We start from the raw sequence: 230,686 nt of genomic DNA on the forward strand, positions 1-230,686 counted from the left end.
TCATTAGTCAAACCGCCAACAGAACCAGTTGCGCGAATTCAAGAAGGTTACAACATGCAAGGATTTGAAATAGAACGTAATCCCAAGATGCTAATCAATCGGATTTATCCATTAGGTTCAGGCGAAGGTGTTAACAAAGTCAATATTCGCTCGGTCAATCAAGGGGTTCCGTATTTAGAGAACAAGGCCGCAATTGACCGCTATGGTTTATTAGAGTCAATTTGGGTGGAACAGCGTTTTTCTGATCCAAAGGCATTAAAGGAAAATGCTTTGCGAATGTTAGAAGAATGGACCAAACCACAAGTTTCTTGGGTAGTGACTGCAGCTGATTTAATTAAATTAACAGATCAACCTTTGGCAATCGATCGTTTGCGGTTGGGTACGGTTATCATGATTAATACGAATGAGTTTGGGAGTGTCAACCTTCGTATCAAAAAAGAAAGTAAAAAAGATGTCTTTGGTGCCCCCCAAGACATTCAGCTAGAGTTGGGAAATCTGCAAGAAACAATTCATAGTACCATGACAGCTTTCAGTCGGAAACAAGAGATTAGCGAAACTTACGCACAAGGGGCGACGACACTTTTAAATCGTTCAATACAAAGAGAACTTAGCAAGACACAGCCAGTGGAGCTGAATTTATACTTTGACGAGGACATTCTTTATGTAAACACCGCAGAATTAACGTTCAAGGCAACTGCTAAAGGACCTTCGCATTCTGTAACGAACATTGATTTGGTAGTGGATGGCAAAAAATTACCCCAACTATCATTGCAACAACAACGGCTAAACATTTTGAGTTATTTACGAAAAACAACAGATGGAAAAATCGAACGCGGCAATCACACGCTTCAATTTTTCTCTCATCAGCCACTATGGTTGGATGCTTCGGTCATCTGTCGTGTGTATATTCAATCCCAATTGGGTGGCCAATTTTAATAAAATAATGAAAACTAGAGGAGTGTGACGAAATGTCAGTAGAACATATTGAAGAATTAGATACCCTGAATCAAGGTCGCCTTAAAATCAATGCAATCTTGGATCAGTCGAATGCATCAGCTGAGAAAGTAGATGCTTACCAAGTCCAGTTAACGAATGGAATTTCTGAAGCGAAAAACATCGCAGATGAAGCTGGCAAAGAAGCCGTACAAATTGCCACTGATGCAGGCAATCAAGCAAATGAAACAGCCAACCAAGCGATGAACAATGCCAAAACAGCCATCACGATTGCAGGAAATGCAGTTTCAACGGCAAATAATAATAAACAAGAATTTGATACTTTACGAAATGATTTTGATCAATTAGTAGCAGAAGCGGGTGATAGTAATCCAGAAATTGTCCAAGCACGCACAGATACACAAGGCATCAAACAAGCTACCTTAGCGAATCGTCTTCAAATTGATTTGAATGACCGTATGACAAAAGCAGACGGTATTTCTTTATTGGCTAAGCCAACCACTGTCAAATTGAAGTTAGACTTTAACGGTAAAACGGCCGGCAATACAGCCACCAATGCAAACAGTTATTCCACTGATTTTACGGCTAAAATTCTTAAGAAGCCAACAGACGTTTGGGAGGAAGTTTCCCAAGCGGACTACAATAAAATGGCCAGCCGTGATGATGAGGGCGTGAAAACAGGTTCCACCCAAAGCGGTGTGATTCCTCAACAATTAGCGGCCTTCAATCTCGTTGAAGCCGCTAAAAAATTAATTCCACAAATGTTTGAAACAGTCACAACTGACGAGGCGGTGGCATTTATTCGCCAGAACGTTCAATTTTTTACGATTAATCAACGTGTGAAAGCCGCTGCGCCCAATAATCAAACGATTAAAATCGCTACGTATTTACCAACTACGGATAATTGGGTAACTCAAATCCAAGAATCAGCAAAAGAGTTTGGCGATTTTTCAATTCAAATCAATGATCAGAATTTTATCACAGATGAAGGTTTCATTTATTTAATGAGCTATACAGATTCATCGAATGGGGTAACGCCAGCTAGCTTAGAAGTTGATTACGTGGGGCTTCATATTGGTCTGTCTGTTGATGCCCAAGCGGTTTTAGCGAAGAGTGGTTTTGTTCAAGCAGAGCAACTCAATACCCATATGGAAAATCAAGATAACCCGCACCAAGTAACCGCTGAACAAGTGGGGCTAGGCAATGTAGAAAATTATGGCTTCGCATCAGACAGCGAAGCAGTCGCGGGAACTTTAACGAGTAAATATATGCACCCGAAAAACGTTGCGGAAGCGATTAAAGGTCAAGCTGTGACACAAACAGGTGATCAAGAGATTGCTGGGGTGAAGAATTTTGTAACTATGCCAACCGTCAATGGTTTGCCTTTGGAATCCTCTAGAATGGCCATTTATGAAGCTAGTGGAGTCGGTGAAGTCGAGGCAAAATATCAGGCGGCCTTTAATAAGGATAATATGAAATTTGTATTAATTAGGGTAGGAAATCGTGTCGATGCATTTGTAAGATGTAATTTGAGTGATCCAACGAAATTGAATAATAATTTGGTTAAAGTGTTTACTGTTCCAACAGGATATACATTATCGACGAAGATTACAAAGGGAATATGGAATTTGGCGTTAACTGCTATGCAATATACATTCCCTCAACCGAATTGTGCTGGTTTATATGAGATGGGAAATCAAGGAATTCTTTTTGGTGCTAACCGTGCTGGAAATATTTACCTACAAGGAAGTTGGTACACGGACGATCCGTTTCCGACAAAATAACAAGCTAGTTTAGGAGACTTTTTATGGAACGTTATCTCAACACAATAACAATGCTTTTAAGCATTTTCGGTGGGATTGTCGTACGTTTATTAGGTGGATTAGACCAATTGTTGGATGTCTTCCTCTTTTTAATTATTGTCGATTTCATCACAGGTTGGATTAAGGCAATCGCCACAAAAGAATTGTCCAGTCGGATTGGTATGCTCGGAATTGCGAAAAAAGTGACGATGTTATTTGTGGTTGCCGTAGCGGTTCGTGTTGAAAAAGTTGTGGGGAACAATTTGCCAATTCGAGAAATGGTTCTGATTTTTTACATTGCGAACGAAGGACTTTCTTTTTTTGAAAACATTGCGACCTTTATTCCTATGCCGAAAAAGTTAAAAGAGTTATTTATTCAGTTAAAAAATAAAGATGATTAAGTAGAAGTGGTCGGGACAAACGTAGAACTTTCGGCTGATTGCCGAAGAAATTACTTCTGTCCCGCCATTTATCTGCAGGTTTAAGCCATGAAAGGGAAGTTATTTTGACTTTCCTTTCATGGCTTTTTTTAGAAAGGAGTATGCTATGTTTAAAAAATTAATGATTCAACTTGCTTTAGTGATTGGCTTAAGTTTAACGATTCCGATGACGGCTTGCGCTTACACCATCGAAGCGGATCCAATCAACTTTACTTATTTTCCTGGCTCTGCAAGCAATGAATTAATTGTTTTACATGAATCAGGAAACGAGCGGAACCTAGGACCACACAGTTTAGACAATGAAGTGGCCTATATGAAACGAAATTGGTCAAATGCTTATGTCTCATATTTTGTCGGATCTGGTGGACGAGTGAAACAATTAGCTCCTGCTGGCCAAATTCAATATGGCGCAGGTTCTTTAGCTAATCAAAAAGCCTATGCACAAATCGAATTGGCTCGAACGAATAATGCGGCGACATTTAAAAAAGATTATGCTGCCTATGTTAATTTGGCCCGTGATTTGGCTCAGAACATTGGTGCTGATTTTTCGCTGGACGATGGAACAGGTTATGGCATAGTCACTCATGATTGGATTACAAAAAATTGGTGGGGAGATCATACAGATCCTTATGGTTATTTAGCGCGTTGGGGGATTAGTAAAGCGCAGTTGGCACAAGATTTACAAACGGGCGTTTCTGAAACAGGTGAGACTGTCATTGTTCAGCCGGGTAAACCTAATGCACCAAAATATCAAGTAGGACAAGCAATTCGTTTCACTTCAATCTATCCAACACCAGATGCTTTAATCAATGAACATCTATCAGCAGAGGCACTTTGGACACAGGTAGGAACAATTACAGCGAAATTACCCGGCCGACAAAACCTTTACCGTATTGAAAATAGCGGACATTTGTTAGGTTATGTGAACGACGGAGACATTGCTGAACTTTGGCGCCCGCAAAAGAAGAAATCATTTCTAATTGGTGTGGACGAAGGCATTGTTTTAAGAGCAGGACAACCTAGCCTGTCAGCCCCAATTTATGGTATTTGGCCTAAAAATACTCGCTTTTATTACGATACGTTTTATATTGCAGATGGGTATGTTTTTATTGGTGGAACAGATACGACAGGCGCGAGAATTTATTTGCCAATCGGACCAAACGATGGCAACGCACAGAATACATGGGGATCATTTACTAGCTAAAAAAAGCCACAAACTCTGATAAAAGCAGAGTTTGTGGCTTTTTTTGCATTTAACAGAGATTTTGCCAAAGGGAATAAGCAACGGAGACTGTGAAGCTAGGTACTTTTATGCTATAATGACAAAGTTAGTATTATCGGAACTGGAGGAACTATAATGGACGGCATTTTACCGTTATGGAAGGAACGTGGCATGACAAGTCATGACTGCGTATTTAAATTGAGAAAAATTTTACATACCAAAAAAATTGGTCATGGTGGTACGCTAGATCCAGATGTCGAAGGGGTCTTACCCATCTGCGTTGGCAAAGGAACGAAAGTGATTGAATACATGGTAGATTCTGGCAAAACCTATGAAGGTGAAATTACACTTGGATTTGCTACGACAACCGAAGATGTTAGTGGCGAAATTGTTGAAAAAAAACCAGTTACAACACCTCTGTCAACTGAACAAATTGATCAAGCAATGGCCGAAATGACAGGTGAAATCACACAAATCCCACCGATGTTTTCTGCGGTGAAAGTCAATGGTAAACGTTTATATGAATATGCGCGGAATGGGGAAGAAGTTGAACGGCCCCAACGAAAAGCTACGATTTATTCATTTGAACGCACTAGTGAACCAATTTTTAATGAATCCGCTCAAACACAAAGTTGGCGGTTTAAAGTGGTCTGTGGCAAAGGAACCTATGTGCGGACACTATCCGTGGATACTGGCAAAAAATTAGGCTATCCTGCCCATATGTCGGATTTAACGAGAACGGCAAGTGGCGGTTTGCAAGCTGCGCAATGCTTAACGTTAGAAGAAGTAGCCAAACAAATGGCTGCTGAAACAATCGATCAATGCCTGTTGCCCATTGAGACAGCAGTAGAACAATTCCCACGAATTGATTTATCAGATGAATTGTATCAAAAAGTAAAAAATGGCATGCGTTTGCACAAAAAAGAATTAGGAATAAAGGCAATGCCAGAATCCTTAGTTGCCTTATTTTACCAAAATCAAGTGGTTAGTTTATACATGCCACACCCAACGCATGATAAATTATTGAAACCAAGTAAAGTTCTACGGAACAATTAAATAAAAAAGAAGGAAGTTTTTGCACATGCAAGTTATTCAACTACATCATCCCTATGAACCCAATCAAATTCCTAATGAAGAAGTCGTGATGGTCCTAGGCTTTTTTGACGGTGTTCACAAAGGCCACCAAAAAGTAATTGAAACAGGCAAAAAGATTGCGGAGGAAAAAGGCTTGAAGTTAGCTGTGATGACCTTCAACCAACACCCATCAATCGTTTTTCAAAAAGTTTTACCAGAAAATATGAAATATTTAACTAGCTTGGAACAAAAAGAACGCCTAATGGCCAACTTGGGCGTTGATATTTTATATATTGTCGAATTTACTTCAGCGTTTGCTCAATTAAAACCGCAAGATTTTGTCGATCAGTATATCGTTAATTTAAATAGTGCAGTGGCAGTCTCTGGGTTTGATTATACGTATGGTCCTAAAGAAATCGCTGGAGTCAAACAGTTACCAACTTATGCGCAAGGCCGTTTTGAAGTGGTGACAGTACCAAAAGAAGAAATGACTGGTGCCAAAATTAGCTCAACAAGAATTCGCGAAAAAATGGAAGCTGGCGAAATGGAGGAGGTCACGGAGTTGTTAGGATATATTTATGAAACAGAAGGAACAGTTGTCCATGGCGATGCTCGTGGCCGTTTATTGGGTTTCCCGACCGCTAATGTCAAAGTGAAAAGCACCGTGCGTTTACCAAGAATTGGCGTCTATGCTGTGCAAATCGAAGTTGGTGGCAAATGGTATGTCGGCATGGGCTCAATTGGTCATAATGACACCTTTGGAGAAGGACGCGATTTAACCGTGGAAGTCTATATTTTGGACTTCCATCAAGACATCTATGGTGAGCAAGTGGTGATTCGTTGGAATCATTATTTACGTGACCAAGTGAAATTCAATGGGGCTGAAGCCTTAATCGACCAATTAAAACAAGATGAACGAGATACGGCTGACTATTTCCAACAATCTGAGGACAAATAATGAAGATTCGTCAAGAAAAACCTGCAGAGTATCAAGCTGTAGAGCGTTTAACGTATCAAGCGTTCAAGGAATTAAACTTGACCGAAAACTGGCGTCCCACAGAGCATTTTATCGTGCATTTATTAAGAGAAAGTGCCGACTTTATTCCGGAGTTGTCCTTAGTCTCAGAAACTGATCAAGGAAAATTAACGGGTCATATTATGTCTTCAAAAGCCAAATTACGATTACCTGATCATACAGAAAAGGCTGTTTTGACCGTTGGGCCGCTAAGTGTCCATCCAGAAGCACAGAACACGGGCGTAGGCTCAGCGTTAATTAAGCATTCTGTTCAGAAGGCCAAAGAATTAGGCATCGGCGGATTGATTATCCTGGGCCATCCAACTTACTATACGAAGTTCGGTTTTGTTCCAGCGACTACTTTTCAGATTACGTTACCGGAAAAAGAAACATCAGAAGCATTATTGGCTTTGGAATTACTGCCAGGTTATTTTGGCACAAGTGGTGGGGAGTGGCATTTTTCAACATGCTTTGCTTATCCAGAAACACACCTTGCAGAATTAGAAGCCTTTGAGGCAGACCTCGGAATAAATGAATAAAGAATAATAAGGCACGCCAACCACTAGTTAAGTACTGGTGGTTGTCGTGTCTTTACTACTTTTTATTACAAAGTAGTTGACAGAACCGGTACTCAGTATTATTATGTAGTGGTACATAGTAATAAAGAGTAGTTCAGGGAGGAAAAGCAGTGAAGCAGACAGAGTTGCTAAAAGGGATTTTAGAAGGTTTAGTTTTAGCCATCATCCAAAGGAAAGAAACATATGGTTATGAAATTACAAAAATTTTAAATGACCAAGGGTTTACTGAAATTGTTGAAGGAACCGTTTATACGATTTTACTGCGTTTAGAAAAAAATCAATGGGTTATAGCTGAAAAAAAGCCTTCAGAAAAAGGACCAATGCGGAAGTTCTATCGCTTAACCTCATCAGGAGAAGCAGAACTCGCTGATTTTTGGCAGCGGTGGACGTTGCTTTCAAAACAAGTAAACAAGATGAAAAAAATGGAGGGATAGAGCATGTCAAATTTTAAAGCGTTGATCAAAAAAGTTGTTGGGGATAAAAAAGAGTACAAAGAATATAAACGACGGATTGCAGCATTACCAGCAGAGTATCGACAAGTATTTCAAGAAATTGAAAAATATGCATGGCATTTTTCAGATCATAGCGGAGCCAATATGTTCAATGCGTTGACTGATTTACTTGATCTGTTTGAAGAAGGAGCTGCTAACGGAACACCTATCAAAAATATTACGGGAGAAAAAGTAGGTGATTTTGCTGAAACAATTGTCAATGAAGTCGCTGGCAAATGGACTGATAAACAGAAAGAAAAACTGAATCATCAATTTTCTAAACAATAGTCAAAACAAAAAAAGGAGAATAAACATGGTTGAAAATTTTTTTAAAGAAGGAAAGTTGCTGGTTATTCCCAAGAAAAATGCGAAAAAAGTCCAAGTGTTTCAACGTGTGGCCAACCAATTTGAATTTGGGAAAGAATATACGGAAAAAGAAGTCAATCAGCGACTTAGAGAAATCTATGAAGATTATGCACTTTTGAGACGGTATTTAGTAGATTATCAGTATTTAGAAAGAGATAAGTTTGGAAAAATTTATCAGAAATGTGAGCAACACACAAAAATTATATAAATGGCTTTTTTTAAAAGTAGCGAAACTAGGTGAAATGAACCAAGTCTAGCTACTTTTTGTTATGTAAGCTTAGTAATAGTTCTATAAAAAACTCTCTATTTGTTTTCTAACTCAGACTGGTAAGATTGATTTAATTAGAAAAAGATAGAGGTGAGAGAATGAATCTACGTACTTTAGGTCTAACAAAAATTCTTTTGACCTTTATTATATTAAGTATTATTGGCGCGTTAATGATTTATAGCGCCAGTAGCTATGACTTGCTGATGCAAGGTGTGAAGCCCACTGCTGTGTTTATTAAACAAGGCATTATTATGTGTCTCAGCTGGGTGCTAATGTTCGTGATCTACAAAGTTCGATTAGAAGTGTTATTTAATAAAAAAATTGCGATTGGACTGCTTTTAGTTTCGGTACTATTACTGTTAATGGTTCGACTACCTTTTTTTGGTGTAGCAGCGAATGGCGCACAACGTTGGATTTCTCTCTTTGGAATCCAATTTCAGCCATCAGAGCTTTGTAATTTTGCGATTATTTATTACTTGAGCTGTTATTTAGGTGAAAAAGAAAATGGCTTGACAACGAAGCAGTTAAGGAAACAATGGCTGTTTGTTTTGGTCGTTGCATTTTTAGTTTTGATTCAACCCAAAGTTGGCGGGGCTATTCTTATTTTAGTTATTGGCAGTGTCTTGATTTTCTCAGCAAGTATTCATGCAAAATTTAGTGTAATTGCTGCGGGGATTGTCGTTGCTAGCGCGGCGCTTCTTTCTAAAATAATTATTTTTCTAGGCGATCACCGCTACTTACCACATTTTTTTGCGCATGTGTATGACCGCTTAGTTGTTTTGAAAAATCCGTTTTTATCCTTTCATGATCGCGGATTTCAGCCTTCAATGGCCTATTTAGCAATGTATAACGGTGGGTTTTGGGGCACTGGATTAGCCAATGGTATGGTAAAAAAAGGTGGCTTGCCAGAAGGTCAAACCGATTTTATTTTTGCGGTGATTGTGGAAGAACTTGGTTTGATTGGCGGCTTACTATTACTATTTCTTTTGTTATTTTTAGCTGCCTCGATTTTGCGGAGTAGTTGTGTAATAAAGAATCATTGTTACGGCTTGTTTTTGTTAGGGGTCGGGACCTTGATTTTAGCTCAAACGGCGATTAACATTGGTGGCGTTTTGGGTTTGATTCCAATGACGGGAATTCCTTTACCGTTTGTTAGTTACGGTGGGACAAGTTATTTAATCTTTTCAGTGGCATTAGGAATCGTCATTAAAATTATTGCAAACGAAAGGCGGCAGTTAAATGGTCAATACAAAAAAATTCAACTTACATCTTAATTATGATTTATTATTGCCCATTTTTTTACTCACACTTTTATCTTCTGGTGTGCAATATTGGATTGCCGTTAATGAAGGAAAAGACGGAACTGTGCCAGCATTAAAACAACTCTTCTTTATTTTTGTTGGCTATGCAGGCATGTTTTTAGCTAGTCGGCTGTCACAGAAGTTTATTTGGAAAGTAGCTCCTTTTTTCTATGGGTTTTCATTAATCTTAATGAGTGCTTTGTATTTTTCCTATGACAAAGGAATGTATTTATTGACGGGCACAAAGCGCTGGTTAGATTTAGGGTTTATTAAATTTCAGCCATCAGAAATTGCGAAAATTGCGTTTATTTTAATGTTGGCAAAAATTATTGTCCAACATGAGCAACAAGACTGGTCCGATAAATGGCGTTCAGACAAGCAACTTCTAAAAAAAATCGTTGCGGTTAGTGTCCCTGTTTTTTTCTTGATGGCGGTACAAAAAGATTTTGGGACATCCCTTGTTTTCGTAACGATTATTCTATCCCTTTTAGTTATTTCAGGAATTGATCGCAAAATTTTAATCATTATTTTCAGTGCTTTAGCAACGTTAGGCGTGGTCTTGATTCTGTTAGTCTTTACAGAGTGGGGGCACAAAGTACTCTTCTTTTTACATTTTAAACAATATCAATTGGATCGAATTTTAGCATGGATTCATCCCTATGATTATGTCGATAAAATCTCCTATCAACAAGTACAAGGCTTATTGGCAATCGGTTCGGGTGGTTTATTTGGCAAAGGTGTGCATGGGATTGAGGTGTATGTTCCTGTTCGTGAGTCTGATATGGTTTTTACTTTTATCGGGGAAGCCTGGGGCTTTGTGGGCAGTGCCACCGTTGTTTTTCTCTATTTTTACTTGTTTTATCAAGTTTTAGTAGCTGGCTTGCGGAGCAATTCGCGTTTTTGTATGTACATCTGTGTCGCCCTCATTTTTTCGCTGGTTTTTCAAACGGTGGAGAATATCGGTGCGGTGATTGGACTGTTGCCGTTAAAAGGTATTCCGCTTCCGTTTTTAAGTCAAGGAGGCACTTCGTTAGTGATGGCTATCACTTCTTTAGGATTTGTTAAAGGAAGAGAAGCCGCTACCTGAAAACACAAATAAAAACCAAGACTGGAACTCGCTTGCCGACAAGCTCTAGTCTTGGTTTTTACTATTGAAATTGTTTTTGGCATTCAGCCAAAAGTTGTTGAAGTTGTCGACTCATGTAACGTTCTTTTAAATAATAAACTGCCATGTTTCGTTTAGGTAGTTCTTGGTAAGTTAGTGTATGGATCGAATTGTCTAAAAGTTGAATATTTGTGTATTCGGGGACAATAGCGAAACTATCGGAATGAGACACCAAGTGAGTAATAAGTGAAAGAGTATCCACTTGAATGACTTTCTCTGGAGAAAAATTAGAAAACGTAGTATCTAGCCAATTGGTTAATTTGTTTTGCTCGGAAAATTCGGTATTTAAACGGACGAAGGGGTACATTGTTAGTTCTTTTAAAATTTCTTCCGTCGTAGCTTTTGCCAAAGCTGGATGATCGTTTCTTAAAATGAATTGATAATTTGCTGTAAATAAATCAATTTTACCAATATGTTCAGGTAATGGTAAGTCAGCAAAGGAAATACCAAAATCTGCATCCATTGTTTCCAAGGATTGAAGAATATTTTCTGTAATAATGGTGTGGACTTGTAAGTTGGATGAACGATCCGTTAATGTTGTCATTAGTAAGTCATTCAATTTATATTCTAAATCACAGAGATAAGTGGCTACATAAATATGGTTGGAAGAATGATTAATTTCTTTTAGCTCTTCTTCAATTGAGACCAACTCATTGGTGATGCGCCAACAATATTTTTCTAAAATTAATCCAGCTGGTGTTAAGGTGGTAGTTTGGCCTTGGCGATTAAAAAGTTCAGCGCCTAACGTTGCTTCAAGAATTTTTATTTGCTTACTTAGTGCAGCTTGAGAAATTGCTAAATTTTCGGCTGCTTTAGTAAATTGTTTCACTTTGCATAACTCTAAAAAATAATGTAAACGAAATAGTTCCATGGGAATTCCTCCTTTTTCTATTCCTAGAATAAATAACGTAATTGTTCGAATAAATAACGGTGTGCTTCACAATGTCCGTGATGATTATTCTGAACTAAATAGATGGCTCGTTCTGGACTATCTTCCAGAGGAATACCAACTAAGTTACGTCTGTTTAGTTCATCAGTGAGTGAATAGGGAAGGATGCTACAGGCTTTTTCTCGTTGGACCATGTCTAAGACTAAATGAAGAGAAGGAAGTTCGATGACGATTTGCCGATTTTCCCAATTGATTTTACGTTCCCAACGTTTAAACACTTTTTTTTCATATACTTGATCGGAATATGCAGCAAAAGGTAAAGAACGAATTTCGTCAATCGTTACGCTATCGGCATGGGCTAAAGGATGATTTTTATTGACACAAAGGAGATAGCTTTCTGTATAAATTAATTCTTTCTCTAATGGAATCGAGGTATCCAAAAATATCCCAATCCCAATGTCAATTAAATCTGTTTCCAAGGCTGTTTCAAGATCGTAATAATACTTAAAATCAATACTTACATACGGATAGGATTGATTAAATAACAACAATACTTCTCCAAATGCTTTATCTATATCAATTAAGTTTGTTCCAATCCGAATGGTCGTTGTCGATCCTTGGGTCACTAATTCATTAATCTCTTCTTGCGCTTCCTTAATGAGTGCAAAAATCATTTCTGTTCGCTTGGCGACGACTTCGCCTGCTGGAGAAAGCCGACAATGTTTCTTGTCTCTTAAAATTAATGAAGCACCTAATTCACGTTCCAACTCCTTGAGCTGGGTACTTAAATAAGGTTGACTCGTATGGAGCTTTTGAGAAGCTAAAGTAAAACTCGCATACTTTGAAACTGCCATAAAATATTCTAGTTGTTGTAATTTCATTTTCCTCACCGCCGTTTCTTTAACTATACAAAAAATAGCAGAAGAAAAGCTTCTCGACAAGGCTATCTGACGGTCTTTAGATTAATTTAACCAGTTATGATTCTATGAATAAATACGAATCATACCAGAAAACCATAGTAAATAAGCGGATTATTTTTCTTTTTGTTACTGAATGGACAAAAAGTTATCTGCTAAAAACTTTTTCTATATCGTTATTTTTTCAAGGAAGAATTATACTTGCTGTTGTAATTAAATAAGATTTGTTAGGTGAGGCTCCTATACAAACATAGGCTACTGCCCAAAAATGTCGAGAGACGCCAATGGGTAGAACAGGAACTGTCGAATGAAGGCTTTTCTTAAGGTAGCTAAAAGCAATCGCTTTTTACGTTGTATAGTGCTAAAGCTCAACGATAAGAACGATTATTCTTTGACACGTTGAGTTTTCAGCGTGTCTTTTTTTGTGGAAAGGGTGAGGGAAATGGAAGATGAACCGATCGTCAATTCAAGTCAACAACAGATAAATGAGGTGAAAGAAAATGGAAAAGAAAATGCGTCACATGGGCCATGACTATAGTTACAAAAAGTTTGCCCATTCAGAAGTAGAAAAAGTTTTACAACGTTTTGGCTCAACTTGGGATGGCATTAAACACCAAGATATTGAAGAATTACAAGAACGTTATGGCCGCAACAAAATTATGAATGAAAAAAAAGCTTCACGGCTGCGACTTTTTATAAAATCGTATATCACGCCGTTTACTTTGGTGTTATTAGCACTAGCCACGATTTCATTTTTTACAGAATATGTCTATGCTGCGCCAGAGGAAAAAGATGTTACTGGCGTGTTAATTATGTTAGCGATGGTCATCTTAAGCGGCACGATGAGTTTTGTACAATCAGTCAAATCAAGCAATGCAGTTGAAAAATTACAAAATATGATTAAAGTTACCGCGACAGTCATTCGCGACAAGAAGCAAATGGAAATTCCTATTGAGGAAGTTGTGTGTGGCGACTTAGTCCAACTATCCGCTGGCGATATGATTCCAGCCGATTTACGTTTAATCCAATCTAAGGACTTATTTGTTTCCCAATCATCCCTGACTGGAGAGAGTTTTCCCATTGAAAAACACGCGACTCATCAAAAAGATAGTGATCAAATTGATACAGAATACGACAATCTTTTATTTTTAGGAACAAATGTCATTAGTGGCACTGGTTTAGGCATTGTCATTAAAGTTGGTAATCAAACTTTATTCGGACGGATGGCTTCTGATAACGGAGAAGAGCAGCAGCAGACGAGTTTTGAAACAGGAATTAATAAAACAACGTGGGTGCTGATTCGCTTTATGTTGGTCATTACGCCGACTGTTTTTCTAATTAATGGGTTAACAAAAGGCGATTGGGTGGAAGCATTAATGTTCGCGATTGCCACAGCTGTTGGCTTGACACCAGAAATGTTACCCATGATTGTAACAACCAATTTAGTCAAAGGTTCTCGAGAAATGGCTAAAGAAGGCACGATTATGAAAAATGTCAATGCCATTCAAAATTTTGGCGGGATGGATGTACTTTGTACGGATAAAACAGGTACCTTAACACAAGATAAAGTAATTTTAGAATACCACTATAATATTGGGTGCCAAGAAGATCAAAAAGTCTTGGATTTAGCATTTCTAAACAGTTATTTTCAAACGGGCTTGCGTAATTTAATGGATAACGCCGTTATTCAAGCGGCGACGCAAGAAAGTGATATACAATCAGATGATTTTTATAAAGTAGATGAAATTCCTTTCGATTTCAATCGACGTCGAATGAGTGTGATTATCAAAGAGTTTAAAATGCGAGAAACACGCTTAATTACCAAAGGTGCGGTTGAAGAAATGCTCTTGGTCTGCACACAGGTACTTTTAGATGGCGAAATTGTGCCCTTAACAGAGACGCTGCGTCAAAAAATTACCAAAGACGTTGAAGCTTTAAATCGAGATGGTTTGCGCGTTCTAGCAATTGCCGATAAAAAAGTCGAAGCGGCTGAATGGGAGTATACAACTAAAGATGAATCAGAGTTGATTTTACAAGGCTATCTTGCTTTCTTGGATCCGCCAAAAGAAACAGCGGCGGCAGCTATTCACGCCTTGCATCAACATAATGTAGCTGTGAAAGTATTAACGGGGGACAATCAGTATGTGACGCATTCTGTTTGTAAAGAAGTTGGTCTGGCTGGCGAAAAAATTATTACAGGAAATGAACTTCAACAATTAAACCAAGAAGAATTAAGAAAAACCGTTCAAGCGTATAATATTTTCGCCAAAATTACGCCTGACCAAAAAGTTCGTATTGTAAATGCGTTAACTGAAAATGGTCAAACTGTTGGCTTTTTAGGTGATGGAATAAATGATGCTGGAGCAATGCGTGCTGCTGATGTGGGAATCTCTGTTGATACAGCTGTCGATGTGGCGAAAGAATCGGCGGATGTAATTTTATTGAGAAAAGATTTAATGGTTTTGGAAAAAGGAATTTTATCTGGACGGCGTGTATTTACGAACACGATGAAGTACGTCAAATTAACAGCAAGTTCTAATTTTGGCAATGTTTTTTCCGTGATCCCAGCAAGTATCTTTTTACCATTTTTACCGATTGCTCCGATTCAATCGCTATTATTAAATCTAATTTACGATACTTCGTGTATGTCAGTTCCTTGGGACAAAGTAGATGAAGAATACGTAGAAAAACCAAAAAAATGGGAACCAAAATCAATTGGTAATTTTATGCGTTGGTTTGGTCCAACGAGTTCTATTTTTGATATTGTTACCTATTTATTTATGTATTTCATTGTGTGTCCGGCTATCCTAGGTGGCTCATTCTTTGAATTAAATGGAGCAGATCAATTGCTCTTTATCGGTATTTTCCATGCAGGATGGTTCATTGAGTCCTTATGGTCCCAAATGCTCGTCTTGCATTTCCTACGAACAGAAAAAATGCCTTTCCTTCAAAGTAGTGCTTCTGGAATTATGACGTTAGTCACTACAGCAGGGATTGTTCTCGGAACTGTTTTACCCTTTACCGCTTTCGGTGCAGAACTAGGGTTTGTCGGTTTATCACCAAGCTATTTCTTGTATTTAATCCCGACAATTGTTGCTTATTTAGCACTGGTTGCGTTCATTAAAGTTTTATACGTCAAACGTTACGGTCAATTACTGTAACTGATTTGTACTATTATAATAGAAAAATTTTTTTACTTTTCTTTCAAGGTTGAGGAGGTGTCGGTTTTTATGACAGCTCCTCGTTGTTGTTTTAAGTGGCTGCGCGAATTTTTTTATGGATTTATTTGTCATTTACAGTTAGTATGGCTAGTAGAGACTTTCCAAAAAGAACGAGCTTTTTGGTAATAAGGAGATAAAACGAGCTAATGACCAAAACAAACCAACTTTCAACTTCAACGCCGATGTTCGATCGGTCGGCCTATATTCATATTCCATTTTGTGAGCATATTTGTTATTATTGCGATTTTAACAAGGTCTTTTTAGAAGGACAACCAGTTGATGAATATATTCAGAGTTTATTAAAAGAAATTCAACTTACGCAAGCATTGTATCCAGAACAAGAAATGAAAACCATCTATATTGGCGGAGGCACGCCAACTTCATTATCAGCGAAACAGTTAGATGTGCTACTAAAAGGGGTTCGCGAACAGCTAACGTTTGATGACCGAAATGAATTTACGGTGGAAGCAAACCCTGGTGATTTAACCCAAGAAAAATTACAAGTCATGAAAAACTATGGCGTCAATCGTCTTTCGATGGGCGTTCAGACATTTGATGATCGCTTGCTCAAAAAAATCGGTCGCAAGCACACCGCCGCAGATGTTTATGAAACAATGAAATTTTTAGAAAAAGAAAATTTTACCAATGTCAGTATCGACTTAATCTATGCTTTACCTGGACAAACATTGGAAAGTTTTCGCGATACTTTGACAAGAGCCTTAGCATTGGACTTGCCGCACTATTCGCTTTATTCATTAATTCTTGAAAATAAAACAATGTTCATGAACTGGGTTCGTCAAGGACGGTTACAGCTGCCTGAAGAAGAAATCGAAGCACAGATGTTTGACGAAACGATTGAAGCAATGGAGAAAAAAGGACGTCACCAATATGAAGTCAGTAATTTTGCTTTAACAGGAAAAGAAAGCCAGCATAATCTGGCTTATTGGAATAATGACCACTACTATGGATTTGGCGCAGGTGCCAGCGGCTATCTTGGGCAAACTCGTTACAAAAATCATGGCCCAATCCAACATTATTTGAAACCCTTGCGAGAAAATCACTTGCCAATTGTGGAGACTGAAGAATTAACTCGTCTAAATCAAATAGAAGAGGAGTTATTTTTAGGCTTACGTAAAAAAGTAGGCATTTCTAAACAAAAATTCCAACAAAAATTTCAGGAACCAATTGAAGCGATTTATGGAGAGGCCATTCAACGCTTAATCAAAGAAGAATTATTAATTGAAGAAGCAGATATCTTACGTTTAACGAAAAAAGGACTATTTGTGGGGAATAATGTTTTTGAAGCATTTTTGTTAAGTGAAAAAGAGTAAAAAAATAAAAAAATCATCGAAGTGTGACAAAGCATTTCGATGATTTTTTTATTACAAAAGTTGGTATTGATGGTTTTTGAAGGTGGTTTGCAGCGATTAGCACTCTTGCGTTAAGAGTGCTAAAAAGTTGCGTATTTCCCTTGACAAAAAGGTAAGGACTTGTTATATTAGTATATGTAGTTAGCACTTAGATGTTAAGAGTGCTAATGAAGGGTGGTAATAACGATGATTACAGAAAGACAACAAAATATCTTGAGACTTATCATCCAAAATTACACGAACACGGGCTTACCTGTCGGTTCTAAGAAATTGATGGAGGATGGCATTGCCTCTAGTTCTGCCACAATTCGTAATGATATGAAAGCATTAGAAGAATACGGCTTATTAGCTAAGACCCATTCTTCTTCAGGGCGAATTCCCTCAATGGCTGGTTATCGTTACTACGTGGATCATCTTTTACAACCAACACAAGTAGAAGAGAACGAACTTAGAAGGATCCGTCAATCTTTTGGAAAAGAATTTCATGAGATTAATGATATTATTCGACAATCAGCTGAAATTCTATCAGAATTGACAAGTTATACTGCTTTTTCATTAGGACCTGAAGTGAAAGAACGGAAATTAACCGGCTTTCGAATGGTTCCTTTGAATGATCGGCAAGTCCTTGCTATTATAGTGACAGATAAAGGCAATGTTGAAAACCAAGTATTTGCCATTCCTGCCGCTGTTTCTAGCCAAGATCTTGAAAAAATGACACAAATCATCAATGATAAGTTGGTTGGACAACCTTTGTTGACCGTTTATCATCGTTTACGGACGGAGATTCCGATGATTTTACATCGCTATTTCCAAACGCCAGAAGGAATGATGAACTTATTCGATGAGATGTTAGGACATGCCTTTGAAGAAAAAGTCTTTGTCGGTGGTCGCATGAATTTGTTAGATTTTGGCATCAAACAAGATATTGAACAATTGAAATCTGTCTATTCCTTTATGCAAAATTCTGATGAGCTGACGCATTTATTAAATGGTTCTGCAACAACAGAAAATCCAATTGTTTTTCGTATCGGCTCAGAAATTGGCAACAATCTCTTAGAAGATATGAGCATGATTACTGCTACGTATGAAGTATCAGGACATGGCAAAGGAACAATTGCCCTGCTAGGACCAACCAGTATGCCGTATTCAAAAATTTTCGGTTTGGTAGACACGTTTCGACATGAGCTAGCTTCACAACTAGGTGACTATTACCGTTTTTTAGGTAATTAAGCAAACCTTGTTAGGATAAGAAGTAGATGCATAAAGAGAAAGGAAGTTGCTGAAGTGAGTAAAAAAGAAGAGAAGCAAGAAGAATTACAAGAAGAAATGGAAGCTGTTGATGCTGCTGGCGTTTCTGAAGTAGAAGTTGAAGCAACAGAGATTGAAAATCTTAAAGCAGAGCTTTCCGAAATGGAAGACAAGTTCTTGCGGGCAAGAGCCGAAATTGCTAATATGAGCAATCGAAATAAAAACGAACGAGAATTATTAGTTCGTTACCGCTCACAAGATTTAGGTAAAAAGATTTTACCATCCATTGATAATTTAGAACGAGCAATGGCCATTGAAGTATCAGATGAACAAGGCGAAAGCTTGAAAAAAGGTATTTCGATGGTGCTAGAAAGTATTACTGTGGCTTTAAAAGAAGAAGGAATAGAAGAAATCCCAGCAATGGGTGAAACCTTTGATCCAAATTTACATCAAGCCGTTCAAACAGTCCCTGCTTCTGAAGAAACCCCAGCAGATACCATTGTTGAAGTTCTACAAAAAGGGTACAAATTACAAGATCGTGTGTTACGACCATCCATGGTCATTGTTGCACAATAACAAACGTTAATTAAAAATATATTATTATAGAAAACTAATACAGATTGGAGATATTCACTATGAGTAAAATTATTGGTATTGACTTAGGAACAACAAACTCAGCTGTCGCAGTGCTAGAAGGCGGCGAAGCGAAAATTATTGCAAACCCAGAAGGTAACCGCACAACTCCTTCGGTCGTTTCATTCAAAAACGGTGAAATTCAAGTGGGCGAAGTAGCAAAACGTCAAGCTGTTACAAATCCTAACACGATTTCATCTATTAAACGTCACATGGGTGAAGCTGGCTACAAAGTTGATGTTGAAGGAAAATCATATACACCACAAGAAGTTTCTGCAATGATCTTACAATATTTAAAAGGTTTTGCTGAAGACTATTTAGGTGAAAAAGTTGAAAAAGCAGTTATTACAGTTCCTGCATATTTCAACGATGCGCAACGTCAAGCAACAAAAGATGCTGGTAAAATTGCTGGTTTAGAAGTAGAACGGATCGTTAACGAACCAACAGCAGCAGCTTTAGCTTATGGCTTAGATAAAACAGACAAAGATGAAAAAATTCTTGTCTTTGACCTTGGTGGTGGTACATTCGACGTGTCAATCCTTGAATTAGGCGATGGCGTTTTCGATGTATTATCAACAGCCGGTGATAACAACCTAGGTGGGGATGACTTTGATAATAAAATCATTGACTACATGGTTGCAGAATTTAAAAAAGAAAATGGCATTGACTTAGCTAACGATAAAATGGCATTACAACGTTTGAAAGATGCTGCTGAAAAAGCGAAAAAAGACTTATCAGGTGTAACAAGCACACAAATCAGCTTGCCATTTATTACTGCTGGCGAAGCAGGACCATTGCACTTAGAAATGAACTTAACTCGTGCAAAATTTGATGAATTAACAAGTGATTTAGTTGAACGTACAAAAGTACCAGTACGTCAAGCTTTGAAAGATGCTGGATTAAATCCTTCTGAAATCGACGAAGTTATTCTAGTTGGTGGTTCAACACGTATTCCAGCTGTAGTTGAAGCTGTTCGCAAAGAAACAAACAAAGAACCAAACAAATCAGTTAACCCTGACGAAGTAGTAGCAATGGGTGCTGCAATCCAAGGTGGCGTAATCACTGGTGATGTTAAAGACGTTGTCTTATTAGACGTAACACCGTTGTCATTAGGGATTGAAACAATGGGTGGCGTATTTACAAAATTAATTGATCGTAACACTACGATTCCAACAAGTAAATCACAAGTCTTCTCAACTGCTGCTGACAATCAACCAGCTGTTGATATTCACGTTTTACAAGGTGAACGTCCAATGGCCGCTGATAATAAAACATTAGGTCGTTTCCAATTAACAGATATTCCTGCGGCTCCTCGTGGTGTGCCACAAATTGAAGTAAGCTTTGACATTGATAAAAACGGGATTGTAAATGTTCGTGCGAAAGACTTAGGCACTCAAAAAGAACAAACAATCACGATTAAATCTTCTTCAGGTTTATCTGATGATGAAATCGAACGTATGGTGAAAGATGCTGAAGCAAACGCTGAAGCAGATAAACAACGTAAAGAAGAAGTTGACTTACGTAACGATGCAGATGCTTTATTATTCACTGTTGATAAAACATTGAAAGAATTAGAAGGCAAAGTAGACGCTGAAGAAGTGAAAAAAGCAGAAGATGCGCGTGATGAATTAAAAGCAGCCATCGAAGCAAACGATATCGAACAAATGAAAGCAAAACGTGATTCATTGAATGAAATCGTCCAAAACTTAACAGTAAAACTTTACGAACAAGCTGCGCAACAACAAGCACAAGAAAATCCTGAAGCTGCCCAAGGTGGCGCTGATGATGTTGTTGATGCTGATTTTGAAGAAGTAAATGGTGATGACAAATAATCAATAACAATTGATTTTAGGGACTGGATCATTAGTACAATGACTAATGTCCCAGTCCCTTGTCTTTTGTGAGAAAATCAACCACAATCAAGTTTGCAAGAAACTATTTAGGTTTTGAAAGAACTGTGGTATGATTACAACGATGTTAAACAAGCTGAAAATACCTATTCACAGCTAGTAACACTGATTCAAGGTGTGACAGATAATCCAACCAGAGAGACCGAAAGCAATCGATGAATTTGGCTGGTTCTAAACACATTGTAAAGTTTGAAGAAAGTTGGAGGGAAGTCAATGGCGACGAAACGAGATTATTATGAAGTGCTAGGATTAGAAAAAGGTGCTTCAGATGATGAAATTAAAAAAGCATACCGCAAACTTTCCAAAAAGTACCATCCAGATATTAACAAAGAAGCCGATGCGGAAGAAAAATTTAAAGAAGTTTCTGAAGCGTATGAAGTATTAAGTGATCCACAGAAAAAAGCGGCCTATGACCAATATGGCCATGCAGGAACTGATCCTAATTACGGTGGCAGCGCTGGTGGCTTTGGCGGTTTCGGTGGCGGCGGATTTAGCAGTAGTGGTTTTGGTGGATTCGAAGATATTTTCGATTCATTCTTTGGCGGCGGTGGCCGTTCTGTTGATCCAAATGCACCAAGACAAGGCGCCGATTTACAATATACAATTCAATTGAAATTTGAAGAAGCTATTTTCGGTGTCGAAAAAGAGATTAAGTACAATCGAGAAGATACTTGTGCAACCTGTGGCGGTAATGGCGCCAAACCAGGCACACACCCAGAAACTTGTCATAAATGTCATGGCTCTGGAACAATCAATGTTGAACGTCAAACGCCATTAGGTCGTATGATGAGTCGTCAAACTTGTGATGTGTGTCATGGCACAGGGAAAGAAATTAAAGAACCATGTCCAACTTGTCATGGCACAGGTCATGAGAAAAAAGCACATACTGTCAAAGTAAATGTGCCTGCTGGAGTAGAAGACGGTCAACAAATGCGCTTAGCTAACCAAGGAGAAGCGGGTACCAATGGTGGACCATATGGTGATTTATATGTAGTCTTTCGTGTTGAAGATAGTGATATTTTTGATCGAGATGGCGCAGAAATCTACTATGATTTACCAGTAAGTTTTGTCCAAGCGGCTCTAGGGGACGAAGTAACTGTACCAACTGTTCATGGTGACGTGAAATTAAAAATTCCGGCTGGAACACAAACTGGCACAAACTTCCGCTTAAGAGGCAAAGGTGCGCCACGTTTACGTGGTGGGGGCAATGGTGATCAACACGTGAAAGTGAAATTAATAACACCAAAAAATCTTAATGAAGAACAAAAGGATGCCCTACGAGCTTTTGCAAAAGCTGGCGGACAAAATGTAACTGAACAACAAGAAGAAGGCTTCTTTGATAAAATGAAAGATGCGTTTGGCGGTAAGAAGAAAAAATAAAACAAACGAGTCAGAGACAAAAGCAGTTAGCTCCAAGTGTTCATCACTCTCGAAGGCTAAATTGCAACGAGTAATTGCAGGTGCTGCTTTTGTTCAACTGATTATTTTAAGATTTAGAGAGTGGGACATAAGTCGTTTTGACTTATGTCCTATTTTCGTTTTTTATTTCCAAACATTTTACGAGAATATTTTAAAATTTAGCGTATACTTAATATAAGCAAGTTAGGAGGGCTTATTTATGAAACCATATGTTTATGTAATCAGTGATATTCATGGACAAGCAGATTTGTTTGATGCCTTACTCACAGACTATGACCCAGTCGAGCATCAGCTAGTTTTAATTGGTGATTTAAACGACCGTGGTCCACATTCTAAAGCCTGTTTTCTCAAAGGAAAAGAACTTGTCGAGCAACACGGCGCTGTTTATTTACGAGGCAATCATGAAGAATATTTTTTGCAGTTTCTTCAAAATCCAGAGGACTGGTTTGCAGGATATGTTCGCAATGGTGGCAAGGAAACAATTGAAAGTCTCTTGCATCCAGGAGCTACTGCAGAATACTCACCAACAGAAATGGCCTTAATGATCCGTAGTCGCTATCCAGAGTTAATTGTTTTTTTAACAAAACGACCACTTTATTTTGAATGGGAGCATTACTTATTTGTGCATGCTGGGGTTGATTTAACGATGGAAGATTGGCGGCAAACAGCACCTAAGGATTTTTTGTGGATTCGCGAACCCTTTCATCAAGGGAAAAATAATACAGGCAAGACCATTGTTTTTGGTCATACCATTACTCCGATGTTACATGGTGATATGCAGACCACGGACCTTTGGCAAAGTGATGGAAAAATTGGGATAGATGGTGGTGCTATTTTTGGCGGCTCTGTACATGGCGTAATTTTTAATGAAACAGGCATTGTCCAAGATATCGAATATCAAAAACGCACCCCTGCGTGGCAACCAGAATTTTGATTCCTTAATCGCATGAATCAGTTACCTCACTTCTATATTTAGAAGCAAAAATATGCTAAAATAGATAAGTATGCATAAGAAAAGAGGTATCTAGTTAATGGCAGAAGCTTATAACGAAGAAGTAGTAGCGCTACTTCAAAAAGAATTGACAACGTATCGTTCAAAACAAATAACAACGGTTTTAACTTTATTAAATGAAGGAAATACAGTTCCTTTTATTGCCCGTTACCGGAAAGAAATGACTGGAAGTTTAGATGAAGTCCAAATCCGTGAAATAGAAGAACGTTATCATTATTTACAAAACTTGAAAAAGCGGAAAGAAGAAGTTCTCCGTTTAATTGAAGAGCAAGGAAAACTAACAAAAGAACTCAAAACAGATATTCAAAAAGCAGTAAAAATGCAACAAGTGGAAGATTTATATCGACCATATAAACAAAAACGTCGGACTAAAGCGACTATCGCGAAAGAAAAAGGGTTGGGACCATTAGCAGATTGGTTGCTCTCTTTACCTGAAAACGCGGATATCTTAGCTAAAGCGGCTACTTTTATTAATGAAGAAAAAGAAGTTGCAACCGCCGAGATAGCCTTGCAAGGTGCTCATGAAATTTTAGCAGAACGTATTAGCGATGAACCAAAATACCGAACATGGTTACGTGATTATATGGTTAAACATGCGCAATACGTTAGCGTAGTTAAGGACGAAGAAAAAGACGAAAAGCGGACCTATGAAATGTATTACGATTTTGCAGAACCAGTTAGCAAAATGGTGCCGCACCGTGTCTTAGCAACGAATCGTGGTGAAAAAGAAGACATTTTAAAGGTTTCCCTTGTCGCTGATGAAACAAAAATTAATGATTATTTCCAACGTCAACTAATCGGCAAACAAGCAACAAGTTTTGCTGCTCCATACATTGAGGCTGCTTATTTAGATAGCTATAAACGATTTATTGGACCAGCGATTGAACGGGAGATCCGCAATGAATTAACAGAAAAAGCTGATGAACAAGCGATTGCAATTTTCGGTGAAAATTTACGTAATTTATTATTACAGTCACCACTTAAAGGAAAAGTTGTTCTAGGATTTGACCCGGCTTATCGGACAGGTTGTAAATTAGCAGTTGTCGATGAAACGGGTAAAGTTTTAGCAATTCAAGTGATTTATCCACATAAACCAGCGACTGCTGCGAAACGTGAAGCCGCTGGTCCAGCCTTTAAAAAGATCATTGAAGACTATCAAGTGGACATGGTAGCTATTGGAAACGGAACGGCAAGTCGTGAATCTGAATTGTTTGTGGCAGAGCAATTAAAAGCGGTGAAGCGGGACGTCTTTTACGTGATTGTTAATGAAGCAGGGGCTTCCGTTTACTCTGCGAGTGAAGTGGCTCGTAAAGAGTTTCCTGATTTACAAGTCGAAGAACGAAGTGCGGTCAGCATTGCACGTCGTTTACAAGATCCGTTGGCAGAATTAGTAAAAATTGATCCCAAAGCAGTCGGGGTCGGTCAATATCAGCATGACGTATCACAAAAACGTCTTGCCGAGCAATTGGATTTTGTTGTAGAAACTGCGGTAAACCAAGTTGGTGTTGATGTGAATACAGCGAGTGCTCAACTTTTACAACATATTTCTGGCTTAAATAAAACAACGGCGCAAAACTTAGTCACTTATCGTGATGAAAATGGTGTCTTTACAGCACGAAATCAAGTCAAAAAAGTACCTCGTTTAGGACCAAAAGCATTTGAACAAGCAATTGGCTTTTTACGAATTCCTAATGGCAAAAATGTGTTAGATAACACTGGCATTCACCCAGAAAGTTATCCAGTAGCACAAGCAATTTTAGAAAAAGCAGAGATTGCTTCTAAAGAATTAGGGACAGCAGAAGCTATCGAAAAATTGAAACAGTTACCAGTGAATCAATTAGCTACTGAGTTAGAAGTAGGTTCAGAAACACTCACAGATATTATTGCTAGTTTAATCCAACCAGGTCGTGATATGCGCGATGAGATGTCAGCGCCACTTTTACGTAAAGACGTGTTGACGATGGAAGATTTGAAACCAGGAATGGAAATGCAAGGGACTGTTCGAAATGTAATTGACTTTGGTGCGTTTGTCGATATTGGTGTGAAGCAAGATGGCTTAGTTCACATTTCTAAGTTAAGTACTAAATTTGTTAAGCACCCAACGGATGTTGTTGCGGTGGGGGATGTAGTCACAGTTTGGGTAGAAGATGTTGACTTGAAAAAGGGGCGTATTAGTTTAACCATGTTGCCTCGGGCTGATAGAAAAGAGTAACAATGAAAGAGTCTCAACCAGTCTTGATGACAGATCAAGCGCTTCAAACGCTAGTGGAAAAAATTTCAATCGTATTTTTTCAGAAACCTTTTCTGCATCAAGCTACATTTAATCGGCGGTTAAAAACTACGGGCGGTCGCTATCATTTAGCTTCGCATCACCTGGATTTTAATCCAACTGTCTTTTTAAAGTATGGACAAGAGGAACTGGAAAAAGTCATTAAGCATGAGTTATGTCACTATCATTTACATTTAGCTGGCAAAGGCTATCAGCATAAAGATAAGGACTTTAAAGAGTTATTGGCTAAGACTGGCGGTGCCCGTTATGCACCGCCTCTAGTAGAACGGAAAAAAGCAGTTTTCCATCAGTACCAATGTCAGTCTTGTGGAGAAGTCATCCTCAGAAAACGACGAATTGATACGACACGATATGTCTGCGGAAAATGTCATGGGCGTTTGTCCTGGCAAGCGAAAAAAGAACAAATCTAACAATTCTGGTCTTTGTTATCTTGACAAAGACCAGTAATTATTTTAGGATAAATAAGTGCTCTTAAAATGCAGATGTGTTGGAATTGGCAGACAAGCATGATTGAGGGTCATGTGGACAGATGTCCGTGTGGGTTCGAGTCCCATCATCTGCATCAACTAGTATAACAAGAGGTCGGGACAGAAGTGTTTAACTCCGAGAAATAAGAAGGAATTTCCGAAAATTGTTCTTTAATTTTTGGAGAATTTCGGCTTATTTCCGAAGAAGTTGCTTCTGTTCCCACCGTTTATCAGTTTTTGAGCGTGGAGCAAAAATCCAAAGTGATTTTTGTCCCACGCTCTTGTTTATTACGGAAAAACCATCAATTTTTTATTAAATTCTGATATTTATTATTGCTTTTTCATTATAGTTGGCGTAACTTTAGAGTATAAATTTGTGAAGCGAGGGAGTCCGTGTGAGAGATTTTAAAAAATCCGATAAATTAAATAACGTAAGTTACGATGTCCGTGGTCCTGTTTTAGAAGAAGCAGAACGCATGCAAGAAGAGGGCATACGTATTTTGAAATTAAATACAGGGAATCCAGCGCCATTTGGTTTTGATGCCCCAAATGAAATTGTGCGCGACATGATTGTAAATGTTCGCGATTCAGAAGGTTATTCCGATTCAAAAGGTATTTTTTCTGCAAGAAAAGCGATTGAACAATATTGCCAATTAAAAAAATTTCCTAATGTAACGATTAATGATATTTACACTGGTAATGGCGTGAGTGAATTAATTACCATGTGTATGCAAGGCTTGTTAAATAACGGCGATGAAGTACTTGTGCCAATGCCAGACTATCCTCTATGGACTGCGTCTGTTTCTTTGGCAGGCGGTACGCCCGTTCATTATATTTGTGATGAGCAAGCAGAATGGTATCCAGACATTGATGATATAAAATCAAAAATAACTTCGAATACAAAAGCAATCGTTATTATAAATCCAAATAATCCGACTGGTGCTTTATATCCGAAAGAGTTATTACTAGAAATTGTCGAAGTGGCACGTCAAAATGATTTAATTATTTACTCCGATGAAATTTATGATCGTTTGGTCATGGACGGTTTGGTTCATGTACCAATTGCTACATTAGCACCTGATTTATTTGTCGTAACATTGAATGGTTTGTCAAAATCACATCGAGTGGCAGGCTTCCGATGCGGTTGGATGGTGTTAAGTGGAGATAAATCACGAGTAAAAGGGTATATCGAAGGGCTAAATATGCTTGCTTCCATGCGGTTATGCTCGAATGTGTTGTCACAACAAATCATTCAAACCGCATTAGGCGGCTATCAAAGTGTCGATGATTTACTTTTACCAGGTGGCAGAATTTACGAACAACGAGAATTTATTTACAATGCGATAAATGATATTCCTGGTTTATCAGCCGTGAAGCCTAAAGCAGCTTTCTATATTTTCCCGAAAATTGATACGGCCAAATTTGACATTTATGATGATGAAAAATTTGTTTTAGATTTCTTACACAAACATCATATTTTATTAGTCCATGGTGGTGGGTTCAACTGGCAACAACCAGATCACTTCCGTATTGTTTATTTACCGAAGATGGAAGACTTAAAAACTACAGCAGATAAAATGCGTGAATTTTTAAGTACCTACAAACAAAAATAAAAGAACTACCAAAAAATAGCCTCTAACGAAGCTATTTTTTGGTAGTTCTTGTTTTATCAACAATACTATTCTGCGGTTTCACATGCTTTTTTACTAATAATCATTCGGTTGGTATATTTTTCTTCCATATCAGGACTAGGATTTGCTACTACGATGAGATAAGAATTTTCATACTCCTTCTCCACAAAGCCTGAATAATTTGTTTTTTCCCAAATGAAGTGAACCTTTTTCTCTTCGGCCATACAATAACACTCCTTTTTAATAAAAATGAACCTATTTATTTTCTAAGAAAACCTTAGATAATGTTCTTGCAGTATATTATGCAATAAAGTACAATAAAAGCATAATGCGAATTCGCATATTTTGACAAAATCCCCATTTTGCAAGGAAAATGGCCGATATAAATAGGAGCTATTGTGATGAATTCTTTAGGTGCAGTTATTAAAGAAATTAGAAAAAATAGAAAATTGACACAGAAAATGTTATCAGAAGACATCTGTTCGCAAAGTGTTTTAAGTCGCATTGAAAACAATGAAGAGTTGCCAAACGTTCTCGTAATGCAACAACTTTGTGATCGTTTAGGTGTGACGGTTGACCAGATTATGCGTTATAAATCTGGTGATGTGCACGTTGTTACGTATTCATTTGAAAAAATGGCTGAATATTTTCGCCATAAAAAATATCAATTATTATTAAATTATTTAAAGGAAAATCGTATTGAAGAACAATTGTATTTAGATACGGACTGGCAAAAATATTATTATTATTTAGGTAGTTGTGAATTGTTTGTTCTAAATGATTACGAAAAAGCTATTGCTAGTTTGCGTAAAGGATTATCTTTCACCTATAAAGCCGATAAGTTAAATGTTTCTGATTTAGAGATTCAATTAATTAGTTGTCTAGGTGCCACTTATGGTTACATGGGCAATCGAGTAGAAGCAGAACGATTTTTAAGTTTGAGTATTCATTATTTTAATCAATTGCCAAATGAACGCAGTAATGCAGAGTTAACGAAAATATTTTTTAATTATGCTGATTTCTTATTTAAAAATTATACAGAAAAAGATGCCGAAATTTATGTGGATCAAGGAATTACTTGGGCCCGCAAAAAAAATAGTTATTATTATTTAAGTGAATTATTAAATCTAAAATATTTAGTTTTAATGAGAAAGAATAAACATGAAGAAGCAGAACGTTATCTGAACTTAGCACAACAAATGAAAAATGTGGAAAGTGGCAATCTTTAAAAAATCCTCAGAATTGCTTAAAAGGTCTACACCATTTCTTGACTTTTGTACTGATTAAGAGTACTTTTGAAGTAAGTAAAATAAAGAAAGAAGGATGAAGATGAAAACATTTATCTTTGCAGACAAGTTCTTTTTAAAAAGCGATGTTAAAGGACCTGGTTATTTAGAAATCACGGATGGTATCTTTGGTAATTATACAAAAGATGAACCGCAAGGGGACGTAAAAATTATTCGTGAGGAAGGCAAATGGATTGCCCCAGGTTTAGTCGATACTCATATTCATGGTTACATGAATCATGACGTAATGGATAACGATGCAGAAGGCATTAAAGTGATGTCTGAAGGCTTATTATCTTGTGGTGTAACTTCATTTTTACCAACAACGTTAACGTCAAGTAAAGAACGTTTAACAGACGTTGCACGTACGATTGGTCAAGTCTACCAAGAAGTACCTGGTGCAAAAATTCAAGGGATTTACTTTGAAGGACCTTTCTTTACTGAAGAACATAAAGGCGCACAAAATCCAAGTTATTTTGGAGATCCAGACCTTGATACATTCCACGAATGGCAAGAAGCTTCAGGCGGAATTATTAAGAAAATTGCGTTGGCACCAGAACGTAATGGGGTGAAAGAATTTGTTGAAACCGTTACAGATGAAGGTGTCGTTGTTGCTTTAGGCCATAGTAATGCGACCTTAGAAGAAGCTGATGTGGCAGTTGAAGCAGGCGCTAGCGTTTTTGTTCATGCATATAATGGGATGCGTGGCTTAAATCACCGTGAACCAGGGATGGTTGGTGCATTGTTAACGTTACAACACGTTTTCTCTGAATTAATTTGTGATGGACACCATGTACATCCGCAAGCGGCTGAAGTATTGATGGAAAAAGCGGGCCATGATCACGTTGCGTTAATTACAGACTGCATGATGGCTGGCGGTATGCCAGATGGCAACTACAATTTAGGTGAATTTCCTGTTGTGGTAGCAGAAGGAACGGCTCGTTTGGATACTGGGAACTTAGCAGGTAGTATTTTAAAACTAAAAGAAGCAATTAAAAATGTAGTTGATTGGGGTATTGCAACACCTGCACAAGCAATTATGATGGCTTCATTAGTTCCTGCGATCAGCTGTAAAATTGATGATCAATGTGGCATGATTGCAAATGGTCGAGATGCTGACTTTATCGTATTAGAACCAACCATGGAATTAGCAGCCACTTATTTAGATGGCGTAGAACGTTATCGAGCATAAGACACAAGAAAAAGCTTGCGGAAATTTATCCGCAAGCTTTTTTTATAATTCTTTTGGTAAAATCGCAGAAGTGATTTCTTTGTTCTCGTAGGCAATAAAAAAATCGATTAATTGCTTGTCAAATTGCTCAATATCCTCTTTGTAAAGGGAGCTGGGAATCACAAAGGTTTGCTCTAGAGTACCTGCTAGATAATCGCCATCTAAACTTTGGGCGACAACTAAAAATTCTTGTTTGCGCCAATGTTCCACATCTGTTTTAGAAATGGTTTCTGGAGAGGCTAAAAATTTACAATTTTCGACAAACTGTTCATCAATTTCTTCACTGAAAGTTAATTCAGCATCCTCTTCTTGAGGTTGAGAGAGGATTGCTTGCAAAAATGTTTGTGGTTTTGCATCGGGTAATGTTTCTTTTAGCTGTTCAAAATCCAATGAAAGTTCCTCCTTATTGTTTGTTTAAAATAGTTACTGAAAAATCAATGGGTGAATTTGTTTTAAGGCTTTTGGCTTCTAAGATGATTTTTTCAGCCAACAAATCGTTTCCGTTATATACAGGTGTCACGCGATAACGAACGGTTTCGCCGCGATCAAGAGCTGCCCGAATCTGATTTTCATATTTCGTCATATAAGGAGTGTTGACAGGATTCTGATACAAGGTGGTTAAGTTACGTGGATCATCACCACTGCCTCCCATTTGACGGCCGATTAGGTGGCCACGCGAATGATTAGCTTTTCCTGAAATGAAACCAGCTGGTCGAATATCTTTATTAGCGGAAGTTCCTGTATTGACCATTGCGGGTTTTAATAGCGCATCAGCGCCTGTCGCTCGTTTTAGACGATCTAGAGAATGATAAGTAATCCAGCCGTTTGAGTTATCCTTTAATTCCTCTGCTGAAAATGTGGCTTTACCATTTTCAATGGGTCCGGGATTATCTCCTTTAGGTGCTGGTGTGCTTGAAGGGGTGGTTGTTTGTGGTTGAACATTAAATAAATCTTGTAAAGCATCAGGAACTTTAACGCCAACCGCGCCTAAAATTAAAATGATTAATGCGCTAATTAGCATGATGGTTGAATTAAATGGTGGTTTCTTCTTTCTGTTTGCCATAACGTGCTCCTCTAATTTTATACTTGCAATAGTCCAAATTTAAGTGGACCATCTTTTCTATTATACGTAAATTTGCTAAAAAATCAAAAAAGGCTTTTCTTTGAAAGACTTGTTTTCTCAGATATGTTACTATTTTAATGTAGAAGGGAAGGGATAGTGGATGGCCTATATTGAAGTCAAAAATGAATACAAGCGTTACCAAATGGGAGAGACAACTATTACTGCGAATGATGGCATTTCTTTTGAAGTGGAAAAAGGAGAAGTAGCGGTTATTTTAGGCCCCAGCGGTGCTGGAAAATCAACTGTTTTAAATATTCTTGGTGGAATGGACAGCTGTGATGAAGGGGAAATTATTATTGATGGCACAGATATCGCTCAGTTTTCAGAGAAACAATTAACCACTTATCGACGAAATGATGTCGGGTTTGTTTTCCAATTTTACAATTTAGTCCCAAATTTAACGGCAAAAGAAAATGTTGAATTGGCTTCGCAAATCGTTGCGGATGCGTTGGATTCGACCACTGTTTTACAATCGGTGGGTTTAGGGGAACGTTTAGATAATTTTCCAGCGCAACTTTCTGGTGGTGAACAACAACGAGTAACCATCGCCCGTGCGATTGCTAAAAAGCCCAAGTTACTTTTATGTGATGAACCGACAGGAGCACTGGATTATGAAACAGGGAAACAAATTTTAACCATTTTGCAAAACACTGCTCGTGAAACAAGAACGACCGTCTTAATTATTACCCACAATTCAGCCATTGCAGAAATGGCCGATCGGGTAATTCGAATTAATGATGCGAAAGTTCGTGAAATGACTGTGAATGATCAGCCTAAATTGGTTGCTGAAATTGAATGGTAGGTGCCTAAAATGAAGAAAACAGCGCTAATTAAAACAAGCTTACGTGAAATTAGACAATCTACTACACGGTTTTTATCGATTATGGGGATTATTTTCCTTGGTGTAATGGTCTTTGTTGGTTTGAAAGCTACTGGACCAGATATGATTAAAACCGCGAATAATTATTACCAGAAAGAGCAGCTTCCAGATGCGCGAATAATTTCTACAATGGGACTGGAAAAGAAAGATTTAACAACACTACAGTCTTTAAAAGATGTCGAAACAGTTGTGCCGCGGTATACAATAGATGCCACGATTGGGCCGCAAAATAATGCAGTAAAATTGTTTGGCTATCGAAAAAAACAAGCAGGATCGGTTAACTATCAAGTAGTTGACGGTCGGTTACCTAAACAAACAAATGAAATTGCATTAGATACATTAGCGAAAACTAGATATGACTATAAAATGGGTGATAAAATCACTTTAAACGATGCAGCGATTAAAGAAAAAGGGCTGACACAAACTCATTTTACTGTTGTTGGATTTATCAATTCACCAGAATATATTGATAATACATCCAGGGGAACCACAACGGTCGGTTCTGGAACGTTAAACTTTTTTGGCGTGGTTTCGGAAAAAGCCTTTGACAGTCAACGGTATCCAGAATTGCTAATCTCATTTCGTTCATTAAAACATCAAAATACGTATTCCTCTGATTATGAAAAGAAAAGAGAGCAGGCCTTAAATCAAGTAAAAGAGGCACTGAAAAATCGGCCAGAAGAACAGGTTGCGGCTCTGCGTGATTCGGCTCAGCCGGACATTAACCAAGGTCGGCAAGCGCTGGAAACGGGAAAACAAGCACTTGCGCAGTTGGAGCAACAACCAGGAATTCCAGCTGAGATGCTTGAAAAGCAAAAAGACGAATTGGCTAAACAGGAACAACTGTTGGCTGAAAAAGAAACAGAGCTAGCCAATTTGAAAGCCCCAACGTATTATTATTTTACCAGGGAAGACAATCCAGGATTTTCTGAATATCAAGATAACGCTGATCGGATTTCTTCTTTAGCCACGCTGTTCCCGTTGTTCTTTTTCCTAATTGCGGCATTAGTCAGCTTAACTACCATGACACGTATGGTGGAAGAAAAAAGAATGGAAATTGGTAGTTTGAAAGCTTTAGGTTATCGTAATCGTGAAATTGCTTCGATTTTTATTACCTATGCAACGGTTGCTAGCCTAACAGGTGCATTATTAGGATTGGCAGTTGGCTATTATCTATTCCCTAAAATAATTTTTGATGCCTACGGTCAAATGTACAATATTCCTGATTTAGTTACACCGTGGTACTTAAATTACAGTTTATGGGGCATCATTGTAGCCTTAGCTTGTACTGTGGGAGCGGCCTTAGTGACATTAAGAATCGATTTATTAAGTACACCAGCTACCTTGCTAAGACCCAAAGCGCCGAAAGCAGGACAACGGATTTTACTAGAACGAATCCGCCCTTTATGGCAACGCATGAGCTTTATTCAAAAAGTGACCGCTAGAAATCTGTTCCGCTATAAACGACGGATGCTGATGACCGTTATCGGAATAGCTGGTTGTATGGGGCTGTTAATTGTTGGTTTTGGTTTACGCGATTCAATTGTGGATGTCGCTACAATTCAGTTTAATAAAATCTGGCATTACCAAGCAGTCGTGACTTTTAAAGAGCAAACGACACCTGAAGAGACAAAAGAGTATCAAGAAACGTTGCGCAAACTGGATGGTTTGAATAAAACAATTCCGTTATATTCAGAAATCTTTAAAACGAAGGGCAAAGGCGCACCAACTCAAAATATTACTCTTTATGTGCCACAAGATCCTTCGAAAATGGCTGAGTTTCAATTATTTAATGATCGAGTCACTGGAGAAAAATATTCCCTCAACGATGACGGTGTAATCATTAATGAAAAATTAGCTAAATTATTCGGCTATAAAGTCGGAGATCACTTAAATTTAGAAAATAGTGATAATCAAACCTATCACGTGAAAATTGCCGCGATTGCAGAAAACTACACGGGTCATTTTGTCTATATGACGCCGAAACTCTACCAGACGATGATGAAACAGAAGCCGGAGTATAATACAGAATTCCTACTTTTTGACAAAAAGTTATCCTCAAAACAAGAAACCTCAATCGGAGAGGCGTTGACAAAACAGCCGAAAGTGTTGAACATTACGTTTTTAACTGCGATGAAAGGTTCGTTTGATGATATGCTGAAAAGCCTTGATATTGTCATTTGGGTACTAATTGCTGTTTCTGGTTCTTTAGCGTTAATTGTGTTATATAATTTAACCAACATTAATGTTTCTGAACGGATTCGAGAACTTTCCACGATTAAGGTTTTAGGGTTTTACGATCGTGAAGTCACCACCTATGTTTACCGTGAAAACATTATTTTAACGTTCATTGGTATTATTGTTGGCTGCTTCTTTGGGAAAATTTTGCATCAATATATTTTAGCAACCGTTGAAGTTGATTTAATTATGTTTTCGCCAATTATTCATTGGCCAAGTTATCTGTATTCCGCAGTCATCACCATGTGTTTCACGTTGTTTGTGATGGTCATTATGCATCGGAAATTGAAGAAAATCAATATGATTGAAGCGTTAAAATCAAATGAATAGCACATTTTAAAAACGAGCAGTCCGTAGAAGTTCGATAATTCTAGGACTGCTCGTTTATTGCTGCTTCTTTTATTAAGAAAAAATAGGTCTTAAGATGTATCTTTTGAGATTTATTTGGAAATTACTACTCTTTTTATTTAAAAATTGGTACACTATTACTAGGTTATAGCACAGAAAGGAGTGTGGGAAAAGTGTTAGAAGGTCTACCATTGGAAACGGTTTATTTTTATGCATTAGTGGGGAGCGCGGTCCTCGCTTTTTTACTAATTATTTTTGGGGATGTTTTTAATTTTGATGGACCGGTGGACCCAATGCTGATTATTCCATGGATTGCTTTTACCTCGCTGTTTGGGTACCTTGGGGAAGAATTAACAGCGGTGAATAGTTGGCTTATTTTAATTGTCAGTGGTATTCTTTCAACCATTATTGTTTTCTTCCTAAATTTTTATGTGTTGGTCCCTTTGAAAAATTCGGAGGCCACAATTTCTATTTCGGAAAAAGACATGGAGGGTCGTGTTGCTACTGTGATTACCCCAATTCCTGTCCGGGGAATGGGCGAGATTCAATTGAAGAGTGTCACAGGTTCGTTAAGTCGACCAGCAGCATTTTATGTGCCACAAGAAGTGGCTGCGCCAAGAGGTAGTGAGGTATTGATTATTGAATTGAAAGAACGGGTTTGTTATGTCATTCCTTACGAAGGCAGTCTAAAAATATAGAGTAGGAGAGAAGAAAATGGGGATTTTGTTACCGATTATTATTGCAGTTTTAGTATTATTAATGTTATTAATTGTGTTTGTTTCTAAATATCAGACAGCCAAACCTGATGAAGCGTTAATTATCAGCGGGAGCTATCTAGGCTCTAAAAATGTTCATGTAGACGAAGGTGGCAACAAAATTAAAATCGTTCGTGGCGGTGGTGCGTTTGTCTTACCAGTGTTCCAACGTTCAAATCGAATTAGTTTGCTTTCAAGCAAATTAGATGTTTCTACACCAGAAGTGTACACAGAACAAGGGGTTCCTGTGATGTGTGATGGGACATCAATCATTAAAATTGGTTCGTCAGTTGAAGAAATTGCGACAGCAGCGGAACAATTTTTAGGAAAAACAACGGAAGAATTAGAAAATGAAGCACGTGAAGTATTAGAAGGACATTTACGTTCGATTTTAGGTTCAATGACAGTGGAAGAAATTTACCAAAATCGTGATAAATTTAGCCAAAGTGTACAAGAAGTTGCCAGTGTTGACTTAGCTAAAATGGGCTTAGTTATTGTGTCGTTCACAATTAAAGAAGTTCGTGATAAAAATGGATACTTGGATTCATTAGGGAAACCAAGAATCGCTCAAGTTAAACGTGATGCAGATATTGCTGAAGCAGAAGCCTTGAAAGAAACTCGCATCAAAAAAGCGGAAGCTGAAAAAGAATCACAACAAGCGGAATTGCAACGTCAAACAGAAATTGCAGAAGCTTCAAAAGAAAAAGAATTGAAATTAGCGTTATACAAACAAGAACAAGACATTGCCAAAGCCAAAGCAGACCAAGCCTATAACTTGGAAAGCGCCCGTGCCCAACAACACGTGGTGGAACAAGAAATGGAAGTCAAAGTCGTTGAACGTCAAAAACAAATTGAGTTAGAAGAAAAAGAAATTACGCGTCGTGAAAAACAATACGACTCAGAAGTGAAGAAAAAAGCAGATGCAGATCGTTATGCACGCGAACAAGAAGCTCTTGCTCAAAAAGCACGCGAAGTAGCAGAAGCCGAAGCAGAACGCTTCAAAGTTGAAGCATTAGCCGAAGCGGAAGCCAATAAAACGCGTTTAACAGGTCAAGCGCAAGCCGAAGCTATTTTAGCTCGTGGTGCAGCGGAAGCCGAAGCCAAACAAAAGATTGCTGATGCCTTCAAAGAATATGGTGAAGCAGCTGTGTTAAGTATGGTGATGGAAATGTTGCCACAATTAATGAAAGAAGCAGCACAACCATTGGGCAACATCGACAAGATTTCAGTGGTAGATACAGGCGCAGGTGGCGAAAATTCTGGCGCCAACCGTATTACCAATTATGCAACAAACTTGTTGGCTGGTACACAAGAAACACTAAAAGAAACAACGGGCCTCGACGTGAAAGAGCTAATTGAAAACTTTTCTAAAAAAGGTACCTCAAATAGCGTGAACTATCATGCAACAGAAGGTTCAGAAAAAGAATAGAAATCAGCCTTTAAGGAGTAGCGAATCGCATTTCGTTACTCCTTAATGCTGTATTGAAACGATAAACGAACAATCTGACAGAGAAATAGCAAGTGCTTGTTTTGTTTCAAAGATTCTGATAACATAGAGTTCTTGGAGGGATAGAGATGTCAAAAAAGAATAAAGATATTGAAGTACGTGTTGAAGAAGAAAAAGCCCAATACAATGGAGCGAACGTTTTAATGAACAAATTATTTATTGGTAAAAAAGAAATCGGTCGTGTCATTCCGCAAAATGATAAAAAATTCATCATTGAAATTGATGGTAAGCAAGAAGGTACAGCAAAAAATCTGGACGAAGCCTTTGAAACAATTATTCGTCAATGGAATTTAAGTGAATAAAAAATAAATAACAATTTTTTTAAAAAAAGGGTTGCTTTTTTCTGGAAAAGATTGTATTATAACTAAGTCAGGTCGTTACAGCGACAATGACTTTTTGGAGGAATAGCGAAGTGGCTAAACGCGACGGACTGTAAATCCGTTCCTTAGGGTTCAGTGGTTCGAATCCACTTTCCTCCATTTTCTTTTTGGGGTATAGCCAAGCGGTAAGGCAACGGACTTTGACTCCGTCATGCGTTGGTTCGAATCCAGCTACCCCAGTTTTCAGAACATTTCTGGTAGAGAGATGTTCTTTTTTTGTATAATTATATAACAAAAATGAGGTAAGATTTTCCTCATGTACAGGCTAGAAAAGTTTTCATTTATATAAGAATATGCTAAAGTATTAAGAAAGAATAGTCTGGAGTTGATAAGAATGAACTTTAAAGAAAAAATTACAGAAATGGTTGAAAATGTTTACGATTTAGCACGCGATGGTAAGTATGATGTCAAAGTTGACTTAATTCCTCGTAAAAAAGGCAACATCAAAAGTGGTGTTAAAGTCACTTCTTCAAGAAATACAGCCCACAATATCAAATGGCGTTCAAAAAACTAATTCGTCTTTAACAGAAACACCGGAGCAGACAAAATTATTGTCTACTCCGGTGTTTTTATTTTTCTAATTCGATGCCTAAGACAGTTAAATGCCCATTACCAACTAATTTGATAACTAATTGGGCTAAGTGGTTGGGTGTCATATCCGTCTCGCTAGTAATCCACCAATGAAGGGTACCGATGAAGATAGAGGTCATGTATTCAATAACAAAATCTATCGGTACATCAATATCATTTTCGGTAATACGCAACTGCGAAAAAATCGTCGCATATTTTTCTTCGATAATTTCAGCTAAGCGTTTTCGAAAGTGTTCGTTGAAATTATTGTCCATGATAGTTAAGAAGAAAGATTTGTTCTCTTGAATGTTGATGTAGAGTTGCGTCAGAAGTTCTTCAATGTGCTTCACGCGGACACGGTTGCCATTAACCAGTTGTTGCGAATCAAGAATAGCGGTAAAAGCACTAAGCGTAAAGGTGAAGATTGCATCATATAAATGCTGTTTGTCTTTAAAATGAGCATAAAAAGTCGCACGATTAATCATAGCTTCATCAGCAATATCCTGAATCGTCACCGCTTCGTAGCCTTTCGTTTCTACAAGTTTAAAAAAAGCTTCAATAATCATTTTTCTGGTTCGTTGTACTCTAAGGTCTGTTTTCTTTGCCATCATAAATTCCTTTCGAGATAGTCAACATTCGCGGAAACTTTGTTGTTTATCTCACAAAATAGGGTAAATTGCTTGTTGCAAATCATTTAGAACCTTTCTAAAATAGGTATATCTATTATAACAAACAGTTTGTATAATAATCAACAAACTGTTGGGAAATGAAGGGGTATTTTAATTGATGGTTATGAGAGCAGGGATTGATGTTGGGTCAACGACAGTAAAATTAGTATTTTTAAATAAACAAAATCAGCCTATTTTTACAAAATATGAACGCCATTTTTCAGATGTCAAAGCAGCAACGGAACGCATTTTAAAAGAAGGGCTAGCAAGGATCGGTGCAGACCAACCTGTGACAATGAGCATAACTGGCTCTGGTGGTATGGGGCTGGCTGAGGTATTAGGGATTCCCTTTGTTCAAGAGGTTATCGCGTGTACACGAACTGTTGAAACAATAATACCAGAAACGGATGTTGCTATTGAACTTGGCGGAGAAGATGCAAAAATCACTTTTTTTGATGGTGCTTTAGAGCAACGAATGAATGGTAGTTGTGCAGGTGGGACAGGCGCCTTCATCGATCAAATGGCTGTTTTACTTAAAACGGATGCCAATGGAGTGAATGAATTGGCGAAGAATTATCAAACTATTTATCCGATTGCTTCCCGCTGTGGGGTTTTTGCCAAAACGGATGTTCAACCTTTAATCAATGAAGGAGCAGCGAAAGAAGATATCGCGGCGAGTATTTTTCAAGCGGTAGTTAATCAAACAATCGCCGGGTTAGCTGCTGGTCGCAAAATTAAAGGTAAAGTAGCGTTTTTAGGGGGACCTTTATTTTTCATGTCAGAATTGAGAAAACGGTTTGTTGAAACCTTAGCAATTCAGCCAGAAGATGTTATTTTTCCAGAACAACCGCAACTGTTTGTAGCAATGGGTGCAGCACTTTATTCAGAAGATGCAGCCGAATGTACATTGGAAGAATTAATTCAGCGCTTAGTGAACAGCCAGGCTACTGATTTACAGCCGAGCGACACGTTACCACCGTTATTTAACAGCGCAGAAGATTTGGCAGATTTTCGAGAAAGACACGCGCAAGCTCAAGCAAAGGAGAAACCTTTATCTCAACATACTGGCGTGACCTTTTTAGGGATTGATGCAGGCTCCACAACGACAAAAGTCACATTGATTGATGAAGATGGTCATTTGTTGTTTTCTTTTTATGGTAATAACCAAGGGCAACCTTTAGAAACCACCATGACAGTACTGAAATCACTTTATCAACAACTGCCTGAAGAAGTTTTTATCGGAAAAGCGGCTGTTACAGGATATGGAGAACAGCTAATAAAAAATGCGTTAAAAGTCGATATTGGTGAAGTTGAAACGATGGCCCATTACAAAGCAGCCAACCATTTTCAGCCAGGTGTGGATTTTATTTTGGATATCGGAGGACAAGATATGAAAGCGATGACCATTAAAAATGGCGTGCTTTCCTCGATACAATTAAATGAAGCTTGTTCTTCTGGGTGCGGTTCTTTTATCGAAACCTTTGCGCAATCTTTAAAATATAATGTGAAGGATTTTGCTTTGGCGGCTTTAGAATCGCAAGCGCCTGTTGATTTAGGTTCTCGGTGTACTGTTTTTATGAACTCAAAAGTGAAACAAGTTCAAAAAGAAGGGGCCTCTGTCGGCGATATTTCTGCTGGACTATCTTATTCAGTCATCAAAAATGCCATTTATAAAGTCATTAAGGTTCGCCGACCTGAAGAGTTGGGAGAAAAGATTGTCTGCCAGGGAGGAACATTTTACAATGAAGCGGTCTTGAGAGCTTTTGAAAAAATTAGCGGTCGTGAAGTGGTTCGTCCTTCTATTGCTGGTTTGATGGGGGCCTATGGGGCAGCGCTGATTGCTTTGGACGCTTATGAAATTGGGGAAGAAACCACGCTTCTTTCTTTAGAAGAGTTAGCGGCATTTACCTCTGAAAAGGAATTTACTCATTGCGGCTTGTGTGAAAACAATTGTCAATTAACGGTCACAGTGTTTTCAGATGGGCGCCAATTTATTACGGGAAATCGCTGTGAACGTGGTGCGCGAATTAAAATTAAACGAGAAGAACGCAAAGTGAATTTGGTTGATTATAAGTACCGCAAGTTATTTAAGTACCGACCTTTGCGGGAAAATAAAGCGTTTCGTGGGCGCTTGGGTATCCCTAGAGTCCTAAACATGTATGAAAATTATCCTTTGTGGCATACATTTTTTACTGACTTAGGCTTTCGGGTCGAATTATCGCCACGTTCTAATAAGCAAATCTATGAACAAGGCCTTGAAACGATTCCCAGTGATACGGTTTGTTACCCAGCGAAAATGGCGCATGGACATATTCAAGCATTAATTGATGCGCAAGTGCCAATCATCTTTTATCCTGGTGTCGTTTTTGAACAGCAAGAAACATTGGAAGCTGATAATCATTTTAATTGTCCAATTGTGCAAAGCTACCCAGATGTCATTCGAAATAATGTGGATGCCATCAGAGAGGGCCAAGTGGATTATCGAAATCCCTATCTTAATCTAGCGAATGAAGCTGCAGTTGCCAAAGTTTTAGCTGAAAATTTTGCTGATTTAGGGATTTCCTTAGAAGAAATTCAAACAGCGCTGCATCATGGTTATCAAGAATTAGCAGCCTTTAAAAAAGAAATTCAAGAAAAAGGCGAAGAAACGTTAGCCATGTTAACTGAAAAAGGCGAGAGAGGAATTGTCTTATCGGGACGACCGTATCACTTGGATCCAGAAATTAATCACGGCATTGCCGAAGTCATTACACAGGAAGGATTCCATGTCTTGACAGAAGACAGTATCTCGCATCTTGGAGACGTGCAGAATTTACGTGTGGTGAATCAATGGGTCTATCATTCTCGCTTATATGCGGCGGCTAAAGTAGTGGCTAAGACGAAAAATTTAGAACTTGTCCAACTGAATTCCTTTGGTTGCGGCTTAGATGCTGTGACAACCGATCAAGTAGAAGAAATCATGGATCGGTCTGGCAAAATTTATACAGTCCTCAAAATCGACGAAGGCGCGAATTTGGGCGCAATTCGTATTCGATTGCGCTCCTTGAAGGCGGCTGTCAATGAGCGGGAGAAGCAACAGTTTGTTCCGCATATGCAAATGGAAGAGCCAGAGAAAATTGTGTTTACAAAACAAATGAAAAAAACACATACCTTACTGTTACCAATGCTTAGCCCGATTCATCAATCTGGATTAGTCGATGTAGCATTACAAGCTTCTGGCTATCATGTCGTCTGTTTGCCTGCGCAAGACAAAGAAGCTGTGAATGTCGGGTTAAAATATGTCAATAATGATGCGTGTTACCCAGCAATTATTTCCATCGGACAACTAGTTGAAGCTTTGGAAAGTGGTCAATATGATTTGGATAATGTCAGTGTCTTAATGACGCAAACAGGGGGCGGTTGTCGCGCAACGAATTACATTCCATTATTACGAAAAGCCTTAAATGATGCTGGTTTTTCTCAAGTTCCTGTAGTTTCAGTTTCGATGGGCAATAAAGGAGTCGAATCCAATCCAGGATTTAAATTTACGTTGCCAATGGTCAAACGCTTAGTAGTTGCCTTTTTATATGGTGACTTATTCGAACGAGTAGTTTATCGAACAAGACCTTATGAAACAGAAAAAGGAATGGTAGATCAACTTCACCAAGATTGGCTAAAAAGAGTGGAAGCCAATGTCCGGAATGGTTCGCTGACACAATTTAATCACTTCATGAAAAAAATTATTCGGACGTTTGATGAAATTCCTTTACAAGAGATAAAAAAACCAAAAGTCGGTGTGGTCGGGGAAATTTTAGTGAAATATTCGCCGACAGCGAATAATGATATTGTGCGTTTGCTAGAAGAAGAAGGTGCTGAAGCAGTTGTGCCAGATATTGTTGGCTTTATGAACTATTCTTTGTACAATCAAATTTGGAAATACGAAAATATGGGCATGTCAAAACAAAGCAAACGTTTAGCAGAATTTGCGATAAAAATCATTGAATTGGTAGAAAAACCAATGGATAAGGCATTGAGAAAATCGGTTCGTTTTGATGGTATTCATTCCATTTATGATATGGCAGCAGACGCAAGTAAAATTTTATCAATTGGTAATCATACGGGTGAAGGTTGGTTTTTAACAGCTGAAATGATTGAGCTCTTAAAACACGAGGTGAATAACATCGTTTGTATGCAGCCGTTTGGGTGTTTACCAAACCATATTGTTGGAAAAGGGGTCGTGAAAGAGCTGCGACGTCAATATCCGCAAGCAAACATTGCGGCGGTGGATTATGATCCAGGGGTATCTTTGGTTAATCAGTTGAACCGAATCCGTTTGATGATGGCCACAGCGAACAAGTTGTTGAAAGAAGAAAATGTAAAAAGATAATAACTAATAGCAATTCGTTTAAAAACATTTGACTTGGTCACTTTTTACTGACTAAGCCAAATGTTTTTGTTATAAAAAGAAAGCATGCAACTAGACCAACTTTGATAAAAATTCCAATTCCTCTTTTATTTATCATTTTTTGGTTGTTTATACGGTCTATACCAGTTATAATAGAAGAGGAGATGAACGAAGAGGAGGAAGCGTAAATGGTTCAAAATATACCAATTTATATTCAAATTCACGATAAAATCAAAGAAGATATTGAAAAAGGTGTCTGGAGTATCGGGGATCGTTTGCCCTCTGAGCGAGAATTAGCCTTGAAATTTGATGTTAGTCGAATGACCTTACGCCAAGCCATTCAGACTTTAGCAGACGAAGGGATTTTAGAACGAAAAATTGGTTCAGGAACATATGTAGCACGTAAGAAAGTTCAAGAAACAATGACAGGTACCACTAGTTTTACAGAAATTACCTTGTCTCAAAATCGCGTTCCTTCTAGTCGGACGGTGTCTTATTTTGTAGCGAAACCTAGTTCTAGTGAGATGGAAAAATTACAACTAGGTCCAGAAGATTCAATTTTACGAATGGAAAGAATTCGTTTTGCGGATGACATTCCGATTTGTTTTGAGGTGGCGAGCATTCCTTATTCATTGGTCTCGCAATATGGCAAATCTGAAATCACGAACTCTTTTTATAAAACACTTGAAGCCAAATCTGGCCACAAAATTGGCCACTCTAACCAAACAATCTCTGCTGTTCAAGCATCGGAGCAGATCGCAGAATATTTAGAGATTAAACGAGGCGATGCAATTCTGCGTGTGCGCCAAGTATCCTATTTTGAAAACGGACTACCTTTTGAATATGTTCGTACGCAGTATGCAGGAAGTCGATTTGAGTTTTATTTAGAGAAGTAGAGAAAAAGAATGAATAAAAGATAGGAAAACTTATCAATGTGATAAGTTTTCCTATCTTTTAATTTTTTTTTTGCTAAAGAAATAAATTGTTTTTTTAATAAAATGCATATTTACTTATTAATTTATCTGACGTTAAAAAATAACGATTTAATGGAATTTGTTTATTTTTCAAAATTTTATTTAAATATTTTTTAAATAATTTTTATTTATCAGTTATTTTTGTTTTTATTTTGATAAATATTGATTTGGATGGATTTGTAATGTTGTTTTTAAGAGTTTTTATTTGTTTATTTTATTGTTATAATTATTTTTATGCGAATACGTATATTTTTAAATAGTTATTGACTATATTTTTTATATATAGTTATAATATTTGTAACAGGTAATAAAACTATAAAAAATGTGGAGGGATTACTTATGGCAGGATCAATTGCTGTAACACCAGAACAACTGAAATCACAAGCGAAAGTATATTCGCAAGCATCGTCTCAAATTCAAGATGCAATTCGTAAAGTGAATTCAATGAACCAACAAATTTCACAACAATGGAAAGGGCAAGCATTTCAAGCGTATCTGGAACAGTACAATCAATTGGAAGATAATGTCAAACAGATGGAAGAATTATTGATTAGTATTAATCAACAATTAAACAAATATGCAGACACTGTCGCAGAACGTGACCGTCAAGATGCAGGATCATTTGGCTTTTAATTGATCAAAGATTGAAGCGCTAGCGCAATGAATTGCACTAGCGATTTTTCTAAAGGAGAGAAGATAATGGAAGGGAAAATAAAAAAAGGTATCCCTTTTGCCTTAGCAATTGGAGCAACTTTCTTGTTATTACTTTTTTTCATTCATTTAGGGTTTAAAGATGAGAACGTGACTCGAAGTAGCAAAGATCAGACAACAAAGATGCAGTACGCATTAGTTAATGAAGATAAAGGCGCAAGTTTTGAAGGAAAACGTTATGCATTAGGTTCTGATTTTGTCACATTAATTAACAAAGATACAGCTAATCGATGGGAAACAACGACTCGGAATATCGCAACATCTGGGGTTGAAAATGGACAATTCGATGCCCAAATTATTATTCCGCAAGATTTTTCGGAGAAATTATTGTCACTACAAGCTGTTAGTCCAGAGCAGGCTTCTGTTGAATACCAAGTGCGAGACGGACAAAATGAATTGACCAATCAAGCAATTCAAGACAAAGTAAATACTATTTTGAAAGATTTTAACCAACGCGTAATTCAGATGTATTTTTCCAGTATTGTTGGAAATTTAGTTATCGCACAACAAAACGTTAACCAAATCACTGATACGCAGTTGCTGTATCAAAATCAATTAGAAGAAACAATTCAGCAACCATTTAAAGAAATTCCCATGAATTATACGACAGTATTAAGTACGGCTAGTATTTTAGATGAGGACAATAAATTATTTACAAACGAGCAAGAAGCGTTTGTAAAATCAGTACAAACCTTATTAGAAAGCAACAATCGGAGCTTAGAATCAACTAGTAAGACAACGGAAGATACGAAAAAATCAGTGGGCGAGTATTCGAAAGAAGCAAATGAAAAAATAAAAAAATCAATTGCACAATTTAATGAACAGTTTGAGAGACAAAAACAAGAATTGACTAATCAATGGGAAAGTGACACGACAGTATACAAACAACAATTCGATCAACTAAATGGAATGGTAATCAATCAGTTTAGCTCCTTCTACACACCAAGTGAACAAGGAAGCTCAGGGATTTATGCTGACTTTTTATCAGAATCTAAATTATTTCAAGAAACACAAAGCAATCGCATTGGCGAACTACAAAAAGAAATCGCAGAACTACATATGCAAGTAGAACAATTAACTGCGTTAAAAAAGCAAATTGCGGCTACATATTATAATGATCTTGAAGCAACACCTGAGATAGCAACAGACACTCAAATTAAGCAAGCGATTATTCAGTTAATTACGAACGAAAAAGAAAATATACCTAACTTAGATAAAAATTATCAGGAAAGATTGGAAGAATCACTAAGTGAAATTTCTTTTGTAAGTTTAGAAAGACTCGTTAGTGAATTAGAAATGAATAATAGGATTTCAGTTGAACAAGGCAATCTTTTCCGTGATGAGTTACAAATTATTCAGCGATATGCAGAACAACATGAACTTGATTTCACCAATTCAAGCCGCTTTATGTATTTGGAACCTAAACAACTTCATGAAGATACTATAGCGATTCCACAAGAAAAAGTAACTTTTTCACTAGCGACAAATCAAGAGTCGGTTATTTCATTACGACAAACCAATACACAAAATGGCGAATTGTCACTTCTTTTAGATGATTCAAAAGTTCAAACAATTAAAACATCTTTGAATCAGCAGTTAGCAGGTACAGGTTACAGCATTGATATTTCAGCAATTACCCCAACACAGCTAACAATTACCAAACCAGTCAAAATACAAGCTGAGATTCCTGAGAATGATGAAGTGGACGAAGAAAATACGCAAGAAGAGTTGGCAGAAGAATCCGAAGATGAATCTGAAAAAGTAACTGAGCCAGTAAATGATTTGCTCTCACTTCCAGAAAAACTTTCCTTAACGATTGACTTACCAATGTCTTGGCAACTGACACCAGAACAACAAAAAACAGCATTTAATCAGATTGATTATTCTTGGTGGGTAAATAATGAGCTTCAAAATGCACGTTCGTTCGCTGTGTATATTGCAATGGACCAACCATTAGTAACCGATATTCCTGAAATCATGAAGCAATTTCAACTTTTAGATACTGTATCACAACAAATTGTGACTTTATATGGTACGCCTAATCAAAGTCTATCTATTCAAGAGTATGCAGCAATGTTAACCGCTCCTGAAAATCAGGATAAAACAATTGAAGAGTTAGCAGGTGAGACATCCATTTACTGGATGTACGACAATATCACTGAAAACGAGCAAACCATGATGATTACAGATAAATTATTAGACGAATATAAAAAAACAGGAAATCAATTATATCGAGAAACAGATGAACAAATTAATCAATTAAAACAATTAATTGGTACTGAGACAGATCAAAATACAGACGGACGACCTACAACACTTTACGGAACATTAAATTTAATGACGGTCCCTGAAAAATTATTACGAGAAGCGGAGAAATTAAATACATGGTTTGATGAAGCAACAAAACAAGTCAATGCGACATATGCTACTTGGCAAGAAGCTGGAAAAGTGGGAGCTACTTCTGTAATTGATGAAAGAAATCCACATCCAGAAGAAAATCAAACCAGCACTTTAGATGTAGAAACAGAAAATTTAGTTAAAATGATGCAAACGTTAATGCAAACAACGAAAGAAACTAGTCTAACAACAGCTGATTCAGCAGCCAAAGTCAAAGATGTTGCCCAGACTATCAAAGAATTGAAAGCCTCAACAACCAAAGTTCAAGATCATGCGCAAAATATCTTAGCAAACTTAAATGATTCAATTGATGAGTCAAAGAAAACAACCAAAGAAAATGAAGAGTATGCCAAAACATTTGAAAAAGTATTGGCTAATACAAGAGACGGCGGTGCTGATAATCCACGGGTATTTAGTTTCCTTGCGAGCCCAATTCAAGGAGAAGGGATCTTTGGCGAAACACGACAAGTCTCTTTAATTCCCTATTACGCTACCTTGATTGTTAGTATTTTAACATTCGTTATTGTGCTAACTTTCCAAGGCTTTATGAAGAAAAGAACAGTTACTGTAGCGGATGCGTTGGTTGAACCAACCAGAGTTTGGCAAAATATACCAAATCTGTTATTACTCTTGATTACGGTTATTTTGTTTGGGAGTGTCTTTTCACTTCTACTGGTGTTCAATGTATCTCAAATAAATCGATTCGCTTGGTTTAGCTATAGTTTCTTAGTATTTGCTAGCGGTGCACTTTTGGTTTGTGCTTGTTTACGCCAATTTAAAAAACTTACTTTATATGTTTATGGAGCTATGCTGGGGTTATTTTTCATGTTGACACCTTTATTAGGCATTGCAACAAAGGTAGGCTCATTAAGCAATTGGCTCTATCGTTTATCGCCGCTTCAAAATATCAAAAATGGCTTTACTGCTTTAGTAAATGGCGTACAAATTAGTTGGGTTAGTTACCTTATTTTAATCGTTTTACTTGTTTTAGGTGTTGTCCTTAACTTGTTTGTACGACCGGAGGAATAGCCATGAGAAAATTAATAAAAATAGTGATTGTTTTAAGTGTTAATATGCTCTATTTGTCATTGTCATCAACAAAAACAAAAGCAGAAGAAGTAGGCGCTTTAAAAATAAATAATCAAGTGATCTACCAAGACAATCAGCAGAAAAAAAACGTAGAAGTGAATTTCATTATTCCAGATTTGTTTTTGCCGATAAAAGCAGAGAGAGAAAAAGAAGTCAATCAAAGTAAAACGAGGGTTGTCAACGAAGCAAAAAATGATGTATTTAGGACAGAACAGAATGCAAAAACATTAGCAGTTGATAAAAAGGTAAGGCCTTTTCTGTTCAAAGAGACGGCAACGGTCACTTCTCCTGAAAGCGTTGAATCTCTTGAGGTTCACCGAGAAATATCCATAAACTTTTGGTTGTACAGTGGTATTTTTTTAGGAAGTATAGTTATTTTATTCGTTGGTGTTTTTCTAGGAAACCGTTTTTCATATCATCGTGCACAAAGCGGAAATTAAGGAGTGAAAGAAACATGAACAAAAGAACATCGATTGGTATCGGCTTACATGTGTCGAATCAAATTATTGATTTGCAAATCCCTAATCAGGTATCAGTTGCACGTTTAAAAGAATTGTTACTCGAATCGTTTGAGCTGTTGCCAAACCGTTTGCCAGCATCATTTGAATTGGTTGTTTTGAATAAACCAATTCATTTAGCTGATAATCAATTAATTGTAGATTATCCATTAGGGAATGGCGACCAACTAGTAGTAAAAGAAATTATAAAGGAGACACATGGATGAGCGAGTTAAAGGATATTTCAGAGACAATCACTTTAGATGCAACAAAAGAATATGTTCAAGTAACATTACAAGCAAATCAATATCAGTTAGAAAGACTAGAACAGTTTCAACAATTTTTAAAATCAAGTCGTGGATTTTTATCGGGAAAAATAATACAAGCAACGGAAGAAGCGTTAGTGATTCAATACCATAAGGATCAATATATGCAATCCATTTTACAAGCGATAAAAAAAATGGATCAATATGAGCGATTATTGTTAGCGCAAAGAGTTCATTATTTGGTTGATTTCTTAGGTACGCCGGTCCAACCCTTTATTCATCCAGAAAACATCTATATCTTGGGAGAAGAATTATTAATTGCTCATCGTGGTTTTATGCAGGTCATTGTGCCTTATTCAGCAGATGAAAGAGAATTTTTTAAACAATATCGAGCACTGATTTTAGCAATCTTACATCCAAAGTATGAGTATGAACAATTAATTCAAGGGAATGGCACCCTGAAAGATACGCTATCTAAACAATTACAAGAGGCGAAAACAATCAATGAAATTGAGCAAATCATTGGTGAACAAGTCATTCGTCAAAAAGCCAAGCGTGAAGCAGAAACCAAATTAGTGAGTAAAAAAAGGTATTTAACCTTTAAATGGGCCAGCTTAGTGTTATTGGCTTTAACGCTACTTTTTGCAACTACAACAGGGATTTATGTCTTAAAAAAATTACCAGCCCAAGAGCGAGTGAGTTTGGCAGAAGCGCAGTATATTTCTAATGACTATGCAAGTGTTACGAAAACATTAAAAGAAGATACACCAGAAGAATTACCGATAGGAGCTAAGCATGTTGCTGCTGTTAGTTCTGTCCAACTAGATAATTTATCAAATGAACAAAAAACAGCAATTTTAAATAATTTATCTCAAAAATCTAGTGAAAATACCTTACTTTATTGGATTTATATTGGCAAAGGAGACTTTGAAAAATCATTAGATATTGCCCAAAATTTAGGCGATAACCAATATATATTACATGCCTATACAAAATTATATGATGCAACCAAAGCCAATAACAAAATGAACGGCGAGAAAAAACAAGCATTGTTAACAAAATATGAAGAAGCAATTGATAAATACATGAAAATCTTGGGAGGAAAAACGGATGACAACGAAAATCAGTAAAAAATTGGTCTCTGTGAATGATCAAATTCATATATCTAGCATGATTTATTTTGACATTTTTTATTTTGGTCCCCAACTTCTTCACCGTCAAATTACGGCTAAAAACCCAAGTGTTTCAATCGATCAACAATTATTTTTTTACGAAAATGAAGAATTATTCTGTAATGGTGAAACCTTTGATTCTGTTGAAAATTTTTCTGTTTTTCCCCACGAAGAATTAATTACTGTCACCACCAATAAACCGCAGAAAGATTTTTTAATTGCCTCTGCCAAAAATGCTGCGATTTCATTAGAAACAGATGCCATCATCAATATTACACTAGCACCAGAAACTGGGGAATACACAGCAACGATTTATCCCGGAGAAGATACGATTTACTACAATCATTATTTAGTTAAAAAAGGAAGCTATGCTTTTGCAGTCGGTGATCAATTAGTTGTCAATGGCTTAATCATTGAAGTTCGGGAAAAACAATTAAAGTTAACAAGTCTAGGAGCTACATATTCCCTGAATCCTTGGCAAATTGTCGAAGAGGAAGTTATTCCAGAATATCCTGTCGATTTCCCGTCATTTCGACGAAGCCCACGGATTCACTTGAAGGAGCCAAAAAAACAAATAGAAATTGCTGCCCCAAAAACCAAGCAAACAGAAGGGAAAAATGAACTGTTACGGACGATTGTCCCACCTTTAGGAATGGTCGTTTTGAGTGGCGCAACAAGCTTTTTAAGTGGGGGCAATCCAATTATGATGCTTAGTATGGGCGGAGCGAGTTTATTGACGGCTGGTTTTTCAGTCTCTAGTTATTTCACCAATAAAAAAGAAACAAAGCAAAAGAATATCGAACGGACAAATAGCTACGAACAATATTTAATACAAGAGAAAGCTCATTTAAGTATACTGCAACAAGAACAAAAAGAGGCCTTGGAATATATGAATCCTGCCATGAACGAATTAGCCTTAATGACAAAAGAGTATCATGCACGAATATATGAACGCATGATGACTAATGAAGATTTTTTGACAGTTCGCTTAGGGGTTGGTGAAATTTCTTCAAGTTTTACGACAAATTATCAGTCAACGGAAGATGATTCACTAAGTCAAGAAGCTGAAGAACAATTAGTATGGCCATATAAACAATTAGAAAAGGCGCCGATTGTTGTACCACTAATGGGACAAACCTTAGGATTGGCGGGAACACCTGCTGTTTTAAGGACAGCCATTCAAACGTTGTTATTTCAAGTGTCTGTTTTACATTCCTATCGTGACGTAGAGTTTGTTACTTTAGTACCAGAGGAAGATTATCAGAAAGATTGGCATTCTTGGCGTTGGTTGCCACACGTCAAAATCCGCAGCCTGAATTTGCGTGGGATTGTTCATGATCCTCAAACAAGGGATATGGTTTTAAATTCTTTCTATCAAATGATTACGAAACGTCGTCAACAAGTGCGCGAAGCCGGCAATTAAAAAGTTCACTTTCAACCACAGTACATTCTGTCGATTTTAGAAGAAAGCTGGTTGTCAGGGCATGGCTTAAATGAATTTTTAGCTGAAGATATGAGTCAATATGGTGTGACAGTTATTTGGGGAAAAGATGCTTTAAATATGTTACCAGAAACGACAACTACACTGATTGAGTATCAAAGTAGTGAAGCGGCGACTTTAATTAATCAAAATAATAAATATGTGAACCAAAACTTCGTTCCTAATCATTTACCGACTGCTTATCCGCTTGCTTATGCGATTCAGCGCTTGGCGAACTTGCAGCATGTGGAAGTGGAGAAGAATGCGGTGCCAGAAAGTCTGAGTTTACTTGAGCAATACGAAGTAACAAGGATTGAAGAATTAACTATCGATCAACGTTGGTTGAATGCGCAGCCAAATAAATCAATTCGTTCACTAATTGGCTGGCGTGGTAAATCAGATTATGTCTATTGGGACTTACACGAACGTTTGCATGGGCCTCATGCACTTGTTGGAGGGACCACAGGCTCAGGAAAATCAGAATTTTTAACAACTTATCTAATTGGCTTAGCGATTAATTTTTCTCCTGAAGATATCGGCATGTTGATTATTGATTGGAAAGGTGGCGGAATAGCCAATACATTAGATAAGCTACCGCATTTTATGGGCGCTATTACCAATTTAGACGGAGCCGGAACAGCTAGAGCCTTAGCCAGTATCAAAGCAGAATTGGATAAACGTCAACGAGAATTCGCCAAATATGGTGTGAATAATATCAACGGATATATGAGTTTATACAAACAACGACACGAACCGAAACCTGATATTATCTATCCTACTAAACCATTGCCTCATTTAATTTTGGTTTCTGATGAATTTGCGGAATTAAAAGCGAATGTTCCAGAATTTTTAGATGAGCTAACTTCGGTGGCTCGGATTGGCCGTTCATTGGGTGTTCATTTAATTTTGGCGACACAAAAACCAAGTGGTGTGGTAAATGATCAAATTGAAGCCAATAGTACCAGTAAAATTGCTTTGAAAATGGCCAGTGTCCAAGATTCTAATGAATTATTAAAAACGCCAGATGCAGCTCAAATTACCAATCCTGGTCGGGGATATTTAAAAGTTGGGGAAAATGAAGTTTATGAAATGTTCCAAAGTGGTTATGCGGGGGTTCCTTACGATCCTGACCAAGTGATGGAAGAAGTGGTGGATGAACGGCTATATCGGATCAATGATTTAGGCCAAACTGAATTGCTTTATGATCCAGGTGAAGAAGTGGTTCAAGGCAAAGATAAGAGCGACTTACCAACCCAATTGGAAGCTGTTATTACTACGATTGGCGAAATTTTTGAACAATCAACACTGACGATTCCAGATAAACCGTGGTTACCTAATCTTGAAGAAAAAATAGCAACACCAAGTATTGGAAAATCAAATGATCGTAGCCTTAAAGTACCAATAGGCTTACTTGATATTCCTGCAAAGCAAGCTCAAGAAGTCTATGAATATGATTTGGAGAAGTCCAGCCATACAGCAATTTTTGCGAGTCCAGGATATGGGAAATCGACGATTTTACAAACGATAGCAATCAATCTTGCCCATAAGAATACCCCTGAGCAAGTACATTTTAATTTATTAGACTTTGGGAATAACGGGCTACTTCCGTTGAAAGATTTGCCCCATGTGGCAGACATTGTGACGTTAGAAGAAGACGAAAAATTGCAAAAAATGTTGGATCGAGTTAGCCAATTACTAGCGCAAAGAAAGCAACTATTTAAAGAAACTGGCGTAGCTAGTCTAATCCAGTATGAAGCGAAAACACAGCAAAAATTACCAATCATTATTAATTTGCTAGATAGCTATGATGGTTTAAGTTTAGAAGATCAACGGAAAGACGGGATTGACGAGCTGCTTTTACAACTCTTAAGAGATGGTGCTAGTCTTGGCGTTTACTTAATTTTTACTGCGAGCCGTTCTGGCAGTATTCGGATGAATATGATGAGTAATATCGCAACTAAAGTCGTTCTTTATTTAAATGATGAAAGTGAAATAGGTAGCTTGTTAGGTAGAGATGCTTTAATGGCTCAAGCAATCAGCGGACGTGGGCAAGTCATGTTGGATACGCCAACGGCGATTCAATTTTACTTGCCAGCAGAGGGTGAAAATAGTGCAGAATTATTAGAAAATTTGGAAACCAAAGTGGCTACGATGAATCATGACTGGGTGGGAATTCGTCCTGAAAGAATTCCAATGGTTCCTGAAAAATTATCACATGAACAATTCCAACAATTTGTGCCAGAAAAAGAATTGAATCAGTTATATTTGGGATTAAACAAATTAAGTGCTGAACCAGAAACTTTACCCTTATTCCAAAGAAAAACGCTAGGTATTTTTCCAGAATCTACTAAACAATCCCAACTAATCTTTCCATGGTTTATGCAGCAAATCAGTGAATTAACTGTCAATTATGAAGTTGTCTTGATTGATGTAGCGGGGAACTTAGAAGAATGGTATGAAAAAGTATCCCTTTATATTCAACGAACACAAGTAGTACAACAGAACGTGGAATTGAAAGAAGCGTTAGAAGCAATGTTAATTGATGAAACGACACAACGAATTGTGATTATTAATGGCTTGGCAGATTTGGTCGATAAATTATCATTGGATATTGATAGTCTGGCTTATATAACAAATAGCCCTATCGGCAAACTACAGTTAATTTTATTAGATACTTCAGCAAAGCTTACATCTACTTACAGTAGTTTTATTTCGACAATCAAAGAAAATACAGAACAAGTTCTTTTCGGAGGTACATTGCAAAATCAATCATTTGTTGAAAATGTTCCTTATGATCAGCAAAATCTTCCTGTCCCTAAAAATGTGTTACATCGCTTAAAAGAAGAAGTATTAGATAAAATTGTTGTGCCAATGGAGGTGAACAAATGAGTGAAGATTTAACTACCCCTTTTTTACCATTGGGGAGTGTGTTGAAGTTAAAAGATACAACCAATGATACATTATATTATTTCATTGTTGCTCGAGCGATTGCCAAAAATGGTAACGGAGAAATTGTTTCTCGTTATAAAGTTGCACCACATCCTTTTGGGGATATACCAACACAAGAAGTCTTTTCAATTGAAGTAGAGCAAATTATAGAGGTTTTGTTTGAAGGTTTTTCTGATAAAACGGATGAAGAGTTTTTGGAAAATTTACTTTCACAAATGAACGGGAGTGCAGAATCGTTTCCAAAGGATTCTGAACCGGAGGTTGAAAAAAGTAGTGAACTAGAAAAAACGGAAATGGAAACAAATGGAGACCCATTTTATTATTTTAGAAAAGGAGGAGAGGACTAGATGGGAAAGATTGCCTCAAATCAAGGAGCCGCACAAGCGGCGGTTTCTGGAATTAGTAATGTATCGGTGAGTGGAGGACAAAAGTGTACGCTAGGAAAGAGTAATCTTTCTGGTATGAAAAAAGGTGCGCAAGTCAGTAATCAGCTTGTAGCCAACGTATCAAAGATGGTGGAATGTGTAAATAATCAAGCAAGTAAGTTTCCTAAATTAGCCGCAGTCATCGCAGCACGTGATAGCAGGACAAGATTTAAATAAGAGGATTATAAAATGAAAAATAATGAGCAGTTACGAGCGGAATACAATCAAAAAATTATTGAAAAAGAGCACGAAATATCTTCAATTTCTAGTGTAAAGAGACAAGTTCAAAACTTATTTGACACATTAGAAGGAGATTTAACGCAAAATATACGTAAGTTAGAAAATCTGAATCATGAATTAGCTAAGAATGGTAATCAAGAAGCAAGATGGCTACAAGAAGATTATCTTCAGAAGCAGCAAAAGCAAACCTCTACTTTTCAACAAGTTCATCAGGAATTTTATCAACAATGTGTCAGAAAAAATGAACAATTAAACGAAGAACGTCTTGAATATCAAAAAGAAAGGAATGAATTGCCATGGGATTAATCTATTCAAGTAGTGACAGCGATGCCATCAAAAGTTCATTAGCAACGAATCTCTCTATTGCTCGGACAGCAGTCAGTAATCTAAACTCTGGTAGTCAGCAATTAATCGCAGCAATCGATGGCCAGACATTAGCAGGAGCAGCGTATACCGCAGGGAAAGGGTTATTTTCAGAGTTAGTGATTCCAACAATCAAACGTGTTTCGAGTGCAGTAGATAATGTTCAAAGAGATTTGAATACGTTCTCTTCAGCGGACAGTTTTATTGCCAGTGAAGGTTATTTGGAAGAAGACAACTTAAATGAACAATTAACATTATGTAAAAGTTCAAAGACAGCTTTGGAGAACGCTGAACGTACAGCCAACATGATTGCCAATGCATTGCCAGAGCCCTTACTATCAGAAATGATAAGAGGGATGCAGCGAGATTTCGCGAGGCGAGCGCAAGACTGTCAAAAGGATATTCAACGGATTGAAAAAAAGTTGAATAAGCTAAGAGAATTTAATGGCAAAATAAGTGGGCTGTTTCAAGAAAGCTTAGCTGAATTTAAACTGGCTATGCAAGGCATAATGGTGTTGAATGGAACAACAATTCATGCGGATGGTAGTTATACATTGCCAGAAGGAACGAGTAAAGAATGGTTTACAAAAATTCAAGGGATTGAAAGTTTAGAAGAAGCAAAGAAAAATCAACAAAATATGGCAAAAATGATTAATGACTTATTTAAGAAGAATCCAGCGGCAGCTATCGAAAAAGTCAAAAAAGATAAACGATTGTTTAACTATATTATTACTGCCTTGGATTCAGATAAAGTACCAGAGAAACTGAAAATGGCAGCATTAGAAATATTTATTTTTCAAGAAAATGTGAATGATTGGCCTAAAGAAAAAGTGCTGAAGGTTTTAAGAAGTTCGGAGCTGGCTATTTTAGCAGAAAAGTTGCCGCTAGATAAACAAGCTCAGTTATATGGGGTATTATTTAAATTAAGTGAAAAGGGTTGGGAAGTTTTAGCACCAATGGGCCACTTGACGGGTGTTTTGTCAAAAAGCTCATTAGGTTCACGAATCATTGCAGGTTCCAAAGTAGGTTTAGCTGAGTTTAAAAAATTGAAAGCTGTTTCTGATTTTTTAAAAGCACATCCCGTACTGAAAGAAGGACTATTATATATAGGAGATGGTTTAACCTTCCTTTCCTATGCCTATGAAAAGAATACACCAATCCCAAAAGTCCGGCCTACGGAGATGAAAGTAAGGCTATTTATGGAGGAATAAACTTATTTTTATGGAATGCAGGACCACTAGAAGGAGCACAATATGGAGGACCTGTTGGAGCTTTGGCTGGAACGGTGAATTATTGGGCACAAGGAGGCGGGTTATCTGATATTCCTATTGTCAATAATATCCCCTATATAAAGGATATATTAAGTTGGATTGATGAAAAACACACCTTTTTAACGGAAGAAGATAAAAGAAACTGGTTAAATGAACAATACGAAAATTATGGTAAACATGTAGCATATACTACTGATAAAGATTATCGTATTGGTGTACGTCCAGAAAGCGGAAGTCCTAGTTTCAATCCGAAAACAATTAACAAATAAGAAAAACTTATAATTTTAAGGAGCTTTAAAATGAAAAGAAAATGTGACGTCCTATCAACAATATCGTTGAATGAAGCAAAAGCGGTTATTGAGTGGAAAGATATTTCTTTTGCCAGACTTGGAGAAGAGAAGCAAAAATTTTCCCTAACTTTAAAAAAACGCATTTTTCTACTAGTTGGTTTAGTTATACCGATGTCAATGTTATTTATATTTCTTAATGATTTAATTGGAAAAAAAATGAATTTTATCTCCAGCTTAATTGGTGTACTTGCTGAGGCTACTATCATAGGATTAATGCTTTATTGTTTCTTTAAACATAGTCAAAAATATTTAGAAAATAGCGAATATCAAAGTTTTTCCTATGATATTAGTAAATTAATGTATATTTCTTATTTTTCAGCTGGATTTGGTATGGATAAAGGAAATCCATTTGTTAATCTTGTTGTTTCAACTTTTCTTATCTTAACGTTTGTCATTTTATATCATATTGTGGAAAAAAATCTTATTTTACAAGAGGTAAATAGAATGTTTAATAAGAATTATAAAGTTTTTAAAAGTTTAAATCTTTTGCTTAAGTTCTCAGGATGGATAATAGTAATTATTTTGGTAGGAATGCAATTATATAGGCTTAATAAAAGTTGAGTAGATAAAAACTATATAAATTAAATGTTTTATTCGGATGGATTATTTAATGATTTTTTAGGAATATTTATTGGTATACCTATGTTGTTAGCTATTACCTTAATCCCAACCTATTTTTTATTTCGCCCCGTTAATTATGTAAAAGGAAAACTAATTAAGATGTATTCCGAAGAATTCCGTCAAGAATATGGCTTTACAAAGCAAGAATGGTATGGTGAAGATAGTTAGAACAAAAGAGGTCAAGTTTGAACCTGACCTCTTTTACATAATATAAACAACTAAATGTAGTATTTCACAGATATCTTTTCAAAAATTTCGCTAGAATCAAGAATTACTGTAAGATCTAAAATAAGCCTCAAAGAGTTCAAAAAAATGCAAGCTGTTTCAGATTTTTTAAAAAGCATATCCCATACTGAAAGAAGGACTATTATATATAGGAGATGGTTTAACCTTACTTTCTTATGCCTATGAAGAATACATCAATCCAAAAAGTCCAGCATATGGAGATGTAAGTAAGGCCATTTATAGTGGGATTAATTCATTTGCTTGGGACATGGGGCCGCTAGAAGGAGCAGAATATGGAGGACCTGTTGGAGCTGTGTTGGGGACGGTGAATACTACTGGTCGTATGGGAAAAGATATTATTAATTCTATTCCCAAAATATGGGGAGATAAAGATGGATTTGGTTGGTCATCTTCTGCAGAAGATAAAAGAAAATGGTTAAATGAACAATATAAAAAACATGGAGAATATGAAGTGATTCCAACGGATAAAGAATATAAAATAGGGGTGCCTGCTCATAGTGGCAGCACTAATATTAACCCGCAAATGAATAACAAAATTTATAAAAGGAAGTGAGGTGCGTTTATGAAAAGTTTAAATAACATGATAAATATAATAACCTTTGAACAAGCAAAAAAAAATATAAACTACGACATACTTTTAGAAAATATATCAGGTGAAAAGAATACGTTGCTCAGCTATTCTATCAAAAAAAAATAATTTTGCTTGGGTCGATGATAATTCCTACTATATTTCTAATTGCAATGTCAACATACAATTTTAAAGATGTATCAAAACAAGGATATCCAATTTTTATGGCAATTATTGGAATATTTATAGGCATTGTTATTTTGAGTTGCTATTTATATTTCAAAATTTCTAAAAAAAATCGTTGTATAGGATTGAATCGATTTAATTATAAAATGATACTGTTTTCATTGAGTGAAGTTAGCGTATTTGGCTATAGTGGGATAATCGTATTTGCGCAATTTCAACAGTTGAACACATATATCAGACTGTTATTGATAGTGCTTTACTATATTTTACTGTATAAGTTAGTAGTAATAATAATTGTTACCGATAAAAAAAGTATTGAATGATACGTACGGTTTTGTATTACCCGTAAAAAAATGGCAACAAGGACTTCGTCGATTTCCAGCTAGATTGATTATATTTACTATTGTGGGTATGCAAGTATATAGAATAACAAAATCTTTCTTTATGTTATCTGATATAAATAACATAACTAATTTTCTTTACGGTGTCGTTGGAGGATTTGGTGTTATACTCGGTGGTTTTTGCGTAGGTTTACTTCCAACAACCTTTTTTGATGGGAATGAATTTATTCAAGGTGCATTAATAAAAAAATATTCAGAAGAATTTCGTAGAACGTTTTTTTTGATAAAGAAGAATGGTATAGGAACAAATAATAATAGTTGCAAACATTTAAAATATATGAAAACTAACAGAAGATATTCATAACGATTTTTTCAGTAATAAATAAAAGTAATCCGGATAAACTTCTATGAATGAGACCAGAATAGTTATGCCAATTCTAAAAAAAGTTGAGATTTTGGAGTTGCAATATAACTTCTGGCCTTTCTACATAATATAGCATTAAAACATATACTATTTGGCAAAGAGCGATACTTCTAAGTCTTTAGCAGTTCCTCTTGGCGTTCGTGGCAAAGATGACATTGTTTACTTGAACTTACATGAACGTGCCCATGGACCGCATGGACTTGTCGCAGGAACGACTGGCTCTGGTAAGTGTGAAATACACTGATTTGATGATTGGTATTAAATAGTTTTGAACTGATTAGAGTTTTCTCGTAAGGAAAGAGGAGAGAAAAGTTTGAGTTTGCTTATAAATGAGGAAGAGATATTTGAAGTGAGACTGACTAAGGCAGATGGGTACAAAAAAATTGGTATAGGACTAGGTGTTATTTTTGTCACACTTAGTTGCTTGGTATGGTTTTACTTTCCACTCTATAAAAATCCAGTGACAAGTAATATAATTTTTTTTGTTTTTTTAACAGTAGTGGCTATACTAATCAGTGCTTTATCCTTGCTTAAATTAATATGTATGTTTGCTTTTTTGATAATCGAAACTGGGATTAATGAGACTAAGTATATCAGAAAATATGGTGGCATTTTATATAGAATGGACAGTCATGGTTTGTCATATCATGAAAAGGGATTTCTAATAGTGCGTGGTTGGTCGGAGGTCATTGATGTAGGACTTTTCAGACAAATGGAAAGTGAGGTTATTTATAATTATCAAATAAAATTTAGTGATGGTGATAGACACACTTTTGATTTAAGAGGGAATTATCCAACGATAGCATTCAAAGAAAAAATTGAAGAATTCTGGTTTAAATACAATAGCTAAATTAATCTTCCTTCCCCCTCCTAGAAAACACAAAACCGTGGTACAATAACTTACGTAATAGACACACCTACTCCGAATGTCAAAAAAGGGCAGAAAAGTAGACAAGAAATTGTTTAAGGAGTAAAGTAAACTTACTTAAAATTTTGGGGGAAATAAAATGTATGATGTAATTATCATTGGTGCCGGTCCTGCTGGGATGACGGCAGCACTTTATGCATCACGGTCCAATCTTTCTGTATTGATGATTGAACGCGGTGCGCCTGGTGGGCAAATGAACAACACTGCTGAGGTAGAGAATTACCCAGGCTTTGATTCTATTATGGGTCCAGAATTGGCCTATAAAATGTATGAAAATGTAGAAAAATTTGGTACGGAAAATGCGTATGGCATTGTGATGGGCATCGAAGACCACGGATCCTATAAAGAAGTGATTTGTGATGACAAATCTTATGAAGCTAAAGCGGTAATTATTGCAACAGGCTGTGAACACCGAAAATTGGGTGTAAAAGGCGAAGAAGAATTTGCTGGCCGTGGTGTTTCTTATTGTGCCGTTTGTGATGGTGCTTTCTTTAAAAATAAACGCTTAGTAGTCGTTGGCGGCGGCGATTCTGCAGTTGAAGAAGCAATCTATTTAACGCAATTTGCTTCTGAAGTAGTGATTGTTCACCGTCGTGATGAATTGCGTGCGCAAAAAATCATTCAAGATCGTGCCTTTGCAAATGAAAAGATTTCCTTTGTTTGGGATACAGTTGTCGAAGAAATTGTTGGCAATGAAATGGTCGTGACAGGTGTGAAAGCCCGGAATGTCAAAACAGATGAAGTTTCTGAAATTGAAGCAAACGGCGTGTTCATTTACGTGGGGCTAGATCCATTAACAGAACCATTTAAGAAAGCTGGTATTACGAATGAGGCTGGTTGGATTGAAACAGACCAAGAAATGAGAACAAAAATTCCTGGTGTTTATGCCATTGGTGATGTCCGTGAAAAAACATTGCGTCAAATCACGACAGCGGTCGGTGAAGGCGGTATTGCTGGACAACAAGTATTTAACTACATTGAAGAATTAAAATAAAAAAATGCTTTTGCCTTTATTATTAAAGGCAAAAGCATTTTTTAATAGGTTCCTTTAATGACAAAATAAGAGCCGCGAATGGTTCCAGCTAATTTTGATTTTTGACGAGCAAATTTGAATTTTCCTTCAAATTCTGCAGGGATTGCCATACCATCTGAAAGTTTAAACCCAACGGCGCGTTTGCCTTCCTCAGCTAATGTGTACATCACGTTAACTGCTAAGCCATTTTCATAAAATACATAGGCCATTTTTATGCCATCTAAAGTGAAAGAAGAAATTTCAAGTGGCTTGTAAGGGAAATGTAACGCTCGTTCCAATAAAATTTTTTCAATCCAGGCCAATGTTTCTGGAGTTTCAGAGGCAGGGACGGTCGTAAAGCGATGTTTGTATTTATTCCAAAAATAGCGAGCTTCATTCGCTCTTAGTCCAGCAAGGGCAGGTGCCACTGGTGAACTTTCTAAACCAATAGTGGCTACTTCTTTAAAATCAACTGTATAAACCATGAATTGATACTCCCATCTTTTTCTTTTAAACTAAGTATAACGGTAGCAGGGGTAACGAACAATTATTATTACTTAAAAGAATGAAATTGGGACAGAACGATCGGCTTCGGAAAATGTTAAGGTTTCCGAATGCGTAGGTTCTGTCCCAAAGAGTATTTTAAGATTTGGTTATTTCGTGATAAGTTATACGCTTGTGCTTATTTATTGGCATCTAAGGTAACTTTTTCATCTGCCGTAGTCGTTTTAACATCTACTGTATAAACAAGTTTATTGTTATTTTTGGTTAACTTCCAAGTCAAAATACGTGGAGAAAGTCCTCCAACTTCTTTTTTTGCTTTGGCTAAAACGTCGTTAACAGCGTCTAATTCTTTGACTTCAGCAGCTGAAAAGGCTGTCTCGTTTTCGCCAAGTTGATTTGCTTCAGTATTTTTGGTGACTTTTCCTGTTTCAGGATTCACGTAAAGTGTTTCTGTATCGTTGGTAAAGATATAGCTGTAGTCACTTGCTGGTTCTGTATCAAATTGGACATTTACTAATGGTTTGCTGTTGCCAGCTTCTTTTTCGTAGATTTCAGCAGCTTGCTGCAAACTAACTTTGTACTTAGTATCTGTGACAGCATCTTTTCCTATGCCACAACTAGCTAAAATAAAAATAGCTCCTAAAAGTGAAAAAAATAGTAAAAATGGTTTTTTTAACATGAAATTACCTCGTTTCCTTTTATTAAGTATTCACAATCATTTAGTATACGGAGGTTTTATAAAAATTACAAACAAAAAATAATCCTTTAAGAGAAATTAAAGGATTATTTTTTGTTATTTATTCTGCACGTAAAGCAACTGCCGCATCTTTTTTCGCTGCCATTCGGGCAGGAATATGGCCACCAATCATGGTTAAGATTGTGCTAATTACAATCAAAATAATCCCGTGAATTGGATTTAAGGTGGCAACATTTTCTAAATCAGTCAGGTTATAGAGCACTGCATTGATCGGAAATGTTGCGAGAAAGGCAATCACAACACCAAGAATACCAGAGGCAACGCCTAAAATAGCAGTTTCGGCATCAAACACCCGGGTAATATCTTTTTTACGAGCTCCTAACGCTTTCAGGATACCGATTTCTTTGGTCCGCTCAATGACAGAAGTATAGGTGATAATCCCAATCATAATCATACTTGTAACAAGGGAAATCCCAGCAAATGCAATCAGCACATAGGTGATGGCATCCATTAAACCACCTGTTAAGCGGGTCATTGTTCCAGCTAAATCAGAATAGATGATTTGGTCTTTTTTATCTTTTCCTTTGTTATAAGCATCTAAATAATCAAGAATTTTATCTTTTGATTTGAAGTCGTTTGGATAAATCATAATACTTGAAGGGATTTCGTTCGCTCCTAAATAAGACAACAGGTTTTCTTTCGCGGAAGCATCTAATGTTTCGTTAGTCATAACGTTAGTGTTGCTGGCTTCTTGCGCTTTAACAATATCAGAGGTTTTGTTTTTGGCAATCATATTAGTTGAAAGTGCATCGCTATAAGCAATTCCAGGTGCTAATAGATTCATTGTTGAAGAATCTTTAATTCGCAAAATCCCTGAAATTGTTAATTCAGTATTTTCTGGGTTATCGTAAACAGCTTGCAAATCTTGGTTAGGAATGAAGTTGCCTGTCGGTAATTTGGTGTAAAATGCATTATTATTGGCTAATTTCATTTTTGTGCCAACAATGTCTGAAAAGGCAATCTTTTGATTATCTTTCACGTCAAAGCCAAGATTTTTTAAAGCATTAATATTGGTGGTATTGTTACTATCGACGATTAAAACGACATCGGTTTCTTTTTCTGGATAATTTCCTTCAAGCAACGAGTAATTGTCTTTTAAGAAATTGTTTTTTCCATTTTCTAGTTGTTTAGGAAAAGCAGAAACGCCGACGCCAGTTTGGGCAGCCATCATAGAAGCCATCGCGTTTGATTGGCCGTCGGGTGCATCGTTTGAAAATTTGACAGCTTGTGCTTTCCCGTTGATTTCTCTTAATAAGTTCATATTGACTAGACGAGTATAGCCGATATTATTACTTAATTCAGGATCAATGTGATTGACATAGTCAATAAACTTTTTATCAATTAAATTCGTGTGTTGCGCACGGTCCGCATCGCTAATTTTAGCAGTCACTTCTTTTTCTTTCGGGAAGGTGCCTTTTTTGTCCTGATTATTGAAACTTTCTGGATCTTGATCTGTCGCTATTTTAGAAATGGTAATCGGAAATTGCGCTAACGTTTCCGACTGAGTTTTATCAATTTGTTTCTGGAATCCTGTTGAAAGAGAAAGGACAATCGCGATACTGATAATTCCGATACTTGAAGCAAAGGCGGTTAAAAAAGTTCGCCCTTTTTTAGTGCGGATATTATTAAAAGACAAACGCAGCGCAGTCGTGAATTTCATTTTGGTGCGTTTCAATTCGAAAGGTTCTTTTTTTTCATGTTCAATATGAGGACGCGAGTCATGCCGAATTTGGCCATCTGAAAATTCAATAATTCGATCAGCGTATTCATGAGCTAATTCAGGATTGTGGGTCACCATAATGACTAATTTTTCTTTCGAAAGTTCTTGGATAAGTGCCATAATTTGCAGGCTGGTTTCTGAATCCAATGCACCAGTTGGTTCGTCACAAAGTAAAATATCGGGATCATTAGCTAAAGCGCGAGCAATGGCAACCCGTTGCATTTGACCGCCAGATAATTGGGAAGGTTTTTTATGGATATGGTCCTTCAAACCGACACGGATGAGTGCATCTTCGGCTTTTTGGCGTCTTTCTGCTTTTGAAATACCACTCAGTGTCATACCAAGCTCGACATTATCCAAAATCCCTTGATGACTAATTAAGTTGTAACTTTGAAAAATAAAACCAATTGAGTTATTCCGATAAGCATCCCAGTCGGCTTCTTTAAAATTTTTTGTTGATTTGCCGTTAATGATTAAGTCACCAGAATCGTAATTGTCCAATCCGCCAATCACATTCAACATCGTCGTTTTACCAGAGCCGCTGGGACCCAGAATGGCTACAAATTCTTGTTTTCGAAAAGCGACAGAGACGCCATCTAAAGCTTTAGTGGTCGTTCCGCCGACAGTATAATATTTTTTTATCTCTTTAAGTTCTAGCATATTTTTCGCATCCTTCTTCCAATTTATCAACAACACAACCTTAAGTTAGTGTATAACGTAACATAATAGTTAACAAAAATCAATCATTACTATTTGATAATCAAGTGAATTTAGTATACACTAGGTGGGAAACGAGGGAGAACATATGGATAAAGAGAAGCATTCATCAAATTTAGATATTAGTGTCTTTACTGAAATTTTTTCATATATGAGCCAATTGCTTTTTAAAGACCTAGACTTGGAGGATCTAAAATTAACAAAGTTAGACATGTTAATTTTATTAATTGTGGCAACGAATGAAGGAATCAGTATGACAGAGTTAGCCAACCAAGTAGGAACGTCGAAAGTTCAAGTGAGTCGCTCTATTGCGGGGTTAGAAGAACGAGCGATTGTTCAACGTCGCCATAATCAAGAAAATCGCCGCGTGGTTAATGTTTATACGACAAAAGAAGGCGAGAAGCTCTTTAAGCAAAAAGAAAATCAAGTAAAACAGCAACTATCTGAAACGCTTAGTGTTCTTTCCTTAGAGGATTATCAAGAGGTCAATCAACATTTTTTGGCGGTCATGAAAATTTTGTCCAATTATCAAGCGCTACGAAGAAAAACGTGTAAGGAAAACAACGCCAAAAAATAAAAAACATCGTTTGGCTATAAACCAAACGATGTTTTTTCTAGCCTTTGACAGAGCCAGAAGTCACGCCTTCTACATAGAAACGTTGCATTAATATAAATAAAATAGTAATTGGAATGGCAATTAGCACACATCCTGCTGTAAAAGCCATAAATAGTGAATTGGCTGTTGATTTGGTCATCATCGAAAAGAGACCAATCGCAACGGTGTAATTTTCAACTTTATCACCCATAATAACTTTTGCGAAAATAAAATCCATCCAAGGGCCCATGAAGGCGGTTAAAGAAGTATAGACAATAATTGGTTTCGACAATGGCAACGTAATTTTTGTGAAAATTTGCCACTTGTTGGCACCGTCAATCATAGCCGATTCGTCTAAAGCCATCGGAATGGTATCGAAGAAACCTTTGGCGATGTAAAAACCTAGCGCCGAGCCTGCAGAGTAAACCAGAATTAAAGCGAATAAACTTTCAGTTAAATTTAAGGCTTTTAAAATATAGTAAACGGCAATCATGCTCATAAAACCAGGGAACATATTTAAAACGAGCGCCACTTTTAAAAATGGTTTTCTTAAGCGGAAACGCAACCGGGACAGCGCATAAGCCATTGCGATTGTAATGAAAGTTGATAACAGACAGCTTGCGATGGAGACGAACAAGGTGTTCAAAAACCAACGGACAAAGGGGAAGTTGCCAGTCTGATTTGTTAATAATACTTTATAGTTTTCTAAAGTGAATGTTTTGGGAATGATATAGGGAACAAATGCACCGCCTTCGCCACGAAAACTTGTTAAGATAATCCACACAATGGGGAACATCCAAAAAACTGCTAAAATGGTTAGAATGATGTAAACGCTGGTAAGTGCAGTGCGTTGTTTTTTCTGGTAACTTTTTGCTTTAGCCATAAGTTACGCCTCCTTAAATGAATTCGTCCGTGTATAGGCAATTAAACTGAAGACTGCGGAAAGAATGAAGATTAAAATACCAATCACAGAGGCTAAATTGTAATCCATTGTATCGACAGTCAATTTGTATAACCAGGTAACTAAAAGGTCAGTTGAGCCTGCACCGTAGAAGTTAGAATTGGCTGGCCCGCCACCTGTTAATAGATAAATGACATTAAAGTTATTGATGTTGCCAATAAACTGTTGAATCAGCGCCGGGGTCATCACAAATAGAATTTGTGGAAACGTAATACTTTTAAAAATTTGCCATTTATTGGCACCGTCAATTCTAGCTGCTTCGATTTGATCTTCAGGAAGATTTTGGATAATCCCTGTAGAGATTAACATCGTAGCAGGAATACCAATCCACATATTGACAACAATAATGGTTAATTTTGCCCAATTCGGATCTGTTAAGAAGGGGATAGAAGAATCGATTAAGCCCCAGTTTAACAACAGAGCATTGATAGGTCCGGAACCATTTAAGAGGTTTCGCATAATTAAAAGTGAAACAAACGGAGGTACGGCCATCGTGATAACAAAAATAGTCCGCCAAAACGCTTTATATTTTAAGCCTTTTGTATTGATAAGCAAGGCTAAAATGATTCCAAAAAAGAAACAAGTTGCGGTTGCGAAAACAGCCCAAATCAAGGTCCAGCCAAGTACTGGAAAGAACGTTGAAGCCATATCGCCTGTGATTACATTACCTAGATTTGCCAAGCCAACCCAAGTAAAAAGGTTTTTCGGTGGCAAATGGTTATGGTCGTAGTTGGTAAAGGCAATTGAAATCATATACAACAACGGCAAGATGGTAAAGAAAAGAACGCCTAGTAAGGGAATCGTCATTAAAGTTGCATGGAAACGTTCGTTTAACAAGCTACGTAAATCATCCATAGTTGTTGGAATTTTTTTGCCGGCTGTCTTTAATTCATATAGGTGACGGGCGCTTTTTAAATTGATTACATATAAAATGATTAGCGATAAACAGACTAAAATTGCTGCAATTCCGAATAATAATAAGAGCATTGAATTATCGCCTTCTTTTAGAACTTCAATCCCTAAAGAATCATCATATACTAATCCTTGCTGTTGGGTCCCTAGTGTTCCTAGCATCATTAATGCGTGGAAACCATTACGGATTAACCAATAGATAAAGCCAATTTCAGCTGTTAAAAAGATGATTCCCTTTAACCACTGCTTGTTGGCAAAGTTTGCAGCACCCATAACTAAAAAAGATAGTTTTGTAGCGAAGTCGCCTTTTTTAAAGACCTCTCGAAATGACGTCTGGGCTTTCTTTTTCTTGAACATCTTCGTTCACTCACTTTCTACTTAAATAAAAAAGATAGAGGAAATGGGACAGCAGATTGAAGCTCGTCCCATTTCTTTACTCTTTTTATTCTTTTGCTTCTTTTGATGTGTCTTGGACTAATTTATCTAATTTTGCTTGATAATCCGCAGGTTTGATATTGCCTTTGTACGTATCATTGATCACTGCATCCATCGCAGGCCAGAATGAAACGATTTCTGGGATTTTTGGCATTACCACAGAGTGGGTTGGTTGCGCCATTTCTAAGATAGCTTTTGCAACAGTATCTTGTGTGATTTCTTCGTTTGTTTGTAATTTTTTGTTTGAAGGGACAAAACCGATTTCTTTGAAGTAAGTCATTTGTGATTTTTCACTTGTTAAATAGTTTGCTAATGTCATTGCGGCCAATGGTGCTTGTGTTTGTTGGTTGACAGCAAAACTACGAACGCCCAAGAAAGCTTTCATTTGTTTTTCTCCATTGCCAAAATCAATGGTTGGGTAGGCAGCGGCCCCCATTTTGTCGCCAAGAGCTTTTTCTACATCGTTTTTAGACCAAGGACCAGAAAGGAAGGCATCCGTTTTGCCAGAACCTAGATTAGACAATGCTTCTGTATTTGATTGGATCACACCAGGATTATTTTTTTGATCGGCAATCCATTGTAATACTTCTATACCTTGTTGGTTATTAAAGTTGGTACCTTTTGGATCTTCGCCATTTTCACCATATAAGTAATCGCCGTTACTCATAAATAGAGGACCGAAGATATAATTTGCGCCATCTTCGCCAAAATTGGTACCGATTTTGCCTTTTTCAGTTAAAGACTTCCAAGTTTTGATTTCCTCTGGAGAATACGTATCTTTGTTATAATAAAGAACTTGTGACTCTACGGCATAAGGGTAGGCATAGACTTTGTCTTTCCAAGTGACTCCTGCGACTGCCGAGTCGATATTGTTTTCTTTGACTTCTTTTTCATATTTTGTGTTAGGGTAAATCAGACCAGCTTCTGCCATTTGACCAATTTGATCATGTGGCATCATGAAAACATCTGCGGCAGCTTTAGGATCTTTTGCAATGTCTTTTTTAGCATCTGCCGAATTTCCAGCAGTTAAGTTAACTTTAATATCGGGGTTTTCTTTTTCAAAATCGGCGACAACTTTTTTAAAGACGCCCATATATTCAGTATCAACCCATAATTTTACGTCACCAGCTGCTTTGTTTGCTGAACCGCTTTCATTTTCAGCTTTCGTTTTTTCTGCGCCACCACAGGCAGTAAGTAAAACCGCGGAAGCACTTAAAAGGATACCGCCCATTAAAATCTTTTTCCAATTCGCTTTCATTTTTGAACCCTCCAAAAATTATTTTTTACAAGTCTTATTATGCAACCGATTGCGGAAATAATCAAGTGTTTTTCATCGAGAAAGTTAAAAAAGTTTTTTTGTTATAAATAACATACTGTTTATTTAAAGTGGTGTATACCACTAATTAAGCATTTTAAATAAAAAAATAAAAAAGGGTATACAAATGCAATCGTTTGCGCTAAAATGTGTTCGAGTATTAGAAAATACACGAAAAGCGACAATTAAAGGAGAGAATTAAATGAACACTGCTGCAATCTACCATCGTCCAGAAAGTGAATTTGCTTATCTTTATACAGAAGAAACAATGCATATTCGTTTGCGTACGGCAAAAGGCGACATTGCCTCTGTCCAATTAGTGCAAGGAGATCCTTATCTTTTAGGGAAAGAAAAGTGGTACCAACAGTCGTTAACCATGGAGAAGTTAGTATCTACGGAGTTATATGATTACTGGTTTATTGCATTAAGTGCAAAATTTAAACGCCTTTCATATGCTTTTACTTTAGTAGGGACGGATGGCTTGACGGCGTTTTATGGCGAACACGGCATTTATCCTTTAGAAGAAAAGTATTTAAAGATGGCGAATAATTATTTTCGGATGCCGTATTTTCATGAAATCGATCGTTTTAAAGCACCTGAATGGGTCAAAGAAACGGTTTGGTATCAAATATTTCCAGAGCGTTTTGCAAATGGTGATCCCACCAATGATCCTGAAGGGACGTTGCCGTGGGAATCTAAAAGACCAGATCGACAAGATTTTTTTGGTGGGGATTTGCAAGGGGTGCTAGATCATCTTGATTACATTGAAGATTTAGGTGTTAACGGCTTATATTTTTGCCCGATTTTTGAAGCGTTTTCTAATCACAAATATGATACGATTGATTATTTAAAAATTGACCCAGCTTTTGGTGATGGCGCTACCTTTAAGCGTTTAGTCGAAGAGTGTCATCGACGGGGCATTAAGATTATGTTGGACGCCGTTTTTAATCATATGGGGGACACTTCGCCTCAATGGCAAGATGTGTTAAAAAATGGCCAGGACTCAATTTATGCCGATTGGTTCCACGTAAATGAGTTTCCAGCTAGCTATGAAGAAAGTGCTGATTTTGAAGAAGCAAGCAACATTACCTATGATACTTTTGCATTCACTCCGCATATGCCTAAATTAAATACAGCAAATCCAGAAGTGCAAGCTTATCTTTTAGAAATTGCTCGTTATTGGATTGAGGAATATGATATTGACGCCTGGCGTTTAGATGTGGCAAACGAAGTGGATCATGCGTTCTGGAAAAAATTCCGGCAAACATGTGATGACGCAAAAGAAGATTTTTATATTTTAGGAGAAATTTGGCACTCGTCGCAAAGCTGGCTCCAAGGAGACGAATTTCATGCAGTGATGAATTATGCATACACAGATGCGATTATGGGCTACTTTGTCAAGCAAGAACTGTCCTTGGAAAAGATGCTTTCTGAAATGAACAACCAGTTAATGCTCTATCGACAACAAACGAATCAAATGCAGTTTAATGTTTTAGATTCCCACGATACACCACGCTTATTGCATGAAACGAAAGAGGATAAAGAGTTGATGCGCCAAGTATTAGCGTTTACGTATATTCAACCAGGCGTCCCTTGTCTTTACTATGGTGATGAAATTGGTATGACAGGTGATATGGATCCTGATTGTCGTCGTTGTATGGTTTGGGAGGAAAATCAGCAAGATTTGGATTTGAAGGGATTTGTAAAATCATTGATTGCCCTTCGCAAAAAGTATGCAGCTGTTTTTTCTGGTGGAACAATCGATTGGACAGGCACTTCTTTTGAAACGGGGTTGATTAGACTCGCTTGTCGTTTGGAGGAACAGACGATCTATGGGATTTTTAATACTGGCCAAGAGACACAATTTGTCGATAGAACTGATCGAGAAGTTTTGCTAAGTTCTTCTATCGAAATTGCTTCAGAACAGATAATGGTTTTACCAAAAGGTTTTCTTTTATATGAAGCATAATAATTAAGCAAAGGAATGTGAAGAAGAATGGAAAAACATTGGTGGCAAGAAGTCGTGGTTTATCAGATTTATCCTCGCAGTTTTAAGGATAGCAATGGAGATGGCATTGGAGATTTACCAGGAATTATTGAAAAATTGGATTATTTGGAAACGTTAGGCATTGGGGCTATTTGGTTATCACCAGTTTATCAATCACCCAATGATGACAATGGTTATGACATTTCTGATTATGAAGCGATTATGACAGAGTTTGGTACGATGGCGGATATGGATCGTCTAATTGAGGAAGCGAAAAAGCGAAAGATTGAAATTATTATGGACTTAGTGGTTAACCATACCTCAGATGAACATCGTTGGTTTATTGAAGCAAAAAAAAGCAAGGAGAACCCCTATCGAGACTATTATGTATGGGCTGATCCTGCTTCAGATGGCGGTGTGCCTAACCGATTGAAATCTGCCTTTTCGGGTTCGGCGTGGACGTTTGATGAAGCGAGTGGGCAATACTATTTGCATTTGTTTAGTAAAAAACAACCAGATTTAAATTGGGAAAACCAACAAATGCGTCAGTCGGTTTACGAGATGATGAATTTTTGGATTGATAAAGGAATTGGCGGTTTCCGTTTAGATGTAATTGACTTAGTGGGTAAAATTCCAGGAGAAGAGATCACCGCGAATGGACCTCATTTACATCGTTATTTACAAGAAATGAACGCCGCGACATTTGGAGGCAAAGAGCTGTTAACTGTAGGTGAAACATGGGGGGCCACACCTGAAATTGCAAAAATGTACTCTAGTCCAGAGCGTCATGAATTATCCATGATTTTTCAGTTTGAACATATGAGCTTGGATCAACAACCAGGTAAAGAAAAATGGGACCTTCAGCCAATGGAAGTTGCCAAGTTGAAACAGGTTTTTGCAAAATGGCAAACAGAATTAGGAAATGATGGCTGGAATTCTTTATTTTGGAATAACCATGATTTACCGAGAATGATTTCACGTTGGGGAAATGATCAAGAATATTGGTTGGAAAGTAGTAAGTTATTCGCTATTTTACTGCACATGATGAAAGGCACACCTTATATTTATCAAGGGGAAGAAATTGGTATGACCAATACGCCGATCACAGATATTCGTGAAGCACGGGATATCGAAACAATTAACATGTACCATGAGTATTTGGAAAAAGGATATTCTAAAGAAGAAATTTTGCTGAAAATTAATACTAAAGGTCGCGACAATGCACGCCGGCCTATGCAGTGGACCGCTGAAAAAAATGCTGGCTTTACGACGGGTACACCTTGGATTGATGTTAATTCCAATTATCAAACGATTAACGTCGCTGCTGCTTTGGCAGATAAAAATTCACTATTCTATACGTACCAAGAAATGATTCGTTTGAGAAAAGAACATCCTTTAATTGTTTGGGGCGACTTTGAATTGCTGGAAACAGTGGACGAAGTGATCAGTTTTTATCGTACCTATGGTGAGGAACGCTGGCTTGTTGTAACAAACTTTTCTGACAAAGTTCAGCCATTTTCTGCAGACGTTCATGTAGAACAAGTAATGATTGAAAATATGCCGACAGATGTCACTGCTTTAGCAGACTATTCGTTAGCGCCTTGGCAAGCATTTGTTGTGAAAGTGAGTCAATAAGATGGAACAATGGTGGAAAAATGCTGTCGGTTATCAAATTTATCCTCGGAGTTTTAAAGATAGCAACGGGGATGGCATTGGTGATTTGCAGGGAATTATTGAGAAATTACCGTATTTAAAAGAACTAGGGGTCGATTTTTTATGGTTAAATCCGATTTACACTTCGCCAAACGTTGACAACGGTTATGATATTGCGGATTATCAAGGGATTCAGCCAGAATTTGGTACGATGGAAGATTTTCAAGAACTTTTGGACCAAGCGCATCAATTAGGTTTGAAGATTATTCTTGATTTAGTGGTCAATCATACAAGTGATCAACATCCGTGGTTTGTTGAAGCAAAAAAAAGTTTAGATAATCCGTATCGTGAGTATTATTTATGGGCCGATGCGACACCAGAACGTATGCCGAATGAATGGCAAAGCTTTTTTGGTGGCTCGACTTGGACGTATGACGAGGATACAAAGCAAGCATATTTTCATGTGTTTGCAAAAGAGCAACCTGATTTGAACTGGAAAAATCCTAAAGTTCGTGAAGAGATTTATGCGATGATTCGCTGGTGGTTAGATTTGGGAATTGATGGTTTCCGATTAGATGCGATTAGTCATATCCAAAAAGAACCTTGGAATTTTAAGATTACCACGAATCCATGGGCTCCCTTTATGAATGTAAAAGGCATTGAAGACTATATGTTGGATTTGAAAGCTATTTTTGCTGAGTATGACATCATGACAGTGGGGGAAGCTAGTGGCGTTTCAAGTAAAAAAGCGGTGGAATGGACCAATGATGCGGGCTATCTGAATATGATTTTTGAATTAGAGCACAATGTTCGAGAAGGAAAGCCAGGAGAAGAACGGTTAAATATTTTAGGCTATAAAAAAGTAATGGCTCGCTGGCAAAAGCATTTAGGGACAGAAGGCTGGAATGCATTATATGTAGAAAATCATGATAATCCCAGAATCAATTCAATTTTAGGCAATGAAACCTCTCATTCTGCTAAGGCGATTGGAACAATCGCCTTGCTCTTGCGAGGAACGCCGTTTATTTATCAAGGACAGGAAATCGGCATGGTTAATTATCCGTTTCAACAGATTGACGAGTTAGATGCTAAAGATTCTCATAACCATTATCGTTTGCTTATAGAAAGTGGCTACGATGCGAAACAAGCATTGAAAGAAGTGGCGCATTGGACGCGGGACCATTCGCGTACGCCTATGCAGTGGACGAGTCAAGAGGCAAGTTCATTCACCTCGGGGCATCCGTGGTTAGCAATTCATCCCAATTTCAAAGAAATAAATGTGGCTGACCAAGAAACGGATGCACAATCCGTGTTGAATTATTATAAAAAGTTAATTGCGTTGCGGAAAGAAAATCCAGTCTTTACAGATGGACAGTTTGAACTATTAGCGCCCAATCATCCGTCTGTTTTTGCTTTTTTAAGAAAAACAACTGAGGCAACAGCGTTAGTGATTGTCAATTTAAGTGGAGAAAAGTGCCAATTTGACTTGCCGAATAAATTACTAGGCAGAAAGTGGCAACAATTATTAGGGAATCAAGATTTTACGGTGAAGAAACGGATGCAGTTAGCACCTTATCAGGCAGGCGTATTCCAATAACTGATTTGTTCTATAACGAGTGCAAGAGGCTTACTTTTAAGTGGGGCTCTTGCACTCGTTTTTAGGAACTTCAACAACCGAGAGACTTCGTAAATAATTGAATTTTTACAGAAATGCGTTATACTTACTTTGAGTAAGTTATTTAATTTTATGAAAGTAGGGGGAAATGATGCCGAAAACACGTGTAGAAGCATTTACAGATGCAGTCATTGCGATTATTTTAACGTTATTAATTTTAGAATTAAAAATTCCTGAAAAAGCAGATTGGTCTGCTCTGACCCAATCGGGACACAAAATCATTATTTATTTAATTAGTTTTGTTACTTTATTAATTTATTGGAACAATCATCATCATTTATTTCAAAGTGTCCGTAAAATTGATGGACGTGTCCTTTGGATGAATAATTTATTAATTTTGACGTTGACGTTTTTCCCGTTTGTTACTGGTTGGGTAGGTGAACATCCGTTTTCTTGGCCGCCACAAGCTTTATATGGTTTAGTAATATTAGGAGCTGATGTTGCTTATTATCTAGTGGTGCGGGCATTGATTCAGGCAAATGGGCCCAAATCCGAAGTACAACGTTTGTTTGGCCACTATCCAAAATTAACGCTTTCGATTGTGTTGAATATTATTGCGTTGATTGTAGGCAAACTGGTAGCGCCAATCGCTGTTCTGATTATTGATACGATTGTTTTAGTCATGTGGTTTATTCCTGAGCGAAAAGCAGAAATAAAGGAAACTTTAAAGTAGTTATTTTTTATTTATAACAAAAAAGTCATAAATCTTTTGACAAGAATGTCAAACTCCTCTATTATAAGAAGTGGATAAAAACTGAATAATTGTTAGGTGAGGCTCCTATTTGGACAAATGCTGCTGCCGCGAAAGGATCGAGAGACCCTTAGTTGGTTGAACAGGAATAATCGTGAAGGTTATTCATAATGTAGCTGATACATGTTATCTACGCCCTATAGTGCTAAAGCTCAACGATAGAGAATCTTATTTAAAGATGGTATTTTGGGACGTACTCTATTGTTGAGTAGGTCCTTTTTTGTGTGTTTGGCAAAAAAGCAATTATTCACTGGAAGTATAAATAAGAAAAAGAAAGGATGACTGTCATGGAAGACCCTGGAAGTGAACAGAGAAACAAAATACAGTCACCAACGAAAGGAGAAGATTTTAGCACTCTTTTCGGCAGGTGACCACAACCTTGGAGGAAAAGAAAATGATGAACAAAAAAACAATGGATATGAGAAAAGCAACCAAAGATCAAGAATTACGTAAATTGGCGTTGCTTTCTGAACGGGAATTAATGATGGAATTACGGACATCTGAAAAAGGACTCTCGAATGAAGATGCCGAAAAAAGATTAGAGGAATTTGGACCAAACGAAGTTTCTGCACAAAAGCCAACCCCAGCAATTATTTTATTTTTAAGTGCATTCAAAGATCCATTTGTCTATGTCTTAGCCTTATTGATGGTCGTTTCAACTTTAACGAAAGATTTCGAAGCCGCTATCGTGATGGGCGTGATGATTTTAGCCAGTGTCTTGATTGCTTTTATACAAGAGTATCGTTCTCAGAAAGCGAGTTTGGATTTAAAAGAATTAATTGAAAACACCGCTGCAGTGACACGGGAAGGGATTACGAAAGAAATTCCAATGGACGAAATTGTTCCAGGAGACATTGTAACTTTAGCTACAGGAGACATGATTCCTGCAGATGCCGTGTTGATTTGGACCAAAGATTTATTCGTTAATCAATCGTCACTAACAGGCGAATCCATGCCTGTCGAAAAATTTGTGGATGCAGGTGTGGATCGTCAACAAACAGAGGTTTCTGCATTAGATATGCAAGACCTAGTGTTTATGGGCACAGATGTCTTGAGTGGACAAGGAAAAGCGATTATTTTAAAAACTGGGCAACATACATTTTTTGGTGATATTGCTAAAAATGCTACAACACAACGAGGAAAAACTAGTTTTGACTTAGGCTTAGCAAAAGTCAGTAAGTTTTTATTACGAATGGTAATGATTTTGTTTCCAATCGTTTTCTTGATTAATGGTTTAACTAAAGGTGCTTGGGGCGAAGCGTTTTTCTTCGCGATTGCCGTTGCAGTTGGTTTGACACCAGAAATGTTGCCAATGATTGTTACGAGTAACTTAGCCAAGGGTGCATTATCCTTATCGAAACATAAAGTCATTGTTAAAGAATTAGCGGCTATCCAAAATTTGGGTGGTATGGATGTGCTCTGTACAGATAAGACTGGAACGATTACCGAAGATCGTGTAGTTTTGGTTCAACATTTGAATCCATTAGGTGATTTGAGTGACGAGGTTCTAAATTTAGCCTACTTAAATTCTTCTTATCAAACAGGTTGGAAAAATTTAATGGATATTGCCGTTATTAATTTTTATGAAGAGCATCAATGGAAAACGCCGTTTAAAAATGTCACTAAAATTGATGAAATTCCTTTTGATTTTTCCAGACGCCGCTTAACGGTTGTCGTGAATGCAGATGATCATCAATTGATGATTACGAAAGGCGCCGTGGAAGAAATGGAAGAAGTGTGCACGCATGCGCAAATTAATGGCGAAATTGTACCATTAAGCAGTGCTGTACGAGAAGAACTACGCCGAGTGAATGTTCAAATGAACAAACAAGGGATGCGTGTGTTAGCGGTAGCTGTAAAAAAAGATGTCCATAAAGAAGCAGTTTATTCAGTTGAAGATGAAAAAGAGATGACATTGATTGGGTTTATGGGTTTTCTTGATCCAGCAAAAGAGTCAGCTGTCAGCGCTATCCGCTCCTTACATGAACATGGTGTCAACGTGAAAGTGCTAACGGGCGATAATGATATTGTCGCCAAAAAAGTCTGTAAAGATGTAGGTATTGAAGTTTCCCATGTGTTATTAGGTTCTCAAATTGAAGCAATGACAGATGAAGAGTTGCGGGCGCAAGTGGAAGAAACTAATTTATTTGCCAAATTAAATCCGATGCAAAAATCTAAAATTATTGAATTGCTACAAGCAAAAGGTCATACGGTTGGTTTTATGGGGGATGGCATTAATGATGCACCGGCATTACGAAAAGCTGATGTGGGCATTTCAGTAGATACTGCAGCTGATATTACTAAAGATGCTAGTTCGATTATTTTACTGGAAAAAAGTTTAAATGTACTGGAATCTGGTGTGATTGAAGGACGAAAAGTATTTAGCAATATGATGAAATATATTAAAATTACCATCAGTTCTAATTTTGGGAATGTCTTTTCAATTTTAGTAGCCAGTGCCTTTTTACCATTCCTACCAATGCTTTCCTTACAACTCTTGATTCAAAATTTGATTTATGATGTGGCTCAGTTGACAATTCCTTGGGATAATGTCGATGAAGAAGAGTTATTAAGCCCTGTTCGGTGGGAAACGAACGGGCTAGCGAAATTTACGGTATGTATTGGCCCGGTAAGTAGTATTTTCGATATTCTAACGTATCTTGTCATGTGGTTTGTGTTTAGCGCCAATAGTTTGGCAACTCAACATTTATTCCAAACAGGTTGGTTTATGGTGGGACTTGTTAGTCAAACGTTAGTTGTTCATATGGTCCGGACGCGGAAAATACCATTCATTCAAAGTCGTGCATCAATGCCTGTGATGTTAAGTAGTTTAGGCGCAATTTTACTCGGTTTCCTGATTGTAGCAACGCCTATAAGAGAGGTTTTTGACTTTGTGAAACTTCCGGCTAACTACTGGCCATGGTTCTTTGGAATCATCATTGCGTACATGTTAACTGTTGAAGTAGCTAAACGTTTATATATTAAAATTACCAAGGAATGGATTTAGTAAAATCTACTGAAAGAGAAAAGAAATTGCTAAGCTGTATCACTCGTTTTGCGAAAATTTGGTGATTTTACGTAATGAATGTTCGTGATAAAACCCAAGGTAAAGTATTTGTTAAAAAAACGAGCCCAAAAAAATAAAAATTAACGAAAAAAACTTTGTTCTCTAAAAAATAAAAAACCGCATGCTGAGTAGGTTACTCGGCTGACGGTTTTTATTTTTTGGTTTTTTCAAGATAATTTTCATGAAAACGCAAAGTTCGGAAATCAGATTACTAGCCAGCTCGGGGATGAGAGAGCTCGAATTAATAGAACTGTTATATAATATTTTCAAAATAGAATATAACAGTTAGGAGAAAAATAGTACAGAAGAAGTGTAGAACGGAAACCGTTTTCTTGTTTGTGAAAATTATCACTAAACCGCAAAAACATGCGGTTTTGCTCTTTTGTGAAAAAATGAAGAAATTAGAGTTTTTTTCTTGCGCTTTTTCGAATTTAGTGATAATTTGTTAAGTGTAGTCGATAAAAAGTAATACAGTTTCGCACTCTGTTTTACTTTTATCGAAATTAAAGAAACGTAATAGAGAGGATTGTGTGACAAAATGGCAAAGGCTAAGAAACAAAAACCTATTGACTTTAAAGAGCTAATGGCTAAAGTCGACGCTGATTTCCCAACTTTCCAAATCTTGGATCAAGATGGAAAAATTGTGAATGAAGATTTAGTACCTGATTTATCGGATGAGGAATTAGTTGAATTAATGACACGCATGGTTTGGTCTCGTGTGTTAGACCAACGTTCTACTGCATTAAACCGTCAAGGACGCTTAGGATTCTTCGCGCCAACAGCTGGACAAGAAGCAAGCCAATTGGCAAGTCAATTTGCAATGGAAAAAGAAGACTACTTATTACCAGGTTACCGTGATGTACCTCAATTAGTACAACATGGTTTACCATTAAGAGAAGCTTTCTTATGGTCTCGTGGTCACGTAGCAGGGAACTACTACGCGGAAGATTTAAATGCATTACCACCACAAATTATCATTGGTGCTCAATACATCCAAGCAGCTGGTGTTGCTTTAGGATTGAAAAAACGTGGAAAAGAAAATGTTGTCTTCACTTATACTGGTGACGGCGGTTCTTCACAAGGGGACTTCTATGAAGCAATTAACTTTGCTGGTGCTTACCAAGCAAACGGTGTCTTCATTATCCAAAACAATGGTTTTGCGATTTCTACACCTCGTGAAAAACAAACAGCGGCTAAAACTTTAGCTCAAAAAGCTGTTGCAGCAGGAATTCCTGGTATTCAAGTTGATGGTATGGATCCATTAGCAGTTTACGCAATTGCAAAAGAAGCACGCGATTGGTCAGCTGCAGGAAACGGTCCAGTTTTAATTGAAACATTAACCTATCGTTATGGTCCACATACTTTATCTGGAGACGATCCAACACGTTACCGTTCAAAAGAAATGGATGACGAATGGGTACAAAAAGATCCATTGACTCGTTTCCGTAAATATCTAACAGATAAAGGCTTATGGTCTGAAGCAAAAGAAGAAGAAATTATTGAAAAAACAAAAGAAGAAATCAAAGTAGCGATTGCAGAAGCGGATAAAGCGCCAAAACAAAAAGTTTCTGATTTCTTGAAAAATATGTTTGAAGTTCAACCTCAAACAATTAAAGAACAAATTGCATTTTATGAAGCGAAGGAGTCGAAATAAAAATGGCACAAAAAACTATGATCCAAGCAATTACAGATGCCTTAGCTCTTGAATTAGAGAAAGACGAAAATGTCTTAATCTTCGGTGAAGACGTTGGTAACAACGGTGGGGTTTTCCGTGCAACTGAAGGTTTACAAGAAAAATTTGGTGAAGACCGCGTCTTCGATACACCTTTAGCTGAATCTGGTATCGGTGGATTGGCTTTCGGTCTTGCCTTGCAAGGTTACCGTCCAGTTCCTGAAATCCAATTCTTTGGTTTCGTTTTTGAAGTATTTGACGAAATCGTTGGTCAAATGGCTCGTACGCGTTACCGTATGGGTGGAACTCGTAATATGCCAATTACTGTTCGTGCCCCATTTGGTGGTGGTGTTCATACACCAGAACTTCACTCAGATAACTTAGAAGGATTAATCGCACAATCACCAGGTGTTCGTGTTGTTATTCCATCAAACCCTTACGATGCAAAAGGACTATTAATTTCATCTATTCGTAGCAACGATCCAGTTGTCTACTTAGAGCACATGAAATTATACCGTTCATTCCGTGAGGAAGTGCCAGACGAAGCTTATGAAGTGCCTTTAGATAAAGCGGCTGTAACTCGTGAAGGAACAGACGTATCAATCATTACTTACGGCGCTATGGTTCGTGAAGCGATTAAAGCAGCTGATAGCTTAGCGAAAGACAATATTTCAGCAGAAATCATTGACTTACGTACAGTGGCTCCTTTAGATGTGGAAACAATTATTAACTCTGTTGAAAAAACTGGCCGTGTGGTTGTCGTTCAAGAAGCACAAAAACAAGCTGGCGTTGGCGCTATGGTTGTTTCTGAAATTTCTGAACGTGCCGTATTATCATTAGAAGCACCAATCGGACGTGTATCTGCTCCAGATACAATCTTCCCATTCGGACAAGCAGAAAATATCTGGTTACCAAATGCGAAAGATATCGAAGCAAAAGCTAGAGAAATCGTCGAATTTTAATAGTTATTCGAAGTAGATAAACGAAGAATTAAACAGGTGGAATACGGCTATAGGCATGAAATGTTCAGCTACTATAGTCGTTTCCCCGCGTTTTGCTCCTAAGAAAATAGACAGATCCAACGAAGAAGGGAAGACTTAAAAAATGGCTTATCAGTTTAAATTACCGGATATCGGTGAAGGGATTGCCGAAGGCGAAATCGTTAAATGGTTTGTAAAACCTGGCGATACAATCAACGAAGACGATACGTTATTAGAAGTACAAAATGACAAATCAGTGGAAGAAATTCCATCACCAGTAACAGGTACTGTAAAAAATATCGTTGTACCAGAAGGAACAGTTGCAAACGTTGGTGACGTGTTAATCGAAATCGACGCACCTGGTCACGAAGATAACGATGCAGCACCAGCAGCTCCTGCACAAGAACAAACACCAGCACAACCTGCTGCTGTACCAACAACCGAAGCAGCTGGCGGATTTTTCCAATTCAAATTACCAGACATCGGTGAAGGAATTGCCGAAGGCGAAATCGTTAAATGGTTCGTTAAAGCGGGCGACACAATTAATGAAGATGATTCATTATTAGAAGTACAAAATGACAAATCAGTAGAAGAAATTCCATCACCAGTAACAGGTACTGTAAAAAATATCGTTGTACCAGAAGGAACAGTTGCCAATGTGGGTGACGTGTTAGTTGAAATTGACGCACCTGGTCATAATTCAGCAGCACCGGCAGCCGCAGCACCAGCTACTGACGCTCCTAAAGCGGAAGCATCAGCTCCAGCCGCTTCAACAGGTGTGGTTGCAGCCGCGGATCCAAACAAACGCGTTTTAGCAATGCCATCTGTTCGTCAGTATGCACGTGAAAAAGACGTTGATATTACGCAAGTAACTGCAACTGGTAAAGGTGGCCGTGTCATTAAAGCGGATATTGATGCCTTTGTCTCTGGTGGTTCTCAAGCAGCACCAGCTACTGAAGCTGCCGCAACAGAAGCAGCACCTAAAGCGGAAGCAGCTGCACCTAAAGCAGCGCCAAAAGCCTTTACTTCTGATTTAGGCGAAATGGAAACACGTGAAAAAATGACACCAACACGTAAAGCAATTGCTAAAGCAATGGTTAACAGCAAACACACTGCTCCTCACGTAACATTACATGATGAAGTAGAAGTTTCTAAATTATGGGATCACCGTAAGAAATTTAAAGATGTTGCTGCTGCAAATGGTACAAAATTAACATTCTTACCATACGTTGTAAAAGCATTGACTTCAACTGTTCAAAAATTCCCAATCTTGAATGCATCAATCGATGATGCAGCACAAGAAATTGTTTACAAAAATTACTTTAACATTGGTATCGCTACTGATACAGATCATGGCTTATATGTACCAAATGTTAAAAATGCTAATACGAAGAGCATGTTTGCCATCGCTGATGAAATCAACGAAAAAGCAGCATTGGCTATCGAAGGTAAATTAACTGCACAAGATATGCGTGATGGTACAATCACAATTAGTAACATTGGTTCAGTCGGTGGCGGCTGGTTTACACCAGTAATCAACTACCCTGAAGTTGCTATTTTAGGCGTTGGTACAATTGCACAAGAACCAGTTGTTAATGCAGACGGCGAAATCGTTGTGGGACGCATGATGAAATTATCATTAAGCTTTGACCACCGTATCGTTGACGGCGCAACTGCTCAAAAAGCAATGAACAACATTAAACGCTTATTAGCTGATCCAGAATTACTATTAATGGAAGGATGATTAACAAATGGTAGTAGGAGATTTCGCCATTGAACTAGATACAGTCGTAATCGGAGCTGGTCCTGGAGGATACGTTGCCGCAATTCGTGCCGCAGAAATGGGTCAAAAAGTTGCGATTATCGAACGTGAATACATCGGAGGCGTTTGTTTAAACGTTGGATGTATTCCTTCAAAAGCTTTAATTGCTGCTGGACATCATTACAAAGAAGCACAAGATTCTTCAACTTTTGGTGTAACAGCTAAAGGAGTCGAATTAGACTTTGCAAAAACACAAGACTGGAAAGATAACACAGTTGTTAAATCATTAACAGGCGGCGTTGGCATGTTATTGAAAAAACACAAAGTAGAAATTATTGAAGGCGAAGCATTCTTCGTTGACGAAAATACATTGCGTGTTATTCACCCAGACTCAGCACAAACTTACTCATTCAATAATGCTATTGTAGCAACAGGTTCTCGTCCAATTGAAATCCCAGGATTCAAATTTGGCGGACGCGTGTTAGATTCTACAGGCGGTTTAAACTTAAAAGAAGTTCCTAAAAAATTCGTTATTATCGGTGGCGGTGTCATCGGTGCTGAATTAGGTGGCGCTTATGCTAACTTAGGTTCAGAAGTAACAATTTTAGAAGGTAGCCCATCAATTTTACCAACTTATGAAAAAGATATGGTTAAAGTTGTCACAGACGATTTCAAGAAGAAAAACGTAACAATCGTGACTTCTGCAATGGCTAAAGAAGCTGTTGACAATGGCGATAGCGTCACTGTTAAATATGAAGTTAACGGAAAAGAAGAAAGTGTTGAAGCAGATTACGTAATGGTCACTGTTGGACGTCGTCCAAACACAGACGACTTAGGCTTAGAACAAGCGGGCGTTGAAATTGGCGAACGTGGTTTAATCCCAGTTGACAACCAAGGACGTACTAACGTGAAAAACATCTTCGCAATCGGCGACATCGTACCAGGTGCTGCGTTAGCGCATAAAGCAAGCTACGAAGCAAAAATTGCTGCTGAAGCAATTTCTGGTAAGAAAGTTGCAGTTGATTACAAAGCAATGCCAGCTGTTGCCTTTACTGATCCAGAATTGGCAAGCGTTGGTATGACTGTTGCAGAAGCAAAAGAAGCGGGAATCGAAGCAAAAGGCTACAAATTCCCATTTGCTGGTAACGGCCGTGCAATCTCTTTAGATAAAACTGAAGGATTCATGCGTTTAGTTACAACTGTAGAAGACAATGTCATCATCGGTGCACAAATTGCCGGTGTCGGTGCAAGTGACATGATTTCTGAATTAGCTTTAGCTATTGAATCTGGCATGAATGCAGAAGACATTGCTTTAACAATCCACCCACACCCATCATTGGGCGAAATTACTATGGATACAGCTGAATTGGCTTTAGGTTTACCAATTCATATTTAATAGTATCACTTTGTCGCACGACAGATATAATGCGCCTTTTGCACTTGTTGCATTAGCCACAGCAAGTGCAAAAGGTGTAAAAAAAACAACGACTTCTCGGAGTCGTTGTTTTTTTATGCTCTGTTCTTTCTTTTACGGTATTTAAGAGGTGTTTCACCCGTTTCTTGTTTAAAGATACGGACAAAATAGCTATCTTCAACAAACCCTAAATCTTCACTGATTTGGGCGATCGTTTTATCTGTCTCCAAAAGAAGCTGTTTAGCCCATGTGATTTTTAATTGTCGATAAAATTGACTAAAGGGAATACCAAACTCCTCTTTTAATAAACGACTTAAATACGTCGGTGTCAAATGAACAAGGTCTGCCAGTTCTTGTAAATTTAAACGCAGCGATTTGTTTTCCCAAAGGGCATCTAAAACCGGTTGTAATTGCTTATTTTTAGTTTGATAGGCACTTGAAGGAGTTAATTGAGCAGTTAATAAAGTTTGTTGAATATCTTTTTGGATCATATTCAATGGCTCCAGCTCTTCTTTTCGCGAACTAATCTGTAAGGATTGTTTGTACGTATTGATTAAATAATCTTTTTTGATGGCTTCAGAAATAATATATTGGCTTAGATCAGCGATTAATGTCGCGCTCTTTTCTAAGTCTGCTAGTTCTAAAACAGGGTATTGTTGATACAGCTCTTGGTGTGTTACTAAAAATTCTTGAATGAAGGCATCATTCATGGTTAAAACCTGTTCTAACTCTTCTTGGTGATCTTCGAGCAAAACTTCACCAGCCATAATGGCTCCTACATATTGGTCATCAACAATAATGGGGATGGCCATATCAACGATGTTAAAGTGACAACGGTAGATAAAAGGCTGACCAGTGCGAACAGCTTCCAAGCCACCACGAGCATCACATTTTTCACAAAGTTTCGAGAGCTCAGGGGAGTGACGTACCAGTTGGCAAAAGGGTTGAACTTGGCTATGTTTCGTCACAGGTCGACCTTTATAATCGACTAAAATAATGGCTAAACGAGTGCTTAAGGCCAATGATTCTTGCAATTTTTCCCACTTTTCTAAATCTAAAATATTTTTTAATTCTACAGTCATAAGGCAATCCTTCAATCTAAAGTTTAAAAATCATAATATTTTATTATTTCACAAAATAATTCTATCATTTTTTGCAAGAAAACGATACCAAAAGTTCAATGCTTTTTGGATGAAAGCGTTTTATACTATGTATGTAAACAAAATATAGGAGGCTATCAACATGAGAAAAGCATTGATTTTACCAACGAAATATGTTCAAGGGGAAGATGAATTACTAAACTTAGGTTACTTCGTTTCAACTTTTGGAAAAAAAGCGTTACTAATTGCAAATCCTGCTGACGTTGATCGTGTACGTCCACAATTGGAAGAAACAGCGAAAAAGTTTGACATTACCTTCGTAGAGGGTGGCTTTAGTGGAGAAGTAACGCGTGAAGAAACAAAGCGCTTGCAAAACGTTGGACAAAAAGAACAAGCAGACTGTATCATTGGTTTAGGTGGCGGTAAAGCAATCGATGCTTCAAAAGTCGTAGCAGAAGGTGAAAACTTAATTATTGTACCAACGATTGCGGCTCAAGATGCACCAACTTCGCATTCAGCTGTACTATATCATGAAGATGGTTCATTTGATGATTATGCTTACTTTAAACAAAGTCCAAGCGTCGTTATGGTTGATACAAAAGTGGTTGCCAAAGCGCCAACTAGATTTTTAGTTGCTGGAATGGGGGATGCCTTATCCACATATTTTGAAGCACGCGCAACACACAATTCATATTCTCGGGTTAATGCTAGTTTGCCAATGGGTTCAAGAGAAGGCTTAACGCCCGTTGCTAGCGGCACATATGCAGCTTTGGCCATGGCAAAACTTTGCTGGGAAAACCTACAGGAAGATGGGTTAAAAGCGAAATTAGCTTGTGATGCAAATGTGGTTACTGAATCATTGAATAAGATTATTGAAACAAATATCTTACTTTCAGGCTTAGGTTTTGAAAGTGGCGGTTTAGCTGCAGCGCATGCGATTCATAACGGTATGACAGTCTTACCTGGTGCGCACAGTTATTTACATGGTGAAAAAGTAGCCTTTGCAACGATTGCACAACTTGTATTAGAAGATGCAGCAAAAGACGAATTAGAAGCTGTTTTAGACTTTAGCGCTTCTGTAGGTTTACCATTAACGCTTTCAGACATTGGTGTCGATGAAATCACTTATGAAGAAGCGTTGGAAGTAGCCAAAATTGCTTGCATTCCAGAAGAATCAATTCATTCAATGCCATTCCCAATTGTCGTTGAAGAAGTAGCGAATGCAATCATTGTTGCAGATAAAGTCGGACAAGAATATAAAACAAGACATAAATTAGATTAAGGAAGTGTCCACATGAAAGCAGATATTTTACTCGTTTCACATAGCAAAATGATTACAGATGGTATTAAAGAGATGATTGAACAGATGAATGCCAGTGAAGAAATTACGATTCATTCACTTGGTGGCACATCAGATGGTTCATTAGGTTCAGATCCAATGAAAATCATTGACACGATTAACGAAGCGGACTCTGACCGAGAATTTTTAATTTTTGCCGATTTAGGCAGTGCCGTTTTAAGTTCAGAATTAGCTTTTGATATGCTAGAAGAAGACCAACAGAAACATTATCATTTAGTCGATGCATCATTGGTTGAAGGTGCCTTTGCGGCAGCAATTACTGCAGGTGTCTCAGATGATTTGACGCAAATTTTAGCAGAAGCTCAAAATGCTGGTAAGAAAGGGTGGAACTAAATGAAAAAAATTATTAATGAACCTGGTAAAATTGTCGAAGAAATGCTCCAAGGAATTGTGAAAAGCTATGGAAACCTTGTTCATCAAGTCGAAGATTCTCGCGTGATTGCTCGCAACGACTCAAACAAACAAGTTGGGTTAGTATCTGGTGGCGGAAGTGGTCATGAGCCTGCACATGCTGGGTTTGTTGGTGATGGAATGTTAAATGCCGCAGTTTTAGGTGATGTCTTTACTTCACCAACACCAGATCAAATTTTAACAGGGATCCAAGCGGCAGACCAAGGGGCCGGTGTTCTGTTAATCGTAAAAAATTATACAGGCGATATTTTGAACTTTGAAATGGCCAAAGATATGGCTGATATGGAAGACATTCATGTAGAAATGGTCGTTGTCGATGACGATATTGCAGTCGAAGATAGCACCTATACCGCTGGAAAACGCGGCGTTGCCGGGACTGTTCTTGTCCATAAAATTTTAGGACATCATGCCCGCCAAGGTGCTTCTTTAGAAGAGCTCGTTTCTTTAGGAGAAAAAATTGTAGCAGCCACGAAAACAATTGGAGTGGCTTTAAAAGCAGCCACTGTGCCTGAAGTTGGCAAACCAGGTTTTACTTTACCAGAAGATGAAATTGAATTTGGCGTAGGGATTCACGGAGAACCAGGCTATCGTCGTGAAAAAATCCAACCATCGAAAGAGTTAGCGAAAGAATTAGTTGAAAAAACATTAAGTAGCTATGAACAACAACCACAAACAGTGGGGGTACTTGTCAATGGCATGGGCGGCACGCCATTAATGGAACAATTTGTATTTATGAACGACGTGCTAACATTATTAGAAGATAAAGGTGTTCAAGTGACCTTCCATAAAGTGGGTAACTATATGACGTCTATTGACATGCAAGGATTATCTTTAACGATGATTGACTTGGCGACAAAAGACTGGCAAACAGCGCTAGAAAGCAATGTAACAACAATTTCTTGGTAAGGGTGATAAAAGATGGAATTAACAGTACAAGACATTCAAACATGGTTAGACAACTATTCAAAAGTTATTGAAGAAAAAAAAGACTATTTAAGTGAATTAGACACGCCGATTGGTGATGGGGATCACGGTAACAACATGGCTCGTGGTATGGCTGAATACAAAATTGCGTTTGACAAAAAAGTACCAACAACAATCACGGAGACATTTAAAGTCCTATCCATGGCTTTGATTTCAAAAGTTGGCGGAGCTTCTGGTCCTTTATATGGTACTGCATTTATGAATATGACTAAAGCGACAAAAGATTTGGAAACCATCAGTTCGCCAGAGCAATTAAAAGAAATTGTTCAGCAAGGTCTAGCTGGGATTCAGATGCGTGGCAAAGCTGAACCAGGAGATAAAACGATGGTTGATGTCTGGGCGCCTGTTGCTGAAGTAATTGGAACGGAACAATTTAATGAAGAAAAAATTGAACAATTTGCTGAAGCAACAAAAGATTGGGTGGCGAAAAAAGGACGTGCCTCTTATTTAGGGGAACGAGCAATTGGTCATATTGATCCAGGAGCAGCATCTAGTGCATTATTATTTGAAGAACTAGTCAAAGTAATCAATCAATAACAGTGAGAAAAAAGTTTAGCAAGTGCCTCTCTTGAAGCGCTTGCTAAACTTTTTTATAAATAATGGTTTCTTTTGTTCATGTATGGGATAATTTAAGTAACAAAAAATAACAAAGATAAACAAATGGGGGATTTAAAGATGAAAAAGCATGTGATTGTGGGATGTTTATTAATCGTTAGCTCAATGTTTGTAAGTGCTTGTGGCAATTCGTCAGACGTGACCACGGAAAAAACCAGTGTCACAAAACAAGTCGAAGCTACGGGACAAAGCACATCCTCTTCTGTAGACCAAACCAAGTATGATGCCATTATTACAGAAGCTAAAAAGTTAACGGCAGAGAGGCAATATAAAGAATCAGAAGAAAAATTAGCTACGATCCCTGTTAGCGATTTAGGGAAACCTCATTATTCAATCGTTAAAGAAACGGTTGAGAAACTAAATAATCAAAATAATGAAGGCTTAAAAAGACAAGAAGAAGTCGCGGTTGAAAAGCAAACGAAGTCGAGTCCGGCACCAACGGAATCACTTAAACCAATTCCAGATGAGTTTGCTAAATGGGCAACCACGTATCTTTTTTATTATCCACGAGGAGATCAAAAGCAAGCGGGGTTAATCATTGAAGCGAATGGAGCGGTCACGCAGACGAATACGAATGGCGAAATTTACACAGGAAAAGCCGAAATAAGTGGAGCTTCGGGCACTATTTTAAGTTATGATACGACTAGTTATCGCCCGACGACCCAACCAGCTACAAAATCGATTACTCCAAATGTTAAAATCACTGTTACTTGGAAGAATGGCGGCGGTGTTGATGTTTATTATGGCTACGTTTCTTATTCACAACGTTTAGCTTTGACAGATGGTATCGCCGTGACAGACGGGGTCAAAGAAGTTTGGCTTTCATAAAAAGAGCTAGACATTCAAGCAAAAACTTGAATGTCTAGCTCTTTTGTTGATTGAATCGGGGGATATAAATACTTAGTTTCGATAAGAACGAACGGTATTGTTAATAGCGGAAATACTATATTTTAATTCATCTTCTAACGTTTGATCAATGTCTGTGTCTAAAGTTTCTGCAAACATGGCTTCATATTCAGCGATAGAAAGTTCTGTCCGATTATCCAGCAGTGCTAAATGAGTTTCTTTTTGTAAATGATTTTGATAACCAGCTACTAATTCACCAGTGAAAAATTCAGCGACAGCACCAGAACCATAACTGAATAAACCAATTTGATTGCCTGCGGTTAAAGTCGTTGCATTTTCTAAAAGGGAAATGAGTCCCAGATAAAGTGAACCCGTATACAAGTTTCCTACGCGACGACTATAGACGATGCTTTCTTCATAACGGGCTAAAATTCGTTCCTGTTCTGCTTCAGTTTGGTCGGAGATTTTTGCTAATAAGGCTTTTTTGCCCATTTTTGTGTAAGGAATATGGAACGCTAAAGCATCATAATCTGCAAAATCAAGACCGGTTCGTTTTTTATGTTCATCCCAGACTTGGGCAAAAGATTGGATGTAGGTTTCGTTTGACAAAGGACCATCGACCATAGGATATGGATGGCCTGTTGGACGCCAAAAGTCATAGATATCTTGCGTCAGCATCACATTATCCTCTTTTAAAGCCAAAATGCGCGGTTCACTAGCAACTAACATTGCAACCGCCCCAGCTCCTTGTGTAGGCTCACCGCCAGAATTTAAGCCATATTTTGCAATATCTGCCGCTACGACCAAGACTTTTTTATCTGGATGTAAGGCTACGTGATTCTTAGCTAACTGTAAGCCTGCTGTTGCTCCGTAACAAGCTTCCTTGATTTCGAAAGAGCGAGCGAAAGGTTGAATCCCCATTAAACGATGTAAGACAACTGCGGCCGCTTTTGACTCATCGATACTGGACTCAGTCCCGACAATCACCATATCAATGGCCTCTTTATCTTCTTTGGTCAAGATCGCTTCTGCGGCATTGGCTGCAAATGTCACAATATCTTGGCTGATTGGGTTCACCGCCATTTGGTCTTGCCCAATACCAATATGAAATTTTCCAGGGTCTACATTTCTGGCTTCAGCCAGTGCCGTCATATCAATATAATAAGGGGGCACAAAAAAACTAATTTTATCAATCCCAATTGTCATTTCTTTAACTCCTTTACGATAAATAGATTCATTATATAAAATAGCACGAAATGAACCAAAATGGGGAATTTTTGTATTAACTTCATAGATTATTAAAAAATATCTTATAAGTCTGTTAACATTCAGTAATTGGCACTTGTGATTCTGGGATTTTATGATATATTTCAAGATGGAGGTGCATTTAGTTGAAAACAGTAGTTATTATTGATGCATTACGAACACCAATTGGAAAATATAAAGGCAGCTTAAGTCAAGTAAGTGCCGTAGACTTAGGAACACATGTTACAACACAACTTTTAAAAAGACATTCCACTATTTCTGAAGAAATTGATCAAGTAATCTTTGGAAATGTTTTACAAGCTGGAAATGGCCAAAATCCCGCACGACAAATAGCAATAAACAGCGGTTTGTCTCATGAAATTCCCGCAATGACGGTTAATGAGGTCTGCGGATCAGGAATGAAGGCCGTTATTTTGGCGAAACAATTGATTCAATTAGGAGAAGCGGAAGTTTTAATTGCTGGCGGGATTGAGAATATGTCCCAAGCACCTAAATTACAACGATTTAATTACGAAACAGAAAGCTATGATGCGCCTTTTTCTAGTATGATGTATGATGGGTTAACGGATGCCTTTAGTGGTCAAGCAATGGGCTTAACTGCTGAAAATGTGGCCGAAAAGTATCATGTGACTAGAGAAGAGCAAGATCAATTTTCTGTACATTCACAATTAAAAGCAGCTCAAGCACAAGCAGAAGGGATATTCGCTGACGAAATAGCCCCATTAGAAGTATCAGGAACGCTTGTGGAGAAAGATGAAGGGATTCGCCCTAATTCGAGCGTTGAGAAGCTAGGAACGCTTAAAACAGTTTTTAAAGAAGACGGTACTGTAACAGCAGGGAATGCATCAACCATTAATGATGGGGCTTCTGCTTTGATTATTGCTTCACAAGAATATGCCGAAGCACACGGTCTTCCTTATTTAGCTATTATTCGAGACAGTGTGGAAGTCGGTATTGATCCAGCCTATATGGGAATTTCGCCGATTAAAGCCATTCAAAAACTGTTAGCGCGCAATCAACTTACTACGGAAGAAATTGATCTGTATGAAATCAACGAAGCATTTGCAGCAACTTCAATTGTGGTCCAAAGAGAACTGGCTTTACCAGAGGAAAAGGTCAACATTTATGGTGGCGGTATTTCATTAGGTCATGCGATTGGTGCCACAGGTGCTCGTTTATTAACGAGTTTAAGTTATCAATTAAATCAAAAAGAAAAGAAATATGGAGTGGCTTCTTTATGTATCGGCGGTGGCTTAGGACTCGCTATGCTACTAGAGAGACCTAAGCAAAAAAAAAACAGCCGATTTTATCAAATGAGTCCTGAGGAACGCCTGGCTTCTCTTCTTAATGAAGGCCAGATTTCTGCTGATACAAAAAAAGAATTTGAAAATATGGCTTTATCTTCGCAGATTGCCAATCATATGATTGAAAATCAAATCAGTGAAACAGAAGTGCCGATGGGTGTTGGCTTACATTTAACAGTGGATGAAACTGATTATTTGGTACCAATGGCGACAGAAGAACCCTCAGTGATTGCGGCTTTGAGTAATGGTGCAAAAATAGCACAAGGATTTAAAACAGTGAATCAACAACGCTTAATGCGTGGACAAATCGTTTTTTACGATGTTGCAGATCCCGAGTCATTGATTGATAAACTACAAGTAAGAGAAGCGGAAATTTTTCAACAAGCAGAGTTAAGTTATCCATCTATCGTTAAACGCGGCGGCGGCTTAAGAGATTTGCAATATCGTACTTTTGATGAATCGTTTGTATCTGTCGACTTTTTAGTAGATGTTAAGGATGCAATGGGGGCAAATATCGTTAACGCTATGTTGGAAGGTGTGGCCGAGTTGTTCCGTGAATGGTTTGCGGAGCAAAAGATTTTATTCAGTATTTTAAGTAATTATGCCACGGAGTCGGTTGTTACGATGAAAACGGCTATTCCAGTTTCACGTTTAAGTAAGGGGAGCAATGGCCAGGAAATTGCTGAAAAAATTGTTTTAGCTTCACGCTATGCTTCATTAGATCCTTATCGGGCAGTCACGCATAACAAAGGAATCATGAATGGCATTGAAGCTGTCGTTTTAGCTACAGGAAATGATACACGCGCTGTTAGCGCTTCTTGTCATGCTTTTGCGGTGAAGGAAGGTCGCTACCAAGGCTTGACTAGTTGGACGCTGGATGGCGAACAACTAATTGGTGAAATTTCAGTTCCGCTTGCTTTAGCCACGGTTGGCGGTGCCACAAAAGTCTTACCTAAATCTCAAGCAGCCGCTGATTTGTTAGCAGTGACGGATGCAAAAGAACTAAGTCGAGTAGTAGCGGCTGTTGGTTTGGCACAAAATTTAGCGGCGTTACGGGCCTTAGTCTCTGAAGGAATTCAAAAAGGACACATGGCTCTACAAGCACGTTCTTTAGCGATGACGGTCGGAGCTACTGGTAAAGAAGTTGAGGCAGTCGCTCAACAATTAAAACGTCAAAAAACGATGAACCAAGACCGAGCCATGGCTATTTTAAATGATTTAAGAAAACAATAAAAAAACAGTTCAGCAGAAATTATTCTGCTGAACTATTTTTTTTCACATTAGGTAGCCGTTTCAGGCCACGAATTGGTTTTACTTTTAAGACATCTAAGAAGAAAGTGAACACAGGGATTCCTACAATAAGTCCCCATACACAAAAGAGACGCTCACTAACTAATAAAATGACAAACGTATAAAAGATTGGTAACTCTGTTTTACTAGACATGAATTTAGGATTTAGCACGTAAGATTCAAATAAATGGACGATTGTAATTAAAGCTAAGATATAAATCACATCGTTCAAGCCACCTTGGGAATAAGCGATGAAACTTAGCGGAATGCAGGAAATAATCACACCAGCAACTGGGACTAAGCTCAAAATGAAGATCATAATGGCTAAACTAGGTAACTGAGTAAAGCCGATTATCGCCAAGGCCAAGGTAGTAATGACTGTATTCACCACAGCAATGAAAAACTGAGCTTCCATTACGACACCAAATGTGTTGACGAACTTGTTGGCAAAATAATAGATATCCTGAAAAAACCAATCAAAATCACTTTTTAAAAATAACTTAGAAAAATCAGCCATTTGCTTCTTCTCAATCATAAAGAAGAAACTTAAAATAAAGGACATGACAAATGATAAACCGACAGCGCCAATATCTTGAATGTAGCGTAAAATCATTGAAGCACCATTCTGGAGTTGAGAGAGTAAGTTAGATTTTTCCAAGTATTGATCAATAAATTGCAATACTTGATTTGTATCTGTATGTGGACTTTGATAAAAATCAACTACAGAATTAATCATTTGAGTCGTTTGGTTAACTAGAACGGGAACATATTTAGTAATCGCTAAATAGATTAGAAAAACAACCAATGCATAGGTTAAGAGAACGATGACAATCGTCGGGATTTTCATATAGCGTTGAACAAAATGGACCAAACGAACAGCTAAATAGGTAAAGATAAATGTTAAAAGAATTGTTGTAATCATGCTTCTGGATAAATAAAGCACAAAAATAATCAAAGCAAGGACGCAAAAACGTCGCAAACGTTCATTTTGAATAAATTTTTGATACAAACTCATAGGGGAAACTCCTTCTTTACTGAATAATCAATCCTGTTAAGAATAACATAACCATACCGATGGCAGCTAGGCCGCAAACAATAATATGGCGGCGTTTGTACATCACTACAATGGCGATGAACTCTCGAATAAACGCGTTAGGTAAAAAATAAAAAGCGGTTTTTGCACCAATGCCATCAGCTTTTAAGCCAGCCATTCGAGCGAAAAGACCCGCTCGGAAAAGGTGATAATTGTTTGTAGTAAAAATGGCTTGGAAATTAGCATTTCCAAAATCCTCAATCATTGTTTCTTTGGAAAAACGCATATTTTCTAGTGTGTTTTTTGAATGAGCTTCTACTAAAATATCATCATCAGGAATACCTTGTGTCAAAGCATACATTTTCATCGCGACACTTTCAGGAAGTAATTCATCGGGACCTTGGCCACCAGACATGACGATTTTTGGTGGATTTAACGTTGCGCGATTTTGAGCCTTGTAAAATTGAATGGCTTTGTTGATGCGGGCTTGCAATAACGGCGGCACAATCTCACCATTGATTAACCCCGAACCTAACACAACAATATAATCCTGTGTATATTTTGGCTGATTAAATTGATACAACGTAGAAACAGTTAAAAAATTATAAAAAACAAACGCGAAATAAGTCAAAATAAATGGCGCAATAGTTAAGGGTAAGGAGAGCCAAGTTGGTAACAACGATTGAAAAAAGAAATTATAAATTAATAGTAATGTTAAGCCAATTGCCAGCAACAACGTCAACAAGTTCCCTAGAGACCGACCTTCTTTTCTCATAACAACGACCGCATTCCAATAGAGGAAAATAATTAAAGCATAGATTCCTAGAGCCAAAGCAATTAAAATAGCTAGAATTGCAATAATTGCTAAGGTTATTAAAAAGTAGTTGTTTGTACGAATCGCAGTAATCCCTAAATAAGTCGCTAGAACCACAAGAAAAATATTAAATAATGTTCCATTCAGTAAACGTCTTTTTTCTTTGAAGTAGAAGAGCGCAAACAAGCCAAAAAAAGCAATGGGGATTAAAAAGAAGGCTGTACCACGAATGATTTCTAAATATAAAACATATGAGAAGAACATAAAGACAGTCCAGCCAAACATCCACGGTAACCAATCGTGTTCTTTTTTCTTTTTCCGCCACGAGGGAATGAAAAAGAGACCCAATAAATAAACACCTAAAAAGGTTAAATCACCATAAAATTGCATAAATAAACTCCTTTAAAACATTTTTCCTCTTCAGTATAACGAAAACTCTTCAAAAAAAATAGAGGAAGCACTTAGTTTCAGAAAGTTTTCTTGTTCTTTTTTTATAAAAAAAACCTGACGATTAACGTCAGGTTTTTGAGTCAGTATTGTTTAATTAAGCTTTAGTAACGTTAGTTGCTTGAGGGCCACGTTGACCTTCTTCGATTTCGAAAGTTACTGCTTGACCTTCTTCTAAAGTTTTGAAGCCGTCACCTTGGATAGCTGAGAAATGTACGAATACATCGTTTCCGTTTTCTGCAGTGATGAAGCCAAAGCCTTTGTCTGAGTTAAACCATTTTACTGTACCTGTTTCCATAATAAATATCCTCCTAGATGTGTGTTATAACACATTCATATTTTGCAATTACTTGAAAGGTGAAAAATGTGGAAGATGTTTATTTGAAACAGCTACCCATATTACCGAACAAAAACTACATCTATTACTATAGCATACTAACTGGTTTTTGTATAGCGATAACCTTATTTTCTTTTTTATCGGATGTTTTTTAAAAACTAGAAAGTGAAGATAAGGCTGTTATAGTGCTGTTTCAATAAGTCTCAGAAAAAAAGCCCATTGTAAGGCGCTTTCTTACAATGGGCTTTTTTCCTGTTTTTAATAACGGAGGATAGCCGCTAAAGATTTTTCATCTGGTGCAGCTTTTTGGTCTAAAACAAAAACTTGACCGCCGTTTTGAATGACTTGGTAAGCAATGGTGTTTAAAAGTTTGCGGCGATCGTACTCTTCAGATGACATTTCATTGTTTTCAGTAACAAAGAGTGACGTTGCAATAAAAAGATGGGAAATTTTGCCGTCAGCTGCCGCTGGCGAAATATCTGTAAATTGATCTAAGAATTTACGATCTAGTAATTTGTTATAAGAAGCTGTTTCTTTTTCTGTTAACTCTGCAGCTATTTTTTCACTAGCGCTGCGGATATCTTGAATGGTTGCTTGTGCAGGTGAAGCAGCAACTGAAATTGAGCAATCATAATAAGGATTTTTAGCAATCTTTTTAAAGAGTGTTTGGTTTTCTGGTAAAGCATAAAGATAAAGCGGTAATTTTTCAGGATTATCCAGTTGATCTTTTAAGAAAGTATCGACTGCTTGATAGTAGTTCACCCAATCAATTTCAACTTCTTTATCTTTAGTATTGATGCTATGATAAGCGACACCTTCTTTAGAACCGTTAGAACTACCTTGAGTTGAAAAGTTTAAATTACCACCCGTTAATTCATCACCTAAAGCTGTGACCACGTCTGTTGGCGCGTCTTTAGGCAATTCAACAGGAGTGACAGTCGTATGATCGACCTTGTAAAGTTTCATTGAATCGCGATTTAGAGCAAGTAGGTAATAATGGTAGTTAAATTGTTTGTCTTTGACTAGTCCAAGTAAATAAGGAATCGTGTCCACGTAATATTGATCGTCAACGGGCACATCTAATCGTTGAACAAAGGTGTTTTCTGGAGATAAGATGATTGAAACACTTGCTGTGCCGTTGCGCCAGAAGGAAGCATCAGCTAGAAGTGCGTCAATTTTTTCTTGGAAAACAGACCATTTTTCCTCAGGAAATTTTTTTTCAAAGCGTGTTTTTGCCGCTTTTGCAAAATTTTTCAAAACAAGCGAATCTTTTTCTACGTTTTGATGAGCGACATGGGTGTTAAACAAGAAAGTAACAAACGGTCCATGAACTTCTTCAGAAAATAATGTTGATAAGCTATCTTTTTTTTGATTTGCCATAATAAAATCCCCCTTCTAAAAGTAAGTGTAGCACAGGAAATCGAATGTTTAAAACAATATGTTCAATAAAAGAAAACGCTTTAAATAATCTAAATAAAGGACTGTTAATGGTGTTCTAATAAAAGTTTTATAAAAAATATAGCTGAAACTCATGATAAAAAAGGCACAAACTACTATACTTACGTTATGCCAATTATCCCGAATTGGTTTTTTCATACTTACTCCTACCAAGAGTAAATAACAACCTTCATTTCCACCACAGACGACGGTCGTGGTGGTTTTTTTTGTTTAGGTTCTAGTTTTTTTGCTATCAATTGACTAGGAGAAGTGAACGTTCTTTAAGAATTTGTCATTTCAAATTTACGGAACCGCAAGAAACGATTTGCTTCTTCCTCTAACTGAGTAATTTCTTCTTCTGTTAACTCTTCCGTAGTAATGTGAATATGTAACTCTTTTTGTGTGCTTGTCATAGGTGCCTGATGATTGATCTCTGTTTGTTGGGTGCGGCCCATTAAATAGTCCAAGGAGACAGAAAAATAGTCTGCTATTTTTAAAAGATTCTCTACTTTAGGCGAAGAGGTATCCCAACGACGAATTTGTCCATTGGAAATGCCGACGTTTCTTTCTAATTGGGCGAGGGTTAATTGCTTTGACTGAGCTAGTTGTTTAATGCGAGAAATTAAGGTCATTTCAAGTCCTCCTTGCGTTTTCCGTTTGCTAATTTTAAATTAGCGTAAAAGCGAATGGTTGTCAATTGCGAGCGTGTAATAAGAAGGTGAACATCTCATGAGTGATTTTTTAGAAAATTTCCGATGAAAAAAAGAAGAAATAGAGTTATTATTAGTAAGTAAACTGTTTTGGAGCGAGAGGGGATGAATCAATGGAGAAAATTAAAAGTTACCAAGAGGATTCTGAAGTGCAGAAAAATCGTTGGTGGATCTTAGTTTCTGTGGCTATGTTTACCTTCATGTCTACATTAGATTCCAGCATTGTAAATATTGCTTTACCGACTATTTCAAAAGAAATGTCCGTACCCATGAATCAAGCGGAATGGGTCGTATCTATTTATTTAATGGTTGTCTGTGCTTGTTTATTATTATTTGGAAAAATTGGCGACAGTTTTGGAAAAATAAAAGTTTATCGAATTGGCACGGTTATTTTTACGATTGGTTCATTACTTTGTGGCTTTAATCAATCGCTGAGCTTTCTATTATTTGCGCGAGTCGTTCAAAGTATTGGTGCTAGCATGACCATGGCGACCAATTCAGGAATTATTACGGAAGTATTCCCTTTAAATGAAAGAGGGCGGGCGCTCGGTGCAGTAGGTGCCTTTGTCTCTTTAGGCGCGATTGCTGGTCCTGGGATTGGTGGATTGATCTTATCAAACTTTTCTTGGTCGTATATTTTTTGGATTAATGTTCCCGTGGGGCTAGTTACAATTTTAATTGGCGAAAAGTTTCTACCAAAAGATATTACAAAAACAAAAGAAAAAATCGATTTTCCAGGATTTGCTTGTATTGCCATTGCGATTATGACGTTCTTCGGCGGGATTTTCCTCGGACAAGAGAGCGGGTTTGGCTCGTTACAATCCTATTTATTGTTCATTATTGCAGTAATCGCATTAGGATTATTTATAATGGTTGAACGGAAAAGAAAAAGCCCACTTATCAAGTTCGCAATTTTTAAAAACAAAATTTTTACTTTAAGTTTATTGTCCGCCGTTTTAATTTTTGCCTCAAACTTTTTTGTAAATGTTGTCATTCCATTTTATTTGCAGGATGCACGCAAACTAAGTGCTAGTTATGCTGGTCTATTAATGATGGTATTTCCGTTATTAATGGTGGTTGGGGCTCCTCTGAGTGGCTATTTGACGGATAAAATTGGCCCAGGTATTTTAACATTTGGCGGATTGTTGCTCTTGTGCTGTACGTCGTTAATGTATATGTTTTTAGATATGAATTCGCCTATCTGGTATTATGTGATTGCAACAGCCATTATGGGCTTGGGAAATGCACTTTTCCAGTCTCCAAACAATACAATGGTTATGAGCAGTGTTGAAAAGCAAGATTTAGGTGTAGCAGGAAGTATGAATTCTTTTGCTAGAAACTTAGGAATGGTCATTGGGATTGCGTTGTCAACGACCATTTTATATCGTGGCATGAGCGAAGCTTATGGTGAACGAGTAACCACGTATCTGGCTAATCGCCCAGATATATTTATTGTGGGAATGCGTGAAACCTTTTTTGTCGCCTTTCTATTATGTGTGGCGGCCTTTATATTAACGATTTTACGTTTTCGGAAAACAACCAAATAAGTAAAAAGAAACAGACGAGAAAGATTCATGATTTTTCTCGTCTGTTTCTTTACTAGCTAAGAAAATAAGCAAATGCGATTGTATATTTCTAATTCTCTGTTACAATAAAGAAAGTAAACTGTACTAAACTGTACTACTTTTAAGAATGAATTTGACGATTAATTATCATAAGAGTGTGTAGAAAATACCGTAGGAGGAATACAAATGGAACTGATAGGACATGGACATTCATGTATTGAAATTCATCTAAACGACGGCACGAACCTTTTATTTGATCCTTTTATTAATGGCAACCCTTTAGCGGACGTTTCACTTGCAGATTTACACCCTGATTACATCTTAATCACCCACGGACACAGCGATCATATTGGCGATATGCTAGCAATTGCTCAAGCCAACAAGGCAACGATTATTGCGATAGCTGAAGTGGCTACGTATGCGCAGTCGCAAGGGGTAAAAGCGCATGGAATGAATCTAGGTGGGCGTTACGTCTTTCCTTTTGGTTCGGTTAAATTTGTGCCAGCTTTGCATAGTTCCGGTTATGAAATAGACGGCGTAATGACCTACATGGGCGAAGCAAGTGGGATTATTTTAGAAGCAGAAGATAAAAAATTTATCACGCTGGTGATACGGCGTTGTTTTCAGATATGCGCCTTTTTGCAAAAGACAAATCCATTGATGTAGCGTTCTTACCAATTGGCGATAATTACACGATGGGACCAGAGGATGCGCTACAAGCAGTCTCTTACTTAAATCCCAAAATAACCATTCCAATTCATTACAATACCTTTCCTGTTATCCAACAAAATCCAGCAATATTCGTAGAGCAAGTAGTTGGCGGGAAAGTATTAAACCCAGGAGAGACGATCCTAGTTTAGGAGGAAATTATGGCGACGAAACATGATCAAATTTTAAAACATATTGAAGAATTACCAATTGGCGATCGAATCTCTGTTCGAAGCATTGCCAAAAGTTTAAGTGTTAGTGAAGGAACAGCGTATCGGGCCATCAAAGATGCAGAAAATATTGGGCTTGTTTCCACCATTCAACGTGTTGGTACGATACGAATTGAGCGGAAGTTAAAAAAACATATTGAAAAATTAACATTTGGTGAAGTGGTCCGGATTATTGAAGGGGATGTGTTAGGCGGTAGCTCTGGTCTAGACAAAGTCCTTAATAAATTTGTAATTGGTGCGATGACAGAAACCGCAATGACGCGATATATTACTCCCGGATCCTTAATGATTGTTGGTAACCGCCAAGGTGTGCAAAAGCTTGCTTTAGAAAATGGGGCAGCCGTTTTAATTACAGGTGGATTTGAAACATCTGAAGAGATTGCGCAGTTAGCAGATCGTCTGGGTATGCCTGTCTTGAGAACCACATATGATACATTTACTGTGGCTACTATGATTAACCGTGCTTTAAGTGATCAGCTGATTAAAAAAGACATTTTACTCGTCAGTGATATTTATACAGCGCTTGAAAAAACCAATTATTTATTGACAACTCAGACGATTGCAGATTATCAGGCATTATCTGAAAGTACCCATCATTCTCGTTTCCCAGTAGTAAATAAGAAATTACGTTTAGTGGGGATTGTCACAGCCAAAGATGTCATTGGTAAAAGTGAACATTTAACCGTGGATAAAGTCATGACAAAGGATCCCAATGTTGTGAAAAAGATGATGAGTGTAGCGAGTGTCAGTCATCAAATGATTTGGGATGGTCTAGAAGTCATGCCGGTGGTGGAAGATGATTTAGCGCTTGTTGGGATTGTTTCTCGCCAAGATGTGATGAAAGCTATGCAATTGGTGCAACGACAACCACAAATTGCAGATACAATTTCAGATCAAATTTCCGGGGAAGTGATGCCTGTTGAAGAAAATGGCAAAGAAACAACCCGTTTTCGTTTTTCGGTTGCGCCCCAAATGGTTAACAGTGTTGGTACCATCTCGTTCGGTGTCCTAAGTGAAATTATTTCTAACGTGACACAACGAACAATGTTGATGAATCAAAAAAGAAATGTACTAATTGAACAAGTGAATCTACATTATTTGCGGCTAATCCAGTTGGAAAGTGAATTGGACATTCGTCCACGGATTTTAGAAATTGGTCGTCGCTCTGCAAAATTAGATATTGAAGTTTATTTAGAAAATGTCATTGTGGCAAAAGCAATTGTTGTTTGCCAAGTGATGGAGAGAACGTAGGAGGCTACAAAGAATGGACGTAGTAAAAGAAATTATGGCAGCAATTAAACAATATGAAACAATTATTATTCATAGACATCAAAGGCCCGACCCAGATGCGATTGGCTCACAGGTTGGGTTAGCAGAACTCTTAAGAGCGAGCTTTCCTGAAAAAAATATTTATCAAGTAGGCGGACCAGTGGAAGGCTTAGAGTTTTTAGCTGAAATGGACGTTATTACTGACGATGTCTATCGAGGTGCATTAGTCATTGTAACAGATACTGCAAATGCTCCACGAATTAGTGATGCGCGTTTTTCTTTAGGCGATCAATTAATTAAAATCGATCATCATCCGAATGATGAACCTTATGGAGATTTAGTTTGGGTGAATACAAATGCAAGTAGTTGTAGTGAAATTATTGTTGATTTTTGGCAACAGCATTTAGCAGAATTAACGATGACAGATAATGCAGCTCGTTTATTGTATGCTGGGATTGTGGGGGATACAGGACGTTTTCTTTATCCTTCCACTTCGGCGCATACACTCGCTGTCGCTGCGCAATTGCGTACGTTTAACTTTAATGCCGCAGACTTAAATCGTGAGTTAGACCAAATGCCTTTAAAGGTTGCTAAATTAGCGGGTTATATTTATCAAAATTTAGAAATCGACGCAAATGGCGCTGCTCGTGTCGTTTTACCACAAAGTATTTTAAACAGTTATGATATTGTCGATTCTGAAACGGCAGCCATTGTTTCAATGCCAGGAAAAATTGAAGATGTTCTCTCATGGGCAATCTTTGTTGAACAGCCAGAAGGTTATTATCGCGTTCGGTTACGTTCCAAAGGACCAATCATTAATACAATTGCTAAAAAACATCATGGCGGCGGCCATCCTTTGGCAAGTGGCGCTAATGCACGTGATGCGGCTGAAATTGAAGTGATTTACCAAGAAATCCAAGCAGCTTGCCAAGAGTGGGCTCAAAAATAAATAAGTAATTAGAAAGTAGTTATCGGACGTTGATAAATCATTCGGACTACTTTCCATTCACTAGAAAATAAGGTAAAATGAAAAAGAATTATTTTTTACAAAGGAGAACGTCAATGACAGAGCAATTACCAAACTGCCCTGAATGTGGGTCGGCATATGCCTATGAAGATCGCGGATTATTTATTTGTCCAGAATGCGGTCATGAATGGTCACCAACAGAAGAAGTTGCAGAAGAAGGCTTAGTAGTCAAGGACTCAAATGGCAATCTTTTAGCGGATGGGGACAGTGTTACTGTAATCAAAGATTTGAAAGTTAAAGGTGCCAGTGGCGCAATTAAACAAGGCACAAAAGTGAAAAACATTCGTTTAGTGGAAGGTGATCATAACATCGATTGTAAGGTAGATGGCTTTGGTCCAATGAAGTTAAAATCAGAGTTTGTTAAGAAAAATTAAATTTCATTTGAATGATGAGACAGTAAGAGTCTAGGACACAACCATCGTCCTAGACTCTTACTAATGTTTATCGGTCTTGTATTTTATCATTGTACGAAGGCCGTGCCAAGCGTTGTAAAGTGTGAGGATTAACCCGATACCTAAAGGAATCCATAACCATTGCGGAGAATAAGCGGCATCTTTTAACGTTTCAGAGTTGATGGTCCATGATTCTTGCAATACTTGGAAACTAAAAACCATGAGAAATGTTGAAATAAGTAACAAAATAAACCGTAAATAATGAATCGTTGTTTGACGGTGAATCAGTGCAAAGAGTAAGTAGAGCACAAGTAAAAATAGCGGCACTCCAAACGCAAAATATGGCTGTAACATGAGAACGTCCTCCTTTTTCTTAATGATACTGCAAAGGAGAGGATTTGCAAAATAAAATTTATTGTTGGTACATTTTTTTAGAAACAAGTATAGTGTTATTGAGGCATTCATACTTGAAATTGTTTATCTTGGAGGGATTTTTATGGCAGTATATAGCGAACCAATTAAATGGGCAATCATTATTTTCCCGTTTCTAGCATTTTTTATTTCTGGGGCATTATTAATCTATGAATACCGCAAATATGGTTCATTTGTTTGGACACGAGCAATGATTTTGTATTCATTTGTTTTTTATTTATTATGTGCCTATTTCTTGGTAATTTTACCGTTGCCATCTCGAGCAGAAGTGGCTCAATACACAGGACCAACAATGGAACTGCGGCCTTTTCATTTTATTTCAGGGATTTTAAACGAAACTGTTTTTTCGATCAAAGATCCTAGTACGTATTTGCCAGCATTAAAACAACATGCCGTTTTAGAACCACTGTTTAATGTTTTATTAGTTTTACCTTTTGGTGTGTATTTACGGTATTATTTCAAATGTTCATTTTTAAAAACAGTTCTTGCGAGTTTTTTATTGTCATTATTTTTTGAATTAACACAGTTATCTGGCCTTTATTTTATTTATCCACGTTCGTATCGCTTGGCGGATGTCAATGATTTAATTAATAATACCGTCGGAGGCATAGTTGGTTATTGGTTGACGCCGCTCTTTACCTTTTTATTGCCAACACGAGAAGAAATTGATGCCACCTCTTATGAAAAAGGGCAGACAGTTAGCCTGTTAAGACGTTTCTTTGCATGGGGAATTGATTGGTTGGTGATTGGTTTTGTGCAAGGCCTGCTCGTTTTTGGACTAAATTTCATTCCAGCTTATAAAAATTGGGCAACCAATTATCCGATTTTTTCAGATCGGATGTGGTTCTTTATCATGGTTTTTGCGGTCTTTATCGTCATGATGAAACTGACAAATGGTCAAACGTTAGGTAAAAAAGTTGTTCGCATTCGGGTGGTTGAAACAGGACATGAAAAAATTCGTTTAAAAGCCTTGTTTGTTCGCTACGGTTATTTGTATTTTGTGTATGGTTTAATTAGTATTTATCTAGCTAATGCCACTGATTTATTGAATTCTTCTAATCGGATGTTGCAAATGGTGTCGTTGCTTCTGTATTTGTTCTGTTTAATTTTATATTTACTATTTTTGATCAACGTTTTGTTAACCTTGATTCGTAAAAAACGGCGTTTGTTTTATGAAAAAGCCAGCCACACTTATACAGTCAGTACATTAGAAGTTGCGAAAACAAAGGAATCAGCAGGTGAGTAAAAGTTGTTTTTGTGTTATAATGCCAAAGTGCATAAAGAATTTAACGAGAAGAGGTGAGGCAAGTGCCTTCATTTAAACAATTTCAATTTCAACCTTTTATCAACGAAGCACTCGCAGAAAAAGGGTTTGAAGAACCAACAGAAGTCCAAGAAAAATTAATCCCAATCATTAAGAAAGGGAAAAGTGTCATTGGACAATCGCAAACAGGAAGTGGAAAGACGCATACTTTTTTACTTCCATTAATGGATAAAGTTAAGCCAACTATCGACGAAGTACAAATTGTGATTACTGCGCCTAGTCGTGAATTAGCCAATCAAATTTATCAAGAAGCGCAGCAACTGGCTCGTTTCAGTCAACCAGAAATTCGAGTGTCAAATTTTGTTGGCGGAACAGATAAACAACGTCAATTAAATAAATTAAAGCATCAACAACCTCATGTGGTGATTGGTACACCAGGGCGGATTTTAGATATGATGAATGAACAAGCCTTGAAAGTGCATACGGCTTTTGCCTTTGTTGTCGATGAAGCAGACATGACATTAGATATGGGCTTTTTAGCAGAAGTCGATCAAATTGCTGGTCGTTTGCCAGAAAAATTACAAATGCTCGTTTTTTCTGCAACCATTCCAGAAAAATTACGACCATTTTTAAAAAAATATTTAGAAAATCCAGTGATTGAACATATCAAACCAAAAGCAGTTATTTCAGAAATAATTGACAATTGGTTGATTTCCACCAAAGGAAAAAACAGCAATCAAATAATTTATCAATTATTGACTATCGGACATCCTTATTTAGCGATTGTTTTTGCAAATACTAAACAAAGAGTTGATGAAATCACCGATTACTTAAAAGATCAGGGCCTAAAAGTTGCCAAAATTCATGGAGACATTACACCACGCGAAAGAAAACGTGTGATGCGTCAAGTTCAAAATCTTGACTACCAATATGTGGTAGCTACTGATTTAGCCGCACGTGGGATTGATATTGAAGGGGTTTCACATGTCATCAATGCAGAAGTTCCACATGAATTGGACTTCTTTATCCATCGGGTTGGCCGCACAGGACGTAATGGATTGAATGGGACTGCCATAACATTATATTCACCAGCAGATGATGAAGCGATTACTCAGATTGAGCAGTTAGGTGTTTCTTTCAAACCAAAAGAAATTAAAAATGGTGAGATTGTAGAGACGTATGATCGTAATCGTCGAACAAAACGAGAAAAATCTCGAGAAGAATTAGACCCAACGTTAATTGGTTTAGTGAAAAAGAAAAAGAAAAAAATTAAACCAGGATACAAGAAAAAAATTAATTGGGCAATTGAAGACAGCAATAAGAAAAAACGTAAAATTGAACGTCGTCAAAAAGATCGTTCTGCTAGAAAAGCAAAAAAGAATTCTTCTAACTAAAAACGTTGTGGATTATAGAAAGTAAGGGACTAGAATCGTAAAGATTTTAGTCCCTTACTTTTTATATGATAAATATTTAAGTCACTTTTAAAATAACTCTTTTTTAAAAGTAGTTATCGTTAAAAGTAGAGAAAATTACCGATTAATTGTAAAGATTTTTGTCGAAAACATCAAAATGTTAGTATTAAAGATCAACATTTTGATGTTTTCTCGAGAAAAAATAATAAAATTACAGAATTTTTGGCGTGTTTTAGCAAAAAGTAGGAAGTTTCGGCACTTTTTTTGTTAAAAAATCAGCTTTATTAGTTGATATTAAAGGAAATTCATTTTTTTTTACGGAGGATAAAAAAATTTTACACACAAAAAAAATCATTTTCTAATATAATATAAATAACCACCAAAATAAAGAATAAAGGAGCGAAGAGAGATGAAGATAAAAAGGTGTTTATTAACCAATCGATGGAGAAAACACGCGATTTGGTAACGTATTTTGATTGGTGCGTTTAGTTATTGGTAGCAGAAAGAGTTCTAGGAGGAAAGAAGAAATGAGAAGGATTTTGGTATTAACAAAGAACATTTTAGTTGAGCAAACATTTCAGCAGCAATTACAACATTTAAATTATGAAGTCTTTTGTACGAACTGCTGTGAAGAAACTATAGAACATGAGTTAACTTTTTTTTATTATTTTGATGCAATTGTATTAAGCGAAACACTTTCTCAGAACGATTGCTTGAGATTATTAGGAAGTCTTTCATCGTTAGAGAAGCCGATTTATCGACGTTCACAATCGATGTGTAATAAACGTGAAGCAGAGATTTGGCAGGAAAGAGGTATTATCCGGTGGTTAGGCCTCAAAGATTCATTGGAAGATATTCGTGAAAAAATTGACACTGTCGATCAAAGTTTTGCCGAAGTAACAGCCGAGCTACTTGATGACCAAGTAAAAAAGATTCGCTTTACAAAAAACGAGCAACGCTTTTTAAAAATCTTGTATCAGCATGCCCACGAAGGGTTGGATCGTGATCAAATTTGTCGCTTGCTTTGGCAGAAAGAACCAGATGCTTCTACAAAATCGCAGCTGTCTTTCGTATGTAAACGAGTGAAACAAAAATTTAGTGATGCAGGTATGAACGAAGAGACTATTACAACCTCTTGGGGAAAAGGGTATCAAATAAATGAACAAATTTTGCCTTATTTAGAGCAAACGTTATTTGAAACAGCTCAGTAAGGAAAGATTCCTACGAAAACAATTGACTTTTTAGCAGATCTTTCTTATACTTTTGACTATAAGCTAAAGGATATGAGGAATCTTATTTTGATCACAGAAAGCCGTTCATTGCTGAGAGAAGGGCATCAGATAAATTTACTTGCTCCCTTTAGATGGACTTGATAGAAATATCAACGCGACTCTGCGTTATAGAGCTTAAGAGGTAATGATCCAACATCATTGCAATCAAGGTGGTACCGCGAGCAATCGTCCTTGACTGCAATGGTGTTTTTTGTGTTCACAATCTGCCACTTAAGAAGGTACAAAACATAAATAGTTAATTATTAATAGAAAGTAGGAAAATCAATGAAAGAATTAACAAGTAGTCAAGTTCGCCAAATGTATTTAGACTTCTTTAAGTCTAAAGGACATTCAGTAGAACCAAGCGCTTCTTTAGTACCAGTAAACGATCCAACATTATTATGGATTAACTCTGGTGTTGCAACCTTGAAAAAATATTTTGATGGCTCTGTTGTGCCAGAAAATCCAAGAATTACGAATGCTCAAAAATCTATTCGTACAAATGATATTGAGAATGTTGGGAAAACGGCTCGTCATCATACAATGTTTGAAATGTTAGGGAACTTCTCAATTGGAGATTATTTTAAAAATGAAGCGATTCACTGGGCTTGGGAATTTTTAACTGGTGCTGAATGGCTTGCTTTTGACCCAGAAAAATTATATGTGACTGTTTATCCGAAAGATACAGAAGCAAAACGCATTTGGCGTGATGAAGTTGGTTTATCTGAAGATCATATTATTGATGTAGAAGATAACTTCTGGGATATCGGTGCTGGTCCAAGTGGTCCAGATACGGAAATCTTTTATGATCGCGGCGAAGAATTTTTAGATATTCCAGAAGATGATCCAGAAAATTATCCTGGTGGCGAAAATGAACGCTATTTAGAAATTTGGAACTTAGTGTTCTCTGAATTTAATCATACACCAGAAGATACGTACGAACCATTACCACATAAAAACATTGATACGGGCATGGGCTTGGAACGTGTTGTATCTATCATTCAAGATGCACCAACAAATTTTGAAACTGATTTATTTATGCCAATCATTCATGCGGTAGAAGCTTTAGGAACCAACGTGAAATATGGAGATGCACCACAAACGGATGTTTCCTTTAAAGTGATTGCTGACCATATTCGTGCTTTATCCTTTGCAATTGGTGATGGTGCGCTTCCTTCAAATGAAGGTCGTGGCTATGTGTTACGTCGTTTATTACGTCGTGCGGTAATGCACGGGAAAAAATTAGGCATTAATGAAGCCTTTTTATACAAATTAGTGCCTGTTGTTGGCGAAATCATGGTAAGCTACTATCCAGAAGTATTACAACAAAAAGACTTCATCGAAAAAGTGGTTCGGACAGAGGAAGAACGTTTCCATGAAACCATCAATGAAGGTTTAAGCATGTTAAATGAGGTTATTAAAGAAGTTAAAGATGCAAAAGGCGATACATTAGATGGAAAAATTATCTTCAAACTTTATGATACTTTTGGCTTCCCCGTAGAATTAACGGAAGAAGTTGCGGAAGATGAAGGCTTGAAAGTCGATCATGCTGGGTTTGAAACAGAAATGGAAGCACAGCGTGAACGCGCTCGTTCTGCCCGCAGTAAAGAAACTTCAATGGGTGTTCAATCTGCTTTATTAACAGATATTAAAGTAGAAAGTAAATTTGTTGGCTATACAGAATTAACACATGATAGTGAATTATTTGTTATTATTCAAGGTGACGCACTAGTAAATGAAGCATCTGCAGGAACAGCCGAATTAATTTTTGCTGAAACACCATTTTATGCTGAAATGGGTGGACAAATTGCTGACCGCGGCTATGTAAAAAATACCGCAGGGGAAGTCGTTGCCAACGTGGTGGATGTGAAAAAAGCACCAAATGGTCAATTTTTACACAAAGTAGAAGTTTTGGCGCCATTAGCTGAAGGCCAAATTTATCAATTGCAAGTGGACGAACGGATGCGGACACGTATTTTGAAAAACCATACGGCAACCCATTTATTGCATCGTGCTTTAAAAGATGTGTTAGGGGAGCATGCCAACCAAGCAGGCTCACTAGTTGCACCAGGACATCTACGTTTTGACTTTACTCATTTTGGGCAAGTTACATCAGAAGAACTAGCGCGGATGGAAGCCATCGTTAACGAAAAAATCTGGGAAGCTATTCCTGTTGTCACAATTGAAACAGATATTGATACAGCGAAAAACATGGGCGCAATGGCGTTATTTGGCGAAAAATATGGCAAAGAAGTCCGTGTAGTTAATATTGGGGATTACTCTATCGAATTATGTGGTGGAACACACGTTGCTAATACAGAAGATATCGGGATTTTCAAAATTGTTTCTGAATCTGGAATTGGTGCAGGAGTACGCCGTATTGAAGCAGTGACGAGTAAAGAAGCGTATCAACTTTTACAAGAAGAAGAACGTCAATTGAAAGAGATTGCTACATTAGTTAAATCACCTCAATTAAAAGAAGTGGTTACGAAAACAGAGCAATTGCAACAACAATTACGTGATCTACAAAAAGAAAACGAACAATTGGCAGGCAAATTAGCGAACCAACAAGCTGGTGACATTTTTAAAGATGTCAAAGACGTCAACGGTGTTCGTTATATTGCCGCTCAAGTCAATGTTAAAGACATGAATCAATTACGCCAATTGGCCGACCAATGGAAACAAAAAGAATTGTCTGATGTACTAGTTCTAGCAACTGCACAAGATGAAAAAGTAAGCTTGTTAGCGGCTATGACAAAAGACATGAACGGAAAAGGCTTAAAAGCCGGTGACTTAATCAAAGCAATTGCGCCAAAAGTTGGCGGTGGCGGCGGTGGTCGTCCTGATATGGCTCAAGCTGGTGGGAAAAATCCAGCAGGGATTGCGGATGCCTTAGCAGAAGTTGAAAACTGGTTGGCAAATGCCTAATTAAAAATGTTTTCCCTATTATTAATATAAGGAGAATGCTCTTTATAGCAATGATGACAGCCCTCTTCAAAGTTATGAAATTGATTTTGGAGGGGGTTCTTTTTTATAAGTGATTACGGAGAGGAAACAGTAGATTGCACGAATGTGTAAGTTTTCATCTTCAATTGACAATGGTATAATAAGCAACGGAGGAATCAAAAATATGAATGAAAATCAATTATCAAAACGTCTCGCAACGGTTGGTGATTTAATCCCTAGAGGAAGTCGCTTAGCAGACATTGGTTCAGACCATGCTTATTTACCAGTTGCTTTAATGTTAGAAAATAAACTGTCTTTTGCTGTGGCTGGGGAAGTGGTAGAAGGCCCTTATCAATCTGCCAAAACCCAAGTCAGTAAATCCAATTTGACGGATAAGATTATCGTACGTTTAGCGAACGGGCTAGATGTAATTGAACCTGAAGATCAAATAGACGTCATTAGTATTTGTGGAATGGGCGGCACATTAATCCGAGATATTTTAGAAGCAGGACGCAAAAAAAATCGTTTAACAGGGAAGGAACGCCTTGTTTTACAACCGAATATTGGTGAACCAACTTTACGCCGCTGGTTAATGGTAAACGACTACAGTATTATTGATGAAACAATCGTGGAAGAAAACCGTAAGTTGTATGAAATTATCGTAGCCGAAAAAACAGAGCAATCCGTTTCTTATACGGACCAAGAATTACTATTTGGGCCAGTTTTAATTAAAAAACAAGGACCGGTTTTTACCAAAAAATGGCAACGAGAATTAAAACAGCGCAAAACTGTTCTTGCACAACTAGCAAAAGCAAGTGGAGAACATATTGAAAAACAGGCGAAACTACAGCAAGACCAACAATTAATTGAGGAGGTGCTGGCCAATGGCTGTGAACGGTAAGACATTGATTCGACGCTTCAATGACTATTGTCCCGAGTGGTTAGCTGAAACGGGAGATCCTGTGGGCTTGCACATTGGTACGTTAGATAAACCAATTGAAAATGTGATGGTTACCTTAGATGTTCGTCCTGAGGTCGTTGCAGAAGCAATTGAGAAGCAGGTTGATTTAATTATTGCGAAACACCCACCTATTTTCCGCCCAGTTAAGCGATTAACCACAGATAATTTTCAAGAAAAAATGTACGCTGATTTATTAAAACACGATATTGCTGTTTATGCAGCGCATACTAACATGGATATTATTGACAATGGGCTAAATGATTGGTTTTGTGAATTATTGGGAATTAAACAGACCACCTTTTTAACTAAAACACATACTGTTCCTTATAAAAAATTAGCCGTTTTTGTGCCAATTGATGAAGCTCCGCAAATGAGAGAAGCTTTAGGTCTAGCTGGCGCCGGGTCTCAAGGTGATTATTCTAAAACAAGTTACTCTTTAATTGGAACAGGACGTTTTACACCAACACAAGGAGCAAATCCCACGATTGGCGAAATTGGTCAAGAAAGTGTCGTCCAAGAAGCAAAAATCGAAGTGATTTTCCCTGAAACTAAACAAGAACAAGTTCTTGCAGCTATGTTACAAGCGCATCCTTATGAAGAACCGGCGTATGATGTTTATACCATTGAAAATCAATCAAAAGAATTTGGTTTAGGTCGGGTTGGAGTATTAGACAAGCCTGTGAGACTCTCTGATTTTGTACAGCAAGTCAAGGAAGCTTTCCAATTGGACGGCTTGCGGGTCATTGCAAAAGATGACACTAAAATGATTCAACGGGTAGCCATTTGTGGTGGAAGTGGTGAAAAATTCTATCATGATGCATTACGTAAACAAGCCGATGTCTATATTACTGGTGATGTGTATTATCATACGGCACATGACATGATTGCTGAAGATTTACCAGTTATCGATCCTGGTCATTACATTGAAGCGCTTTGTAAGCCAAAACTTGTGGAATTAATGAATCAATGGAAACAAGAAAATGAGTGGGCTGTATCTATTTTTGAATCAGAAGCGAATACCAACCCATTTCGTTTTAAATAAAAAAATGAAGATTAAAGGAGTGTTCTTTTATGTATGAAAATCTATTACCTCGTTTTTTACGCTATGTGAAAACAGAAACACGCTCAGATGCAACTAGCACAACGACACCATCAACACAAACACAAGTAGCCTTTGCACAAACCTTAAAAAAAGAATTAGAAGAATTAGGGATGAGCGATGTTATTTATAACGAAACAAATGGTTTTGTAATTGCTACGTTACCTAGTAACGTGGAGAAAGACGTTCGTTCAATCGGCTTTATTGCCCATATGGATACCGCTGATTTTAATGCAGTGAATGTTTCTCCGCAAATTGTTGAGAACTATGACGGAGAATCAACGATTCCTTTAGATAAAGAAGGCAAATTCACTTTAAATACGAAAGACTTTCCTAACTTAAAAAATTATCGTGGTGAAACACTTATTACAACCGATGGTACCACTTTATTAGGAGCTGATGATAAATCAGGTATTGCGGAAATAATGACAGCCATGGAATATTTAATTAATCACCCAGAAATTAAACATGGCACCATTCGTGTGGCTTTCGGTCCCGACGAAGAAATTGGTGTAGGTGCCGACAAATTTGATGTCGCTCAATTTAACGTGGATTTTGCTTATACAATGGATGGCGGACCAGTAGGTGAATTACAATTTGAAACGTTTAATGCGGCGCAAGCAGAAATTACAATTCAAGGGAAAAACGTTCATCCAGGAACAGCAAAAAATACAATGATTAATGCGTTACAATTAGGAATTGATTTCCATAATGCCTTACCTGCTGACGAAGTTCCAGAAAAAACAGCAGGTGAAGAAGGCTTTTATCATTTAGCAGCGTTTGCTGGAACGCCAGAAGAAGCTACAATGACGTATATTATTCGCGATCACAATCGCGAGATTTTTGAAGCACGTAAAGCTAAAATTAAAGAAATTCAGCAAACATTGAATGCACCATTTGATGAAGAACGAATCAAAGTTGATTTATTTGATCAATACTATAATATGCGAGAAGTGATTGAAAAAGATATGTCCATTGTCGAAATTGCTAAACAAGCAATGGAAGAATTGTCAATTCAACCAATTATTGAACCTGTTCGCGGTGGAACGGATGGCTCAAAAATTTCTTATTTAGGGATTCCAACACCAAATATCTTTGCTGGTGGCGAAAATATGCATGGCCGTTTTGAATTTGTTTCATTACAAGCCATGGAAAAAGCGACCAATGTGATTATTAAAATTGCTGAATTAAATGCAAAATAAATGAGGCACTCAATAGGAAAGTAAGAAAACGGGCAACCGAGAACTTACTTTCCTGTTGTAGTTTCATGAGTCATTGAAAAATTTTTTGCAATTAGAATCAGAACAAGGTATCCTAGTACAGTAACTAGTTAGGAGGCCAGAAAGAATGCTTCAGTGGATAGTAATCATTTATTTCCTCGTCATTAATTTAGTATTGTTTAGTATGATGGGTTATGATAAAAAACAAGCAAAACGTGGGAACTGGCGTATTCCAGAACGCCGCTTATTGACGATAGGACTTGTCGGTGGCGGTCTAGGTGGGCTAATGGGACAAAAGAAATTTCATCATAAAACCCAAAAACCAGTTTTTGCATTGTGTTATTCAATTGGCGTAATCGCGATGATTAGTTGCATCTATCTAACGTTTAAGTAAGAACAAAAAAGGAGAAGCGATGAAAGGAAAAGTAAAAATTGGCTTAAATATGTTGTTAATGATTATCGTTTTAGGCGTAATCTTTTATGTCATGGATAATTCATTAAGTGATATTTTTGCTCAACTGATGGAAACGAGTTGGCTGGTGCTGATTGCTGTTATTTTTTTTGGAGTAGTTTATCAATTTGCAGAAGGGCGCTCAATCAAGGAAATAGCTCGTTATTTTAACAAAGACTTTACAACAGTGGATGGTTTTTTTACTTCTTGTTATGTAGCATTTTATCGGATTATTTCATTTGGCACGGGAACCTTGCTTTCAGAAATTTATTTTTATAAGAAAAAGGGAATTCCTGTTTCTAAAAGTGTAGGGATAACGGCATTACATATGATTATGTACAAAGCAGCCGTGATTTTTTTAGCAATTATTGGTTTGATTATTCAATTTTCCCTGTTTTATGAAAATGCGCCTAAGATGATTCCATTCATTTTAGCAGGTGTTATTTTAACATTAGTAATAATTGCAGCATTGCTTATTTTATCTAGTAGCTTAAAGTTGCAAGTTTTATTGGTTAAGTTTGCCAATCGTTGGTTTAAACGACCAAAACTAAGAGATTGGGTGGATAATTGTAATTTACAAATCTATTCCTTGCGGGCAGCTGTCCAAACAATTACACAAGATCGCTCAGCGTTGCTTCGAATCTTTTCATGGAATGTATTTAAATTATTATTTTGGTACATTATTCCTTACATTGTTTTAGTAGAAAATCACCCGAATATTGATTTATTATTAGTGATGTCCTTTACCAGTTTTGCTGTTATTCTTTCAGGAGTTATTCCAACACCTGCTGGCATTGGTCCATTTGAATTTGTTTACTTATTGTTGTTTAAACCATTGGTCGGCAATGTTGATGCTGTAGCATCTGTTTTACTGTATCGATTTGGTAGCTTTGTGTTACCCTTTTTGATTGGATTGGTTTATGTCGCCATTGAGAAACGAAAATCATTACGCATTGAGATTGAAGAAATAAAACGTCAAACAGATGAATAAGGTAGAACGAGAAAAAGAGTCGCTCTTTTTCTCGTTCTTTTTTTTTAAAAGGAATTGACTTGTACGAGGGATGTCTTATAATAGACTTAATACATGACTAAAAAATATTTTTTTTAACTAATAAAAATTATGGTAAAGGGGTGGCGAAAATTATTGCTGATTGTACAGCAGTGCTGTTATGCGGCGGGAAAAGTTCACGGATGGGATTTGATAAAGCATTATTGAAAATTCAAGGGCAATACGTGATCTTGCAAACAGCTGAAAAGTTAATGGAACTGTTCGAAGAGGTTATTTTAGTAACGAATGATAGTCAAAAATTTCCTAAGGCGTTTAGAAAATGCACAATCATTCAAGATATGTATCTTGGAAAGGGGCCATTAGGTGGGATTGTGACAGCAATGAACTATACTCAGAAAGCTGAAGTGTTTGTAATTGCCTGTGATATACCAACTTTTTCTCCTAAACTTGTGTATCAGTTAGCTTCTAAGCGTGGACAAAATCAAGTAACAATCTTTGACTTTGAAGGTCGTCAAGAACCATTATTTGGCTTTTATCGATGTTCTTGTTTACCAACATTTCAAAAACAGCTTGCGCAAAATAACTATCAGATTCGGCAAGAATTTGAGCATCTATCTGTAAAAACGGTGCAACTATCAAAAGAGAATCAACTTAAAAATGTCAATCGAAAAGAAGAATTGTCTCAGTGGTATCGATAAAAAGGAGGAATCGTAATGGATTTTTTCAGTAGTGAAGAAATAGTTGCAAGCTTAGGTGATAAGGCAGAAATAAAAGGGAAATTATCGTTTGTTCGACTCTGTATTTTAGGTATCATGGCTGGTTTTTGTATTGCACTAGGTTACTTGGCGTTTATTCGTATCACTGGAACCGCCCCCACAGAATGGGGAAGTTTTAACAACTTTCTGGGTGGAGCTTTATTTCCAGTTGGATTGATAGCGCTTACTTTTGTTGGTGGTGAGTTAGCAACAGGCAATATGATGGTAATGACATTAGGCGTATTACAGAAAAAGGTTCGAGTGGGCACTCTTTGTTATAACTGGCTAGTTGTTTTATTGACCAATTGTCTAGGCGGATTTCTTGTGGCGTATTTATTTGGCCATATTGTTGGGTTAACTGAAGGTGCGTTTCTGGATAAAACAGTCGCAGTTGCTCAGGCGAAAATTGCTGATCCACCGCTAGTTGCTTTTGTTTCAGGGATTGGCTGTAATATTTTTGTTTGTTTAGCGGTTTATCTCGGAGCGTTGGCAAAATCATATTTAGGTAAAATGTTTGGCTTGTGGTTTCCTGTCATGGTTTTCGTTGTTTGTGGGTTTCAACACGTGGTCGCCAATGCATTTATTATTCCAGCGGCAATTTTTTCACAAAGCACCACAATCAGTTGGTGGGATTATTTGCAAAATACACTATGGGTATTTTTAGGCAATGCGGTAGGGGGCAGTCTTTTTATGGCCGTACCATTGATCTTTATGACAAAACCAGCAACTGTCAAACCAAGAGTTGAGAAAACGATTCAGACGGAGGAGCTCTATGGCAATTGAGGTACCAAACATGATTCAAATTGGATCTACTGGTCGGAATAGTGGCAAAACGACATTAGCCGAAGCCCTTATTAAACAGTACCAAGAAGTCTATCCAATTTATGGCTTGAAGATTATTACGATTAGTGGTCAACGAGGGGTGTGTCAACGAGGCACAAAAGGATGCGGAATTTGTACCAGTATTACAGCTGGTTATGAATTAGTAGAAGAGAAAGAGACGATTGGCAATAAAGATACCATGAAATTATTAGCTGCAGGTTGTCAAAAAGTTTTTCTATTGAAAGTTTTTCAAGAAAATTTGGCGGAAGCCATTCAGCAATTTCTGAAAGCTGTGCCGGCCCAAGCATTAATCATTTGTGAATCAAATTCATTACGTAATGTTGTGCAGCCAGGACTATTTCTTATGATGAATAACCAGAATCGCCAAAAAGAATCAGCAAAAAAAGTTATAGATAAAGCCGATTTTTGTTTACTATCTGCTGAAATACCAAAAGAATTGCGTATCTATTATCAAGGAGAACAACTTCAAGTTTCACTAAAAAGGGGGAATAAAAAGGAATGTGTGCATTAAGCTTAATTGAAAAAGAAGCGATTATTCTAGAAAACGATGCTGATCCACAACGAATTTTAAATATTTTAATTGAATTACAATTTGCTTCAGAAGAAGGGTATATCGATCAGGAGACAGCTCAATTAGTTGCAGAGCATCTACATTTAACGGAAGCGCGAGTCTATGAAATCGTCAGTTTTTATGCCATTTTAAAGACGGAACCGCAAGCGAAGTATGTCTTGAAGATTTGTAACAGCACACCGTGTCATTATACTGGTGGGGCGATGGTTGCCGAAGTTTTAGAAACTATTTTAGAAGTGCCAGAGAATCAGCCGACCCCAGATGGCTTATTTATGTATCACAGTATTCCTTGTATCGGGGCTTGTGATTTGGGTCCAGTAATTAAAATTAAGGACACCGTTTTTAGTCAACTAACAGAAGAGAAAATTTATCAATTAATTCAACATTTACAAAATGATTGCTATGAAGGATTGTAGGAGGTGAGTCAATGCTTAAGAGAAACCAACCAATGTTATTAGAGAGAATGGGAAAAATGCAATCTGCGACCGATGTTGCTGAATATTGTAAATACGATGGATTTGATGGTTTAAAAAGAGCAATTTCACTATCGGATGAAGAAATTTTAAACGAACTGGATGTTGCTCACTTAAGAGGTCGCGGTGGAGCAGCCTATCCTTTAGGAAAAAAATGGCGCCATCTTTATCATGCAAAAGGAACCACAAAGTACATTGTTTGTAATGCTGATGAAGGCGAACCAGGGACCTTTAAGGATAAAGTACTTTTGTCTGAAGATCCATTGAGTGTGATTGAAGGAATGATCATTGCTGGTTATTTATTTTCAGCAAAAGCAGGTTATATTTATATGCGAGGAGAATATCGCAGAATCCAAAAAACGTTTCAAGAAGCACTCGATAATGCACGACAAGCTGGCTTTTTAGGGGAAAACATTTTAGGAATTGAAGGATTCAATTATGATATTGCGATTATTTCTGGTGCTGGCGCCTATATTTGTGGGGAAAATTCAGCACTTTTAAATTCAATTGAAGGAAAAACGGGGCGGCCGCGTGTCAAACCACCACACTTAGCAGATGTTGGTTTATATTTGCAACCAACATTAGTGAATAATGTTGAATCATTTGCAAGTGTTCCCGTAATTTTACGAGAAGGTGGACAAGCCTTTTTAGAGATGGGTACTGCCGATGGTGGCGGCACAAAGCTAATTTGTTTGTCTGGACATATTAAAAATCGGGGCTTATACGAGGTCAACCTTGGAACACCATTAGAAGAAATAATTTATGGCGAGCAATACGGCGGAGGCTCTGCAACTGGTCGAGCATTAAAATTTATTCACTTCGGTGGACAATCCGGTCCAATTGGTGCTGTCGCAACGTTAAGAGATTGTTTGTATTCCTACGAAGATTTATGGGCCCATGACTTATCTGTCGGCTCTGGCGCAATTGTAGTAATGGATGATTCAGTCAATGTTGTGGACTATTTAGTACACGTGGCGGCCTTTTTTGCTCATGAGTCCTGTGGTAAATGCACCCCTTGTCGATTGGGAACAACTAGGATTTTGGAATTATTGAGTAAATTCAATCGGAACGAGGCAACAGCTAGTGATTTGCCACGATTGGAAAAGATGCTCACGCATGTCACGCGATTATCAGCTTGTGGTTTGGGCCAATCCGTCGCAAATCCAATGAAGAGTGCATTGGCTTTGTTTCCAGAAGAATTTGAAACGATTGCTGAAACAGAAATCTATGCCACCAGCAAAGGAGGTTGGTAAAAATGAAAACAAAGTTGCATACGCAAACAGTTACGTTGTCTATTGATAACCAAGAAGTAACTGTGCCTAAAGGGACTACCTTTCTCGAAGCAGCGAAAGGGCTAGGTGTTGAAATCCCAACGCTCTGTCATTTAAAGGAATTAGCGCCTGATGGTTCTTGTCGGATGTGCGTGGTTGAGGTGGAAGGTGGCCGACGTGGTGGCTTAACAACTGCTTGTACGGCACATTGTCAAGAGGACATGGTTGTGTCAACACATTCTGAAAAAATTGCTGATTCCAGACGTTTTATTCTTGATTTATTATTGAGTAATCATAAATTAGACTGTTTTTCTTGTGGAAAAAACGGGGATTGTCAATTACAACAGTATGCGCTAGATTATGGGATTGATGCCACTAGCTTTACCGAGGGAAAAAGAATGCCTTGCCATCAAGAAGATACCAGTAATCCATTTTTCTCTTATGATCCAGAAAAGTGTATCATGTGTCGTCGTTGTGCCCGTGTCTGTCAATTGCGGCAGGGAAGAGATGTACTTAGTATTGCTAATCGTGGCTTTGAAACAAAAATGATGCCGAGTTATGGGCAGGCGTTTGATCAATCTGTCTGTGAATCATGTGGCAATTGTGTCTCTTCCTGTCCTACAGGTGCGTTAACAGCAAAAGATACAAAAGAGTACCGCAAATGGGAAACCCAGAAAATTCCTACAACTTGTCCGCATTGTGGGACAGGCTGTCAGATGAATTTACTCGTTAAAAACAATCGTTTGGTGGGTGTTGAACCCCTAGATGGACCAGCTAATAAAAATTTACTTTGTGTGAAAGGAAAATTTGCTTCATATAAATTTGTTGGGTCAGGAGATCGCTTAACGGAGCCATTAATTAAACGGAATGGGATTTTTGAACCTGCTTCTTGGGAAGAAGCCTTAACGCTTGTTTCGTCAAAATTTAACGAAATTAAAGCAGAAAACGGTCCGGATGCTCTTGCTGGTTTTTCGTGCTCTAGAGCAACAAATGAAGATAATTATGTCTTTCAAAAAATGGTGCGTGCTGCTTTTGGTACCAATAATGTTGATAACTGTGCCCGTGTTTGTCATTCGGCTTCGGTCCATGGTTTAGCCCAAACCTTAGGCTCTGGTGCGATGACTAATCCTATTGCTGATATCACTGAAGATGTCGACATGATTTTATTAGTAGGTTCCAATCCAGAAGAAGCTCATCCAGTTATTGGTGCGCAAATTCGCCAAGCTGTCCAAAGAGGAACGCAAGTTGTTGTTGTTGACCCGCGGAAAATTAACTTAGTGAAGGATAGTGCGCTTCATTTACAAGTTCAGGCGGGAACGAATGTCGCATTTGCTAATGGCATGATGCATGTGATTTTGAAAGAAGGTTTAGCAGATCGCCACTTTATTGAAGAACGGACAGAAGGATTTTTAGATTTAGAAAAAATGGTGGCTGATTATACGCCGGAAAAAGTCGCAGAAATTTGTCATATTCATCCAGAAGATCTAATTCAAGCGGCACGCATGTATGCAAAAGCAGAAAAAGCACCAATCATTTATTGTTTAGGCGTAACGGAACATTCGACAGGAACTGAGGGTGTTATGAGTATGTCTAATTTGGCAATGTTGGTTGGTAAAGTTGGAAAACCTGGCTGTGGTGTCAATCCTTTGCGAGGTCAAAATAATGTTCAAGGTGCCTGTGATATGGGCTGTATGCCTTATGATTTCCCAGGCTATCAAAAAGTCAATAATCCAGAAGTAATCGACAAATTTGAAAAAGCTTGGCATGTGCCGTTAAATCGAAACACCGGTTTAACTTCTACTAAAGTCTTACCAGCAGCAACGGCAGGAAACGTCAAAGGCCTTTATATTTTTGGAGAAGATCCAATTGTTACGGATCCAGACACAGGACATGTTCGCCAAGCTTTAGAAAGTTTAGACTTTTTAGTTGTTCAAGAATTATTTATGACCGAAACGGCTGCTTATGCGGATGTCGTTTTACCAGGCATCAGTTATGCAGAAAAAGACGGGACATTTACAAATACAGAACGGCGCGTGCAAAGAGTCCGTAAAGCTGTTGAACCAAGAGGACAAGCGCGAGAAGACTATGAAATTTTTTGTGAAGTCATGACACGAATGGGCTATCCTTGTGCGTATGAATCTGCAAAAGAAATTATGGAAGAAATTTCAGCTGTGACGCCTTCGTTTGGTGGAATTAATTATGAACGATTAGAGAAGGAGAGCTTACAATGGCCTTGTCGTAGCTTGACAGATCCAGGTACGCCGATTATGCATGTGGGCAGTTTTGCTCGTGGGAAAGGTTTATTTAAAGCAATTCCGTATAAGCAAGCACAAGAATTACCAGATGAAGAGTACCCGTATTTAATGTCGACAGGCCGAATGCTTTACCATTACAATACCCGAGCAATGACAGGACGAACGGAAGGGATTAACCAAATAGCGAATCACTCTTATATTGAGATAAATGCAGTCGATGCACAAGCTCTGGGAATCCAAGAAGGTGACAAAGTTGAAGTTCATTCTCGCCGTGGCAAAATCGAAACCTATGCGGCTGTCGGAAATCGAGTATTTCCGCAAGAAGTCTTTATGACATTCCACTTTCCAGATGGGAATGTTAACGAAATCACCAATGCTGTATTTGATGATATCGCCACAATTCCTGAATATAAAGTTTGTGCCGTTGCGATTAAACCAGTGAATAAATAAAAAAGGATGGTTAAAACATGATCGAGTTGGAAGAAGCACGAGAGAAAATGACCCAACATATGAAGAGTCAATGTGAAACAGAAGAAGTGGTGCTGCTTGATTCCTTGGGGCGGATTAGCGGAGAAACCATTTTTGCAGAGACAGCGATTCCTCATTTTCCTCGTGCCGGGATGGATGGGTATGCCGTTCGTGCAGTAGAAACACGAGGTGCGACTGCTGAAAGCCCAAGTTGTTTAAAAGTCGTCGGTTCTTTAGTGGCAGGGGATTCCATGTTTTATTGTAATCAGACGAATAACTGTGCGATTAAAATAACAACAGGTGCTTTTATTCCAACCGATTTTGATGCTGTAGTGCCACAAGAATGGACGGATTTTGGGCAAGACCATGTTAAAATTTTTCGCTCTGTCACTGCGGGCCAAAACTATGCGGAAATTGGAGAAGATATTGCTTTTCAGCAAAAAATTTTAGCAAAACATCAACAGATTAATAGTCGCATGATTGGTCTGTTGGCAATGCAAGGGATTGATAAAGTTGTTGTATTGAAGCGCATGAAGGTGGGGATTTTAGCGACGGGTAGTGAGTTAGTTTCTTTGGAAGAACCGCTGTCAGTTGGGAAAATTTATAATAGTAATCTCTACATGTTAGCAGCTTTTGTCAAAGCGAGTGGCAATGAAGTAATGCACCTAGATCATTGTTCAGATGATCCTGAAGAATTAGCGAATAGGCTGATTGAGATTTCACCAAAACTTGATTTATTAATTACTTGTGGTGGTGTTTCGGTAGGTGAAAAGGACAATTTACCTTTAGCGATTAAACGTATCGGAGGAACAGAGTTGTTTCATTTTGTAAATATGAAACCTGGAACCCCAGTTATGGGAAGTCAATTTCAAGAAACACTCATTTTAAGCGTTTCAGGCAATCCGTTTGCGGCAATGGTTAATTTACATCTTTTTTACTGGACATTATTAGCTACTTTTTTTAATTGTGTCGAGTTAAATCTCAAGGAACGAACAGTAATTTTAGCGCATGAATTAGCACCAAGTAGACTACGTCGATTTTACCGAGCGAAAGAAATAGATGGCACAGTAAATTTAGTGACAAAAAGTCATCTTTCATCCAATTTATCAAATACTTTAGAAACAAATTGTCTGCTAGAACAACCAGCTGGTGTACTACTCAAAAAAGGCGCGCTTGTAAAAGTCTATTATTGGCAAACTTGATGACAACCTGACCTAAGATTAGTATGAAAGTAAGCCATCAGTCGAGTCGACTGGTGGCTTATTGCTTATCAAGTTTTAAGACTTAGACAAAAGTCTGGTCAGGCTAAGCGAAGCACGTAATTTTTGTCGCTTAACTTTTTTAACTTCGATTTCTCGCTAAAAAAAATTATGGATGCCAGATTGTTTTTTTGATGCAAGAGTGATACACTTGAAAAAGAAGCATTGTGTAAACGTTAACAAATGTCAAATGTGAGGTGGAGAAATGGTTCAAAGTAAGGAATTTACGCACTTGAATACACAAGGAGAAGTGCATATGGTTGATATTTCGGAAAAAAATGACACTGAAAGAACAGCCCTCGCTTATGGAGAAATTCACATGTTGGAAGCGACAGCAGAAGCGATTCAGACCCAAATGATTAAAAAAGGTGAAGTATTACAGGTAGCAAGAATAGCTGGGATTACCGCCGCAAAACGAACGTTTGAATGGATTCCTTTGTGTCATTTGGTTGCTTTGGCAAAGTGTGAAATTCAGTTTGATTGGCGCAATCAAACTTGTTTAGAAGTACGTTGCTTTACAAAAACAGTGGGTTCAACTGGCGTTGAAATGGAAGCGCTAACAGGTGTGCAGGCAGCACTCTTAACAATTTATGACATGTGTAAAGCAATTGATCGAGGAATGACAATGACAAACATTGGTTTATTAGAGAAAAATGGTGGACGTAGTGGTCATTTCATTCGTTCTTCAATTAAATCAAAGGAAAGTGATGAGTGAACAGCATGAAAGATGCATTTAACCGTGAAATTGATTATGTTCGTTTGTCTTTAACAGATCGTTGTGACTTACGTTGCACGTATTGCATGCCAGCAACAGGTCTTTGCTTTTTAAAAAAAGAGCAGCTTCTAACAGATGATGAGATTATTTTTTTATTGAGGATACTAGCGAAAGAAGGCATCAAAAAAGTTAAATTAACAGGTGGTGAACCGCTTGTTAGACCGAATTTACTCTCTTTAATTAAAAGGATAAAGCAAATCTCAGGCATCGAAAAAGTAACCCTAACGACTAATGGCATGAAGTTAGTTCGTGAGGCTCAAGGGTTAAAAGAGGCGGGCTTGGACGGCATTAATATTAGCTTAGACACTTTGGATCCAGAAGAATTTCGAGAAATAACAAGAGTTGGTCAGTTAAGGAATGTTCTGGCGGGCTTAGAACAAGCGATTGATGTGGGATTACCTAATATCAAAATTAATACTGTAGCTAGGAAAGAGCTAAGTGAAGCAACAATTGTAGAACTGGCTGAAATCGCTAAGAAAGAGACTGTGCATCTTCGTTTCATTGAAATGATGCCAATTGGATTAGGGAAGGAGCATCCAGGTAAGCAACAAGAAGAAGTAGAAGACATTTTAACCAAACATTATGGAACGTTACAACCATACCAAAAACCATTGGGCAATGGCCCTGCTAGTTATTACGCCTTAAAAGATTTTAAAGGGAAAATAGGTTTTATTAGTGCATTAGGGCATTGTTTTTGCGAGACGTGCAATCGAATCCGAATTACTGCAGACGGCCATTTAAAAACGTGCCTGCATTCTGCAGACGGCTACTCGTTAAAGGAAGCTTTAGCTAAGGAACAAACAGCAGAATTGTTAGGGATTATTAAGAGTGGTATTGCCTGTAAGCCTGAAAAACATCTTTTCTTGGAACAACAAGGAGAACAACGATTTATGTCACAAATAGGAGGGTAAGTATGAAAACAGGAGAAATTATTGCAATAAATATTAGCCCGCGAAGAGGCACACAGAAAAAGGAAATTCCTGAAGTCAACTTAATTAAAGGCTTTGGATTAGAAAATGATGCGCACGGCGGGAATTGGCATCGACAAGTCAGTTTGTTATCTTTTGAAGAAATAACGGCTTTCAATGAAAAAGTAGCTCGGGTTGGCAATGGTGCTTTTGGGGAAAATATAATCGTATCAGGGATTGATTTACGTCAATTACCTGTTGGAACGAAAATGAAAATAGGCGATTCCGAATTGGTGGTTACTCAAATTGGGAAAGAGTGCCATAAACACTGTCAGATTTACGCGCGAGTGGGCGATTGCATCATGCCTAGAGAAGGAATCTTTGCAGTCGTTGTGACAGAAGGTCATATTAAAAAAGGAGACCAGTTAGACGTTGTTTAAAGTGGGCATTGTAACATTAAGTGATCGTTGCTTTCAAGGGCTTGCTGTCGATCAATCGGGTCCCTTGATTCGTGAACAGTTACCTGTGCTCTACCAGGTAACCAAACAAACCATTTTACCAGATGAAGAAAATCAATTAGTAGAGCTATTGCAAGAGTGGTCTAAGACCTGTGATTTGATTTTAACGACAGGCGGCACAGGGTTGAGCGAACGGGATCGGACCCCAGAAGCTACCTTACGTGTAGCAGAGCGAATCATTCCTGGGATCAGTGAGGGCTTGCGTCAACTTAGCTTGGAAAAAACACCATTTGCTATGTTAAGTCGAGGCGTTTCTGTTCAAAGAGGACGCACGCTCATTGTTAATTTGCCTGGTAGTCCAAAAAGTGTAACAGAACATTTGCATTTTTTGTTGCCTGTTTTGCCCCACGCTTTGGATTTAATCACAAATAAAAAAATCATACATGATGAGGAATAAACCATGAAAACAATTCGAACAGAACAGGCAGTTGGCCTTCCGTTGAGTCATGATATTACGCGAATTGACTATGGGAAGACCAAGGAAGTGTGTTTTAAAAAAGGACATATAGTTGTTCAAGAAGATATTCCAATTCTTTTATCATTAGGGAAAAAACATCTGTTTGTTGCCTTGGATCCAGCAGAAATACATGAAGAAGAGGCAGCGACATTTTTGTATAACCTGTTAACAGATGACTCATGTCAGCCGAGTGAAGTCCATGAAGGAAAAATTGTTGCTAAAGCTAGCACGAGAGGTCTTTTAAAAGTCAATCGAGAAAAATTAATTGCTTTAAATGAAATTGAAGGTCTCGCCTTGTCAACTAAAGTTACCAATATAGAAGTTCAGAAAGATGAAAAAGTTGCAGCCTTTCGAGTGATTCCACTAACAATTTCTAAAAGCCAATTAGAAAAGGCACGCCAGCTCAGCACGTCTGAGCCACTAATCTCTGTGAAACCTTTCAAAAAAATACGGGTCGGGATTGTAACTACTGGCAGTGAAGTTTACACAGGATTGGTTGAGGATGCTTTTTACCCTGTGTTAAAAGCCAAGTTCTCCGCGTATCCTTTAGTTACGATTGTCAAGCAAGAAATTGTCGATGATCAGCCGCAAAAAATTACTGTTGCGATCAAAAAGATGTTAGCACAAGGGGTTGATCTGATTGTTTGTACAGGTGGTATGAGTGTAGATCCTGATGATTTGACACCGTTAGCAATTAAGCAGACAGGTGCTGAAATCGTAACCCATGGGACACCAGTCTTACCAGGCTCAATGTTTTTGCTGGCTTATAAAGGAGAGCAGACGATCATTGGCTTACCAGGTGGTGTTTTATTTTCAGAAAAAACGGTTTTTGATTTGTTGTTACCAAGATTAATGGCCAAAGAAGTGATTAAAAAATCTGAAATTGTTGACTTGAGTTATGGCGGGTATTTATAAAAGAAAAGAGGCGTTCAAATGTCTAAACAAAAAAAGACTGTGTTCTTGCTTAGTTTATTCAGTTTAGTTGCCCTAATTGCTGCATGTACAAATCAGCCGCAAAAAGAAACAGTTTCAACAAAAAAAGAAGAAATAACCCTTGCGGCAGCAGCTAGCTTAGAATCAGTCATGGAGAAGAAAATTATTCCAGCCTTTGAAAAAGAGCATCCAGATATTCAGGTAACTGGAACCTATGATAGTTCTGGAAAATTACAGATGCAAATTGAAAAAGGCCTAAAAGCCGATGTATTTTTCTCAGCTTCGACAAAACAAATGAATGCATTGGTTGCAGAAAAACTAATTAATAAGAAAAGTGTCGTTCCTTTATTGGAAAACCAGCTCGTTCTTATTGTGCCTAACCAAGATCAAGCAAAGTGGCATGATTTTTCTGATTTAAAAAAGGCCCAAATGATAGCAATTGGTGATCCTGCAAGTGTTCCAGCTGGTCAATATGCCGAAGAAGGCTTAAAAGCTTTAGGCGCTTGGTCTTATGTAGAAAAACACGCAAGCTTTGGCACGAATGTAACAGAAGTCCTTGAATGGGTGGCTAATGCAAGTGCAGAAGCTGGCTTGGTTTATGCGACAGATGCAGCAACCAATTCAAAAGTAGCGATTGTTGCGGCCATGCCTGAAGCTGCTTTGAAAAAGCCAATTATCTACCCAGTTGGTAAAGTTGCCGCCTCTAAGAAACAAAAATCAGCAGATGCTTTTTTAAATTTTTTACAGAGTCAACAATGCAGAAAATATTTTGAAAATATTGGCTTTAAGTTAACAAAGTAGGTGGGAAAATGGATGTTCGACCAATTCTTTTATCTTTTCAGACAGCAATAATCGCCATTTTATTTACTTTTGTTTTAGGAACAGGCGTTGCGTATATTGTTTTTCGTTTGAAAAATCGTAAATTAAAAATTCTTTTGAATAGTTTATTTACGTTGCCATTAGTTTTACCGCCGACTGTTTTTGGTTTTTTTCTCTTAACTATTTTTGGTGTTCAGCAACCAGTGGGCCAGTTTTTACTTGATTTTTTTGCCATTCAAGTTGTTTTTTCGTGGCCAGCTACGGTTATTGCTGCCGTTGCTGTTTCATTTCCTTTAATGTATCGTTCAGCCTTAACGGCGTTTGAACAAATGGATAGTGAATTGTTGGCGGTAGCCCAGACACTCGGGTTTTCGGAAAGTCGATATTTTAGAAAAATTGCGTTACCTTTATCGATGAACGGTCTCTTGGCCGGTGGCGTGTTAGCTTTTGCCCGCGGGTTAGGTGAATTTGGAGCGACGACAATGTTAGCAGGGAATATTGCTGGTAAAACAAGAACGCTTCCTTTAGCTATCTACTCTGCTGTAGCAAGTGGGGATTGGCGCTTAGCCAATCAATATGTTGTGATTATGTTATTACTTTGCCTGATTATTTTATTTTTTACGGAATTTTTTAGTCAGCGCGCTTGGAGAAGATCGGAATGAGATTAATTGTTGATATTCAAAAAGAATTGAAAAGTCATACTTTGCAAATTCAGTTTGAAACAAAGACGCAAACAACAGGAATTTTAGGTGCTTCTGGTTGTGGCAAGAGTATGTTATTAAAATGTATTGCGGGTGTTGAGACTGCGGATAAAGGTCAGATTGTTTTAAATGATCAAGTCTTATTCGATGCTGAAAAAAAGATCAATTTGTCGCCGCAACAACGAAAAATTGGTCTTTTATTTCAGCAGTATGCGTTGTTCCCTCATTTATCGGTAGTAGAAAATCTGACGTGCGTGACAAAAGATTTACAATTGGTCACTCAATTGCTTGCGTCTTTTCACTTAACTAAAGTCCAACAACAATATCCTAGTCAACTTTCTGGAGGACAAAGACAACGAGTGGCTTTTGCGCGAATGCTAGCGGCTCAGCCGGCTTACCTATTATTAGATGAGCCATTTTCCGCATTAGATGCACCCTTAAAGGAAGAGCTGCAAATTGAACTTCAACAGCGATTAAGTAATTTAAATCAACATGCCTTAATTGTGAGTCATAGTTTAGATGAACTGTATAAGTTATGTCAGAGTTTAGTGATAATCACAAAAAACCAAACACTTTTTGGTGCAACAAATCAATTATTTAACCAACCTCAAACGATTGAAGCAGCTAAACTCACTGGTTGTAAAAATATTTGGCCTGTCAAACGCATAGATGCGCACAGAGTCCAAGTGATTGGCTGGCAACAAACACTAACGGTTACACAAGAAGTTCCTATTTCTTGTCATTCTATTGGAATTCGGGCCCATGATTTCACAACAGAACCGCAGGCAACCAATCAAATCGAAGTGCATCACTTACAAACATTGTCAGCACCTTTTGAACAAAGTGCTTGGTTTCAACACCAACAAACCAAAATTTGGTGGAAAGGCAGCAATAGACTCAATCCGAAAGTTATTACTCAGTTATCTATTCCACCTACAGCAATTATGCCATTATGTCTATAAAATAGAAAAAGATTACGTGAAGCGGTTGACATATGATTACATCTTCATTTATAATGGATTCATGAAAGATTATTCATGTAAACGGAATAATCGCTATTATATAGGGAGTGAAGGTGTTTAAATGCAAAAGAGTTATAAACTAGAAGGACTTGATTGTGCAAGTTGTGCAGACAAAATTGAAAAATCTGTCCAAAAAATTCACGGAGTAGAAAAAGCGCGTGTGGACTTCATGGCTGAAAAGATGACACTGGAGGTTGAATCAGGACATGATTTAGAAGTCGAAAATGAAGCGCGTGCAGTGATTGGTAAGTTAGAACCAGATGTCAAAGTTATTTCTTTAAAAGATGTCAAAGAAGAAGAGGGACGTAATCCAAATAAGAATCGCTTAATTCGTATCATTATTGCATTTGTTTTATTTTTAGCACTTATTATCATTAAACCAAGTAATAATTGGGTTGCTTTGGCGTCTTATTTAGTCGTTTATGTCTTAATTGGTGGCGACATTGTCAAACGAGCGGTAACGAATATTTTTCGTGGGGAAGTGTTTGATGAAAATTTCTTAATGTCTGTGGCAACGATTGGGGCATTCTTTATTGGGGAATATCCCGAAGCTGTGGCAGTAATGTTGTTCTACCAGGTCGGCGAATGGTTCCAAAGTGCAGCGGTTGATCAATCCAGAAAATCAATTGCCAAATTAATGGATATTCGTCCAGATTCAGCAAATCTTTTAGTAAATGGACAAATAAAAGCGGTCGCTCCAGATACAATTGAAATTGGGCAACAAATATTAGTGAAACCAGGTGAAAAAGTTCCATTAGATGGTCAAATTATTGATGGATCAAGTATGGTAGATACCTCTGCGTTGACTGGTGAATCCGTTCCAAGAACGGTCAAAGTCGGCGATGAAATCTTAGGTGGTTTTATCAATAAAAATGGGGCCTTGACCATTAATGTTACGAAAAAATTTGGGGATTCAACAGTTAGTAAAATTTTAGATTTAGTTGAAAATGCTAGCAGTAAAAAAGCCCCTGCAGAAAACTTTATTTCTAAATTTGCTCGTTACTATACACCAGTTGTCGTTGTTTTAGCTGTCTTATTGGCAGTAATTCCACCATTTATTTTCCCTGATACTTCTATTAATGAATGGGTTTATCGGGCATTAACGTTCTTGGTTATTTCTTGTCCATGTGCCTTAGTCATTTCTGTTCCTTTAAGTTTCTTCGGTGGAATTGGCGGAGCCAGCAAACTAGGTGTTTTAATTAAAGGAAGTAACTATTTAGAAATTTTAGCGAATACGGAAACGATTGTTTTTGATAAAACTGGTACGCTAACAAAAGGAAATTTTGTGGTTCAAAACATAACTAGTGTTGTCTTACCCGAAGAAGAGTTGTTGCGTTTAACAGCAACAGCAGAACAATTATCCACTCATCCAATTGCTATTTCTATTAAAGAAAGCTATGGCAAAGAAACTGTTCCAGCAACAGCAATTGAAGAGGTTGCCGGACACGGTATCAAAGCCACAATTGAAGGCAAAACAGTTTTAGTCGGTAATGCGAAGTTAATGAAACAATTTGGTATCGAAGCACCAGAAGTGAAGGAAGCTGGAACTTTAATTTTTGTCGCTATTGATAATCAATTTGCGGGCTACTTAGTGATTGCGGATCAATTGAAACCAGACGCCATTTCAGCAATAAAAGAATTAAAGGCTGAAGGGGTCAAACAAACTGTTATGCTGACTGGAGACAATCAACAAGTTGCAGAAGCTATTGCAAAAGAAGTTGGTGTTGACAAAGTTTATGCAGAACTTTTACCAGATGGCAAAGTGGATCGTTTAGAAGAGTTGTTAAAAGCATCCTCACCTAAAAACAAAGTTGCCTTTGTTGGTGACGGCATGAATGATGCACCTGTTTTAGCCCGGGCTGATGTTGGGATTGCCATGGGTGGTTTAGGAAGTGACGCGGCAATTGAAGCTGCTGATGTGGTGATTATGAATGATGAACCAAGTCGTATCGCCTCTGCGATTAAATTATCAAGAAAAACATTGAGAATTGTTAAACAAAACATTATCTTTGCGATTGCTGTTAAAATCATTGTTTTGGTACTAGGTGCATTAGGCTTGGCTTCAATGCAAGCAGCAGTGTTTGCTGATGTTGGTGTAACTATTATCGCTGTATTAAATGCTATGCGTTGTTTACGTGTAGAAAAGATGAAAGATAATAACTAAGCCTTAAAAAGTACAGCTGAAACAAACATTTTTAGCTGATTATCAGAGTTTGAGCGTGGGACAAAAATCACTTTGACTTTTTGTTCCACGCTTTTTCTCCTACACAATTTCTATTCGTTCTTAAATTGCCAGAGTTCTTGTAAAGAAATCTTTAAATTTTTTGCTTTGTGGCATATAATAAGAGAGAATTTGTACGAAAATTGCGCTTCGCTTTTTTTTCATGGTACAATAAGCAAGAATGGATTGATTTACAGGAGGGAACCTCAACATGGCATCAAATGAAAAAACACGATATAAAGCAATCATTGCAGACCATACGTATACAATTATTGGCCAAGAGTCAAAACAACATATGGATTTAGTCACAAAAATTGTCAACGAACAACTGGCGGAAATTAAACATCTTTCTCCGCAAACTGATACGGAACAAGCTTCTGTTTTATTAGCAATTAATGCAATTTCAGATCAACTAAAAAAACAAGAATATGCTTTAAAATTGGAAAAACAAGTAGCAGATTTAAAACAGAAAACCATTCGTTTGGCTGAATTAGAGAATCGTGTGCGCCGAATGGAAATTATCGAAGAAGAAGCACGGGATGTTTTGAAAAAGAATGGACAAGAAGATGTAGAAATTCATAATCATGTGGAAGCCCAACAAATTTTGAATGAAAATCGAAAACAGCAGATTCAAAATAAAGGTGTTTCGGAGTAGTTCCTGAAAGGATGACAAGATGTTAACAATACTTATTTTATTACTTTTAGCCTTTGGATTTTATACAGGAGCTAAACGAGGCTTGATTTTACAAGTGCTCTATTCGGTAGGTTATTTAATTTCATATTTTGTTGCTCGAACCTATTACAAAGAGGTCGCTTCTCATTTAGAATTGTATATTCCATATCCATCGGTTACGCCAACGTCAAAGCTTGTCTTTTTTAATCAAGAGATTTCTTTAGACTTGGACAAAGCCTTTTATTCAGCAGTTGCGTTTTTATTATTGCTGTTTGCAGGCTGGTTGGTCGTTCGTTTTTTAGCTATCTTTTTACATGGATTAACATTTATTCCAGTTTTGAAACAGGTAAATGGACTATTAGGTGGCGTATTAAGTGTTCTTGTGTTATACGTGGGTCTTTTTCTAGTGTTAGCTACGGCGTCAATGATTCCGTCAGATATTGTCCAAAATCAGTTTCGGTCAAGTGGCTTGGCACGAGGCATTGTAAAAAATACCCCAATTCTAACAAAACAAGCATATGAATTATGGGTTGAACCAATTACGAAATAAAGCTGAATGGGACTGAGATAGAGATAAGAAGTAAGTGAGCAAAGCGAAACTTCTTATGTTATGTCTCAGTCTTTTCAACAAATGAAAAAGTTAGAAAAGTAGGTGGAAAAATGAATCAGCGTATTCTATCAACATTAGGGTTTGATAAAGTAAAACAACAGTTGTTGCAATTTATTGTGACAGCTCAGGGGACAAACGAAGTTTCGGAATTATTACCGATTGCTGATGAAAATAAAATTCAATCATGGCTAAATGAAACACAGGATGGTTTAAAAGTTCAACGATTACGTGGTGGAATCCCCATTCCTAAATTAGAAAATATCCAACCACACATGAAACGGATTGAAATTGGTGCGGATTTAAATGGCATAGAATTAGCACAAGTAGGCCGTGTCTTGTCGACTACTTCAGAACTGACTCGTTTTTTTGATGAGTTAAGTGAAAATGAAGTGGATTTTGAACGTTTATATATGTGGCGAGAGCAACTAGAAGTTTTGCCTGAATTAAATCGCCAACTCAAACAAGCCATTGATGATGATGGCTACGTCACAGATGAAGCTTCGCCAGCCTTAAAGGCAATTCGGCAAAATATTCGACGTAGTGAACAGACCATTCGAGAAGAACTAGATAGTATTATTCGTGGGAAAAACGCACGTTACCTTAGTGATGCCCTTGTTACTATGCGAAATGAACGCTACGTGATTCCAGTCAAACAAGAATATAAAAATATTTTTGGTGGCGTGGTTCACGACCAAAGTGCTTCAGGACAAACCTTATTTATTGAACCTAAACAAATTTTAGAAATGAATAATCGTTTGCGACAACAACAAATTGCCGAAAGAAATGAGATTACTCGCATCTTGGCAGAACTGTCGGCTGAGTTGGTCCCTTATCGCAGAGAAATTACGCATAATGCTTATGTCATCGGTAAACTTGATTTTATTAATGCTAAGGCGCGACTAGGAAAAGAACTAAAAGCAGTTGTTCCAGAAATTAGTCAAGCAAATCATGTAGTTTTTAAACAAGCCCGGCACCCACTATTGGATCCAGAAAAAGCTGTAGCCAATGACATTGTGATTGGGGAAGAATATCAAGCAATTGTGATTACAGGGCCTAATACCGGCGGGAAAACCATTACTCTGAAAACGTTAGGTCTTTTACAATTAATGGGTCAAGCTGGATTACCTATTCCAGTTGAAGAAGAAAGTAAAATGGGTATTTTTACAGAAGTATTTGCGGATATCGGGGATGAACAATCGATTGAACAAAGTTTAAGTACTTTCTCTTCACATATGACGAATATCGTGTCTGTCTTAAAGAAAGTCGATCATCAAAGTTTAGTACTATTTGATGAATTAGGTGCTGGGACAGATCCGCAAGAAGGGGCCGCTTTAGCGATTGCCATTTTAGATTCATTGGGTGCTAAAGGAGCCTATGTGATGGCAACAACCCATTATCCTGAATTAAAAGTGTATGGCTATAATCGAGCTGGAACAATCAATGCCAGTATGGAATTTGATGTAGATACCTTGAGTCCAACCTATCGTTTATTAATTGGCGTGCCTGGCCGAAGTAATGCTTTTGAAATTTCGAAACGTCTTGGATTAGACAACAGTATTATTGAAGCTGCAAAACAAATAATGGACGGTGAAAGTCAAGATTTAAACGAAATGATTGAAGACTTGGAAAACCGTCGCAAAATGGCCGAAACTGAATACTTAGAAGCTCGCCACTATGTCGATGAATCGGCCGCTTTGCATAAGGAACTAAAAGAAGCCTATCAAGTATTTTTTGAAGAACGAGAAAAAGAATTACAAAAAGCGCGGAAAGAAGCAAATAAAATTATTGCAGAAGCGGAAGAAAACGCAGAAACCATTATTTCTGATATTCGCAAAATGCAATTGGAAAGTGGCCAACAAGGTGGTGTAAAAGAACATCAGTTAATTGATGCGAAAACACAACTTTCTCAATTACACCATGAAGAAACCAAGCTTGCTAAAAACAAAGTGCTGAAGAAGGCGAAAGAACAGAAAAAATTAAAAGCTGGCGATGAAGTAATTGTCAATACTTACGGCCAACGAGGGACATTATTAAAAGACAACGGCAAAGGACAATGGCAAGTCCAATTAGGCATTTTAAAAATGAACGTATCTGAAGAGGATATGACGCCTGTCGCTCCACAAAAAGAAGCAAAACCAAGAGTTACAACGGTTCGTTCTGCAGAAAGCAGTCATGTTGGCACACAACTAGACTTACGTGGCAAACGCTACGAAGAAGCATTGGCAGAAGTTGACCAATACATTGATGCTGCGATTCTAGCGGGCTATCCACAAGTAACCATTGTTCACGGCAAAGGAACAGGTGCATTAAGAACCGGAATAACGGAATTTTTGAAAAATCACCGCAGTGTGAAAAGCTATGAATTTGCGCCACAAAACCAAGGTGGTAATGGTGCGACTGTCGTAAAATTCCAATAAATAAGGACTTACAATAAGTAAGCAGAACGCTCGCTATCTTAAAGATGACGTGTTATACTAAGCATGTAATAAGAGTAAAGAGTAGGAGGTTTGTGAAATGACACAAGCAATTACCGATAAAGATTTTGCAACAGAAACAGATGAAGGATTAGTCTTAATCGACTTTTGGGCAACTTGGTGTGGCCCTTGTCGTATGCAAGCACCCATCTTAGAACAATTATCTGAAGAATATGATGAAGACGAAGTAAAAATCGTCAAAATGGATGTGGATGAAAATCCTGCAACACCAGCAAGTTTTGGAATCATGAGCATCCCAACATTGCTATTGAAAAAAGATGGCGAAGTTGTTGAAAAAGCAGTCGGTGTTCATACAAAAGACCAATTGCAAGCAATGATTGCCAAACACTTATAAACGTTGATTAGTCATTACGAATAGTCTGATTCAGTCTGAAGAGAAATCATTAGCGATTGTCTTTTCAGGCTGTTTCTTTCGTACATAAAGTAGCGGCTTTTTTTGTTTAATTACAAAAAGAGGTGTATAATAGACGAAGCATTTTGTTAGAAAGGAAGTATCGTATGAAAGAACGAATAAAAAATAAATTAGCACTGCTTCCTGATCAACCTGGTTGTTATTTAATGAAAGATAAAAACGGCACGATCATCTATGTTGGGAAAGCCAAAATTTTGAAAAACCGTGTCCGGTCTTATTTTCGTGGTAGCCATGATACTAAGACAGAACGATTAGTCAGTGAAATCGATGATTTTGAATATATTGTGACAGAATCAAATATTGAAGCACTTTTATTAGAAATTAATTTAATCCATAAAAATAATCCCAAATATAACATCATGTTAAAAGACGATAAAACCTATCCTTTTATCAAAATCACAAACGAAAAATATCCTCGTTTAATGATTACTCGAAAGGTTTTAAAAGACAAAGCGTTATATTTTGGACCATATCCAGATGTAAATGCAGCGAATGAAACAAAGAAACTGTTAGATCGGCTTTTTCCTTTGCGAAAATGTAATCCGTCGCAAAAAACACCTTGTTTGTATTATCATTTAGGACAATGTCTGTGTCCCTATGCTTTTGATGTGGATCCGCAAGTCTACAAAGATATGGTGGAAGAGATTAAAGGGTTTCTCTCTGGTGGACATACAGAAATTCAGGACCGCTTACAAGAAAAAATGGCTTATGCAGCTGCACATATGGAATTTGAAAAAGCTGCAGAATTTCGCGATCAAATTAAAGCGATTGAAACAGTTATGACCCGCCAAAAAATGACGAATGTAGATTTAATTGATCGTGATGTGTTTGGTTATGCTGTTGATAAAGGCTGGATGTGTGTCCAAGTATTCTTTGTCAGACAAGGAAAATTAATCGAACGTGATGTATCGATTTTTCCATTTTATGATGATGCCAGTGAAGCATTTTTAACTTTTATTGGACAATTTTATCAAGAGAATGAGCATTTTGTGCCAAAAGAAGTCTTGATTCCTGATGACATTGATAAAGAAAGCGTTGAAGCTTTATTAGCTACGAAAATCTTGCAGCCGCAACGGGGAGAAAAGAAAAAACTGGTTAAATTAGCCAGTAAAAATGCTGCAGTTGCTTTAAATGAAAAATTCGATTTGATTGTACGGAAACAAGAACGAACAATTGGTGCAGTTGAAAAATTAGGCAATGCGATGAACATACCTGCGCCCATTCGAATTGAAGCATTTGATAATTCAAATATTATGGGAACCAACCCTGTTTCTGCGATGGTTGTGTTTATTGACGGACGGCCAGCTAAAAATGAGTATCGAAAATATAAAATAAAAACTGTGCAAGGTCCTGATGATTACGCTTCTATGAGAGAAGTCATTTATCGCAGATATTCACGAGTTTTAAAAGAAGGCTTGCCTTTTCCTGATTTAATTTTAATCGATGGTGGTAAAGGTCAAGTCGATGTTGCTAAAGATGTGTTAGCCAATCAACTAGGAGTCGATATTCCTGTAGCTGGATTAGCCAAGAACGACAAGCACAAAACGAGTGAACTTTTATTTGGTCCAAACTTAGAAGTTGTACCATTGGAAAGAAACTCACAAGAATTTTTCTTGTTGCAACGAATCCAAGATGAAGTCCATCGTTTCGCCATCACATTCCATCGTCAATTACGTAGTAAAAATAGTTTTGCTTCCAAATTAGATAACATTGAAGGCTTGGGACCGAAACGCAAAAAAAATCTTTTAAAAGAATTTAAATCGCTTAAAAATATTACGGCAGCCAGTGTTGAAGAATTAAGAAAAGCTGGGTTACCTGAAACTGTCGCAAAGAATGTGTATCGTCATTTACACCAAGAAACAACCTCTGAGATAGAAAAATAAATGAAAATGAACCAGACCAATTAGGTGCTTTTCCTAATTTGTCTGGTTTTTTTATTCAATTTTTTCATGAAAAGTTGAACTCTCAAGAAAATATGATAACGATTTCTTTCGTGATATACTAAAACTAACTTAAAAGAGAGGACGTCTGATCATGAAAATACTAACACCCGTTTATCAAATAAAATTTAAAAAAGTACCAAATCAATTACTGATTGATGAGCGTTTGATGAATGAATTGGGTACGTGGTTGAATCGTACAGGTCGAATTTGGGCCTGTCAATCATCAAAATCGGCAAAGGAATTTAAAAATACATTTTATGAAAGCACAGGCTTGACCGCAAATGAAGTGCATATTTCTGCCGAGACGGATGGCCTTTTTCGTTTAGCAGAAAATAAAGCGTCTGATTAAAGTGCAACATCTTTCCATAACAATTGTCATTGACAAGCCAACACAGGAAAGATACGATATGAGTAACTAAACAGCGGTTTAGAAAAAGTGAAGGGGGCGTTTATGTGTTAGAGGTAAAAGAGTTAGTCAAAACCTTTGGGGATTTTAAAGCAGTTGATCATGTATCCTTTACGATACCGGACGGGAAAATTTTAGGATTAATTGGCCAAAATGGTGCCGGGAAAACAACTACGTTTCGCTTGATTTTAAATTTTTTAACACAAGATAGCGGGTCAGTTTTATGGAATGGTCAACCATTAAACGAAAAAGAGTACAATATTATTGGTTATTTACCAGAAGAACGGGGTTTATATCCTAAAATTACGATTGAAGACCAACTAATTTATTTCGCTTCGTTGCGGGGAAAAACTAAAAAAGAAATTGAACCTAAAATTGACTTTTGGATGGAAAAATTTCAAGTTAAAGGCAAAAAAACGGATAAAGTTAAATCTTTATCAAAAGGAAATCAACAAAAAGTTCAATTGATTGCGACACTTATTCATGAACCGAAGTTAATTATTTTAGACGAACCATTCAGTGGCTTGGATCCAGTTAATGCAGAATTATTAAAAGACGGCATTATTGAATTGAAAAATCAAGGTTCTTGTGTCATTTTTTCCAGTCATAATATGGACAATGTGGAGAAAATCTGTGACCATTTAGTCATGTTAAAAAATGGACGCATGGTTTTAGATGGTCAGGTTCATGAAATTCGACAACAATTTGGTCGAACAAAATTATTTTTAGAATCACCGTTATCTGTTGAGGAAGTTGCTGCTACAGCAGGTGTGAAAGAAGCACACTTACGACAAGATAGCGTCTTAGAAGCGACATTAGAAAACGCTGAAGTGGGCAAAGTGTTGTTTGATAAAGCGACAGCCAACGGCTACATTCCAATGTTTAATCAACAACCACCAACATTAGAAGAAATTTTCAAAATGAAAGTAGGTGGGCAAGATGAGTAAATTTTGGATTATTGCGACTGATGTCTATAAGAAAAATGTGAAGTCGCTGTCTTTCTTAATCATGATTTTAGCGCCATTTCTTCTTGTAGGAATTGTTTACTTAGCGGGCTCTCTAGCTAGCGGTTTTTCAGGAGATACTACCATTGGTCTGGTTTCGGAAAATCAAGCGCTGGTTAAAGAGTTGACAAAGAATAAAACAGAGGACTTTTCTTTCAAAGCTGTTTCTTCTGAGAAAAAGGCCCAAGAACAATTAAAAGACGAGAAAATTGATGCTTATTTACTTTTGGACACTACAGATAATCAGATTTCTGGTCAGCTTTATTCTGAACGCTCTTTAGGAAATGCAACCGAGATGCTAATTCCTCAAATGTTAAACCAATTACAAACAATGGCGAATGCCAATCGTTTAAACCTAACAGCTGAGCAAGTTGCCATGTTGAATCAACAAGCAACATTTAAAAAAGCCAAAATTAGTTTTGATGAAAATGGCAAAATAAAAACAGGAGAAGATAACACAGGGATTCAAATGGCGTTAGCAATGGGGATAACAATTTTGTTATTTGTCTTCATCAGCAGTTATTCTTCAATTATTGCCCAAGAGATTGCTTCTGAAAAAGGCACTAGAATCATGGAAGTTATTCTCTCTAGTACAAAAGCGCAAACCCATTTTTATGGCAAATTAACTGGGGTTATTCTAGTAGCTTTAACACAAATTTTCATTTACGGAGTGGCGTTTGTTCTCGGCTATTCTCAATTGAAAAATCTTGATTTTATGAAAAGTCTATTAAGTGGTATTTCACCACAAAGTATTTTTTCATCAACCTTTATTTTTACATTAGGCTTTTTCATTATTGGTATTCTCGTTTTTGCTGTTTTGGCAGCACTTTGTGGTTCTCTTGTTTCCAAACCAGAGGATACAGCAAAAGCAGTTCAGCCCATCATGTATATTGGTTTAATCGGTTATATGATTGGCATTACGTTTGGGACGAATGATCCACAAAATATCGTGGTGAAAGTGACTTCCTTTATTCCGCTGATTTCGTCATACATTATGCCAGTACGCTTGGCGACCGAAACGGCATCAACAATGGAAGCAATTGTCTCATTAGTGATTTTGGCAGTCTTTGGAATTATTTTAACAATCTTCTCTGCTCGTTTATACAAATCAAACGTTCTTGTATACAGCGAAGGCGGCATGATTCAATCCTTAAAACAGTCAATTTCTATTTTAAAAAATGAACAAAAGCATAAATAATTTTTGTTTAACTCTAAAAGGACCCGGTAAATCAGTCAAAGTGAATGATCTGCCGGGTCTTTTTTAGGCACCGTTCGTCGTTCAACTAGACGAACGGTTAATTTTTTTTCAGGAATCTTCGTCTGATTTAATTGGTTGTATAGGTAAATAAATGAGTTTTCGGCTTGATACTGAATGGCATAATCAACAGTCGTAATATGCATCAACTCACTGACATAACTATTATCAAAGCCAATGACAGCGACATCGCGAGGAACGGCATAATTTAGATTTTCAAGTTCTGAAATAAACTCAGCTGCTACGTGATCATTATAAAAGGCCAAAGCTTCTGGCTTGTCGGTTAATTGTTGCCAGTAATGGGCAATTTTGCGACCAGAATGGTTAGTATACTGATCATTAATCAGCCACTCAGCTTGCCAAGGTGCCTGAGTATTTTCATAAAAATCTTTCATTGCACGTTTTCGTGCGTGCGTGTTTAAGTTTTCGGGATTACCGAGGACATGACCAATTTTTTGGTATCCTTGTTGTTGTAAATATTCTAAGGAACGATAATAACCAGAGTAATGATCAATGTAGGAAGAGTATATATTAGGTGAATCGATACGATGCCAGGTTGCTAAAGGGCCATACGCGCTGTAAGGCTCAATCACCGACCATTCATTTGTTCGTGTCAATAAAAACAAGCCATCTAATTGTTTGTATTTTAATTGGTTCAAGGCATCAATTTCTTTCTGCTGATCGCCATCTGTAAAAAATAAGGTTACGGAATAATTGTATTTTTTGGCAATTGAAATAAAGCGATTCAAGAAAATGCCTAAGGAACCTAAATAGCTAGGGGCTAAAAAGCCAATGGTTTTTGTGGCACCTGCTCGTAAATTCCGCGCCACATAATTCGGGGTATAATTTAATTCTTTCATTGCTTTGAGAATTTTTTCTTGACTATCGGCACTTACATATCCTTTTCCAGAAATTAAGCGAGAAACAGTCGATTTCGAGACACCGGCAACTTTTGCTACATCAATGATAGACGTCATTTTTTACCTCCAAAGTGGAATGTATTCTTATAAGAAGTATAGCATACATTTTTTTGAAAATAGTGCTTGACATGGGAACATTCCCATAATTTATCCTAAAGATGTAAACGATAACAATTTAATCAAGGAGGAAGAAGACGGATGACAAGAGGAGCATTAAAAATTGCAACAATTGGTGGCGGTTCTAGTTATACACCTGAATTAATTGAAGGATATATTAAAAGAAAAGATGAACTGCCAATTAAGGAAATTTGGTTAGTCGATATTGAAGCTGGTAAAGAAAAATTGGAAATCGTTGGGGCAATGGCGAAGCGCATGATTAAAGCTGCTGGTTTAGATTGGGAAGTTCATTTAACATTGGACCGTGAAGCAGCCTTAAAAGGGGCGGATTTTGTTTCAACACAGTTCCGTGTAGGATTATTAGATGCTCGCATTAAAGATGAACGGATTCCTTTGTCCCATGGGGTATTAGGCCAAGAAACAAATGGCGCGGGAGGAATGTTTAAAGCATTTCGAACAATTCCTGTCATTTTAGCTATTATTGACGATATGAAACGTCTTTGCCCAGATGCTTGGTTAGTGAATTTTACTAATCCAGCTGGAATGGTTACGGAAGCTGCAATTAAACATGGCGGTTGGAAAAAAACAGTTGGCTTATGTAATGTGCCGATTGGTCATAGAAAACAAGCGGCCGAAATGCTGGGAATTCCAGAAGAAGACTTATTCTTTAAATTTGCTGGAATTAATCATTTCCATTGGCACCGCGTTTGGGACAAAGAAGGACAAGAGCGAACACAAGAACTCATTGATTTAATTTACGGGCCTAAGCAAGAGCAAGAAAGTCATTTGAAAAATATTTTTGATGCGCCGTTCCATTATGAACAGTTAAAAGATTTAGGAATGTTACCATGTGGTTATCATCGCTATTATTATATTGAAGATGAGATGTTGAAGCATTCCATCGAAGAGTATGAACGGGGCGAAACAAGAGCACAAGTGGTTAAAGAAACGGAAGGTCGTCTGTTTGAATTGTATAAAGATCCCAAACTAGATTACAAACCAAAAGAATTAGAAGAACGGGGCGGCACACACTATAGCGATGCAGCTTGTGAAATGATTGCATCAATTTATAATGATAAACGAACGGATATGGTTGTTTCTACTGAAAATAATGGGACAATTACTGATTTACCGTATGATTGTGTTGTAGAAGTATCTGGACCTGTGACAGCACATGGACATGAACCTTACAACTGGGGGGCCTTTCCGCCAGCAGCACGAGGAATTATTCAAAATATGAAAGCTATGGAAGAAACGGTTATTCGAGCAGCCATCAATGGTGATTACGGCGCAGCATTGCATGCTTTCACTATTAATCCATTAGTTCCTGGCGGCGTCATGGCGAAGACCTTGTTGGACGAATTATTAATTGCCCACAAAGCGCATTTACCGAATTTTGCAGATGCGATTAATAAAATTGAAGAAACACAACCAGAAACAGTCACATATGTGGCCGAATTAATGAAAAGTAATTAAAAAATATCGCACGCTAAAGATTCGTTTAGTGTGCGATACTTTTTTTAGAATAGGAAGCAAAGGATTCCGTTTTTTTATTGACAGTAAAATGATAGGTTTGTTGCCGGAACAGCCACTGAATACCAGAGTAAATTAAAATTTCAGCAATAATAAATGTCGAAAGTTTCTGTGCGGAAAGGAATAATAGCGTTAAAATTAAAAATAAGACGACACAGGTATAAAAAACGTGTTGCAATTTTTTAGAATTGATAATCGTGATTTCTTTGGTATCTTCAGTAACTTCAATGCGCCGATAAAATTGGAACCAGCCTTCATAGAACGTTAAAACATCTCCAGGATCAGCCTCAATTTCAATAGGTACATTAGTAAAAAGTTTCCCTTGATGCACACCATTTTTATAAAATGTAAAATAGCGTAACGCGCCCCAAGCTGATGTTTTTCGTGTCAATGTAATCTTCATGGTTTTCACCTCCGTCTTTATTTTGCCATAGTTTCGGTAAAATTGTATCCTACTAAAGTCCGATTCTCTCATTTTAGGGGCAGAATTGACAAAAGAAAGCAGAGGTGTTAGTGTGGGAGTAATTAAACGAGGAGGTATAATTGTATGTTGGCATCTATCAGAATTTGGATTGACTTTTTGACAAAATAAATTGAATAAATCTTATCAAAAAGTCTGAAATTAAAATTCATGGGTGACGTGTGTACTTTTATACGAAACTACAAGGATAGCGATTAGGCTGTCCTTTTTTGCGTACCCAAGATTCTTTCGTTTCAGAAATGAAAGAAGAGGGCAAAATGAAAAAATTAGGTATTCATCTGAAAGACGTAAGTATTCACTTTTCGGGAAAACCAATTCTAGAAATTGATGAATTATTTGTATATGAAAATGAAAAAATTGGGATTATTGGTAAAAACGGCGCAGGAAAATCAACACTGCTCAATTTAATTATGGGTAAGATTCAATCAGATAAAGGAAAAGTTCAAAGATTGAACGATTTTCATTACTTGGCACAAGTAGCTGAAGAAATAACGAATGAACCAGAGAAAACTGACAAAAACTGTTTGCTAAATCAGAAAAATCAAAAACTAAGTGGTGGCGAAAAAGTCCAAAAAAGCTTAGCGACATTATTTTCAGAGTATCCAACCGGGGTTATTTTAGATGAACCAACCACACATTTAGATAAAGAACATCGTCAGTTGTTAGTGGCGGATTTAACGTATTATTATGGGACCGTTTTGTTTGTTAGTCATGATCGCTTTTTCTTGAATCAATTAGCAGAGAAAATTTGGGAAGTTTCGGATGGACATGTCAAAGAATATTTAGGAAACTACGATGCATATTGTCGTCAAAAAGAATTGGAACAGCAAACACAATATAATGTCTATCGTCAGTATCAAAAGGAAAAGAAAAAATTACAGGAATCTTACGCAAAGAAACAAGCACAAGCGCAAAAATCTAGTCATGTTTCAAAAAAACAAAAACAAAAGCAAATTAAACCTAGTCGTTTAGCTGGTTCTAAACAAAAAGATACCGTACAAAAAGCACTCCAAAAACAAGCGAAAGCGATTAATGCCAGAATTGACAGATTACCCGATGTTGCGCAAGCAAAACAAGAGCGAAAAATTATTTTTCCTACTAATAATCAGTTCTCTTTATACAATCCATATCCAATTAGAATTGAAAATTTAACTTTCGCTTATGAGAATCGAACAATTCTTAACCAAGTGAACGTTCAAATTCCTTTAAACGAAAAAATAGCACTTTGTGGAAAAAATGGTGCTGGGAAGAGTACCTTCCTTCAACAAATTGAAGCTCGTCACCCGGCCATTTACTTTTCTCCCAAAGTCCGGTTAGGAACGTATCATCAATTAGATTATCGATTAAAAAATGATGAACCACTGTTGACTTATTTATTGAAGCGGACAAATTATTCTGAAAAGATTGTGCGTTCACTTTTATATCGGCTAGGTTTTCAACAAGAAAATTTACAGACAAAGATATCTTCTCTAAGTGGTGGCGAAGCCATAAAAATTACTTTGGCGCAACTGTTTATAGAACCAAATAATATTATCTTATTGGATGAACCCACCAATTTTCTTGATTTAGAGACAATCCAAGCACTTGAAGAATTTATAAGTGCCTATCAAGGAACAGTAATTTTTACCTCGCATGATGAAACGTTTGTGGAAAAAGTAGCCACCCGCACTATTTATTTAGAAAACGGGAAAATTATTGATAAATAAAAAAAGTAAACAAAAAGTCGCTATTGTAGCGACTTTTTGTTTAGACTTCTTCAATTGGTAAATAGGTGTATTCTGCAATTTCTGCGGCATGGGAGCCAGCAACATGTCCAGTGACAAATGCAGCTGTAACATTGTAGCCTCCAGTATAGCCATTAATATCTAAAAGTTCACCAGCAAAAAATAAACCATTGACTAATTTGCTCTCCATTGTTTTTGGGGTCACTTCTTTGAGGGAAATCCCACCGCCTGTGACAAAAGATTTTTCCAAAGGCAATGTTTTCGTAACAGTGAACTGAAAGTCTTTCAGTAGTTCCACAAAGGAAAGACGTTGCTTTTCTGTTAGTTGTTTGGCAGGCACTTCTTCAATTGCTAGTTTCTCTAGATAAAAAGTGAGCAGCCGTTCTGGTATTAAAGAATGAAAGGCATTTTTTGCCACTTTATTTGGCTGTTCCTCAATCATGTAATCAACATTTTTCAGCACTTCTTCAAAAGATTTTGTCGGAAACACATCCAAGGCTACCGTGACAGGTTGATTGCCGTTGCGAGTTAATTCTTGGTTAATAAAACTAGAACAGCGGAGCGCGGCAGGTCCTGAAATGCCAAAATGTGTAAACAGCATATCCATTTGATGATTAACTAAAGGTTTTCCTTTTTGGTTCAAAACAGTTAAATTAACATCTTGTAAAGAGAGACCTTGCAACGTTTTATCAAGGATAAAAGGTTCTTCAGAAATAATAGGCGATTCGGTAGGGTAGAGTGGGCTGATGGTATGCCCCATTTTTTTGGCTAGTTTATAGCCATCACCAGTTGCTCCTGTGGAAGGATAAGTGCGGCCGCCAGTTGTTAATACAACACACGGTGCATAAATTTTTTCCAGTTCGGTTTCAACGCCAATTATTTGATCGTCTTTTCGTAGTAATTTTGTGACCTGTGTTTTTGTAAAAACAGTGACTCCTAATTCGTTAATGCGGTTAAATAGCGCATCAACAATTGACTTCGATTTATCTGTAACAGGGAACATGCGTCCGTGATCTTCTTCTTTTAAGTGAATACCATTGGATTCAAAAAAGTTCATGATATCATAGTTATCAAATTGTGAAAATGCGCTGTACAAAAATTTTCCATTCCCAGGAATAAATGAAATGATTTCTTCTGCGGGCCGATTATTGGTTACATTACAGCGGCCGCCACCAGTCATTAATAATTTTTTCCCAACACGGCGATTTTTTTCAATCAATAATACTTGAGCGCCAGCTTCTGCGGCCGCAATCGTGGCCATCATACCACTCGTCCCAGCACCGACAATAATTACATCAAATTTCTTCATAGTTCTCCTCCAATTCAATAGGTAGTGTACCATAATTACGGGATTTTTTCTGGATTTAAGGAAAAAATAAACGTTTGACTATGGTAATTTTTGAATTTTCAGTTAAAATAAACCTATAACAATGAGAGGATGATTAAATGGACGCAAAACAATATGTTAAAAATATTCAAGAAAAGATTCACCAATTAGACCAAGGTCAAACAGAATATTTACAAGCAGTCGATGAGTTTTTACCAACCGTAGAAGGTTTTTTAGAAAAAAATCCTCAATACATTGAAGCAAATGTTTTAGGTGTCTTGATTGAACCTGAACGTATTTTTCAATTTCGTGTGCCGTGGCAAGATGACCAGGGCAACTGGCATGTGAACAGAGGCTATCGTGTCCAATATAATTCAGCGATTGGACCATACAAAGGTGGTTTGCGGTTTCATCCAAGTGTGAATTTAAGTGTGATGAAGTTTTTGGCCTTTGAACAAATTTTTAAAAATAGTTTAACTGGTTTGCCAATCGGTGGCGGCAAAGGCGGTAGTGATTTTGATCCAAAAGGCAAGTCAGATGCTGAAGTCATGCGTTTTTGTCAAAGTTTCATGACCGAACTTCAAAAACATATTGGTCCAAGTACAGATGTTCCAGCAGGCGATATTGGCGTAGGCGCTCGTGAAATTGGTTATTTGTTTGGCATGTATAAACGCTTGCGCAACTATGATGCAGGAGTGTTGACTGGAAAACCTTTAGGATACTGGGGAAGCCAAGCAAGAACAGAAGCGACGGGTTATGGAACGGTTTATTTTGTTAAACATTTATTAGCAGATAAAAACGATACGTTTGAAGGCAAAAAAGTCGCTGTTTCTGGTAGCGGGAATGTCGCAATTTATGCCATGGAAAAAGCAACTGAGCTAGGCGCCACAGTAATCACATGTTCCGATTCGTCTGGTTTTGTCTATGATCCAGAAGGAATTGATGTGGCGTTAGTAAAAGAACTAAAAGAAAAAAATCGTGAACGCATTTCAAAATATGTTGAAACACGTAAAGGCGCAACTTATTATGACAAAGAATCTGTTTGGGATTTCGAAACAGCGTATGATATTGCGTTACCATGTGCAACACAAAATGAAATCAACAAAAAGCAAGCCGCTATTTTAGTGAAAAATGGAGTGAAAGTCGTGGCAGAAGGCGCAAATATGCCTTGTACACTAGAAGCAGTCGCCGTTTTTGCTAAATCAGCTGTAATTTATTGTCCAGGTAAAGCCGCTAATGCAGGTGGTGTTGCGGTTTCTGCATTAGAGATGAGCCAAAATGCTGAACGTTTAGCTTGGTCCTTTGAAAAAGTTGACGGTATGCTAGATCAAATTATGCAAAACATTTATGAGACTTGTCGTGATACAGCTAACGAATATCAGGCACGAGATAACTTTGTTTTAGGTGCGAATATTGCTGGCTTTGAAAAAGTAGCGGCAGCGATGCTAAGTCAAGGACTCGTTTAATAACAAAAAATGCTAGGATTTCCTAGCATTTTTTCTTGGTTTGTTTGATTAAGAGAATAAATATCTCTAATTAAATAGTTAAAATTAAACAATTGGTCTATCCAAAAGAATTTGCTTGAAAAAATGTCTAAAAACACGTAAAGTATACATGTAGTAAGTTTACTTTCGAGGAGGAAAAGGAATGTCACACATTCAATTAGATTATTCCAAATTAGCACCATTTGTTGCTGACCATGAATTGGAATACATGCAAACACAAGTCACTGCAGTGGACAAAGCATTACGTGAAGGTACAGGAGCTGGTAATGATTTTACTGGCTGGATTGATTTACCAGAAAACTATGACAAAGAAGAATTCGCGCGCATTAAAAAAGCAGCAGCAAAAATTCAATCTGACTCTGAGGTATTAGTAGTCATTGGTATCGGTGGTTCATATTTAGGTGCCCGTGCAGCAATTGAATTTTTGACACATTCATTTAATAATCTATTATCAAAAGAAGAACGGAAAGCGCCACAAATCTTCTTTGCTGGAAATAGCATCAGCTCAACTTATTTAGCTGATTTAATCAATGTGATTGGTGATCGTGATTTTTCTGTCAACGTTATTTCAAAATCTGGAACTACGACAGAACCAGCGATTGCTTTCCGCGTCTTTAAAGAGTTATTAATTAATAAATATGGCAAAGAAGAAGCCAATAAACGTATTTATGCGACAACTGACCGTGCTAAAGGAGCAGTAAAAGTTGAAGCTGATGCGGAAGGTTGGGAAACATTTGTGATTCCTGATGATGTGGGCGGCCGTTTCACTGTTTTAACGCCAGTAGGTCTTTTACCAATCGCTGTTAGCGGTGCAGATATTGATCGTTTAATGGAAGGTGCAAATGATGCACGTAAAGAATACGGCGCAACGAGCGACTTAAAAGAAAACCAAGCCTATCAATATGCTGCGTTACGTAACATTTTATATCGTAAAGGTAAAACAACTGAAATGTTAATTAACTATGAGCCTGGCATGCACTATTTCTCTGAATGGTGGAAACAATTATACGGTGAATCAGAAGGAAAAGATGGCAAAGGTATTTTCCCAGCAGCCGCAGACTTTTCAACTGACTTACATTCCATGGGTCAATATGTTCAAGAAGGTATGCGTAACTTATTTGAAACAGTGGTTAAAATTGAAAATCCACGCCATAGCATTTCAATTCCGGAACAAAATGAAGATCTAGATGGCCTAGGCTATTTACAAGGAAAAGAAATTGACTTCGTCAATACAAAAGCGTTCGAAGGTACGTTGCTTGCTCACACAGATGGTGGTGTGCCAAACATGATCGTTAAAGTGCCAACAATGGATGCTTATTCATTAGGTTATGTTATGTACTTCTTCGAAATTGCGGTGGGCATCTCAGGTTACTTAAATGGGGTTAATCCATTTGACCAACCAGGTGTTGAAGCTTACAAACGCAACATGTTCGCTTTATTAGGTAAACCAGGTTTTGAAGAATTAGCAAAAGATTTAAATGCACGTCTATAATTTGTAAATAACAGAAGAAAAGAGCCAGAAACGTAAGTGTTTCTGGCTCTTTTCTTCTGTTTAAATTATTTTTCCAATGGTTCGTTCCATTTTTTAGGACTCCAAATAGTTCCTTCCAATGCAACTTGAAGACTTTCATTATCATCTTCTAATTGTTCAATATATTTGATGGTTTCCTCGATAATAAAAGAATTGGGTTCTTCGCTGATTGACTGAAGTTGTTCTGCTAACCATGTATTTCTCATTTTTCTTCACCTCAAAATGTAGTCTATCATAGGTGAGCTTTTTAGTAATGAAACTTGCTTATTGGTTTTCCTTTAAAATAGCATAAATTCGTTCAATATCCGCTTGGGTACCTCTTAATTCATAATCAGCTAAGAAGGGGAAGTTAAATTGTTCCGCATACTGTTTAGCTGTCAGGCAGTATTGGTGGTTAAAGTTTTTATTGCCGCTGCCCACCACGCCAGAGCAATAACGATAATTATTTTCAAAAGCAAGATATTCTCGCATGACTTCTGTTAAAATTTCGGTATTGCCGTTGTTGATGCCATCGCCACCATCTAAATAGGTAGGCACAAAGGTAAAAAATGGTTCTGCTTCTACTTCTAACGGAGAATTTTCCGAAATTTCTTTGAAAGTAATCGTAGGATTTTTTTCGTTGTGCTGATGTTGCTCTTCAGCATAAGTTGTTAAACGTTGAACAAATGAGCGTGTATTACCAGAGATTGAAATATATCGTATATTCATCAGAGATCCCTCCAAATAAATTTAATTGTTTACGTAAGTATAGCACATCTATGTGAAAAAAATTCAAGATCAATAATTATAAAGCGAAAAAAATAATGCCTTTTTATTACCTATTATAAAAGTGAAAATTTGTTATTTTAATTCATTTGGGTAAGTATTGAATTTTGCGAAAAACTTTGCTAAGATGGTAGAGTATTGAATAAAGAATGGTTGGGCGAAAGCTTCAAGGATTCAGTTCTTCAAGGGGTGAGAAGAACAATTTTTGAGTTTGCGCCTTTTTGCATACCTAAAACAAAAGGGCTGAGCGTATCTCTATTTCGCTAGTCCTTTTTCTTATATGCTAAAGGTGTAAAAACTAAGGAGGTGGAGACAATGGTACAAGAAGTACTAGAGCAAATCAAGGCAGTGGAAGATGCGGTGGAAGAGCATCGGCAACAAGCTAAGATGAATTGTCGTTTATATGAAGAGCAGAAGCAAGAACGTTTAGCTGAACTACGTCAAGAGAGTGAAGAAGCTGTTGAAAAAGTGCTGACGGATTCACTAGCAACGCAAGAAAAGATGTTACAACTTGAAAAAAAACAACTTTTAGATGAAACAAAGCGCACTGAACAAGCGCTTCACGAACGTTACGAAGCGAACAAAGAACAAGTCATTGATTCAATTATTGAGAGGGTGAAAGACGTTTATGGCAGTTAGTAAAATGGAAAAAATGACAATAATTGCCGCTGCCGAAAAAGAAGCAGCAATTCTACAAGCCATTCAAGGCTTGCAAATTGTCGAAGTAAAACGGATTTTTCATTCGCCTGAAGAAGAACAAGCCTTAAAGAGTCAATATTCTTTTTTACAAGCAGAACAGTCAACTGAACAGCTACGTAAATATGAAACGATGCTACAACAATTGCAAGAGCTTCTTTTATTTTTGACACGCTCTTCAGGAAAAGGGTTAAAGATAAAAAGAAAAGTCTATACTTTGGAAGAGTTGGAACAAACCTTTGATGAAGAAACATTACAAAGCTATTTGACGGAATTAAAGAATATTCAAGAATCTTTGAAACAAATTCAAACGGATCGTCAAGGATTAGAAGCTGAAGAAGAATTATTAGGCCGCTGGCAATATCTGGATATTTTACCGCATAAACAGCAGTTAAAAAGTAGTTATGTCGTTCATGGTTCGATAAATCTAGCCAATAAAGCCAGTTTCTTGAGCGCTTTGTCTCAATGGCCAACGGTTTATTTTGAAGAAATTTATCAAAGTATGCATCATAGTTACTTTACACTCGTTTACCTGAAGGAACATCAGCAGAGTGTAACCGAGTTATTAAACCAATATAGTTTTGAACCACTCCAATACCGTTATGATGTTCCGCCTAAAGAGGCATATCAACAAGTCAAAGAACGATATGAAATTTTACAAAAAGAAGAAAAAGCCTTAAAGCAACAACTGGCTTCTTATCATGATTTTTATGAAACGTTTTGCTTGGCTGAAGAAGTCTTATTGGCGGTTATCCAAAGAGAACAAGCACGTCAACATTTGTTAAATGCTTCATCATTTTTCATCTTGCAAACGTGGATTCCAGTCGAAGAAAAAGCCGATATTTTGACAGCGATTGAAGAAAAAGTTCCTAAGGACGAAATAGCTCTTACTTTTGAAAATCCTACGAAGGCGGAAATTGAGACGGATATACCGGTTAAACTAGCGAATAATAAACTGGTGCAGCCGTTTGAAATGTTAACAGAGATGTATAGCTTACCAAAATATGAAGAAGTTGATCCGACACCTGCGATGATGCCGTTTTATCTAGTCTTTTTTGGCATGATGGTAGCGGATATTGGCTACGGCTTACTGATGCTGCTCTTGTCTATTATTGCTTTGAAAGCATTTGTTTTACCGAGAGGCATGAAACGTTTTGCCGACTTTTTCTTGATTTTATCATTTCCAACAATTATTTGGGGCTTCATTTACGGTTCGTTTTTCGGTGCAGCATTACCGCCAACAATGTTTGGAATCAAATCACCATTTCCGATTTTATCAACGACCGAAGATGTAAATACGATTCTTATTTTATCGGTTATTTTTGGGTTTATTCAATTGGTTGTCGGTTTAATGATTAATGGGATTCAGTTATCAAAACAAAAACGCTATTTAGATAGTATTAACGAAAGTTACGCTTGGTTAGGGATTTTGTTTGGTTTAGCATTGTTAGTCGTTGGTAAATTAGTGGTTAAAAATGAAGGCTTATTTACAGCAGGTGCGATTTTAGCTAGCCTTTCTGCCATTGCAATTATTGTGATTCCAATGATTCAATCGAAGGCCAAATTAAAAGGCTTAGCCAAAGGACTGTATGGACTATACGGTGTGACAGGTTATGTCGGTGATTTAGTTAGTTATACACGTTTGATGGCGTTAGGAATTGCTGGGGGAAGTATTGCTTCAGCGTTTAATATGCTCGTAGAGTTCATGCCGCCAGTTGCCCGTTTTAGCGTGGGCATCTTGCTGTTAATTGTTTTACATGCGTTAAACATATTCTTATCGTTATTAGGTGCTTATGTTCATGGCGCACGTTTGCAATATGTTGAGTTCTTTGGAAAATTTTACACAGGCGGTGGCCGGGCGTTTAATCCGCTAAAAACAAAAGAAAAGTATGTCAATGTTGAGAAAAAATAGAAAATTATTTATTGGAGGAAAATAGAGATGATGGATTACTTAATTAATAATAATGGTGGAATTGTTTTTGCAGTATTAGGAATGGCAATGGCGACAATTTTTGCTGGGATTGGATCAGCCAAAGGGGTTGGCTTTACTGGGGAAGCAGCAGCAGCTTTAACGACGGAGCAGCCAGAAAAATTTGGTCAAGCGTTAATTTTACAGTTATTACCAGGTACACAAGGACTGTACGGTTTCGTTATTGCTTTCTTAATTTATATTAACTTAGGAAACGATATGAGTATGGTTCAAGGGTTGAACTATTTTGTAGCAGCTTTACCAATTGCTTTTGCAGGATTGTTCTCTGGGATTGCCCAAGGTCGTGTAGCCGCTGCGGGGATCCAAATTTTAGCGAAGAAACCAGAACATGCAACAAAAGGAATTATCTATGCTGCCATGGTTGAAACTTATGCCATCTTAGGGTTTGTAATTTCCTTCTTACTTGTATTGAACGTCAAATAATTGAGGAGGCAGATGGATGGATGCCATTGAAAAAATCATCAGTGAAATTAAGCAGCAAGGAAAGCAAGAAGTCGAAGCCTATGTCACCAGTGAACAAACGCGCATCGATCAAGAATTCCAAGCAGCACAACAAGAAATTTTGCTGAAGCAAGAACATGAAATAGAAAAACGACAACAACAATTATTAAAAGAATTTAAACAACGCCAACAACGGCAAACACTAGAAATTCGTCAGGATGCATTAAATAAAAAACAAGCATATCTTAACCAATTATTTGACGAAGTGGTCTTAAAGATGAGTGAATGGTCAGCAGAAGAATTTCAACAATTTATGAAAGTACAATTAGGTTCACTTGAATTAACAGGAAAAGCGACCATTCTTTTAGGCGAGTATTCTCAAACGAAAGTGACGCAAGAATGGCTGACCGCCCTTTCTGATGCTACTGTTCAATGGGAGCTTTCAGAGGAAGTTGTTCCAAAAGAAAGTGGCTTTATCGTTGCAAAAGACGGTTTGGATTATAATTTTCTCTTTTCAGCATTAGTTGAAGAGATTCAAAAAACAGAAGGCTTTAAAGTAGCAGAAAAACTTTTCAGTTAAGAAGGGAGGACGTAGCATGAGAAAACCAACGTATCATCAAATTAATCCGCTGATTCGTTTAAAAGAAACGGAGCTGCTTTCTGAGCAACAGTTTCAACAACTTTTAGAAGCGGAAACAGTTGAAGACGTTAAAAATATGTTAAAAAGTACGGTTTATCAACCTTATTTAACCGAAACTTTTGAAGAAAAATTTGACTACCATTCTTCTGAAGCGCTGGGAAGTCTTTATCGCTGGTTATATGAAATGGCTCCAGAACCAGCTGTAGTAACGTTGTATACGATGCGTTTTACCTTCCATAACTTGAAAATTTTGACGAAAGCTGAGCGAACAGGTAAAGATTTTGATTATCTTTATTTAGAAGATGGTCGTTATTCTCTAAACACAGTCAAAAGTGCCATTCATACAAAAAACTCTTCCGAACTTGAACCAGCATTATTAGAAGTGATCCGTGATGTTTTTGCTTATCTGGAAGAAGGCGGTTTGCCGCAAGCAATTGATATCCTTTATGATCGAGCATTTTTACAGCAACAGCGAAAATTAGCGGATGAATTGGGCTATGAAGAGTTAACGAAGGAAGTCATCGCTTTTATTGATTTAACCAATCTATCAACGATGGCTAGAGGGATTGTTCAACATCAAAACAGTAACTTTTTATCAACCGTGCTTTCTAGCGCTGGCAGTCTCTCAAAGAAAGAGCTGTTGACCTATGCGGAAAAGTCACTTGTAGAATTTACAGCATTTGTCAGAACAACGAATTACGGACAACTATTAGAAAAGATTATCAATAAAGAAACCAATGAATTAAATTTATTGGCTTTTGAAAAACTCAAAGATGATTACCTGACCTCAATGTATGAAAACGGTCGAACGGTTGCTTTTGGGCCGCTCCCATTACTAGCCTTTTTGAATGCGAAAGAGGTTGAATGGAAAAATCTACGTTTAATTTTGGTCGGAAAACATAGTGGGTTTTCAAATGAAAAAATTCGAGAAAGGATGCGAAAAGTCAATGGGGTATAAAATTGGTGTCATTGGAGACAAAAATTCAATCTTACCATTTAAACTGTTTGGCTTTGAGGTCCATCATGCCATTTCAGAAATGCAAGTTAGAGAAGCCATTGAAACTATGGCAAAAAATAAGTTTGGGGTCATTTTCATAACGGAAGAAGCCTCTACTTTAGCAGAAGAAACGATTGAACGATACAAAGAACAAGTGACACCAGCGATTATTTTAATCCCAAGTCATAATGGTACAATCGGAATCGGTTTAAGTGAGATTGAAAAAAATGTTGAAAAAGCAATTGGACAAAATATTTTATAATGCAAAGGAGAATGAGCGTGCAAATTGGAAAAATTGTCAAAGTTTCAGGTCCTTTGATTTTAGCTGAAAACATGTCAGATGCTAGTATCCAAGACATTTGTCATGTAGGAGATTTAGGCGTTATCGGAGAGATTATTGAAATGCGAGGCGACGTCGCTTCGATTCAAGTATATGAAGAAACAACAGGCATTGGACCAGGAGAACCAGTTATTTCAACAGGAGAACCATTATCTGTTGAATTAGCCCCAGGTTTAATTGCCGAAATGTTTGATGGTATTCAACGACCATTGGATACATTTCAAGAAGTAACCCACAGTAACTTTTTAGGCCGTGGCGTTAAAATTGATGCGTTAGATCGTGAGAAAAAATGGACGTTTGAACCGACTGTGGCAGTTGGTGAAGAAGTGTCGGCAGGTGACATCGTCGGTGTGGTTCAAGAAACAGCGATTATTCAACATAAAATTATGGTGCCTTTCGGCGTTTCAGGAACGATTGCCGAAATTAAAGCAGGGGACTTTGCCATTGATGAAACAGTTTATTCAGTGGAAACGGCTAAAGGAACAGAAAGTTTTAGCATGATGCAAAAATGGCCCGTTCGGCGGGGACGTCCCATTTTAGAAAAACTAAGTCCCAAAGTACCGATGGTGACCGGACAACGCGTAATTGATACCTTTTTCCCAATTACGAAAGGCGGAGCGGCAGCAGTTCCAGGACCATTTGGCGCTGGAAAAACAGTCGTTCAGCACCAAATTGCTAAGTGGGCTGATGTCGACTTAGTCGTTTACGTTGGTTGTGGGGAACGCGGGAATGAAATGACAGATGTTTTAAATGAATTTCCAGAATTAATTGATCCAACAACTGGTGAGTCTTTGATGAATCGGACGATTTTAATTGCGAATACGTCAAATATGCCGGTAGCGGCACGGGAAGCCTCGATTTATACAGGGATTACCATTGCAGAATATTTCCGTGATATGGGTTACTCAGTCGCAATTATGGCGGATTCTACTTCTCGTTGGGCAGAAGCGTTACGAGAAATGAGTGGTCGGTTAGAAGAAATGCCTGGTGATGAAGGCTATCCAGCCTATTTAGGTAGTCGCTTAGCTGAATATTATGAACGAGCAGGACAAGTCATCGCGTTAGGAAAAGATCATCGTGAAGGAAGCATTACGGCGATTAGTGCGGTTTCGCCATCTGGTGGGGACATATCAGAACCTGTCACCCAAAATACGTTACGCGTTGTTAAAGTATTCTGGGGCTTAGATTCCCAATTAGCACAAAAACGTCATTTTCCTTCTATTAACTGGTTGCAAAGTTATTCTCTTTACTCCACAGAAGTAGGGCAATATTTAGACTTGGAATTGCAAGGAAACTGGGCCGCTATGGTAGCTGAAGGGATGCGGATTTTACAAGAGGAATCTCAACTGGAAGAAATTGTTCGCTTGGTTGGGATTGATTCCTTGTCGGATAAAGACCGTTTAACGTTGGAAACAGCCAAATCATTACGGGAAGACTATTTGCAACAAAATGCTTTTGATGACGTAGATACGTTCACTTCTCGATCCAAACAAGCGAAAATGTTGCAATTGATTCTAACTTTTGGTGAAGAAGGTCAAAAAGCCTTAAGTTTAGGCACTTATTTCTCTGAGTTAATGGCGGGAACAGTTGAAATCCGTGATCGCATTGCTCGTAGCAAGTATTTACCAGAAGAAGAATTAGAAAAATTGGATCGTTTACAAGCAGAAATTAAAACAACGATAAAAGAAATCATTGCTGAAGGAGGAATGACGAATGATTAAAGAATATCGCACAATCAATGAAGTCGTTGGTCCTCTGATGATTGTTGAAAAAGTGGCAGGCGTAAAGTATGAAGAATTAATTGAAGTACGCATGCAAAATGGCGAAATTCGCCAAGGGCAAGTTTTAGAAATCAATGGAGATAAAGCGATGGTCCAAATTTTTGAAGGAACGAGTAACATCAATATTCGTGATTCAAAAGTTCGCTTTCTGGGACATCCTTTAGAATTAGGGGTTTCGCCAGATATGATGGGGCGCGTTTTTGACGGCTTAGGTCGCTTAAAAGATAATGGACCAGAATTATTACCTGAGAAAAAATTAGATATTAACGGCGAAGTTATCAATCCAGTTACTCGTGATTATCCCGATGAGTTCATCCAAACAGGAATTTCAGCGATTGACCATTTAAATACCTTAGTTCGTGGTCAAAAATTACCTGTTTTTTCAGCATCTGGCTTACCTCATAAAGAATTAGCGGCACAAATTGCCAGACAAGCCAACGTGTTAAATAGTGAAGAAGAATTTGCCGTAGTTTTTGCGGCCATTGGGATTACCTTTGAAGAAGCGGAATATTTTATGGAAGATTTCCGTCAAACAGGCGCAATTGATCGTTCAGTCTTGTTTATGAACTTAGCGAATGATCCAGCCATTGAACGGATTGCAACACCTAGAATGGCTTTGACAGCCGCTGAATATTTAGCTTATGAAAAGGGCATGCATGTCTTAGTTATCATGACGGATATGACCAATTATTGCGAAGCGTTGCGAGAAATTTCAGCAGCACGCCGTGAAGTTCCAGGACGTCGTGGTTACCCAGGTTATCTTTACACGAACTTAGCAACGTTGTATGAACGGGCAGGCCGAATTCGTGGCTCAAAAGGTTCCGTAACACAGATTCCTATTTTAACAATGCCAGAGGAGGATAAAACACATCCAATTCCCGATTTAACTGGTTATATTACGGAAGGGCAAATTATCTTGTCTCGGGAACTATATAAGAGCGGTATCCAACCACCAATTGATGTATTGCCATCACTTTCCCGTCTTAAAGACAAAGGAACTGGCGAAGGCAAAACGCGCGGGGATCACGCAGCGACGATGAATCAATTGTTCTCAGCCTATGCACAAGGGAAACAAGCCAAAGAATTAGCTGTCATTTTAGGAGAATCAGCTCTTTCCGATGTCGATAAAATTTACGCAGCTTTTGCCCAACGTTTTGAAGAAGAATATGTCAATCAAGGATTCGATACAAACCGTTCGATTGAAGAAACGTTAGATCTTGGGTGGGAACTATTAAGTATGCTACCGAGAACAGAACTAAAACGAATTAAAGAGGATATGCTCGATCAATATTTAACTGAAGGGAAGTAGAAAAATGGCTCGATTAAATGTTAATCCAACCCGTATGGAACTTTCCCGATTGAAAAAACAGTTAACTACGGCCACGAGAGGTCATAAGTTGCTGAAAGACAAACAAGATGAATTGATGCGACGGTTTATTGCGCTAGTCAAAGAAAACAATGAGTTACGTATTCAGGTTGAACAAGAAGTGACGGATGCGTTATCAAATTTTGTATTGGCAAACGCAACGTTGAACGAAGCCTTTATTGAAGAGTTAGTGGCGATTCCAGCTGAAAAAGTTGAATTAGAAATTATTGAACAGAACATCTTAAGTGTGCCAGTTCCTAAAATGATTTTTGATTACGATGAATCGGTTCAAGAAGCACCCTTAGATTATGGCTACGTGAATTCAAACAGCGAGCTTGATCAAGCTTTTGCTAAAATTTCAAGCATTTTACCGAAATTATTAGCACTTGCAAATGTTGAAAAGACGTGCCAATTATTATCAAAAGAAATTGAAAAAACGCGTCGTCGTGTCAACGCCTTAGAGTATATGACGATTCCACAATTAGAAGAAACAATTTACTACATTCAAATGAAATTAGAAGAAAATGAACGTGGCGAAATTACACGTCTAATTAAAATTAAAAGCATGAACAAAGAAAATTAATGGTTAGAAAGAACGAGTGCGAAGCCAGTTGGTAGCTTTCGTGCTCGTTTTTAATAAAAAAGGGAGTGGAAAAAATTAAAAATGAAGAACGCCGCAAAGCGATTGCACTGAATTGTCAAAAATACGAAAGTGACTATGCTCACTTGGTGGAACCAATCAATGAGCTACTGTTAAACTTGGGAGCGGCTATTTCAGAAGAAGCCGCGAAGCAAATCATTCTGAATGTAAAACGATATCATCACGGCGTGAAATATCTTCCTGAGTGTCATTTAGATGAAAGTAACCAATTTATCGAAGATGGGCTTGAAGCTCTTAAAAAGGGAGATTTAGGCAACGGTGCGTTACAACTATTTGGGGCTGGCTTAAACTTTGCTAGTTTTGCAACAAAAGCACAAGGAACCAAAAAAATTGATGCCCACCAAATGTTGGCAGAACGTTTTACGAAGTTGTTGTCTGTACAAACGGATAATAATAACAAACAATAAAAATACCCTTGGTTTATTAAGTCGTCTTAATAAACCAAGGGTATTTTTTAACTGTTATTGATTAGGATATTCAGACACCTGTAATTGCCATAACTTATCTGTCACTGAAGCAATAAACGCAGCACTCTTAGCATTATCAGGTCCTTTCGTAAAAATTGCTAAAGCAAAGGGGTGAGGTGTTTCTAAAATCCCCATATCATGAATAAATTCATCATAGGAACCAATTTTATGAGCAACTTTTCCTTGAGTTGTGGGAGTTTCCATTCTTTCATGGAAAACACTTTGTTTCATAGAATCATAAATCGCTTGGTAATCTGGTTTTGTTGCTTTTTCAGTATATAATCTTTGTAGAATAACTAGCGCATCTTCCGAAGAAAATTGTGGTTCTTCAATCGAAGGTGACTTGTGCAAATAACGCTGATACATTTCTCGTTTTGCTTTTGCATCACCACCCAATGTGTCATAGAGCATATTTTTAGCGATATTATCAGAATAGGTGATGGCATATTCTTGTAACGTTTTTAATGGATATTCTGGTTGGATATTATAGGCAATGATCCCAGTTCCTTCTTCATAATCTTCTTCGGCGTTATAGGGAATCAGGTCTGTCCATTTTTTTTGACCAGAAGCAACCGTGTCGGCGACTAGCATCGTCAGGGGCACTTTAATAGTACTAGCTGTATAAAATTCATGTTGGCCATTCACGGAACGCTGTTCGCCAGTTTCTAAATCCAAATAACTAATCCCGACCGTTCCTTCAAATTCTTTGACAGAAGCGACGAGCAGGTCATTTATTTTATCAAAAAATACTGTATTTGCTGAATTATTTTCTTCCTTGTCTTTCGTATGCTTCTCATGTTTGGCGGAATCAATTGTAACTTTTTGTTCAGATTCTTTGGCATAATCTTCGCCACGACTTGAGAAGAAGAAGCCTACAATTAGGAAAAAGCAAAGAAAGAAAATGATGCCGTATAGTGAGAGTTGCTGTTTCTTCAATGTAAAACCCTTTCCGTTTCTCTAATAGATATTTTTCTCAACTCCTCCATTTAATCATTTTTCGGATAAGAGCGCAAGCGTCTTTTTAACGGCACTACTGGTTTTGTTTCATTTGTTTTTGGAGTGCTTGCGATTGCTTTAATAGCTCTTTGCCGATAGTGGTATCTTTCACTAATAGCCGCTGTAAGGGGCGATCGATGACTTGTTTGATGGAATGAATGTCTTGATTATTTAAAATGGCTGTTTCTTTACTAGAAAAAGATTTATGCGCGGTCAGTTGTAAACCAAACGAGTTGTACAACAATGTATAACCAGCAATCCCAGTAATTGTCTGATAAGATTTTGAAAAGCCGCCGTCAATTACGAGAAGCGTGCCATTTGCTTTGATTGGCGATTCGCCTTTTGTTCGTTTAACTGGTGTATGGCCATTAATGATATGTCGATTTTCACCAGTAACTTCAAATTCATCTAGGATTCTTTCACAAACTTCAACCGTATCACGCAAAGAGTAGTAAGGATTCTTTTCTTCGTAATGTGTTTCTTTTTCAGCGAGAAAATAACGCTCAAAGGTTTTCATAGCTCGTTTACCAAATAATGAGGAACCTTCGCCACACCAAAGATACCATAAACAATCTGTCGCATAGTCATCTGTACTAGCAGGCTGAGCGTAAGCTTCTTCTAACATTTCCTGAAAGAAGTCAACTAAAGCTTTTCCTGAATAGGAGTGGCCTTTAAATGTATAAGCTTGAAAAGTACCGTCCGCATTCAGAGGCAGACAGCCATGAATCAATAAATTTTGATTATACACAAGATAAAGAGAGGCTTTTTCCATTAGAAAGCGCATGTGTTTTGTTAACCGCGGTGAAGACTGAAATTGCGTTAATAAATCATCAATTATCTGTTTTTCCTCACGTGTTAATTGGTAAGGCTGCTCTTCAGAAACGGTTTGGAAACAGCTGTTAATTAATGTATAACGACATTCATCAAAAGTAATAGTTTCCCCTTGAATCTTATCTAAGCGTAGCCGATGTGCCAAGTTAAAATCAGGGCGTCGACCAATAATTTGCCCTTCTAGTTTTTCTTGAATAATGGCAATGGCTTGTTGCACACGCATCGCTACTTGTTTTTCATCTTCAGTTAACGCACGATAGGGATTTTTCTTGGGTTCAAAAGCAGGATTTTCTTTATATGTTTCTAAACTAAATTTTTTTAAGGCGGTTAAATCGATAGCATAACGTTCTTCTAACAAATCTAAATTTCCATAGCGAGCACAAATACGTACTACATTGGCTAAACAAGCCAGTGAACCACTATAAGCAGCCAGCCAAATCATATCGTGATTGCCTAGTTGAATATCCAAGGAGTGATAGGACATTAATCGGTCCATAATTTTATCTGGTGCTGGCCCCCGGTCATAGATATCCCCAATAACATGTAGGTGATCGATAATCAGACGTTGGATTAGATAAGCTAATTCTGTCACGAAACGTTTGGCTTCACCTAGTAAAATAATTTTTTCAATAATTTGTTGATAGTAACCGTTTTTGGTTGTTGTTTCATCATATTGATAAATCAATTCTTCGAGAATATACCCATAGGTTTCAGGAAGGGCTTTGCGAACTTTAGAACGTGTGTACTTCATCGAAGAAGAACGGACGATTTCAACCAGACGGCGAATCGTTAATAGCCACCATTCATAAGAGAGGGCGCTTTCATTTTCTAAAAGTGTTAATTTTTCTTCTGGATAGTAGATAATAAAACAAAGCTCGTCCATCTGATGGGCATTTAATTCTTGTTTAAATAAAAATTGAACTTTTTCTCGGATTCGCCCAGAACCATTTCTTAAAATATGGTCAAAAGCTTCAAATTCACCATGTAAATCACTGACAAAATGTTCTGTTCCTTTCGGTAAATTCAAAATTGCTTCCAAATTAATAATTTCTTCAATTTGTTGATCGCGGTTCAGTGTAGCCAAGTCATCTGCCTTCTTTCTTTTTCGTATATACCAATTTTGATTTAAAAGATTAAAGTCTTGATAATGAAGGTTTTTTATTCGTATGCCAATTATTGTAGGCTATTTGGCGAAAAAAAGCAACAGGAGAAAGTCAGAGAAAAATGTGGAAAATTATAGGAAGCTACTGGGTTTTATGCTATGATTTTTAATAAAACGAAATGAAGGGGCGGGAAAACATGTTATTTGGTACAGCAAAAATGAATCGGGAAAATCATTTAGAAATCGGTGGTTGTGACACCGTAAAGTTGGCGCAAAAATTCGGGACGCCGTTATTTGTCTATGATGTCGCTCATATTCGCGCGCAAGCACGTGGTTTTAAACAAACGTTAAATCAATTAGGTATCAAAAATAAAGTGGTTTATGCAAGTAAAGCATTTAGTTGTTTAGCTATTTATCAAGTGTTAAAGGAAGAAGATATTGCTTGCGATGTTGTCTCTGGTGGAGAACTATTCACAGCTTTAAAAGGGGGCATGGAGCCAGCGGAAATTGAGTTCCATGGAAATAATAAAACCCCTGAAGAATTACGTTATGCTTTGGACAACAAAATAGGTACAATTGTCATTGATAATTTTTACGAAATTGACTTGTTGGAAGAATTATTAGCTACACGAAACCAAACACAAAAAGTTCTTTTTCGGGTGAGTCCTGGCGTGGATGCAGAAACACATGATTACATTTTGACAGGCCAAGAAGATTCAAAATTTGGTTTTGATGTTGCAAGTGGCCAGGCAACAGAAGCGATCGTTCGCCTTTTATCAAATCCCTCTTTTGATGTGCAAGGGGTCCATTGCCATATTGGCTCGCAAATTTTTGCTGTGGAAGGCTTTTTAGCTGCTGTTGAAAAAATGTTCACTATTTTAGAAGACTGGCGGCAAGTCCATCAATTTACAGCACGTGTTTTAAATATGGGTGGTGGTTTTGGTGTGCAGTACACGCAGCAAGATGAGCCATTAGCACCAGCAACATTTGTTGAAAAAATTGTTTATTCCTTGAAAGGTCATTGTGAACAATTAGGGTATCCACTGCCTGAGCTTTGGATTGAACCAGGCCGCAGTTTAATTGCCGAAGCGGGCACAACGATATATACAGTTGGCGCGCAAAAAGAGGTTCCTGGTGTTCGTCATTTTGTTTCCGTAGATGGTGGCATGGGTGATAATATACGCCCTGCTTTGTATCAAGCAGTTTATGATGGTTTTCTAGCGAATCGTGAGGGACATGATTCAGTCAAGAAAGTCACAGTGGTTGGTAAATATTGCGAATCAGGAGATGTCTTACTTCGAGATATTTTATTGCCAGAAGTTAAAGCAGGGGATTTATTGGCCATTAGTAGTACGGGGGCTTACGGTTATTCAATGGCAAGTAATTACAACCGAAATCCTCGACCAGCGGTGGTTTTTGTCGAAGATGGACAAGCAAAATTAGTTGCTCGCCGTGAGACATATGAAGATATGACAACGTTGGATTGTTGATAGATTAAAAGTAGCCGCCTCTTTTTGAGACGGCTGTTTTTTTTTCAAAAAATAACAAAATGTAAGGGTGATTTCTTTCAGAAATGAAAAATCCATAGTATATTAAATGAAGAAGGAAATACTTTAGAAGAGGGTGTGATTTGCAGATGAAATGGCTCCTCGGGTTACTGATCATTTTTGCAATAATTGGCGTTGTTTTTTCTTTTTACATTGCCAATTATTTTTTGAAAATTGCGTTGCTTAAAGACAACCCTTGGTATCATAAAAAAGGGCATCGGTTATTAAATCCTGATAATTTTCAAGAACGTGAAACAAGATATACAAAAATAGAAGAACAACAAAAACAAGAAGGCGAAGCTTTTTGGACAGAGTCTTTTGCTGAAGATCGTTGGTTGAAAATTAAAGATGAAACATTGTATGCACGGTGCTTTATTCCTTATCCAGATAACCATCGTTGGGCGATTTGTGTGCATGGTTATCGTTCAAACGGAAAACGCGATATGGCATATACTGCATTACGTTTTGCAGAAGAAGGCTACAATGTTTTAGTTCCCGATTTGCGTGCGCACGGGAAAAGTTCAGGGAATAAAATTGGGATGGGATGGCTGGATCGGTTAGATTTATTAAGTTGGATTAGTGAAGTTCTTGCCATTGATATGGAAGCAGAAATTATTTTAGTGGGCGGTTCCATGGGAGCGGCTACTGTCATGATGGCAAGTGGTGAAAAGTTACCAACGAATGTCCGCGGATTAATAGTGGATTGTGGCTACACTTCTGTTTATGATGAATTTAAATACGTCCTACATGAATCTTTTCATTTACCCGCTTTTCCTATTTTAACAATTGCTAATCAATTAGCATTAAATAACTATGGCTTTCAATTGAAAACCGCTTCTTCCGTGAGACAATTACACAAAAATACGTTGCCCACATTCTTTATTCACGGTACAGGTGATCGCTTTGTTCCAATGACAATGTTTGAAGAAAATTTAGCGGCAACTCAGGGGATAAAAAAAGGCCTCATTGTGGCTAAAGCACCACATTTATCTTCAAGTGTCTACGAACCTGAAAATTATTACAGTAGTATTTTTGAATTTTTGGAAGAAAACTGTCCTGCAGTAAAAACAACATCCGACTAAAAAAGACATGGATTTTCATGATTCCATGTCTTTTTTTTGTCTGACTCGTTTAGCTAAATTTAAAGTGCTTAAAAAGAAAAATAACGGCGCCAAACTACCAAGGCAAAGAAACCATTTCATTGAATAAGTTAACTCTTGCTGTAAAAGAGATTCTCGTATATAGCTGAAACCTTCGCCATGGACCCGCAAATAAATATAAATGTAAGCATAAAGAATCACTAAAGGCAAAATACAGACTTCTAATATTTCCAAAAGATAAGGAAATGTTTTATTTAATAATTTGAGGCGTGTCTTATTCAATAGATAAGCAAAAATGAAAATTGACCATAAAAAACCAAAAAAACTAATCAAATAAAAAATCAGATTCGCACTTCCTGCATTCATAAAAGCTTTCGGGAAAAGTAGTCTGCCGATGAACGTATTTTTAATTGTAAAAGGAACATCAAAAATGGAAATATAAAGACAAAAAAGTACTAATGTTAACAAGGCATGCCAAATCTTTTTCTCCATTTCATTTAAAAAATATCTAATTACTTGGTACATTTCCATAAACTGTCGCTCCGTGTTTGAAATAATCGTAGTTTTGACTATACCATAGCTGTTCTCAATTTTCTTGAAAAAAATACACGCAACCAGCCTCGACTATACGAAACACACAGAGTGTCTAAAAATAAGTTGCCGATCGCATTTTTTCGCATGCTAGTGTTGCACTTCTGTTTCGCTGGTGTTTTCTAATTGCTGATTTGTTGATTAAAAAAGGGCAGGAGGGAGCGTTTTTCTAGTATAATAATATAAAAGAATATAGAGAAAATCGTAGGATGGGAGTTATTCAAAGTGGCGGAGATTACAGTTAAGACAATTTCAGCGAAAGATGATTTAAAGAAGTTGCTTTTGGGTCAAGAGTATGACCACCAGCAGCCGGTTAAAAATATTTTAAAAGCTAGAACATCGAATGTCCATATTGAAAAGTACGAGGTTGTGGAGGATGTTTTTTTAAAGTTAACTGGGAAGGCGACCATGCACAAAGATATTATGAACTCATTTTGGACAACGTATAAAATTATGTTACAACTTGTTTATCCCGATTTCTTTAGACCAGCGGAAGTAATTGGGGAAAATCAAGAAAGCTATTTAGAAAAACCTTCTGAACAGAATTTGCTTGCAGTAAATAGCAAGTATCCGCCTCATGATTCCGGGACATCGGCTGTGATTTCGGACCGATATTTAACTTATTTTGACCAAGTTTTTCCTGACTATTTACCAAATCCTGTACCCAAAAAATATACATGGAATGAATTCCTTCTCGACAATTTTACTAAATTTGATCGAGTCCATCAGGACCCACAATTAAAGCGTTTTGCCGAACTTACCCATTCAATTGGAAACATTACAGTAGTTCCACTAGGATTTAACAGCGGAAGAAGTTTATCGTTTAAAGATTATTGGGATTATTCTTTAGAACAACTTTCGATATTTTTAGCTTCATTTCATTCATGGGAAAGCTACGTTCATACGTATGAGATGCAACCATTTTTAAATGAACAGTATCAACCAGTAGCGCTATGGAAAAATCATTTGAAAAAAGACTCGTTTATCTTACCTCAGAATCTAGAGGAGATAAATGAATATTTAGTTCAAGTAAATCAACGAATAGAAAAAAGAGGGCAGCGAATAGTGAATCGGTTGTAATGAAATAAGAATCGACTTTTCACTAAACGTTGAAAGTCTCGAATCGTGTGCTCTTTTATTGACTCAGGAACAGAGAACGATTAAACTACTAGATTAGTATCAAAAAATAATTGCGTATAGGGCTAACCAGTCGCATGTTTAAATAACTTTTAGGTCTTATGTAAGTAACAAAAGTTATTAGTACGAAGCAATCATTTTAGAAAGGAGCTTTTATGTAATTCACATTATTAAATCAAGAAAATCAAGCCTATTGGGAAGCAACCTACATAGAAGCTTTTCCAGAAGAAGAGAGACTGCCGTTTGGTCAATTATTGACGTCTTCTCAAGCAGGAAAATTTCATTTGTTTGTTATTCAAGAGGCGGATGAGAACGTGGGGATTTTGTTAAATAGTCAAATTGCACCTGAAGCAACCTATGTCTTTTTCTTTGCAATTGATCAGCACCACCGAAACAAACGATTAGGCTCAACCGTGTTAGCGTTATTGAAGACACGTTATCCTAAGGGGTTCTTTTAGAGAGTGAAGAAATTGGCAAAAATGCAGCGAATGAAGCCCAAAGAGAAAAACGTTATCAGTTTTATGAAAGAAATGGCGTGCTGGATACAGGGTATCTGATTATGGATAGAGGGCTCACTTTTCATATCATGTTTGCTGGAGCGTCAGGCTTCGGTGGAACGCAGCTACAGTTTTTATTAGACTTCCATCCAGTAGCAAAAATTTGGAAAAAGCCAAGTATTGATAGCATCAGGTAGTTTTTTTCAAATAAGTAAATTAAACAAACAAAAAAACATATGAAAGAACGGACCAATCGGTTCTTTCATATGTTTTTTATCATTAGTCTCGAAATAACTAGCGAATACCCAAAGCAATTCGTGCGTAACGGCTCATTTTATCCGTTGTCCAAGCAGGGTACCAGACTAATTTTACTTCGATATTATTCACTTCAGGAATATCTTTTAAAACACCATGGATTTGTTCTGTTAAAACATCTGCTAACGGACAACCCATTGTGGTTAAGGTCATTTTGATGACAGTATCACCAGTTTCTTCTGCAAATTCAACTTCATAAATTAGTCCTAAATTAACAATATCGATGCCTAATTCAGGGTCAATCACTGTTTCTAATGCAGTTAAAATATCTTCTTTAATTGCTTCAACTTCTTCGGTTGAACGTTGTTGAGGTTGTTCACTCATTCGTCTTCTACTCCTTTGCAAGTTGCCTCTTTACTATCATACCTTTTTTAAGAATGTTTGTAAATGAGAAGTATCTCACATGTCATGGAATTTACTGATTTATTAAAAAAGCTCATAAAATTCGAAATTCATTTTATTTTAATCTGAATCTCATTATTTTATTGACATTAGAAAACAATGAGTTTAGAATGATCGATAACAATCTAAATTTAATTTTTGGATATTTTTAAAAAACTGAATTTTCAGTCAATTGGAAATATCAAAGGGAGGATTTTATGAAAATTAAGCAGGTACATGTTAGGGCATCGAAAATTAAACTGAAAGAAACATTTACGATCGCTTTGGGGACGATAGAATCAGCGGATAGTGCAATTGTGGAAATTGAAACAGAAGAGGGATTAGTTGGATATGGAGAAGGAGGGCCAGGCATTTTTATTACCGGTGAAACGTTGGCTGGCACGATTGAAACGATCGAATTATTTGGCCAAGCAATCATTGGCTTAAACCCCTTTAATATTGAGAAAATTCATGAAGTGATGGATAAAATATCTGCTTTCGCTCCAGCGGCAAAAGCAGCAATCGATATTGCTTGTTATGATTTGATGGGTCAGAAAGCTCAACTGCCTCTTTATCAATTGTTAGGCGGCTATGATAACCAAGTAATAACGGATATTACACTAGGTATTGATGAACCAAATGTGATGGCACAAAAAGCCGTCGAAAAAGTCAAACTAGGTTTTGATACATTAAAAATTAAAGTCGGAACAGGAATTGAAGCTGATATCGCAAGAGTAAAAGCGATTCGTGAAGCAGTTGGCTTTGATATCAAGCTCCGCTTAGATGCGAATCAGGCTTGGACGCCCAAAGATGCAGTTAAAGCGATTCAAGAATTAGCAGATTATCAAATTGAATTAGTGGAACAGCCAGTTAAAAGACGCGATTTAGAAGGTCTAAAATACGTTACTTCACAAGTTAATACGACAATTATGGCTGATGAAAGCTGTTTTGATGCTCAAGATGCGTTGGAATTAGTTAAAAAAGGCACAGTCGATGTTATCAATATAAAATTAATGAAGTGTGGCGGCATTCATGAAGCGCTGAAAATTAATCAGATTTGTGAAACAGCAGGCATCGAATGCATGATTGGTTGCATGGCGGAAGAAACAACCATTGGCATCACGGCTGCTGCCCATTTAGCTGCTGCTCAAAAGAATATCACACGAGCAGATTTAGATGCGACATTCGGTTTAGAAACTGCGCCCGTAACTGGGGGCGTATCCTTAGAAGCAAAACCATTATTGGAATTAGGAGAAGCAGCTGGATTAGGCATTTCTCATTAAAAAAGGAGTAAAGCAAATGAAGTATGATTTAAAGTATCTTAGTGTTCCTTTGCCTGAGGAAATTCAAAGGGTGAAAGAATTTGGCGATTTTGCAAGTGCGGATATTGCCATTGATTTTTGGTTGACAAAAGAACTTCCGCAGGCATTAAAAGAACGTTTGATAATTGAAAAAGATGTCATTAAAATGATGCGTATGAATGAGTATCCTCATAGCTTTGCAAAAGCTGATCAAATGATGAGAGACACTTTTCAGGATTATCAAACAGAGGAATTAATTCGTTTAAAAGAAACGGGATTAGTGGACTGGGTTTATATTGACGGTGAACCGTATTTCCAACTTCGATTTTTGGCCAATTTAATTAAAACAAATGCGGCATATGTTGCACGTTTGCGGGAAGCAGAAAGCAATCAGTTAGAAATTCTCCGCAAAAAAGAACTAAAAGAGAACATCGAACAAATGCAAAAAAACGGTGGTAGAAAAGTGAAAACAACAATTAAAGCCACCATTCAGGTGAAAAAAGAATTTGAGCGTCCAGGTGAGCGTGTTCGTGTCCATTTGCCGCTGCCCAAAGCGTGTCAACAACAATCAGAAATTGAAATCCTAGCTACGTCACCTGAAGCAACCTATATTGCGGCAGAAGATGCGCCTCAACGAACACTGTGTTTTGAAACAATCTTAAAAGAAAATCAAACGTTTACAGTTGAATATTGTTATGTTAATCGGATGGTTTACCAACAGTTAGAAGAAAATAACGTAGACAAAATGCAACCAAGCTTTGATTTAGAGGAACAGTTACCGCATATTCGATTCACGCCTTATTTAAGAAATTTAGCAGATGAGATTGTGGGCGATGAAAGTAATCCCTTAAAAAAGGCACGCTTGATTTATGACTTTGTGACGACAAAGATTCATTATTCTTTCATGCGTGAATATTTTACAATTTCCAATATTTCAGAGTATGCTGCAACTAATTTAAAAGGTGACTGCGGCGTGCAAGCGATTTTGTTTATCACGCTTTGTCGGATTGCAGGGATACCAGCCAAATGGCAATCGGGATTATATGTTTCTACACATTATACAGGCTGTCATGATTGGGCACAATTTTATATAGAACCGTACGGCTGGCTCTTTGCGGATTTATCTTTTGGCGGAGGTGCTTACCGAGACGGGGATAGACAGCGGTGGAATCATTATTTCGGCAATTTAGATGTTTTTAGAATGGTCGCAAATAGTGAGATCCAGGCAGACTTTCAGCCGGCAAAAATGCAATTGCGTGCAGACCCAATTGACAACCAGCGGGGAGAATTTGAGTACGAAAATGAGGGCTTGCCCTACGCATGCTTGATAGTTTCGCAAGAACGGCTTTCCATGGAAGAGTTGCCGTTTGATTGACACATAGGGGGATTAGTATGAAAAAGTTAAAAATGATGGGGATTATGTTATTTGTTAGTACGGTCTTGGTAGGTTGTGGCACAACAGCAGAAACAAAAATAGACGAGAAAGCAACTGAGAAAACCAGTGTCTCGAAAAAAGTTTTAAATTTAATGGAGAACTCGGAAATCGGTTCAATGGATTCTATTTTTACACAAGATGAAGCCAGTATTAACGCACAGTCCAATGTCTTTGAAGGGTTATATCAATTGGATGAAAAAGATCAACTAATACCTGCTGCTGCTAAAGAGATGCCAGAAATTTCTGAGGATGGCAAACGATATACCATTAAACTAAGAGAAGATGGCAAGTGGTCCAATGGTGATGCTGTAACAGCCAATGATTTCGTTTTTGCTTGGCGTAAATTAGCGAATCCCAAAAACCAAGCTAATTACTTTTTCTTGTTAGAAGGAACGATTCTGAACGGAACAGCTATTACAAAAGAGGAAAAAGCACCAGAGGAATTGGGTGTCAAAGCGCTTGATGATTATACTTTAGAGGTTACTTTAGAAAAGCCTGTACCGTATTTTACGTCGTTATTGGCATTTTCTCCATTTTTCCCACAAAACGAAGCATTCGTGAAAGAAAAAGGACAAGCCTATGGCACTTCTAGTGAAATGATTGTATCTAATGGTCCGTTTTTAATGAAAAATTGGGATCAGTCAGCGATGTCGTGGGATTTTGTGCGTAATCCCGACTATTACGATAAAGAAAAAGTAAAATCAGAAACGATTCATTTTGAAGTTCTTAAAGAAACAAATACCGTTTACAATTTGTACGAATCAGGTGAATTAGATGTGGCTGTCTTAACAGGAGATTTTGCTAAACAAAATCGAGACAACCCAGACTATGAAGCAATCGAACGGTCAAAAGTCTATTCCTTACGTTTAAACCAAAAAAGAAACGAAAAACCATCCATTTTTGCAAATGAGAATGTCCGCAAAGCTTTAGCTTATGCTTTGGATAAAAAAAGTTTAGTCGACAATATTTTAGCAGATGGTTCAAAAGAAATTTATGGGTACATTCCAGAAAAATTTGTATATAACCCAGAAACGAATGAAGATTTTCGTCAAGAAGCAGGCGCCCTTGTCAAAACAGACGCCAAAAAAGCCAAAGAGTATTTAGATAAAGCAAAAGCAGAGCTAAACGGAGATGTAGCCATTGAACTTCTTTCAAGAGATGGTGATAGTGACCGAAAAGTTGCTGAATTTATCCAAGGCCAGTTACAAGAAACGTTGCCTGGTCTCACTATTAATGTCAAAACAGTTCCTTTAAATAATGCGATTGAATTAATGAGAAAAGGGGATTATGAATTGTCTGTTGGCATGTGGGGACCCGATTATCAGGATCCAATGACTTTCTTAGAAAGCTCAGTTAGTGGTAACCGTATGAACTATTCTAGCCCAACGTTTGATCAACTAATTGAAGAAGCAACAACTAAATACGCAAATGATCCTGAAACTCGTTGGCAAACATTAATTAAAGCTGAAAAAGTATTGGTGGAAGAAGATGCCGCTTTAATTCCTTTATACCAAGAGGCCCGTAGTCAGCTTGTACGACCAGGTGTCAAAGGTATTCAGTATCATAACTTCGGTGCAACGAGCACATATAAGTATGCCTATAAAGAATAAATTAGTGAACGAGCGTGGGACAAAAATCACTTTGGATTTTTGCTCCACGCTCAAAAACTGATAAACGGCGGGAACAGAAGCAACACTACGCGTTGCTCCGATCTCAACAACTTCTAAGGTGTTTTCTCGACATGCGTCTCGTCACAGTACAGCCTTTAAAAGAGCTACAGCTCTAAGAGTTGCGATGTTTCACTGTGAAGCATGAACAGATGAAATCATCGTACCTACTTGGTGAAGGTCCTTCGGAAATAAGCCGAAATTGTTGAGAATCACGAAGAACGTAGTGATTCGATGATGAACAATACCTACTTGGTTCTCGGAGTTAAACACTTCTGTCCCGACCTCTTCCCGATAAGAGCTTCTTTTTTGTTAATAGTCAACAATTAATAAAAAAATAATTGAAAAAGGTTGACAAAAATAATGATACTCGTTAGAATAAGCACTGTTAACAAATGAATAGCGTTTTCATGTGACTAGATAATACTTGGCATGGAAGAATTTCGTAATACAATGTGGTGTACAATGGTTACGCAACATGTTTAACGGGATTGTTCTATGCTTTTTTTGTTGTTTTCACTGAAAATGTTAGAATTACTTCTGCAGAAGAGGGTCATTTATGAAAATTAAAAAGGTGCTAAATCAAAATGCTGTACTTGTTCTTGACGAAGGACAGGAGAAAGTAGCTGTCGGTAAAGGAGTCGGGTTTAATAAGACTAAAAATGATGTCTTATCTCGACAATTGGTGGAGCGGATGTTTGTGATGGAGCCAGAAGGACTGAAAAAACTTCAAGTATTGCTATCACAAATTGAAGACAAATACTTTTTAGCGAGTGAAGAAATTATCCAACATGCTGAAACGGTATTGGGTGAAAAGTTGAATGAACATATTAATATTGGGTTGAGTGATCACATTGCTTTTGCAGCTGAAAATATTCAAAATAATATTATTGTTCGGAACAAGCTTTTAAGTGAAATTGAGATTTTATATAGTGAAGAATTTGCTATTGCTCAATGGGCTGTAGAATATTTAACACAAACCTTAGAGATTCCATTTAGTTATGATGAAGCGGGGTATATTGCAATTCATATCCATAGTGCTCGCAGCGGACGTACTGATAATAGTAAAAGTATCCGTGAAGTTACAATCGTTTCTGAAATTATTCATTTAATCGAGCAGGAATTGGCTATTGATATTCATGATGATAAAAATAGTCTCAGTTATTCACGTTTGGTGAATCATTTACGTTTGTTTATTCATCGCTTCCAACAAAATCAATATGCTGTTTTAGATGAAGAAATTTTGGAAGTCGTAAAGAAAAAGTATGCTGAAAGCTATGAAATCTCAAAAAAAGTACAAGTCTTATTAATGAGAAATTTTCATTATCAAGTACCAAATGAAGAACTTGGTTATTTATCGATTCACATTGAACGATTAAGAATGACCAAATAATAAAAATTAAATAGTTTATGTGAGGAGTTACGTATAATGAAAGCGTATATGCAAAGAATGGGACGTTCGTTAATGTTACCAGTTGCTGTATTACCGGCGGCTTCTTTATTAGTCGGTATTGCTAACTGGATCGTGGGAACAATCGGCGCTAGTCCAGCCACAACTTTTCTAATGAATGGTGGTTTGGCTATCTTAAACAACTTAGCATTATTATTTGCGGTTGGTTTAGCGTTAGGAATGTCAAAAGATAAAGATGGATCGGCAGCATTAGCTGGTTTAGTCGCTTATTTAGTACCAAAAACTGTTTTAGCGCCTGCTTCTATCCAAGCCATTAAAGGCTTCAAGGATATTGCTGAAGTAAACCCAGCCTTCAACAGCATGGACAACAATGTCTTTGTCGGGATTGTCGCTGGTTTAGTTGCTGCGGCAATGTATAATCGTTTCTCTGGTGTGAAATTGCCAATGGCTTTATCATTCTTTAGTGGAAAACGTTTAGTTCCTATTATGTCAGCTATTTCGATGTTAGCAATCTCAGCTGTCTTATTCTTCTTCTGGCCAGTTGTTTATAACGGATTAGTTGCTTTTGGTAAAGGAATCTCTAGCTTAGGTTTCGTAGGAGCTGGCTTGTATGGTTTCTTTAACCGACTATTAATTCCAACAGGCTTACACCATGCTTTGAATTCTGTTTTCTGGTTTGATGTTGCTGGTATCAATGATATTGGGAACTTTTTAGCTGGTCAACAAGCGTTAGATACTGGTAAAGCAATTGTAGGACAAACGGGTATGTATCAAGCTGGTTTCTTCCCAGTAATGATGTTTGGTTTACCAGCAGGCGCGTTTGCGATTTATCAATGTGCACGTCCTGAGAAGAAAAAAGTTACAGCTTCATTAATGTTAGCTGCTGGTTTTGCGGCTTTCTTTACAGGCGTAACTGAACCTTTAGAATTCTCATTTATGTTCGTTGCTTGGCCTTTATATGTTTTACATGCAGTCTTTACAGGTATTTCTTTAGCATTCGCTGCGTTTATGCATTGGACAGCTGGCTTTGCCTTTAGTGCAGGTTTTGTAGACTTCTTCTTAAGTTTGAAAAACCCAGTCGCGAATCATCCAATGATGTTGGTGGTTCAAGGACTTGTCTTTGCAGCAATTTACTACTTCGGTTTCCGTTTTGCAATCACTAAGTTTAACTTAATGACACCAGGACGTGAAGAAGGCGATGGCGAAGAAACGCCAGATGTTGCGGAAGGCGACAACAAATTTGCTTCTCTAGCTCGTCGTATTTATGATGGTTTAGGCGCTGATGCTAATGTAACTTCTATTGATAACTGTACAACTCGTTTACGCTTAACAGTGAAAGATACAGGCAAAGTGGATCAAGCAAAAATTAAAGCAACTGGGGTTCCTGGTGTGAAAGTCATTGATGACACCAATATCCAAGTGATCGTTGGTACGGAAGTACAATTTGTTGCTGACGAAATGCAACGATTATATAACCACCAAGCGCCAGCAACACCAGTCAAAGAAACACCTGTTTCTCAACCAGTTGTTGAAGAAAAAGCACCGGTTTCAACAAAAGAAACTGAATTATATTCTGTAGCGAATGGGAAAGTTATTCCTATTTCTGAAGTACCAGATGATGTTTTCTCAGCAAAAATGATGGGTGACGGTTATGCTGTCGTACCAACAGACGGCGAAGTTTCAACACCCGTTGCTGGTAAAATTACTAGCATTTTCCCAACAAAACATGCGTTAGGTATCCAAACAGATTCAGGCATTGAAGTATTATTACACATGGGTCTAGATACTGTTGAGTTACAAGGTGGACCATTTACATTACATGTTGAAGAAGGCCAAGTTGTAAAACAAGGCGATAAAATTGCAACCATTGATTTAGCCGCATTAGAACAAGCTGGCAAAAAATCAGATTTAATTGTTGTTTTCACAAATCAAGATATCGTTGCTCAATACGATTTACAAAAAGCAGGTCAAACGACTTCAATAAATGATGTAATCGGGAATGTTACTGTAAAATAAAAGTAAAAAAGGGATAGCCGCAAGGCAGCCCTTTTTTTGTATTCTTTGAAAGTATTAGTGTCTGTAGAACCAGTAGTAATAAAAATCGCTTGCTCTACAGGTTTTTATTTATAAATAGCCTTAGAAAGTTTCGCATAATTGAACACTTTAACTACTCACAAAAATGGCCAATGTAACGGACAGAAAACAAGGAATCGTTTTCTTTTATATGGATTATAATAAATATATCAAGGAGGGGTTGCTATGAGTTCGAAAAAAGAACGTGGACAAAAATTGTTGTTACTTCTCTCAAAAAAACAAGATTATATGACTGCAGAAGAATTGGCAAACTGCCTAAGTACTTCTCCTAAGACGGTTTATCGTTTGATAAAAAAAATTAACGATGAATTTTCAGAAGGTTCACTCATATTATCTGAGAAAGGACGAGGATACAAGCTAGACTATGAACGATTTATGGAACAGAATCGACATTTAGCCGAAAAAGAAAGTGATTTTTCGCCAAGGGAAAGACGCAATCGAATTCTGGAGGAATTGTTGTTAGCTTCTCCACAAGCTAAAAATGTTTATGAATTATTTGCAAGATATTATGTTGGCGATTCTGTGATATTTAGCGATGAACAACAATTATCCGAAGATTTAAAGAAATATGATTTAACACTCAAACGGAAAAATCGAACGTTGGCAATTATCGGTGAGGAAAGAGCTATCAGGAAAGCCATTTCCGATAGAATACAACTGTTGAACATTATCGATATTGAGGATCTTCGAAACAACAAAGCATTAAATTTTAATAATTATGATGTCCTTTTTACGTTAGATCAAGTCAGGAACATTGAAAAAAAACTGGATATTACTATTCCACATCCATATAACGTAAACATCTTTTCGCATCTTTATATCTTAATTAGTCGTTCACGAAAAGTAGCTATTTCTGAAAAATACCAATTATCTAACGAAGAAGAACAAGAATTAACAAAGGACTTAGTACTCAAAAAGGTCGCGCAAACAACGATTCAACAGATTGAAACTTATTTAAATAAGAGACTGCCTAACGTTGAAATTTATTACTTATATCAATATTTGGTTTCTTCTAGGATGCAAGGTTCATTTAGTAAAGTAACTAATTTTTCTTTCAAAGTAATGCAAATTACTCAATTTTATTTAGAGGAAATGAGTGCACAACTAAAAATTTTAACTGATAATGATCAGCTACTTCTTGAATTGGCTAGTCATATAAAACCAATGATAAATCGTCTTGAAAACGGCATACATGTTAAGAATAGTTTATTGGATCAAATAAAAATGACGTATGAAACAATTTTCAGAAAAATTGTGCAAGTTTCTAAGCAAGTAAGTAAAAACTATCAACTACCGGCTATAAACGAAGACGAGAATGGGTTTATTACATTGTATTTTGCGCGAATGATTGAAACCAATCAGTTACCTATTCGTACTTTGATTATGTGTACCACTGGAATTGGAACTTCAGAACTATTGAGAGTAAAAGTTGAAAAGAAATTCCCTGAATTACAAATTGTTGAAATTATTGCCACACGAAATATAAAGAAATCATTAAAAGATTATTCTGATATTGAATTGATTCTTACAACGATTCATTTACAGGAAAAGGTCCCCATTAAATCATTGTTGGTAAGTGCCATGTTTACAATGGATGATCAGTATCGATTACAAAGAAAAGTTGAGGAAATCTATCATGAACGTTAATCCTTTATACCAAGTTTTCCTAAACCAAGAACTTCTTTCAAAACAGCAAGTATATCAATTCATTGCAGAAACAGCAGCACCTTGGTTAACGCCCGAAGAAAAAAAGCAGATTGAGGAATCTTTGGTAAATCGTGAGAAGATGGGAAGTAATCAGATTGCAGAGCAAGTTGTCTTGCCACATTTAGAGAATGCACTCTTGAAAAAAAGTGAAATATATCTGATTGGCTTAAAAACAGAAATCCAAGAATGGACGGCAGACATTAAGCAAGTGAAATTAATTATTGTCATCTTACTAAAAGAAAATGAACAGTTAAAAGTAAAAAAAGAAATCAGTCGATTTACTAGAAAATTAGCAAATGAAGACTTCTTAGAAAAGTTGTTGCGTTTAAAAACAGAAACAGATTTTTATAAAAATATAGAAAAATTTGAGGAGGAAAAATAATGAAGATAGTCGGCGTAGCAGCCTGCACAGTAGGAATTGCTCACACATATATCGCACAAGAAAAATTGGAGAACGCTGCAAAAAAAGCAGGAGTTGAGATCCATATAGAAACACAAGGGACCATTGGGATTGAAAACAAACTAACGGATGAACAAATTAAGGAAGCGGACATTGTTATATTAGCCATTGATGTAAAAATTTCTGGAAGAGAGCGTTTTGATGGGAAACGAATCATTCAAGTACCTACAGAAGTTGCTGTAAAATCACCCACTAAACTAATTGAAAAAGCAGAAGAAGTTATGACACAAGAAAAGTAACCTTCTAGGAGGAATTGTAATGGAAGTAAAGGATATCATTGACTTAAAAACCGTTAAAACGAATATGAATGTAAATACAAAAGAGGAAGCGTTAAAAGAATTAGCCAATCTTTTGCTTGAAAATGGCAATATTTCAGATGAAAAAGGCTTTATAAAAGATATCTATGATAGAGAGGCGGAAGGCCAAACGGGCATCGGAAACTATCTAGCCATTCCACATGGCAAAAGTGCGTATGTAAAAAAAATAGGCGTGGCCATTGGTATTAATAGTACAGAAATTCCTTGGGAATCTTTAGATGATAATGGCGTAAAAGGAATCATTCTTTTTGCTGTGGGCAATGATCATAAAGAAACAACTAGCCATCTTAAACTATTATCATTGTTTGCCAGAAAACTCGGAAATGATGAAGTAGTGAAAGAACTCCTTCAATCAAAATCGCCAGAGGATGTAGTGAAGGCATTCTCTTAATGAAATTACTGAGACAGCATATTGTGGATATTTTCTACAGAAGAATTCATAACAGCAATTTTTTTAAATAGAAAATAAAATAAAAGAACAATGTTTAGGAGGATAAAAATGAAAAAACTAAAAGAGTTAAATCTTAAAGGTCATTTATTAACAGCAATCTCATATTTAATTCCAATTGTCTGTGGTGCTGGCTTTTTAATTGCAATTGGTATGGGGTTTGGTGGCTCAAGTCAAGGAACCTTGGTACCAGGTGAATTTTCGCTTTGGGATGCTTTAGCTACTATGGGTGGCGCTGGCTTAGGCTTACTTCCGGTTGTTATATCTACTGGCATTTCTTTTTCAATCGCCGGTAAACCTGGAATTGCTCCAGGCTTTATTATTGGTTTAACTGCGAATGCAGTTGGTGCCGGCTTTATTGGTGGTATCTTAGGTGGTTACTTGGCAGGATATCTTGTATTAGCTATTTTGAAATATGTGAAATTACCCAATTGGGCGAAAGGGTTAATACCAACATTAATTATTCCATTTTTAACCTCAATTACTGGTGGATTAATCATGATATATATTATCGGGACCCCAATAACGGCATTTACTTCATTATTAACGAACTTTTTAGATAGCTTAGGTAACTCGTCATTATTAATTTTTGGTGGTGTAATTGGTTTATTAAGTGGTATAGACTATGGCGGACCCATTAACAAAACTGTTTTTGCCTTTGTTTTGACAATGCAAGCGGAAGGACTTAATGGACCAATTACAGCATTGCAATTAGTAAATACAGCAACGCCAATAGGCTTTGGATTAGCTTTCTTCTTTGCTAAATTATTTAGAAAAAATATTTATACAAAACTAGAAGTTGAAACGTTAAAGTCTGCCGTACCAATGGGCGTGATTAACATTGTTGAAGGTGTTATTCCTTTAGTTATGAATGATATTGTCCGAGGAGTCATTGCTACAGCGATTGGTGGCTTCGTGGGTGGCGCAACAACAATGATCTTAGGGGCAGATGCGACAGTTCCATTTGGCGGTGTTTTAATGATTCCAACAAGGAGTAAACCGCTGGCTGGCATTATTGCAATTGTTGTAAATGCTGTGGTTACCGGTTTAGTTTTAGCTATTATTAAGAAAGATGTAACTGAGAAAGATATGGAAGCTTTAGTAGAAAAAGAAGAAGAGGAGATAAACTTGGAAGATATTCAGATTTTCTAAACAAAATGAAAAAGCGCAACAAAATTAATGCAATTTATATTGCCTGTCAGAGATGTGTCAACGTCTGAATATAACGAGTTAGAAAAATTTTCAAAAACATCAAACAAATAATCAGATAGAAAGAGTTGAAAATTAGAATGAACAAAGTTGAATTTTCTCCGTCACTAATGACGATGGATTTGGACAAGTTTAAACAACAAATCACCTTTTTGAATGATCATGTTGCTTCGTATCACATAGACATTATGGATGGTCACTATGTGCCAAATATCACGCTATCTCCGTGGTTTATTGAGGAGTTAAGAAAAATTTCGAAGCTCCCAGTATCTGCTCATCTAATGGTTACGAATCCAAGCTTTTGGGTACAACAACTAGTAGATATCAAATGTGAATGGATTTGTATGCATGCAGAGGTTTTAGATGGTCTAGCATTTCGCCTAATTGACCAAATTCACAATGCTAATCTTAAAGCAGGGATCGTCCTTAATCCCGAAACGCCTATTGAATCAATCTTTCCATATATTGAATTGTTGGATAAAATCACAATCATGACCGTTGATCCAGGCTTTGCTGGCCAACGATTTATTGAAGGAACACTTGATAAAATTGTTGCTCTTCGTAATTTACGTGAAGAAAAAAGTTATCGTTATGTAATTGAAATGGATGGCTCATCGAATAGAAATTCATTTAAGCGAATTGATGCTGCAGGACCTGATATTTATATTGTTGGTAGAAGCGGATTATTTGGATTAGATGAAGATATTGAAAAAGCTTGGAAAATGATGAGTAGAGACTATGAAGAAATGACAGGGAAAAAAATTCCATAAAACAATTGACTGTTTGTTAAAAGAATAGATAAGTTGTATAAAGTCAATCCTAGAAAAGAATTTTGTTCATTCTTATCTGGGCTTTTTTGATGCAATAAATAAGCGCCAATAGAACAAAATTACTTGTTATTCTATTCTAGATGAAAACGTTCAATCTTGCGAAGTTACGGTTTGTTCACAAAAAAGTTACTTTTATTAAATAAAACTAAAGAAGTAACAAAAACTTCGCTTTTTTCAGTTATTTCAAGTAACATAGAACGTATCTTAAAAGAAAAAGTTTGGATGATTCGATGCGTAGAGTAAGAAAAATAATTTATAAAATCATGCTACTTTTGTTTGTTGGTTTAGTTGCTGGTCTTGGCTATCTTGGCTATAAAATACATCAAAATGTTGAAACGGTAATGACCTTTGAAAAACAAGTAGAAGCAGAAGTCAAAAAAAATAAAATACCTGAATACAAAACATTAGCTTTAGCGATTATCTATACAGAATCTAAAGGGAAATCTGGCGATATTATGCAGAGCAGTGAAAGTGTTTATGGACAACAAGAAGTGATTGAAACACCAGAGGAAAGTATCGCACATGGCGTCAAATTTCTCGCGGAAGCGTTAGCGAAAGCAAAAGAAGCTGGCTGTGATGAGTGGACAGGCGTACAAGCATATAATTATGGACTGGATTATATTCAGTTTGTTAAAGAACGCGGCGGGAAACACACGACAGAGTTAGCAGAAGAATATTCAAGAGAAGTCCTTTCACCGTTGCTAGGAAATGACCAAAATACGAAATATCGTTATTATCGTTGGCAAGCGTTAGTTTACAATGGTGGTTACCTTTATCAAAATGGTGGCAATATGTTCTATGCGGAAATTGTCAAAATGAATCGTTGGTTTATTGAAAAGTTAAATTAAAACGAGAAAAGTCTAAAGAATTCTTTCAACTTACAGGAATTTTTTAGGCTTTTCTTGCAGTTTCATGAAAATGCAAGTAAACTAGAAGGGATGTAACTGATTAATTGAAAAGGTAGGGAAAGAGCTGGATGTTGAATAAAGTCGACCTGAAAAAAGGGTTAAGTACAGAAGAAGTTGCCAAGCAGAAAGAGTTAGGCCTTCAAAATAATTATGAGGAAAATGTAGCAAAATCTACAAAAGATATTATTTTTGATAACGTCATGACGTTATTCAACTTTTTAAACTTTGCAATCGCTGTTTGTTTACTATTTGTCGGAGCGTATTCCAATCTGGCTTTCTTAGCGATTATTATTGTGAACATGTCAATCGGGATTTTCCAAGAAATTCATGCCCGTAATTTAGTTCAAAAATTATCTATTGTGGCAAAAGAAAATGTTCATGTTGTTCGAAATGGCGTACAACAAGAAATTGATACAAAAGAACTAGTTATGGAAGATATTGTTATTATCTCTGCAGGGGAACAAGTTCCTTCTGATATGGAAGTTATTGACGGTAAAGTCGAAGCGAATGAAGCGTTGTTAACAGGTGAATCAGATTTAATTGAAAAGGAAATCGGCGATACCTTGCTTTCTGGAAGTTTCATTGTTAGCGGACAAGCCTATGCCCGTGTTATCCACGTTGGTGCCGAAAACTATGCTGTGAAAATCACCCAAGAAGCCAAAGTGCATAAACCAATTCAATCAGAGTTAGTCAATTCGATTCGTAAAGTCTCTAAATTTACAAGTTGGGTGATTATTCCTCTAGGGATTATTTTATTTGTTGAAGCTTTTTGGTTAAGAGATGCTGGCATTAAAACATCTGTTGTTGCTTCTGCAGCTGCTTTGTTAGGGATGTTACCAAAAGGATTAGTACTATTAATTAGTATTGCGCTGACAACAGGTGTCATTAAGTTAGCCAAAAAACGTATTCTAGTACAAGATATGTACTCAATTGAAACATTGGCCCATGTGGACACTTTGTGTTTAGATAAAACTGGAACGATTACAGAAGGTAAAATGAAAGTGCAAAAGGCGATTATCTTGCATGACAAATATGAAGAACTCTTCCCGCAGATTATCGGAAGCTACCTATCTGAAAGTACGGATAATAATATTACAATGCAAGCAATTCGTGATCATTATGAAGTATCCAATCGATTTGGCGCAAAAGAAGTCTTGGCTTTTTCTTCTGAAAGAAAATGGGGAGCTATTGAATTTCCAGAAATTGGGACAGTTTATTTAGGAGCTCCTGAGCGTTTGGTAGACGATAGTCGGTTGCCAGAAGCTGTTTTTACAGCACAAGAGAACGGTTATCGCGTCTTGATGTTAGCCATTGCGGAACAACAACCGTTAAACGAAACCAAAATGCCTTATTTAGAGCCATTAGCAATTCTAGAAATTGACGATCCAATTCGCCAAAATGCCAAAGAAACACTGGCTTATCTAAAAGAAGAAGGAATCGACTTAAAAGTAATTTCTGGTGATAATCCGGTGACTGTTTCAAATATTGCTCGTCGTGCTGGGCTACCCGGTTATGAGTCTTATATTGATTTGTCGACCAAAACGACAGAAGCAGAAGTGCGTGAAGCAGTTCAGCAATACACAGTGTTCGGACGTGTATCGCCTCAGCAAAAACGAACCATTGTACGTGAGTTGAAAGACACAGAGCATGTGGTGGCGATGACCGGCGATGGCGTCAACGATGTTTTAGCGTTACGAGAAGCGGATTGTAGTATCGCCATGGCAGAAGGAGATGGCGCTACTCGGCAAATTTCTAATCTAGTTTTGCTAGATTCTGATTTTACAACGTTACCAGATGTCTTGTTTGAAGGACGACGTGTGGTAAATAATGTAACCCGAGTTTCCAGTGTTTTCTTCATTAAAACGATTTATTCGTTTATTCTCTCAATCATTTGTGCCTTAACGGCCATTGCGTTCCCGTTCATTCCGATTCAAGTGACCTTGATTGATTTAGCAATTGAAGGGTATCCAGCCTTCTTCTTATCTTTCGAAGGGGACAAACGAAAAGTTGTCGGGAAGTTTTTACCAACGTCTTTGAAAAATGCGTCTGTTAATGCGCTTTTAGTTGTAGCGAATATCATTGCTGTTTATCTGATTGGACAAAATCAAGGATTTTCTTCTTTAGACACCACGACGTTAATGTATTATTTATTAGTTGGAATTAGTTGTATGGCTGTTGTTCGAGCATGTCTGCCTTTCAATCCATTACGCATTTTCTTGGTTTTCAGTACCATTATTGGTATTTATGTAGCAGCTATGTTATTCCACAACATTTTAGAAATTGGTTTCTTAACTTCGCAAACAATGGGTCTCTTCTTTATTATGATGGCCATTAATATTGTGGTGCGTGTAGCAATTGGTTTCGTACAAATGAAACGTGCTGGAAAAACAATTAAAGATTTATAAAAAGCAGAGGTTGAGCTAAAAGCATTCGTCTCCAGAAATGCAGTTCTTCTTTAAATCTTGAAGGAAGTCGGAGCAAGTTTGATGTTTAACTGATTATTTTAAGAGTTAGTGTCTGGGGCAGGAGTCAGGATGACTTTTGTCCTAGATACTTTCTTTTTTTGTTGAGTTGAAACAAGATACTTGAAAAACAGCGATTATGTGATACAATAAATCATGTGTAAATGTGTCCATTGGAATTCGCACTGAAATGACAGTGCGTTTTTTAAACGGTCAATCACATGAGTTAGCACAATGCTATTCTTAGGAGGTGAGGACAATGGCACAACGCATTCCTCAGGAAGTCATTGAGGAAGTTCGTCACCGAACGAATATAGTAGATATTATTGGGCAGTATGTCCAGTTAAAAAAATCCGGTAAAAATTATATGGGTTTATGTCCGTTTCACGAAGAACGTTCCCCTTCATTTTCAGTAGCAGAAGACAAACAAATTTTTCACTGTTTTGGCTGCGGGAAAGGTGGAACTGTTTTTAATTTCTTGCAAGAAATTGAAGGCATTAGTTTTCCAGAATCCGTGAAACGTGTTGCAGATTTGGAACATTTATCTGTGGACTTTGATTGGTCAGAGCCGCGTGAAGTAGCGGATACCCCAGAAAACCAACAAAGACGGAGTTTGTTACAACTGCATAGTAAAGCCGCAGAACTTTACCATCATATTTTAGTGAATACTAAAATTGGCGAACCCGCATTAAACTATTTATTAGAGCGGGGGTTAACACAAGAACTAATTGAGACCTTTCAAATTGGATTTGCGCCGCAAAAACGTGATTTCTTAAGTCAAGTTTTTAAAAATGAACAACTGGATGAAACGCTTTTTGAGCCTTCTGGGCTGTTTGTCCAAAGAGATAACGGTACGTTTTTGGATCGTTTCTATCAACGAATCATGTTTCCAATTAATGATCCCCAAGGCAATGTCATCGCCTTTTCTGGTCGCTTGTTAAAAACAGCTGATTTTCCAGGGGATGAGATGCCTAAATACTTGAATAGTCCTGAAACAACACTTTTTAATAAGCGAGAAACGCTGTTTAACTTTGATAAAGCCAGAAAAGAAATTCGTAAAGAAAATACAGTCTTGCTTTTTGAAGGATTCATGGATGTTATCGCTGCTTGGCAATCAGGCGTAAAAAGTGGGGTGGCTTCAATGGGGACTAGTTTGACCAATGAACAAATTCGGCATTTGGAACGGGTCGCTAAGGAAGTAGTTATTTGTTACGATGGCGATAATGCCGGTGTTCAAGCCACAAACCGTGCGATTCAATTATTGCAAGAAAACAGTCATTTTGACTTGAGTATAGTCAGCATCCCTGAAAAGCTGGATCCTGATGAATATGTGCGGAAATATGGCGCAGAAGCTTTTCAAAATTTAGCCAATCATGGCCGAGAAACAGTTTTTAGTTTTAAAATGAACTATCATCGGTTAACTAGAAACATGAATAACGAAAAAGAACAATTGGATTATGTGAACGAATTGTTACGGGAGTTAACCAATGTTCAATCTCCCTTGGAACGTGATCGTTATTTAAACCAAATTGCTCAGGAATTTCAACTTTCTGTTCATAGTTTAGAAGAACAATTCAATCAATTGAAGCAAGAGCAACGTTCAGTCCAACGGCAAGAAAGGCAACAATTTTATCAAGATGAAATGATGCCACCACCAATGGAAGAACCTGTTTTTGAAGAGAATCACGTCCAGAACAAGTTACCGTTAACCCAAGTTCAAAAAGCAGAACGTTCTTTATTATTTCGTTTAATGAATGAACAAGGAGTACGGCAAACCGTTCAACAATTGCCAGATTTTTCATTCGCTCATGATGAATACCAAGAATTGTATTTCTTGCTAGAAAGTTATGCGACACTGCATCAAAGTTTCGACATTGCCGATTTTATTAATTTCTTGCAAGATAATCAAACCAAACAATTAGCAATTGAAATTGCGTATCAGAATTTATCAGAAGAAAGCTCTGAGCGAGAAGTTGCCGATTTATTACATGTAATTGCCTTATCAAGTATTGCAGAGGCAATTGAGCAGAAAAAGATTCAACAGCAAGAAGCAAAACGAGTGGGCAACCAACAGCTTGAAGCCGAATTAACAATGGAGATTATCCAATTGGCTCGACAGCTTAAAGCTCAACGAACATTTACTTAAGCAATAAATGAATAGAACTAAGCGTTTTGTTCATTTTATTTTGATAAGTCCCAGTGATTTATCAGTTATTTCAAGCGTGAACCGAAAAATGAAGGGGGCCTTCTTTCATGGAAAAAGAAACAAGTAAAAAATATGAAGCTGCAGTGGCAGCATTTATCAAAGAAAACAAGCCTAAAGGAACAGTGGTTTATGATGATTTAGCGAATCAATTAGCCACACCGTATACTTTGGATGCAGAAGCTATGGAAAAATTGATCCAAAAAGTTGAAGATGCTGGTATCAGCGTGGTCGATGAAAATGGAGACCCAAGTGAACATAGCTTGAAAAAAGATGAAAAAGAAGCGGAAAAGGCCCAAGCAGAAGACTTATCTGCGCCAACAGGTGTTAAAATTAATGATCCCGTGCGTATGTACCTAAAAGAAATTGGGCGCGTTCAATTATTAACTGCCGCAGAAGAAGTTGAATTGGCACTTAAAATTGAAGAAGGCGATCAAGAAGCAAAACAACGTTTAGCAGAAGCTAACTTACGTTTGGTTGTTTCAATTGCCAAACGATATGTAGGTCGTGGTATGCAATTCTTGGATTTAATTCAAGAAGGTAATATGGGCTTAATGAAAGCTGTTGAAAAATTTGACTACCGTAAAGGGTTCAAATTCTCTACGTATGCTACTTGGTGGATTCGTCAAGCGATTACGCGGGCAATTGCGGACCAAGCTAGAACGATTCGAATTCCTGTTCACATGGTTGAAACAATCAATAAATTGATTCGGATTCAACGCCAACTATTGCAAGATTTAGGTAGAGAACCAACGCCAGAAGAAATTGGTGCGGAAATGGATTTACCAACAGAAAAAGTTCGTGAAATCCTAAAAATCGCACAAGAGCCAGTCTCTTTAGAAACACCAATTGGTGAAGAAGATGATTCACATTTAGGTGATTTCATTGAAGACCAAGATGCTACCAGTCCTGCTGAACATGCAGCTTACGAATTGTTAAAAGAACAACTAGAAGATGTTCTGGATACTTTAACAGACCGTGAAGAAAATGTTTTACGTTTACGTTTTGGTTTAGATGATGGTCGGACACGTACGCTAGAAGAAGTCGGAAAAGTTTTCGGTGTCACTCGCGAACGTATTCGTCAAATTGAAGCAAAAGCGTTAAGAAAACTAAGACATCCTTCTCGTTCAAAACAATTAAAAGACTTTTTAGAATAAACATACCGTTTAGCGGCTCTTTTCGTGCATGCGAGAAGAGCCGCTTTTGATTTTTAAAAAGTCTCTAAATGTCATTGCTAGTTATTGGAAGAAGGCGCAAGTTGTGGTAAATTAGAAGTAATGGAATATTAGCAGAATGTGAGGCGGAAGAATGACAAAAAAATGTCCGAAGTGCGGGAACGAATTCGATGCAGAATTAACGACCTGCCCAACATGTGGCTATTCACTAACTGACACAACAGTTGATAAAGAAGAAGCGGAAACGACTTCAACAAATATAGATTTTGAAACACAGGAAAATGAACAACACGAAGATCAATTAAATGAGAATATTGAATGGTCTGAGTTAAAAGATATGAGCTTAGGCCATGTGATGGAACTGTTTGGCGAATCACCTGAAGAAGAAAGTAATGATGACAAAAAAGAAGAGTCGATAGAAGATAACTTAATAGTCTCTGATTCAGAGGATGTTTCTGGTCTAGAAACATCGCTTCAAGAAGGGGCTAGTGAGGAGACTCATGATTCGGTGGAGGAGTCGACACCAGCGACAGAAGAGACGCCTACTCATTCAACAGAAGAAAAACTAGCAACGGACGAAGCAGTTAATTTAGAGGAAACAACAGAAGAAACAACTACTGTTGAAGCAGAAACAGCTGAGGTATCTGAGACGGTGAAGTCAGAAGAGGAAGCTTTAACAGAGATTTCAGGAACTGAAGTTATCTCTACCACTTCTGAAGAAGAAATTTTTTCACAACCACCGATAGAAGATCAAGATGTAACACCAAACGAAACTTTGCAAGCTTATATTCAAGCGCATCGAGCAGATACAGAAATGTCTGAAAATCCATCAGAAGAAACAGCAGAGACCCAAGAGTTAGAAAACAGCGGTGAGGCAGTATTAACCCAAGCCGAAACACCAACTGAATCCATTTCAGATTCTGAAGAAGGGTTAACAAGTGCAGCGTCGCTAGAGGCACCGAGCGACGCTGATACAACCGTGGAAAAAGTTTCAGATTCAGGTGTGATACCACCGATGAATGAAACTGGGAATGCTCAACCAGCGCCTGCTCCGAAGAAACCATCAAAAAAAGTGGCTTTCGTTGCGCTTGCGGTTGTTTTATTAGCTGGAGGTAGTGCTTGGGCGTATCATGATCAAACGCGAAAAGCTGCCGCGCAAGAGGCGGCGGCACTAACCAAGAAAACAGATACGCTGAAAGATGAACTAGCAGCCTTTTATACCACGAATGAGCAAGTTTTTATTAAACCCGATATGGTGACTGTTAGTCCAGAAAAACTCTCAAAACAAGTCGCGGAAATTAAAGATTCAGAAGAGTATTCTCAATTAAATAAACAAATTCAAACATTGAAAGAGAAGCAACAAATCATTCAACAAATCAACCAATTATTTGAGGCCCCGATTGTCAATGGCAATGAGTTGAAACCGGCGATTCTAGCTGCTGATCAACTAATTTCCGTAAAGAAATTAACAGGAAATGATCCATTTGACCAATTGATGAACCAAGCAATCGATCAAGCGAACCAACAATACAACCAATTACAAAAAGCTAAAAAAGCGGTTGAGGTCATTTATAAAGATGGAAAAACTACCAATCAGCTGAATCGAGACACATATCAAGCTGCTAAGGCAGAAGTAGGTAAAGTAACAAGTGATAAGCTGAAAAAAGAACTGGTCAAACAAGTCACGACAGCTGACCAAGCGTTAACCAAGGTTGAAGAAGAACAGAAAAGAATTGCAGAAGAACAAGCTGCCGCAGAGCAAGCAAAACAAGCAGAAGAACAAGCAAAACAAGCTGCTGCCGCGAAAAAAGAGAACGCTAAGAAGGAAGAAACAGCAAAAACAGAAGCGAATGGCTACACGGCGCCGAATAGTGACGGGGTTTACACTAGTCCGCTTTATGCGCCAGATGCTGCTGATATCGCTGATAGTAGCAATCCAGCGTGGACATGGGCACCAGGTGTGAAAGAAAAAGTCTTAGACACAGTGATTGCTCGTGGCTATGTGGTTCCTGGCGGATATTCTTTAGAACCTGCCAAAATTGTGAATGGCGAAGGTTACTACAATCTTTATGCAACAAACAATCAATCAAAATTATTAGAAGGCACTACAGAGAAAAATGTTCACATGTATTTAGTTACAATCAATGCTAAAACAGGTTGGTTCAAAGGGAACGCTTCTCGTAATGCAGGGCAATAAAAGAAAATAGAAACAATCGAACAAAAGCGGAAATCTTTTGTTCGATTGATTTTCCTTGAGGAGTTAATGATAAATGAGAGAATTACTAGCAACAACATTTACCGGCATTGTGGTCGATGAAAATGAACAATTTTATTTTGTTCAAAAAAATGGCATCACATTCCGTTTAAAAAAAGAAGAAGGTACGCATGCCATAGGAGAGGCTGTAGAAGGGTTTGGTTATTTAAATCAAAAACAAGAGCCAGCACTGACAACTACAATTCCTACTGTGCGCATTGGTAGCTATGGCTTTGGTACTGTCACAGGAACGAGACGTGATTTAGGTGTTTTTGTGGATGTTGGCTTACCAGATAAAGATGTTGTTATTTCGTTGGATGAATTACCAACCATGCGGGAACTTTGGCCTAAAAAAGAAGACCGAGTAATGGTTACTTTAAAAGTGGACAGTAAAGACCGCATTTGGGGCGAATTAGCAGATGAAAAAGTCTTTAAAGCCATGGCAAAACGCGGGAATGCTGAAATGCAAAACCAAAACTTAACTGGGCATGTGTATCGTCTGAAACTTGCAGGAACGTATATTTTAACTGATGATTTATACATTGGATTTATCCATCCTTCTGAACGATTCCAGGAACCACGTTTAGGTGAAAAAGTAGTGGGACGTGTGATTGGCGTGCGGCCGGACGGCGTATTGAATCTTTCATTAAAACCAAGAAGTCATGAAGTAATCAGCGATGATGCATTAATGATTCTAACTTTCTTAGAAAGAGCAAACGATCACCAAATTCCTTTCACCGATAAATCAAGCCCTGATGAAATTAAACAAACCTTTGGCATTAGTAAAGCTCAATTTAAACGCGCCTTAGGCCATTTAATGAAACAAAAATTAATTAAACAAGAAGATGGTAAAACAATTCTAATTGGCTCGTTGGAACAATCAAAAGAAAAAAATTAAGGTAGCTAATTGAGAATATCTTGCAAATTACAGTTATTTCTTTTATAATTATTTTAATTTGATTGATAAATTAAGTTTCTTAATTTGTAATCATTCTAAACAAGGAGCTGTAATAATGGATTCGACTGCTGCTTTAAAAAAGACAAAAAAACAATTACATGAATCAGGCTTTAAATTAACACCACAACGGGAAGCAACCGTACTTGTATTATTGGAAAATGAAAAAGATCATTTATCAGCAGAAGAAATTTACTTCTTGGTAAAACAAAAAAGTCCGGAAATTGGTCTAGCAACAGTCTATCGAACGCTAGAAATTTTAACAGACTTAAAAGTCGTTGATAAAGTGAGCTTTAACGATGGTTTAGCTCGCTATGATTTAAGAAAAGAAGGCGCCAAACACTTTCACCACCATTTGTTATGCTTAGAATGTGGCACAATTGAGGAAGTGGAAGAAGACTTGCTTGGTGAAGTAGAGCAAATTGTTGAAAGTCGGTATCATTTTTTAGTCAAAGATCATCGCTTAACTTTTCATGGTATTTGTCAAAGTTGTCAAAGTAAACATTAAAAAAACTGCCTTGCATTAATTTATGCAAGGCAGTTTTTTATTTATTGGCATTATAAATTAGCGAATTTTTCCAATAAGCGAATCATTTGGCAAGTAAAACCATATTCATTGTCATACCAAGCCACAGTTTTCACTAATTGGAAATCGCCAGCTGTCGTTACTTCTGTTTGCGTTGGGTCAAAAATCGAACCTTCTGTCGTGCCGATTATGTCTCCAGAAACAATTTCACGATCATCATAACCGAAAGAAGGGTTATCAATGGTGTGTTTTTTCATTGCTTCATTTACTTGATCAGCTGTTACTTTTGTTTTTAAAATGCTAACTAATTCTGTTAAGGATCCATCCACAACGGGAACACGTTGGGCATGGCCTTGTAATTTTCCATTAAGTTCTGGAATAACTAAGCCAATTGCTTTAGCAGCACCAGTTGAATGGGGAATAGTATTGTCTGCAGCAGAGCGTGCCGCACGAAGATTTCCGCCACGAACAGGGCCATCTAATAGCATTTGTGTTGATGTGTAGGCATGAACAGTTGTCATGGTACCAACTTCAATACCAAATTCATTATTTAAAAAGTAAGCCATCGGTGCTAGACAGTTTGTCGTACATGAGCCGGCAGAAATGATTTTATCGTTGGCATCAAGTGTATCATCATTGACGTTATAAACGATTGTTTTCATTGCGCCTGCAGGAGCAGAGATAACCACACGTTTCACACCTGCATCTAAATGAGCTTGTGCTTTTTCTTCAGAGGTATAAAAACCTGTACATTCAAGGACAATGTCTACTCCGTTTTCTTTAACCCAAGGGATTTTACTTGCATCTGGTTCTGCGTAGACACGGGTTTCTTCGCCGTCAACAACAATGCCATTTTCAGTGGCTGTCACGGTGCCAGGATAGGTGCCATGCGTAGAGTCAAATTGTAATAAGTGAGCCAACATTGTTGGGCTAGTCAAATCATTGATAGCCACAACTTCAATATCATCAGAAACTTCTTTTATTCGGCGAAAGGCTAAACGACCAATTCTTCCAAAACCGTTAATTCCTACTTTGACTGTCATAACAAAAATTCCTCCTTTAGATGTTTGTGTTTCTTTGGACCCTTGCTGAAAAAGTGATTTTCTTCAACTATCTATAGTATGAACCTCTAAAATTTTTTTGTCAAAAGACTGATAGCGAAGCGACAAAAAGAAAGCGAAAGATTCATGAGAAATTTTGCTTTTTCCAACGATAACTAACTAGAATTGCTAGACAAACGGTTGTTTTCCCGATACAATAATAAAGACTTTCGAATCACGCTTTTTGAGGTGATTAAAGATAGTAGAAGTAGAATAGGAGGACAAATTATATGTCCATGTTTTTAGATCAAGTGACGATTGATGTCAAAGCTGGTAAAGGCGGCGACGGAATGGTTGCTTTCCGTAGAGAAAAATATGTACCAGACGGGGGTCCCGCTGGTGGTGATGGCGGTCGCGGTGGCGACGTTGTTTTAGTTGTTGAAGAAGGATTACGCACATTAATGGATTTCCGGTTTAATCGTCATTTTAAGGCGACACCTGGAGAAAATGGTATGAGTAAAGGAATGCACGGTCGTGGTTCAGAAGATTTACTTGTCAAAGTTCCACCAGGTACAACAGTTCGTGATGCAGAAACTGGAGCCTTAATTGGAGATTTAATTGAGAATGGTCAGACCTTAGTAGTAGCAAAAGGCGGACGCGGTGGTCGCGGGAATATTCGCTTTGCTTCCCCAAGAAATCCTGCACCAGAAATTGCCGAAAACGGCGAACCGGGTCAAGAACGTAAAATCGAATTAGAATTAAAAGTCTTAGCAGATGTTGGCTTAGTTGGGTTTCCTTCTGTAGGGAAATCAACGTTACTCTCTGTTATCTCGTCCGCTCGTCCGAAAATTGGTGCCTATCATTTTACGACGTTAGTTCCAAACTTAGGGATGGTGACTACTAGTGACGGTCGAAGCTTCGCTGCAGCAGATTTGCCAGGCTTAATTGAAGGAGCTTCTCAAGGTGTCGGCTTAGGAACACAGTTCTTACGCCACATTGAACGGACGCGTGTTATTTTACATGTCATTGATATGAGTGGCATGGAAGGACGCGATCCTTACGAAGATTATTTGGCAATCAATAAAGAATTGGCTTCACACAATTTACGTTTGATGGAGCGACCTCAAATTATTGTTGCCAATAAAATGGACATGCCTGAAGCAGAAGAGAATTTAGCGAAATTTAAAGAGCAACTTGCGAAGGAACGCACCGATGAGTATGCTGATGAGCTACCTATTTTCCCAATCTCTGGGGTTACTCGTAAAGGTATTGAACCTTTATTAAATGCAACAGCTGACTTGTTGGAAGTAACGCCTGAATTCCCATTATATGAAGATGAAGTGGTAGAGGAAGAAACCGTTCGTTATGGCTTCCAACCAGAAGGTCCAGAATTTACGATTGATCGTGAACCAGATGCTTCATGGGTTTTATCTGGTGAAAAATTAGAAAAATTATTTGAAATGACGAATTTCGATCATGATGAAACAGTAATGCGTTTTGCACGTCAATTACGTGGTATGGGTGTCGATGAGGCATTACGAGCACGTGGCGCGAAAGATAGCGACATTGTTCGGATTGGTAATTTTGAATTTGAATTTGTCGAATAAGCATAAAACCAGTTCACTCAGTGAACTGGTTTTTTATTTTAAAATTAGTATTAAATTAGCGAATAGATTGAAATAATATTTTTAATAGCTTATAATTTTAAATGTAACAAAATAACAAACGAAAGGAGCGAAATTGAAATGGAAAACAATCAAGCAATGGTTCCTAAGTTTTCAGTTAAAAGTGCCGGTTTTCTTTTTAGTATGGGGTTCTTATGTGGTGTCCTGTTGCCGAGTGTTTTATTATGGACTTTCAGTCTTCCGTTTAATATTGGTGCCATGATTTTTTTGCCTGTTGGGATTGCTTTTGCGTTAGCGTATAGTCATTATTTTATTGAAACGAAAACAGGTTTTTGTAAGCGTTTTATTTGGTTGTTTTTAATTTCTCTTATTTTATTAGAGCTTATCTCTTATTTATGGCTGATTAAAGGAGTTATTTTTTAAGAGAAAAACAGAGGAGAGTGTTATTTATGTTAGATAAACTGACTGTTTGGATTGAAAATCATCTAGCTGGACCAATGGCTAAAATTGCCAATCAGCGCCATTTACGTGCGGTGCGGGATGGGATTATTGCGACATTACCTTTAATTATTGTCGGTTCTTTTTTTCTAATTATTGCGTTTCCGCCGTTACCAGAATCTTGGGGCATTACTCAATTTTTAACAAGTAATGCTGCTACAATCTTATTGCCTTACCGAATGACAATGTACATTATGGCGTTATATGCGACTTTTGGCATTGGCGCTAGTTTAGCGAAATCATATAATCTTGATCAAGTCTCTGGAGGGATTTTGGCTACGATTGCTTTTTTATTAACATTAGTACCTGTAGCGATTCCTGAAGAAGCCAGTAAAGCAGCTGGCGTTTCTGGGTTTGTTTTACCAATGGCTAATTTGGGTGGTGCAGGGATGTTTGTCGGGATTGTGACGTCAATTATTGCTGTCGAAATCTATCGAGTGACAGATAAGTCTAAGTTCAAAATTACAATGCCTGATAACGTTCCACCTGCTGTTGCTCGTTCATTTGAATCGCTGACTCCGACGTTAATTGTCATGTTATTGATTGGTTCAATCACTTATTATTTAGGCTTTGATTGGCACACATTTGTAGGGAACTTAGTGGGACCACTAGTTCAAGCAGCGGACTCTTTATTGAGTGTCTTGCTGTTAGTCTTTTTAACCACATTTTTCTGGTTCTTTGGGATTCACGGCGCTTCAATCGTAGGATCGTTGGCGCGTCCTCTATGGCTACAACTATTAGAGGAAAACACGACTGCTAAAGCAGCTGGCGAAGCATTACCTCGGATTGCGGCAGAACCTTTTTACCAATGGTTTATTTGGATTGGTGGTGCTGGAGCCACAATTGGTTTAGCTATATTATTAGCCTTCCGGGCAAAATCAGAATATGGTTCAAAACTAGGAAAAGCTATTTTAGCACCGTCTATTTTTAATATTAATGAGCCAGTTATTTTCGGTGTACCGATTGTCTTAAATCCTATTTTAATGATTCCTTTTATCTTTGCACCAATGGTTTTAGCAACGATTGCTTGGTTTGCCACAAAATTAGGTTTAGTAAGTGAAGTTGTCTTTACCGCTCCTTGGACCTTACCAGGACCAATTGGCGCCTTTATGGCGACAGGCGGCGATTGGCGTGCTGCTGTTTTGAATATTGTTTTAATTCTAGTGGCCATCTTGATTTACTATCCGTTCTTTGTAGCTTATGATAAAAATGAGCTTGCCAAAGAACAAGGCAAACAAATAGAAGAATAAAGAGTGCAGCCGTTTAGTGTCCAGAACAAAAGGTGATGACCTTTTGTTCTGGGCCTATTTGTTTATAGGTGATGAAAATTCTCAATTTTTTTGAAATGTATAGAAAATTTTGAGAAAAGAAACGCATAAAAAAGTGTAAAATATTATATATATAATGAAAATGGTTTTCTTTTGTGTGAACATAATAAAGTTATTGTTAACTAAAAGAGAAAAGGGGTATGAAAATGGTTAGAACGAAGGTATATACAAAGGAAAAAATCTTAAACGTAGCTGAAAAAATTTTAGTAGATAAAGGTTTTTCTAATTTAACTGCTAGAAATATTGCAGATACTATGGGGATTTCTACGCAGCCAATTTATTTAGAATTTGTCAACATGGACGATTTAAAACGAACCTTAATTAAATCGTTATTTCATCGTATGCAATTATTTTATAAAGCAGATGTCGGTGCCTCAGACCCAGTGATTGCATTGGGTCTGAACTTTATATTATTTGCCCAAAAACATCAAAAAATCTATACGGCGTTATTTATGAAAGCACATGGTTATGAAGAAGAATTGCAGCAAATGCTTCAAACTTTTTTTGAAGAGCGTTTATTATTGGATAAAAAATATGTACAAATGGACAAAGGAAAATTTGTCGAATTATTTCCTAAAATGGTGGTAATCTATTTAGGTTTAGCTACAGCAGTTACAATGAAAACAATTGACTTAACTAAGAATCAAGAAATTCAATTATTAAGTCAATTATTGATAGAAGAGTAGTGTTTTGTTATTTATTCAAAATAACAAAAATACGACATAAGTCTGAGAAAAAACTGGTCGTTGCGCCCGAGGAAGGATTGTTTAAAACTTGCTATACTTTGGAAGAAGTAACAGAGAATAATTACTCGGGAGGATTTATGTGATGAAATTTATTAAATTTTTAGTGGTGACAGCAATTGTTATTGGTGGTGGTTTATTTGGGGCCAAGTTTTACGCAGAGAAGAACTCTGGCGAATTAGCTGGTGTGTTAGATCAATTAAATCCATTGGTTAAAGAAGGAAATGTGTATGTTAAAACAAAGAAAGCCGATAGTGTTAATGGCTATGGAATTGCTAGTTATACGCAAGTAGCCGCAGATGAGGAAGGCAAAACGCGAGAAATAACTTTCACAGCGGACCATGAATTAAAAACAGATCATTATCTAAAAGTCTCAAATAAAGGAGCCCACATCAATACGTATGAAGAGGTCAATCAAGACCAAGTGCCAGAAAAGGCATTACAAGCGATTCAAAAATAACAAAAAGTCAGAACGTACGCTGAAGATACGTTCTGACTTTTTGTTATTTTTTTGCTTCTTGAAGAATATTGATTTTTTCAATTTTAACATCAGTTTTTGGTTTATCGTTGGCACCAACTTCGACTTTGGCAATTTTATCGACAATATCCATTCCTTTGGTTACTTGACCGAAAACAGTATGTTTTTTGTCAAGAGAAGGATAGCCGCCTTTTTTGTAAGCATCAATGATTGCTTTTGGATAATCATCATATAAAAGGCCATCAGATTGATCATCTGTATTTTGGACAATAAAGAACTGACTGCCGTTAGTATTAGGTCCTGCATTCGCCATTGATAACGCGCCACGAATGTTATATAACTGGTTTGAAAATTCATCTTCAAATGGTTTATTCCAGATGCTGTTTCCGCCAGTTCCATCACCGCTAGGATCGCCACCTTGGATCATAAAGTTATTGATGACTCGGTGGAAAGTCAAGCCATCATAATAGCCATCTTTGGCATGTTTCATAAAGTTCTCGACAGTTTTTGGAGCCTGTTTAGGAAATAGTTTGATTTCAATATTTCCCATTGAAGTAACCATTTGGACTAAGTCTTGATCTTCGGCAACTTTGTCATCTAGTTGTGGTAAATCTAGTGAATTTAAGTCGACCGAATCCTTTGTTTTACTTTCGCTGGATTTAGCGACAGAATCACTCGTTGCGGTCGTGCCTTTATTATTGGTTGTGTTACAGCCTGCTAAAAGCAAGGTGAATGCTGCAACTGAAGCAACAGCAAGCATTTTCTTATGTTTCATCTGTTTTCCTCTTCCTTTCACACTGACAATTAGGTTCTTTTTTATCATAACAAAAGAGAAGATAACAAACCAGTGGAATTTTTATAAGATTTCCTATAGGAAAGGTGTAGACCACTTTTGTTTTTTTGTTACAATGTAAGCAGATACATTATTATGTTTTACAATTTAGGAGGCAATCACATGGGAAAATTAGGTATTTCAATTTATCCAGAACGTTCAACATTTGAAAAGGACAAAGCATATTTGGATTTGGCTCATAAATACGGCTTTAAGCGTGTCTTTACTAGTTTATTGCAAATCAATGATGATCGGGAAAAGGTATTAGCAGAGTTTAAAAAAGTCGTAGATTACGCCAACCAATTAGGTATGGAAGTGATGGTCGATATTAATCCTGCATTGTTCGAACAATTAGGCATCTCTTATGATGATTTATCATTTTTCCATGATATGGGCGCTTACGGTATTCGTTTAGATCTTGGTTTTACTGGGCAAGAAGAGGCGAATATGACAAGAAACCCTTATGGCATTAAAATTGAAATTAATATGAGTTCAGGGACAAGTTATGTAGATAATATTATGGCCTACTCACCAAACACAGAAAATTTACTAGGCTCACATAATTTCTATCCACATCGCTATACCGGCTTAGGCTATGATCATTTTGTTTATTGTTCAGAAAAATTTAGAAAATATAATTTAAATACGATGGCGTTTGTGAACTCACACGATGCTACATTTGGGCCATGGCCGACACAAGATGGGTTATGTTCTTTGGAAGACCACCGCGATTTAGAAATTGCAACGCAAGTTAAGCATTTAGTTTTAACAGGATTAATCGATGATATTTCTGTCGGAAATGCTTATGCCTCAGAAGCAGAATTAGCAGCAATGGCAGAAGCCTTTCATGCACCGTATCCTTCGATCAAAGTGGATACAGAACCAGAAATCACAGAAGATGAAAGAATTGCATTGTTCGATAACTTACACAGTTATCGTGGAGATCGTTCTGATTACGTTTTGCGTTCAACGATGACACGTGTTTACTATAAAGATCGTCCTTTCCCAGCTCATACAACGAGAGATATTGTTCGAGGCGATGTCTTGATTGACAACGTTGGCTATGGACAATACAAAGGGGAAACACAAATTGCTTTAAAAGAAATGAAAAATGATGGCCGTGTAAATGTGGTTGGTCGTATTTCTGATGACGAACGTTTCTTATTAGAATTTTTGAAACCATGGTCAAGTTTTAAACTTATTGAAAATAAATAATTTTTAGTTTCTTATAAATAGATAAGTGGAGCATAGCGTAAAAGGCAATATTTTTATGCTATGCTTTTTTTGTCGCAACAAAATTGTCTCATTGTAGTGGTAAAGAAAGATGGCTGAATCTTTGAATGGTAGTTGTCAAAAAAAGGGCGACAACTTATAATGAATCATACAGTTTAAATAAAAGGAGTACGTAGATGAATCGATGGTTAAAAATTTTGATTGCGCTTATTGTAGTAATTGCAATTGGTTTAATTGCGGCAGGCTTATATTTTTATAATTATGCAGTAGTTCCAGGAAAGAAAGACTTTATAAATGAGAATACCCCAGGGTCAAAAGTGGTCCAGACACCTGAAGGCGCGTGGTTTAAAGATGACAAAAATCGACAAGAATGGTCAATTACTTCGGAAGATGGGCTACGTCTAAAGGCCATTTATTTACCAGCCGACAAAAAAAGTAATCGTACCGTTATTATGGCGCATGGTTATATGGGTTCGGCAGAAACGATGTCTGTCTTTGCGAAAATGTATCATGATTGGGGCTACAATGTGTTAGCGCCAGATGCGCGTGGTCACGGGAAAAGTCAAGGAGATTATATTGGGTTCGGCTGGCCCGATCGTAAAGATTATGTCCAATGGATTGAGAAAGTTTTAACCGAAAATGGTCAGCAAGAACAAATCACTTTATACGGTGTCAGTATGGGTGCTGCTACAGTCATGATGACGAGCGGGGAAAAATTACCAGATAACGTGAAAGCCATTGTGGAAGATTGTGGCTATTCTACAGTCAATCAGGAGTTGCAATATCAATTGAAAGAGCTTTTCAATTTACCAAGTTTCCCATTAGTTAATGTTACTAGCGGGATTACGAAACTTAGAGCTGGCTATTTCTTTGGGGAAGCAAGTGCTGTTAAGCAATTGCAAAAGAATCATTTACCAATGCTCTTTATTCATGGTGAAAATGATACGTTTGTGCCGTTTAGTATGTTAGACGAAGTTTATAATGCAACCCAAGGACCTAAAGAGAAATATGTCGTGCCTGGAGCAGAGCATGCGAAAGCTTATAATAAAAACCCAGAAAAATATAAGGAAACAGTAGCTGCTTTTCTAGATAAATATATAAAATAACAAATTTATTCTTTACTAATAGTAGCAACAACGAAAGACTTGTTCTTAAGTTAACGACTTAGTGAACAAGTCTTTTGTTGTCAGTTGATTTTTTTTTAATAAGTTGGAATTTACCCATGCAATCTAGGGCATAATCTGATAGGATAGTACTAGAAATGAGGGAAGGATAATGGAAGAACAATTAGTCGATTATTTACACTATTTACAAATAGAGCGGGGCTTATCAAATAACACACGACGGAGTTACGAACGAGATTTAAAAAAATACGTAGCCTTTTTACAAGAACAAGGCCTGCATTCTTGGGACGAAGTTGACCGTTACATGATTACAGAATTTTTGCAATCCCTTCACGAAGAACAGCAAGCTTCAGCAAGTGTGATTCGGATGATTTCTAGTTTGAGAGGATTTCATCAATTTTTACGTCAAGAACGCTTAAGCGAATATAATCCGATGCAACATATTGACTCCCCCAAGAAAGTTCAAAAATTGCCAAGTACATTATCTGTTGACGAAGTGACTCGATTAATTGAAACGCCTGATACAAGTAAACCACTAGGTATGCGGAATCGTGCTATTTTAGAAGTGATGTATGCAACGGGCCTGCGAGTTAGTGAGCTAATTGAAATAAAATTAGGGGATCTGCATTTATCCATTGGTTTATTGCAAACAATCGGAAAAGGGGACAAAGAACGAATTATTCCTTTAGGCGATTATGCGATTCAATGGATTGAGCGCTATATGAACGAAGCCAGACCTCAATTGATTAAAAATCATCCGAATGAAACACACCTATTCGTTAACCATCATGGTGAACCGTTATCTAGACAGGGCATTTGGAAAAATTTAAAACAGATTGTTCGAGAAGCCCAGATAGAGAAAAATATTACCCCGCATACATTACGACATAGCTTTGCGACACATTTGTTGGAAAATGGCGCAGACCTTAGAATCGTGCAAGAATTATTAGGACATGCAGATATCTCCACGACACAAATTTATACACATATTACCAAACAACGAATGGCAGATGTTTATAAGGAACATTTTCCTCGGGCTTAATTTGCGAGAATGCCCACAAACGAATAAATTTATGGTAAACTAGGAAGTCGAGAAAAGAAAGTAGGTGTCGTTTTTGCAAGAAATTAATTTAAAACTAGATGTCTTTGAAGGACCACTGGATCTTCTACTACATTTAATTCAAAAATTAGAAATCGATATCTATGACATTCCCATTACAGCAGTAACTGAACAATACATGTCTTATATTCATGCGATGCAAACCTTAGAGTTAGAAGTCGCTGGAGAATATCTAGTCATGGCTGCCACCTTAATGGCTATTAAAAGTCAGATGTTGCTTCCAAAACAAGAGCTTGAAATCATTGATGATGAAGATTTTTTTGAAGAGGAAGACCCACGGGAAGCTTTAGTAGCTCAGTTATTGGAGTATCGGAAATTTAAATATGCAGCGACTGTTTTACATGAAAAAGAAGAAGAACGTAAACTCTATTATACAAAAGAACCAATGGATATGGATGATTATAAAGAGGAAGATACAACACTACCGCCTAATCAAATTAATACAATTGATTTATTTCTAGCCTTTCATGCCATGTTAGAAAAGAAAAAAAATCGCCAGCCTGTTGAAACAACTGTTGCTAGTGACGATGTTTCCATCGAAGAAAAAATCACCGCTATTTCAGAACGTATGCGTCAAGTACAGAAAGGGAAGGCAGTGTCGTTTGATTCTTTCTTCGATTCTTATTCCAAACAAGAAATTGTGACAACGTTCATGGCTCTTTTAGAATTAATGAAAACAGGCGTGATTTATGCTGAACAAGAAAATAATTATAGTGAAATTTTGTTATTTAATACAGAAACCCAGCAGGAAGATACAACAGAGGTGGAGGAAACACAGTGACATTAGTTAGTCAAATTGAAGCAATTTTATTTGTGGTTGGCGAAGAAGGAATTGGCTTGGAAGAGCTTGCGTACTTATTAGAGAAGTCAACAGCAAAAACCTATGAAGAATTAACGAAATTGAAAGAACATTATGCTTCTGACAATAAATCGGCGTTAAATATTTTAGAAGTCGGCAATCATTTTGTCTTAACAACTAAGAAAAAATATGCCTCATTACTAAAAAAATATGCGCAATCGCCTATGTCGAACGCCTTATCACAAGCGGCGCTAGAAACATTATCCATTATTGCTTATAAGCAACCAATTTCGCGTATTGAAATTGATGAAATTCGTGGCGTACAGACTTCTGGCTCTATCCAAAAGTTAGTTGCCCGTCAGTTGATAGAAGAAAAAGGCCGCGTAGATGGTCCTGGTAGAGCAATTTTGTATGGCACAACGAAGTATTTTATGGATTACTTTGGGTTGAAAAGTTTAGATGAATTACCAGATATCCAACAAATGGAAGATGAATTAGAAGAAGAACTACCAATGGATCTATTTTTTGATCGTTATCAAGAAACGAACCCAATGTCTGAAACAACAGAAGGCGAGGAAGTTTAAACAATGGAAAGATTACAAAAAGCAATTGCTCATGCTGGGGTGACTTCGCGTCGCAAAGCAGAGGAATTAATTGTCAAAGGTCGCGTAAAAGTCAATGGCCAAGTGGTCAAAGAATTAGGAACACAAGTAAGTAAACAAGATACCGTTGAAGTTGATGGTGTACCAATTTATCAAGAAGAATATGGTTATTATTTATTCTATAAACCAAGAGGGGTTATTTCTGCGGTGTCTGACGATAAAGGCCGTAAAGTAGTAACGGATTATTTTACAGATGTTACTGAGCGAATTTATCCAGTCGGTCGTCTGGATTATGATACTTCTGGGTTGTTACTTTTAACGAATGATGGAAGTTTTTCACAAAAATTAACCCATCCTAAACATGAAGTAGATAAAGTCTACGTAGCAAAAATTAAAGGTGTACCAACTAAACGAGATCTATTGCCATTAGCCAAAGGCATTCGCATTGATGGCAAACGCACAGCACCAGCCAATTTTCAAATTCTTTCAGCGGATATTAAAACAGGTAGCAGTGTCGTGGAATTAACGATTCATGAAGGACGTAATCATCAAGTGAAGAAAATGTTTCAAGCTGTTGGTTTCCCTGTTCAAAAATTAAAACGTGAACGTTATGGTGAGTTGACCTTACAAGGTTTGCGACCAGGACAATATCGTGATTTAACTAAAAAAGAAATCAGTCAATTATTAAATCAAGCTAAATAAGATAAAATGACTCGATCTCTTCGCGCTTATGGCGAAGGGATTGTTTTTTTTTTGAGAAATGAAACAATCAATGAAATTTAATAAAAAAGCTTAGTTAGTTGCATTCATTGTTCAAATCGGTTACACTAAGTAAGTAAAAAAATATAATATAAGGTTCGTCTTCAGGGGCAGGGTGTAATTCCCGACCGGTGGTTATAGTCCACGACTCGTTTTTAACGATTGAATTGGTGTAATTCCAATACCGACAGTATAGTCTGGATAAAGAAGATAGGGCTTATTTGAGACGCTTTTTCATCAGATAATCCTACTCTATTTTTCCCTGCAGAAAAATAGGGTTTTTTTGTATGACAAAGAAGCGAATCAAAAAGTTCGTTGAAGATGGGTCCTTAATTGGAGGATTTCAGATGAACAACAAGGTACAAAAAATGGTCAGCATTGCAATGTTGGCCGCAATCGGTACAGTATTACAATTTGTGGCATTTCCGATTATGCCGGCGTTTAGTTTTTTGAAAATCGATTTTAGTGATATTCCGATTTTACTCGGAATGTTCTTGTACGGACCGTTAGCAGGAGTAATTACTGCTTTTGTTCGTTCGTTGCTACACCTGTTCTTAACCGGACTAGCACCGCAAAATATGGTGGGAGATTTCGCTAGCTTTTTAGCAAGTAGTATCTTCACCTTGCCAATTTTTTATTTCTTTGGTAAAAAGAAAAATATCCGTACAAATCGGATAGTGGGCCTAGTAAGTGGGATCTTAGCCTTGACGATTTTCATGAGTATTGCGAATTATTTTGTCATTACACCAGTTTACTTACAATTATATGGTGTGACCACACAACAATTTTTAGGAACATCTTTAGCAAGCTATGTGGCGATTGGTATTGTGCCATTCAACCTTATTAAAGGCCTCTTAGTCAGTGGTGTTTTTCTAGTACTACATGCGAAGTTATTGCCATGGCTATCAAAAAAACAACATACTATTCAGAAAAAAACACCGTTAACAAAATAAATGATAAAAAACCTGCTGTTGAACAATGTTTGACAGTGGGTTTTTAAAATTTACGCCTAAAAGAAAAGAGGTTGTCATAATCTGTCATCATTCTGTTAAAAAATACTAAACCATCTGCATTGTAATTTTAACTTTCCCTTGGTATGATAGAAATCATCAAAGAAAGAGGAGTTTTCCTGAGTGAAAAAGTGTAAAAATTGTCGTCACGTGAATCGTGATACGGAGTCCTTTTGTGAAGAATGCGGCGCTCCGCTAATGAATGAATCAATGCATCAAGAGGAAAACCAAGCACAACCATCAATGAATAAAGGGAACGAATCTACTCCTCTCAGATCAAAAAGAAGCTGGATCTGGGTGTTTCTTTTTGTGTTCATCGTTCTTGGAGCGGGTAGCTATTTTCTCGGGACGCATTATTTTTCTAAGGAACAACAAATTTCTCATTTTATTGAAGCGATTGAGAATGGTGATGCCCAAGAATTAAGTAAAAAAATGAGGACGAACGAGTCTGAATTTCAAGTGAATCCGCAAAGCATTAAGCCTTTAATCACTTATTATCAAAAAAATCCAACTGAGCTAAAAAAATTAGAAAAAGCGCTATTAAAGGATAAAAAGCTACATGGTTTAACTATTCGTGAAACAAGTCAAACAGCATTTTTCTTTCACCGTTATCAATTCATTTTAACGCCTGTTTCTGTTCAGTTAACGACGAATCAGCGCGGTGTGACGCTGGCAATGAACGGGCGGGAAGTGGGCACTTCCGACTCAACCACTTATCAAAAGGAATTGGGACCCTTAGCGCCAGGACAATATACTTTTACAGCCACAGTGAAAGATAGCACCGGCGAACCTGTTATCACAGAAGAGTATCGTTTATTAGAAGAGGAAAATTATATTTCTAGTATTCCTTTAGATTTTAAACGAATGAATTTTGTTGTGGAAAGCAATCTGCCAGACGCAGATATTTATATTAATGATCGGAAAGTTGGTACGCTAACGAATGGAAGCAAAACGATTGGCCCTTTGTTCTGGTCCAAAGGGATGACGATTCAACTTAAAAAGACGATTAATGGAGAAGAAATTCAAACATCAAAAGAAACGATTGGTGAAAATGATTTTGTCGAAGCGCTCTCCGATAATCCAACGCTACAATTGAATTTTCCGTTAGCTAGCGACTATGATGCCCGCAAAGCGCTAGAAACCTTTTATCAAGCATTTGCCAAACAAGTGAAAAGTCATACGGATAGTACAGAATTTGCTAAAAAATATCTCGTTGGTGGGGAAAATAATCCTCAATTTCCTTCTTTTATAGAAGCACTTGAACGATTACGTGAAAAGAAATCGACCGATGTTTCACCAGATTTTGAAGTGACCATTAATACGCTACAATTGGATGGTAAAGAAAATTACCATGTCAATTATTATTTAGAAGCCAAAAATTCTAAAGCAAAAGAAAATGGTCTTCGTTATGAATGGATCAATGGCCTAAATGATCAAATTCATTTAGTCAAAGAACCGTTAAAAGAAGGACAATTACAGTTTGTTTCGATAGATGAACAAACACTTGCTTGGCTCGAAAAGATACTCTAAGCAAAAATGAGTGCTAAATTATTTAGCACTCATTTTTGCTTATTTCTATTGCACGCGTGGGACATTTGCGGTACGCTTTTAACACATTCTCGCGTTCGTTTTCTGGAATAAATTGTTGTCGAGCATGCGGCTCGTCTTTAAAAAGGACAATCCCATGATCATCATAATCAAATATATTGGGCGCATAAACTTGGCAAAGTCCACAAGCAATACATTTTTCAGGAACTAAACGTGATTGCATAAACAGTGACACATCCTATCTAAAAGAGGTTTACTATGGAAGCAACTTTTATTTTAGCGTTATTATCTCACGGATACAAGGTACGTGCATCAACTTTGTATCATCTTTTAAAAGGCAAACGGACTAGCTCTGTTTTGATTTATGGTTTTTTATATGATTGTTTACGGTTCATTGGCTGGTGGCCAACGATTTCCGAACAAGCCTATTTTCAATTTCTTGAAAAACTTTCGAAGGCGAAACAAATTCAGTATCACAAAGAGACAAATGAGATTCAACTAACAAAAGAAGGGCAACTATTTTTAAAGGAGCACCATTTTTCGTTGCTGGATTATCCTGCAATTGATCTTTATCGTTTTGGCAGAAGTGATCGAGAAAGTTGGCAACTCATTCAATTTGCCGTGCAAGTGACTTCGTATTTATCATTTGAGGAAAAACAGTATATTCCACTTTTATCAACACCGATTCCGCAACTATATTTGAAACGATGGTTACAACAAGACAAGAAAGAGCAGCGCGTTCAATCAATCAAAGAAGAACTGTTGCGAGGGTTTGAGTTACTACCTGAAGCAGAAAGCGACTATTTGGTTGCGCAACTTTCTGGTTATCAGCAAACTGGCAAAGTTCCTCAGCAATTAACAAGCCATAAGACAGTTCTTGAACAGCGTTTATGGCATACGCAAGCGGTTCATCATTTACTGCAGTTGATAATGTACGGAGGAAACTATCCTGCTTTACAAACGCTTGTATGGCCGTATCTAGAAAAAAATCTAAACCAAAGTATGCAAGAAACTCAACGATTGTTAACGGAAGGTAAGACACTTCAAGAAATTGCTGAGCAGCGAAAAATAAAACCGAGTACCATTCATGACCATCTATTAGAGTTGGCTATTCAAGGGCAGCTGCAGGCGTCTGTTTATCTTGAAAAGGAGGCAATACTCCAAAACTTGGCTCAAACAGAACAAGATCCGCGGTTGTGGGTGTATCGGGATTGGCGAGCGCAAGAAGAGACGCTTTCTTATTTAGATTTCCGGTTATATCAAATCCAACAAATTTGGCAAGAAAAGGAGTGAGTGTTGTTGACATTAGAACAAGAATTATTCACTCGATTTGGTTACGCAGCGTTTAAGCCTGGTCAAAAAGAAGTGATTACAAACTTACTTGACGGTATGAATACATTGGCTGTTTTGCCAACAGGCACTGGCAAATCATTGTGTTATCAATTTGTGGGTCAGAAGTTAGAGGGACTAACGGTAATTGTTTCTCCCTTACTTTCGTTAATGGAAGATCAGGTGCGTCAATTACAAAGACAAGGAATTAAAGGTGCGGTTGCCTTAAACAGTACGTTACAGTATTCAGAAAAGCGTTATATTTTAGCGAAAATGTTCCAATACGATTATCTGTTTTTAAGCCCAGAAATGCTTTTGCAGCAAGAAGTACTTAGTGTGTTACAACGCCAAAAAATTGCATTATTTGTGGTGGATGAAGCCCATTGTGTTTATCAGTGGGGCGTCGATTTTCGCCCTGAATATAGTAAATTAGATCTGGTCCAAAAACAGCTAGACTTTCCTTTGACCTTGGCGTTAACTGCCACAGCGACACCCGTTGTACAGCACGCAATTATAAAACAATTATTTTCTCATGGTAGCTATCAAGAAGTTCTTTCTTCAGTGAATCGAAAAAATATTGGCTTGTTCGTGAAGGAAACGTCAGAAAAAGAAGAAGTGTTACTAGATTACTTATCTAAAACGGCTGGTAAAATCATTATCTATTGCGCCACGCGCAACAAAACAGAACAAATTAGTCAACTTATTCAGGCAAAAACCAGTTTTAAGGTGGCCTATTATCATGGGGGCTTGGAGGCTAGTGAACGTAGTCGCTTGCAAGAACAATTTATTGATAATCAAATCGATATTCTTTGTGCAACGAATGCTTTTGGGATGGGAATCGACAAACCTGATGTTCGTGGAGTGATTCATTTTGATTTGCCTGATAGCTTAGAAAATTACCTGCAAGAAATCGGGCGAGCTGGACGTGATGGTCAAAAAAGTTGGGCGCTATTATTGTATAAAAAAGGGGATGAATTTATTCATCGGTTTTTCTTAGAAGAGACAAGAGCGAATCGAGCGACCTTAAAATCGCTGATTGAAGGAGAAGAACAAGCAGGTTTGTTAGAAAATGCCACCGAGTTACAACAAAAATGGGTTCAAGGCTATTTAGCCAAGGATTATTCTTTTGAAGAGCTAGAGCATCGTTTAGAGGAGAAAGAAAAAGATCGTCAAGCGCAATTAAGAGGGATGCTGACGTATATTGAAACCACAACCTGTCGAAGAACGTTGATTCAAACTTATTTTCAAGAACCGATTGTAAAACAATCACTGGAAACTTGTTGTGATAATTGTGCGTTATTCTTTGACATTTACCAAGATTCAATAGTAAAATCGAACAAGACCAGCAATCAAAATGAAGAAGGTTGGCGTTCTAAATTTCTAAAATTATTTAAAGAACGTGATTAATTCATTTTTTTAGTCGGCAGTTGGCAAAAGCTATGATATAATAACAAGCGAGAGAAGTTTAGGAGGAAATTAGCAGTGAGTAAAAAGGACAAAAAGAAAAACCAAGCTCGTGAGCCATGGGAACAATCAATTTATGAACCTGATCAAAATGGTGGTGGTTCTCGTTTAGCAAAACGCCAACAGCAACGAGGAAATTCATTATTTCTAACTGTTTTAGTTATTTTGCTATTATTAATTATTGCCATTCCAATTGGGACTTTCTTATGGATGATGCAAGACAAGAAACCGAACGAAAGTGCTAGCAAAAATAGCCAGCCATCTTCTTCATTAGTCCAATCATCATCAAAAGAGAAGAAAAAAGAAAGTACGTCAAAATCAGTGGAAAGCTCAGAACCAGCAAGCAGCCAACCAGCTGAAAATACAACACCTTCAAGTTCTGATGCTGCTGCACAGCAACAACAGGACCAACAAGCACAACAACAGCAACAACAAGAGCAGCAACAACAACAAGAAGCTCAAAATCAACAACAGCAACAAGCGCAGAACCAACAACCTGTTTATGATACCGTTCAAAGTGGCGAAGGGGCACGTCAAGTTGCCGAACGTAACGGAATGACATTAGAACAAATTTTAGCGTTAAATCCTGGGATTGATACATCTGTGTTTTATCCAGGACAACCATTACGTATTAAATAATCCAGAAAAAGAGGTTTGGACAGCACTTTCAAGGGTTAAACCGCGACGGATGATTACATGAGAATGCCAATAAGCAGAAATTTCCGAAAGATGTTTTGCGTCTTTCGAGGGATTTCGGCTTATTGCTTTTTCGTTAGAAACTCGTCATCAGTTTAAATCCAAGTTCTTTTCTTCTGATTTTAATATAAAAGAAGAAGCGCATTTTAAAGGATGCATATCAGTTAAGGAGTTTTTTCATGGGGAAAATCAGTATTGCTATTGACGGACCAGCTTCGTCAGGCAAAAGTACAGTTGCAAAAATTTTAGCAAAACAATTGAATTATGTGTATTGTGACACGGGGGCCATGTACCGAGCGATTACGTATTTGGCCTTGCAAAATCAAATCGACATTCAAGCGGAAGAGCCATTAGTAGCGCTTTGTGTCAACCACACTATTTCTTTTCAGCAAGCAGAAAATGGCCAACGTGTTTTTATCGATGGTCATGAAGTGACCGAAGCGATTCGCCAGCCAGATGTAACGAATGCTGTTTCAGCTGTTTCAAAACATGCAAAAGTTAGAGAAGAAATGGTGGCGTTACAACAGAAAATTGGTCAAGCTGGCGGAGTTGTCATGGATGGTCGAGATATTGGTACTGCAGTTCTACCAAAGGCCGAAGTAAAGATATTCTTGGTGGCTAGCGTTGAAGAACGTGCAGAACGTCGTTTTAAAGAAAATCAAGAAAAAGGGATTGAGACGGATTTTGAAACTTTGAAGGCGGAGATTGAACGTCGGGATTATTTAGATTCAACCAGAGAAGTATCACCCCTTGTCCAAGCAAGTGATGCTGTGAAAATCGATACAACAGGGTTGACGATTGAAGAAGTCGTCGCCGCCATACAAAATGTGATTAAACAAAAAGGTTTTGAACTTTTTTAAAGAATTTTAAGAAAAATAGAAGAAATCGCTTTATTTTTTTACAAAAATCTCGTACTATGTAAGTATATATAGCTAAGTTTTGGAATTTTTGTTGGCATAGGAGGATAAGAGGCATGACAGATTTTGAAGACAAACAAGTAGCAAACAACGAAACAATGGAAGATGCAATGAACAGCGTTCAAGAAGTCAGTGTTGGCGATATTGTTAAAGGCGAAGTTTTAGCCATTGAAGACAAACAAGTTGTTGTCGGCATTGAAGGAGCGGGCGTTGAAGGCGTTGTTCCTGCAAAGGAATTATCGACTTTACCAGTTGAAGATGTACACGAACTTGTGAAAGTCGGTGATGTGTTAGATTTAGTTGTTATCACATCAATTGGCAAAGATAAAGAAAACGGCAGTTATTTACTGTCAAAACGCCGTTTAGATGCTAAAAAAGTTTGGGAAGAAATTGAACAAGATTTCCAAGCGGGCAAAGTAATCGAAGCACCTGTTACAAATGTTGTTAAAGGTGGTTTGGTTGTTGATGTTGGTGTTCGCGGATTTGTTCCTGCCTCAATGGTTGAAGATCATTTTGTTGCAGATTTTTCTGAATATAAAGGTCAAACACTAGCATTTAAAATTATTGAAATCGAACCTTCAGAAAACCGCTTAATTCTTTCACATAAAGCAGTTGTTGAAGCTGAAAAAGAATCGAAAAAAGAAGAATTACTTTCTTCCTTACATGACGGAGACGTTGTTGAAGGGAAAGTAGCTCGTTTGACAGATTTCGGCGCATTCATTGATTTAGGTGGCGTGGATGGTTTAGTTCATGTTTCTGAAATTGCTCATCAGCATGTGGGCAAACCAAGTGATGCGTTAACTGTTGGCGAAGACGTTCAAGTAAAAATTCTTTCAATTAATCCAGAAGAAGGACGTATTTCTTTATCCATTAAAGAAACATTGCCTGGACCATGGACAGATATCGAAACAAAAGCAGCCGCTGGGACTGTTTTAGATGGCACAGTAAAACGCCTAACAAGCTTCGGTGCGTTTGTGGAAGTTTTCCCTGGTGTGGAAGGATTAGTGCATATTTCTCAAATTTCTCACAAGCATATTGCAACGCCTCATGAAGTTCTTCATGAAGGGGATCAAGTACAAGTGAAAGTTTTAGAAGTTAATCCAGAGGAACATCGTATTGCTTTAAGTATCAAAGCGTTAGAACCAAAACCTGAGTCTCAAGAAGAACCAAAAGAAGAACAGGAATATGAATTGCCTGAAGAAAATACTGGCTTTACCATGGGCGATATTTTAGGTGACGCTTTATCTGATGCGAAAGAAGAGGAATAACACGTTACTTTCTTGAAATTTATGAGTTTGACATAGCCGTAAACAGATCGGCTATGTCAAACTCATTTTTTCTTGAATTGGTTAGAAAATCAGCAGAAACTAAAACTTTTCTTGCACTTTAAGGTTTGATTAGGTAAACTAGTAAGGATTGAAATTCTCAAGGAGGGAATCAAATGGCAAATCCAACTATTGCGATTGTCGGTAGACCGAATGTCGGTAAATCGACTATTTTTAACCGCATTGCCGGTGAGCGTATCTCGATTGTAGAAGATACTCCTGGCGTAACACGCGACCGTATTTATACAACTGGAGAATGGTTAGGGCGTGAATTTAGTATTATTGATACAGGTGGGATTGATTTAGGTGACGAACCATTTATGGACCAAATCAAACACCAAGCAGAAATTGCGATTGATGAAGCAGATGTGATTATCTTTGTTGCTAGTGGCCGTGAAGGAATTACTGATGCAGATGAGTTAGTAGCAAAAATTTTATATCGTAGTAATAAACCAGTGATCTTAGCTGTTAATAAAGTTGACAATCCTGAAATGCGTAATGATATTTATGAATTTTATGCTTTAGGACTAGGGGATCCTTTCCCAGTTTCTGGTAGTCATGGTTTAGGCATTGGCGATGTGTTAGACGAAGCAGTTAAACATTTTCCTAACACTTCAGAAGAAGAGGACGAAGATACAATTAAATTTAGTTTAATCGGGCGTCCAAATGTCGGTAAATCATCATTGATTAATGCTATTCTTGGTGAAGATCGTGTGATTGTTTCAGATATTGAAGGAACAACGCGAGATGCAATCGATACGTATTTTGAATCTGAAGAAGGTCAAAAGTTCTTAATGATTGATACAGCTGGTATGCGTAAACGTGGGAAAGTATACGAATCAACTGAAAAATATAGCGTCATGCGCGCAATGCGGGCGATTGAACGCTCAGACATTGTTTTAATGGTCTTGAATGCAGAAGAAGGTATTCGTGAGCAAGACAAGCGTGTGGCGGGCTATGCCCATGAAGCGGGTCGCGGTATTATTATCGTGGTCAACAAATGGGATACAGTCAAAAAAGATACAAATACAATGCGTGATTTTGAAGCGGAAATTCGTGATGAATTCCAATATTTAGATTATGCACCCATTATTTTTGTGTCTGCATTAACCAAACAACGTTTAAACAAACTGCCTGAACTAATTGAAACAGTTAGTATGAATCAAAACTTACGGATTCCTTCAGCGTTGTTAAATGACGTTGTAATGGATGCTGTAGCAATTAATCCGACACCAACCGATAAAGGAAAACGTTTGAAGATTTTTTATGCAACACAAGTGGCAGTCAAACCACCTACATTTGTTATTTTTGTCAACGAAGAAGAACTAATGCACTTTTCTTATGCCCGGTTTTTAGAAAATCAAATCAGAAAAGCATTTACGTTTGAGGGCACGCCAATTAAAATCATTCCGCGACGCCGAAAATAGTGCATTCTACCATACTTTTTTTAGATATTCAAATAAATTTATCAACTTTGAGAAAAAATGATTATTTTTTGAAAAAACTGGTTAAAATACACTAAAAACCTTGCTATTACAACTTTCTTATGCTATCTTGTTAACAGAATATTGAACCAGATCAATATTTGCTGTCTGTTTTTGGACCACTCAAAAATAGACGGAACTTTAGGTGTGTAAAAACATCGTATCTCTTATAGAGGAGGTGAAATGATCCATGGCAAATAAAGCAGAATTAATCGAAAACGTTGCATCTTCAACTGGTTTAACTAAAAAAGATGCTACTGCAGCAGTAGACGCTGTCTTTTCAACAATTCAAGAAACTCTTGCTAAAGGTGAAAAAGTTCAATTAATCGGTTTTGGTAACTTTGAAGTTCGCGAACGCGCAGCTCGTAAAGGACGTAACCCACAAACTGGACAAGAAATTCAAATCGCTGCAAGCAAAGTACCTGCATTCAAACCAGGTAAAGCATTGAAAGATGCAGTGAAATAAGACAGACAATTAGAACCCTTGGTTTCCAAGGGTTCTTTTTTGAATCATACATAAAAAATGTTATTTTAAGAGGTGGTCGAAACAGCACGCTAAAAGGCTAAATTGTAACGAACCTTGGGTGAGAAAAACGTGCTTCGCTCCGAGAATCAAGCGGGAACGGTTCGACACTCGCTCCTTGCTTTTTTGATAAAAAGAGAAAGATTTATGAATGAAGGACAAAAATAAGTTGTTGCCAGTAGCTGTTTTTTAGTGGTTATGCTAGACTTGGGGTGAAGGAAGAGGAAACAGTCTTAAGGTGGTGAATCAATGAAATACAACTATTCTAGAGGGGAAAACAAGGTCGCTATTATTTATGGAGAAACATTTGCTTCCGTCCTAAAAAAACGACCAGTAACGACGGAGTCAATCGTTGTTTTGGCGAATCAGCGTTACTATGATCTTTTTTCGGAGAAGATTAATTATGCCTTTGGGGAACAGTTGGGATTAAACTGGTATATTTGTCGCAATGATGTTCATTGCAATGACTTATCAGAATTAGAAAGTGTGTTACGTTTCTTAGCTGATTGGCCAGAAAATCAGGATGTTTTATTGATTGGTTTGGGTAATGAAGGGGTACTACAATTAACCGCATTTTTGCACCAAGTAAGTGAGTGTTCCTCCAAATGTTGGCTGATGCCTGTGTCTGTTCAAGCGTTACGCCAAGGACTTTTACCAAGTGTCACAATTCAGCAAGCACAGCATGCAACTATGCATATAGAAAATCATTCAGAAGAAGTTTTGTTTGATAGTACCTTGACCAATAAAAAAGGTGCCGCTCCTTTAATTGATTTGCTCGTTTTTATTCGAGCGGGTCTTGTCTGTGATTATGCTTATTTACAAATGCTATACCAAACGTATCCAGATAAAAAACGGTTGAATCAAACGTCATTTAATGGTATTTTAGACGAGTTGTTATCCTTTTATGAACGAGCAGGGGAAAAAGTGGATCAATTTGGCCGAGTTTTTGAAGCGGCCTTTGCTACAACCGAAAATGGCCATTTGTTATCAGGTCCCATGAAACGATTATTGGGATTATTGTTACAAGTTTTATGGAGCCAGCAAGTCAATCACTTTGACTTTCAATTTAAAAATTTTATCGTTTGGTTTATTCGCTTAGGTTTTCCGGTGGCGTTTCCAAAAGAAATTTTAAGTGCTGATTACGCAGAACAAGTCTTGGCTCACACAGAAACACTAGGTCCTCCTATGGTGTTGGAAAAAATCGGTCGACTAGGAGCAACTTTAAAGCCAACGCCCGATCAACTGTTAACAACGATTGAAAGATACCAAGAAATTTTAAAAGAGATTTGAGGGGAAATTATGTCATATAGTGAAAAAATGGTTCAAGCATTACAAGTTGAAAATTTAGCAGAAGCACAGTTGATGTTTGAAGAAGCATTAAAGAAAGATGATGAAAATACCTTAGCTGATTTAGGGGAAACGTTATTATCTTTAGGTTTTCTAGAAGAAGCCAAACAAATTTTCCAACAATTGTTGGAAAAATTTCCCGATGCAGATGGCTTAAACATTCCATTAGCAGAAATCGCCATTGAAAATAATGAAATAGATGACGCATTCATCTATTTAGAAAAAATTCCAGAAACTAGTGACAGTTATGTCCAAAGCCTCTTAGTTACTGCGGATTTGTACCAAGTTTTAGGAATTCCAGAAGTCAGTGAAGCGAAATTAAAAGAAGCAGCCAATCTTATGCCAGAAGAGCCGTTAATTCAATTTGCTTTGGGAGAACTATACTTTACAAATGGTCAATTTGTCGAGGCTATTACTCGTTATCAAAGCATTGTAGAAAGCGGGACAGCGCAAATCTCTGCTATTTCCTTGAATGAACGCTTAGGAAGTAGTTACAGCATGTTAGGTGATTTTGAAGAAGCAGTTCCTTATTTGGAAGCCGCGGTCAAAGAAGAACAAACAGACGATCGTTTATTCCAGTTAGCTTTCACTTATTTACAGTTACATGAGAATCAAAAAGCCATTGCGTTGTTCCAGCAATTAAAAACACTAAACCCACATTATCAATCACTTTATCTATATTTAGCGGAAGCGCTCCAAGAAGAAGAGCAATTAGAGGAAGCAAAAGCGGTGATCGAAGAAGGAATTGCGGAAAACCCCTTCCAAGTAGAGTTATACCAATTTGCCTCTGAAAATGCCTATCGCTTACACGATATTGCTGGTGCTGAAAACTGGTTGTTAAAAGCTTTGGAATTAGGTGAGAAAACAGATGAAAGTCGTTTGACCTTAAGTAATCTCTACATCACGGAAGAGCGTTTTGAGGAAGTAATTACTATTTTAAATGATTTAGAGGAAACGGATCATCCTTATGCTGAATGGAACTTAGCAAAAGCGTACAACGAATTAGAAGACTTTGCCGTCGCTAAAGTTCATTACGAACAAGCAGCACAAGAATTGTCTCACGAACCAGAGTTTCTAAAAGAATACGCATTGTTCTTACGAGAAGAAGGCGAACTTGAAAAAGCAAAACACTTGTTGCACCATTATTTGGAACATGAACCTGGTGATGTCGACATGCAATCTGTGCTAGCAGATATGGAAGAAAGATAGGAAACGACGATGTTTGTTAGTTTATCAGAAAAGAAAAAATTTTTAACTTGGTTAGTGAATACCGTGCCTTTTGGAAGAAGAGAAGTACTGTGGATTTTAAATTACTTATTAACGCACGATGCGATTTTAAATAATGTTCATTTTGTTGAGAACGTAGAGAAAACCGATCGGGGGATTCGTGTGGTAGCGGATGGTTTAGGTAAGGAGCCGTTATTGCTTTTTATCCAAGCACAAGAATTTACAGATCCGGAACAAATTTTTCATGAGATTCGAATGAATTGGCGGAAAGCTCTTTATTTAGAATGTGTATTTCCAGAGGCTTGGCAAACGAGCCAGTATTTATCTGTTTTAGAAGATAATCCGTTTGCGCCATGGAATGAACAAGTGGATCAAGAAGTTGCCAGAGCGATTGATCAATATTTTAAGCAAGAAGAACAAACGCAACGAATGGCATTACTTAAAGCTCAAATTGATGATGCTTTAGAAACAGGCAACAAAGAAGCGTTTTTAGAATTATCCGATGAATTAAATCGTTTGAAACAACAATAAATAAAACCCAGCATTTATTGAAAATGCTGGGTTTTATTTATTGTTTTAATTTAAAGCGCCGTTGTTTGCTGGGTTTTGCATAAGTAAAGCCTTCGCCAATTGCTTCATGTACGTTAATGATGGACACAAAGGCTTTTTCATCTATTTCATTAGCAATCCGTTTGACTTCCATTATTTCTCGAGGACTGACTACCGTGTAGAGAACCCGTTTTTCCACTTGTGAATAAGCACCTTCACCATTTAAATATGTTACTCCGCGTTCTAAAGAAGCCATTAAACTTTGACCGATTTCTTCGGAATGATTGGAAACAATTAAAATTCCTTTCGCAGCATAGGCTCCATCGAGTACAGAATCAACAACACGACTGAAAACAAAGGACACAATTAAAGTATACATCATTCGTTTGACATCAATATAGGTTAACGAGAGGAGTAAGACTGCAACATCAAAAAGTAACAACGAGCGGCCCATGCTAATCCCAAAGTATTTTTCGAAAATGCGGGCAATGACGTCGGTCCCACCAGTGGTTCCGCCTACGCGGTAAACAAGGCCACTCCCGAATCCTGCGGCCAAACCAGCTAAGAGAGCAGCAATCAATAAATCATGATCTAAATTAATTTCAACAGGAAATTTTTGCCAAAACCACAAAAATACCGATAACGACACGGTACCAATTAGCGTATAATAGAGGGAACGTTTGCCTAAAATTTTACCACCAATTAATAAGAGCGGAATATTGATTAATAATGTCGTATATGCTGGGTTAAAATGAAATAAGGCTCTTAAAATCAAAGTAATCCCCGTGACACCACCTTCGGCCAGGTCATTGGCAATATTGAAAGTAACCAAACCAAAGGCATAGATACAGCTTCCTAATACAATAAATAACACATCTTTAAAATAAAATCTTTGTTCTTCCATTTAATCACGTCCTTTTACAGTATAAACTGTATCATTCTCTATATAAAACAACAAGTAGAACCTTTCCAGATAGCCAAGTTTTTGATAAGATGTAGGAGGTAGAGTAAGAAAGGTTGGGGTAAAATGTCAGAATCAGAACAACGTAGTTTGCAATCGATGCAAACAGAAGTTGATGATTATATTCAACAGTTTAAAACAGGCTATTTTTCACCATTAGGACAAATGGCTCGTTTGACGGAAGAGGTCGGAGAATTAGCCCGTGAAGTCAATCATTATTATGGTGAAAAACAGAAAAAAGCAGACGAAAAACCAAAGACAGTATCAGAGGAACTTGGAGATGTCTTTTTTGTATTGATTAGCATGGCAAATTCTTTAGAGATTGATTTAACCGAAGTTTTTGAAGAAAATATGGCCAAATTTAACAAGCGGGATCGTTATCGCTTTGAAAGAAAGGATGGGAAAACACATGATTAAAATAATTGTCGCTGGGTTTAAAGGACGGATGGGCAGTACTGCTACACAAATGGTCTTAGAAACCGCAGACTTTGAATTAGTAGGTGTGTATGATCCTCATGAAGCACAAGAAACTGTTTCTTTCAATGATGAAACAGCAATTCCCGTTTTTCAGCGCTTAGAAGAAGTCCTAGCTGTCAAACCAGATGTTTGGATTGATTTTACGGTTCCTGAAGCTGCCTATCCAAATACGCGTTTTGCGTTGGAACACGGTATGGCGCCAGTTGTTGGGACGACAGGCTTTACGGAGGAACAAATCAACGAATTGACAAACCTATCTCGAGAAAAAGCCATCGGCGGCTTAATTGCACCAAATTTTGCAATTGGGGCAGTTTTAATGATGCAATTTGCCCAAAAAGCGGCACAGTATTTTCCGGATGTGGAAATCATTGAATTACATCATGATAACAAATTAGATGCACCAAGTGGAACGGCTATAAAAACTGCAGAAATGATTCAAGAAGTTCGGCCAGCAAAAAAACAAGGGAATCCGCAAGAGGTAGAATCAATATCAGGGGCACGCGGGGCTGATTTCGAGGGTCTGCGAATCCATAGTGTCCGCTTACCTGGTTTAGTGGCACACCAACAAGTCCAATTTGGCAGTGTAGGTGAAGGGCTCACTATTCGGCATGATTCTTATGATCGGCGTTCATTCATGACAGGAGTGGCGTTAGCTTGTCGGCAAGTGGTACAGAGAACAGAACTACTTTACGGATTGGAACAGATGCTATGAAATTGACAACTATTCCAAACGAATTTAAAGAAGCTGCTCCCGTTATTCGTGAAATCAATGCACAGGGCTTTGAAGCGTATTTTGTCGGGGGCAGTGTCCGTGATGCTTTATTAAATAAACCAATCCATGATGTCGATATTGCGACAAGTGCCTATCCAGAAGAAATTAAGCAAATTTTTAAACGAACCGTTGATGTGGGTATCGAACATGGTACAGTCCTTGTATTGATGGAAGACCAACAGTATGAAGTAACAACCTTTCGTACCGAGTCAACTTATCAAGACTTTCGTCGACCAGATGAAGTCACCTTTGTTCGCTCCTTGAAAGAAGATTTAAAACGGCGAGATTTTACGATTAATGCCTTGGCGCTCGACAGCACAGGTGAAATCATTGATTTATTTGATGGTATCGAAGATTTAACTAATCAAACCATTCGTGCAGTCGGTAATCCCCATGAGCGGTTTCATGAAGATGCTCTGCGAATGATGCGGGGCTTACGCTTTGCTAGCCAATTAGATTTTAAAATTGAAGAAAAAACCTTAGCCGCTATCGCTGAATTTCATCCTTTATTGGAAAAAATTTCAGTAGAACGCATTACAATTGAATTTGTAAAAATGCTTTTAGGGGTTAATCGGCAAGGTGGCTTAGCTCCGTTTATTGAAACAGAATGCTATCAATACTGTCCAAAATTACGAGAACAAGGGGCTGGACTTTTTCGTTTAATGGACTTGCCTGCTCGTCAAATTGAAACAGAAGCAGAAGCGTGGACGTTACTTATCCAATCATTGAATTTACCAGAAGCAGAAATTCGCTCCTTCTTAAAGGCTTGGAAACTTTCAAATCAATTAATTCAAAACGTTTCACAATTAGTACGCGGTTTGCGTTTTCGCTTGAGTAACGACTGGCAGCCAATGATGCTTTATGAATTAGGCGAAGAATCAGCAGTACTTGTTGAAAGGCTTTTATATTATTACCACCAAGAGAGTCAAGTGCAAGTAACAAAAGAGTTAGTTAAGGCATTACCCATCCATCAAAGACATGAATTGACCATCACAGGAAAAGACCTTTTAGCCGTCTTAGAAGAAACACCAGGCAAATGGTTAGGGGAACTGATTGCTGAAATCGAGCAACACGTTGTTGAAGGTAGCTTAGAGAATAAACAAGAAGTTCTGCTTTCGTTTGCCAAAAAACAACGTTCAAAAGGAGAGAAAGCATAATGCCAACAGAAATGTTTACAAAAGAATTCTTGGTGAAAGAATCACAAACGGCTAAAATGCTCGGTTCTGGTGACTTAGAAGTTTTAGGAACTCCTGCTTTAGCTGCCATGATTGAACAAACAGCCAAAGAAGCTGTGAAGGACCAATTATCAGTTGGGGAAACAACTGTCGGAACGGTGTTAGAATTACACCACTTATATCCATCTGCGGTAGGGGCGACAATCGTTGTTACGATGACCAGCATTGAACAGACTGCACACAAAATACGCTATGAATTTGTTGCTTATGAAGGAGAACGACAAATTGCCAAAGGTTCTCACCAACGTGCAGTAGTTGATATTGATTCTTTTTTAAAAAGAATAACAAAAGATTAAGAATCTACAGCGAAAGTTTGTGACCGTTTATCAAAAGTATGGTAAACTAATAATGTAAGAAATTATTTTTAAGTAAGGAGATTTGTGCTATGGCTAGAGAAATGACAGGACTTAAATTTTATTTCAGAAATGGTGAAACTTGGACGATTGATCGTCGTTTTATTGGTGATTTATGGATCAAACATATTACAACAAGTTTTGGCCGTATCCATGGTAGTGAATTTGTTGAAATTCATCCATGTGAAGGGTTCAAAATTGAAATTTTCCAAGAAGGAGATCATGTTCAAACCCACGATATTAACTTAGGTGGCTTAGAATTAGGGATGTTCTCTCGTGCTTTAAAATATGAAGATATCGAACGTATGGAAATTCTTTACAAAAATGGCACACCAGATTTAGTTTATTTCCCTTACAAAGATAAAACAGATGAGGGCTTGGATAACATCTATCAATCTACAAAAGTCAGCGAAAAAACTAAAAACTTATACATTGTTATCGACCCAACACAAACAGTTGATGATGTATACGCTGAAGAATTAAAATAATTTTTGCTCCACAGGAATCAGTGAAATGACTGGTTCCTGTGGCTTTTTTCAGTCTTTTGACGAATAAAATAACATTGGTTTTAATGGAATAGTCGAAAAAATAAGCGAATAAGTGTTGACACATGTTTTTTCTAGCGGTATACTGTTAACAATTCTTAATTAAATCAGTTTTGGAGTGATTCTTATGACAACAACGAAGAAAAACCATACACAACTGAATAACTTTTACTTTAGCTATTTTAGATAGGTTTGTATTCATAACATTATGGGTACAGACAACAAACGTTTGTATCTATAATGGCTAGGGAAATTTAAGATGACTTTCAGCCATGTAGATTTAAGAAAATCTATAGTGGCTTTTATATTGCTTTTTTGTAGGGTATTCACTGTAGATTTTTCTTAAAATTTACTGTGAATATCCTTTTTGTTTGGCCAAAAATTAGGATTTCAGAAACTTACTAAAAAAATTTCGTAAAGGAGCACACAGGATGAAAGAAATAACTGGAGCCACTCGTTTAGCTGGGCTATTCGCGAAACCCAGCCAACACAGTATTTCACCGTTGATTCATAATACAGCATTTCAAAATTTAGGAGTTGATGCTCGGTATCTGGCGTTTGACGTTGGACAAGAGACATTGCCACAAGCAATTGAAGCGATTCGAACGTTTCACATGTTAGGGGCCAACTTATCAATGCCCAATAAAGTGGCGGCTGTAAGTTATATGGATGAACTAAGTCCTACCGCTCAACTGGTTGGCGCAATTAATACGATTGTCAACAAAGATGGAAAACTTTACGGAGACAGCACGGATGGTACTGGTTTTATGTGGAGTTTGAAAGAGAAAAAGGTTGACGTTTTTCAGAATAAAATGACCATCTTAGGAACAGGTGGTGCAGCCTTATCAATCATTGCCCAAGCTGCTTTAGATGGCGTGAAAGAAATCGCCGTTTACAACAGGAAAAGCGCGGGGTTTAACGACAGTCAAAAAAAACTGGCAAATTTCACTGAACGAACCAACTGTGTAATCCATTTAAACGATTTAGCGGATACTGAAAAACTAGCAAAAGATGTTGCTGAAAGCGTCTTGTTAGTTAATGCAACGAGTGTGGGTATGCATCCACATGCACATAGTAGTCCTATAGAAAATTATGCAATGATTCAACCGAAGTTATTCGTGTATGATGCTATTTATAATCCCAGAGAAACACAGTTATTAAAAGAAGCCCGTTTACGTGGCGCAGAAACAAGCAACGGCTTGGACATGCTACTTTATCAAGGAGCTGTTGCTTTTGAACAATGGACAGGACAAAAAATGCCTGTATCAGTCGTAAAACGTAAAATTGAAAATAGATAAAAAGAGCGCCGTTTAAAGGCATGAGGAGAGAATATAATGATCGTAATTATGAAAGAAAATGCAACCGAAAAGCAAATGAAACAAGTCATTGATTTAGTAACAGGTGCAGGCTTAACTACTCAAACAAGTCAAGATAATGGAAAAACAGTGATAGGCTTGATTGGTGATACAGAAAAATTAGTTGAAGCAGAGTTAACAGCATTAGAAGGCGTGGAGAAAAGTGTCCGCATTTCGTTGTCTTACAAACTAACGAGTCGTTTATTTCATCCAGAGAATACAGTGGTTGATGTGAACGGTGTTAAAATCGGTGACGGCAGTATGACCATGATGGCGGGCCCTTGTTCAATCGAAAGCTTAGATCAGATTCGCGAATGTGCGCGAATTGCTAAAGCTGGAGGTGCAACAATTTTACGAGGTGGTGCATTCAAACCTAGAACGTCGCCATACGCTTTCCAAGGACTAGAAGAAGAAGGACTAAAATACATTCGCCAAGCGGCTGATGAATTAGATATGCAAGTCATTACAGAAGTGATGGATGAAGCGAATTTAGAACTTGTCGCAAAATACAGTGACATTTTACAAATCGGTGCGCGCAACATGCAAAATTTCAAGTTATTACAAGCGGTTGGTAAAACTGGAAAACCTATTGGCTTAAAACGCGGGATTGCTGGTACGATTGATGAATGGCTAAACGCAGCTGAATACATTGCTGCGCAAGGAAATTTCAATGTGATCTTCATTGAACGTGGGATTCGTACGTACGAAACCGCTACGCGCAATACACTTGATTTAAGTGCGGTGCCTTTAATTAAAAAATTAAGTCATTTTCCAATTATTGTTGATCCGAGTCATGGTGTTGGTATCTGGGATTTAGTACCGCCAATGGCCCGAGCAGGTGTTGCTTCAGGTGCGGACGGCTTGATTGTAGAAATTCATCCAGATCCAGCGAATGCGTGGTCAGATGGGCCACAATCCTTGAATGAAAAAACTTACCTACGTATGATGAAAGAAGTTCATATCATCGAAAAAGCAATGAAAGAAATTAATGCTTTAGAAGATTAGTAAAGACAGAGGAGTAGAGGACATGAAATTAACCGTAACGTTACCTACACATTCATATGATTTAACCATCGAAACAGGTGCCTTAGATAAAATTGGCACCTGGGTACGTAGCCTGTGGCAGCCACAACGGGTAGCGATTATTACCGATGAAACGGTGAATAAATTATATGGCGCAGCTGTTGAGAAAGAATTGCAAGCTGCTGGTTTTGAAACATCATTGATTGCTGTAGCGGCAGGTGAACAAAGTAAGAGCCTCGAAACAGCTCAGCTTCTTTATGATTTTTTAGCGGAACAGCAATTGACTCGAAGTGATGGTCTAATTGCTTTAGGTGGAGGCGTTGTGGGAGATCTAGCTGGATTTGTCGCTTCAACCTATATGCGCGGTATTCACTTTTTGCAAGTACCAACAACCTTACTGGCACAAGTAGATAGTAGCATTGGAGGTAAAACAGCGGTTAATACTAAAAAAGCCAAAAATCTTGTCGGTACTTTTGCTCAACCAGATGGGGTTTTAATTGATCCTAATACACTTAAAACATTAGAACCAAGACGTGTGCGTGAAGGAATTGCAGAAATTGTAAAATCAGCAGCTATCGCTGATGTTGAATTGTGGCACCGTTTATCCTCTTTGGAAAATGAACAAGATTTAGTGGCACATGCAGAAGAAATTATCACGGCCTGTTGCAAGATTAAACGTGATGTCGTCGAAGAAGATGAATTAGATTTGGGCTTACGTTTGATTCTGAATTTTGGGCATACGATCGGCCACGCATTAGAAAATACAGCTGGTTACGGGGTGATTGCTCACGGTGAAGGCGTTTCTTTAGGAATGATTCAAATAACTCAAGTCGCAGAACAACAAGGGCTTTCTCCACTTGGGACTACCCAAGAGTTGGTCACCATGCTAGAAAAGTTCCATTTACCAGTAACCACAGATCGTTGGTCAGAAGAACGTCTCTATCAAGCCATTACACATGATAAAAAAACACGTGGGGGACAGATTAAAATCATTGTCTTAGAAAAAATTGGTCAAGCGAAAATTGTCTCTTTACCAACGGAAGAAATTCGAGCATTTTTAAACAGAGAAGGAGGAATTTAAGATGCGCTTTATTACAGCAGGCGAATCACATGGACCTGAATTAACTGCTATTATTGAAGGCTTACCAGCCGGCTTGCCTTTAAGTAGCGAAGAGATTAACCGAGAATTAGCAAGACGTCAAGGCGGTTACGGTCGTGGAGGACGGATGAAAATTGAAAAAGACCAAGTACGTATTACTTCGGGCATTCGGCATGGTAAAACACTTGGCTCACCAGTAACGTTGATTGTCGAAAACAAAGACTGGAAAAATTGGACCTCCGTGATGTCAGTAGAGCCAGTTCCTGAAAAACAAAAGAAAATCCGCCGCGTCAGCAAACCACGTCCAGGACATGCTGATTTAGTCGGTGGCATGAAATATCAACATGATGATTTACGGAATGTTTTAGAACGGTCTTCGGCACGAGAAACAACGATGCGTGTGGCGATTGGTGCGGTTGCTAAAAAACTTTTAGCTGAACTGGATATCCAAGTCGCTGGGCATGTCGCGGTATTAGGCGGGATTGAAGCTACGATTCCTGAAAATTTAACGATTCGTGAAATTCAAGAACGATCTGAACAATCTGCCGTTCGCGTATTAGATCCTTCCGTAGAAGAAAAAATGAAAGAACTAATTGACCAAACCAAGAAAAATGGCGATACAATTGGTGGGGTAGTAGAAGTACTTGTGGGTGGCGTTCCAGCTGGCTTAGGTAGCTATGTTCAATGGGATCGTAAACTAGATGCCAAAATTGCGCAAGCTGTTGTAAGCATCAATGCTTTTAAAGGTGCTGAGTTTGGCATTGGATTTGAAATGGCGCAACGCCCTGGTAGTCAAGTGATGGACGAGATTGTTTGGGACGAAAGTACTGGTTATACCAGAACTTCCAACAATTTAGGCGGTTTTGAAGGAGGAATGACCAATGGAATGCCAATCATCGTTCGTGGTGTCATGAAACCTATTCCAACCCTTTATAAACCATTACAAAGCGTGAATATTGATACAAAAGAGCCTTATAAGGCCAGTGTTGAGCGCTCTGATAGCACGGCGGTACCGGCCGCTAGCGTTGTTTGTGAAGCCGTTGTTGCAACGGAAGTAGCGAAGGCTATGCTCGAAAAATTTGATAGTGACTCATTTGAACAAATGAAAGAAGCAGTGAAACGTTATCGTCTATATACTCAAAACTTTTAATGGAAGAAAGTCGCAAGTATATGGAGGGAAAAAATGAAGAAACGTATTTTAATCGTAGGATTAGGGCTAATCGGGAGTTCACTGGCTTTGTGTATCAAAAAAGGACATCCCAGCAGTGAGATTATCGGTTTCGATAATCAAGCGGAGTCAACTGGATTTGCTAAGAAAACGGGTCTAATTGATGAGATAGCTGAATCTTTAACAAGTGGGGCAAGACGAGCAGAGATTATTTTTCTTTGTTCCCCAGTTAAAGCAACTTTAGTACAACTAGAAGAATTAAACCAATTATCACTAGAAACTGCTCTGATCACAGATGTGGGTAGTACCAAGGTGGAAATTAATCAGTTAGCAACAAAGCTTAACATGAAAAATTTTATTGGTGGTCATCCAATGGCTGGTTCACATAAATCCGGCGTAACAGCCGCTGATGAACGTTTGTTTGAAAATGCCTACTATATTTTTACCGATGACCATGGCGAAAAAAACAAACAGATTCAGGAGTTACAAACGTTACTAAAAGGAACGCATGCGAAGTTTATTACGATGCCTGCACAGGAACATGATGAAATTACTGGTGCTCTAAGTCACTTGCCACATATTGTTGCCGCAGCTTTAGTGAACGAAAGTCAGCAACTGAATACCACTTACCCTAGAGCACAGCAGCTAGCGGCTGGAGGATTCAGAGATATTACTCGAATTGCTTCCTCTGATGCAACGATGTGGACGGATATTTTATTAAGCAATCGCTTAGTATTATTGGACTTACTAGAAAATTGGCAAAAAGAGATGACTACTGTTTGCCAATGGTTAACAGAAAAAAACGCCCCAGCTATTCGTAATTTTTTTGATAAGGCCAAAGAAACACGTGCTCAGTTGCCCATTCATAAAGAAGGCGCAATCCCAGCTTTCTATGATCTGTTTGTTGATGTACCAGATCAACCAGGAATCATTGCTGAAATTACGCAAATTTTAGGCGAAGCGGACCTTTCTCTTACAAATATTAAAATTTTAGAAACGAGAGAAGAAATCTATGGGATTCTTCAATTGTCTTTTAAAAATCAATCAGACTGCCAAGCTGCAAAACAAATTTTATCTAAAAAAACGAACTATACGTGTTACGAAAAATAAGAGGTGATGAGGGTGCAACTACGTACAAATGTGAAACATTTACAAGGGACTCTGATGGTTCCTAGCGACAAATCGATTTCCCATAGAAGTATTATGTTTGGAGCGATTTCTTCTGGAAAAACGACGATTACAAATTTTCTAAGAGGCGAAGATTGTTTAAGTACCTTAGCGGCGTTTCGTTCTTTAGGTGTGAACATTGAAGATGACGGGACGACAATCACCGTTGAGGGGCAAGGATTTGCAGGTTTAAAAAAGGCGAAGAATACAATTGATGTTGGAAATTCAGGGACAACAATTCGTCTGATGCTGGGCATTTTAGCTGGCTGTCCCTTTGAAACGCGCCTAGCTGGTGATGCGTCTATTGCCAAACGACCGATGAATCGTGTGATGCTTCCTTTAAACCAAATGGGAGCGGAATGTCAAGGGGTTCAGCAAACGGAGTTTCCGCCAATTTCTATTCGCGGGACTCAAAATTTGCAACCTATTGACTACACAATGCCTGTTGCGAGTGCTCAAGTGAAATCGGCTATTTTATTCGCCGCTTTGCAAGCCCAGGGCACTTCTGTAGTGGTTGAGAAAGAAAAGACACGTGATCATACAGAAGAGATGATTCGACAATTTGGTGGGACGCTTGAAGTAGATGATAAAAAAATTATGTTAACTGGACCACAACAATTAACAGGTCAAAACGTGGTAGTTCCTGGCGATATCTCTTCTGCGGCTTTCTTTTTAGTTGCGGGTTTAGTAGTCCCAGATAGCGAGATACTTCTGAAAAATGTTGGCTTAAATCAAACGCGGACAGGTATTTTAGATGTGATTAAAAACATGGGCGGTTCCGTCACTATTTTAAATGAAGATGAGGCCAATCATTCTGGAGATTTACTTGTAAAAACGAGTCAATTAACAGCTACAGAGATTGGTGGCGCTATTATCCCACGTTTAATTGATGAGTTACCGATTATTGCTTTGTTAGCTACTCAGGCTACTGGCACGACAATCATTCGAGATGCAGAAGAATTGAAAGTCAAAGAAACCAATCGGATTGATGCAGTAGCGAAAGAATTAACAATTTTAGGCGCCGACATCACGCCTACTGATGATGGCTTAATTATACATGGACCAACTTCTTTACATGGTGGAAGAGTTACCAGTTATGGGGATCATCGTATCGGGATGATGTTACAAATTGCTGCATTACTTGTAAAAGAAGGCACTGTTGAATTAGATAAGGCTGAAGCAGCTTCAGTTTCTTATCCAGCATTTTTTGACGACTTAGAACGTTTAAGTTGTTAACGAAGGAGGATAACGAACCATGGAAAGCATTGTTTTAATTGGTTTCATGGGTGCGGGTAAAACAACTATCGGCCAAAGTTTGGCCAATAAACTAAAGATGCCTCATCTTGATTTAGATACAGCGTTAATTGAAAAAATAGGACGCTCAATTCCTGACTATTTCGAAAAATATGGTGAAGCAGCTTTCCGAGAACAGGAAACCCAACTTTTAAAGGAGCTGTCAAAAAATGCAGCCGTCCTTTCAACTGGTGGCGGGATTGTTGTCGGACCAGAAAATCGTAGCTTATTAAAATCTTTTCAGCAAGTGATTTATTTACATGCGACACCAGAAGAGCTGTTAAAAAGAATCGCAGAAGATACTGAAAACCAACGCCCCTTAGCTATAGAACGTTCTTCAAAAGAAATCATTACTTTATTTGAGTCTCGTAAAAATTTTTATGAAGAATGTGCGAAGATGACAATTGATACGACCAATCGCTCACCAGAAGAAATTATCAATGAAATTCTGCAACAATTAAAGGAGTAGAAAAACGATGAAAGTTGGTTATTTAGGTCCGATTGGTTCCTTTACGTACAGTGCAACGTTGGCTGCTTTTCCTGATGCTACATTGATACCGTACGCATCGATTCCAGCTTGCTTGAAAGCAATTGAACAGCAAGAAGTGGCATGGAGCATTATCCCAATAGAAAACACGATTGAAGGAACCGTTAACGCATCGATAGATTATTTGTATCATCAAGCGCAGTTACCTGTCCAAGCAGAGTTGGTTTTACCGATTCAACAACAATTAATGGTGGCAAAAGAGAATCAATCAATTTGGCAACAAAGTCAGAAAATTTTATCACATCCGCAAGCATTAGCTCAATCGCAAATGTTTCTAGAGAAAAACTTTCCAGAAGCGATTTTAGAAGCAACGCCTTCAACAGCTTACGCCGCCAAATACATTGCAGAACATCCAGAATTACCTTTTGCAGCTATTGCACCAAAACTTTCTGCGGAAATGTATGATTTGACCATTGTTGAAAAAAATATACAAGATTTATCGGTAAATCAAACCCGATTTTGGGTTCTTGGTTCTGAAAATTTAGCGATTTCTTTCCCGCTATCTGAGAAAAAAATAACGCTGGCGATTACGATGCCAAGTAATGTTCCTGGCTCTTTACACAAAGCATTAAGCGTGTTTAGTTGGCGAGGGATTAATCTTAGCAAAATAGAATCGCGGCCGTTGAAAACAAAGCTAGGAGAGTACTTCTTTTTAATGGACTTAGTGAATGATCAACCAGAAAAACTAATTGAAGCAGCTTTAACAGAACTGGAACTGATTGGCGCAGAAATAAAAATTTTAGGGGATTACCCGATCTATGTTTTATCCACACTTTAAAGAGTTAAAAATGAAAATGAAGCTTACTTATTAGATAAAGTGAGTTTCATTTTTTATTAAATTACATATTTGTAATAGGAATTTCCTGCGAAATGAGGTATCCTAAGAAAGGTGATAAAACACAGAGGTAAAGGAGTGACACGATGAGTCGTGTAGATCGTTATAAACATATTCATGAAAAATCGAGACCAGCAGAGCATAAAAAGACCTTTAATCCCCGAAAATCAATGGGTGAACATAGAGAAGAAGAACCAGAAGAACTAGCTGAAAGCCTTCAAGAGCCAGTTTACGAAGACAGCTATACTGAGGACAGTCGCAGAAGTGAGAGGCGACATCAAACAGATTCAGGTGGTGGCAACGGTTCTGACCAACCACCCCGCGGAAAAAAAGACAAGAAACCAAAAAAGAAACGTAAAAAATCAAAAACAAAACGCTTTTTCAAATGGCTAGTGATCCTATTGATTCTGTTATTTGC

Annotated in this window: 207 protein-coding genes, 3 tRNA genes, 4 pseudogenes, 3 riboswitches and 1 other annotated feature (2 of these 218 only partly in view); of the genes and pseudogenes, 181 read left to right on the forward strand and 33 right to left on the reverse strand. The window is 37.5% G+C overall.

Going from position 1 to position 230,686, the window contains the following annotated elements:
* The 12 genes from IGJ20_RS05825 to IGJ20_RS05880 all read left to right on the forward strand — a co-directional run.
* A protein-coding gene (locus IGJ20_RS05825) for a phage tail protein (RefSeq protein ID WP_010820782.1) crosses the window boundary here: on the forward strand, positions 1–936 show its 3' portion. It extends 522 nt beyond the left edge of the window; the window shows 936 of its 1,458 coding nt (coding positions 523–1,458); its start codon lies beyond the left edge, outside the window; its stop codon occupies positions 934–936.
* Positions 937–968: 32 nt separating this feature from the next.
* A complete protein-coding gene (locus IGJ20_RS05830; RefSeq protein WP_202522488.1) occupies positions 969–2,738 on the forward strand; it encodes a hypothetical protein in 1,770 nt (589 codons plus the stop codon).
* Between the two features lie 23 nt (positions 2,739–2,761).
* The gene (locus tag IGJ20_RS05835; protein WP_002357842.1) at positions 2,762–3,157 is read left to right on the forward strand and encodes a phage holin family protein; all 396 of its coding nucleotides are present in this window, start codon (positions 2,762–2,764) and stop codon (positions 3,155–3,157) included.
* A gap of 118 nt (positions 3,158–3,275) precedes the next feature.
* A complete protein-coding gene (locus IGJ20_RS05840; protein WP_202522489.1) occupies positions 3,276–4,400 on the forward strand; it encodes an SH3 domain-containing protein in 1,125 nt (374 codons plus the stop codon).
* A 153-nt stretch (positions 4,401–4,553) separates the two neighbouring features.
* The gene (gene truB, locus IGJ20_RS05845; RefSeq protein WP_002360476.1) at positions 4,554–5,474 is read left to right on the forward strand and encodes a tRNA pseudouridine(55) synthase TruB; all 921 of its coding nucleotides are present in this window, start codon (positions 4,554–4,556) and stop codon (positions 5,472–5,474) included.
* Positions 5,475–5,499: 25 nt separating this feature from the next.
* A complete protein-coding gene (gene ribF, locus IGJ20_RS05850; protein ID WP_185946332.1) occupies positions 5,500–6,450 on the forward strand; it encodes a riboflavin biosynthesis protein RibF in 951 nt (316 codons plus the stop codon).
* A complete protein-coding gene (locus tag IGJ20_RS05855; protein ID WP_010775787.1) occupies positions 6,450–7,046 on the forward strand; it encodes a GNAT family N-acetyltransferase in 597 nt (198 codons plus the stop codon). The genes ribF and IGJ20_RS05855 overlap by 1 nt, the downstream gene beginning before the upstream one ends.
* Positions 7,047–7,195: 149 nt before the next feature.
* Complete coding sequence (locus IGJ20_RS05860; RefSeq protein ID WP_002357837.1) at positions 7,196–7,519, forward strand: PadR family transcriptional regulator; 324 nt, start codon at positions 7,196–7,198, stop codon at positions 7,517–7,519.
* A gap of 3 nt (positions 7,520–7,522) precedes the next feature.
* Positions 7,523–7,864 (forward strand): DUF1048 domain-containing protein, encoded by a 342-nt coding sequence (locus IGJ20_RS05865; RefSeq protein ID WP_002357836.1) that lies wholly within the window; start codon positions 7,523–7,525, stop codon positions 7,862–7,864.
* A 25-nt stretch (positions 7,865–7,889) separates the two neighbouring features.
* Positions 7,890–8,150, forward strand: a complete 261-nt coding sequence (locus tag IGJ20_RS05870; RefSeq protein WP_002360471.1) for a DUF2087 domain-containing protein — start codon at positions 7,890–7,892, stop codon at positions 8,148–8,150.
* Between the two features lie 158 nt (positions 8,151–8,308).
* The gene (locus IGJ20_RS05875) at positions 8,309–9,484 is read left to right on the forward strand and encodes an FtsW/RodA/SpoVE family cell cycle protein (RefSeq protein ID WP_002357834.1); all 1,176 of its coding nucleotides are present in this window, start codon (positions 8,309–8,311) and stop codon (positions 9,482–9,484) included.
* Positions 9,450–10,598: an FtsW/RodA/SpoVE family cell cycle protein gene (locus tag IGJ20_RS05880; RefSeq protein WP_002357833.1), complete on the forward strand. Its 1,149-nt coding sequence runs from the start codon at positions 9,450–9,452 to the stop codon at positions 10,596–10,598. The genes IGJ20_RS05875 and IGJ20_RS05880 overlap by 35 nt, the downstream gene beginning before the upstream one ends.
* A gap of 61 nt (positions 10,599–10,659) precedes the next feature.
* Here the strand turns inward: IGJ20_RS05880 and IGJ20_RS05885 are convergent, their stop codons facing one another.
* Positions 10,660–11,547 (reverse strand): LysR family transcriptional regulator, encoded by an 888-nt coding sequence (locus IGJ20_RS05885; RefSeq protein WP_002357832.1) that lies wholly within the window; start codon positions 11,545–11,547, stop codon positions 10,660–10,662.
* Between the two features lie 23 nt (positions 11,548–11,570).
* A complete protein-coding gene (locus tag IGJ20_RS05890) occupies positions 11,571–12,446 on the reverse strand; it encodes a LysR family transcriptional regulator (protein WP_002382245.1) in 876 nt (291 codons plus the stop codon).
* Between the two features lie 252 nt (positions 12,447–12,698).
* Positions 12,699–12,869, forward strand: a riboswitch (M-box (ykoK) riboswitch).
* A gap of 113 nt (positions 12,870–12,982) precedes the next feature.
* Between IGJ20_RS05890 and mgtA (IGJ20_RS05895) the strand changes: the two genes are divergently transcribed.
* From mgtA (IGJ20_RS05895) to IGJ20_RS05950, 12 genes are all read left to right on the forward strand, one after another.
* A complete protein-coding gene (gene mgtA, locus IGJ20_RS05895; RefSeq protein ID WP_202522491.1) occupies positions 12,983–15,643 on the forward strand; it encodes a magnesium-translocating P-type ATPase in 2,661 nt (886 codons plus the stop codon).
* A gap of 242 nt (positions 15,644–15,885) precedes the next feature.
* On the forward strand, positions 15,886–17,034 hold the full coding sequence (gene hemW / locus IGJ20_RS05900) for a radical SAM family heme chaperone HemW (protein ID WP_202522627.1): 1,149 nt from the start codon (positions 15,886–15,888) through the stop codon (positions 17,032–17,034).
* A gap of 225 nt (positions 17,035–17,259) precedes the next feature.
* Positions 17,260–18,303 (forward strand): heat-inducible transcriptional repressor HrcA, encoded by a 1,044-nt coding sequence (gene hrcA, locus IGJ20_RS05905; protein ID WP_002357828.1) that lies wholly within the window; start codon positions 17,260–17,262, stop codon positions 18,301–18,303.
* A gap of 54 nt (positions 18,304–18,357) precedes the next feature.
* On the forward strand, positions 18,358–18,897 hold the full coding sequence (grpE, locus tag IGJ20_RS05910) for a nucleotide exchange factor GrpE (protein WP_002357827.1): 540 nt from the start codon (positions 18,358–18,360) through the stop codon (positions 18,895–18,897).
* A gap of 59 nt (positions 18,898–18,956) precedes the next feature.
* Positions 18,957–20,786: a molecular chaperone DnaK gene (gene dnaK, locus IGJ20_RS05915; RefSeq protein WP_002357825.1), complete on the forward strand. Its 1,830-nt coding sequence runs from the start codon at positions 18,957–18,959 to the stop codon at positions 20,784–20,786.
* A 114-nt stretch (positions 20,787–20,900) separates the two neighbouring features.
* Positions 20,901–21,023 carry a hypothetical protein gene (locus IGJ20_RS05920; protein ID WP_002357824.1) on the forward strand — a complete coding sequence of 41 codons (123 nt, stop codon included), beginning with the start codon at positions 20,901–20,903 and terminating at the stop codon, positions 21,021–21,023.
* A 54-nt stretch (positions 21,024–21,077) separates the two neighbouring features.
* Positions 21,078–22,244, forward strand: a complete 1,167-nt coding sequence (gene dnaJ, locus IGJ20_RS05925; RefSeq protein WP_202522492.1) for a molecular chaperone DnaJ — start codon at positions 21,078–21,080, stop codon at positions 22,242–22,244.
* A 238-nt stretch (positions 22,245–22,482) separates the two neighbouring features.
* Positions 22,483–23,217, forward strand: coding sequence for a metallophosphoesterase family protein (locus IGJ20_RS05930; protein WP_113848429.1), 735 nt, complete (start codon positions 22,483–22,485; stop codon positions 23,215–23,217).
* A gap of 97 nt (positions 23,218–23,314) precedes the next feature.
* The gene (locus IGJ20_RS05935) at positions 23,315–25,507 is read left to right on the forward strand and encodes a Tex family protein (protein ID WP_016615761.1); all 2,193 of its coding nucleotides are present in this window, start codon (positions 23,315–23,317) and stop codon (positions 25,505–25,507) included.
* Between the two features lie 26 nt (positions 25,508–25,533).
* Positions 25,534–25,995, forward strand: coding sequence for a SprT family protein (locus tag IGJ20_RS05940; protein WP_002365561.1), 462 nt, complete (start codon positions 25,534–25,536; stop codon positions 25,993–25,995).
* Positions 25,996–26,063: 68 nt separating this feature from the next.
* A tRNA-Leu gene (locus IGJ20_RS05945) sits at positions 26,064–26,147 on the forward strand.
* A gap of 300 nt (positions 26,148–26,447) precedes the next feature.
* Complete coding sequence (locus IGJ20_RS05950; protein ID WP_202522493.1) at positions 26,448–27,665, forward strand: pyridoxal phosphate-dependent aminotransferase; 1,218 nt, start codon at positions 26,448–26,450, stop codon at positions 27,663–27,665.
* Between the two features lie 65 nt (positions 27,666–27,730).
* On the opposite strand, the gene IGJ20_RS05955 is transcribed toward IGJ20_RS05950, so the two are convergent.
* The gene (locus IGJ20_RS05955) at positions 27,731–27,907 is read right to left on the reverse strand and encodes a hypothetical protein (RefSeq protein WP_002357816.1); all 177 of its coding nucleotides are present in this window, start codon (positions 27,905–27,907) and stop codon (positions 27,731–27,733) included.
* Positions 27,908–28,084: 177 nt separating this feature from the next.
* Here IGJ20_RS05955 and IGJ20_RS05960 point away from each other — a divergent pair, with 177 nt between their 5' ends.
* Positions 28,085–28,912: a helix-turn-helix domain-containing protein gene (locus tag IGJ20_RS05960; protein WP_002381942.1), complete on the forward strand. Its 828-nt coding sequence runs from the start codon at positions 28,085–28,087 to the stop codon at positions 28,910–28,912.
* Positions 28,913–29,012: 100 nt separating this feature from the next.
* Positions 29,013–30,161 (forward strand): N-acetylglucosamine-6-phosphate deacetylase, encoded by a 1,149-nt coding sequence (gene nagA / locus IGJ20_RS05965; protein WP_002357814.1) that lies wholly within the window; start codon positions 29,013–29,015, stop codon positions 30,159–30,161.
* A gap of 42 nt (positions 30,162–30,203) precedes the next feature.
* Here nagA and IGJ20_RS05970 read toward each other — a convergent pair whose 3' ends face one another.
* Entirely contained in the window at positions 30,204–30,590 is a 387-nt protein-coding gene (locus IGJ20_RS05970) for a hypothetical protein (RefSeq protein WP_202522494.1), read from the reverse strand.
* A 13-nt stretch (positions 30,591–30,603) separates the two neighbouring features.
* A complete protein-coding gene (locus IGJ20_RS05975) occupies positions 30,604–31,263 on the reverse strand; it encodes a DNA/RNA non-specific endonuclease (RefSeq protein ID WP_202522495.1) in 660 nt (219 codons plus the stop codon).
* 160 nt (positions 31,264–31,423) lie between these two features.
* On the opposite strand from IGJ20_RS05975, the gene IGJ20_RS05980 reads away from it, so the two are divergent.
* The 8 genes from IGJ20_RS05980 (at position 31,424) to IGJ20_RS06015 (ending at position 37,945) form a co-directional block, all read left to right on the forward strand.
* Complete coding sequence (locus tag IGJ20_RS05980) at positions 31,424–32,125, forward strand: ABC transporter ATP-binding protein (RefSeq protein WP_202522496.1); 702 nt, start codon at positions 31,424–31,426, stop codon at positions 32,123–32,125.
* Positions 32,126–32,134: 9 nt separating this feature from the next.
* Positions 32,135–34,771, forward strand: a complete 2,637-nt coding sequence (locus tag IGJ20_RS05985; RefSeq protein ID WP_233701247.1) for an FtsX-like permease family protein — start codon at positions 32,135–32,137, stop codon at positions 34,769–34,771.
* 182 nt (positions 34,772–34,953) lie between these two features.
* Positions 34,954–35,487, forward strand: a complete 534-nt coding sequence (locus IGJ20_RS05990; RefSeq protein WP_002357809.1) for a hypothetical protein — start codon at positions 34,954–34,956, stop codon at positions 35,485–35,487.
* 16 nt (positions 35,488–35,503) lie between these two features.
* The gene (locus tag IGJ20_RS05995) at positions 35,504–36,973 is read left to right on the forward strand and encodes a flotillin family protein (protein WP_002357808.1); all 1,470 of its coding nucleotides are present in this window, start codon (positions 35,504–35,506) and stop codon (positions 36,971–36,973) included.
* Between the two features lie 146 nt (positions 36,974–37,119).
* The gene (locus IGJ20_RS06000; RefSeq protein WP_002357806.1) at positions 37,120–37,353 is read left to right on the forward strand and encodes a DUF2969 domain-containing protein; all 234 of its coding nucleotides are present in this window, start codon (positions 37,120–37,122) and stop codon (positions 37,351–37,353) included.
* Between the two features lie 96 nt (positions 37,354–37,449).
* Positions 37,450–37,530: transfer RNA gene (locus tag IGJ20_RS06005), tRNA-Tyr, on the forward strand.
* 9 nt (positions 37,531–37,539) lie between these two features.
* Positions 37,540–37,611, forward strand: a tRNA-Gln gene (locus IGJ20_RS06010).
* 154 nt (positions 37,612–37,765) lie between these two features.
* Positions 37,766–37,945, forward strand: a complete 180-nt coding sequence (locus tag IGJ20_RS06015; RefSeq protein WP_002357804.1) for a hypothetical protein — start codon at positions 37,766–37,768, stop codon at positions 37,943–37,945.
* 55 nt (positions 37,946–38,000) lie between these two features.
* On the opposite strand, the gene IGJ20_RS06020 is transcribed toward IGJ20_RS06015, so the two are convergent.
* Positions 38,001–38,612, reverse strand: a complete 612-nt coding sequence (locus IGJ20_RS06020) for a TetR/AcrR family transcriptional regulator (RefSeq protein WP_002357803.1) — start codon at positions 38,610–38,612, stop codon at positions 38,001–38,003.
* Between the two features lie 175 nt (positions 38,613–38,787).
* On the opposite strand from IGJ20_RS06020, the gene IGJ20_RS06025 reads away from it, so the two are divergent.
* The 20 genes and pseudogenes from IGJ20_RS06025 (at position 38,788) to trxB (ending at position 61,545) form a co-directional block, all read left to right on the forward strand.
* Positions 38,788–43,035 carry an acyl-CoA dehydratase activase-related protein gene (locus tag IGJ20_RS06025; protein ID WP_430605287.1) on the forward strand — a complete coding sequence of 1,416 codons (4,248 nt, stop codon included), beginning with the start codon at positions 38,788–38,790 and terminating at the stop codon, positions 43,033–43,035.
* Between the two features lie 206 nt (positions 43,036–43,241).
* Positions 43,242–43,949, forward strand: a complete 708-nt coding sequence (locus tag IGJ20_RS06030) for a GntR family transcriptional regulator (protein WP_002357800.1) — start codon at positions 43,242–43,244, stop codon at positions 43,947–43,949.
* 417 nt (positions 43,950–44,366) lie between these two features.
* Complete coding sequence (locus IGJ20_RS06035; RefSeq protein ID WP_430605270.1) at positions 44,367–44,660, forward strand: WXG100 family type VII secretion target; 294 nt, start codon at positions 44,367–44,369, stop codon at positions 44,658–44,660.
* Between the two features lie 27 nt (positions 44,661–44,687).
* On the forward strand, positions 44,688–48,164 hold the full coding sequence (gene esaA / locus IGJ20_RS06040) for a type VII secretion protein EsaA (protein WP_202522498.1): 3,477 nt from the start codon (positions 44,688–44,690) through the stop codon (positions 48,162–48,164).
* A 2-nt stretch (positions 48,165–48,166) separates the two neighbouring features.
* Positions 48,167–48,664, forward strand: coding sequence for a hypothetical protein (locus IGJ20_RS06045; RefSeq protein ID WP_033594680.1), 498 nt, complete (start codon positions 48,167–48,169; stop codon positions 48,662–48,664).
* 14 nt (positions 48,665–48,678) lie between these two features.
* Positions 48,679–48,948, forward strand: coding sequence for an EsaB/YukD family protein (locus tag IGJ20_RS06050; protein ID WP_010824590.1), 270 nt, complete (start codon positions 48,679–48,681; stop codon positions 48,946–48,948).
* Positions 48,945–50,117 (forward strand): type VII secretion protein EssB, encoded by a 1,173-nt coding sequence (gene essB, locus IGJ20_RS06055; protein WP_202522499.1) that lies wholly within the window; start codon positions 48,945–48,947, stop codon positions 50,115–50,117. The genes IGJ20_RS06050 and essB overlap by 4 nt, the downstream gene beginning before the upstream one ends.
* Positions 50,098–54,528: pseudogene (gene essC / locus IGJ20_RS06060) on the forward strand (type VII secretion protein EssC). The gene essB and the pseudogene essC overlap by 20 nt, the downstream one beginning before the upstream one ends.
* Positions 54,525–54,935 carry a DUF4176 domain-containing protein gene (locus tag IGJ20_RS06065; RefSeq protein ID WP_016617253.1) on the forward strand — a complete coding sequence of 137 codons (411 nt, stop codon included), beginning with the start codon at positions 54,525–54,527 and terminating at the stop codon, positions 54,933–54,935. The pseudogene essC and the gene IGJ20_RS06065 overlap by 4 nt, the downstream one beginning before the upstream one ends.
* On the forward strand, positions 54,936–55,190 hold the full coding sequence (locus tag IGJ20_RS06070; RefSeq protein WP_033594686.1) for a hypothetical protein: 255 nt from the start codon (positions 54,936–54,938) through the stop codon (positions 55,188–55,190).
* A gap of 12 nt (positions 55,191–55,202) precedes the next feature.
* Entirely contained in the window at positions 55,203–55,559 is a 357-nt protein-coding gene (locus IGJ20_RS06075; RefSeq protein ID WP_033594688.1) for a hypothetical protein, read from the forward strand.
* Positions 55,550–56,827 (forward strand): LXG domain-containing protein, encoded by a 1,278-nt coding sequence (locus tag IGJ20_RS06080; protein WP_231414704.1) that lies wholly within the window; start codon positions 55,550–55,552, stop codon positions 56,825–56,827. Before IGJ20_RS06075 ends, IGJ20_RS06080 begins: the two co-directional genes overlap by 10 nt.
* A gap of 62 nt (positions 56,828–56,889) precedes the next feature.
* A complete protein-coding gene (locus IGJ20_RS06085; protein ID WP_231414705.1) occupies positions 56,890–57,156 on the forward strand; it encodes a hypothetical protein in 267 nt (88 codons plus the stop codon).
* Positions 57,157–57,222: 66 nt separating this feature from the next.
* Positions 57,223–57,798: a hypothetical protein gene (locus IGJ20_RS06090; protein WP_430605272.1), complete on the forward strand. Its 576-nt coding sequence runs from the start codon at positions 57,223–57,225 to the stop codon at positions 57,796–57,798.
* Positions 57,799–57,822: 24 nt separating this feature from the next.
* Positions 57,823–58,026 (forward strand): hypothetical protein, encoded by a 204-nt coding sequence (locus IGJ20_RS06095; protein WP_202522637.1) that lies wholly within the window; start codon positions 57,823–57,825, stop codon positions 58,024–58,026.
* A gap of 325 nt (positions 58,027–58,351) precedes the next feature.
* Entirely contained in the window at positions 58,352–58,657 is a 306-nt protein-coding gene (locus IGJ20_RS06100) for a hypothetical protein (RefSeq protein WP_225581408.1), read from the forward strand.
* 495 nt (positions 58,658–59,152) lie between these two features.
* On the forward strand, positions 59,153–59,563 hold the full coding sequence (locus IGJ20_RS06105; protein ID WP_231414706.1) for a hypothetical protein: 411 nt from the start codon (positions 59,153–59,155) through the stop codon (positions 59,561–59,563).
* Positions 59,564–59,720: 157 nt separating this feature from the next.
* Positions 59,721–59,861: pseudogene (locus tag IGJ20_RS06110) on the forward strand (FtsK/SpoIIIE domain-containing protein); the annotation flags it as partial.
* A gap of 75 nt (positions 59,862–59,936) precedes the next feature.
* Positions 59,937–60,473 (forward strand): hypothetical protein, encoded by a 537-nt coding sequence (locus IGJ20_RS06115; protein ID WP_227301199.1) that lies wholly within the window; start codon positions 59,937–59,939, stop codon positions 60,471–60,473.
* A gap of 157 nt (positions 60,474–60,630) precedes the next feature.
* A complete protein-coding gene (gene trxB / locus IGJ20_RS06120) occupies positions 60,631–61,545 on the forward strand; it encodes a thioredoxin-disulfide reductase (RefSeq protein WP_002357780.1) in 915 nt (304 codons plus the stop codon).
* A 41-nt stretch (positions 61,546–61,586) separates the two neighbouring features.
* On the opposite strand, the gene IGJ20_RS06125 is transcribed toward trxB, so the two are convergent.
* The 3 genes from IGJ20_RS06125 to IGJ20_RS06135 form a co-directional block, all read right to left on the reverse strand.
* Positions 61,587–62,048 carry a hypothetical protein gene (locus tag IGJ20_RS06125; protein ID WP_010777597.1) on the reverse strand — a complete coding sequence of 154 codons (462 nt, stop codon included), beginning with the start codon at positions 62,046–62,048 and terminating at the stop codon, positions 61,587–61,589.
* A 197-nt stretch (positions 62,049–62,245) separates the two neighbouring features.
* Entirely contained in the window at positions 62,246–62,746 is a 501-nt protein-coding gene (camE, locus tag IGJ20_RS06130; protein ID WP_231414707.1) for a plasmid sex pheromone cAM373 precursor, read from the reverse strand.
* 118 nt (positions 62,747–62,864) lie between these two features.
* Positions 62,865–65,204, reverse strand: a complete 2,340-nt coding sequence (locus IGJ20_RS06135) for an ATP-binding cassette domain-containing protein (protein ID WP_025193772.1) — start codon at positions 65,202–65,204, stop codon at positions 62,865–62,867.
* A gap of 124 nt (positions 65,205–65,328) precedes the next feature.
* Between IGJ20_RS06135 and IGJ20_RS06140 the strand changes: the two genes are divergently transcribed.
* A complete protein-coding gene (locus IGJ20_RS06140) occupies positions 65,329–65,838 on the forward strand; it encodes a MarR family winged helix-turn-helix transcriptional regulator (protein WP_002365578.1) in 510 nt (169 codons plus the stop codon).
* A gap of 37 nt (positions 65,839–65,875) precedes the next feature.
* Here IGJ20_RS06140 and IGJ20_RS06145 read toward each other — a convergent pair whose 3' ends face one another.
* From IGJ20_RS06145 to IGJ20_RS06155, 3 genes are all read right to left on the reverse strand, one after another.
* Complete coding sequence (locus IGJ20_RS06145; RefSeq protein WP_002360454.1) at positions 65,876–66,739, reverse strand: sugar ABC transporter permease; 864 nt, start codon at positions 66,737–66,739, stop codon at positions 65,876–65,878.
* 3 nt (positions 66,740–66,742) lie between these two features.
* Entirely contained in the window at positions 66,743–68,086 is a 1,344-nt protein-coding gene (locus tag IGJ20_RS06150) for a carbohydrate ABC transporter permease (RefSeq protein ID WP_002357775.1), read from the reverse strand.
* Between the two features lie 85 nt (positions 68,087–68,171).
* Entirely contained in the window at positions 68,172–69,422 is a 1,251-nt protein-coding gene (locus tag IGJ20_RS06155) for an extracellular solute-binding protein (protein WP_002395113.1), read from the reverse strand.
* 259 nt (positions 69,423–69,681) lie between these two features.
* Here IGJ20_RS06155 and IGJ20_RS06160 point away from each other — a divergent pair, with 259 nt between their 5' ends.
* The 9 genes from IGJ20_RS06160 (at position 69,682) to lpdA (ending at position 84,422) form a co-directional block, all read left to right on the forward strand.
* The gene (locus tag IGJ20_RS06160; protein ID WP_202522501.1) at positions 69,682–71,448 is read left to right on the forward strand and encodes a glycoside hydrolase family 13 protein; all 1,767 of its coding nucleotides are present in this window, start codon (positions 69,682–69,684) and stop codon (positions 71,446–71,448) included.
* A 27-nt stretch (positions 71,449–71,475) separates the two neighbouring features.
* Positions 71,476–73,101: a glycoside hydrolase family 13 protein gene (locus IGJ20_RS06165; protein WP_104890972.1), complete on the forward strand. Its 1,626-nt coding sequence runs from the start codon at positions 71,476–71,478 to the stop codon at positions 73,099–73,101.
* A gap of 1 nt (position 73,102) precedes the next feature.
* The gene (locus IGJ20_RS06170; RefSeq protein ID WP_202522502.1) at positions 73,103–74,716 is read left to right on the forward strand and encodes a glycoside hydrolase family 13 protein; all 1,614 of its coding nucleotides are present in this window, start codon (positions 73,103–73,105) and stop codon (positions 74,714–74,716) included.
* A gap of 169 nt (positions 74,717–74,885) precedes the next feature.
* The gene (locus IGJ20_RS06175) at positions 74,886–75,467 is read left to right on the forward strand and encodes a TMEM175 family protein (RefSeq protein WP_202522630.1); all 582 of its coding nucleotides are present in this window, start codon (positions 74,886–74,888) and stop codon (positions 75,465–75,467) included.
* An 81-nt stretch (positions 75,468–75,548) separates the two neighbouring features.
* Positions 75,549–75,716, forward strand: a riboswitch (M-box (ykoK) riboswitch).
* Between the two features lie 223 nt (positions 75,717–75,939).
* Positions 75,940–78,552, forward strand: a complete 2,613-nt coding sequence (gene mgtA, locus IGJ20_RS06180) for a magnesium-translocating P-type ATPase (protein ID WP_002413922.1) — start codon at positions 75,940–75,942, stop codon at positions 78,550–78,552.
* A 598-nt stretch (positions 78,553–79,150) separates the two neighbouring features.
* Positions 79,151–80,266 (forward strand): pyruvate dehydrogenase (acetyl-transferring) E1 component subunit alpha, encoded by a 1,116-nt coding sequence (gene pdhA, locus IGJ20_RS06185; RefSeq protein WP_002357768.1) that lies wholly within the window; start codon positions 79,151–79,153, stop codon positions 80,264–80,266.
* 2 nt (positions 80,267–80,268) lie between these two features.
* On the forward strand, positions 80,269–81,246 hold the full coding sequence (locus IGJ20_RS06190; RefSeq protein ID WP_002357767.1) for an alpha-ketoacid dehydrogenase subunit beta: 978 nt from the start codon (positions 80,269–80,271) through the stop codon (positions 81,244–81,246).
* A 142-nt stretch (positions 81,247–81,388) separates the two neighbouring features.
* Positions 81,389–83,008, forward strand: a complete 1,620-nt coding sequence (locus IGJ20_RS06195) for a dihydrolipoyllysine-residue acetyltransferase (protein WP_002357766.1) — start codon at positions 81,389–81,391, stop codon at positions 83,006–83,008.
* Positions 83,009–83,015: 7 nt separating this feature from the next.
* On the forward strand, positions 83,016–84,422 hold the full coding sequence (gene lpdA / locus IGJ20_RS06200) for a dihydrolipoyl dehydrogenase (RefSeq protein WP_202522503.1): 1,407 nt from the start codon (positions 83,016–83,018) through the stop codon (positions 84,420–84,422).
* Positions 84,423–84,535: 113 nt separating this feature from the next.
* On the opposite strand, the gene IGJ20_RS06205 is transcribed toward lpdA, so the two are convergent.
* Entirely contained in the window at positions 84,536–85,522 is a 987-nt protein-coding gene (locus IGJ20_RS06205) for a PocR ligand-binding domain-containing protein (protein WP_002382271.1), read from the reverse strand.
* A gap of 160 nt (positions 85,523–85,682) precedes the next feature.
* Between IGJ20_RS06205 and IGJ20_RS06210 the strand changes: the two genes are divergently transcribed.
* The 5 genes from IGJ20_RS06210 (at position 85,683) to IGJ20_RS06230 (ending at position 89,738) form a co-directional block, all read left to right on the forward strand.
* On the forward strand, positions 85,683–86,822 hold the full coding sequence (locus tag IGJ20_RS06210) for a glycerol dehydrogenase (protein WP_033918069.1): 1,140 nt from the start codon (positions 85,683–85,685) through the stop codon (positions 86,820–86,822).
* Between the two features lie 12 nt (positions 86,823–86,834).
* The gene (dhaM, locus tag IGJ20_RS06215; protein ID WP_202522504.1) at positions 86,835–87,233 is read left to right on the forward strand and encodes a dihydroxyacetone kinase phosphoryl donor subunit DhaM; all 399 of its coding nucleotides are present in this window, start codon (positions 86,835–86,837) and stop codon (positions 87,231–87,233) included.
* Complete coding sequence (gene dhaK / locus IGJ20_RS06220; RefSeq protein WP_002357760.1) at positions 87,234–88,217, forward strand: dihydroxyacetone kinase subunit DhaK; 984 nt, start codon at positions 87,234–87,236, stop codon at positions 88,215–88,217.
* Positions 88,218–88,229: 12 nt separating this feature from the next.
* Positions 88,230–88,832: a dihydroxyacetone kinase subunit DhaL gene (dhaL, locus tag IGJ20_RS06225; protein WP_002357759.1), complete on the forward strand. Its 603-nt coding sequence runs from the start codon at positions 88,230–88,232 to the stop codon at positions 88,830–88,832.
* 123 nt (positions 88,833–88,955) lie between these two features.
* Positions 88,956–89,738 (forward strand): hypothetical protein, encoded by a 783-nt coding sequence (locus IGJ20_RS06230; RefSeq protein WP_430605275.1) that lies wholly within the window; start codon positions 88,956–88,958, stop codon positions 89,736–89,738.
* A gap of 72 nt (positions 89,739–89,810) precedes the next feature.
* On the opposite strand, the gene IGJ20_RS06235 is transcribed toward IGJ20_RS06230, so the two are convergent.
* The gene (locus IGJ20_RS06235) at positions 89,811–90,962 is read right to left on the reverse strand and encodes a hydroxymethylglutaryl-CoA synthase (RefSeq protein WP_002361740.1); all 1,152 of its coding nucleotides are present in this window, start codon (positions 90,960–90,962) and stop codon (positions 89,811–89,813) included.
* Between the two features lie 185 nt (positions 90,963–91,147).
* On the opposite strand from IGJ20_RS06235, the gene IGJ20_RS06240 reads away from it, so the two are divergent.
* Positions 91,148–93,559, forward strand: coding sequence for a hydroxymethylglutaryl-CoA reductase, degradative (locus IGJ20_RS06240; protein WP_202522506.1), 2,412 nt, complete (start codon positions 91,148–91,150; stop codon positions 93,557–93,559).
* A gap of 19 nt (positions 93,560–93,578) precedes the next feature.
* Here the strand turns inward: IGJ20_RS06240 and IGJ20_RS06245 are convergent, their stop codons facing one another.
* From IGJ20_RS06245 to IGJ20_RS06265, 5 genes are all read right to left on the reverse strand, one after another.
* Positions 93,579–94,631, reverse strand: a complete 1,053-nt coding sequence (locus IGJ20_RS06245) for an AI-2E family transporter (RefSeq protein ID WP_202522507.1) — start codon at positions 94,629–94,631, stop codon at positions 93,579–93,581.
* A 16-nt stretch (positions 94,632–94,647) separates the two neighbouring features.
* Positions 94,648–95,853: a YdcF family protein gene (locus tag IGJ20_RS06250; RefSeq protein ID WP_010817250.1), complete on the reverse strand. Its 1,206-nt coding sequence runs from the start codon at positions 95,851–95,853 to the stop codon at positions 94,648–94,650.
* 154 nt (positions 95,854–96,007) lie between these two features.
* On the reverse strand, positions 96,008–96,208 hold the full coding sequence (locus IGJ20_RS06255; RefSeq protein WP_002357750.1) for a cold-shock protein: 201 nt from the start codon (positions 96,206–96,208) through the stop codon (positions 96,008–96,010).
* 297 nt (positions 96,209–96,505) lie between these two features.
* A complete protein-coding gene (locus IGJ20_RS06260; RefSeq protein WP_002365588.1) occupies positions 96,506–97,627 on the reverse strand; it encodes a hypothetical protein in 1,122 nt (373 codons plus the stop codon).
* Positions 97,628–97,965: 338 nt separating this feature from the next.
* Entirely contained in the window at positions 97,966–98,316 is a 351-nt protein-coding gene (locus IGJ20_RS06265; RefSeq protein WP_002357747.1) for a helix-turn-helix domain-containing protein, read from the reverse strand.
* A 191-nt stretch (positions 98,317–98,507) separates the two neighbouring features.
* Between IGJ20_RS06265 and IGJ20_RS06270 the strand changes: the two genes are divergently transcribed.
* The 5 genes and pseudogenes from IGJ20_RS06270 to IGJ20_RS06290 all read left to right on the forward strand — a co-directional run bounded on the left by IGJ20_RS06270 (position 98,508) and on the right by IGJ20_RS06290 (position 103,567).
* Entirely contained in the window at positions 98,508–99,941 is a 1,434-nt protein-coding gene (locus IGJ20_RS06270) for an MFS transporter (RefSeq protein ID WP_002369482.1), read from the forward strand.
* Between the two features lie 204 nt (positions 99,942–100,145).
* Positions 100,146–100,819 (forward strand): annotated as a pseudogene (locus tag IGJ20_RS06275) (metal-dependent hydrolase).
* A 9-nt stretch (positions 100,820–100,828) separates the two neighbouring features.
* Complete coding sequence (locus tag IGJ20_RS06280) at positions 100,829–102,148, forward strand: DRTGG domain-containing protein (RefSeq protein ID WP_002357743.1); 1,320 nt, start codon at positions 100,829–100,831, stop codon at positions 102,146–102,148.
* Between the two features lie 13 nt (positions 102,149–102,161).
* Positions 102,162–103,115 carry a DHH family phosphoesterase gene (locus IGJ20_RS06285; RefSeq protein WP_002357742.1) on the forward strand — a complete coding sequence of 318 codons (954 nt, stop codon included), beginning with the start codon at positions 102,162–102,164 and terminating at the stop codon, positions 103,113–103,115.
* A 113-nt stretch (positions 103,116–103,228) separates the two neighbouring features.
* Positions 103,229–103,567 (forward strand): zinc ribbon domain-containing protein YjdM, encoded by a 339-nt coding sequence (locus IGJ20_RS06290; RefSeq protein WP_002357741.1) that lies wholly within the window; start codon positions 103,229–103,231, stop codon positions 103,565–103,567.
* A gap of 60 nt (positions 103,568–103,627) precedes the next feature.
* Here the strand turns inward: IGJ20_RS06290 and IGJ20_RS06295 are convergent, their stop codons facing one another.
* Positions 103,628–104,026 (reverse strand): hypothetical protein, encoded by a 399-nt coding sequence (locus IGJ20_RS06295; RefSeq protein ID WP_202522509.1) that lies wholly within the window; start codon positions 104,024–104,026, stop codon positions 103,628–103,630.
* A 55-nt stretch (positions 104,027–104,081) separates the two neighbouring features.
* Here IGJ20_RS06295 and IGJ20_RS06300 point away from each other — a divergent pair, with 55 nt between their 5' ends.
* From IGJ20_RS06300 to IGJ20_RS06460, 33 genes are all read left to right on the forward strand, one after another.
* On the forward strand, positions 104,082–105,263 hold the full coding sequence (locus IGJ20_RS06300) for a VanZ family protein (protein WP_202522510.1): 1,182 nt from the start codon (positions 104,082–104,084) through the stop codon (positions 105,261–105,263).
* A gap of 53 nt (positions 105,264–105,316) precedes the next feature.
* The gene (locus IGJ20_RS06305; protein ID WP_379897293.1) at positions 105,317–106,675 is read left to right on the forward strand and encodes a DEAD/DEAH box helicase; all 1,359 of its coding nucleotides are present in this window, start codon (positions 105,317–105,319) and stop codon (positions 106,673–106,675) included.
* Between the two features lie 545 nt (positions 106,676–107,220).
* The gene (locus IGJ20_RS06310) at positions 107,221–107,904 is read left to right on the forward strand and encodes a helix-turn-helix domain-containing protein (RefSeq protein ID WP_202522511.1); all 684 of its coding nucleotides are present in this window, start codon (positions 107,221–107,223) and stop codon (positions 107,902–107,904) included.
* Positions 107,905–108,249: 345 nt separating this feature from the next.
* On the forward strand, positions 108,250–110,892 hold the full coding sequence (alaS, locus tag IGJ20_RS06315; protein ID WP_002366615.1) for an alanine--tRNA ligase: 2,643 nt from the start codon (positions 108,250–108,252) through the stop codon (positions 110,890–110,892).
* 202 nt (positions 110,893–111,094) lie between these two features.
* Entirely contained in the window at positions 111,095–111,811 is a 717-nt protein-coding gene (locus tag IGJ20_RS06320; RefSeq protein WP_278008108.1) for a tRNA (adenine(22)-N(1))-methyltransferase, read from the forward strand.
* The gene (locus tag IGJ20_RS06325) at positions 111,795–112,913 is read left to right on the forward strand and encodes a Nif3-like dinuclear metal center hexameric protein (RefSeq protein ID WP_002374954.1); all 1,119 of its coding nucleotides are present in this window, start codon (positions 111,795–111,797) and stop codon (positions 112,911–112,913) included. Before IGJ20_RS06320 ends, IGJ20_RS06325 begins: the two co-directional genes overlap by 17 nt.
* Before the next feature lie 29 nt (positions 112,914–112,942).
* Positions 112,943–114,172, forward strand: a complete 1,230-nt coding sequence (gene pepT / locus IGJ20_RS06330; protein ID WP_002360428.1) for a peptidase T — start codon at positions 112,943–112,945, stop codon at positions 114,170–114,172.
* A 145-nt stretch (positions 114,173–114,317) separates the two neighbouring features.
* A complete protein-coding gene (locus IGJ20_RS06335) occupies positions 114,318–114,584 on the forward strand; it encodes a DUF1294 domain-containing protein (RefSeq protein ID WP_002360427.1) in 267 nt (88 codons plus the stop codon).
* Positions 114,585–114,603: 19 nt separating this feature from the next.
* Positions 114,604–115,632 carry a lysylphosphatidylglycerol synthase transmembrane domain-containing protein gene (locus IGJ20_RS06340; protein ID WP_002360426.1) on the forward strand — a complete coding sequence of 343 codons (1,029 nt, stop codon included), beginning with the start codon at positions 114,604–114,606 and terminating at the stop codon, positions 115,630–115,632.
* Positions 115,633–115,772: 140 nt separating this feature from the next.
* Positions 115,773–116,348: a molybdenum cofactor guanylyltransferase gene (gene mobA, locus IGJ20_RS06345; protein ID WP_002361748.1), complete on the forward strand. Its 576-nt coding sequence runs from the start codon at positions 115,773–115,775 to the stop codon at positions 116,346–116,348.
* Positions 116,349–116,363: 15 nt separating this feature from the next.
* On the forward strand, positions 116,364–117,188 hold the full coding sequence (locus IGJ20_RS06350; RefSeq protein ID WP_104859320.1) for a formate/nitrite transporter family protein: 825 nt from the start codon (positions 116,364–116,366) through the stop codon (positions 117,186–117,188).
* Complete coding sequence (locus tag IGJ20_RS06355; protein WP_202522513.1) at positions 117,178–117,759, forward strand: hypothetical protein; 582 nt, start codon at positions 117,178–117,180, stop codon at positions 117,757–117,759. The genes IGJ20_RS06350 and IGJ20_RS06355 overlap by 11 nt, the downstream gene beginning before the upstream one ends.
* Positions 117,747–118,235 carry an NAD(P)H-dependent oxidoreductase subunit E gene (locus IGJ20_RS06360; protein ID WP_002357722.1) on the forward strand — a complete coding sequence of 163 codons (489 nt, stop codon included), beginning with the start codon at positions 117,747–117,749 and terminating at the stop codon, positions 118,233–118,235. Before IGJ20_RS06355 ends, IGJ20_RS06360 begins: the two co-directional genes overlap by 13 nt.
* A gap of 11 nt (positions 118,236–118,246) precedes the next feature.
* A complete protein-coding gene (locus IGJ20_RS06365; RefSeq protein ID WP_202522514.1) occupies positions 118,247–119,545 on the forward strand; it encodes a complex I 51 kDa subunit family protein in 1,299 nt (432 codons plus the stop codon).
* Between the two features lie 2 nt (positions 119,546–119,547).
* Positions 119,548–122,268, forward strand: coding sequence for a formate dehydrogenase subunit alpha (gene fdhF / locus IGJ20_RS06370; protein ID WP_231414708.1), 2,721 nt, complete (start codon positions 119,548–119,550; stop codon positions 122,266–122,268).
* A 17-nt stretch (positions 122,269–122,285) separates the two neighbouring features.
* Positions 122,286–123,488: a molybdopterin molybdotransferase MoeA gene (locus IGJ20_RS06375; protein WP_202522516.1), complete on the forward strand. Its 1,203-nt coding sequence runs from the start codon at positions 122,286–122,288 to the stop codon at positions 123,486–123,488.
* 262 nt (positions 123,489–123,750) lie between these two features.
* Positions 123,751–124,260, forward strand: a complete 510-nt coding sequence (gene moaC / locus IGJ20_RS06380) for a cyclic pyranopterin monophosphate synthase MoaC (RefSeq protein WP_430605280.1) — start codon at positions 123,751–123,753, stop codon at positions 124,258–124,260.
* Positions 124,257–125,231 (forward strand): GTP 3',8-cyclase MoaA, encoded by a 975-nt coding sequence (gene moaA, locus IGJ20_RS06385; RefSeq protein WP_231414709.1) that lies wholly within the window; start codon positions 124,257–124,259, stop codon positions 125,229–125,231. Before moaC ends, moaA begins: the two co-directional genes overlap by 4 nt.
* 2 nt (positions 125,232–125,233) lie before the next feature.
* Entirely contained in the window at positions 125,234–125,668 is a 435-nt protein-coding gene (locus IGJ20_RS06390) for an MOSC domain-containing protein (RefSeq protein ID WP_202522518.1), read from the forward strand.
* Positions 125,661–126,143, forward strand: a complete 483-nt coding sequence (locus IGJ20_RS06395; protein WP_002365607.1) for a MogA/MoaB family molybdenum cofactor biosynthesis protein — start codon at positions 125,661–125,663, stop codon at positions 126,141–126,143. Before IGJ20_RS06390 ends, IGJ20_RS06395 begins: the two co-directional genes overlap by 8 nt.
* Positions 126,144–126,146: 3 nt before the next feature.
* Entirely contained in the window at positions 126,147–127,118 is a 972-nt protein-coding gene (locus tag IGJ20_RS06400; RefSeq protein WP_202522519.1) for a molybdopterin-binding protein, read from the forward strand.
* 18 nt (positions 127,119–127,136) lie between these two features.
* The gene (gene modA / locus IGJ20_RS06405) at positions 127,137–127,937 is read left to right on the forward strand and encodes a molybdate ABC transporter substrate-binding protein (protein WP_002357711.1); all 801 of its coding nucleotides are present in this window, start codon (positions 127,137–127,139) and stop codon (positions 127,935–127,937) included.
* A gap of 8 nt (positions 127,938–127,945) precedes the next feature.
* The gene (modB, locus tag IGJ20_RS06410) at positions 127,946–128,617 is read left to right on the forward strand and encodes a molybdate ABC transporter permease subunit (RefSeq protein ID WP_002357709.1); all 672 of its coding nucleotides are present in this window, start codon (positions 127,946–127,948) and stop codon (positions 128,615–128,617) included.
* Complete coding sequence (locus IGJ20_RS06415; RefSeq protein WP_010828773.1) at positions 128,614–129,618, forward strand: ATP-binding cassette domain-containing protein; 1,005 nt, start codon at positions 128,614–128,616, stop codon at positions 129,616–129,618. The genes modB and IGJ20_RS06415 overlap by 4 nt, the downstream gene beginning before the upstream one ends.
* Positions 129,619–129,739: 121 nt before the next feature.
* Complete coding sequence (locus IGJ20_RS06420) at positions 129,740–131,842, forward strand: heavy metal translocating P-type ATPase (protein WP_002357707.1); 2,103 nt, start codon at positions 129,740–129,742, stop codon at positions 131,840–131,842.
* 268 nt (positions 131,843–132,110) lie between these two features.
* Positions 132,111–132,554, forward strand: coding sequence for a cell division protein ZapA (gene zapA, locus IGJ20_RS06425; RefSeq protein ID WP_002357706.1), 444 nt, complete (start codon positions 132,111–132,113; stop codon positions 132,552–132,554).
* Between the two features lie 19 nt (positions 132,555–132,573).
* Positions 132,574–133,122, forward strand: a complete 549-nt coding sequence (locus IGJ20_RS06430; RefSeq protein ID WP_002357705.1) for a CvpA family protein — start codon at positions 132,574–132,576, stop codon at positions 133,120–133,122.
* A 110-nt stretch (positions 133,123–133,232) separates the two neighbouring features.
* Positions 133,233–135,599, forward strand: a complete 2,367-nt coding sequence (locus IGJ20_RS06435) for an endonuclease MutS2 (RefSeq protein ID WP_002369462.1) — start codon at positions 133,233–133,235, stop codon at positions 135,597–135,599.
* Between the two features lie 97 nt (positions 135,600–135,696).
* Positions 135,697–136,011: a thioredoxin gene (gene trxA, locus IGJ20_RS06440; protein ID WP_002357703.1), complete on the forward strand. Its 315-nt coding sequence runs from the start codon at positions 135,697–135,699 to the stop codon at positions 136,009–136,011.
* Positions 136,012–136,175: 164 nt separating this feature from the next.
* Entirely contained in the window at positions 136,176–137,972 is a 1,797-nt protein-coding gene (gene uvrC / locus IGJ20_RS06445; protein ID WP_202522521.1) for an excinuclease ABC subunit UvrC, read from the forward strand.
* A 151-nt stretch (positions 137,973–138,123) separates the two neighbouring features.
* Positions 138,124–138,381: a DUF3884 family protein gene (locus IGJ20_RS06450; protein WP_002369461.1), complete on the forward strand. Its 258-nt coding sequence runs from the start codon at positions 138,124–138,126 to the stop codon at positions 138,379–138,381.
* Positions 138,382–138,485: 104 nt separating this feature from the next.
* Complete coding sequence (locus tag IGJ20_RS06455) at positions 138,486–139,385, forward strand: ABC transporter ATP-binding protein (RefSeq protein WP_202522522.1); 900 nt, start codon at positions 138,486–138,488, stop codon at positions 139,383–139,385.
* The gene (locus tag IGJ20_RS06460) at positions 139,378–140,640 is read left to right on the forward strand and encodes an ABC transporter permease (protein WP_002357698.1); all 1,263 of its coding nucleotides are present in this window, start codon (positions 139,378–139,380) and stop codon (positions 140,638–140,640) included. The genes IGJ20_RS06455 and IGJ20_RS06460 overlap by 8 nt, the downstream gene beginning before the upstream one ends.
* Before the next feature lie 35 nt (positions 140,641–140,675).
* Here IGJ20_RS06460 and IGJ20_RS06465 read toward each other — a convergent pair whose 3' ends face one another.
* A complete protein-coding gene (locus IGJ20_RS06465; protein WP_202522523.1) occupies positions 140,676–141,674 on the reverse strand; it encodes a LacI family DNA-binding transcriptional regulator in 999 nt (332 codons plus the stop codon).
* 141 nt (positions 141,675–141,815) lie between these two features.
* On the opposite strand from IGJ20_RS06465, the gene IGJ20_RS06470 reads away from it, so the two are divergent.
* Positions 141,816–143,210, forward strand: coding sequence for a 6-phospho-beta-glucosidase (locus IGJ20_RS06470; RefSeq protein ID WP_002357694.1), 1,395 nt, complete (start codon positions 141,816–141,818; stop codon positions 143,208–143,210).
* Positions 143,211–143,235: 25 nt separating this feature from the next.
* On the opposite strand, the gene IGJ20_RS06475 is transcribed toward IGJ20_RS06470, so the two are convergent.
* The gene (locus IGJ20_RS06475) at positions 143,236–143,742 is read right to left on the reverse strand and encodes a hypothetical protein (RefSeq protein WP_202522524.1); all 507 of its coding nucleotides are present in this window, start codon (positions 143,740–143,742) and stop codon (positions 143,236–143,238) included.
* 245 nt (positions 143,743–143,987) lie between these two features.
* Here IGJ20_RS06475 and abc-f point away from each other — a divergent pair, with 245 nt between their 5' ends.
* Positions 143,988–145,454 (forward strand): ribosomal protection-like ABC-F family protein, encoded by a 1,467-nt coding sequence (gene abc-f, locus IGJ20_RS06480; protein WP_202522631.1) that lies wholly within the window; start codon positions 143,988–143,990, stop codon positions 145,452–145,454.
* Between the two features lie 40 nt (positions 145,455–145,494).
* Here the strand turns inward: abc-f and IGJ20_RS06485 are convergent, their stop codons facing one another.
* The gene (locus IGJ20_RS06485; protein ID WP_002357691.1) at positions 145,495–146,781 is read right to left on the reverse strand and encodes an NAD(P)/FAD-dependent oxidoreductase; all 1,287 of its coding nucleotides are present in this window, start codon (positions 146,779–146,781) and stop codon (positions 145,495–145,497) included.
* 137 nt (positions 146,782–146,918) lie between these two features.
* Between IGJ20_RS06485 and gdhA the strand changes: the two genes are divergently transcribed.
* Entirely contained in the window at positions 146,919–148,265 is a 1,347-nt protein-coding gene (gdhA, locus tag IGJ20_RS06490) for an NADP-specific glutamate dehydrogenase (protein WP_002378306.1), read from the forward strand.
* Between the two features lie 181 nt (positions 148,266–148,446).
* A complete protein-coding gene (locus IGJ20_RS06495) occupies positions 148,447–149,796 on the forward strand; it encodes a glucose-6-phosphate isomerase (RefSeq protein ID WP_002357685.1) in 1,350 nt (449 codons plus the stop codon).
* Positions 149,797–149,861: 65 nt separating this feature from the next.
* Here the strand turns inward: IGJ20_RS06495 and IGJ20_RS06500 are convergent, their stop codons facing one another.
* Positions 149,862–150,041, reverse strand: coding sequence for a hypothetical protein (locus tag IGJ20_RS06500; RefSeq protein WP_002357684.1), 180 nt, complete (start codon positions 150,039–150,041; stop codon positions 149,862–149,864).
* Between the two features lie 58 nt (positions 150,042–150,099).
* Positions 150,100–150,543 (reverse strand): class Ib ribonucleoside-diphosphate reductase assembly flavoprotein NrdI, encoded by a 444-nt coding sequence (gene nrdI, locus IGJ20_RS06505; protein ID WP_010777617.1) that lies wholly within the window; start codon positions 150,541–150,543, stop codon positions 150,100–150,102.
* A 208-nt stretch (positions 150,544–150,751) separates the two neighbouring features.
* Positions 150,752–150,799: a sequence feature (sodium ion sensor (DUF1646 type); this cis-regulatory element may regulate processes involved in with the transportation of sodium ions), on the forward strand.
* Between the two features lie 116 nt (positions 150,800–150,915).
* On the opposite strand from nrdI, the gene IGJ20_RS06510 reads away from it, so the two are divergent.
* The 10 genes from IGJ20_RS06510 (at position 150,916) to IGJ20_RS06555 (ending at position 159,919) form a co-directional block, all read left to right on the forward strand.
* Complete coding sequence (locus IGJ20_RS06510) at positions 150,916–151,239, forward strand: ATPase V (RefSeq protein ID WP_202522525.1); 324 nt, start codon at positions 150,916–150,918, stop codon at positions 151,237–151,239.
* A complete protein-coding gene (locus tag IGJ20_RS06515) occupies positions 151,229–153,208 on the forward strand; it encodes a V-type ATP synthase subunit I (protein ID WP_002361772.1) in 1,980 nt (659 codons plus the stop codon). The genes IGJ20_RS06510 and IGJ20_RS06515 overlap by 11 nt, the downstream gene beginning before the upstream one ends.
* Positions 153,209–153,235: 27 nt before the next feature.
* Positions 153,236–153,709: a V-type ATP synthase subunit K gene (locus IGJ20_RS06520; protein ID WP_002363905.1), complete on the forward strand. Its 474-nt coding sequence runs from the start codon at positions 153,236–153,238 to the stop codon at positions 153,707–153,709.
* Positions 153,710–153,725: 16 nt separating this feature from the next.
* Complete coding sequence (locus IGJ20_RS06525) at positions 153,726–154,307, forward strand: V-type ATP synthase subunit E (protein ID WP_002398268.1); 582 nt, start codon at positions 153,726–153,728, stop codon at positions 154,305–154,307.
* 16 nt (positions 154,308–154,323) lie between these two features.
* Positions 154,324–155,325, forward strand: coding sequence for a V-type ATPase subunit (locus IGJ20_RS06530; RefSeq protein WP_002363908.1), 1,002 nt, complete (start codon positions 154,324–154,326; stop codon positions 155,323–155,325).
* A complete protein-coding gene (locus tag IGJ20_RS06535) occupies positions 155,315–155,626 on the forward strand; it encodes a V-type ATP synthase subunit F (RefSeq protein ID WP_002357676.1) in 312 nt (103 codons plus the stop codon). The genes IGJ20_RS06530 and IGJ20_RS06535 overlap by 11 nt, the downstream gene beginning before the upstream one ends.
* A gap of 17 nt (positions 155,627–155,643) precedes the next feature.
* On the forward strand, positions 155,644–157,425 hold the full coding sequence (locus IGJ20_RS06540; protein ID WP_010822793.1) for a V-type ATP synthase subunit A: 1,782 nt from the start codon (positions 155,644–155,646) through the stop codon (positions 157,423–157,425).
* The gene (locus IGJ20_RS06545) at positions 157,418–158,794 is read left to right on the forward strand and encodes a V-type ATP synthase subunit B (protein WP_202522526.1); all 1,377 of its coding nucleotides are present in this window, start codon (positions 157,418–157,420) and stop codon (positions 158,792–158,794) included. Before IGJ20_RS06540 ends, IGJ20_RS06545 begins: the two co-directional genes overlap by 8 nt.
* A 4-nt stretch (positions 158,795–158,798) precedes the next feature.
* Positions 158,799–159,434 (forward strand): V-type ATP synthase subunit D, encoded by a 636-nt coding sequence (locus IGJ20_RS06550; RefSeq protein WP_002357673.1) that lies wholly within the window; start codon positions 158,799–158,801, stop codon positions 159,432–159,434.
* A gap of 74 nt (positions 159,435–159,508) precedes the next feature.
* The gene (locus IGJ20_RS06555) at positions 159,509–159,919 is read left to right on the forward strand and encodes a hypothetical protein (protein WP_025188635.1); all 411 of its coding nucleotides are present in this window, start codon (positions 159,509–159,511) and stop codon (positions 159,917–159,919) included.
* A gap of 54 nt (positions 159,920–159,973) precedes the next feature.
* Here the strand turns inward: IGJ20_RS06555 and IGJ20_RS06560 are convergent, their stop codons facing one another.
* Together IGJ20_RS06560 and IGJ20_RS06565 are read right to left on the reverse strand one after the other, a co-directional pair.
* Entirely contained in the window at positions 159,974–160,915 is a 942-nt protein-coding gene (locus IGJ20_RS06560) for a serine hydrolase (RefSeq protein ID WP_010822795.1), read from the reverse strand.
* A gap of 94 nt (positions 160,916–161,009) precedes the next feature.
* Positions 161,010–162,890, reverse strand: a complete 1,881-nt coding sequence (locus tag IGJ20_RS06565; protein WP_002380260.1) for a fructose-bisphosphatase class III — start codon at positions 162,888–162,890, stop codon at positions 161,010–161,012.
* Between the two features lie 197 nt (positions 162,891–163,087).
* On the opposite strand from IGJ20_RS06565, the gene lysA reads away from it, so the two are divergent.
* Both lysA and IGJ20_RS06575 read left to right on the forward strand, forming a co-directional pair.
* Positions 163,088–164,398: a diaminopimelate decarboxylase gene (gene lysA / locus IGJ20_RS06570; RefSeq protein ID WP_025190382.1), complete on the forward strand. Its 1,311-nt coding sequence runs from the start codon at positions 163,088–163,090 to the stop codon at positions 164,396–164,398.
* Positions 164,399–164,544: 146 nt separating this feature from the next.
* On the forward strand, positions 164,545–165,537 hold the full coding sequence (locus IGJ20_RS06575; protein ID WP_172616679.1) for an alpha/beta hydrolase: 993 nt from the start codon (positions 164,545–164,547) through the stop codon (positions 165,535–165,537).
* Between the two features lie 15 nt (positions 165,538–165,552).
* Here the strand turns inward: IGJ20_RS06575 and IGJ20_RS06580 are convergent, their stop codons facing one another.
* On the reverse strand, positions 165,553–166,086 hold the full coding sequence (locus IGJ20_RS06580; protein WP_016615870.1) for a hypothetical protein: 534 nt from the start codon (positions 166,084–166,086) through the stop codon (positions 165,553–165,555).
* Between the two features lie 285 nt (positions 166,087–166,371).
* Between IGJ20_RS06580 and IGJ20_RS06585 the strand changes: the two genes are divergently transcribed.
* Together IGJ20_RS06585 and IGJ20_RS06590 are read left to right on the forward strand one after the other, a co-directional pair.
* The gene (locus IGJ20_RS06585; RefSeq protein WP_179189117.1) at positions 166,372–167,226 is read left to right on the forward strand and encodes a hypothetical protein; all 855 of its coding nucleotides are present in this window, start codon (positions 166,372–166,374) and stop codon (positions 167,224–167,226) included.
* 266 nt (positions 167,227–167,492) lie between these two features.
* Positions 167,493–167,977, forward strand: a pseudogene (locus IGJ20_RS06590) (GNAT family N-acetyltransferase).
* 97 nt (positions 167,978–168,074) lie between these two features.
* Here IGJ20_RS06590 and IGJ20_RS06595 read toward each other — a convergent pair.
* Positions 168,075–168,419 carry a metal-sulfur cluster assembly factor gene (locus tag IGJ20_RS06595; protein ID WP_002357660.1) on the reverse strand — a complete coding sequence of 115 codons (345 nt, stop codon included), beginning with the start codon at positions 168,417–168,419 and terminating at the stop codon, positions 168,075–168,077.
* A gap of 275 nt (positions 168,420–168,694) precedes the next feature.
* On the opposite strand from IGJ20_RS06595, the gene IGJ20_RS06600 reads away from it, so the two are divergent.
* The 18 genes from IGJ20_RS06600 (at position 168,695) to IGJ20_RS06685 (ending at position 191,820) form a co-directional block, all read left to right on the forward strand.
* On the forward strand, positions 168,695–169,759 hold the full coding sequence (locus IGJ20_RS06600; RefSeq protein ID WP_002360381.1) for a dipeptide epimerase: 1,065 nt from the start codon (positions 168,695–168,697) through the stop codon (positions 169,757–169,759).
* Positions 169,760–169,775: 16 nt separating this feature from the next.
* Positions 169,776–171,152, forward strand: coding sequence for a transglutaminase-like domain-containing protein (locus IGJ20_RS06605; protein ID WP_002361785.1), 1,377 nt, complete (start codon positions 169,776–169,778; stop codon positions 171,150–171,152).
* A 17-nt stretch (positions 171,153–171,169) separates the two neighbouring features.
* A complete protein-coding gene (locus IGJ20_RS06610) occupies positions 171,170–172,822 on the forward strand; it encodes a peptide ABC transporter substrate-binding protein (protein WP_002363926.1) in 1,653 nt (550 codons plus the stop codon).
* A gap of 616 nt (positions 172,823–173,438) precedes the next feature.
* Entirely contained in the window at positions 173,439–174,272 is an 834-nt protein-coding gene (locus tag IGJ20_RS06615; protein WP_002357655.1) for a PRD domain-containing protein, read from the forward strand.
* A gap of 36 nt (positions 174,273–174,308) precedes the next feature.
* A complete protein-coding gene (nagE, locus tag IGJ20_RS06620; protein WP_002379429.1) occupies positions 174,309–176,306 on the forward strand; it encodes an N-acetylglucosamine-specific PTS transporter subunit IIBC in 1,998 nt (665 codons plus the stop codon).
* Positions 176,307–176,549: 243 nt separating this feature from the next.
* A complete protein-coding gene (locus IGJ20_RS06625; RefSeq protein ID WP_002379430.1) occupies positions 176,550–178,031 on the forward strand; it encodes a BglG family transcription antiterminator in 1,482 nt (493 codons plus the stop codon).
* A complete protein-coding gene (locus IGJ20_RS06630) occupies positions 178,021–178,473 on the forward strand; it encodes a PTS sugar transporter subunit IIA (protein ID WP_002389217.1) in 453 nt (150 codons plus the stop codon). The genes IGJ20_RS06625 and IGJ20_RS06630 overlap by 11 nt, the downstream gene beginning before the upstream one ends.
* Positions 178,473–178,790: a PTS fructose transporter subunit IIB gene (locus IGJ20_RS06635; protein WP_002408519.1), complete on the forward strand. Its 318-nt coding sequence runs from the start codon at positions 178,473–178,475 to the stop codon at positions 178,788–178,790. The genes IGJ20_RS06630 and IGJ20_RS06635 overlap by 1 nt, the downstream gene beginning before the upstream one ends.
* A gap of 19 nt (positions 178,791–178,809) precedes the next feature.
* Positions 178,810–179,259: a PTS sugar transporter subunit IIA gene (locus IGJ20_RS06640; RefSeq protein WP_048949493.1), complete on the forward strand. Its 450-nt coding sequence runs from the start codon at positions 178,810–178,812 to the stop codon at positions 179,257–179,259.
* A gap of 108 nt (positions 179,260–179,367) precedes the next feature.
* Complete coding sequence (locus IGJ20_RS06645) at positions 179,368–180,468, forward strand: PTS fructose transporter subunit IIC (RefSeq protein WP_202522527.1); 1,101 nt, start codon at positions 179,368–179,370, stop codon at positions 180,466–180,468.
* A gap of 137 nt (positions 180,469–180,605) precedes the next feature.
* Positions 180,606–181,295 carry a D-allulose 6-phosphate 3-epimerase gene (gene alsE, locus IGJ20_RS06650; protein WP_002379434.1) on the forward strand — a complete coding sequence of 230 codons (690 nt, stop codon included), beginning with the start codon at positions 180,606–180,608 and terminating at the stop codon, positions 181,293–181,295.
* A 290-nt stretch (positions 181,296–181,585) separates the two neighbouring features.
* Positions 181,586–182,203, forward strand: a complete 618-nt coding sequence (locus tag IGJ20_RS06655; protein WP_002357646.1) for a lysozyme family protein — start codon at positions 181,586–181,588, stop codon at positions 182,201–182,203.
* A 128-nt stretch (positions 182,204–182,331) separates the two neighbouring features.
* Complete coding sequence (locus IGJ20_RS06660) at positions 182,332–184,668, forward strand: cation-translocating P-type ATPase (RefSeq protein ID WP_101731771.1); 2,337 nt, start codon at positions 182,332–182,334, stop codon at positions 184,666–184,668.
* 316 nt (positions 184,669–184,984) lie between these two features.
* Complete coding sequence (gene dnaG / locus IGJ20_RS06665; RefSeq protein ID WP_101731770.1) at positions 184,985–186,871, forward strand: DNA primase; 1,887 nt, start codon at positions 184,985–184,987, stop codon at positions 186,869–186,871.
* Between the two features lie 107 nt (positions 186,872–186,978).
* Entirely contained in the window at positions 186,979–188,085 is a 1,107-nt protein-coding gene (gene rpoD, locus IGJ20_RS06670) for an RNA polymerase sigma factor RpoD (RefSeq protein WP_002360364.1), read from the forward strand.
* Positions 188,086–188,236: 151 nt separating this feature from the next.
* Complete coding sequence (locus IGJ20_RS06675; protein ID WP_202522528.1) at positions 188,237–190,300, forward strand: cell division site-positioning protein MapZ family protein; 2,064 nt, start codon at positions 188,237–188,239, stop codon at positions 190,298–190,300.
* 73 nt (positions 190,301–190,373) lie between these two features.
* Positions 190,374–191,255 (forward strand): CvfB family protein, encoded by an 882-nt coding sequence (locus IGJ20_RS06680; RefSeq protein ID WP_002361792.1) that lies wholly within the window; start codon positions 190,374–190,376, stop codon positions 191,253–191,255.
* Between the two features lie 115 nt (positions 191,256–191,370).
* Entirely contained in the window at positions 191,371–191,820 is a 450-nt protein-coding gene (locus IGJ20_RS06685; protein ID WP_002357640.1) for a Fur family transcriptional regulator, read from the forward strand.
* A gap of 50 nt (positions 191,821–191,870) precedes the next feature.
* Here the strand turns inward: IGJ20_RS06685 and gap are convergent, their stop codons facing one another.
* Positions 191,871–192,881 (reverse strand): type I glyceraldehyde-3-phosphate dehydrogenase, encoded by a 1,011-nt coding sequence (gene gap / locus IGJ20_RS06690; protein ID WP_002357638.1) that lies wholly within the window; start codon positions 192,879–192,881, stop codon positions 191,871–191,873.
* 287 nt (positions 192,882–193,168) lie between these two features.
* Here gap and obgE point away from each other — a divergent pair, with 287 nt between their 5' ends.
* The 5 genes from obgE to IGJ20_RS06715 all read left to right on the forward strand — a co-directional run bounded on the left by obgE (position 193,169) and on the right by IGJ20_RS06715 (position 197,532).
* Positions 193,169–194,485, forward strand: a complete 1,317-nt coding sequence (gene obgE / locus IGJ20_RS06695; RefSeq protein ID WP_430605283.1) for a GTPase ObgE — start codon at positions 193,169–193,171, stop codon at positions 194,483–194,485.
* A gap of 138 nt (positions 194,486–194,623) precedes the next feature.
* Positions 194,624–194,926 carry a hypothetical protein gene (locus tag IGJ20_RS06700; protein ID WP_002374891.1) on the forward strand — a complete coding sequence of 101 codons (303 nt, stop codon included), beginning with the start codon at positions 194,624–194,626 and terminating at the stop codon, positions 194,924–194,926.
* A gap of 26 nt (positions 194,927–194,952) precedes the next feature.
* Complete coding sequence (locus tag IGJ20_RS06705) at positions 194,953–196,251, forward strand: PTS sugar transporter subunit IIC (protein WP_002363934.1); 1,299 nt, start codon at positions 194,953–194,955, stop codon at positions 196,249–196,251.
* Positions 196,252–196,469: 218 nt separating this feature from the next.
* Positions 196,470–197,015, forward strand: coding sequence for a TetR/AcrR family transcriptional regulator (locus IGJ20_RS06710; protein WP_002360361.1), 546 nt, complete (start codon positions 196,470–196,472; stop codon positions 197,013–197,015).
* 142 nt (positions 197,016–197,157) lie between these two features.
* On the forward strand, positions 197,158–197,532 hold the full coding sequence (locus IGJ20_RS06715; protein ID WP_002357632.1) for a YxeA family protein: 375 nt from the start codon (positions 197,158–197,160) through the stop codon (positions 197,530–197,532).
* 43 nt (positions 197,533–197,575) lie between these two features.
* Here the strand turns inward: IGJ20_RS06715 and IGJ20_RS06720 are convergent, their stop codons facing one another.
* Positions 197,576–198,325, reverse strand: coding sequence for a peptidylprolyl isomerase (locus IGJ20_RS06720; RefSeq protein ID WP_002374887.1), 750 nt, complete (start codon positions 198,323–198,325; stop codon positions 197,576–197,578).
* A gap of 180 nt (positions 198,326–198,505) precedes the next feature.
* Between IGJ20_RS06720 and IGJ20_RS06725 the strand changes: the two genes are divergently transcribed.
* The 8 genes from IGJ20_RS06725 (at position 198,506) to IGJ20_RS06760 (ending at position 206,559) form a co-directional block, all read left to right on the forward strand.
* Complete coding sequence (locus tag IGJ20_RS06725) at positions 198,506–199,597, forward strand: DUF871 domain-containing protein (RefSeq protein WP_002357630.1); 1,092 nt, start codon at positions 198,506–198,508, stop codon at positions 199,595–199,597.
* A gap of 194 nt (positions 199,598–199,791) precedes the next feature.
* Complete coding sequence (locus tag IGJ20_RS06730; protein WP_002357629.1) at positions 199,792–200,721, forward strand: alpha/beta hydrolase; 930 nt, start codon at positions 199,792–199,794, stop codon at positions 200,719–200,721.
* Between the two features lie 169 nt (positions 200,722–200,890).
* A complete protein-coding gene (gene xerD / locus IGJ20_RS06735) occupies positions 200,891–201,781 on the forward strand; it encodes a site-specific tyrosine recombinase XerD (RefSeq protein WP_202522529.1) in 891 nt (296 codons plus the stop codon).
* Between the two features lie 64 nt (positions 201,782–201,845).
* A complete protein-coding gene (locus tag IGJ20_RS06740; protein ID WP_002390627.1) occupies positions 201,846–202,640 on the forward strand; it encodes a segregation/condensation protein A in 795 nt (264 codons plus the stop codon).
* On the forward strand, positions 202,637–203,242 hold the full coding sequence (gene scpB, locus IGJ20_RS06745) for an SMC-Scp complex subunit ScpB (RefSeq protein ID WP_113826051.1): 606 nt from the start codon (positions 202,637–202,639) through the stop codon (positions 203,240–203,242). Before IGJ20_RS06740 ends, scpB begins: the two co-directional genes overlap by 4 nt.
* A gap of 3 nt (positions 203,243–203,245) precedes the next feature.
* The gene (locus IGJ20_RS06750) at positions 203,246–203,962 is read left to right on the forward strand and encodes a pseudouridine synthase (protein WP_002357624.1); all 717 of its coding nucleotides are present in this window, start codon (positions 203,246–203,248) and stop codon (positions 203,960–203,962) included.
* Between the two features lie 153 nt (positions 203,963–204,115).
* A riboswitch (FMN riboswitch) is annotated at positions 204,116–204,235 on the forward strand.
* Between the two features lie 71 nt (positions 204,236–204,306).
* Entirely contained in the window at positions 204,307–204,972 is a 666-nt protein-coding gene (locus IGJ20_RS06755) for an ECF transporter S component (RefSeq protein ID WP_002384530.1), read from the forward strand.
* Positions 204,973–205,227: 255 nt separating this feature from the next.
* Positions 205,228–206,559: a zinc ribbon domain-containing protein gene (locus IGJ20_RS06760; protein WP_002398998.1), complete on the forward strand. Its 1,332-nt coding sequence runs from the start codon at positions 205,228–205,230 to the stop codon at positions 206,557–206,559.
* Between the two features lie 22 nt (positions 206,560–206,581).
* On the opposite strand, the gene IGJ20_RS06765 is transcribed toward IGJ20_RS06760, so the two are convergent.
* Positions 206,582–206,800: a ferredoxin gene (locus tag IGJ20_RS06765; RefSeq protein WP_002357617.1), complete on the reverse strand. Its 219-nt coding sequence runs from the start codon at positions 206,798–206,800 to the stop codon at positions 206,582–206,584.
* Between the two features lie 35 nt (positions 206,801–206,835).
* Here IGJ20_RS06765 and IGJ20_RS06770 point away from each other — a divergent pair, with 35 nt between their 5' ends.
* The 10 genes from IGJ20_RS06770 (at position 206,836) to IGJ20_RS06815 (ending at position 217,420) form a co-directional block, all read left to right on the forward strand.
* Positions 206,836–207,870 (forward strand): helix-turn-helix domain-containing protein, encoded by a 1,035-nt coding sequence (locus IGJ20_RS06770; protein WP_101732313.1) that lies wholly within the window; start codon positions 206,836–206,838, stop codon positions 207,868–207,870.
* Positions 207,871–209,313, forward strand: a complete 1,443-nt coding sequence (locus IGJ20_RS06775) for a RecQ family ATP-dependent DNA helicase (RefSeq protein ID WP_002400437.1) — start codon at positions 207,871–207,873, stop codon at positions 209,311–209,313.
* A gap of 75 nt (positions 209,314–209,388) precedes the next feature.
* Entirely contained in the window at positions 209,389–210,009 is a 621-nt protein-coding gene (locus IGJ20_RS06780) for a LysM peptidoglycan-binding domain-containing protein (protein ID WP_002384525.1), read from the forward strand.
* A 236-nt stretch (positions 210,010–210,245) separates the two neighbouring features.
* On the forward strand, positions 210,246–210,926 hold the full coding sequence (cmk, locus tag IGJ20_RS06785; protein ID WP_002357612.1) for a (d)CMP kinase: 681 nt from the start codon (positions 210,246–210,248) through the stop codon (positions 210,924–210,926).
* A gap of 113 nt (positions 210,927–211,039) precedes the next feature.
* Complete coding sequence (gene rpsA / locus IGJ20_RS06790; RefSeq protein ID WP_002360341.1) at positions 211,040–212,251, forward strand: 30S ribosomal protein S1; 1,212 nt, start codon at positions 211,040–211,042, stop codon at positions 212,249–212,251.
* Between the two features lie 173 nt (positions 212,252–212,424).
* Positions 212,425–213,735 (forward strand): ribosome biogenesis GTPase Der, encoded by a 1,311-nt coding sequence (der, locus tag IGJ20_RS06795; protein WP_002357608.1) that lies wholly within the window; start codon positions 212,425–212,427, stop codon positions 213,733–213,735.
* Positions 213,736–213,982: 247 nt separating this feature from the next.
* Positions 213,983–214,258, forward strand: coding sequence for an HU family DNA-binding protein (locus IGJ20_RS06800; protein WP_002357604.1), 276 nt, complete (start codon positions 213,983–213,985; stop codon positions 214,256–214,258).
* 306 nt (positions 214,259–214,564) lie between these two features.
* Complete coding sequence (locus tag IGJ20_RS06805) at positions 214,565–215,605, forward strand: hypothetical protein (RefSeq protein ID WP_202522530.1); 1,041 nt, start codon at positions 214,565–214,567, stop codon at positions 215,603–215,605.
* A 9-nt stretch (positions 215,606–215,614) separates the two neighbouring features.
* Positions 215,615–216,871: a tetratricopeptide repeat protein gene (locus tag IGJ20_RS06810; protein WP_202522531.1), complete on the forward strand. Its 1,257-nt coding sequence runs from the start codon at positions 215,615–215,617 to the stop codon at positions 216,869–216,871.
* A gap of 9 nt (positions 216,872–216,880) precedes the next feature.
* Positions 216,881–217,420, forward strand: coding sequence for a ReoY family proteolytic degradation factor (locus tag IGJ20_RS06815; RefSeq protein ID WP_002360333.1), 540 nt, complete (start codon positions 216,881–216,883; stop codon positions 217,418–217,420).
* 37 nt (positions 217,421–217,457) lie between these two features.
* Here IGJ20_RS06815 and IGJ20_RS06820 read toward each other — a convergent pair whose 3' ends face one another.
* Positions 217,458–218,342 (reverse strand): YitT family protein, encoded by an 885-nt coding sequence (locus tag IGJ20_RS06820; RefSeq protein ID WP_002357595.1) that lies wholly within the window; start codon positions 218,340–218,342, stop codon positions 217,458–217,460.
* A gap of 123 nt (positions 218,343–218,465) precedes the next feature.
* On the opposite strand from IGJ20_RS06820, the gene IGJ20_RS06825 reads away from it, so the two are divergent.
* The 14 genes from IGJ20_RS06825 to IGJ20_RS06890 all read left to right on the forward strand — a co-directional run.
* Positions 218,466–218,816: a nucleotide pyrophosphohydrolase gene (locus IGJ20_RS06825; RefSeq protein ID WP_002363944.1), complete on the forward strand. Its 351-nt coding sequence runs from the start codon at positions 218,466–218,468 to the stop codon at positions 218,814–218,816.
* On the forward strand, positions 218,809–219,588 hold the full coding sequence (dapB, locus tag IGJ20_RS06830; RefSeq protein WP_002374874.1) for a 4-hydroxy-tetrahydrodipicolinate reductase: 780 nt from the start codon (positions 218,809–218,811) through the stop codon (positions 219,586–219,588). The genes IGJ20_RS06825 and dapB overlap by 8 nt, the downstream gene beginning before the upstream one ends.
* Positions 219,585–220,805 carry a CCA tRNA nucleotidyltransferase gene (locus IGJ20_RS06835; protein WP_202522632.1) on the forward strand — a complete coding sequence of 407 codons (1,221 nt, stop codon included), beginning with the start codon at positions 219,585–219,587 and terminating at the stop codon, positions 220,803–220,805. Before dapB ends, IGJ20_RS06835 begins: the two co-directional genes overlap by 4 nt.
* On the forward strand, positions 220,805–221,179 hold the full coding sequence (locus IGJ20_RS06840) for a thioesterase family protein (RefSeq protein WP_081115661.1): 375 nt from the start codon (positions 220,805–220,807) through the stop codon (positions 221,177–221,179). Before IGJ20_RS06835 ends, IGJ20_RS06840 begins: the two co-directional genes overlap by 1 nt.
* Positions 221,180–221,268: 89 nt before the next feature.
* Complete coding sequence (locus IGJ20_RS06845) at positions 221,269–221,724, forward strand: hypothetical protein (protein ID WP_002357586.1); 456 nt, start codon at positions 221,269–221,271, stop codon at positions 221,722–221,724.
* A gap of 488 nt (positions 221,725–222,212) precedes the next feature.
* Complete coding sequence (gene aroE, locus IGJ20_RS06850; RefSeq protein ID WP_002357585.1) at positions 222,213–223,079, forward strand: shikimate dehydrogenase; 867 nt, start codon at positions 222,213–222,215, stop codon at positions 223,077–223,079.
* A gap of 36 nt (positions 223,080–223,115) precedes the next feature.
* Positions 223,116–224,141: a 3-deoxy-7-phosphoheptulonate synthase gene (gene aroF / locus IGJ20_RS06855; RefSeq protein WP_002363948.1), complete on the forward strand. Its 1,026-nt coding sequence runs from the start codon at positions 223,116–223,118 to the stop codon at positions 224,139–224,141.
* Positions 224,142–224,163: 22 nt separating this feature from the next.
* Positions 224,164–225,240 carry a 3-dehydroquinate synthase gene (gene aroB, locus IGJ20_RS06860; RefSeq protein ID WP_002357583.1) on the forward strand — a complete coding sequence of 359 codons (1,077 nt, stop codon included), beginning with the start codon at positions 224,164–224,166 and terminating at the stop codon, positions 225,238–225,240.
* A 1-nt stretch (position 225,241) separates the two neighbouring features.
* Positions 225,242–226,408 carry a chorismate synthase gene (aroC, locus tag IGJ20_RS06865; RefSeq protein ID WP_002357582.1) on the forward strand — a complete coding sequence of 389 codons (1,167 nt, stop codon included), beginning with the start codon at positions 225,242–225,244 and terminating at the stop codon, positions 226,406–226,408.
* A 33-nt stretch (positions 226,409–226,441) separates the two neighbouring features.
* Positions 226,442–227,536 (forward strand): prephenate dehydrogenase, encoded by a 1,095-nt coding sequence (locus tag IGJ20_RS06870; RefSeq protein ID WP_116593090.1) that lies wholly within the window; start codon positions 226,442–226,444, stop codon positions 227,534–227,536.
* Positions 227,537–227,542: 6 nt separating this feature from the next.
* On the forward strand, positions 227,543–228,829 hold the full coding sequence (gene aroA / locus IGJ20_RS06875) for a 3-phosphoshikimate 1-carboxyvinyltransferase (RefSeq protein ID WP_202522532.1): 1,287 nt from the start codon (positions 227,543–227,545) through the stop codon (positions 228,827–228,829).
* A gap of 19 nt (positions 228,830–228,848) precedes the next feature.
* The gene (locus IGJ20_RS06880; RefSeq protein WP_202522533.1) at positions 228,849–229,355 is read left to right on the forward strand and encodes a shikimate kinase; all 507 of its coding nucleotides are present in this window, start codon (positions 228,849–228,851) and stop codon (positions 229,353–229,355) included.
* Between the two features lie 7 nt (positions 229,356–229,362).
* Positions 229,363–230,211 (forward strand): prephenate dehydratase, encoded by an 849-nt coding sequence (gene pheA / locus IGJ20_RS06885; protein WP_083578596.1) that lies wholly within the window; start codon positions 229,363–229,365, stop codon positions 230,209–230,211.
* A 143-nt stretch (positions 230,212–230,354) separates the two neighbouring features.
* On the forward strand, positions 230,355–230,686 hold the start of the coding sequence (locus IGJ20_RS06890; RefSeq protein ID WP_202522534.1) for an LCP family protein. The gene runs 841 nt beyond the window's last position; only the first 332 of its 1,173 coding nucleotides appear in the window; the start codon lies at positions 230,355–230,357; its stop codon lies off the right edge, out of view.

Origin of the sequence: Enterococcus sp. DIV0294, from assembly GCF_050558155.1 — a bacterium.
In the GTDB taxonomy this organism is placed as follows: domain Bacteria; phylum Bacillota; class Bacilli; order Lactobacillales; family Enterococcaceae; genus Enterococcus; species Enterococcus faecalis.

Excerpts from the sequence above, each read along its gene's own strand:
- IGJ20_RS05980 (WP_202522496.1), top strand. The coding sequence starts at position 31,424 with ATGGCCTATATTGAAGTCAAAAATGAATACAAGCGTTACCAAATGGGA.
- IGJ20_RS05930 (WP_113848429.1), top strand. The coding sequence starts at position 22,483 with ATGAAACCATATGTTTATGTAATCAGTGATATTCATGGACAAGCAGAT.
- IGJ20_RS05865 (WP_002357836.1), top strand. The coding sequence starts at position 7,523 with ATGTCAAATTTTAAAGCGTTGATCAAAAAAGTTGTTGGGGATAAAAAA.
- modA (WP_002357711.1), top strand. The coding sequence starts at position 127,137 with ATGTCTAAACAAAAAAAGACTGTGTTCTTGCTTAGTTTATTCAGTTTA.
- mgtA (WP_202522491.1), top strand. The coding sequence starts at position 12,983 with ATGGAAAAGAAAATGCGTCACATGGGCCATGACTATAGTTACAAAAAG.
- IGJ20_RS06845 (WP_002357586.1), top strand. The coding sequence starts at position 221,269 with ATGGCTAGAGAAATGACAGGACTTAAATTTTATTTCAGAAATGGTGAA.
- IGJ20_RS06770 (WP_101732313.1), top strand. The coding sequence starts at position 206,836 with ATGGAAGCAACTTTTATTTTAGCGTTATTATCTCACGGATACAAGGTA.
- IGJ20_RS06145 (WP_002360454.1), bottom strand. The coding sequence starts at position 66,739 with ATGGCTAAAGCAAAAAGTTACCAGAAAAAACAACGCACTGCACTTACC.
- IGJ20_RS06465 (WP_202522523.1), bottom strand. The coding sequence starts at position 141,674 with ATGACGTCTATCATTGATGTAGCAAAAGTTGCCGGTGTCTCGAAATCG.
- IGJ20_RS06520 (WP_002363905.1), top strand. The coding sequence starts at position 153,236 with ATGATGGATTACTTAATTAATAATAATGGTGGAATTGTTTTTGCAGTA.
- cmk (WP_002357612.1), top strand. The coding sequence starts at position 210,246 with ATGGGGAAAATCAGTATTGCTATTGACGGACCAGCTTCGTCAGGCAAA.
- IGJ20_RS06080 (WP_231414704.1), top strand. The coding sequence starts at position 55,550 with ATGGGATTAATCTATTCAAGTAGTGACAGCGATGCCATCAAAAGTTCA.
- aroB (WP_002357583.1), top strand. The coding sequence starts at position 224,164 with ATGAAATTAACCGTAACGTTACCTACACATTCATATGATTTAACCATC.
- IGJ20_RS06245 (WP_202522507.1), bottom strand. The coding sequence starts at position 94,631 with ATGAGTTTGTATCAAAAATTTATTCAAAATGAACGTTTGCGACGTTTT.
- gap (WP_002357638.1), bottom strand. The coding sequence starts at position 192,881 with ATGACAGTCAAAGTAGGAATTAACGGTTTTGGAAGAATTGGTCGTTTA.
- IGJ20_RS06755 (WP_002384530.1), top strand. The coding sequence starts at position 204,307 with ATGACAAAGAAGCGAATCAAAAAGTTCGTTGAAGATGGGTCCTTAATT.
- IGJ20_RS05960 (WP_002381942.1), top strand. The coding sequence starts at position 28,085 with ATGAATTCTTTAGGTGCAGTTATTAAAGAAATTAGAAAAAATAGAAAA.
- IGJ20_RS06340 (WP_002360426.1), top strand. The coding sequence starts at position 114,604 with ATGAAAGGAAAAGTAAAAATTGGCTTAAATATGTTGTTAATGATTATC.
- IGJ20_RS06715 (WP_002357632.1), top strand. The coding sequence starts at position 197,158 with ATGAAATTTATTAAATTTTTAGTGGTGACAGCAATTGTTATTGGTGGT.
- moaC (WP_430605280.1), top strand. The coding sequence starts at position 123,751 with ATGGTTCAAAGTAAGGAATTTACGCACTTGAATACACAAGGAGAAGTG.
- IGJ20_RS06495 (WP_002357685.1), top strand. The coding sequence starts at position 148,447 with ATGTCACACATTCAATTAGATTATTCCAAATTAGCACCATTTGTTGCT.
- IGJ20_RS06365 (WP_202522514.1), top strand. The coding sequence starts at position 118,247 with ATGCTTAAGAGAAACCAACCAATGTTATTAGAGAGAATGGGAAAAATG.
- IGJ20_RS06525 (WP_002398268.1), top strand. The coding sequence starts at position 153,726 with ATGGATGCCATTGAAAAAATCATCAGTGAAATTAAGCAGCAAGGAAAG.
- IGJ20_RS06515 (WP_002361772.1), top strand. The coding sequence starts at position 151,229 with ATGGCAGTTAGTAAAATGGAAAAAATGACAATAATTGCCGCTGCCGAA.
- IGJ20_RS06320 (WP_278008108.1), top strand. The coding sequence starts at position 111,095 with ATGAATGAAAATCAATTATCAAAACGTCTCGCAACGGTTGGTGATTTA.
- IGJ20_RS06300 (WP_202522510.1), top strand. The coding sequence starts at position 104,082 with ATGGCAGTATATAGCGAACCAATTAAATGGGCAATCATTATTTTCCCG.
- nagE (WP_002379429.1), top strand. The coding sequence starts at position 174,309 with ATGAAAGCGTATATGCAAAGAATGGGACGTTCGTTAATGTTACCAGTT.
- IGJ20_RS06800 (WP_002357604.1), top strand. The coding sequence starts at position 213,983 with ATGGCAAATAAAGCAGAATTAATCGAAAACGTTGCATCTTCAACTGGT.
- IGJ20_RS06765 (WP_002357617.1), bottom strand. The coding sequence starts at position 206,800 with ATGCAATCACGTTTAGTTCCTGAAAAATGTATTGCTTGTGGACTTTGC.
- IGJ20_RS06510 (WP_202522525.1), top strand. The coding sequence starts at position 150,916 with ATGGTACAAGAAGTACTAGAGCAAATCAAGGCAGTGGAAGATGCGGTG.
- IGJ20_RS06065 (WP_016617253.1), top strand. The coding sequence starts at position 54,525 with ATGAGTGAAGATTTAACTACCCCTTTTTTACCATTGGGGAGTGTGTTG.
- dnaG (WP_101731770.1), top strand. The coding sequence starts at position 184,985 with ATGGCACAACGCATTCCTCAGGAAGTCATTGAGGAAGTTCGTCACCGA.
- truB (WP_002360476.1), top strand. The coding sequence starts at position 4,554 with ATGGACGGCATTTTACCGTTATGGAAGGAACGTGGCATGACAAGTCAT.
- IGJ20_RS06170 (WP_202522502.1), top strand. The coding sequence starts at position 73,103 with ATGGAACAATGGTGGAAAAATGCTGTCGGTTATCAAATTTATCCTCGG.
- IGJ20_RS06635 (WP_002408519.1), top strand. The coding sequence starts at position 178,473 with ATGAAGATAGTCGGCGTAGCAGCCTGCACAGTAGGAATTGCTCACACA.
- IGJ20_RS06680 (WP_002361792.1), top strand. The coding sequence starts at position 190,374 with ATGAGAGAATTACTAGCAACAACATTTACCGGCATTGTGGTCGATGAA.
- IGJ20_RS06725 (WP_002357630.1), top strand. The coding sequence starts at position 198,506 with ATGGGAAAATTAGGTATTTCAATTTATCCAGAACGTTCAACATTTGAA.
- rpsA (WP_002360341.1), top strand. The coding sequence starts at position 211,040 with ATGACAGATTTTGAAGACAAACAAGTAGCAAACAACGAAACAATGGAA.
- IGJ20_RS06190 (WP_002357767.1), top strand. The coding sequence starts at position 80,269 with ATGGCACAAAAAACTATGATCCAAGCAATTACAGATGCCTTAGCTCTT.
- IGJ20_RS06310 (WP_202522511.1), top strand. The coding sequence starts at position 107,221 with ATGAGAAGGATTTTGGTATTAACAAAGAACATTTTAGTTGAGCAAACA.
- IGJ20_RS06460 (WP_002357698.1), top strand. The coding sequence starts at position 139,378 with ATGAGTAAATTTTGGATTATTGCGACTGATGTCTATAAGAAAAATGTG.
- zapA (WP_002357706.1), top strand. The coding sequence starts at position 132,111 with ATGGCATCAAATGAAAAAACACGATATAAAGCAATCATTGCAGACCAT.
- IGJ20_RS05840 (WP_202522489.1), top strand. The coding sequence starts at position 3,276 with ATGGCTTTTTTTAGAAAGGAGTATGCTATGTTTAAAAAATTAATGATT.
- trxA (WP_002357703.1), top strand. The coding sequence starts at position 135,697 with ATGACACAAGCAATTACCGATAAAGATTTTGCAACAGAAACAGATGAA.
- aroF (WP_002363948.1), top strand. The coding sequence starts at position 223,116 with ATGATCGTAATTATGAAAGAAAATGCAACCGAAAAGCAAATGAAACAA.
- der (WP_002357608.1), top strand. The coding sequence starts at position 212,425 with ATGGCAAATCCAACTATTGCGATTGTCGGTAGACCGAATGTCGGTAAA.
- IGJ20_RS06660 (WP_101731771.1), top strand. The coding sequence starts at position 182,332 with ATGTTGAATAAAGTCGACCTGAAAAAAGGGTTAAGTACAGAAGAAGTT.
- IGJ20_RS06625 (WP_002379430.1), top strand. The coding sequence starts at position 176,550 with ATGAGTTCGAAAAAAGAACGTGGACAAAAATTGTTGTTACTTCTCTCA.
- IGJ20_RS05835 (WP_002357842.1), top strand. The coding sequence starts at position 2,762 with ATGGAACGTTATCTCAACACAATAACAATGCTTTTAAGCATTTTCGGT.
- IGJ20_RS06390 (WP_202522518.1), top strand. The coding sequence starts at position 125,234 with ATGAAAACAGGAGAAATTATTGCAATAAATATTAGCCCGCGAAGAGGC.
- IGJ20_RS06605 (WP_002361785.1), top strand. The coding sequence starts at position 169,776 with ATGAAGTATGATTTAAAGTATCTTAGTGTTCCTTTGCCTGAGGAAATT.
- IGJ20_RS06075 (WP_033594688.1), top strand. The coding sequence starts at position 55,203 with ATGAAAAATAATGAGCAGTTACGAGCGGAATACAATCAAAAAATTATT.
- abc-f (WP_202522631.1), top strand. The coding sequence starts at position 143,988 with ATGAAAGAAGAGGGCAAAATGAAAAAATTAGGTATTCATCTGAAAGAC.
- IGJ20_RS06100 (WP_225581408.1), top strand. The coding sequence starts at position 58,352 with ATGGGGCCGCTAGAAGGAGCAGAATATGGAGGACCTGTTGGAGCTGTG.
- IGJ20_RS06450 (WP_002369461.1), top strand. The coding sequence starts at position 138,124 with ATGAAAATACTAACACCCGTTTATCAAATAAAATTTAAAAAAGTACCA.
- rpoD (WP_002360364.1), top strand. The coding sequence starts at position 186,979 with ATGGAAAAAGAAACAAGTAAAAAATATGAAGCTGCAGTGGCAGCATTT.
- aroA (WP_202522532.1), top strand. The coding sequence starts at position 227,543 with ATGAGGGTGCAACTACGTACAAATGTGAAACATTTACAAGGGACTCTG.
- IGJ20_RS06805 (WP_202522530.1), top strand. The coding sequence starts at position 214,565 with ATGAAATACAACTATTCTAGAGGGGAAAACAAGGTCGCTATTATTTAT.
- dhaM (WP_202522504.1), top strand. The coding sequence starts at position 86,835 with ATGAAAGCAGATATTTTACTCGTTTCACATAGCAAAATGATTACAGAT.
- trxB (WP_002357780.1), top strand. The coding sequence starts at position 60,631 with ATGTATGATGTAATTATCATTGGTGCCGGTCCTGCTGGGATGACGGCA.
- gdhA (WP_002378306.1), top strand. The coding sequence starts at position 146,919 with ATGGACGCAAAACAATATGTTAAAAATATTCAAGAAAAGATTCACCAA.
- IGJ20_RS06025 (WP_430605287.1), top strand. The coding sequence starts at position 38,788 with ATGGTTATGAGAGCAGGGATTGATGTTGGGTCAACGACAGTAAAATTA.
- IGJ20_RS06640 (WP_048949493.1), top strand. The coding sequence starts at position 178,810 with ATGGAAGTAAAGGATATCATTGACTTAAAAACCGTTAAAACGAATATG.
- IGJ20_RS06250 (WP_010817250.1), bottom strand. The coding sequence starts at position 95,853 with ATGCAATTTTATGGTGATTTAACCTTTTTAGGTGTTTATTTATTGGGT.
- pepT (WP_002360428.1), top strand. The coding sequence starts at position 112,943 with ATGTATGAAAATCTATTACCTCGTTTTTTACGCTATGTGAAAACAGAA.
- IGJ20_RS06435 (WP_002369462.1), top strand. The coding sequence starts at position 133,233 with ATGAATCAGCGTATTCTATCAACATTAGGGTTTGATAAAGTAAAACAA.
- fdhF (WP_231414708.1), top strand. The coding sequence starts at position 119,548 with ATGAAAACAAAGTTGCATACGCAAACAGTTACGTTGTCTATTGATAAC.
- IGJ20_RS06150 (WP_002357775.1), bottom strand. The coding sequence starts at position 68,086 with ATGTTCAAGAAAAAGAAAGCCCAGACGTCATTTCGAGAGGTCTTTAAA.
- IGJ20_RS06290 (WP_002357741.1), top strand. The coding sequence starts at position 103,229 with ATGACAGAGCAATTACCAAACTGCCCTGAATGTGGGTCGGCATATGCC.
- pheA (WP_083578596.1), top strand. The coding sequence starts at position 229,363 with ATGAAAGTTGGTTATTTAGGTCCGATTGGTTCCTTTACGTACAGTGCA.
- IGJ20_RS05885 (WP_002357832.1), bottom strand. The coding sequence starts at position 11,547 with ATGGAACTATTTCGTTTACATTATTTTTTAGAGTTATGCAAAGTGAAA.
- IGJ20_RS06750 (WP_002357624.1), top strand. The coding sequence starts at position 203,246 with ATGGAAAGATTACAAAAAGCAATTGCTCATGCTGGGGTGACTTCGCGT.
- IGJ20_RS06420 (WP_002357707.1), top strand. The coding sequence starts at position 129,740 with ATGCAAAAGAGTTATAAACTAGAAGGACTTGATTGTGCAAGTTGTGCA.
- IGJ20_RS05940 (WP_002365561.1), top strand. The coding sequence starts at position 25,534 with ATGACAGATCAAGCGCTTCAAACGCTAGTGGAAAAAATTTCAATCGTA.
- nagA (WP_002357814.1), top strand. The coding sequence starts at position 29,013 with ATGAAAACATTTATCTTTGCAGACAAGTTCTTTTTAAAAAGCGATGTT.
- IGJ20_RS06475 (WP_202522524.1), bottom strand. The coding sequence starts at position 143,742 with ATGAGAGAATCGGACTTTAGTAGGATACAATTTTACCGAAACTATGGC.
- IGJ20_RS05935 (WP_016615761.1), top strand. The coding sequence starts at position 23,315 with ATGGCAGAAGCTTATAACGAAGAAGTAGTAGCGCTACTTCAAAAAGAA.
- IGJ20_RS05995 (WP_002357808.1), top strand. The coding sequence starts at position 35,504 with ATGGGGATTTTGTTACCGATTATTATTGCAGTTTTAGTATTATTAATG.
- IGJ20_RS06350 (WP_104859320.1), top strand. The coding sequence starts at position 116,364 with ATGGATTTTTTCAGTAGTGAAGAAATAGTTGCAAGCTTAGGTGATAAG.
- IGJ20_RS06630 (WP_002389217.1), top strand. The coding sequence starts at position 178,021 with ATGAACGTTAATCCTTTATACCAAGTTTTCCTAAACCAAGAACTTCTT.
- IGJ20_RS06470 (WP_002357694.1), top strand. The coding sequence starts at position 141,816 with ATGACAAGAGGAGCATTAAAAATTGCAACAATTGGTGGCGGTTCTAGT.
- lpdA (WP_202522503.1), top strand. The coding sequence starts at position 83,016 with ATGGTAGTAGGAGATTTCGCCATTGAACTAGATACAGTCGTAATCGGA.
- aroC (WP_002357582.1), top strand. The coding sequence starts at position 225,242 with ATGCGCTTTATTACAGCAGGCGAATCACATGGACCTGAATTAACTGCT.
- IGJ20_RS06615 (WP_002357655.1), top strand. The coding sequence starts at position 173,439 with ATGAAAATTAAAAAGGTGCTAAATCAAAATGCTGTACTTGTTCTTGAC.
- nrdI (WP_010777617.1), bottom strand. The coding sequence starts at position 150,543 with ATGAATATACGATATATTTCAATCTCTGGTAATACACGCTCATTTGTT.
- IGJ20_RS06820 (WP_002357595.1), bottom strand. The coding sequence starts at position 218,342 with ATGGAAGAACAAAGATTTTATTTTAAAGATGTGTTATTTATTGTATTA.
- dnaK (WP_002357825.1), top strand. The coding sequence starts at position 18,957 with ATGAGTAAAATTATTGGTATTGACTTAGGAACAACAAACTCAGCTGTC.
- IGJ20_RS06600 (WP_002360381.1), top strand. The coding sequence starts at position 168,695 with ATGAAAATTAAGCAGGTACATGTTAGGGCATCGAAAATTAAACTGAAA.
- IGJ20_RS06255 (WP_002357750.1), bottom strand. The coding sequence starts at position 96,208 with ATGGAAACAGGTACAGTAAAATGGTTTAACTCAGACAAAGGCTTTGGC.
- IGJ20_RS06050 (WP_010824590.1), top strand. The coding sequence starts at position 48,679 with ATGAACAAAAGAACATCGATTGGTATCGGCTTACATGTGTCGAATCAA.
- IGJ20_RS06285 (WP_002357742.1), top strand. The coding sequence starts at position 102,162 with ATGGACGTAGTAAAAGAAATTATGGCAGCAATTAAACAATATGAAACA.
- IGJ20_RS06045 (WP_033594680.1), top strand. The coding sequence starts at position 48,167 with ATGAGAAAATTAATAAAAATAGTGATTGTTTTAAGTGTTAATATGCTC.
- IGJ20_RS06160 (WP_202522501.1), top strand. The coding sequence starts at position 69,682 with ATGAACACTGCTGCAATCTACCATCGTCCAGAAAGTGAATTTGCTTAT.
- IGJ20_RS06175 (WP_202522630.1), top strand. The coding sequence starts at position 74,886 with ATGCCGAAAACACGTGTAGAAGCATTTACAGATGCAGTCATTGCGATT.
- IGJ20_RS06165 (WP_104890972.1), top strand. The coding sequence starts at position 71,476 with ATGGAAAAACATTGGTGGCAAGAAGTCGTGGTTTATCAGATTTATCCT.
- IGJ20_RS06810 (WP_202522531.1), top strand. The coding sequence starts at position 215,615 with ATGTCATATAGTGAAAAAATGGTTCAAGCATTACAAGTTGAAAATTTA.
- IGJ20_RS06840 (WP_081115661.1), top strand. The coding sequence starts at position 220,805 with ATGCCAACAGAAATGTTTACAAAAGAATTCTTGGTGAAAGAATCACAA.
- IGJ20_RS06360 (WP_002357722.1), top strand. The coding sequence starts at position 117,747 with ATGTGTGCATTAAGCTTAATTGAAAAAGAAGCGATTATTCTAGAAAAC.
- dhaL (WP_002357759.1), top strand. The coding sequence starts at position 88,230 with ATGGAATTAACAGTACAAGACATTCAAACATGGTTAGACAACTATTCA.
- IGJ20_RS05985 (WP_233701247.1), top strand. The coding sequence starts at position 32,135 with ATGAAGAAAACAGCGCTAATTAAAACAAGCTTACGTGAAATTAGACAA.
- IGJ20_RS06400 (WP_202522519.1), top strand. The coding sequence starts at position 126,147 with ATGAAAACAATTCGAACAGAACAGGCAGTTGGCCTTCCGTTGAGTCAT.
- esaA (WP_202522498.1), top strand. The coding sequence starts at position 44,688 with ATGAATTGCACTAGCGATTTTTCTAAAGGAGAGAAGATAATGGAAGGG.
- IGJ20_RS06235 (WP_002361740.1), bottom strand. The coding sequence starts at position 90,962 with ATGACAATTGGGATTGATAAAATTAGTTTTTTTGTGCCCCCTTATTAT.
- dapB (WP_002374874.1), top strand. The coding sequence starts at position 218,809 with ATGATTAAAATAATTGTCGCTGGGTTTAAAGGACGGATGGGCAGTACT.
- IGJ20_RS06705 (WP_002363934.1), top strand. The coding sequence starts at position 194,953 with ATGTTAGATAAACTGACTGTTTGGATTGAAAATCATCTAGCTGGACCA.
- alaS (WP_002366615.1), top strand. The coding sequence starts at position 108,250 with ATGAAAGAATTAACAAGTAGTCAAGTTCGCCAAATGTATTTAGACTTC.
- hrcA (WP_002357828.1), top strand. The coding sequence starts at position 17,260 with ATGATTACAGAAAGACAACAAAATATCTTGAGACTTATCATCCAAAAT.
- IGJ20_RS06575 (WP_172616679.1), top strand. The coding sequence starts at position 164,545 with ATGAAATGGCTCCTCGGGTTACTGATCATTTTTGCAATAATTGGCGTT.
- IGJ20_RS06355 (WP_202522513.1), top strand. The coding sequence starts at position 117,178 with ATGGCAATTGAGGTACCAAACATGATTCAAATTGGATCTACTGGTCGG.
- dnaJ (WP_202522492.1), top strand. The coding sequence starts at position 21,078 with ATGGCGACGAAACGAGATTATTATGAAGTGCTAGGATTAGAAAAAGGT.
- mgtA (WP_002413922.1), top strand. The coding sequence starts at position 75,940 with ATGATGAACAAAAAAACAATGGATATGAGAAAAGCAACCAAAGATCAA.
- IGJ20_RS06535 (WP_002357676.1), top strand. The coding sequence starts at position 155,315 with ATGGGGTATAAAATTGGTGTCATTGGAGACAAAAATTCAATCTTACCA.
- hemW (WP_202522627.1), top strand. The coding sequence starts at position 15,886 with ATGTTCGATCGGTCGGCCTATATTCATATTCCATTTTGTGAGCATATT.
- IGJ20_RS06125 (WP_010777597.1), bottom strand. The coding sequence starts at position 62,048 with ATGGTTTATACAGTTGATTTTAAAGAAGTAGCCACTATTGGTTTAGAA.
- IGJ20_RS06870 (WP_116593090.1), top strand. The coding sequence starts at position 226,442 with ATGAAGAAACGTATTTTAATCGTAGGATTAGGGCTAATCGGGAGTTCA.
- camE (WP_231414707.1), bottom strand. The coding sequence starts at position 62,746 with ATGTTAAAAAAACCATTTTTACTATTTTTTTCACTTTTAGGAGCTATT.
- IGJ20_RS06035 (WP_430605270.1), top strand. The coding sequence starts at position 44,367 with ATGGCAGGATCAATTGCTGTAACACCAGAACAACTGAAATCACAAGCG.
- IGJ20_RS06210 (WP_033918069.1), top strand. The coding sequence starts at position 85,683 with ATGAGAAAAGCATTGATTTTACCAACGAAATATGTTCAAGGGGAAGAT.
- IGJ20_RS06710 (WP_002360361.1), top strand. The coding sequence starts at position 196,470 with ATGAAAATGGTTAGAACGAAGGTATATACAAAGGAAAAAATCTTAAAC.
- IGJ20_RS06000 (WP_002357806.1), top strand. The coding sequence starts at position 37,120 with ATGTCAAAAAAGAATAAAGATATTGAAGTACGTGTTGAAGAAGAAAAA.
- obgE (WP_430605283.1), top strand. The coding sequence starts at position 193,169 with ATGTCCATGTTTTTAGATCAAGTGACGATTGATGTCAAAGCTGGTAAA.
- IGJ20_RS06835 (WP_202522632.1), top strand. The coding sequence starts at position 219,585 with ATGAAATTGACAACTATTCCAAACGAATTTAAAGAAGCTGCTCCCGTT.
- IGJ20_RS05855 (WP_010775787.1), top strand. The coding sequence starts at position 6,450 with ATGAAGATTCGTCAAGAAAAACCTGCAGAGTATCAAGCTGTAGAGCGT.
- IGJ20_RS06645 (WP_202522527.1), top strand. The coding sequence starts at position 179,368 with ATGAAAAAACTAAAAGAGTTAAATCTTAAAGGTCATTTATTAACAGCA.
- IGJ20_RS05830 (WP_202522488.1), top strand. The coding sequence starts at position 969 with ATGTCAGTAGAACATATTGAAGAATTAGATACCCTGAATCAAGGTCGC.
- IGJ20_RS06550 (WP_002357673.1), top strand. The coding sequence starts at position 158,799 with ATGGCTCGATTAAATGTTAATCCAACCCGTATGGAACTTTCCCGATTG.
- IGJ20_RS06135 (WP_025193772.1), bottom strand. The coding sequence starts at position 65,204 with ATGCTAGAACTTAAAGAGATAAAAAAATATTATACTGTCGGCGGAACG.
- IGJ20_RS06280 (WP_002357743.1), top strand. The coding sequence starts at position 100,829 with ATGGCGACGAAACATGATCAAATTTTAAAACATATTGAAGAATTACCA.
- aroE (WP_002357585.1), top strand. The coding sequence starts at position 222,213 with ATGAAAGAAATAACTGGAGCCACTCGTTTAGCTGGGCTATTCGCGAAA.
- IGJ20_RS05955 (WP_002357816.1), bottom strand. The coding sequence starts at position 27,907 with ATGGCCGAAGAGAAAAAGGTTCACTTCATTTGGGAAAAAACAAATTAT.
- IGJ20_RS05890 (WP_002382245.1), bottom strand. The coding sequence starts at position 12,446 with ATGAAATTACAACAACTAGAATATTTTATGGCAGTTTCAAAGTATGCG.
- IGJ20_RS06095 (WP_202522637.1), top strand. The coding sequence starts at position 57,823 with ATGTTTTATTCGGATGGATTATTTAATGATTTTTTAGGAATATTTATT.
- IGJ20_RS06260 (WP_002365588.1), bottom strand. The coding sequence starts at position 97,627 with ATGGCAAATCAAAAAAAAGATAGCTTATCAACATTATTTTCTGAAGAA.
- IGJ20_RS06610 (WP_002363926.1), top strand. The coding sequence starts at position 171,170 with ATGAAAAAGTTAAAAATGATGGGGATTATGTTATTTGTTAGTACGGTC.
- IGJ20_RS06485 (WP_002357691.1), bottom strand. The coding sequence starts at position 146,781 with ATGAAGAAATTTGATGTAATTATTGTCGGTGCTGGGACGAGTGGTATG.
- uvrC (WP_202522521.1), top strand. The coding sequence starts at position 136,176 with ATGAAAGAACGAATAAAAAATAAATTAGCACTGCTTCCTGATCAACCT.
- IGJ20_RS06595 (WP_002357660.1), bottom strand. The coding sequence starts at position 168,419 with ATGAGTGAACAACCTCAACAACGTTCAACCGAAGAAGTTGAAGCAATT.
- IGJ20_RS06545 (WP_202522526.1), top strand. The coding sequence starts at position 157,418 with ATGATTAAAGAATATCGCACAATCAATGAAGTCGTTGGTCCTCTGATG.
- IGJ20_RS06375 (WP_202522516.1), top strand. The coding sequence starts at position 122,286 with ATGATCGAGTTGGAAGAAGCACGAGAGAAAATGACCCAACATATGAAG.
- modB (WP_002357709.1), top strand. The coding sequence starts at position 127,946 with ATGGATGTTCGACCAATTCTTTTATCTTTTCAGACAGCAATAATCGCC.
- alsE (WP_002379434.1), top strand. The coding sequence starts at position 180,606 with ATGAACAAAGTTGAATTTTCTCCGTCACTAATGACGATGGATTTGGAC.
- IGJ20_RS06530 (WP_002363908.1), top strand. The coding sequence starts at position 154,324 with ATGAGAAAACCAACGTATCATCAAATTAATCCGCTGATTCGTTTAAAA.
- IGJ20_RS06430 (WP_002357705.1), top strand. The coding sequence starts at position 132,574 with ATGTTAACAATACTTATTTTATTACTTTTAGCCTTTGGATTTTATACA.
- pdhA (WP_002357768.1), top strand. The coding sequence starts at position 79,151 with ATGGCAAAGGCTAAGAAACAAAAACCTATTGACTTTAAAGAGCTAATG.
- IGJ20_RS06815 (WP_002360333.1), top strand. The coding sequence starts at position 216,881 with ATGTTTGTTAGTTTATCAGAAAAGAAAAAATTTTTAACTTGGTTAGTG.
- IGJ20_RS06270 (WP_002369482.1), top strand. The coding sequence starts at position 98,508 with ATGGAGAAAATTAAAAGTTACCAAGAGGATTCTGAAGTGCAGAAAAAT.
- IGJ20_RS06335 (WP_002360427.1), top strand. The coding sequence starts at position 114,318 with ATGCTTCAGTGGATAGTAATCATTTATTTCCTCGTCATTAATTTAGTA.
- xerD (WP_202522529.1), top strand. The coding sequence starts at position 200,891 with ATGGAAGAACAATTAGTCGATTATTTACACTATTTACAAATAGAGCGG.
- IGJ20_RS05875 (WP_002357834.1), top strand. The coding sequence starts at position 8,309 with ATGAATCTACGTACTTTAGGTCTAACAAAAATTCTTTTGACCTTTATT.
- IGJ20_RS06230 (WP_430605275.1), top strand. The coding sequence starts at position 88,956 with ATGGGGGATTTAAAGATGAAAAAGCATGTGATTGTGGGATGTTTATTA.
- IGJ20_RS06195 (WP_002357766.1), top strand. The coding sequence starts at position 81,389 with ATGGCTTATCAGTTTAAATTACCGGATATCGGTGAAGGGATTGCCGAA.
- IGJ20_RS06265 (WP_002357747.1), bottom strand. The coding sequence starts at position 98,316 with ATGACCTTAATTTCTCGCATTAAACAACTAGCTCAGTCAAAGCAATTA.
- IGJ20_RS06500 (WP_002357684.1), bottom strand. The coding sequence starts at position 150,041 with ATGAGAAATACATGGTTAGCAGAACAACTTCAGTCAATCAGCGAAGAA.
- IGJ20_RS05870 (WP_002360471.1), top strand. The coding sequence starts at position 7,890 with ATGGTTGAAAATTTTTTTAAAGAAGGAAAGTTGCTGGTTATTCCCAAG.
- IGJ20_RS05975 (WP_202522495.1), bottom strand. The coding sequence starts at position 31,263 with ATGGCAAACAGAAAGAAGAAACCACCATTTAATTCAACCATCATGCTA.
- IGJ20_RS06020 (WP_002357803.1), bottom strand. The coding sequence starts at position 38,612 with ATGATGGCAAAGAAAACAGACCTTAGAGTACAACGAACCAGAAAAATG.
- IGJ20_RS06015 (WP_002357804.1), top strand. The coding sequence starts at position 37,766 with ATGAACTTTAAAGAAAAAATTACAGAAATGGTTGAAAATGTTTACGAT.
- IGJ20_RS06325 (WP_002374954.1), top strand. The coding sequence starts at position 111,795 with ATGGCTGTGAACGGTAAGACATTGATTCGACGCTTCAATGACTATTGT.
- lysA (WP_025190382.1), top strand. The coding sequence starts at position 163,088 with ATGAAGGGGCGGGAAAACATGTTATTTGGTACAGCAAAAATGAATCGG.
- IGJ20_RS06205 (WP_002382271.1), bottom strand. The coding sequence starts at position 85,522 with ATGACTGTAGAATTAAAAAATATTTTAGATTTAGAAAAGTGGGAAAAA.
- IGJ20_RS06720 (WP_002374887.1), bottom strand. The coding sequence starts at position 198,325 with ATGAAACATAAGAAAATGCTTGCTGTTGCTTCAGTTGCAGCATTCACC.
- IGJ20_RS06030 (WP_002357800.1), top strand. The coding sequence starts at position 43,242 with ATGGTTCAAAATATACCAATTTATATTCAAATTCACGATAAAATCAAA.
- IGJ20_RS06685 (WP_002357640.1), top strand. The coding sequence starts at position 191,371 with ATGGATTCGACTGCTGCTTTAAAAAAGACAAAAAAACAATTACATGAA.
- essB (WP_202522499.1), top strand. The coding sequence starts at position 48,945 with ATGAGCGAGTTAAAGGATATTTCAGAGACAATCACTTTAGATGCAACA.
- IGJ20_RS06070 (WP_033594686.1), top strand. The coding sequence starts at position 54,936 with ATGGGAAAGATTGCCTCAAATCAAGGAGCCGCACAAGCGGCGGTTTCT.
- IGJ20_RS06730 (WP_002357629.1), top strand. The coding sequence starts at position 199,792 with ATGAATCGATGGTTAAAAATTTTGATTGCGCTTATTGTAGTAATTGCA.
- IGJ20_RS06655 (WP_002357646.1), top strand. The coding sequence starts at position 181,586 with ATGCGTAGAGTAAGAAAAATAATTTATAAAATCATGCTACTTTTGTTT.
- IGJ20_RS06825 (WP_002363944.1), top strand. The coding sequence starts at position 218,466 with ATGTCAGAATCAGAACAACGTAGTTTGCAATCGATGCAAACAGAAGTT.
- IGJ20_RS06760 (WP_002398998.1), top strand. The coding sequence starts at position 205,228 with ATGAATGAATCAATGCATCAAGAGGAAAACCAAGCACAACCATCAATG.
- ribF (WP_185946332.1), top strand. The coding sequence starts at position 5,500 with ATGCAAGTTATTCAACTACATCATCCCTATGAACCCAATCAAATTCCT.
- IGJ20_RS06675 (WP_202522528.1), top strand. The coding sequence starts at position 188,237 with ATGACAAAAAAATGTCCGAAGTGCGGGAACGAATTCGATGCAGAATTA.
- IGJ20_RS06700 (WP_002374891.1), top strand. The coding sequence starts at position 194,624 with ATGGAAAACAATCAAGCAATGGTTCCTAAGTTTTCAGTTAAAAGTGCC.
- dhaK (WP_002357760.1), top strand. The coding sequence starts at position 87,234 with ATGAAAAAAATTATTAATGAACCTGGTAAAATTGTCGAAGAAATGCTC.
- IGJ20_RS06880 (WP_202522533.1), top strand. The coding sequence starts at position 228,849 with ATGGAAAGCATTGTTTTAATTGGTTTCATGGGTGCGGGTAAAACAACT.
- IGJ20_RS06155 (WP_002395113.1), bottom strand. The coding sequence starts at position 69,422 with ATGAAAGCGAATTGGAAAAAGATTTTAATGGGCGGTATCCTTTTAAGT.
- IGJ20_RS06580 (WP_016615870.1), bottom strand. The coding sequence starts at position 166,086 with ATGGAAATGTACCAAGTAATTAGATATTTTTTAAATGAAATGGAGAAA.
- IGJ20_RS05880 (WP_002357833.1), top strand. The coding sequence starts at position 9,450 with ATGGTCAATACAAAAAAATTCAACTTACATCTTAATTATGATTTATTA.
- IGJ20_RS06415 (WP_010828773.1), top strand. The coding sequence starts at position 128,614 with ATGAGATTAATTGTTGATATTCAAAAAGAATTGAAAAGTCATACTTTG.